Below are 186,642 nucleotides of genomic sequence, written 5' to 3' on the forward strand. Positions count from 1 at the left end.
CCGCCGCCGGATTCGCCAGCACCAACCTCCCCATCCCCTGGCTCGCCAACAAACGACTGGCCTTTACGTTCGGTTGAAAAACACCAAAATGTTAGTTGGCAGAAGGTCCGTGGGAATCAAGGCTAGAAGGGCAATCGCTTCGGCGACACTCGATACCCGTCGCCCGATGCCAAAGAAGGAGGAGTTAACCAGCTTGAGGAGTTTCGCGGACATGGCCATGTCCCGGCCGATGATCCGCCCCACGGTCTGGGCGTCTGAGCACTCGGCGTTGGCGGCCTGGGTGATCTCGAGGTAAAGCGTCGGCAGACTGGGCAGCGTCTGGCAGCCGCCCACAATGTCCCGCAACCGTTCGTTACCGGCGAAGCCCTGGGCGGCACACGCCCGGGCGACAGCATCGATCAGCCTGTCGGCCTCGATCGGCTTCGAGAGAAACCGATGGGCGAGATTGACGGCCTTCCGCGTGCCCTCCTCGCCTGGATGACCGGAAAGGACGATCCGAGCCATCCGCGGGTAGCCCTGAACAACCCGCTCCAGAAGGGCCGCGCCGTCCATGCCCGCCATCCTCATGGCCGTCACAATGACGTCGTGGGGGGCGGCAGCCAGCTTGGCCAATGCCTCCTCCCCGCTGGCCGCGAAGGACATGTCCCAGGCATCACGCTGCTTGCGCAGGAGCCTCTGCAGCCCGGCGATCGCGTGGGGGTCATCGTCAACGAACAACACTCTCGTCTTGTTCATTTCTGATCCCCCTGGATCCTGGCGGCAGCCGTGATTCGGTTAGGCACGCGGATGATGAAAATGGTACCGATGCCAACCTGCGACTCGAAGGTGAGGGAGCCACCGTGTTTCTGGACGACGATCTGGTGGGCGATGCTCAGGCCCTGCCCCGTCCCCTTGCCGACTTCCTTCGTGGTGAAGAACGGCTCATAGATCTTGTGCCGGATCTCCTCCGGAATACCCGTTCCCGTGTCCGCAATCGAGATCTCCACCGACTCGTCCAAGGGCCGCGTCCGAACCGTGATCTTGCCTCGCTGCCTGGTGTCCCCGATGGCATGGGCGGCGTTCACCAGGATGTTCAAAAACACCTGGTTGAGCTCGCTGGCGCAACATTCAACCGGCGGCAACTCGCCGAAGTCGGTTTCGACGTCGGCCACGTACTTGTACTCGTTGCGGGCGATGGTCAAAGTGCTTTCCAGGGCATGGTTGATGTCCACGGCGGATACTTCTCCGCGATCGATATGCGAGAAGTCCTTCATCGCCCTGACAATGTGGCTGACGCGACGTACGCCATCCAGGCTCTGAGAAATGGCCTTCGGCGTATCCTCGATGATGTAATCGACATCATGCTCGCGCTCGGCCTCCTCGACCGCCCGAACGGCCTCCGGCGTCACCGTCCCGGCCTTGACCATCTGAACCAGTTCGCGATACCGACTCTCAACCGCGACCAGATCCTCAAAGGCCGAGGACAACGCCTGGAGATTATCACCAATGTACTGGATCGGTGTATTGATCTCGTGAGCGATCCCGGCGGCCAGCTGGCCGACCGACGCCAGCTTCTCCTGCTGGAGCAGCTGACGCTCGGCATCGAGCAGAGACTGACTCCGCTCCTCAACCAGACGCGCCAGGCTCTCTCGAGAGGTCTCCGCTTGGTCCTCGTGCCGCCCCCGCCCGCCGACCTGTCTGGAGGATGCCAGGCGACCCAGCAGCCAGAATACGCCCGCGCCCCATCCCCCACCGACCACAACGGCCCAGGCCGCCCCGTGGGTCAGCGCTGCTTCCCCACGCCGGTACGCGTCCCTCGGCGTTTCAACCTCGAGCGTGATCGCCGGACGGCCATGGACATCCCGAAGGCAGACCGAGCCAACCCACGTTCCCCCATCGATCCGCCTGACCTGAAAGTCATCCCCGCCAGAAACCGGCCACCCCGCGGTCCCAGCCTGAAACCCCCCTTCCGCCGGCCGACAAACGTGAAGCTCCAGCATCGTCGCGGCCGCCAGCTCCCGAACCAGCCGGCCGTCCAGAAATCGTCCCAGCAGCAAGGTGCCGCGCGACGGCTTTCCGGCGTCACCAGACACGATGGGATGCCCGGCCGCAAGCATTGCACCCTCGGGCAGCAGCAGGAGCCCGCTCGCGCCATGGCCATCCTCACTTCGCAGCAAGGGCGAGTCCGGGGTCAGGAGGGACAACAGACTCTCCGGCATGGCCGTCCCCCGTCTGGCATCAGGCGGCCAACCCTCCGCATAGACGATGCCTCCGGAGGCATGGCGATAGACCACCGCGTTCAACTCGATGTCCGTGAACAGGCCGTGACTCAACAGGTTGGAGTCAACGTATGCCCGGTTGCGATCCTCAATGAATCGACCGGTCTCGTCCAAACGTGCCCACGCCTTTGCCCTGGCGGCCAGACGGTCGAGCACACTCCGGACAGCGACGGCCGCCCGTTCGACGTTGCGGCGAGCCTCCGCCTCCTCCACATTCCGGAGACCGACCATCGCCAGCCGGGCAGATACGGCGTAGGTAGAGAGCACCCCCACCACCAGCGTAATGCACAAGAGAACCAATGATCTCCAGCGCGGACTCACTGTGCCTTGTCTTCCTTCTACTTATCCCCTGCACGCATGGATGAGCCACGCGACGGGGAATTCCGGACCACGGTCTCACCAAACCCCTCCGCTGACGGAGGCCGCGAGATGCGGATGACGCCGGTGAGCGACCGGCTCCGCAACGATCATGCCGCTCCGCAATCTGCTTTTCGACAATAGCTCCAGTGGCGTTTAGCGCCGTTGGCGGATTCCTCGGTGTCTCTCTGAGCCCACGATTACACCCTGGACAGAGCGTCTTCCCCGCCGACTGAGCAGCCCGGCAACAGGACAATATCGGAACAACGAGGATCGATAGGCCGACCGCCGTTATCGGTCGCCAGCGTCCAGACAAGAGGGCCGATCCCCAAGCCACGCTTGGGATCGACCCGGCAGGTTATCGGGATGCGCCCGAACCTGATTCAGAGCAACCGGCCGCTGCCGGCTACTTGTCGAAGTTCGAATCGAACGCAATGGCCGACGGAGAGAAGTCCATCCGCCGGACAAAAGCGGCTGCCTCGGCTGCGCCGTGCTCGCGATCCATGCCGCTGTCCTCCCACTCGACCGAGAGCGGCCCGTCGTAGCCAATCTCGTTCAGCGCCCGAATGATCGCCTCGAAGTCAATCGAGCCGCGGCCCAGCGAGCGGAAATCCCAGAACCGGTCGGGATGGCCGAAGCCCAAATGCCCCCCGAACACGCCCGCCCGCGTCGGCGTCTTCGACCAGTAGACGTCCTTCATGTGCACGTGGAAGATGCGGTCGCGGAAGCGGCGGATGAACTCGACGTAGTCCACACCCTGATAGCCGAAGTGGCTCGGGTCGTAGTTGAAGCCGAAGCGCTTGTGCGCCCCGATCGCCTCCAGGGCTCGCTCGGCCGACGCAATGTCAAAAGCGATCTCGGTCGGGTGCACCTCCAGGGCGAAGTACACGTCCTCGTCCTCGAACACGTCCATGATCGGCCGCCACCGCTTGGCGAAGTCCTTGAAACCGGCCTCGATCTGCCCGGGCTGAACCGGCGGGAAAGAGTACAACAGATGCCAGATGCTGCTGCCGGTGAACCCGTTTACCACCACACGCTTGAGCAGCTTCTTCACCGCGGCCGGCGCAGCATCGAAGAACTTGCGGGCCGCCCGAGCGGTGTTCATCATCTCGGTCGCAGCCCGCTGGCGCACCGCTTCCGGCTTGCCGTCACCCCACACGTGGGCCGGCAGAACGGCCTTGTGCCGCTCGTCGATCAGGTCGCACACCCCCTGCCCGGCCAGGTGATTACTGATCGACAGACTCACCAGCCCATACTTCTCCATGTGCTTCCACTTCTTCTTGCAGTACTCCTTGTCCGCGAGGGCTTGCGGCACGTTGAAGATCTCGCCCCAGCAGGCAAGCTCCAGACCCTCGTACCCGAAGGCCTTGGCCTTCTTGCACAGGTCGTCAAACTTCAGATCCGCCCACTGCCCGGTACACAAGGTGAGTGTCCTGGCCATCGTCATGAACCTCCTTCTGTCCTCGATGAACTGTGGCGCCCTATCTCAATCCCACCGCGGCCATCGCCTCGGCGGCGCTCCTGCCATCGTGTACGACCATCTTGACCGCCCGAACCACGTCCACCACGCGTTCGTGGCCCCACACGTTCCGACCTACGGTCACCCCGCGGGCACCCGCCGCAACCACGTCGGCGAACATCGTCAGGGCCGCGGCCAGCGTGTCCGTCTTCGGCCCACCGGCGGCCACGACCGGCACGGTGCATTCGGCCACTATCTCCGCGTACGCCTTGACATCGTTGCAGTACGGAACCTTGATCACATCCGTGCCGCACTCCAACGCGCAGCGCACCGCCCAGGCGATATCCTCGGGGGCAAACGAGACCCGCGGACCATCGCGGAACACGCGCGGATAGATGTGCGTGATCACTGGAAGGTCGAAGCGGGCGGCCGCCCGAACACAATCAACCACCATCCGCAGGTGCTGGCCCTCGGTCGAACCGCGAACGAAGACCGCCACCGCAATGGCGTCCGCCCCGAGCAGGACCGCATCCTCCGGCTCGGCGAACCGCTCGCAAGCCGAATCGTCCACCCGACCAATCGTGCTCTGCAGAATCCACGGCACCCGGCCGGCATATGGCTCCCAGGCCGAGGTCGCAATACCACGGTGCATGGTGACCGCATCGGGAGCACCCTCCACGATCGCGGCCAGCGTCCGCCGGACCCGCCGCAGACCCTCCGGGATCCCTTCGCCGTAGCCGATGAAATGATCCACCGCCATCGAGCACAGCCGCCCCGAAGGGTGTGAAAACAAACGGTTCAGCCTGATCCTCTTGCCGATACCCATAATCTAACCTCTGTCGCCAGGACCCGCATCATATCGCTTCAGGAACTCCTCGACCACGGCTCGCGTAGGAATCCCCACCTGCCCGCCCGGCTGCATCGCCTTCAACGCCGCCACCGCGGAGGCAAATCGCACCCGCTCGGCACGTTCCATCCCTCGAGCAAGCGCGGAAGCATACCCACCGTGGAACACGTCGCCACAACCGGTGGTGTCAACCACTTCGACCTTGAACGCGGGCTGGTGTTGCGGTTCGCTCTCACCCTTGGCCAGGTACCAGCACCCCGCCGCTCCGCAGGTGACGATCGCCGTGTCACAGCCCGACTGCCACAACTTGCAGACCGCTGCCGCCGGATCCCGCTCGCCCGTGATCCGGGCCGCAAAATCGTGGGACACGATCGGATGGTTGACCAGGGCCAGCAACTCCGCGAAACGCGGTGAGTCGTCCCGCTCGAGATCGGCCACGACCGGAATCCCGTACACCCGGGCGAGCTTCGCCCCGCGAATCGAGCCGGCGATGCCGACATGATCGGTGAACAACACCCGAGCCGAACGAATCACGTCCTCCGCCGGACCGGAAGCGTCCGCACCAACAACACCGGTGTTGTCGAAGAAGATGTTCCGCGTACCCGTGCTTTCATCCACCAGGATTATCGAATGATACGGCCGGGCGGCGGCGCGATGAACCACGTAACGGGTGTCGACACCCGCCCGCTGCAGTCGTTCGATCACAAAACGTGAGAGATCATCGTCCCCCAGAGCCGCGGCATACGCGCAGCTCGAGCCCATTCGCGCCGCGGCAACCATGGCCGTCGCGGTCAGACCACCACACTGCCGATCGCGCCGGCTGACCGCCATCTTGGCATCGGCCGGCGGATAGTACGGAAGGTAGAGAAGATCATCGACCGCGGCACATCCCAGGCCGAGCACATCGATTGCCATGTGGATCCGTTCTCCCTCACCCCTCCAGACCCGCCCGCGCGGGCGGGAGAATGCCGAGCAACGCCCCCTCGACGGTTTCGACCGATCACTGCCCCCGCACGCCCGACGACGACTCCGGCCGAGCCGCGCCGTCACCGGCCGATCAAGCTCGCTCCACCATGCCCAACAGCGTCTGAGGTGTCTGGTACAGGATCGCCCGGGCTACGTCAACGGCCTCGACCGAAGTGTACTGACCCCGCTCCACCATCCGGGCCAGGGTCCGAGCCAAAAGCTTGCGCACCAGCCAAGCCTTACCGTACGCCCACTCCACGCAGTAGGCATCGGAGAAGAAACCGATCTGCCTGTTGACCGGCAGCATCTCGAGACGCTCGGCCATGACCTGCCGGATCGTGTCCGGGAAGAAGTTGTGCCACCAATAGCCGCACAGACTCAGGTTGGGCAACCCGCGGGCCAGCGTGCACATCGATTGATTCGCATGCCGGTTTGACAAGAAGCACTGAAAATGCAGCTTCGGATGACGGCTGATCATCTCGCCCACCTGGGCGATCGTCCGCTGCGATAACCGGCTGCCGGTCTCGAAGGGGAGCGGCTCGGCCCCGAAGCTGAACTGGAATACGATGCGTTTACCGCACCGCTCCAGGCGATTCAGGAAGGCCTCGTTGATGTAGGACGCGTAGACGTCGCGTTCGGCCGCACCGGCCTGACCGCGAACGGCGAGGGCTTGCACCATCTCGGCATCACTGACCGGCCGGTAGTCGATATCGGTCGAGAGATGGGTGGCGGTGGAGAGAACGCGGTCGTACGGAATCGCGGCCATGTAGTGATCCAGGGCCGCGTGAGCATCATCCAGCGTCCGAACGGTCCGTTCGGGCAGGAGTCGCGATCCGCCCCCGATTGGCGCCGGGGTCTCCGGCGTCCTGCCCCAGCATCGTTCCAGTTCCCACAAGGCGGTGTCAAACTCGCCCCACTGGCAGCGGGTGAAGAAGCCCCACTCCAGGGCGTACTGGAGACGGCTGTCATCCTGGCCCTCTCCGCGCCGAGCCAGTTCGGTGCACGATCGCTGGATGTGGGCGCGATCCAGAATGCCGTGGTGCCAGGCCCGATCATGGGCCCGCTCGCGAATCAGGGCATCAACCTGCCGCCAGTTGTCGGCGGTGACCGGCTCGCGCCATCGGTACAGGTCCGCCAGGATGGTCCGCATCAGCCAATAGCAACTCGTGTTGCGGATCTGCGGCAGATAGGCCACGGCCTGCTCGATGCGGGCGCGAGCTTCTTCATCCGTCGGTCGCCCGGGGTACTGGGCGAGCCGCGATCCAGCCGGGCAGCCGGCGGCGTACAAGTCGCTGATCACCATGTGGTAAAGCAGAATGTCGTGCAGCCCCCTCGCTCCGAGCTGCCCGCCCACCAGGTGGGTGTGGACGTCGAACAACGGCACCTCGGCCAGACCCTCTTCAAGCTTCTTCACGATCTCCACGGTATGCATGCCGTTGACTCTCCGTCCGCAGGGCACCGGCGGCCCGCACTTAACCATCCCTGCATCCACACGCCGCCGGCCGGGGCGCCCATCCTATTCCGACTTGCCGGAACCCCTCTCCGCGTGGAGCGGGAGCAGCTTGATGTTCTTGTACCAGCACGGGCTGCCGTGGTCCTGCAAGCCGATGTACCCGGTCCGCGGGAACTTGGCGTAGGCGATCTCGGTGAACTTGTGAGTCGAACCGTCCGGCCGCTTGCCCGGCTCGGTAAACTCGTCGAGGTTCATGCGCGTGACCTGCTGGCCGTTCAACTCGACCTCGATGATGTGGCGATCGCAGGTCACGACGATGTGGTTCCACGCCCCGGCCGGCCGCATCGCGTTCCTCTTCGGCTTGGCCAGATCGTAGATCGCCCCGGTGTCGTGGTAGCCGGAGCCCGTTGTGTCGTCGATCGCCACTTCAAGACCGTTGAAGCCGACGTCCCAGCCCGGCTTGGGCTCGAGCGAGAAGACCCGCGTGAAGATCCCACTGTTGCAGCCCTTGGCGATCTTGAAGTCCATCGACCACGCAAAGTCAGTCCATGGCTTCTCGTGAATCACCATGTACCCGCCGCACTTGTGCGGATTGATGCATCCATTCTCGACCGGCATCTTGCTGGGCTCCCTGCGATCGGTGGTCCAGCCGTTGAGCGTCTTCCCATCGAAGAGCAGCTGCCAACCAGCCCTCTTCTCCTCTGGCGTCAGGACATTGTCCGGCACGCCGAGGTTCTTTACGCGAATGTTGCGATAGCGAACGAACTGCCGGGTAGAATTCCCGCCTCCGTGGACCTGCAGGGCGATGCTGCCCTGGTCGGGCAGCCGCTTCTGCTTGTCCTTCCACGCCATGGTCTTGACGCCGTTGATCCAGGTGAAAATGGTCGGCGGGTTGCCGGTGATGCGGGCCCGCAACTCGTTCCAGCCCGGTTTCCACAACTCCTTCCACTGCTCCGCCGTAAACGGGCAGGGAAAGGCCGTGTGGTCGACAATCTCGATGTCCCGGGGCGTACCGAGCGTTCGGAAGTTCAGGGCCCCGAAGCCGCCGATCCCCTCGCCGTAGACGCCCATCAGGCTGCCGCGGTTGTGATAGTCAATCATCGCCTGGTAGCACCGACCATCCTCCGTGCTCCGCAGGAACAGCCCGCTGTCTGGACCATAGTCGTTGTTCATTTCCAGGGCGACCTCGAAGTCACGGTACTGAGCGTCGGTGATGACGATGCCGCCGTTGCCGGGCTTGTCCTGACTGCCCTGAATGGCTCCGCCCTGCACAACCCACCGCCCACCGGTGCCATGACCCGTCCGCGTGCTCACATGCCAGCCGTCCAACGTCTTGCCGTCGAAGATCGGCACGAAACCCTCTTCCGCGGCCAGAGCACGCTCTGCCTCCGTCGACAGCCCGATTCCGCAAACCGCGAGCAAGACCAGTGTCCAAAGGCCGTTCCGCTTCATGGTTCACCTCGACTCTTGCCGACTGGGCGGACACGCCCGGTTAAGAAAGGCCACCAGATCAAGCCCCAAAGGTCGTACCTTTGCCGCGCCAACGCGTTGCCTGTGCTTTTAACACGACATCGGGGGCAGCGTCAACAACCACCAAAAGAGGTAATAGTCTCTTTCTTGACTGCTCGAGACGGACTGGTCATAATTCGTATCGTCCCGTTGAGGGGGCCGACACCCCCCACGGGCCCCGACCATCACCACGGAGGGCACGACCCGACATGGCACCCTACACCCCAATCAACCGCCGCAGATTCCTCAAGGGCGCCGGCCAGGCGGCGGCCGCCAGCATCGCCCTGCCCTACTGGATACCGTCGTCGGCACTGGGCGAGGCCGATCAGGCTGCACCGAGCAACCGGCTGGTCGTCGGCTGCATCGGAACCGGCGGGCAGGGCCGCTACGACATGAACGGCTTCCTCGCCTCCGCCGACGCCCAGGTAGTGGCCGTCTGCGACGTGAAACGCGAGGCCCGCGACGCAGCCCGCGACCAGGTCAACAACCACTACAAGACACAAGACTGCAAGGCCTACGACGATTTCCGCGAGCTGCTCGCCCACGACGACATCGACGTCGTCCAGATAGCCAGTACCGACCAGTGGCACGTTCTCCACGCCCTGGCGGCCGTCCGGGCGGGCAAACACGTCTACGTCGAGAAGCCCCTCGGCATGAGCATCGAGGAGCTGAAGGTCCTGCGCGCGGATTGCCATCGCTACGAGCGGGTCTTCCAGTTCGGTACCCAGCAGCGGTCCAGCCCCCAGTTCCGCCAGGCCTGTGAACTGGTTCTCAACGGCCGCATCGGCAAGCTCCAGACCATCAAGGTCTCCGCCCCGGCTGGCGCCAACGAACGAACCGGCGAGCGCGGCTACGCCGCGGCCCCCGTGCCCGATGGCTTCGACTACGACATGTGGCTCGGACCGGCCCCCTGGACTCCCTACACACCCAAGCGAACCGTCAGCCCGTACTGGTTCCACATCAGCGACTACTCGCTGGGCTACATCGCCGGGTGGGGCATTCATCACATCGACATCGCCCAGTGGGGCAGCGGCATGGAACTGACCGGGCCCGTTGAGATCGAAGGCTCGGGTCTGTTCCCCGGCCACGACGGCCTCTGCGACAATCCGCTCAACTGGGATGTGGACTACCTCTACCCCAACGGCGTTCGCGTCCACTTCACCAGCGACGGGCGACAGAACCGACACGGCATCCTCTTCGAGGGCAGCGAGGGCTGGATCTACGTCAACCGCGAGGTCATCGACGCCAATCCCAAGAGCCTGCTCGGAGAGAGGACCAAGGCCGACGGCATCCATTTGCCGGTCAGCAGCCAGCACCAGCAGAACCTGCTGGACGCGATCAAGAACGGCCGGCAGCCCGTCTGCCCGATCGATGTAGCCGTCCGCTCCGACACCGTCTGCCATCTGAGCCACATTGCCCTGCACCTGGGCCGTAAGCTTCGCTGGGATCCGGTTAAAGAGGAGTTCATCGACGACCCGGCGGCCAATGCCCGCTTGCAGCGATCCATGCGGGCACCGTGGCACCTGTAATCTGGAGGTGAGGGACCATGCCGATCAACGTGCTCATCCTGACCGGGGCCAACAACCACGACTGGCAGGCAACCACGCCGGTCATCAAGCAGATCTTCGAGGGCCACGCCCGCTTCGCCGTCGTGGAGGTGATCACCGATCCGGCCAGGTGCGATGCCGCCACCTTCGCCCAGTGCGATATCGTGGTCAGCAACTGGTCGGCCTATCCGGCCATGAACGGCCATCAGTGGGGAGCGGCCGCCGAGAAGGCCTTCGTGGACTTCATCAAGAGCGGGCATGGTTTCGTCGCCATCCACGCGGCCAGCGCGACCTCCCAGGATTGGCCCGAGTTCCAGCAGCTTCTCGGCCTGACCTGGGGTCTCGACAAGACCGCCCACGGTGCCTACCACCCTTTCAAGGTCGCGATCGAGAACCATGACCACCCGGTCACCAAGGGCATGCCCGACTTCTGGATCACCGACGAGCTGTGGCACAACATGGTCAACCTCTCCGGCCAGCCGATCCCCACGCTGTGCAAGGCGTGGTCTGAGCCGGAGTTCGGCGGCACCGGCAAGTTCGAGCCGGTCCTCGTTCCGACACAACTTGGCACCGGGCGCGGGCTGAACCTCGTTCTCGGCCACGACGCGGCAGCCATGCAGAACCTCGCTTGGCAAACGCTGCTGCTCCGCGGCACCGAATGGGCGGCCACCGGCCAGGTCACCCTGCCCATCCCCGAGAATTGGCCGGGCTCGTCCGCCGAGGCCGTCGTCACCGGTGTCGATCCGGACGCGGCCATCAAGGCGGTCCTCGAATTCGAGTTCGGCCAAGACCGCCAGCCGCTCTACATCGTCGAGCAACTGGTCAACGCCTCGACCGCCCACAACCACGAGGCTGCCATTGCCGCGCGCAAGCAGCTCGCGGCCAAGCTCGCCGCCGCTCTCGAAGCGTGCAAGACGCCGCAAGCCAAGAGCTTGCTCTGCAAGCAGCTGGCAATGATCGGCGGTCCCGACGAGGCCAAGAACCTCCCGCCACTCCTGGGGCAGGAGGATACCGCCGACATGGCCCGCTTCGCGCTCGAACGGATCCCCGGTGAAGCGGCGTCGCATTCGCTCCGCTCATCGATGAGCAAGCTCAGCGGCAAGCCGGCCATCGGTGTGGTCAACTCGATGGGCAAGCGCGCTGAGCCCGAGGCGCTCAAAGAACTGATCCCGCTCCTGAGCAGCAGCGGTCCGGCCATCGTCGAAGCAGCTGCCGCCGCACTGGGCAAGATCGGCAGCCAGGAAGCGGCCGAGGCCCTGGGAGCGATTGTGCCCAAGGTCCCCAAGCAGATCCGGCCGTCGGTCGCCGACGCCCTCCTCCGCTGCGCCGACAAGCTTGCCGCCGCGGGCAACAAGGACGCGGCCGAGAAGATCTACCGGCTCTTCGACACCGATACCGAACTCAGAGGCCCGCGCCTGGCCGCCCGGGCCGGACGGGTCGCACTGAGGAGGTAGGCTCGCCTCAGTCGTTACTCGCTTCGCGGCCTTCATGGGCGTTTCGTTTTCATCACCAGATCCACCGCGTCCTCGAGATCGCGCATCGGCGTCTTGAGTGTCGTTTGCGCGAGGGTGTTATCCAAGGACACATCCCTCGGCCGAGCGACACGGCCGGGGATCGTACTCGGATCGTTGGGCACGATCAGATCGGGTGAGAAGCCGACGTGTGCCGCGATCCGCCGGGCCATATCCACCCGCGGCACGACCTCGTTGCCCGCGAGGTGGATGCGGCCCGGGAACTCGTTGCCCGCCAATTCCAGCAGCGCCCGACCGGCCGTCACCACATCTACCGGCGTGCGAATCTCCGCCTGCGGCACGCCCACCTGCTTGCCTTCGTTCAACGCGGCCAGCATCTTCGGCAGAAACGTATTGCCCCGCCCGAAGAACGGCAGCCCCATCACGATCGCCAGCCGGCCGATCGCCCAGTTCGCGGCTGTCTCGACCACCGCCGTCTCGGCCTCCAGCTTCGTCTGGCCGTAGTAGTTCACCGGCCCGGGTGCATCGTCCTCGCGATAGCCGCCCTTCTCGCCGTCGAAGATCGTATCCGTCGAGACGTGTACGAGCCGCACGCCGTCATCCCGACATAGCTCGGCCATGAGCCGTGCCGTATCGACGTTCACTCGCCGGGCCTCGTCCTGATGATTCTGGCAGTATTCGATATCCGCGATGGCCGCCGAGTGAATGACCGCGTCCGGCCGCGCCTCGTGGAACGCTCGCGTGACCTGCCCGGCATCGAGCAGATCCAGCCGGTGCCAGACCAGCCCTTCCCGTCGGATCGGTGCCTCACGGCCGGAGAACGCATGAACCTCCCACGCGTCCCCCGCCTGGCAGACGATACTCCCCCCGACGAAGCCCGATGCACCTGTCACGATCAGACGTCGCTTCATACCTGACCTTCTCACCGGCCTTGGGCGGTCCTATTTTCGCAGCCTGGCCGCCATGAGGAGGTTGGCGGCCCACGGAGACAGGATTGCCCCCAGGACGAATACCCCGAACAGAAGGCTGCTCACGGCCTTCACGAGTGCCTGCACCTCGGCGGTTGCCGTGGTGTGGGCGACGACCCCATCGAGGCCGAGCGAGGCGAAACCGCAGAAGGCCATGGCGGCGGTGAGCGACGCCATCGTCCGGCGCGGCCAGCCCGGAGGGCAGCTGAAGGTCCCGGCGAGGGGGATGATCAGCAAGCCGCACACGAGTGCGGCGTAGGCCATCCATGAGCTGCGGAGCCACACGGCGGCGCCGAGGGCCAAAGCGGTTCCCAGCACACACGCTCCTATCCAGTTAGAAGCACGGACCTCCTCGGGGCTCAGTACCATTCGCCCGAAGCGATTCAGACGCAGGAGCAGATTGAACAGCGGGTTGGCGACCCAGGACAGAAAGACGAAGGCCAGGTAGAGCAGGAGGAAGGGCAGAATGAACGGAGCCCAACCGGGATGATGCCTGGCGAAGCTGCTCAGCATGCGGAAGGCGACGTAGGCGCCGATGATGAGGCCCCACCGCACCCCGGGGCTGAGGGCGCTCATCCACAGGAAGTAGCGGAGCATGAGCCCGTAGACGATGTTCTTGGCCCGCAGGGACGCGACGATGCCTTGCCGAGCCCACTCGTTCTCGGGGTCGAGCCGGAGGGCCTCGCGGAAGTGCTCGAGGGCCTTGGCCGGTTGATGCTGATAGAGGAGATTCCAGCCGAGGTTGGCGTGGGTGACGGACTCTTCCGGCTCGTCGGCCAGGGCGGCATGGAGTGCCGCGTGGGCTTCCTGCTTGCGACCCATCCGCGTCAGGGCGATGGCCCGGATGTTGGCGCACTGGGTGTTGCCCGGATCGATGGCCATGCCCTGTTCGGCGGCCTGGAGGGCGGCCGGCCATTGGCGCTGCTGGAAGAGGATGTTTGCCCGGAGGGCGTGGTACGGAGCCTCCTGCGGGTCGAGCCGGATGGCTTCCTCGATGGCGCGTCCGGCCTCGTCGAGGCGATTGCGGTCGTGCAGCACGACGGCCATGGCGTAGTGCGAGAAGGACGCGTCCGGGGCGGAACCGATGGCGGCCCGGGCGGACTCCGTGGCCTCCTTGTACCTCTCTGTGCCCGCCAGGCAGATGGCGAGCATGGCGTGCCCCCAGCCGTCGTCCGGATCTTCGGCGAGCCCCTGGCGGAGTTCGGGTTCGGCGAGGTCAAACCGCGATTGGCCGATCAAGGCGCTGGCTCGTGCGAAGTGGATGTTCATGTCAGCCTGAGGTACTTGAGGACGTCGTCGTAGAGACCGCCCTGATTGGCGTAGACCGCATAATTCCGGGCCGTCGAGAACCACTCGCGGGTGGACGGCTGCACCTTCTTTGCCCCGGTGGCCAGGTCCTTGGTGGTCAGTGGCGAGGGCGTGCCGGCCTTCATCGCCTCGCGGAGCTTGTCCTCGATGGCCATGTCGACCACGGCCTTGAGGTCGGCTCCGGAGAAGTTCTCGGTCGCCTTGGCCAGCTTATCATAGTCCAGGTCGCTGAGCGGCTTACCCCGGCAGAGGATTCGCAGCACCGCCGCCCGGGCGGTTGTGTCGGGTGGGGGAATGAAGAGGATGCGGTCGAACCGCCCCGGTCGCCGGAACGCTGAGTCGAGATGCCAAGGGGCATTGGTGGCGGCGAGGATGAGCACGCCATCGTTGGAGGCCTTGGCCCCGTCGAGTTCGGCGAGGAACTGGTTGACGACCTGCCGCCCGGCGCTGCCTCGCAAGTCGCTGCGGCTGGCTCCGAGGGCGTCCACCTCGTCGAAGAAGAGCACGCACGGCCGATTGCCGCGGGCCTGCTCGAAGACCTGGTGCAGGTTGCGCTCGCTGTTGCCCAGCCACATGTCGAGCACGTCGTTGATCCCGACGACGAGGAAGCCGGCCTTGATTTCGCCAGCTGTTGCCCGAGCCAAGTGGGTCTTGCCACACCCGGGTGGGCCGTACATAAGAATACCCCCGCCGATCGGTTTGCCGTAGGCCTCATACAGTTCGCGATGGGTCAGCGGGTGGATGATCTTGAGGCGGATTTCCTCCTTGACCGATTCCATTCCGCCGACGTCGGCAAAGGTGATCTTGGGCCGCTCCATCTGGAGATCGGGGCCGGGGGTCGAATCGCCGCCGATCCCCATACGGATGCGTCCGTTGTCGACTTCGTCCTCCGGTTCGCTGCCCACGCCGAGCCGTTCGGCGAGTTCCTCATTGGCCGCACCGGGATCGGCCTCGATGGCTCGTTTGTATTGACGGACTGCTCGTTCCGCGTTGCCCTCCTGGAGCAGGAGCCGGGCGTGCAGGACGTAGATCGCCGCCGGGGTATCCGGGCGTTTCAGGAATTCCTCGACGATGACCAAGGCGTGGCTCTGCTTGCCCGCCTGGTAGAACGCCTGGGCCAGCCCGACCTTGAGCTCGCGGGCGTCGGCCGCCTGGGCCAGTCCTGCCCGGAAGACCTCGATGGCTTCTTCTGCTCGTCCGACGCGGAGCAGCAAATCACCGAGATGCCGCCGGAGGGCGAGGTTGTCCGGGGACGCCTCGAGGGCGGCGCGAAGGGCCTGGATGGCATCGTTTCCATGGAGCATAGGTGTTCGAGCCTACCGGCCCCCCCTGCTCAGGTCAACGCGTTGCCGGCCTGGGGAAGCTCGGGGGCGTGGGCCGAACGGGACCGCGCCGGTGCCTCTTGGGCGTCGTCCAGGCGGAACGGGTGGCGTGTTTTTAGGCATTCGCGATTCCGGTGGCGTTCGTCGCGGCAGGTGAGCACGTCTTCTAGGTCAAACGAACCCATTGGTCCGACGCGGGAACCGCGTTTTCAGGGCTACCGACCGGTCTCGACGTCCGATGGTGCACACATCGCAGCGCCAAACGAAGCCAATTGCGCGGTCAGCGGTCGGCAGTCGGCGGTTGCCGCTCAGTCCCCGGGCGGTCAAGCAAAGAAGCTCCCTTGGCGGGTCTTCCGTTGTTCGGACGAGCGCTTGATGTCGCCGATCGCGGCTGGTGTCCGTGATACGCACGCCGGTTCTGGTCACGCTGGCTGTCGTGTCCGGCAGGCACGCACCAGGGATGAGCTGACAGCTGGCTGTTGGCCGGAGAGGGGGCGGGAGAAGCTATCGAGATTTCAAAGAGCTGGGAGGCGAACCGAGGGGATCGTCCTCTACACTCATATCACTTGTCCCATCCCGGGCGTGGAAAAGCAGCCGTGAGCGATCAGTGGTCAGCAAGAGGAACGGATGGAACCTCACGGCGTTTGAAATAAACGGACCTGTCCCGTTTATCCGGGCCCAGCGAAAGGGTCTACACTCCGCCGGCGCCTCAAAAACAGCAGCAGTGCCGTTCCATCCTGATACCTTTCTTGTTCGACGATCGTCAGCAATTCTCTTAGCTGGGCCGGGCCGGCGTTCTTAAGCAGGCTCATCGTGTCAACCTGGGGCGGGGGCCTTTGCTGCCCTGATGAGGGCGCGGGGCTCGGTTGGCCCGAAGCTGGACGGCAGCATCTTGACATTGGTTCGGGGCGCGGTGTACAAGAGAGTGGAACGGGGATGGGCGTGGGGCGGCAGATGCCCCCGCCGTCATATCTGAATGGTCCTGTGTCGGGAGGGCGCGAAGGAGCAACGGCGATCAACCGAGGCAGATGTCCGGGGGCAGGGTGCACGTTGACCCGCCTGTGGACGGCCTAGCGCCGGATGACCCTCTGCCTTGTTCACGCCCGCAACCGTCATCGGATTGAGCAGGTTTGAGAATCTATTAGGGTTTTTTGGTACCATCCACGAGAATGGAAGGAGAGCCTCATGTATCCCGAGGATTCAGGACAGCGGACCGGTGTGGGCCTTGTCATGCGGATTGTCGTCGGCCTACTGCTGACGTCCACCTTCGCCGCCCAGGGCGCGCCGCTGATCACGTCCGTGACGGATGTTGCGGGCAATCCGCCCTTGATGAACTATGGCGGCATCTACGGGTCGCAGCGTGAGAACGACAGCGGCTATCCCAACGCCACTCCGCCGGTGGCTCCGGCCATCCTATACTTCGGCGATCGTGTGTTCTGCATGACCGACCGGACGCACCAGTACGTGGCCCCGCGGTTTGAGGCGACCAGCGGCGTGCTGGGCGGGGATGCTCTGGGAGTCATTCCGCCCTACCTGGTTGGCGGCGAGTACGTTTCTACCCGGAATGACAACAAGAACGTTGCCGGTTTCCAGATTTCGGTCACGGTCGGCGCGGACGTCACCGCGTACCTGCTCATCGACAATCGGAATGGTGACACCAACAACGGTAATCCGCCCACGCTCGGGAACGGCACCATGGACTGGGTGGCTGCCGACGGGTGGACTCAGGCGGATACCGGTCTCTCCCCCAACATGCCGGACGGCTCGCGGCAGCCCGACTTCGTCGGCATCGACGAGGGAAGCAACCTCAATCCTGATCCCCCCAACACGGGCGCGGACTTCAACAACCGTCTGACGCTCACCACCAACCTGACTGGAGCCCCGGACAATTACTTCACCGTCTACAAGCAGGAGTTCAACGCCGGGGCGACGATCGTGTTGAAGGAAGGCGACCTGGTGAACAGCAACAACGTGCACGGCATGGTAGTCGTCCCGAGACCCAGGGTCGTACCCGTCTGCGGTTTGCTGGTCGGCCCCGGGAACGTCTCGGCGCAGACCGCCGCGGGGGGCGCCGATCCAGTCGACTCGGTGGTCACCGTCCGGGCGTTCGGTGACGGCCCGGTTTCCTATCAGGCCCAGGAACTCGATGCCGACCAGAACGTCGCTAACGTTCCGTGGATGTCGCTGAGCAAGACCTTGGGCGGGCCAGTGGCCCCCCTGGGCAGCGACACGCTGTCGATCATTTACAGCATTACCGGCTTGAAGGTCGGAGTCTACAAGGCTTACGTCCGGATAACCGACACGTGCGACCCGACCCGGACATATCTGAGCGAAGTGACTCTTAGGATCCTTCCTGCGGACAGTGTCATCATTGGGATTTCGGAGTCCGGCGGCGATGGCGCAGGCTGGCCGGGTGCGCCCACCTCGCAGCGCGAGAATGACTACGGTTATCCCACCGCGGTGCCGCCGATTTCCGGGGCCATCGTGCCCTTCGATGCCAGCGCGCCGGGCGCACGGGTGTTCGCCTTCACCGACCGCACGCACCAGTACGTCAGCGCTCGCTACGTCGAGGGAAGTGGCGTGCTGGCCACGGGCGGCGGCAATGTCGCTCCGGGCATACCGCCCTACCTGGTCGGCGGAGAGTATGTCTCGACCCGCAACAACAACCGCGACAACGCCGCCTTCAAGCTCAACGTCACCATCAATCCGAACCTGACCCGCGGCGTCTGGGCGTATCTGCTGCTGGACAACCGACTTGGGCCTTCGGGCAACCAATCCAACGCCGACCCGCCGGTTCTGGGGAACGGCCTGATGGACTGGGTCGCGACTGACGGATGGGCCCAGTACAGCACCGGGATGTTCCCGAACGGACAGCCCGACTATGTGGGTATCGACGAGGGAGGGACGCCGGGAAGCTGGAACGATCGCGCGGTGAATGCTGGCGGCCTTGATCAGTACCCCACCCAGTTCTACACCGTCTATCGGAAGGGTTTTGCCGGCGGCGAGATCATCCCCCTTCAACAGCAGAACGGTGGCGGCATCAACATGTACGGTCTGGTGGTGGTTCCGAGGATCCCGTGCCAGCTCAGCGTTCCGGGCAGTGTCAGCGCCACCGGGCTGCAGGATGGGGCCAACCCGACCAATGTCATTGTGTCCATCAAGAACACCAGTGACGATCCGGTGGGTGTTTCCTACACGGTCGCCGAATTGGACGAGAACCAGAATGGTGCAGACGTACCCTGGCTGGCCATCAGCAAGCTCGGCGGAGGGCCGATTGCCCAGGGCGCGACGGACACGCTGACACTCAGCTTTAATACGGCGGGCATGCTGATGGGCGACTACGTGGCTCATCTGCGGTTCACCAACGATTGCCCCGAACCGAAATCCAAGTTCATGAGAGTCGTCCTGACCATCCAACCGCCGGACCTGCGACTCCCGCAGCGGATGGCTCCCAACGGGATGTACGTCCAGCAGGTTGGCTCCATGACCTGGGACCAGGCCCGGGTGCACTACAACGCCAACATCAAGGGCAATCTGCCGACCTTCCAGGGTGTTCCCGGTGACTGGACCGTCCCGGCGGACCGGTACATCGGCACGATCATTGGCAGTCACGCCGATATGTGGCTGCCGGGAACCGACTCCGACGGGATCAGCTCCCTGGACGGCGCGAATCTGGGAGCCCTTCTGGGCACGGTCGAGGACACGTTCAAGTGGCTTGACGGCACCGCCGTCCCCACCGGTGACGTCAGCGTCGGCGGCCCGTGGAACACGGGCGAGCCCAACGACTACAACCTGGGCGTTCCCGGCGAGGATGCCATGGAGATCTACGCCAGTGGTTTGTGGAACGACAACGTCGTCGGGACGACGCTCGACCCGGCTCAGGGAGGTGGGGCTCGCCCGTACTACCTCCTGTACGACGGTGTGGATCTGAGCGCCCAGGGCAAGTTCAGAGTCATGTACCGGCCTGGCACGACCGCCAACCTGACCGAGGCGATCAATCTGCTCAATGGTCCGGCCGTCCTGGGGGATGCCAAGGGCCAGTACTACGCGATCAGCTTCGGCGACCCCGGCACAGGAGGGGGTGGGACCGGGAGCGGCGGCGCCTGGCGCGACTGGCCGAAGGCCCCCTGGCCGACGGATGATCCGGTGGTGGCCAACAATGACGACGATAATTTCGTGAGCCGATCGACCGGCATCCTGATTGTTCCGGAGGCGGGGCAGTACACTTTTGTCGTCGCCCACGATGACGATTGCCTGTTCACCGTCGGCACTCAGCAGGCCGTCGGCGGGCCGTGCGATGGCTCCCAGCCGGTCTGCTCTCAGACCACGCTGGGGGGAGCAACGGCGAACGCCGTGGTGGTGACGTTTGCCCAGGCTGGTGAGTACCCGATGGAGCTGATCCAGAGAGAAGGTACTGGAGCATCTTACCTCCAGCTGTTCGCCGCTCAGGGCGACCGCACGGACGAGTTCAACAAGGGCTACCGTCAGGTCTTCCGTCTGGTTGGTGATGTGCTCGGCGGCGGCCTCGCGGTCAAGACGATCCCGGATGTGTGCGGTGTGGTGTTCGCCGATCGGGACCATGACGGGGATGTGGACCAGGTCGATTTCGGCCAGTTCCAGGCTTGCTTCAGCGGTAGTCTTGCCGCTCCAACCGACTGCAACTGCTTCGATCGGGACGGCTCCGACGCCTCGGGTGATGGTGACGTGGATGTGATGGACCTCCTGGCGTTCATGAATTGTTACACCGGTCCGGCGGTCGCTTGGTCGCAAGCGACGAATCCTGACTGCATCCCCGAGCGTCCATAGGCTATTCGAGGTGTGCAGGGGGGGCGGCGCGCGTAGCCGCCTCCCTGCTCGCACACCTCTCTGACGCTGCAACCACCTGCGGAAGCCCCCCCCCACCTTCGAACCGAACTTCGCTGAACCCGAGGCAGTGAGTGGTTACGGACCGTCGCCCGAGAAGCCCCTCCCGAATCGGATGGCACCCCGATCCGAAGGTGAACCCTTGCTCCACCAAGTCCACAGGAGTCATCTGCGGAATCGCTGGCGGGGGGTGGGGCGGGCTTGCAATGCGGAACGCGAAGCCTTATAGTACCGAACGAAGAATGGAAAGAGTGTAAGGGAAATGTTAGGTTTGGCATCGGCCGGAGCGGACTCCGGCGGGTGGACCTGAACCGTAACGGAAGGTGCTGCAGGCAGTTATGGCGATCACGGCTGAACAGAAGCGGGAATTGGTCGGAACGCACCGGACCCATGAGAAGGACACCGGATCGCCCGAAGTCCAGATTGCCTTGTTGACGCAGCGGATCAACCAATTGACCGAGCATCTCAAGACGCACAAGAAGGATGAGTCTTCGCGGCGTGGACTGCTGATGATGGTTGGTCACCGGAATGGTCTGCTGAAGTACCTGGCGGCCACCGACCGCCAGCGGTATCTGAGCTTGATTGCCCGTCTCGGCCTGCGCAAGTAGCCTGCTCTGGCACGCATCCTCCGGCCACTCTGGTTCCTATCGAAGCGCTCCGGGCCAATCCCCAGGCACTGGGTGCTTCAAGTTCCGGCTGCCTGATGAGCAACGACACAAGACGCCCTGCATCCGGCGACCGACGAGGTTGCTCACCTACCTGGCGTTTCTCTCTTCACTCGTTTTCGAGCTTACAGTTGAGGTTATGGTTATTCAAGTAGGACAGTGGTTAAGGCGGTATTGAATGGAAACAATCAGAGTTGAAACAGAGGTTGGTGGCCGCAAGCTCGTCCTGGAGACGGGCAAGATCGCCAAGCAAGCTGACGGCGCGGTGATGGTCAGCTACGGAGACAGTGTAGTTCTGGGCACGGCGGTTCGTGCCGCTCCCCGGGAGGGGATCGACTTTTTCCCGCTGACGGTGGATTACCGGGAGAAGGCGTATGCTGCGGGCAAGTTTCCCGGGGGTTTCTTCAAGCGGGAGGGACGGCCGACGAGCAAGGAAATCCTGACGATGCGGATGATTGACCGGCCGATCCGCCCGTTGTTTCCTGAAGGTTTCATGGACGAGATCCAGATTCAGTGTTTTGTGTTGGCGGCCGATCCGACGCTGGATTCGGACATTTCGGCGATTGTGTCGGGTTCGGCGGCTCTGTCGCTGAGTTCGGCTCCGTTTGAAGGTCCGATTGGTGCGGTTCGCGTGGGTCGGGTGGAGGGGCAGCTGATCATCAACCCGACGTATGCGCAGCTTGAGGTTTCCGACCTGGACATGATTCTGGCCGGTCACAAGGACGCGGTGAACATGATCGAGGTGGGTGCCCGGGAGATCAGTGAGGAGGTTGCGGCGGAGGCGATCGCTTTTGGTTACGAGTCGATCAAGGCGATCTGTGCGGCGATTGCGGAGTTACGGGGGAAGGCGGGCAAGGAGCGGGCCTGGGTGCCGCCGGAGCCGAACAGGGAGTTGGCCCGGCTGGTGCGTGAGAAGACGTACGATGAGTGTGTCAAGCGGCGTCAGATTGTCGGGAAGCTGGAGCGGCAGGCGGCGATGAAGGAGTTGTACGATTCGGTGATGGACGAGTTGTCGCCGAAGGACGTGGAGAAGCCGCCGTTTGAGCGGAATGCGGTGTTCGATGCGTTGCAGAAGATTGAGGAGGAAGTGATCACCAATCTGGTGCTGACGACGGGTCGGCGGACGGACGGGCGTGGACCGACGGATCTGCGGGAGATCAGTGGCGAGGTGGGTTTGTTGCCGCGGACTCACGGTTCGGCCCTGTTCACGCGTGGTGAGACACAGGCGATTGTGGTGACGACCCTGGGTACTGCGCGGGACGAGCAGATCATTGACGGGCTGGCGGAGGAGTATCGGCGCAAGTTCATGCTGCACTACAACTTCCCGCCGTTCTGCGTGGGCGAGGCCCGGCGGATCAGTGGTCCCGGTCGCCGGGAGATTGGGCATGGTGCTTTGGCGGAGCGGTCGTTGGAGGCGGTGCTTCCGAATGTCGAGCAGTTTCCGTACACGATCCGGGTGGTCAGCGAGATCACCGAATCGAACGGTTCCAGCTCGATGGCGAGTGTCTGCGGGGGCACGCTGGCGTTGATGGATGCGGGGGTACCGATTTCCCAGCCGGTCGCGGGCATTTCGATCGGCAGTTTTCACAACGATGAGAAGCGGATGTTGGTGACGGACATCATTGGGGAGGAGGACCACTTTGGGGACATGGATTTCAAGGTTGCGGGGACGCAGCGGGGCATTACGGGAATTCAGTTGGACTTGAAGGAGCGGGGAATTTCTCAGGAGACGATCGTAGCCGTACTGGCCCAGGCCAAGGCTGCCCGGATCCAGATACTGCGGAAGATGCTGGCGGTGCTTTCGCGTCCCCGGAAAGAAATCAGCCGGTACGCACCGCGGATCTTGACGATGAAGATCAATCCTGAGAAAATCGGGGCGGTCATCGGGCCGGGCGGCAAGGGTATCCGGGGCATCGAGGGAACGACCGGTGCCACGATCGATATCGAGGACGATGGCAGTGTGACCATTTCTTGTTTGGAGATGGAAGGCGCCCTCAAAGCACGAGAGATGATCGAACTGATCACGGAGGGTGTCAAAGTCGGGACGATCTGCACTGGGCGAGTGACCAGCGTGAAGGATTTCGGTGCGTTTATTGAAGTTGCACCGGGACAAGACGGGCTGTGCCATATCAGCGAACTGTCGGACGGGTTTGTCAAGTCGGTGAATGAAGTTTGCCGTGTCGGCGACCAAGTGCGTGTCAAGGTCATCGCCGTCGACGATCAGGGACGGATCAAGTTAAGCCGCAAGGTTCTGCTCCTTGAGGAAGCGGCCGAGGCGAAGAAACAGTAGCGCACGAAGCCCACCTGTGCCGGCGCGGCGGAGGAGTCTGCCATGGACGTCGGTACGGTGAAATGGTTCGACAGCAAGAAGGGCTTTGGTTTCATCAAGGGCCACGAGGAAGGGCACGACATTTTCGTGCACTACTCCAGCATTGAAGGCGACGGTTTCCGCAGCCTGAAGAATGGTGAGCCGGTCGAGTACGAGTTGATCGAGTCCGCCAAGGGTCTCCAAGCCCAGCATGTTCGACCGCGGAAGGGCATCGCCTCGACCGTGGCGTCGTAAGCGGGGGCGGGTGTTATCGGCGGATGGGATGTCCGGGGTGTTCCGGGCCTTCGAGCCTGCGGGACCGTTGTGGGTCTCTTCGGCGATCAGCGGCGATGTGGCGGGCGTACACGCGTTCACCGGGCACTTAACCTTTAACCTCGTTTGTTTTAAGATGATTTCACTTCTGCGCGGGGTCCGAGGTTTGCGCGGAAGGTGGGTTATGTTTGGCAGGTTCGTATGGGTGACACGGCTTTCATCCTGATTGTGGAGGACGATGGCGGGCACGCGGAAGCCTTGGCCAACGGGCTGCGTGAGCAAGGGCACGCCTGCCGTGTGGTCCAATCGGCGGCTGAGGCCTTGGAAAGCCTGCACAGCCGGCAGCCCGACGTCATCCTGGCCGAGAAGCAGCTTGTTCAGGCGGAAGGCAACGGCAGCGTGTTGCGGGAATCCGAGCGGCTGGCCCCGGACGCGGAGATCATTCTCATGGCCCCGGAGGAGGAGGCTCACGTTTCCGGGGGCGAGATCCATGGAGGCCAGAACCGGGTATTCCAGGTTGTGGCCAAGCCGGTGTCGTTCGAGGACATTCAGGGCGTGATTCACCGGGCCGCGGAGTTGGCCAAGCGGCACCGTGCTGATCGAGCCCTGAAGGAGCAGGCTGAGCGCCGCTTCGAGTTTGAGGGCATTGTCACGGGCAACAGCCACATGATGCGGATCATCCGCATGATCCAGCGGGTTGCCAACAGCAAGCTGACCGTGTTGATTCTGGGGGAGTCCGGCACTGGCAAGGAGCTTGTCGCCCAGGCGATTCACCGTCACTCTCCGCGTACCCGGAAGCCCTACCGGGCGATCAACTGTGCGGGCCTCAACGAGAACCTGCTGGAGAGCCAGCTTTTCGGGCACGTGAAAGGTGCTTTTACGGGAGCGGTCAGTGATCACAAGGGGCTGTTTGAGGTCGTGGATGGAGGGACGCTGTTTCTGGACGAAGTGGGCGACATGCCCATTCCCATGCAGGCGAAGCTGCTGAGGACGCTGGAGAACGGCGAGATTCTGCCGGTGGGTGGCAACGAGATACGCCGGGTGGATGTCCGGGTGGTGGCCGCCACTCGGCGTGACATTCGCGAGATGGTGGAGAAGCACACCTTCCGGGACGATCTGTTCTACCGGCTGAACCAGGCGGTGATTCGGGTTCCCCCGCTTCGGGAGCGGCGTGACGATATTCCGTTGCTGATCGAGCATTTTCTGAACGATGCGGCCAAGGTTCACGACAAGCCGGCGATTTCGATCTCGCCTGAGGTTGTCCGCAAGCTGACCGGGTCCCAGTGGCCGGGCAACATTCGCGAGCTCCGGAGTGTCATTGACCAGATGGTGGTGCTAGCGGAGGGGCCGGGAATCACGGTTGACGATCTGCCGGAGCACATTCGTGGCAGTACGGACATTGTCCTGGCGGCGCTGCCGGGCACGACGGGGCTGACCATGGAGCAGATGGAGAAGCTGCACATTGCCAGTACGCTGAAGCTCACGGGCGGGAACCGGGAGAAGACGGCGAAGATCTTGGGCATCGGGGCCCGGACCCTGTACCGCAAGCTGCGCGAGTATGGTCTGTGAGGCGTGGGGAGTGATGATGACCGGGCGGTGGGGTGTCCGGTGCCATTAGGTTAGGTCAGCGGCGGCCGCCAAAGGACTCCCAGTGAATCACCTGGTCCAGCGTCCGTTTCTGGGGGGAAGGCATGTCGACGGGGTATCCGAGGGCGATGAGGGAGACGAGCCGCATCTTGTCGGGAGCGCCGACCAGCTTGATGATTTCGTCCGCGTAGGGTTTCTTGTCGCCGGCGACCCAGCAGGAACAATGGTTTTGCGGGAAGGTCCGCGGGCAGTTGGCTTGGTGGTTAGGCGTTTCGGTTTCCCGTTTCGGCTCAGAAGCGGAGGGCGTTCTCCTGACGGGGCCGAAGGGGAGTTTCGTTTCTCATGCTGCGGGCTGGGCCAGTCTTCGTGACGCGGATGCCGGACGACGCACCTTGCGGGCGGGGGGCTGGCACTGCGGCTTTGGTAAGGAAGCTGGCTTGGACGTTACCATGACGACGGAGTTCATGCCGTAGGGGCCGTGCTCAAGGCCGAAGGCGGCGTAGTCGAGGAACCACTCTCCGTCGGCGAGGTACTTGAATTGGTAGGAACCGTCGGGCAAGGTCAGGCGGCACGTCCAGTCGCCATTCTCAAGGCGAGCCATAGGGAAGCCGGCGGAGCTCCAGCCGTTGAAATCGCCGACGAGGAAGACCTGATTAGCCTCCGGCCTGAAGAACCGGAATTCGATTTCTCCTCCTGAGACCTGGCAGACCATGGGCAACCTCCTTGTCTTTCCCCGCACCTGCGCCTCTTCCATTGTAGCGCACGCCTTCGCGTTGGACACTCAGGGGCATCTGGTCAGGCAGGAACGCAAATGAGGAACTTTTGCTGAACCGGTCCCGACCGGATGCGACCTTGGACCGCAGCACTCTCCCATGGACGCAGCCGGCACGCCGGCGCGCTCGCTCGCCAATCGCACCAATCATACCACATTCTCGGACCTGGGGCAAATGAGAAAGGGAGAAACCTTGCACAAAGCGCGGGTTATGACCTCTTGAGGAAGCCGATGGTAGATTCCATGATGCGATTGCGGAGGGCTCGGGTGGTTTCGACCTTGGTCTGTTCCTTCAGGTCTTTCAGATTGGCGAGGCAGTACTGACAGCCCAGCCGTTCGAGGTGAAAAGCGATGTACGCTCGCCAATCCGGCTCCAGGGTGGCGAGGAGGTAAGCGCCGATGGTACTGCGTTTCAGGCAGCTGAGCCGCTGGGACTGCCAGATTTCGCTGAGGAGGAGGTCGGGGGGATCGGAGTCGAAGCCGGACGTGCCGTGCAGGACGCGATCGCGGATGCGACCGAGGCAGCGATGCTTGATGAGGGCCACGTGTTTCTCGTCCAGGCCGACCACATCGGCCACGTCCTTGTTGCGGAGCTGGCAGTAGAAGATCATCTCCACGACCTGGAGATCGCGGAAATTGCCCGATTTCTTGTACCCGTCGAGGAGTTCGCGGAGGGCGGTGGTCAGGAGTTCCCGCTGTTGATGGTGCTGTTCGTCACGGCGGACGTACCAGCTGGCCGTCGCCACGGAGTCGGCCATCTGGATATCCGAGCCCTCCTGTGGGTCCCCGGAGTCTCCCTTGAGGACATCTACGAGGAGGCAAGCGTTGTCCTTACGGCCGCGGAAGGCGTCGATGATCTTGTGCCGGAGGATAGTGAAGAGGAAAGTCTCGAGGCCGGCCTGTCGGCGGTAGTTAGGGAGGGCTTTGAGGAAACTGATGAAGGTATCCTGGACCAGGTCTTCGGCATCGGCCGCCTGACGAACTTTCTGGCGCGCGAAGGCCAGGAGCCGGCCCTGGTATCGGTCCACCAGTTCGGACCACCCCTGGGCGGCGCCATGCCGGATCTGATCCAGCAAGTACTCGTCCGCCTGACTGAGTTCGCTCATCTCGGGGGCATTATGCCACACACATCAGAATGACCACAACACCAATCACTGCGGCGACACCGGCCGCGGTCCGCATCACCCAGACGTAGTAACCCCGGGTTGCCGCGTTCAAGACCAAGTACACGACGAAGATCAGGGCCAGGAGGGCCAGACTGGACTTGGCGCTTCGGCCCCAGGTCTCCCGCACCTGGTCGACGTGGCGGTAGTACCGATCCGCCAGTTTCTGGAGATGTTCCGGGGGCAGCTTCACCAGGACGGCGCGACGATAGACCTTGCCGTAAGGGCGTTCGAAGCCCTGGTTGAACTCGGTCTTGACGAGTGAACCGCTCTGCAGTTCGCCGGTGATCTGGTTGCTGAGCCAGCCCGGTCGCTCGGCGAAGACCGAGACTGGCGTATATCGCCCGGTCCTAGCGATGTAGTCGCGTAAGTGCCGTTCGATGCCTTCGGCGGCCCGCTGGAAGGCGTCGGCCCGTGCCTGGTCTTCGGTCGGCCACAGTTGATCCGATTCGCCCAGGACCCATGTGCCCGGGCCCTGCTGGGTCCACCGGGTGAAGTCCTCGGTCCACGGGGCGTTGACGAATCGTGCGGTGCGGACCAGCTCGCCACCCTGGGTGCGCAGGGTCAGTTGAATCTCGCCGACCTCGCTGTTCGCCGACTGCTCGGGGGGCAGGTCCCTAGTGGTCACGAACCGCATGGTCATGGCGCCCGGTGTGGGTGACGGTGAATCGGCGGGTGCTGAAGCTGTCGCGTGCACCGCATCCACGGTCACCTGGAGGGGTGTTCCTGGCGGTCGTGACGGCGACCTCACCGACGCGGCCAGGTTGATTTGCTGCGTGATTTGCTGGGTCATGCGGTCCAGGATAGCGCCGTTGAGGTCTTCGGACACGGAGAGATGAACGACGCGCAGGGTCTCATTGGGCATGAGTTCGGCGAGGAACTGGTTCAGGGAGTGGCGAGCGAGGGCCACGGTGGCGGATTGCTTTGACGGGTACAGGTCGGCCTCGAAGGCATGCTGTTCGCTGGGCGTCCACTCTACCGCGGTGGTTTTGGGGCCGTTCACACGGGGGCCATTGGCGGTGATCTGGCTCCTGACCCGCTCGGCCTCCCGGCTGGCCTGCTGCCGCACGGCGGCGGCCTGGGCCCGGACGTCTTCACGAATGGCGGCCGCGTCTTGGGAGACCTGTTCTCGAAGGGGGGCACCGTCCAGGCCGAGTTCGTCGCGGATACTCTCGACCATGCGGATGCGTTCATGCGAAGTGCTCGTTCGGAAGGCGAAGACGGCGAAGAAGAGGAGGAGGGGGATACCGGCCACCACTCCGATGACGATTCGCCCGAGCCGGCGTGATCGGATGAAGAGGGCGACCAGTCCGGCGATGACCGCGAGGAGGATGATCAGAGGGAGAATCATGAGGTTCATGCGGGTACCTCCCACGGTGCTCGTGGGCAGGGAGCGGTGGTTGAATCCGAAGTGTTCGCCGCCTGGAAACCTGGGCATGTCCGGGCCCGTTGGTGCCACGGGCAGGTGCGGAGTTGCGGGCCGGGGCGGTTCCAGGCTGGGCGAAACGGGCGCGATCGGATTGTCGGACGGATAGCTGACTCCTTCGATGGTCACGCTCATCGGCCCGAGGGTGGAGCGGACGGTACTGCCCGGCAGGGATGAGACGTGACTGGCATACGGCACGGCCACGAACCACAGCAGGCCCATGGTTACGGCGGCGACCATGACGACGCCTAGGGCGGTGCGGGCTTTCTGGGGGCCGATGACGAGGATGACCGCTCCGACGATCACACCGATCACCAGCAACTCTAGGGCCCCGGGTATTCCGACCGTGCTGAAGCTTGAGGTCATGAGAGGGCCTCCTCAGATCGGTCGCCGGGCACGGGGTGGGTTTTGCGCCGGGACTCTGGCCAACCGAGCAGGATCAATCCGGCCAACAGGAGACCGCCGCACATCATCCAATCCTGTGCACGGCCCATTTGGCCAAGGGCGGTTTCGATGGCCGGTCCGACGCGTTCGTGGTTGAACATATCCACGATCGGCGGCCAGTTGACTGCTCCCATCACATCGGTGAGGGCACGGAAGCAACCGAGAAACGCCGTGTAGGCGAGGATGACCCGGCCGACGTGGGCGGCGCCCGCCCGTCGCCGGGCGATCAGGGTCAACAGCATGGCGAAGACCATGATGCCGCACGCCACGGCGACGAAGGCTCGCTCCATCAGGTTGGGCCAGCCGGTGTAGTTGCCGAAATCGCGGGTCAGTTGTGTGGCGAGAGAGGGGTCGGGGAAACCGGCGGCGATCAGTGCGGGCAGATCGATGGCCGCCAGGAAGCTGACGGCCAAGCCAGCGAGGAGCACCAAGCCACTGATCACGGCCAGGAGTGGATTGGTCAATCCGCGAGGACGGGGGCTGGTCTGCAGACGAGCCGGTTGGGGCAGAGGGGCGAGGCCCGTAGCCAGGGCCTGCTGCGGCCAGATTTCGGGCGGAACGGGAGCGGCAGGCGCGGCGGGCTCGATGGTGGGCCCCGGCGTCGGGGGTGGTACGGGCGTGGGCGCGTGGGGTACAGGATGGGCGGATGCGGGGTACTTGCCGAGCTCATCGAGGCTCTGCCAGGCCAGTAGTCGCAGGCCGTGCCGGTCGGTGAAGCTGCCGGCAATGATCATGATGACGTCGATCAGCGTACCGACGCCCAGGAAGCCCAAGGTAAACAGCCAGATCAGTCCCGTGCCGACCTTGCCGACGTAGAAGCGGTGGAGGCCACACAGGGGGCAGAAGAAACCGACGCAGGCTAGCAGCAGGGCCCACAAGCGTAGTCGTGCAGAGGCGCCTTGCGCATTGGGCACATAGGGCGGGGTCGCGAGGGCGACCGCGTTTGCGGAGAGGTTACTGACCGTTCGATCGGGGATGCACGCCAGGACGATGAACAGGATTGAGGGGAAGATGATGAAGCCCAAGCCGATCAGCATCTCATCGTCGCTCAGACGGCTGATGGATGCTATGAAGCATAAGGAGGTCAGCGCGGTCAAGGCGCACAGCATCAGCAGCACGGGGCGGATGAAGCTGCTCCAGGCGCTTCGATAGGTGTTCTTCACGGCTCGCACGAGGCAGAAGAGGGCGAACATGCAGGCGCCGAGGCCCGCTGCGACGGCAATGGCCACCTCATCGCTGGACAAGCGGGCGATCCCCGCGAAGCAGAACAGCATGAGGCCTGTTCCGCTGAGCAAGGCGAACGCGAGGAGGAACAGTCCCCGTGCCCAACTGGGGAGCATGTGGGCGCCGTAGCCGGCCGGATGGTGGGGTTGGCCGGCGAGCACTCGTCCGCCGAAGGTGTCGGCTGCCGGAGGGGGCGGAGGAGGGGGCGAAAGGCGTTTGTCGTGGGTGGCCGGGGCGGGTTGCGGGGCCTGGTGGACGGCTCGGTCGGCAGTTGGGCTCCAAGCCGCCTGACCTGTGGCGGTCGAGGCCGCGGCGAGGCTATGGTGTGCGGACGGATCGAAGGGGGCCAGGACCTGGCTGACGAGTGCGACGCCGGCCATGATTCCTCCCGCCAAAGTGGCATTGCCGTCGAGGATCGTGGCCGCGATCCAGGCGATCAGACCGGCCCAGAAGGCGGCTCCGAGGGAGAGTCTTTCCGGCCGACCGGCAGCGACGTGCCGTCGCCAATTGACCAGGAACAGGGCCACGCCGGTGCTGAGCAGGGTAGCCAGCAGGGTTGTCTGCAGAATCCAGGATGCTGAACTGCGGCTGCCGAACGGGCCCAGGAGGCCGGTCAGCGGCAGGAGCATGGCCACCACCAGAGGCGCGATGTAGATCAATCGACCGAAGTCTGGACGGTGCCTCTCGCCGGACTTGAGCTGTTTCGTGCGTAAGACCACGACCACGCCCAAGGCGCCGATAATGACCGGGTTGAAGGCGATGAACCACACCGGGCTTTCGCCCATTCCTGACTTCTGGGCTGCGAAGAGGCAGGGCATGGTGCACAACAGGCCGGCAACGGCGGCGGTGCCGCCGAAAGCGAGTCGCTGGACGAAGCTGCTTTCCCCGGCCAGCTTGGCGGCAAACTTGGCCTGGGCCACGATGACCCCGCCTGCGGCGCCCATGATCGCCACGAAAGCGAACAACGGCAGCCAGAGGGGGTTTGCGGAGCCCATCGAGCTGGCGAGGATTCCGGAGCCACCGGCCACGATGGCGGCGGTGAGGACGCCGAGCAGGCGGCGTTGATTCCAGTCCAGGGGGTCGCGGGCCGGATCCGCGACCCTCTTTGGTTGAAGCAAGGGAGTGAGGGGTGGTGGAGGAGGCGGAGGTGTCGGCCGTCCGCTGAGCCGATCGCTGAGGCGGGTGCCGACCTGGGCCATGCGTTCGCCGAACTGTTCGCCCCACTGCCCCATCCGCCGGCCGAACTCATCCATTCGCCGGCCGAACTCGTCCCAGCCTTCGCCGGTTCCGCCGGCGGGATCTGGGCCCGGTGCCGGTTGACCCAGACGAGCGCCGGTGTGCTCGGCGGAGGAACCTGGGCCGCCGGCGGTCACCTTCTGGCCGATGCGTTCGGCGACCATGGAGAGGCTTTCCGGCCGGAAGACCGATACGCTGTTGCGGACATGTTCGGCGCCGAAGACGGCCTCGACCATTTCCTGGGCTGACTGGTAGCGGTCTGTGGGGTTTTTGGCCATGGCCCTTCGGACCACGGTGGCAAAGGGCTCCTCGATGCCGGTCAAGTCGGGTTCACCGGCGAGGTGCTTCATGAGTACTTCGCCGGGCGAGGCACCCAGATAGGGTGTCTGTCCGGTGAGCATCTCGTAGAGCACGACGCCGAGGGCGTAGATGTCCACGCCGCGGTCGTAGCGACCCTGGCCGATTTCTGGGGCCATGTAGTGGACGGTACCGACGGTGACGGTCTGGCCGCTGTGCACGCTGGCGCTCATGGCCTTGCTGAGGCCGTAGTCGCCGATCTTGACGTAGCCGTCCTCGTAGAAGATGTTGCCAGGTTTGAGGTCGCGGTGAACGATGCCCTGGTCGTGCAGGTAGGTAAGGCCCTTGGCGATTTCGCGGAGGAAGAACGCGGCTTTCTGGGTACCGACGCCGGCCGGGCACTGGTCGATGAGTTCGCGGAGGGAGGGGCCGGAGACGTACTCCATAATGACGAAGGGATCGCCGTCGGCGTTATGTTTGACGTCGAAGATGGTGATCAGGTGGGGGCTTTTGAGGTTCATGCAGGCGGAGACGCCGCGGAGTTCGATCTGCTCGTAGCCCTGGATGATCTTGAGTGCGACCTCGCGGCCGCTGTCGCTCAGGGCGTAGTAGACTTCTCCGAAGCCGCCCCGTCCCACCGCCCGCTGGACGGTGTAACCCTCCAGGGGGCGATCGCCGTGTTTGTAGCGGAATGCTGTCATCGGTATTCTTCCATCACTTTTCCCACACCGCACACCGCATAGAAGGCGGCCTTATTCCCAACCTCTCGTTTTCGGAACAACTCTCGTGATCCGCGCGGCCGTGGTTGCGCAGGGCCTACTCACACGGTCGTCACCACGAACGACACGGGGCCGGCGCGGACATTGGCCCCGATCGGGATGCCCGCGGCGGCATCCACCGGGGTCTCGTTGACCAGCACTTCGGCGTTGCCCTGACAGAGCAGGCGTTCGTCGCGGAGGTGCAGCACCAGGGGCTCGGGCAGCTGGTCGATACGCACATGAGCGGTGGTTCCCGGGCCAAGCACCAGGGAACGATCCATGAGGATCACCCGCCGAGCGTCGCCGCGTGGCAGGCGAGCGCCATGCAATTCGATCATAGCGGACGTACTGGCCGCATTCGGGCGTACGAACCGCATCCGGCAGCGAGGCGACAAGGCGATCTGATCGCCGTTGGCCAGGAGCTTGCGGGTCACTGGTGCATTATTGACCGCGACCGGCCGCTGGGCCACCAGGAAGTAGTCCTCGTCGTTCCGCTCGATGGTGATCACTGGGGCGTCGGGCTCGGCCATCAGGCCGATGTCTGGTCGCTGGGACGAGCTCACCGGTCCCAGGGTGACGCGGTGGCCGCGAACCACCAGGAAGCCGCCCACGCCGTCCACCTGGAGGAGGAACTGGGGCGGCAGTCCGGTGGCCGTTCCGGGTGTTGGCGTGAGCCGGGTCTCTCCCAGGTCGGCACCGCCGGGTCGTTGATGACGCGGGTTCAGCGGTAGGGCGGCTCTACCGGGCGGTGGTTCCGCGGGCAGCGTACCGGTGGCCACCATGAGCAGGCCCAAGGGTCCGCCGCGGACCTGTTCGAGCCGCTCGGCGGTCTGCTGGAGCGCGTCCAGGGATGGTCCGATCCAGGCGGCCTCGGGAAGTACGGTGTTCAGGCGTCGCAGCACCTCGGTTGCCCGCCGGAATTCGCCGCGTTCGATCCGGTCCGCAGCCTGCCGGCATTGGGCCATGACGCCGCGTAGTTCGCTGACCTCGATGGTCTCGCCCATCAGACGGGCCAGGCGTTCGACCAGGGTGCCAGCCACATCCAGCCGTCCCTGGTGGATGGAGGAGCGGACGAAGCGGAGGACCTCGGCGCTCACCGAGGTGACCAAGCCGTCGAGTCGGTTATTGGTTGCATGAGCCTGTCGGGCCTCAACCAGGGCGGCCATGGCGGCGTCCCAATCCTGGCGTGTGCGTGCGGCGTCGGCTCGGTCGAGGGCTGCCTCAGCCCGCGTCCGAGCGGTCGCTGCCTTCTCGCGGAGTGCGGCCACCTTGACTGCGTCCTGGTCCATACCGTCGAGGAGTCCTTCGGCCATTGAAAGCCGGCCGTTCTCCAAGTGCTGGCGAGCGGCGGCGAGGGCATCCGCCCGGCGATGTTGCTCGCGTTGATCGGCCTGCATCGCCTCGTTGATTGCCGCCCGGAGTTCCGCGGCCTCATTCAGGTTGCCGCCGAGTTTGCCGGCCTTTTCGCAGTCGGCGAGGGCCTGCTGCCAGCGTGTTTCCGCCAGATGAGCCCGTCCGCGTTCGATCAAGGCTCGGGTCAGGCGGCCGATCATCTGCTGGCCGCGATAGTGAGCCCGCACGTCATCGGAGCAGGCCAACTGGAAGGCCTCGTCCAGGCGTCCGTCCTTCAGGGCGGTCTCAGCTTGTCGAATCCGTAGGATAAGCACGGGATCCACTCCGCCTCTGGGTCAGTCCATTCAGGAAGACAGTCTCGGCCCACATCACGCCTAAGTATACCACTACGGTGATCGTCTGAATCGTCTGGAAGGATCGCACGGGTCGGCGGCCGCGACCACCGCGACCGCTGGGACCCGTGCCGCCGCATATGAACTAGTCTGGCGCGCGTTCCGGAACCATGACTACTGCGGCCGAGCCTGCTGCGGGGCGGGTGCTCGGGCAGGACGATTCGACGGTCTTGACGGTATCGGCTTTGGTGGCGGGGGCCAGGAACTCGTTGACCTGGTCGATCAGGTCTTTCTCATCGATCACGTCGACCGCGATGGGCTGGACGAACTGGGCCTGGTGGGCCAGGACTCGCTCGGCGACGTCGAGGCGTTTGCGGATCTGGCCGATGAGCTTCTCGGTTTGAGCCAGCTTGCTGTTGTCGAACTGCACATTAGAGCCGACTGACGAGGCCTTCACCAGGCGATACTGGCCCTCGAGGCCCTGGATCTGGTCCTGGAGGCGAGCCTTCTGGGCCTTGGTCTTGTCCAGCATCTGGACGGCGGCCAGAAGCGATTTCTGACGGGTTTCGAGCAGTCGCTGCTTGCCGGCGAGTACGACCTCGGCCTCCTTGGCGCGGTCGAAGGACCGGGCCAATTCCTCCTTCACCTGCTGGCGGGAGTAATCGAAGCCGCCCAGTGAGTAGCTGGCCTTCTCCACGCCGAGGGTGTCACGCAGCCGGACGATTCGCGTTTTCTCCTCAGCGACGGCCTTGCGGCTCTGGTCGATGTCGGATTTCAGGCCGGCGATCTCGACCTCTTCCTGGGCGACGAGACGGACGTTGGCCTGCATCTCCGGCAGGATGTCGTCCAGGAGATCGCGGGCCCGCTGGAGTTCGAACTCAATGGGCACCGAGTCCTTGACCGCGGTCTGAACCGACTTGGCCGAACTGGACAAGTAGCTGAACGCGTCGCCGCCGAAGAAAATCCCAGCGACCAAGCACACGCCGGCCACCCCGCACGCTCCGTACTTGACTACCCGCATAATCATCGCAAATCTCCTTGCCACAAAAGGTTATGAGTCACCGTTTTCTACGGGCCTATTCTGGGCCACACAGGGATGGTCGATTGGGCGGGATACGTATTTCCGGATTCCTGCAAGATTGTTGGCCGGTTCTTGCGTCGCGGGCTCTGGGTAGGTCGTTTGGGAGGCGAATGGGACGGGCATTGGGCGGGGCATGGGCGGTGGCGTGACCGTCAGGGCGGGTCCAAGAGATGTGAGACCGGCGATCAGGGAAGAACGGGGGGGGCGGTTCGGGCTGGGCCGATGTTGTCAAACGACTCGCGCATGGGTTCGTCTTCGGGGGAGGAGTCGCGGAAGCGGTCTCAGGACGTTCCCACCCCGACTCGTTACCCCGGGATGCGGATTGGCCGCCTGGGCTTTCGTGGTCTCGGGGTGATTGGCTTCTGGGGCGCGGCGGTGACTTGCGGTCTCGGTGGCCGCGGGTACACTTCGAGGTGACAATCCGCCGCGGGTGAGCTGGGATGGAGTGCTCGGTCCCATCTGTGGCGCGAAGATGCCTCATGACTCGAAGGGAGAGGTCTTCACGATGACCAACTGCCGGACCAGGATCGCGCGTCGTACTGTGCTCAAGGCTATCGGCACTGCCGGAGCCGCGGTCGGGTTCCCTCATTTTGTTCCATCGCACGTACTGGGGGCGGCCGGCCGCGCGGGGGCCAATGACAAGCTGACCTTCGCCCACATCGGTGTTGGGGGCATGGGCCGCGGTCACCTGTCGGACATGGTTTCGCGTTTGAAGCGTGGTGAAGTGAACATCGCGGCGGTATGCGACGTCGATGAGGAGCGGCTGCGCAAGGCTTCGGAGATGGCCGGCAGGCAGGCGGACGTTTATCGCGATTATCGGTACATTCTGGAGCGGAAGGACATTGACGCGGTGGTCATTGCGACGCCGGATCACTGGCATGCCTTGCAGACGGTGCACGCGGCGGAGTGCGGCAAGCACGTCTACGTGGAGAAGCCTGCGTGCTGCACGATCGAGGAAGGCAAGGCGATGATCGCGGCGGCGAAGAAGGCCAAGATCGCCGTGCAGGTCGGCTCGCAGGGTCGATCGCAGCCCGAGGCCTACCTTGCCCACCGTTACCTGGTGAACGGCAACATTGGTCACATCGACCGCGTGGACTGCTATCACTATCCCACGCCAGTGGACGACAAGCCGGTGCCGGACACTGATCCGCCTGCTGAGCTGGACTACGACCTGTGGCTCGGGCCGATGCGTTGGCGGCCGTACAATGCTCACTGTTGCCACGGCACGTTTCGATGGATGATGGAGTCTGGAGGGGGTCAGATCCGCGACCGCGGCGCCCACGTGATGAGTTGTGCGATGTGGTGGATGGGCGCGGACGGCAGTGGTCCGGTGAGCGTGGAGGCGACGGGCACGGCCCCGACCAAGGGGACGTGGGATGCGGCGGTGGACATGAAAGTCACCTACAGGTTCAAGAATCCGGACTGGATCCTGACCTGGAACCAGCACGAGAATGCGATGCCTGCAGCGGAGGAGCGTAAGGGCGGCGAGGCGAAGATTGAGCGGCCGGGCTATGGCGCGGTATACCGTGGTGACAAGGGCACGTTCACCCACTGGGGTGGTGACGGGGGCACGTGGGCGGAGCGTAAAGCCCGGGAGTGGAAGCCGCCGGCGGGTGCCAAGGAGGTCTACAGGAGTCCGGGCCACAAGGAGGACTGGTTTGAGGGCATCAAGACCGGGAAGAAGACGATCATGAACATCGAGGCCGCGGTTGGCGTGTCCAACCTGTGCGTTCTCGGGAACCTGGCGTTTCTGCTGGGTCGCAAGATCGAGTGGGACCAGGCGAAGATGGAGATCGTCAACGACGAGCAGGCTCGGCGGATGATGGGCCGGCCGCAGCGGTACCCGTATCATCTGTGATTTGTGGGCGGGCAGGCAAGAAGGGCTTTCGCACGAGGGCGTAGACATGGCAGAGCAGGCGATTCAACCGGCCGCGATTGGCGAGCTGGCGAAGAAGCTGGCGGACAAGGACTTCGAGACCGCGCGGGCGGGCAAGCGACAGCTATGGGAGATGGTCCGGCGTGTCGGCCGGCCGGGAAACGAAGAGCAATGCCGGGCGGTGGCCGGTGCACTGCTGCGGTTGACGGGCAAGGATCAACCGGTCGTTGTCCGCCGCGAGTGCATCTGGATGCTCTCGGAGATCGCCGGGGAGGAGTGTGTCGACTCCGTTGCGGCGATGCTCAGCGAGGCCGATCTTCGGGAAGACGCCCGGATGGTGCTGGAGCGTTTACCTGGGGACAAGTCTCTAGTCGCCCTGAAAGCTGGTCTGGCCGCCGCACCGCCGGAGTTCCAAGCGGCGGTGGCCGTGTCACTGCGAATTCGGGGCGTGGAGGTGCCAGGCCTGCCGGACGAGAAGCTCAAGCCGTGCCGACAGACGAGGGTGAAGGCGGCTGGGGGCTGAGGTGCGGCGGCGACCGTGTGGCTCATCAGGATTGAGGCATTCTCTGGGGACAGGGACTCCTAGAGCCGGGGGGTGCCGTTTTGGGCCAGGGAGTGGCCTCGGACGGAGGGAAGGCGGCGGTTCAGCCGAGGGAGGTAGGTGCTCCGACGCGGAGCTCGACCAGGGCTTCCCTGATGCCTGCCACGATGGCCTCCTCCATTGACTCCACGAAATCGGTCAGGACGGGGGGGTTTTCGGCCTGGGCTCGCCAGCGTCCGGACTGGTAGACCAATTGCAGGAGAACGGGTTTGCGGACCACGATGGTATCCTCGACCTGATTGACCTCGACCGGAAGGTTGATGCGGAACTCCATATTCTTTCGGTTCCTCAAGGCGGACACGGACAGAACCTGATCACACACCAAGCATCGGCCAAATAACGGGGCGGCTGGGTAAAAAGAAGCTGAACCGCGACGATTCGCATCCGATACAGAAAGCGGCCATCGTAGGGGCATCTAAGCCCCGCCTAGTCGCGTCTCATGTACACTGACAATGGCCATGCTGCGTGACGGGTGAAAAAACGGGGTGAAGGCGTCCTAGGGGAGTCGCGGCTGTGGCGTTTTGGGCACGAATATCGGACTGGTGGACGGGGCGAGTAAGCGACGACGGCCCGGTGGCGATCGAGGCCGGGGGAGGCACGGCCGTGGTCGAGGCCGAACCGGTCGAGGTCATACCGAGTCCCCGCGTGGCGGCGGCGGCGGAGCGTCCTGCGGAGGAGGGCCCCTGGGGATCCTGCTGGTGGCGGCCGGAAGGCGGGCTGATTGTTCGGGCGCCGCGTCTGGACAAGCCGGTATTGGGTGGGGTGGCGGGTGGAATCGAAGCCGGGGTACTGACTGCCCTGGAGCAGGCCCTGGGCGACCCGAACATTGAACTGCCCCACTTGCCGCGTATCCCGCAACAGGTCCTGATGCTCAGTCGCAGCGAAGCCACGAGCCTGCGGGAGATTGCCCGACTGATTGCCCAGGACCAGGTTTTGTCGGCTGACCTGCTGCGGCGTGCGAACTCTGCGGCGTACGGTGGTCTGGCGAAAGTGACGACGGTCGAGAACGCGGTGGTCCGGCTGGGCATGCGTGGCATCCGGGCGTTCATGATCAGCCAGAGTGTCAAGAACGTGACCCTGGCTGTCGGCGGGAAGGCCGGGCGTTCACGAGGGGAGTTGCTATGGCGGGAATCGCTGGCCTCGGCCTACGTCATGGCCACGGTGGCGGACACCATCAACTCCCAGCCGGAGGATGCTTTCCTGGCCGGCCTGCTGCATGATATCGGCAAGGTTGTGGTGTTGCGATGCTGCTGCGAGGTTCACGCCAAGACGGGCCAGGCGGTTCCCGACGGGCTGTTCGATTATCTTTGCCAGGAATACCACGAACTGATGGGCGAGATGATTGCCGAACACTGGCAGCTGCCCCCGCAGGTTGGGGCGGTCATCAAGGATCATCACCGCGAGGAGGGCCTGACGGGCAAGCATGGCACTCAACGGGCGCTGATCCAGTTAGCGGACGCGGTGGTTTCGTTGCTGGAGTACTCGCCCCGGCTGCCATACGACCTGTTAGGAATGCCGGGCTCCGTCTACCTCGATCTGAGAACGAACCCCCGCTTCCAGGAAACGCTGGTGCTTCTGCCGGAGATGCTTGACCTGGCGATGAACAGTGACTGATCGACCTGTGTTCGGATCATCGGCGGCGACTCAGTTGACGTTATCGCAGGCCTTGTCGGCCGGTATGCCCGGACCGCTGTAGCACGCGGCGAACTTTGCGAAATCGTCCATATCCACGTCGCCGTCACCGTCGTCCGGGGGGTTGAACAGGTGATCGGCATTGCTGTCGTCACGGTCTAGGCAGGCACAGGCATCGGGATCGAAGGGGATGCCCGCGGGGCCGGAGAAGCACAACTGCCAGAGGCCGAAGTCCACCTGATCGACGTCGCTGTCACCATCCAGATCGGCGAAAGGATCGCGGCAGGAGCAGGCCGGAGTGCCGGCGCAGTTGGGATCGGCGCAGTCGGTCAGCCCGTTCCCGTCGTCGTCGATGTTGTTGTAGCATTGCATTTCGGGCATGGTACGGGCGGAGAAGTCATCCAGATCGACCCAGGACATGTCATTGCTGTTGGTGGTCGGCCCGTCTTCCTGGGCGACCAGACCGACGCCGCCGGACGGGTAGGGATCCTCCCGGTCGGTACACTGAATCTGCCACTCCTCCGGCTCGGTGGTGCCTTCCATCCAGGTACGCGCTCGCACCCGGACTCCGCCGGCCACATCGAAGGCCTGGGCTCGAAGCCACCAGTTCTTGGTCACGTCGTGGTTGGGAATGGTGACCTCGCCGACGTCCGGGGCCTGGCAGAAGTCCTGGAAGTCAACCGGGATGAGCTTGGTCATGGCCAGGACGCCGGTATTGGTTGGTCCCACCAGGTAGCCCTTGAACTGGAGCATGTTGAGGCGTACGCCCATGCCCAGCGTCATCCCCTTGGTGTTGGTGGCGTTGAGCGTCGCGTAGAGGGGATTGTTGGACCATTTGATGAGCACCTTGGCGTCGGTGTCGGCGAAGATGTCGTCTGGGTCGTACAGGCCACCGATGTCCTCGATAGGCGTGCCGTCGAAGGGGTTGATGTCGCCGGTGACGAACTTCACGCGGGCAGCGTTGTCCACGTTCAGCGGCGTGAAGCCGGTGAGACCGACGAGATACGCCGCGTAATCGAAGACGTCAAGGTCCTGGAGTGTGCCGTCGTTGAAATCACGCGTCCAATCGGCGCCGGGGGCCGGCAACGAAAGGCCCAGGATACCCGTCAATACCACTAGCGTACAGGTGTGGTGTTCGAACCGCATGCGACTTCCTCCCTTTCTGCGACGTGTAGGCGACACAGGCCGGCTCGGGGCAAGGCGGAGTTGCTGGTCATCGCGACCGCCCCCGGTGGCGGGCAGACAGCCCACCCTGGTCCGCGACCTCAGGTCGGGGCCTGCAGTCTTACCCTAGTCGAATTCTAGAACCGAAAGCTCCTATGGGCAAGAGGAATTCTGCGTTGGCCGCGTTACGGGCGAGCCTTTCCAAAGCCGAAGGGGCCTCGCCGAGGGGCTTCCTGGGAGTTGCTTGGCGGTTCCTCGGCATGATCAGAAGCATCCCAGGTCGAGGGTGGGAGGAAAGCTCTCGCCGCACCCTGTGCTCATCTGAGCCGAGGCCGACGGTCAGACCGATCAGGGAGTGCGAAACGCCATGCTCTCCGGCCTGGATAGCCGCGGGCGGATGCACCTTGATTCTGCCAGCCTGGGCGCGTTATGCTAGACATACGGTAGCATGCGGCGTATCATGTATTGAGTCTACCTTTCAGGTGTCGAGGGGGGTCTTGGGGCAAAGAAGCTGCCCTGTCACGAGCAAGTCGTTCGTCCGGCCTGGGGCAATGTGCCTCCAGGAACGGTTGTATACCGAGTGATGTCGGAGCACGAGCACTCCGACCGACTCCATTCTGCGGGAGGAGAAACGAGATGCTGAGATTCATCACTGCAGTCTGTGCGCTGGCCCTGGTGGCCGCTCCGGTGGTTGCGCTGGACACGTACTCATTCGTGATCGACCCGGCCAAATCGTCGATCGCGGTCGCGGTGGGTCTTAACCCCCCCGCCACGAGCCCTCTGACTGGCACGTACAGCCTGAAGCTGGGTACTGCGTCCGGGGCCTACAATACCCGCGACTGGAGCGTGCTTGCCGAACTGGACACGGTCAATGCGGTCAACACTGCCCCGCTGGCGGTCACGCCCATGCCGGGGGCGACGTACTCCATCGCGGCGGGTGATTTCGGGATCATCGATTTCAACTCGGACAAACTGGCGATCCCGTCGACGACCTTGGCGGCGGAGGCGGCCAATGTTTACGCCGGCACCATCAGCACGAACGTCAAGAAGAACATCTGGATGTCTCTGAATGGCGGGACGCCGACGCTGGACGATGGCTGGCAGATGTTCCCGGATCCGGGGGCTCCGACCAGTGCGTTCAACAGCCCGTTCACGATCCGGGTGTCGGATGCGGACTGGCTGGGCGTTGCCGGCCTGGGCGAACTGGAATCGCAGATCCAAGGTGTTGCGTACAAGGGCGGCCTGATCTACACGGTCAACATCTATGGCCGGGTGGTGCCCGAACCGGCGAGCCTGGGGCTTCTGGCCCTGGCCGGGCTGAGCCTGCTGCGGCGTCGTCGCTAAGAGCATGGTGTCTCGCGCGGATCCTGGTGAGTGACTGGGATTCAGCGATCGCATCGACAGGAGGAGGGGGCAGGGAAGGCGAACAGCCCGCGCCGAGTGGGCTGTTCGCTTCATTTGTTCCTTGGGGTGTCTGCGGATACCATCGAGCATGATGCTCGTCGGCGTATTCCTGTTGAACGCGGTCTTGGCCGGGGCGGCGTGTGCTGCCGGCGTTGAGGTTTCCGCCGCGCAGGCTACCAGCCGTCCGGTGCGCTCATCGGTGTTCGAGCGGCTGTCGCTGCCACGGCTAGAGCGGTTTGACCGGGACCGGGGGGCGCTGGCGGCCCGGCTCAAGCGGGTGGTTTCCCCCTACCCGCTGGTCCGCGGCACGTTTCACATGCACAGCCGGCTGTCACACGACAGCAAGGGCACGTCGGCGGAGATCATCGCTGCGGCCAAGGCGACCGGGACCAAGATCGTCGGCCTCACCGAGCACCCCAGCGAGACGGCCGATGTGATCGCCGAGAACATCAAGGGGTGGCACGAGGGCGTCTTGTTTCTGGCCGGGATCGAGGAAGCTCATGTCCTGCTCTGGCCGGGGTCCGGGGGCGAGCCGGACCTCAGACTGATCTCGCATCCCGAAGGGGTCCCGAGCCTGGGCCGATCCAGCTTCGCGGGGATGGAGATCTACAACACCCACAGTGACGCGAAAGACGAACCCATCAAGCGACTGGTCAGTGCCCTGATTCTCAACTTACCGGCCATCATGAAGCACCCGGAGGCGGCGTTTGAGTCGTTTCTGGATTACCCGGCCAGCTTCATGGCCCGATACGACCGGTTCACCCTGGAGGCTCCCTTCTCGGGGGTGGCCGCCAACGACAGCCACCAGAACCAGGGCTTCAGGGTTTTGGCCCTGCCTGAAGGAGGAGTTGAGATCCGGGATGGGGCCGATGAGGTCATTTGGAGGAACGACGGGGTGGCCGGCAAGGCGCTGCTGGCCGCTCTGGGGCACACGAAGTTGCCGGACCGGCCCACGTCGATCGTCGAATGGCTCCTGGACCCTTATGAAATCAGCATGCGGCACGTGGGTACTTATCTTCAGATTGGCGAGATCAACGCGCGTGCGGTGCGGAAGGGGCTGAGTGAGGGGCGGATCGTCCTGGCCTTCGAGAACATCGCCCCGCTGCGGGGTTTTGGTTTCTGGGCCGAGGCCGAAGGGAAGCCGGTGGGGACGATGGGGGACCGCATTGGGCTGGCCCCAGGATTGCGGCTCCGGGCCGAGTTACCGCTCGAGGCTGAGATCAGGATCATACGCGACGGCGGCTTGTTCTCGAGTCACCTGGCGAGCCAGGTGAGCCTGGAGAATCCCAAGCCGGGTGTTTACCGTCTGGAAGCGTGGTTGCCCCTGGCCGGCGAGCTCTGGCCCTGGGTGATCACCAATCCGATTTACCTGACCGACAAACCGCTGAAGGAGAAGTGACATGACTCGAAGGAACACGTGGTGGTTGCCTGCCATGCTGCTCTGCTCTCCGTTGCATGCCGGGCTGGTCGATTACGTGACCCGGCCGGACGAGAGCTACACCTGGTCCAAGCTGGAGGACGGCGTCTTCGGCGAGCATGCGAAGTATGCCCAGCTGCTGATGACTTCGCAGACCTGGCGAGGCATTGCGTGGAAGCACGAGATGGTCGTGATCCGCCCGGACAATGCGGCCAAGGCCACCCAGGCCCTGCTGATCATTGCCGGGGGCAGCTGGAAGGAGGGGCAAGAGCCGCGGAAGTTCGACAAGAACTCCAAGGAACTGAGGATCGGCCTGGCGATTGCCGCGGGGGCGCGGATGCCTGTGGCCGTGGTACGACAGGTTCCTTTCCAGCCGCTGTTTGACAACCTGAGAGAAGACGCCCTGATTTCATACACCTTCAAGGAGTACCTCGCCTCCGGGGAGGCCGACTGGCCGCTGCTGCTGCCCATGACCAAGTCGGCGGTTCGGGCCATGGACACGGTCCAGGCTTTTGTGGAGAAGGAGTGGCAGATGGGCATCAAGGAGTTCATCGTGACCGGGGCGTCGAAGCGCGGCTGGACCACCTGGCTGACCGGGGCGTCGGACAAGCGGGTCAAGGCGATCGCGCCGATGGTGATCGACACGCTGAACATGGCCGAGCAGATGAAGCTGCAGAGGGCGAGTTTTGGAGGGTACAGCGAGCAGATTCGCGACTACTCGGAGAAGGGTCTGACCGACATGTTCGATACTGAAGCCGGCCGCAAGCTGCTGGCGATCGTCGACCCGTACGCCTACCGCCGGCAGTTGGGGATGCCCAAGCTGATCCTGCTGGGGACCAATGACCGCTATTGGCCGCTGGACGCCCTGAATCTCTACTATCCGGCCCTGGAGGGTGAGAAGTACATTCTCTACATTCCCAACAGCGGGCATGGCCTGAACGACTTTGTGCGACTGATCGCCGACATGTCGGCGTTTGCGCTGAAGGCCTCGGGACGAATGAAGTTTCCCAAGCTGGAATGGGACCTGAAGGAGAGCGACGGCGGGTTGCGGATCACTCTTCGTTCGGACGTCAAGCCATCGCGGGTCTCCGCCTGGAAGGCCCGGGCCGAGACGCGCGATTTTCGCCAGTCGGTGTGGACGGACGAGGCGGTCGAGGCCGCGGGCGACGAGTATGTCTACGAATTGCCGCGACCGCAGGCGGGCTTTGCGGCCGCCTTTGGTGAAGTGTTCTACGAAATCGACGGGCGCTCGCTCTATCTGTCCACCACTCTTCGGATCATTGGAAAGGACAAGCCGTGAGACACATTCTCTGGGTCCTGCTCTCGGTCACCGGTGCGACGAGTCTGTCATCGATCGCGAACGGGGAGGACCCGTTCCATCGGGGCGAGCTGGTCTTTCCTCTTCGGGCGGAGCACAACCATGCCCCCGGGCTTGTCGAGTGCGCGAACGGCGACCTGCTGGCCTCGTGGTATCGCGGCTCGGGCGAGCGGAGTTCGGATGACGTGGTCGTCTACGGGGCCCGACGCCGCCAAGGCGGCGACCCGTGGAGCGAGGCGTTCCTCATGGCCGACACGCCGGGCTTTCCTGACTGCAACACCGCCATGCACATTGACCGGCGGGGCCGGCTGTGGCTGTTCTGGCCGGTCATTATCGCGAATTCCTGGGAGTCGTGCCTCACCCAGTACCGCATCTCCAGCGACTACCTTGGGGAGGGTCCGCCCCGATGGGAATGGCAGGGTCACATCCTGCTGAAGCCGGAGGGCTTCCGGGAGATCATGACCGAGGCCCTGGAGGCCCGGCTGAAGGCGTCCGGCGCGGCGCTTCCGGACGATGCCCGGACCGGCGTCAAGATCGAGACGCTCAAGGCCCGGATTGGCGACAAGCTCTACAGCCGACTGGGCTGGCAACCGCGGTGCAAGCCGACAGTTCTTCCCTCTGGACGGATCCTTCTGCCACTCTACTCCGACACCTATTCGGCGGGGATCATGGCGGTCAGTGATGACGAAGGAAAGACCTGGCGGGCGAGTCGGCCGCTGGCCGGTTTCGGGAGCATCCAGCCGACGGTGCTGCGGCGTAATGACGGCACGCTGGTGGCCTACATGCGTGAGAATGGTCCGATCGAGCGGATCCGCGTATCGGAATCCCGGGACGACGGCATGACCTGGGGGGCCGTGGGCGCGACCGAACTGCCCAACCCGGGGGCGGGCATTGACGGCGTGCGGCTGGCCAACGGCCGCTGGCTGCTGGTGTACAACGACACCACCCGGGATCGCAACAGCCTGGCGGTCTCGCTTTCGGAAGACGAGGGGCGATCCTGGAAATGGACCCGGCACCTGGAACGGCATGCCAGGGGATCCTACCACTACCCGGCCGTGATTCAGGGCCGTGAGGCCATGATCCACTGCATCTACAGCTACTTCGTTGACGCGGGCAAGAGCATGAAGCATGTGGCGTTCAACGAAGCGTGGGTGCGTCAGGGCGACCCCCGATAATACCGCCCGTCGGGTGATGATCTTCCGCATCGCAGCTCAAGCAGGCCCAGAGGATTTGCCGCGCGCTTGCCACCTATCGTAAGTTCTCCATGAGAGGGATCGTCGTCCGTTCCGGACGGGCGACGGCTATGGGAACAGGACCGAGGGGAAAGACGATGCACACTCCGTTCATCGGTGAAATCCTGCAGGAGATGGGTCTGCTTACTGGGCTTCAGGTCGAGGAGATTCTCGCCCACCAGCAGGTGACGCGGCAGAAGTTCGGGCAGATTGCGGTGCGCTGGGGTCTGGTCAATACCCAGCAGGTCTGGGAAGCCTGGGCGCGCCAGATGACCTCCCGCCGCCAGTTCGTCAAAGTGAACGAAGTTGGGATTGACACTGCGGCCGTGGAGCGGGTGACGGTTCCGACGGCGAGGAGCCTCGGAGTGGTTCCGCTGCGACTGTGGGGCGATCAACTCGTGGTGGCCGTTTCGCCGGATTGTTCCCCGAAAGCACTGTGTGACCTTGCGGAAGTCACCGGCTGCCAAGTACATGCTTGCGCCACTTTTCCGGAGGCGATCCGTTATCACCTGGACCACCTGGAGGAGGAGCTACGGACCGATTGCGTACGGACGGAGTCCCTGCCGGCCGGTGCCTAGGGACTGGTCGGCCGGATTGGCTCGAAGTCGCGAGGCCAGTGCGGCGCCGGTACAATGCGGTGATGACTGCGTTCGCAGAGGATCTCATTCGCCGCCAGATCGAGTTCACCGAAGAGGACGAAGACCATGTCCACGCGCTGGCCTTGGCGGTGGGACCGGCGCTAGGCGTGATTGTGGATCGGCTCCTGGACCGATTGTTGCGTGACCCTCGGTTTGGCAGTGCTTTCACGGGCGGCCCGGCCCATTTCGACCGCTTCCGGGAGATGCTTCGGACCTGGGTTGGGGACATGGTAGGCGGTGACTACGGTCCGGACTACTGGATCCGACGAGCGGAGCTTCACCGTCCCCACCTTCACGCGGGTCTGGCCCAGCAACACATGCCGGTCTGTCTGGAGATCATCCGGCAGGAGGTGGATGCCGCGGTCCGGGCTTCCGGTTTGGCCGCCGCGGGGCGAAAGCTGGACTCGTTCGCCAAGCTCCTGACCATCGAATGCGTGGCCCTGCTCGACTCGTACAAGCGTGTCTCGGACGACCACATTCGCTGGGAGGAGCGGACCATGGCCGAGGAGCGGCTGACCCGCTCCGAACACCTGGCCCAGCTGGGGCGGATGGCCGCTTCGCTGGCCCACGAGATCCGCAATCCCCTGGCCGGCATCAGCAGCGCGATCGAGGTCATCCGCGACGGCCTGGCGCTGAATGATCCGAGGCGGCACGTCATCCGCGAGGTCATCGGGCAGATCACCCGACTGGACACTGCGGTGAAGGACATGCTCGACTATGCCCGTCCCTCGGCCCCCTTGCTGCATCCTTTGGATCTGCCCACCGCCGTGGAGCACATGCTGGAGGTCATCCGGGGCGCGCCGGCCACGCAGCATGTGGAGGTGGTGATGGTCTGTTCCGAACCGATGCCGGTCATTCTCGCGGACGCGGGGCAGATCGAGCACCTGGTGATGAACCTGGTTTTCAATGCCGCCCATGCTTCCCGGCGCGGCGGGCGGATTGAAGTGGTCTTTGCGCATGCGGGGGACCGGGTGGGCATGGCCATCGTCGACCATGGTCAGGGCATGGCTGAGGGCGTTCGACAGCGGGCCTTCGAGCCGTTCTACACGACCAAGGCCAAGGGCACGGGTCTGGGCCTGGCGATCTGTAAACGGATCGTGGAGGTTCATCAAGGGACGATCTCGCTGGAGAGCACGCCAGACGTCGGGACGCGGGTCACGGTGGAGTTTCCGGCGGCGCCGCCGGATCGCGCGACCGGAGCGGCGGCGGGGTACGAGGTTTGAGAAGAGGCGTTGGTCACGGGTGATGAGTGACCCGCGGCGTAGAAGGGGTGCGGGCAGGCGACGGGCGGTTGGCCCGGGGTGAAGGCTGGAGTTCCTGGGGGACAGCGAGCGAGCATGTTCGTCAAGCTACTGATCATCGAGGATGAGAGTCTGATCCGGTGGTCGCTCCGGCAGAAGCTCGAGGAGCGAGGCTATCAGGTTTCGGAGGCCGAGGACGGTGCGGAGGCCGCGGTTCGACTGTCTGAAGGTCCGTACGATCTGGTTCTTCTGGACCATCGTCTTCCCGACGTTACCGGGCTGGATCTTCTGCGCCGGATCCGGGAGACGAACCAGGATTTGCTGGTCATCATGATCACTGCGTACAGCAGGATCGAGGACGCGGTGGAGGCGATCAAGCTTGGGGCCTTCGACTACGTGGCCAAGCCGTTCAACATGGACGAGTTGCTGCACACGGTGGAGACGGCCCTGGAGACGACCAAGCTGCGCCGCGAGGTGCGGCGGCTGCGGGGGCGGCTCCACCACGAGTACGGCTTCGATCGGATCATTGGGCAGGATCCGAGCATGCTGGCGCTGTTCGAGGTCATCCGAGACGTGGCCCGCAGCCCGAGTTCCACGGTCTTTCTCCGCGGCGAGACGGGCACGGGCAAGGACCTGGTGGCCGGGGTGATCCACTACAACTCGGAGCGGGCTCTTGGTCCGTTCATGAACATCACCTGCACGGCCATATCCGAGACGCTTCTGGAGAGCGAGCTCTTCGGGCACGAGAAAGGAGCGTTCACCGACGCCCGGAGCGAGAAGAAGGGGCTGTTCGAACTGGCCGACGGAGGGACGGTGTTTCTTGACGAGGTCGGGGACATGCCGCCGCGGCTGCAGGCGAAACTGCTGCATTTCCTAGAGGTCCGCCGGTTTCGGAGGGTTGGTGGAACACAGGAACTCTCGGTGGATGTTCGGGTCATTGCCGCCACCCACCAGAACCTCGAGAAGGCCATTGCCGAAGGCCGTTTTCGCCGGGACCTCATGTACCGGCTCAATGTGGTACCTGTCTTTCTACCGCCGCTTCGCGACCGCGGGGACGATGTCCGCCTGCTGGCCCAGAGCCTGGTCGACCAATACTCGCGCGAGTTCAAGAAGTCCGTGAGGCGAATCGAGGAGGCGGTCATGGACAAGCTGCGGAGGCACAACTGGCCGGGCAATGTCCGCGAGCTGCGCAACGTTATCGAGCGGGCGGTGCTGCTGACCAAGAGCGACACGTTGACCGTGAGCGATATCGTGCTGGGTACTGGCGGCCAGGGGGCGGAGGTCGACAGCCTGGCGGAGATCAACCTCCCACCTGCGGGCCTGAATTTCGAGGAACTCGAGAAGAAGCTGGTCGGCCAAGCTCTGGCTCGCGCCGGCGGCAACCAGAGCCAGGCAGCCAAGCTGCTCGGCCTCTCCCGGGACACGTTCCGGTATCGGCTGGAGAAGCACGGGTTGCTTTGAGCCTGCACATGCCCGTCCCTTCGGCGAGCGATAGGGAAAGGCCGGGTCAATCGTCGCACGCCGGATCGACGGCCTCGACGGCGGAGTAGCATCGCTGGAGGAGGCCGAAGTCCTGCTGATCGATGGCGTTGTCTCCGTTGCGATCAAGGCACTTGCAGTCCGGGGCCACGGTGTCGCCCAGGGGAATCGCGGGGCCGGTGTAACAGGCGATGAAAGCGTCGAGATCCTGGGCGTCCACGAAGCCGTCGTCGTTGACATCGAAGACCGGGTCGTGCATGCCGCAGAGCTGGCTGAAGAAGGCGTCATCCAGGAAGGCGGAGCCGCCGTCGACCGGCGGTCCCTGCACTTCGACGAGAACGAGCTGGGCGAAGGCGGTGCCGGCCGGGGCGGGAGCCGTGCCCAGCCCGAAGCCCAACCATTCATCCCTGGGCGTGGCCTCATCGGCCACCCGGACCTCGTAGACGTTGACACCCGCCAGCCAGGTTCCGCCGACCGGTCCCATGACGGCATCGAGGAACTCGATTTTCATGACGCAGAAGTTGCCGGCGCCCATGGGGTCCGAGCTGTCGTTTCGCGCGTAAACGCGGGCGACCCAGGTCTGACCCTCGGCCGCCGCAAAGACCTGGGTTACACCCGTGCCGCCCCAGATATCCCAGGGGCCGAACATCTTCAGGACCTGGCCGCCCGAGTAGGGTGTCACACGCTGGGTCACCCACCGGGTACTCGGATCGCCGAACTCGGTCCACTGGGCAACGGGCTGGGCATCGAGGCCGATGGGCGTCTCGAAGCTGGGGTTGGCGAGCAGATTGCCTGCCCAGGCGTTGCTCGGGCCCATCAGGCCGACGAGAAACACGCCCACACCGGCACAGAGTCTCTGGAACATGGAAGGCTCTCCTTCTGGGCGGAGGTTGCCATGGAAGCCCTCCGCGGTGAAGACCCGGCACACACCTGCCACGGCGGACACGCCTCACCCGCGGGGCCGACGCAGGAAGGCAAGGCTGGCGAGAGCCAGCAGCGAGAACGATGCCGGCTCAGGAACGATGCCGAAGGAAGCGTCGTCAAGGAAAACCGAGCCGCCGGTGACCGGATCGTTGCCCTGGACCTCGACGAGGACATACTGAGCGACGGCCGTCCCGGCGGGAGCGGTGATCGGGCCGGTGGTGAAGTACTGCCAGGTGTTGAGGGGTGACAAGGCGTCCGCCACGCGGACCTCGAACAGATTGACGCCCGTCGCCCACCCGCCGCCGGCCGGCGCGCCGCTCGCGTCGTAGAACTCGACCTTCATCACGCAGAAGTTGGCGCCCTGCATGGCGTCAATGCTGTCGTTGCGCGAGTAGACTCCGGCCTCCCAGAGCTGGCCTTCGGCAGCGGGGAAGGCCTGGGTCATCCCGGTGCCGGCCCACTGGCTCCAAGGGCCGAACATCTTGAGGGACTGCAGGCCGGAGTTGGCGGGCACACCTCGTGTCACCCAGCGGGTCCACGGCTCGCCGAACTCGTTCCAGCCGGTGACACCCGTCTGGTCTCCGGCCGCCGCATCCGGAGCCTCAAAGCCGGGGTTGGCCAGCAGGTTCGCCGCCACGGCCGATCCGACGGGCGAGAGCAGGGCAAACATGGCTGCAAGCGAGATGCCAACCGTGATCCTGCTGAACATGATTCGCTCCTTTCCTTCAACATGCACTGAGGTCGGCGAGTCTCACTCCGGTGAGAAACGCATCTGACCCCGGTTCAGTCGCGCTGGGCAGCGATCCGGTGGGTGAGGCGGGAACCTGATGGCAATCGTGAGAACATGCTCCTTGAGCGATACCGCCCTCCACTGCCGGGGCGCCATTCTACCACGTGCGTCCTTCGCGCAGAAGGCCAGGGTCCGAGAAAGCAGGGGTGGGCGAGGACAGGAAGAGAGTCGGGGCGGCGGGGTCACGCCCGGCCTCGGGCCCACTTCTCTGAAGGCAAAGCCGGCGCGTACGCTGGAGCCGCCCACCCTTGGTTGGGAGAGCTGGTGATCAGCGCTCGGCGGTCGGTCGGGTGGAGCCGAGAGGAAGCCGGCCGACCGGCCCGGACGCTGAGCCCAAGGGAGCGGAGGCGCAAGAATCATCCTGACACCTTTTGTGTTTGCCTTGACGAGGGGCTTCTGGTAGGTGATAATCGGCTTGCTTCTGAGAATCAGGCTAAAGCTGCGGATGGGGAATGTGGTAGCGACTCGCCGAAACCTGATGTTGTCTCAAGCTGGACCGTCAGGTCTAACTTTTTTCTTCACAGATAGATACGTTCTTCCTGGGGATTCTGCGAACGGGTTGGTTCTTGGCCAGGAGGTGGTCCGAGCATGAGGCCACGAGCCTGGAGTCTGAGGTCTTCCCGATACTCGTCGTCGCCCTCATGGTGGGGACATGGCCGGCTGCCGGCAGCGTCCAGGTTGTTTGTTACGTGGATGACGACGCATCTCTGGGTGGCGATGGCAAGGCTTGGGTGACGGCGTACAGGGATCTGCAGGACGCGTTGGCGGCAGCCCGCGTCTCGGCGGGCTCGGTCCGCGAGATCTGGGTTGCGGCGGGCACCTACCGCCCCGATCTGGGTGCCGCCGTCTCCAGTGGGTCTTCCACCACCACGCTGCTCAGTGACTGTCGGTTCGCGCAGCATCCCAACGGCGTCGTGAGTCAGGATGCCGGAAGCCTGACCATGACCCGGTGCCGGTTCGAGGACAACTCCGGTTCGGGGTAATACACGGTCAGCCTGTACGGGTGCCATGCGGTGATGGCGGAATGCGCCTTCACGCGGAACGGCTCCAAGGGCGCGGTGGTAACCCGTCCCGAGTGCGTCACTGCCCACTTGGATGACGACGGCGACGTTGACATCAGTGACCTGTTCATCTTTCGCCGGTGCATGACCGGGGAGGGAATACCCGGTGATCCGCATTGTGCCGAGCAAGCACCGCGCCCCGCGGGCTCCGCGGTTCGACCGAGCCGGGAGCCGCGGCCCCGACGAGCGGGCCGCTCGGGAAGACTTGCCGCGAACGGCCGCGGCCGCTCATGATTCACGACCTGGGCGACCCGGCGCCGATGTGTGCTCGCCGAGGCGGGAGAGGTTTCGGGACCACCATTTCTGACCCGGCCAGGGACCTGGACAGGAGAGCGGCCTTGCCGTATGTTATTTGTCCCCCCGGGCAAGAGCACTCCGGTGACTCCCGCGTGGCATAGCCGTGGTTAGGCCGGCGAACGTCCGGTATCGCGCGGAGTGCCGCTGCGGGCCGGCCGAGGTCACCCACAGAAGGGCCGAACAGGGAGAGGACAGACGAACAGTGAAGCGGACCGAGATTCGGAACATTGCGATCATTGCCCACGTGGACCATGGCAAGACCACGCTGGTGGACCAAATGCTCCGCCAGTGCGGGCAGTTTCGCGAGGCCCAGCTCAAGGGCGAGCGGATTCTGGACTCCAACGATCTGGAGCGGGAACGGGGCATCACCATTCTGGCCAAGAACATTGCCATCCAGTACAAGGGCACGAAGATCAACCTCATCGACACGCCGGGCCATGCGGACTTCGGTGGCGAGGTCGAGCGGGTGCTCAAGATGGCTGACGGGGCCCTGCTGCTTGTCGATGCGTTCGAAGGGCCCATGCCGCAGACCCGGTTCGTGCTCCGCAAGGCGTTCGAGTACGGGCTCCGGCCGATGGTGGTGATCAACAAGATGGACCGCAAGGACGCCCGCCCGGCCGAAGTGCTGGACGAGGTTCTGGATCTGTTTATCGAACTGACCAATGATGACCGGGCCATCGATTTTCCGGTGATCTACGCGTCGGCGACGATGGGGTGGGCCTCGCTGGACGCCAAGAAGCACTCCAAGGACATCTTCCCCCTGTTCGAGGCGATTCTGCAGCACGTGCCGGTACCCGAGGTGGATCCGGCCGCCCCGGTGCAGATGCTGGTCACCACTCTGGACTACAACGATTATGTAGGGCGGATCGGCATCGGGCGAGTGTACAGCGGCACGCTCGAGTCCGGGCAGCAGATCGCCCTGATCCACCGCGACGGCACGATCGCGAACGAGCAGGTTGCCGAGCTGTACCTCTTCGACGGACTGGGACGAAGGAAAGTGGACGAGGTGGCGGCGGGTGACATCTGCGCGGTGGTGGGAATCCAGTCGGTGGACATCGGCACTACGCTGGCCGACCCGGAGGACCCGATTCCGCTTGCGATCATCCGCATCGATGAGCCCACGCTGCACATGACCTTCCGGGTGAATGACTCGCCGTTTTCGGGCCGGTCGGGCAAGTTCCTGACCAGCCGGCACCTCCGCGACCGGTTGGAGAAGGAGCTGGAACACAACGTGGCCCTGCGGGTGGAGCCGGGCCTGACGCCGGAGGAGTTCCACGTCAGCGGGCGTGGCATGCTCCACCTGTCGGTGCTGATCGAGAACATGCGCCGCGAGGGGTACGAGGTGGCGGTGGGCAAGCCCAAGGTCATTTACCGGGAGTGGAACGGCAAGAAGACCGAGCCGATCGAGCTCTGTACCATCGACGTTCCGGCCCAGCATGTCGGGTCGGTGATGGAGCTGCTCGGTGGCCGGCGGGGCATCTGCACCAAGATGGACACGCGTGGCGAGTACACGCACATGGAGTTCACCGTGCCGGCCCGCGGGCTGATCGGGGTGCGAAACCGACTGCTGAACGCGACCAACGGCACGGCCATCATGTACCACAACTTCTACGAGTACGAGTACCTGCGAGGCAGCATTCCCGGCCGGGCCAACGGCGTACTCATCGCCAGTGAAGCCGGGCAGGTGACGGCGTACGCCCTCGAGGGACTGGGCGACCGCGGCGTCATGTTCGTCCGCCCGACCGAGCCGGTCTACGAGGGACAGATTGTCGGAGAGCACTGCAAGGACAACGACATCGTGGTCAACGTTTGCCGGGCGAAGAAGATGACCAACATCCGGGCGGCCTCGGCGGACAAGACGGTGGTGCTCAAGGCTCCTCGCGACCTGACGCTGGAGATGGCTCTGGAGTTCATCGAGGACGACGAGCTGGTCGAGGCGACTCCGGACGCGATCAGGCTGCACAAGCGCATTCTCGATGAGACGGACCGCAAGCGGGCCAGCCGGGCGGGGGTGTGACGTTCCGGGCCTGCGGGCGAGCTACAGTCCCGGGAGGCTGACGGACCCGGGATTCGAAGCCGGGTGGCGGGCAGGTTCAGACGGCGAAGGCCTCAAAGGCGTAAGCTTCGGCCAGCGGCGAGCCACGGCGCAGGAACTCGACGACCACGCCCGGCGTGTTCAGGCCGATGTGGAGGGCATGAACGAGTTCGACTGGCGTGCTCTCGAGACCGACCTTTGCCGCGGCACCCATCAGGCCGGCGTGGATGGCCCGGTGAATCATGAGTTGATGCGGGTAGGCAAGCACCGAACCCTCCGGACGCTGGCAATACGAAAAGTCCATGCTGTTGCACGCCCGGCAGCTCTGAGGGCGGTCATCGTAGACGGTGCACTTGTCGTGCACGAGCAGCGGGCAGGCCACGCCCGCAGCGGTGCGCTCCGGGTCGCTCATCGTCCGGATGCGCGACCACGTCTCGCGGATGCGAACCTTGAGCTCCGCGATATCCGGACGAGACTTGAGCACGACCAGCAGCTGCACGATCTCGGACGGGGCGGCACTGACTGCAAACCGATGACAGCAGAGGGCACAGCCAGCCCGGCAGACGATGGACTTGACCGGAGGATCCTGGGCCTGAAACAGGCGCAGCAAGGTCTCGGCCCGCAGGAAACCCTCCCGGACCGTCTCCTGAACCACGGGGAGACTGATCCCCTTCCGATCGAACAGGGCGACGTCGGCCGCCTCCTTGGCTTCGACGAACGGCCGATACACCGCCTCCAGGTCTCGCTCTGTGGACATGTCCCGTATATCGACCATGAACGAGGGCGAGTTCATCGAGACAGACAATGCGGCGGGTCCGCCGCCTGCCCGAAGGGTGACCTCGTTGACGCCCCGGGCCCATCGGGTACGCTGGCCTCGCGCTCGGGGCAGAGAACGGCAGGTTTGAGGGGAGGTGTCACCATGGTTTGCAGCGTCGGCGGCGTTCTGGTCTGGCTCGGGTCGCTTCTGGCGGGCAGCATGCCAGCCCATGCGGAGAAGGCCGGGCCGATGATGGAAGTGGTGCGCGGAGCTCACTTCGAGTTCGGCGGCGTGGTGGGCGACAGGATCGAGGCCAATCTGCGGCAGTGGCTGCTGATCGCCCCGGACGCCAACCCGGGCATGACGGAGATGTTCCGGGTGCGCGACCGCCGGCCGGTGCCGGAGCTCGTGCCATGGGCGGGCGAGTTCGTGGGCAAGTACCTGCTTTCCGCGATCCAGGCCCGGCGGATGACCCGGGCGCAGGAGTTGGATCGCCTGGTACGGCGGATCGTCGATGAGCTAATTGCCGCTCAGGACAGCGACGGCTACCTGGGCCCGTTTCGGAGAAGCGAGCGACTGCTGGGCCAGTGGGACCTGTGGGGCCACTATCACCTCATGCTGGCCCTGCTGATGTACCACCAGGACAGCGGTTACCCGCCGGCCATGGATGCGGCCTGCAAGGCGGCCGACCTGGTCTGCAGCACGTACCTCGACACCGGCCGGCGCATCTTCGACGCCGGTTCGCACGAAATGAACATGGCGGTGATCCACAGCCTCGGCCAGCTGTACCGGGCCACGGGGCGTGAGCCGTATCTGCGAATGATGCGGCACATCGAGGAGGACTGGCAGAGAGCGGGCGATTACCTGCGAACCGGCCTTGCGGGGGCCAAGTTCTATCTCACCCCGCGGCCGCGATGGGAGTCGCTGCACGATCTTCAGGGATTGGTGGAACTCCACCTGATCACCGGGCAACCGGAATACCGCCAAGCTTTTCTGCACCACTGGCGGAGCATTGCCCGCTACGACCGCCACAACAATGGCGCGTTCAGCACCGGAGAAGGCGCGGTCGGCAACCCGTATCGAGCGGGGGCCATCGAGACCTGTTGCACGGTGGCGTGGATGGCCATCACGCTTGACGCTCTTGCCCTGACGGGGGATCCGGCGGTGGCTGACGAGCTTGAATGGTCGCTGTTCAACGCCATGCTCGGCGCCCAGCATCCCACCGGCCGATGGTGGACCTACGACACTCCCATGGACGGGTTTCGATCCGCTTCAGCCCATGCGATCGTGTTCCAGGCCCGGGCAGGAACACCGGAGTTGAACTGCTGCTCGGTGAACGGACCGCGGAGCCTGGGGATGACCTCGGAGTGGGCGGTGATGCTTGACAAGCAGGGACCGGTCCTCAATTACTATGGGCCGTGCAGGGTCACCCTGCGGGACGTGGCGGAGACGTCGCTGACGTTGACCGAGGAGACGCGGTATCCGGCCGAGGCACAGGTCAGAATCGCGGTCGATCCCGCCCGGCCAGCCACCTTTGCCCTCCGGTTGCGCATTCCCGGATGGTCGAAACGCACGTTGCTCAGCGTCAACGGCAGGGAGATTGAGGGCGTTCGCGCGGGCAGCTACGCGGCAGTCACACGGGAATGGAAGGCGGGTGACACGATCGATCTCGCACTGGACATGAGCCCGCGATACTGGCGCGGCGAAGCGGAGAAAGCGGGCATGGCATCGATCTTTCGGGGCCCCCTTCTGCTGGCGTGCGATCAGCACTTCAACAGCTTCGACCCCGATGCGGCACCGGTCGTCGATCTGGAGAAACTGAGCCTGAGACCGGTCGCCGTCACCGACCGGTTTCCTCCGATCGTGCTGTTCGACCAGCCAGCCGCCGACGGCACCCTGATCCGTTTGTGCGACTACGCCACCGCCGGTGCCCACGGCACCCATTACCGCTCGTGGCTTCCGGCCACAAACGCCCGGCCGACGGAGCCCTTCCTCAAGCAGGACTGCCTCGTTTTGGCCGAGGGTGAGGAGCGTATCATCATCGACGCCGCTCTGGACGGCAGCGGCGAACCGAGACGCGGGTGTCTCCTGGACGCGACCGGCATCCAACCGGCGTCCGACCGTGTCGACCGGGCTTCGGGGGCGGTCGAGTTGGATGGACGCTCGAGCCGGTTGCGATACGAGCTCCCCTGCTTTCCCGAGGAGGGTTACACGATCTGTGTCTGGGTCTACCTGAACGAGTACTCGGCCAAGGCATACCAACAGGTCTTCAGCGCCTGGACGGGCGGAGGAGATGATCCTCTGCGACTCTCGGTGATGGGCGAAGCGGTGTGCGCACGGATCGAAGCACAGCGGACCTACTCAACCGCGGCGGTTCCGATCGCAAAGCGGCAGTGGATCCACCTGGCGGTGTCGAAATCGGGAGGCAAGCTGGATCTGTACGTCAATGGCGAGAAGAAGGCCTCCGCGGAAGTCCCCGCCAAGGTGACCTCTCGTTCGCGGTGCGTTGCACTGGGAGCCAATCCGCTGTTCGCCGGGGACGAGTACTTCAGTGGACGGCTGGACGGCTTTGCGTTCTACGCCCGCCCGCTGTCGAGCGAGCAGATTGAGCAGCATCTCCGGATCGATGGCCTGCGGTGAGTCTGGCCTCGTCGCAACCGCCGCGGCCGCGGGGTCCGGCCGCCCCCACGTGGACGAGCAGGGCGAGGAAGCCGCGGCTTGAGGGCGTTGTGGAGGAACCACCACTGCGGGTGCCCGCGGAGCGAGATGGGAGTCGGCGGCACCTGTCGCCAGCCCCAAAACCCAGTCCTTGGGCCCTTGCATTTGCCCGCCCCGGTGTTATCTTGCAGTCGCGAGGCATGCGATCCGCATCTGTGCCGCGAAGGTCACGGAATAGCGCAAGGGTGCGACTCGATCGGGTGGATGTGGTCGTAAGTCCTTGGCAGACAAAGCGCCGAAGTGGCGGAATTGGCAGACGCGCGGGATTCAAAATCCCGTCCTGGCAACAGGGTGAGGGTTCGATTCCCTCCTTCGGCAGTCTTTCCTAACCTATCCGCCGAATTCCACCTACCCAGGATGACATTGAGCGTTTGAGGGACAGCCGCTGGATTGGTGAGCATGGCTTCGTTGGCTTTCGTCTTTGGGCCGTTGCGAAGCGATCCGTTGAGCCACGGGGAGATGAAGCCGGTTATGGGACGAGGAATCTGCGGCGTCGCGTTGTGCTTTGCCACAAAGCCGGAGGGTCCCTATCACGTTTTACCGAAGCAGCTAAAACGCCCCACCCACCGAGACGATGTAAAGACGGGCTGGTTGAGTTGCCGGGGACGGCAACCGGTTCGATTGGAGAGCGATCTGGCATGGGGCATTGCGGCCCACGGCGTCGCCCTCGGGTGCAGGTAGCACCTCGGCTCCGTTTTGGGCACGAACGGCAAGCAGGCACAGAGTGCACGGCGTGAGCAGATGCGGACAGTGGTGGGAGTCGGATCTGAATCGGGCTGATCACCGTCGCCCCGCTCATGGAGATGGGCACGAATGGGTGGAGCATCGCAGGTACCAGTGACGCTGCCGACAGAGCGGGAGACGGCCCATTTCTGCGGCATCGGGCAGCCCGAAGCGGTGGTGACCGCCGCCCGGCCCAATCCCCGAGCTCCCGCCAGTTCGATCCTTGTGGCCGAGGACGACCCCGATAACCAAGCCCTGATCCAGCTCCTGCTGCAGCGCGCCGGGTACCGGGTCACGCTGGCCTCCGACGGCGACGAAGTGTTCGGTCTGCTGGAGTCGTGCCGGCCTGAGTTACTGTTGTTGGACTGCCAGATGCCGCGGATGGACGGGGCGGAGGTGTGTGCCCGCCTCAAGCAGGACCCCTACTGGGCGGATGTGCCGGTGATCTTCCTGTCGATGTTCTCGGACCCCCGGGACAAGGTTCGCGGATTTGAGGCCGGCGGCGCGGACTACGTGACCAAGCCGATCGAGGAGCTGGAGCTTCTCGCCCGGATTCGCAACCAGCTGGAGCTGGCCCGCAACCGTCAGACGCTCAAGAAGAAGGTATCGATTTACGAAGCCCTCACCCAGGAGCAGATGGCTCGGCTGGACGAGATTCGCACTGGCCAGGAATCGCTGCTCACTTCGCCGTGGGCGTTCCCGGAACTGAAAGCGGCGGTGCGGTTCACACCGGCCCACGAGGCGGGCGGTGACTTCTATGAGATCACCCGTTTTGAGGACGGGGAGTTTGGATTCCTGGTCACCGACGTGGCCGGACACGACTTGAGCGTGCCCTTCATCACCGGCGCGTTGAAGGCCTTGTCGGTCACCTTTCTGAAGGACGGTCTTAGTCCGACTGACACGATGACGATGCTCAATGCCAGCCTTTGTGCCTTTCTGACCGAGGAGCGGTACGTCACCGGATGCTATGCGAAGTACTCGCGGGAGCGCAGGGAGGTGGAACTTATCAACGCCGGGCATCCACCAGCTCTGTTCCAGAGCACGGAGCGGAAGTGTGAGTTCGTGAATCTCTCCGGAGACGCCCTGGGCTTGCTCGAGTGCGTCCGGTTCGAGACGCGAACGCTCCAGGTTCAGCCGGGGGACCGGCTCTTCCTCTACAGCGATGGCTTGATCGAGGGGTACCGCGATGCGCTCGGTCGGCGCGGGCGTCCGACGTGGGGCATGAAGCAGATGCAGCGTTGTGTCGAGAGTCTTCGGTCCAAGAACATCACCGAGACCGTCGATGCGATTGTGGATGAACTCCTGAATGAGACTGGAGGCATGGTCGAGGACGACATCCTGGTCCTAGGGGTAGAGTTTTGAGAACGAGCATGGCCGCTCGGCCCTGACGAGGGCGCAACATGTTTGAGACGACGCAAAACGAAGGCAAGTTCCACCTGCGGATGTCCGCCACGTTGGAGAACATCGACCGGGCGGACGAGGCCTTAGTCGAGTTTCTGAAGAGCCGCGATGCCCCGGTGGACCTGTTCGCGGTGCGGATCCTGTTGAGGGAGGGGATGCTCAACGCCGTGGTTCACGGCAGCGGGCAGGATCCGGATCTGCCGGTGACGATGGACGTCGAGCTGGACGCCGAGGGCGTCGGACTGACGATCGAGGACACCGGGCCGGGCTTCATCTGGCAGAACCGATCTGCGAGTTTTGACCTGATGGGAGACGGGGGGCGGGGTATTCCGCTGATGCAGATGTACGCATCGCGGATGGCCTTCAATGACTCCGGGAACAAAGTGTCGTTCTGGCGCAAGTACCGCGAGGCGGAGGTGTGCCAGGGCGCGACTCATGGAGAATGCCAATGACACAGACAGGCGCGACAGCGGAAGCGTTCGTGGTCAAACCCGGGCGCGACATCGTCATTTCCTACGTGGAGACGTTCCGAAGGGAATTGCTCAGTCTCATCGACCAGGGCCATCTGAACCTGGTGATCGATCTGGACGGGGTGAGCATGATTGACTCCAAGGGACTGGCCATTTTCATGCTCTGCTACAAGAGCCTTTCCGCCAAGGGTGGGAAGCTGACCGTACTCACCAGCGATCAGGATCTGCGTTACCTCTTCAAGGTCATGCGTATGGATGAGATGTTCACCGTGACCGACAACCTCTAACCAGCGCCTTCACCAACCGATCGGACGGTCAAACGTCAGGAGCGTCATGATGTCAATGAGCAACAACGAAGTCGTCGCGGAGTTCATCGTCGAATCGCAGGAGCACCTTGCAGACATCGAGAACCAGCTTCTGGCGATTGAAGCCGGCGGCGCGGCCATCGACCTCGAACTCGTCAACACGGTGTTCCGCTCGATCCACTCCATCAAGGGGGCTTCGGGCTTCCTGGGCTTCACCGCCATCGGCGAGCTGTCACACAGCATGGAGAACGTGCTGAACCTGATGCGGGGCAAGGAGCTGGTCCCGACATCGGAGACCATCGACGTGCTGCTGAAGGCGGCGGACGTGCTCCGCGGCATGATCAACGTGGCGGAACAGTCGAACGGCACTGACGTCTCCGCGCACGTGACGGCCCTCAAGCGGATCATCGAAGGCGGAACAACCCCCGCGGTCCAGACGAGCATGAAACAGACCACGGAGATTCCGGGACCCGGCGGCATCGTTCTGCGGGTGACCGAACACGTCCTGGCAACCCAGCGGACCATCGGCCACCGGCTGTACCTGGTCAGCATCGACCTGATCTCGGAGGTGGAGGCCAAGGGCATGACCCCTCTGGCCTGGGTCAAAGGACTACTCAGTTTCGCCGAGCTGCTCGACTCGCGCCTGGACCTGGTCGACGGCGGTGGGCTCGACTCAGAACTGCCCGGAGCCATGCGGTTCGTGGCCCTGATCGGAACGGTCCTGGAAGACCCGGAAATCGTGGCCACGGCCTGCAAGGTGCCCGTGACGCAGGTCCAACCGGCCCATATCGACCAGGCTGCGCCGGCCCCGGCGACCGCCCCCCATCCCCCCGCCACCGTCGGTCCGGACGCGACGCGTACCGCCGCGGCCGACACCGCCGCGACTCCAGTGTCCCCGGCGTCCGCCCCCGTCGAGCCGGCCGACGCCGCAGCGGCCCCGCCCATTCACGAGGAGGTCCCGTCACCGGTGCACCAGGAGCCGGCGGCTGCGGCTCCCACGGCCAGCATGAGTGGTTCGACCACAGGGCCGGGCACTGCGGCGACCAGTGCCGGCGGGACTGAGACCAGCATTCGCGTATCCGTCGGGCTGCTCGACCATCTGATGAACTTGGCCGGCGAACTGGTTCTGGGGCGCAACCAGCTCCTGCAAATGATTGCCACTAAGGACCAGAGCGGCCTGGAATCGGTGGGCGGCCGGCTCAATCAGGTCACCAGCGAGCTGCAGGAAGCGATCATGCAGACCCGCATGCAGCCGATCGGCTCGGTGTTCAGCAAGTTTCCGCGCGTGGTACGAGACCTGAGCAGCAAGCTTGGCAAGCAGTGCGAGCTGGTTGTGGAAGGCAAGGATGTGGAGCTCGACAAGTCGATCATCGAGGCCATTGGCGATCCACTCACCCACCTGATCCGCAATTCGGTGGATCACGGGATCGAGCGGCCGGGAACCCGCACCGCCAAGGGCAAGAAGGCCTCGGGCACGGTGGTGCTGCGGGCCTTTCACCAGGCGGGGAAGGTCAATATCACCATCACCGACGACGGAACGGGGATTGACGCCGAGAAACTCAAGGCCAAGGCGATCGAGAAGGGTCTGATCACGACCAGCGCCGCCCGGGAAATGAGCGAACGGGATGCGATTCGGCTCATTTTCCACCCTGGCTTCTCCATGGCCGAGAAGGTCACCGACGTCAGCGGGCGCGGGGTGGGCATGGACGTCGTCAAGACCAACATCCAGAAGGCCGGGGGAACGGTCGACGTCGAGACCCAGGTCGGGGCCGGCACCACGATCAGCATCAAATTGCCGCTCACTCTGGCGATCATCCCATCGTTGATCGTGCGCTGCGGGGAGGAGCGCTACGCCATCCCGCAGGTCAACATCAGCGAGCTGGTGCGGATCAAGGCGACGGAAGCGGCCTCGAAGATCGAACGTGTCAGCGGTGCGGAAGTGCTGCGGCTTCGAGGCAACCTGTTGCCGCTCGTCCGACTCAGCAAAGCCCTGGAGATTCAGTCGAAACGACTGGATCCGCTGCCGGCCACGCTGGAGGACAACCTGCGCGAGAACCTTGCGGACCGCAGAAGCGGCCGGGCCGCGCCGCCGGAGATCGAGGAGCATCGATCCGGTGCCGACCGGCGTACGGATACCGCGGCCGGCGCCCTGAACATCATCGTGGTGGAGACCGGGCACCTGCGTTACGGCATGATCGTGGACGGTCTGCACGATTCGGAGGAGATCGTGGTGAAGCCGCTGGGCTCGCACCTCAAGGGCACCCCGTGCCTGGCGGGAGCGACGATCCTGGGCGATGGGCGGGTAGCCCTGATTCTGGACATCGCCGGCATCGCGTCCCACTGTCAGTTGGCCGTACCTGAAACCGAGGATGACGCCGAGGCGACCGAACAAGGGGCGAGTGGCTCGGGCGAGACGCATACCCTGCTATTGTTCACCAACGAGCCGAGCGAGCAGTTCGGCGTTCCGATGGGCCTCATCGCCCGGATCGAGCGCATTCGCACATCGCAGATCGACAGCGTCGGCGGCCAGGACATTCTGCAGTACCGCGGCAGCTCGCTGCCGCTGCTCAGCCTGGATCAACACATCAAGGCCAAGCCTCGAGCGCAGCAGGACACGGTCTACGTGGTGGTTTTCCGGGCCGCGAAACAGGAGATCGGCCTGATCGCGCCGAATCTGGTCGACATCCGCGAGGTCGACGCCGAGGTGGACACGATCACGTTCCACCAGCCGGGCGTGATGGGCTCTATGGTCATCGACGGCAAGGCCACACGGCTGGTGGACCTGTTCGAGCTGGCCCGCACGGCGCATCCCGACTGGTTCACGGGCCAGACCGCATCTGACCAGGGCTTGAAGATCAAGCCCCGGCTGCTGCTGGCCGAAGACTCCGCCTTCTTCCGCAACCAGCTCAATGGATTCCTGACCGACGAGGGCTTTGAGGTCGTCGCCTGCGAGGATGGTCAGGTGGCCTGGGACAAGCTCCAGTCGGCTGACGAGCCTTTCAGTGCGGTCGTCACCGACATCGAGATGCCCAACATGGACGGGTACAACCTGACCCACCACATCAAGCAGAGCCCGCTCTACAGCCATCTGCCGGTCATCGCGGTCACCTCACTGGGCGGCCAGGAGGACATGCGCCGGGGCAAGGAAGTCGGTGTGGATGAATACCAGGTCAAGCTGGACCGCGACCAGTTGATCGCGGCCGTCCGCAGACTGTTGAAGGCAACGAATCCGACCCGGGGCCCGTCCCAGGAGACCACCCCGTCCCAGACCAGGAGGTCACGATGAATACCGCGACACTGACACCGCCTCGGAATTTGGCCCAGGAGATGGAGTACGCCACGTTCTATGTGGGCGAGATCCTGCTGGGCGTGGACATCGGGCAGATGGAGGAGATCAATCGTCAACTCGAGGTCACCGTGGTGCCGCATGCGCCGCCGTTTGTGCGCGGCGTGGTGAATCTTCGCGGCGAGGTGGTCACGGTCGTTGACCCACGAGTCATTCTAGGACTTCCCATCACGGAGGTCTCGGCAACCAGCCGGACCGTGATCGTGCGTCACAGAGGCGAGCAGATTGGCCTGCTGGTCGATCGAATCGCGGACGTCGTCCGCATCTCGGCAGGCGAGATGGAGCCCCCGCCGGCCAACGTGAGTGGTGTGGAGGGGCGCTTCTTCAAAGGAGTCTACAAGCTGCAGACGGAGTTGTTGATCGTTCTGGATGTGGAGACCGCCTTGTCTGCGCCGGCCAGTGATCGTCAGGCGTAGCGATCGAGGAATGGTCTCATGATGGGGCGGGGTGAGCCCGCCGTGCCGGAGACATGCTGGAACCGCGGGTCACGTTACCAGGTACGGGCCAGCCATGGACAATCGCAGAGAAAGCAGGAACAGACATGAAACTTCAGAACAAACTGACCGGAACAAGTGTGGGCCTGATGCTCCTGTCGGTGGCCGTGGTCGCGGCCATCGCGCTGTGGGCATTTGTTCAATCGAACCGCACGGCGGTATCGACAGCCAGGGCCGCGATCCAGTCGCAAACCAGCGAGGTTCTGGCGATCGGGGTGCGCGCCCAGGTGAGAGACCTCGACAACCTGGTCAAGCGTGTCGAGAACGACGCTCGGCGGCTGGCCGACTCGCCGAACTTCGCCGGCTACATCACCTGCAGGGCGGGAACGAACGAGCTCTGGAACGAAATCGGCATGAAGGAAGCCGGCCGGATCCTGGAGGGAATCGAGAACACCTGTGCCGTCCAGCGGGCGTTCCTGCAGGAGATTCTGGAGCACAACATCGTCGTCGCCGAGCACGTGCTGGCGCGTCACGGGCGCATCGGGTTCTCCGAACAGAAAGCGGAATGGAAGGCGGTCAATCAGTTCAACAAGACGGAGACAACCGTCTCGCTGCCGCGTCTGACCATCGGTGACAAAACGCTTGAAAGCAACTCCGACCCGAAGACGCCCTCCCCGGTGGTGGACGAAGTGGTGGCTCAAGTCAGCGGTTCGTGCACGATCTTCCAGCGAATGAACGAGACCGGCGACATGCTCCGCGTGGCCACGACGGTAACCAATACCTCGGGCCAGCGCGCGATCGGAACGTACATTCCGGTGACCCAACCGGACGGAACGCCCAACCCGGTCCTGGCGTCGGTCTTGGCCGGCAAGCAGTATTCAGGCCGGGCCTTCGTGGTCGACTCCTGGAACTCAGCGGTCTATAGGCCTCTGAAAAACGAGAAAGAGCAAGTGGTAGGCGTGCTCTATGTGGGGGTGAAGGAGCAGGAGACCGCAACCACCCTCCAGGACATTGCCAAGATCAAGGTCGGCAAGACCGGTTACCCGTTCGTGATGGACTCCAAGGGCGTTCTGATCAGCCACCCCAAGACCGAGCTGATCGGCAAGGACACAATCAAGGACCTGAACCTGGCCTCATTCAAAGAGATCCTTGAGAAACGTTCAGCGGACAAGACCCAGCGGCTCTCCTACACCTTCGAGAACCGTGACAAGTTCGTGCTCTACAAGTATTATCAGCCCTGGGACTGGATTGTCTGCGTCAGCGGCAATTGGGACGAGTTCAGCGCCGCCGCGGCGGAGTCGGCCGGCAAACTCCTCGCCCAAGAGCTCAAAACATTGAGCCACCTCTCTGAGCTCACCTTCAAGAACGAGCGGAAACCGATCTACAGCCAGATTTGCTGCATGAGCGCCAAGGGCGACGAGCTCATCAGGATTCAGAAGGGCGAGGAACAGAAGGACCTGGGCAACAAGTCGGATGCCGCGTGGTTCCAGGAAGCCACCAAGCTCAAGGCGGGGGAAGTCTACCTCGCGCCGGTGGAGGTTGCGGCCAACACCCAGGAGGTGGAACTCAGGGCGGTCTCACCTGTCTACCAGGGAGACAAGCTGCTCGGCGTGGCGGTGCTCAGCATGGATTGGGGCATCACCCACGACGTCATCGCCCAGACGACCTATGGCAAGACGGGATATGCCTACGTCATGAACGACAAGGGCCTCCTCGTCAGCCATCCGAAGTATTCGCTCATCGACAACGTCAACATCGGCGACGCCAAGTACGGGCCGCTTGCCGATTTGGTCAAGACGCACATGAGCAAAGGCGAGCAAGGGTACAGCCAGTATACGTTTGAAGGCATTGAGAAATGCGTCGCCTACGAACCGCTGAAGATCGGAGCATCCACTTACTCCGTGGCCGTCACTGAGCCGATCGAGGAAGCCATGGCGATCGCCAACAACCTGGCCGTCGAAGGCAACAAGAACGCCACGGCGACCATTAAGAAGATCTCGCTGTCGGCGCTGGCCGTGATCGTGATAGGCGTCTTCGTCAGCCTGGCTACCGCTCGCCGCATTGCCAACCCGATGCGGCGACTGGCCCTCGCTCTCCAGGACATCGCCCAAGGGGAAGGCGACCTGACCAGGCGTCTGGAAGTCAAGACCAAGGACGAGATCGGCGACGTAGCCCACTGGTTCAACGTCTTCCTGGACAAGCTCCAGGGCATCATCAAGAAGATCTCGGAGAACGCGCACACCTTGGCCGGGGCCTCGACCGAACTGTCGTCCACCGCAACTCAGCTGGCCGGCGGGGCCGAGGAGACAACCGCTCAGTCGGCCACCGTGGCGGCCGCGGCGGAGGAGATGTCCGCGAACATGAATACGATCGCGGCGGCTGGGGACGAGATGTCGACCAACGTCAAGACCGTGGCCGCGGCCATTGAGGAGATGACCGCGAGCATCGGCGAGGTGGCCCGCAACGCCGAGCAGGCGGCCAGCGTGGCCGAGAACGCCACCCAACTGGCTAACACGAGCAACCAGAAGATCGGCCAGTTGGGATCGGCCGCGGATGCGATCGGGAAGGTGATCGAGGTCATTCAGGACATTGCGGAACAGACCAACCTCCTGGCCCTGAACGCGACTATCGAGGCGGCCCGGGCCGGGGACGCGGGCAAGGGTTTTGCCGTAGTTGCCACCGAGGTCAAGGAACTGGCCAAGCAGACCGCCGAGGCCACCGAGGACATCCGCAAGCGGATCGGGGCCATTCAGAGCTCGACCGGGGAGGCGGTGACGTCCATTGCCGAAATCACCAAGGTCATCGGCAAGGTCAACGAGGTCTCGCGCACGATTGCCTCGGCGGTGGAGGAGCAGTCCATCACCACCAAGGAAATCGCCCAGAACGTGGCCCAGACGGCCGCAGCCTCGAGTACGGTCTCGCAGGGCGTAGCTCAGTCGGCGACGGCGAGCCAGGAAATCACCCGGAACATGGTCGGAGTCGATACCGCCGCCAAGCAGACTGCCCAGGGGGCGGCACAGACCCAGGCCGCCGGTCAGGAACTGTCCAAGCTGGCCGAGGAGCTGCAGTCCCTCGTCGGGCAGTTCAAGGTCTAAGCGCGAGCCACGCGTCTCGGTTTCCCCGGGGGAACCGTCCCCGGGGAGACGAGAGCGGCATGAGGATTGGCGGCCGAGGCATCCCAACGGCGGTTCGAGATTCGGGGGACGGGAGGCCGATGGCCTGACAGGAGTCGTTGGCAGGGGGCAGCAAGCGGCGGGAACCTGTGGAACGATTCAGACTTCGGGAGCAAGCGGCGTAGGCCGGGGATGGGCATCGCCGGAGCTCGGGGCCATCGGAGGACCATACGTGGCTCAAGCCAAGGTACTTGTGGTGGATGACAGTCCGATGATCAGCCGCCTCCTGCAGAGCAAGCTGGGGGCGGCCGGCATTGTCAGCGACGCGGCGGACTCTGCGGCGAAGGCGTTGCAGATGATGGAGCGCCACCTTTACTTCGTGGTGGTCGCGGATATCCACATGCCGGGCACGGACGGCGTCGCCTTGCTCTCGGCGCTCAAGAGACTCAGCCCGCTGGTACAGGTCATCATGTTGACGGGAGATGCGTCCATTGAACAAGTGATCGAATGTGCCGACCGGGGAGCCATCGACTTCTTCTCCAAGCAAGAGCCGCTGCCGCCGCTGACCGACGCGGTTGCCTCGGCTCTGGCCCGGGCGGCTCGTTGGAGCGGATGGTTCCGGCAAGGCAATTCCGCGCCTGAGGCACTGGTCGCAGCAGGAAGGAAGCCGTGAACGAGAGGAAACTCCGAGTTCTGGTGGTCGACGACACGGTGGTGTACCGCCGGATCGTGAGCGAGGTCCTGGCGAGCCTGCCAGGGGTGGAGGTTCTGTCGGCGGCGGCCAACGGCAAGATCGCCCTCCAGAAAATGGAGCAGCTTCATCCGGATCTTCTGACTCTCGATCTGGAGATGCCGGAGATGGACGGCCTGGAGGTACTCCGCCAGCTCAAGGCGAAGAACAGCCCGGTCGGGGCGATCATGCTCAGCGCATTTACCACCAGCGGGGCTGATGCCACCGTGGCCGCCTTGAAGCTGGGTGCCTTCGATTTCGTGCTCAAACCCAGCGGGACGGACACCGAAAGCAACGTTGAGGAGCTGCGGAGAGAGCTTGGTCACAAGATCGAGGCGTTCGCCCGATCCCGTTCGATTCGCGAGGCGGCCGGAGACTCATCCGGGCCTCAGCGGGTGGCGACGAGGAAGGTGTCCTCCGCTTCCGAAGTGGTTCGGCGAATGAGCGTTGTCGCCCAACCGGTCTCCGGCAAGCCGGAGGTGGTGGCATTGGGCATTTCCACCGGCGGACCGCAGGCCCTGAGCCGAATGCTGCCCCAGCTCCCCGGCGATCTGGCCACCCCGGTGCTGGTCGTGCAGCATATGCCCCCGAAGTTCACGGCCTCGCTGGCCCACGATCTGAACAGCCGTTGCCAGTTGGCGGTCAGCGAAGCCGCTGGCGACGATGCCGTCGTTCCGGGTCGGATTCTGATCGCCCCGGGCGGACGGCAGATGAAGCTCGACCGGGAAGGAGAGCGGTTGGTTGTTCGGATTACCGAGGATCCGCCGGAGAACCACTGCCGCCCGGCGGTCGACTACTTGTTCCGCTCCGTGGCCCATGTCTGCGGGCCAAACGCCCTCGGCATCATCATGACCGGAATGGGCAGCGACGGAGCCCTGGGCTGCCGGCTGCTGAAACGCCGCGGGGCGACCATTATCGCCCAGGACGAAGCCACGTGCGTGGTTTACGGGATGCCCAAGCAGCCCACGGAGGAAGGCCTGGCGGACGCGGTGGTTCCACTCGAGCGCATGGCCACCGAAATCACTCGCCTCACTGGAAGAGGAGTGCCCGCATGGAAGTGAGCAGCGAGGACATCAAAGTCATTTCTCGACTTGTCGATGACCTGTGCGGTATTGTCCTCGATGAAACCAAGGGCTACTTGATCAAGAGCCGGCTGACGAGAATAGCGGAGGAGACCGGGTGTTCCACCTTCAGCGAACTCTACTACAAGGTCCGATACGCCAACGACAAGACTCTGCAGACCAAGATCATCGACGCGATCACGACGAACGAGACGCTGTTCTTTCGTGACACCACGCCGTTCGAGGCGATGCGGCACAAGGTCATTCCGGATCTGATCGACGAGAAGGCCGGCACGGTCTGCCCTCGCCGCCTGCGGATCTGGTCGGCAGCCTGCAGTACCGGCCAGGAGCCATACAGCATGGTCATGGTGCTCTACGAGCTGTTGCCCGATGCCGCCCGCTGGGACATCCAGATCACCGCGACGGACATCTCCGACACGGCCATCCGGCAGGCCAGTCTCGGCCGTTACAGCGACATGGAGATTAACCGGGGCATGACCCCGCAGATGCTGGCCAAGTACTTCAATCGCGAGCCGAGTGGCTGGAAAGTCAAGGACGAGGTACGGGGGCTGGTCGCGTTTCGTCGGATCAACCTCCTCGAACCGTTCGTCGGCCTGGGCCCGTTCGACATCGTGTTCTGCCGGAACGTCGCCATCTACTTCAGCCCCGAGGCCCGCCGAAGCCTCTTCCTTCGGCTAGCCGATACCCTCACCCCCTCCGGCTACCTGTTCGTGGGCTCTTCCGAGTCGCTCACCGATCTGGGACCACGATTCGCGCCCCATCAGCACTGCCGCTCGGTCTTCTACAGGCCCAACAAGTCGGGAGCGGCCGCCCCTCAGGCCTGCCTCGCAGGAGCAGGACGATGAGGCTGCGAGCCCGGGTCCTCGTTCCGATCAGTTTGCTCCTGGTGGTTCTGAGCAGCTGCCTGTACCTGGCCGCCACCCGTATCCTCACCCAGGGATTCGCCGAAACCGAGTTCCGGGCAACCGAGCATGCCGTCCACCACACCAACGCCACCATCGACGACCTGATCAGTCGACTGCAGATCATCGGCGGCGACTGGGCTCAGTGGGACGATACCTGCAGGTATATCGAGGATGGGAACCCGGCGTTCGTGCAATCGAACATCACGGTGACGAGTCTGACCACCATCCACACCGACTGGATGCTCTTTCTGCACCGCGACGGCCGCGTCGTCGGCGACTTCACCCAGGCGGCCGACGGCGAATCGGCCAACCTCATGTTCAACGTACAGGCCCCCCTGCTGCGCGAGCATCTGCCGGTGCTGACACACCACGAGAAGGTGGGCGCGCCTATTGCCGGCGTTCTCCTGGTCGCCGGCTCACCCTGCATCGTCTCATCCTGGCCGATCGTGGACAGTAATGGAGCGGGCCCCATCCGCGGCACACTCATTGTCGGCCGGCGGATCAACGCCGACGTGCTCAAGAGCCTGCATCGACACACCAACTCCACGATCCGGCTGCACCGCCTCCATCAGGAGCCGGTGCCGGAGGCCGTCCTGGCGGCGCTCCTGGGCGGCGAGCCTCAGGTCATCGACATGGCCGACTCGGAGACGGCGACGGGCTGGTCGCTCAGGAGAGACCTCTACGGCCGGCCGGCAGTGCTCATCGAGAACACGACCCCTCGTCTCGTTGAGCGGCACGTGACGGCGAGCCTCCGGTACCTGCTCGCCTCGGTGGCGGTCGTGAGCCTCGCCAGCATCGTGACCATCCTCGTTCTTCTGGACCGGCTGGTCATCCGGCGAATTCAGCAACTTGCCCGGGGAGTCGAGGGAATCCGGGCCAACGGCAAGCCGTCGGAACGTCTCCAGGTCGACGGCGGAGACGAGCTGGGCCAGCTGACCGCAAGCGTCAACTCGATGCTCGAGTCGCTGGAGACCGCTGAGAACAAGCACCGGGCGGCCTTCGAGAACGCCACCGACGGCCAGATCCTCATGACCGACCGATTCCTCGATTGCAACAGCCAATCGTGCCTTCTGTTCGGCTGCGACCGCGAGGACATCATCGGCCGGACCCCCGCGGACTTCTCGCCACCCTTCCAGCCCGATGGGCGCCGTTCGGCCGAGGCGTCCCAGGAGAGAATCGAGGCCGCGCGATCGGGACATCCTCAGCGGTTCTACTGGCAGCATCGCCGCAGGGATGGTTCACTGGTCGAGTGCGAAGTCTCCCTCGTCCCCATCATTCTCGGTGGCCAGCGATCCGTGCACGCAACCGTGCGCGACATCACCGAACAGAAACGCGCCGAGTTCCAGGTCCACCAGAGCCGCGAGCAGCTCCAGTTCGTGCTCGAGGGCAGCAATGACGGGTTCTGGGACTGGAACATGACCACGGACATCATCGAGTTCAGCCCGCGGTGGTGCGAGATTCTCGGCCATGAGGTGGAAGAGATCGAGCCCCGGTTGAGCACCTTCCAGCGGCTGGTTCACCCTGACGACTGGCCGATGCTCGAAGGGAACATCCAGACCCACGCTCGAGGTGAGACTCCCCAGGTCTCGGCCGAGTTCCGCATGCGCTGCAGGAACGGCGAGTGGAAGTGGATCCTCGGACGAGGCAAGGTGGTAAAGCGCGACGACACCGGCAAGCCGCTGCGCATGACCGGCACACATCGTGACATCACCGAGCGCAAGCAGGCCCAGGAAGCCCTCCGCACCAGCGAGGAGCTGTTCCGCAGCATCAGCGATTCTGCCCAGGACGCGATCGTCATGATCGATCCAGAGGGTCGGGTCGTGGTCTGGAACCGAGCCGCCGAGACCATGTTCGGCTTCTCGGCGGATCTGGCACTGGGCGCAGGCCTGCACGATCTCATTCTGCCCCAACCTTATCACCAGGACCACCTCGAACGCCTGTCCCGCTTCGGGACGGCACCGACCGGAGACGGAGTCGGAAAGGTCATCGAGCTCACGGCCAGAAGGGCCGACGGCCAGGAACTCCCGATCGAGCTGTCTCTGTCCGGCATGCGCCTGCAGGACAAGTGGTTCGCCGTGGGCATCATTCGAGACATCACTGAACGCAGACGTGCCGAGGAGGCTGTCCGCCAAAGCGAGGAGCATTTCCGGCTGCTGAGCGACAGCGGGCCGGCCATGCTCTGGATGGCCAGCCAGGACATGAAATGCACGTGGTTCAACAAGGCCTGGCTCGAATTCACCGGCCGGACCCTCGACCAGGACCGCGGTAGCGGGTGGAGTGAGGGCATCCATCCCGAGGACCTCGAGCGGACCCTTCGGCACTACACGACCTCCTTCGTAGACCGGCAGCCGTTTGAGATCGAGTACCGCCTGCGCCGGGCCGACGGCCGCTACCGCTGGGTGCTCGACCGCGGCATTCCTCGATACTCGGATTCCGGAGAGTTCATTGGATACCTGGGCTCCGCGATCGATATCGACGTGCGAAAGCAGATCGAAGACCGGCTTCGCGAGAGCAACAACATGCTGGCCGACACAATCGAGCGGGAGAAGGAGGCCAAGACCCAGCTCATGGCCGTCCTCCAACAGCTCCGGTCGGCCACCGAGGCGGCCAACGCCGCGACCCAAGCGAAGAGCCAGTTCCTGGCCAACATGAGTCACGAAATCCGCACCCCCATGACCGCCATCCTGGGCTACACGGATTCCCTGCTCGAAGAGAGCCAATCGGCCGGCGAGAGCCCGGAGCGACTCAAGGCCCTCACCACCATCCAGCGGAACGGGCGCCACCTGCTGGCCATCATCAACGATATTCTGGACTTCTCCAAGATCGAGGCCGGCAAGCTCGCCATCGAGCAGATTCGCTACTCCCCGCTGCAGATCCTGGCCGAGATCGAGTCGCTGGAGTCCGTCAACGCAGCTCGGAAGAACCTGCGTTTCGAGGTCAAGGCCCTGAGCCCGATGCCGGCCACCATCACCACCGACCCCACCCGCCTCCGCCAGGTCCTGGCCAATCTGGTCAACAACGCCATCAAGTTCACGCCGCAAGGCTCCGTGAAGCTGCACGCCCAGTTCCTGGCGGCGGAACCCGCTGATTACCCGCGAATCCAGTTTGACGTCGTGGATACCGGGGTAGGAATCAGCCCGGAACAGCGGGAACAGTTGTTCAGGCCATTCACCCAGGCCGATGCCTCAACCACGCGGCAGTTCGGCGGCACGGGGCTCGGGCTGGTCATCAGCCGGCAGATTACCCAGTTGCTCGGCGGCTCCATTGAAATCGTCGATTCCGCGTCTGATCGCGGGACTCATATCCGCGTCACGATCCCCACTGGTTCACTCGAGGGTGTTTCCACCAGGGACAACGGTGAGAATCTCAACATGGAAGACTCTGTACAGAAGAACCGTGCGCCGGCCACGGCAGGTTCGCTGCGCTGCCGCATTCTGCTGGCCGAGGACAGCGAGGACAACAGCGATTTCATCAGCGCCATGCTGCGACGGGCAGGCGCCGAGGTGGTCCTGGTCGAGAACGGCCAACTGGCTGTCGATCAGGCCCTGGGTGGAATCCTGAATCGCCGGGCATCGGACCCGTCTCGGCCCTACGACATCATCCTGATGGACATGCAGATGCCGGTCATGGACGGCTACGAGGCCACCCGGCAACTCCGGGAGAAGGGCTACACCGGCAAGATCATCGCCCTGACCGCCCACGCCCTCTCGTCGGACCGCGACAAGTGCCTGGCCGCCGGATGCGATGACTACGCGACCAAGCCGATCAACCGCCAGGAGTTCTTCCAGACCATCCAGCGCAACCTGTCGGCATCCGCGGCCGCTCCCACCCCGCCGGCCGCACCCGCGTCAAAGGCTCCGGAGCCGGCGACCCCGGCCGCCAGCGAGCCTGCCCGACCGACGACGCCCTCGACAGCGGCCGGATCCGGGAATCAGGTCCTGTCCAGCGAGCGGTCCTGCGACCCGGCATTCGCTCCCCTGATCGAGGCGTTCCTTGGCCGGCTGCCCAAACGCATCGAGGCGTTCGAGCAGGCCCTCGCCGCCCACGACCTAAGCATCTTGACCATGGAGGCTCACAAACTCAAGGGGGCGGCCGGCAACTATGGCTTCACCGCACTGTCCAAGGCGGCCGGTGACATCGAAAGAGACGCCAAGGCACAGTGCGCCCTGGACGTGCTGCAGCACGAGGTCAAAGCCCTGATCGAACTCTGCCACCAGACGCGGGCGGAGAACCCGCCGGCTCCGACAGCGGCGAACAAGGAACCCCCATAAGGCAGGCCCGGGACAGCCCAGATCCGTTCGGCCCCGCGGACGAGGCCGGACCACAGGATCAGATCCAGGCGCTCATCACAGGAACATCTTCACGACCGTCGCCATGATCGCAATCAGGGCCAGAACGATCGACTCCCCGGCAATCAAGCCGGCCGCCACAGGCATGATGTATGTGCCTGCCGTGCGGCGGTGAACGAGGGTCCACACCCAGGCGATGACCGCACCGATCGCAAACGAGAGACTGTTCTGGAAGGGAACCACCCACGCAAGGCCCAGGCCCATCGCGGAGGGCAGATAGGCAGCCGCCTTCGGCCACAGCGCCGACAGGATCGGCAGGGCAATGCCCACCACAGCTCCGATCAGGATGGCATACTGGGCCGTCAGGGGAACCGTGTGCAGCCCCTTGGTTAAGGCGTCGGCCATTGCCCGCCACATGTTGGTGGCCGGCGGCTGGAACGCCTCCAGGGTCTGCTGGTCCGGAACCATGAGATACCAGGCAGGAACGATCGCCGTCACGCCGAAGAAGACCCCAGCCCATTGAGCCAGGAACTGCTTGCGCGGATTGGCGCCCAGCAGATACCCCGACTTCAGATCGGTCAGCAGGTCCGCCGCGCTGCCCGCGGCACCCGCGGTTGTCCCAGCCGACATCAGATTGACCGTGGTGTCCCCCTTGGCCAGCAGAGCGTACATCAGCTGCGTGACCTTGCCCATGGCCCCGGTCGGCGTCGTATCGGTCTCGCCCGTTGCCCGGCAGGCGACAAGCGAGAGCACGAACGACATGGCTACCGCGATCACTCCGAGCAGGATCGACATGTTGAACGCAAGGTAGTTGAGCAGCACGGCGGCAATGCCAATGGGAACCACGCCCGCGATCACCCAGGAGCCGGGGACCTCGACGCGGGCCAGCTCGGCGGCGCCGCTGCCCGCCTCCGCCCGCTGGAACACATTGAAGGCCCGGGCCATCGTCCGCCACTGCAAGGCCACCGAGGCCAGACTCGAGAACACCATGATGGACGTCCCGCCCCACAATGCCCAGCGGGTTGGATTGATCACCCCGTTCTTGACGGTGAACGAGGGAACGAAATCGGCGACACCGGCCATGGCCTGATCCTGGGCGAACAGCCACGGAACGGCCACGCAATAGAGCAGGATCGAGCCGGCCAGCATCGACAGGGAGACACGAAGGCCGATGAACATGCCGGCCGCGATCATGAGTGTGCCGGGCTCGAAGCCGAATCCCACCAGCGAGGGACCGTTCGAGCGGCCGGAAAAGGCGATCAGCTCGCGGATGTGCAGACGCCACGGCGTGCCCAGGATCGGCGTCTGATAGATGCGGTCGAGCAGCGGAATGGCCCCCTCCGCGGCACGAAAGAAGCCGAGCACCGCCCCACACCCCAGCGCCGTGACCAGCGAGTAGGCCTTCCTGATCGCCTCGGCGCCGTGGCTGTGAAGGCTCCGCAGGGTCTCGGCCGCGGCCATTCCACTCGGAAACGGGAGCCGCTCGATGTTGATCATCTGCCTCTTGAGGGGAATCGCGAGGAACACGCCCAGAGAAGCGCTGAGGAACGTGAAGGCCACCAGCGTCGGCCAGGACAGGTGGTACCCGTAGATCAGCAGCAGCGATCCCACCGCGGTCGCCAGCGTGCCACCGGTGGACATGCCCGCGGCCGAAGCCGTCGACTGCATGCAGTTGTTCTCCAGGATAGTCATCTGACTGAGGCGTTTGCCGGACAGGGTGCGGAGCGCATTCCAGATGACGTAGGAGAGGACACAGCAGGTGATCGCGACTCCGAAGCTCCATCCCAGCTTCAGCGTGGTATAGAGGTTCGAGATACACATGAACATGCCCAGGATGCCGCCCATCAGAACGGCGCGCAGGCTTAACTGGCGGACGTGGTCCCCCTGATAGACGTAACGATACCAGTGCAGCTCCTTCTCATCCGGCGTTGCATGGTCGGGCAGGGGCGGAATCTCTCCCGGCCGGCGGCCGTTCGGGGGCAGATGGGCGGCCTGTTCCGCCGCCACCGGCATCTCGAGCCGATCGCCCGCTTGCGAAACAGAGGCGGCCGACTCCGCGGTCCCGTCGGGCAGACTACTCTCGCGTTCGTTTGCACCGGTGGACATCAGCGGTTTCCTTCGGATCCTCGGCGGCCCGCGACTTCGCCAGGCCACCAGCAATAACCACACGCCCCCCGCCTGCGACCACCACGACGGTGCCCGCCGCGACTTCTCACTGCACCTGGAGCCCCATACGTTCAGAAGGGCCGGGCCGGCGCTGAACTCGGGCCAGCTCTCGACGGAAGAACCTGCGCTTGCGGGGCCGGCGCTCCCGCCGCTTACCCGCGTGGGAGCGGTCCCCACATACCAGTCTCGCCCGGCCTATTGTAACCCGACGTGGAGCACCTGTCATGGCACGTCAGCCTGACCGGGTGGACGATCTCGACCATTTCAGCGGCCCGGCGAAGTGGGAGATCACATTACATTCAGGCCGTCAGCAATGGAGTCCAGCTTTTCGCCGCGCTGCCGGCACTCGTCGCCTCCCGGAAACCCCCAAATGACTTCAAAACCCAGCACAGGTGTCACAACGACTCTTCATACCGCCTCAACCGCTCCGGTTCCACCGACCGGGAGGCCCAAGGCCTCGCCGGCCAACCCGGAGAGCGGCATGAGAAGAACCTCCGCGTCCACGGACCGAAACCCTCTCGTTCCTGGCGAACTTGCACAGAGTCTTCTACTTACCCAAACTACCAAATCGAGGGAGTGGGCGGATTTCTGCTGGTGAGCTCTTGACGACAAGCAAGGATGCCGGATACTCTGCCCGCAACCGCATGAGTCTTGCGGAGTAGCGCAGTGCGGACCGCCCAGGACTCAGGGATGAGTGATGGAGCGTTTCGCTTTTGCATGGGCCGGGTGGCCCCCGTGTGCAATTCAATCCAACGGGCGGCAAGGAAGATCATTCAGTTCGGAACCGGTGATACTCCGGCGAGGAGTTTCTGCCGGCCTCCATCGTGGGTACTGAGCTGTTCGGAAGACACCCGCAATCCGATCGGGGCACATGCAGGCCTCGCATCGGTCCATCCTAGGGAAATCGTTGCTGGGAGGCCCTATGAGCAACCATGACATCCGGGCCACGGTGATCCGGGTCCTCGAGACCGAGACCGGCTACAATCTGGCTCGACTTGACCGCGACTCGGATCTGCGCGCCCAGGTCGACATCGACTCGATGCAGTATGTGGCCATTTCGGTGGCGATCGAGAACGCCCTGGGTATCGAACTGCCCATCGAAGTCCTGAGGGTGCGGACACTCAACGAGTTCATGGCAATGGTGGAAGCGGAGGTCGCCAGGATTTTGGCCCCGTTGTAGGCCCTCTCTACACTTGTCCCTGCAGGTATCCCAGCGCGCGAGAAGTGGTAGCCCGCATGGTTCCGGTTCAGGAGAGCGCAATTCCTGCGCCCCGAATGCGGGCGACGGTGTGCTCCGACACGTCGGCACGCGGGAGCGCATGGGCTCAGTTGGTCCACGGCCGTTTCCGCCTCGTCGCCGCTCACGGAGCGCGCGTTTCCGATTCCGAGCGAGAAGGCCTGACGTCTTATCGGTCGCGCAAGTGTTGCCGACGGGTGGCTGCACCGGCGGTCCGCGTCGGCTCGACCCGCCTCGTGCCGGTTTGTGAGCTGGATTCAGCTTGCGCAGGGAATGGCCGCTTTCTGGAACCAGCAGATGGGCAATGAGCCACAGGGACTTTCTCTAATCTAAAAAGCACCTGAACGAAACATTACCCATCCTAACAACTCGTCCTGACTCCAGGAAAAAGTGGTGGTTTTTCCTTGACGCCGTTCGAAGATGTGAGATACTCTGCCCGTAACCGCATGGGGTTTTGCGGAGTAGCGCAGTTGGGATCGCCTGCACCTCACGGACGGGTTGGCCGGTGATCGGCTTTTCACGGGTCAGGTCTTCCGCATGTCCGGCCACAACCGACACACGATGTCCGGCCACAACCGACACACGGTCAACGGGGGTGGTTTGACCGAAAGCTGATGGCCATCCGGCCGACGGGCAGGCATGCCCGGCCTCGGCGGCCAGCGACCTCGCGGGCCTGATCAGGCTGTGCTTGATAAAACTGGTTGTCATACAGTTTGTTCTTCTTCTGTCAACAGGTGTTGGGATGCCTGAGCTGATAGAGAAACTGGACTTCCAGGGCATTCACTTCGCGAACCGGGTGTATACTCCGCGGGAAGTGCAATCCACCGTTGATGACCTGGCCACCCATCTGCGGGCGAAGCGGATCTCGGATTCACCGTTCGCCTTTGTCTTCGCGTACAACCACATCAAGACGGTGATCGCCTGCTTCGCGGTTCAGAAGGCGGGCATGATCCTGGTTCCGGTCGACCCGGACATCCGGCCGCTGGAGCTGGGTGATCTTCTGGCCGACAGCGAGCCCGGCGTGCTGATACGCTATGACCCGAGAACGCTCGAGTTCGACTATCGCCGGGATCTTGTGTTCCGCCGGCCGGCGAGCGAGCCGTGGCGAGGCGAGGACCTCTCGCGCATCTGCATGATGGTGTACACCGCCGCGGAGGACGGGTGGTACAAGGGCGCGCTTCTGACCCGGGAAGGACTCCTCTCCGTGGCCCACGCAATCGTCCGCGGCGACCATGTGAACCCGCGAACCGTCTCCTGCATGCTGGCCCCGCTGCACCACCTGTACGGCTTTCAGGCCGGGCTTCTGGTTCCGCTGCTCGGCCGGGGCACGGTGGTGCTGCAGGAAATCAAGGAACTCTCGCGGCTGCGTTCCTCCGTGATTGAAATGGCGAAATATAGAGTTACAAACCTCTATTCAGTTCCTATGGTGTTCTATCTGATCTCTCGCGTCCCCATGGTAAGGAACTGGCTGGGAACGGTGGTGGGGGCCGTGTCCGGCGGATACAAGCTCATGGAACCCGTTTTCCAGACTTTCCGGGACAAGACCGGGCTGGAGATCCATGAAGGCTACGGCCTGACCGAAGCGTCGCCGGTCTGCACGTGGCACATCCCGGAGGACCGGATCCGGATCCACTCCGTCGGGCGAGCCTTCGGCGACTGTGAAGTCTGCATTCGGGACAGGAAGGGCAACCGCATGCCGCCCGGCCGGTCCGGCGAAGTGTGCGCCCGCGGGGTGAACGTCATGCAAGGGTACTTCCGACACCCCGAGGCCACGAGCCGCGCGATCCGCGACGGCTGGCTGCACACCGGCGACCTGGGTTACATGGATGAGGACGGATATGTCTACCTGACGGGACTGGCCAAGCGAATGTTGAACGTCGGGGGCAAGAACGTGTATCCGCGCGAGGTAGAGCGATTGGCGCTCCTGCATGGCAACGTTCAGAACGCAACCGTATTCGGCAAGGAGTCGAGTCTCGGCGGGCACGAGGTGGATGCGAAGTTCGTTCTCCGCGACGGCGCGAACGGTTCACGGGAGGCGTTCAACCGCTGGTTCCAGGAGAACCTGTCGCGGTACAAAATCCCCAGGCGAATCGAGTTCGTCTGAGCCGTGCCGCCGTCCGAGAAGGCCGCCCGCCCGGCTGCGATCGGGCGAGTATCGGGGAATCGGGGGTGACTCACATGTTTCTGGATCAGATCTATCGCCAGATGCGCGAAAACGGAACGGCGTTCACCGCCTGTGCCGATGAGCTGCTGGACGGGCTTCGGCGCACCCGGGCTTCGATGTCCGCCGACGAGTGGAAAGCCTTTGCCGTGCGGGTCTCCATGAACCACCCGCTCCGGCCGCTCCTGCTCGAGGACCCGTTCACTCGCCGTGCGGCCGAGAAGCCTCGCGGATACGCCGGCGACGCGGTGATGATCGACTACATCTACGGCCACTACGAAATCAACGGAACGTCGAAACGCGGCCGGGCCGTCCTGGACTATCTCCTGAGCCGGCCGCTCTCGCAGGCCGTACGCAACCGGCGGGACGCCCTGACCCGGGCGATCGATGACATGGCCGCGGAAAGGCCGGACGCGGAGGTGCTCGCTCTGGCCTGCGGTCACCTGAGAGAGGCAATGGACTGCAAGGCGATTGTTCAGCGCCGGCTCGGCCGGTTCGTCGCCCTGGATCACGATCCCAACAGCCTCAGGATCGTGGAAGAACAGTTCAGAGCATGCGGCGTGGTCACCGTCTGCCGATCGGTGTTCGACATGAACTTCGCCGACCTCGGGCGGTTCGACCTCATCTACAGCGCGGGGCTCTACGACTACATCTGGCAGGGTGCGGCCAAGCAGCTGACCAGCTACGTGTTCGCGATGCTGAAACCGGGCGGCAGGCTGCTGATTGCCAACGTCACCCCCGAGGAACCCGATGCCGGGTACATGGAAGCGATCATGGACTGGTGGCTGATCTACCGGACCGATGAACAGCTCGCCGCCCTCGCCCAACAGATTCCTCGATCCGAGATCGGGGCCCAGAGCGTGTTCAGGGATCCGACCGGATGTGTCGCATTCCTGGAACTCGTTCGCGCCTGAAGGGTATCCGCCGCGGACCGGAAGGCCGTTCGAGCGAACCGGTCCCGAGCCCGGGCCAGCCGGGCCCGCAGGCGGCCTCGCATCTCCACCGACCGCATGGCCTTCCTCGGGCCCTCCCTGAGGTCACCAACTGAAACCGAAGCCCATCGAGATGAGATGCTGCGTCTGGGCAAGGTGTCCGTCGCCGTAGTCGGTGCCCAGCAGAATGTGGCTGCTTCCAGGACCGTCGATGGATCTCGGGAAGGCGATGACGTAGCCGCCGCCGACCCACCATTTCCGGGTCTCATAACGCAGCCCGATCGTCCCGTGATGGGTGGACGTGATCGATCCCATGGGGGTGAGGTTGTAGCGATCGGTGTTGGGCGTGGCGAAGTGATAGCCCGCACCGAGCCGCCAATGCTCGCTGAGCTTGAATTCGCTGCCCAGAATGAACGCCCACTGATCGCAATACCCCAGCGGAAAGGGACAGCTGAAGTCAATCGGCGAGTGGATTCGGATGCGGGTGCGGTGAAACGTGCTCTGGTCATAGTTGAGCCACCGGACCTCGCCGATGATCTTCAGCCACGGGGTTGCATCCCAGGCGGCGCCAGCGGCGATTCGCTGGGCGCCCTTCAGATCCTCGAGGGCCACTTCGCCGAGGGACACGGGAAGACAACCCAAGAGCGAGGCCTTGCCTTTCCCGCCCGACAGATCACCGAACCAGGTCGGCGAACGATAGGCGAGTCCTAACGATAGCGTCTCCGCCGCCTTGTAGTGCAGGCCGGCGTTGAAACCGCCGCCGTAGGCGTACCCGCGACCGAACTCGATGTCGGCCGGTCCCAGGACGGTGCTGAATTCCGACGTGGCGGCTTCGAATCGTCCGCCGAGCCCGAAGGACAGCTTGTCGGTCAGCTTGTACCCCAGGCTGATCGGCATGCTGACCATCTTCATGTCCGAAGCTTCACGCCGGTTCCAGAAGGGAATGAACAGATGCCGGAACGAAAAGCGGGTGCCAAGGCCAGCCTTGGAGTTCAGGGCAACACCAAAGGTCAGCCGGTCGTTGAGCGGAACGGCAATGCCCGCGTTGACCAGCGGAATGAGCTTGACTTCCGAGTCGTCGGAATCCAGCGGCCCTCGCCATCGGACGTCAAGGATGCCCAGCTTGCCGGCGAAATCGAGTTTGCACAAATCACGCGGTGAAAGGCACAGGTTGGCGGGATTATCGATCTGGGAGAGAACGGAATCGCCGACAGCCACATCCGCGCCTCCGCGGGCCCGGGCCTGCATGCTCACGCCGATCGGTTCGACGCCGTCGGTCGCGAGTGCCGCAAACGACCATGCCCAGGTGAGCCAGAGGACACCAATGAGCCGCGGTGGTTTGACCCGGAGGAACCTGCCCACGATGTGCTGAACCTCGCGCCCGATGAACAACATCCGAATGAAATGCCCGCGCCACGGCCAGTACCGCTGCCCAAAGGAACACCCACGCCGACCCGGTTGAATCGGAATCCCGGCCTCTGACTCGACGTGCGGAACCCTCGACTGGCCTCCGCCGGGCCGGCACACGCGACCCGACAGACCCACTCTCCGCTGGCATCAACCCCCGCCGAACGCGCCTGTCCGGCCCTTCAAAGGGGTGATCGGCACACCGTATATCGGCCGGAAGCCGGCCCACCTTGTGGGACATTCGGCCGTCAGGGGCAAGACGGACGAGCGTCACGCGGCCGGAGGTCACGAAGCCGCCGGGCGGTCCGACCACCCTCTGGAACCGTCGGAAGGGGGGAACAAGAACTACGGCAGCGGCCGATAAGTCGAAGTGGATTGCCCGTTCGGGAGTTCAGCACCCGCTCAATCTGGTCGATGGGATGAAGGGGGACTGCGTCAGGCACCTGCGACCGCCTCTGTGAAGAATAGTCCGCCGCCTGGCGCCTGAAGTTGTCCATCGGGCCGGCGCCATATGACACCACCCGCCCGGGCGCCAGCCTGCCTTGTACCACGGGCCGGGGATCCTGCCAGCCCCGATGGGGCAGAGCAGGAGTGGCACTTCGTCGCGAGCACCGCGCCGAACATGCCTGGTTGTGGGGCCCCTTCCGCCTCGCGAAGTCGTGGGGTGCGGAGCAGTCTGGCAGTGCTCAGCAGCTTAGGCAAACTGCGGTTGACCTTTCCCCAAAGCCTCGAAGCCGAGTTCCGGAGGTTTTATTATCGGACGTTCATGGGCCGCATCCGTCTTTCCCTCGCCCTGGGCTTCTGCCTCTATGCCGTTTTTGGCATCCTCGACGCGTACCTGGCTGCCTCTGTCAAGCACTACATGTGGTTCATCCGGTACGTGGTGGTCTGTCCGCTGATCGTAGCCAGTCTCGTCAGTACCTACACGTCGTGGTTCACGCGATGTGGGCAACTCCTCATCGCCATCCCCGTTGGTCTCGGCGGGCTGGGCATCGTGGTGATGATCCTGATTGCGCCGCCGCCGGCCGATACCACCTACTACGCCGGGGTGATGTGCGTCCTGATGTACGCGTATTCCCTGGTGCGATTGCGCTTCATCTGGGCCACGGTCACGGCGACGTCGTTCCTGGCCGCCTACCAGGTGGCGGCCTGGCACCTCCAGATCGAGACCATCACCTTCATCAACAACGACTTCTTCTTCATCACCGAAAACGTTATCGGCATGTTCACGGCCTACTACTTGGAGGCCCAGGCGAGGCAGGACTTCCTGTATCTCCGCCAGTTGGGGCGCTCGCGCGACGAACTCGACCGCCAAGTGCGCGAACGCACGGCCGAACTGACCGTCAGCAACGAGCAGCTGCGCCTCGAAGCCCATGAACGCGAACTCGTGCAGCAGGCCCTGCGGGAATCCGAGGCCAAGTTCCGAAGCGTGATTCAGTTCTCACCCATGGGCATCTGCCTCTACGAGTTGGACGGCGACCAGCAGCTGATCCTGAGCGACGCCAACGAGGGCGCCCTGCAGCACACCGGCATCGATCACCAGGCGATGATCGGCCAACCCATCGAGCGGGTCTTTCCCGAACTGGTTACCATCGGGGCGGCAGATCGTTTCCGAGATGCGGCCCGGTTCGGATCGCTGTGGACCACGGATTTCCTGCTTGAGCACGGCGAGAATGCCCGTTGGCTGGAGATTCACGCATTCCGCACGTCGCGTGGCCGAATGGCGGCGTTGTTCATCGATGTGACCGACCGAAAACGCGTCGCGGAGGCCATGAAGCAGGCCAGAGATGTGGCCGAAGCCGCGAACCTCGCCAAGAGCGAGTTCCTGGCCAACATGAGTCACGAGATCCGGACGCCCATGACCGCGATCCTGGGCTTCTCCGACCTCCTGCTGGAGGATGTGCGTGCCCGGCACACGTCACCTGAGCAGATTGAGGCCGTCCGCACGATCCGCAGGAACGGTGAGCATCTGCTGGCGATCATCAACGACATCCTCGACCTGTCCCGGATCGAAGCCCGAAAGCTGTGCATCGAGTCGGTATCGTTCTCGCCTCGCAAGCTCGTCGAGGAAGTCATTTCGCTGATGCGCGTGCGGTCCGAAGCCAAGAAGCTCCCGCTGCACATCGCGTATGAAAGCGATGTCCCGGACATGATCGAAAGCGACCCCACCCGCCTGCGCCAGATCCTGATCAATCTGATCGGCAACGCAGTGAAATTCACCGAGATGGGAGAAGTGCGTCTGGCGGTCGGGTGCGGCATCGCAGGCCGGGAAGCGACGATGAGCTTTGACGTCACCGACACGGGACTGGGAATCACCCCGGACCAGGCGAAGCAACTCTTCCAGCCCTTCATGCAGGCCGATTCCTCCATGAGTCGCCGGTTCGGCGGCACCGGACTGGGCCTGGCGATCAGCAAGCGGCTGGCCGAGATGCTCGGCGGCGACGTCGAGCTCATCGACAGCCGCCAAGGCCAGGGAAGCCGGTTCCGGCTCCAGATACGATGCCGGGTTGCCCAGGATACCAGCCCGGATGCGAGCACCTCGAGGCCCAGACCGGCCATCGTCGCCGCGAGAGGCGGACAGCCGGGCGATCAGCCCCTGAAGGGGTATCGCATTCTTCTGGCGGAAGACGGCCCGGACAACCAGCGCCTTATCCCGCACCTGCTCCGCAAGGACGGGGCCCAGGTCGTGGTCGCAGAGAACGGCAAGATCGCCGCTCAGAAGGCCATGGAGGCGGTGACCATGAACGAGCCCTACGACGTCATCCTGATGGACATGCAGATGCCGATCCTGGATGGATACCAGGCGACGGCGCTCCTGCGTCGCCAGGGATACGGCGGGGTCATCATCGCTCTGACCGCCCACGCCATGGAGGGCGACCGGGAGAAGTGCATCGCGGTCGGGTGTGATGACTACAGCACCAAACCCGTCAAACGGGCCGAACTGGCCGAGAAAATCAGGCAAAGTCGGGCCGCTGAGAGCCCCATGCGCCGATGTCCCGACGTGGCAAGTACATCCTCTGCCATCTCACCCCCTGAAACAGGCCCGGGGCGGTGATCCGGCACCTCAAACCTGCGCTGACCACGCTGCCCGACTCAGCCCGGGGTCGGACCGCGCACGCCGAGGCCGAGCCGCGTCACTGTCTACCGTCCGGTTGAATAACGGGGTTGAATAACGGACCAGGTCCGATATGCCGCCGAAGAGATTCACAAGGACCCTGAAGTGGCTCTTGACGGTTGCAGGTGGTATTGGGCGAGGCGGGAATCGAACCCGCACGTCCTTTCGGACAGGGGATTTTAAGTCCCCAGCGTCTGCCATTCCGCCACTCGCCCAGATAGGCTACTATCAAATGACGCCCATCCAACATCCTCGGCTTCCATTATAGTCGGGATCATGCTCATTCTCTCGGAGGACCCGAAGCATGGCCCCGAAAAGGAAGCAAGCCAAACTGGGATTCCACGCCGGAACCAGCCAGTTCCGCAAGTTCATCAAAGGTAAAATGTACTACTTTGGAGCGAACGAGACAACCGCGTTTGCCCGGTACAGCTTCTTCCTGGAAACGGGACTGGTCTTCGAGTCCGGCTACCGTCAATTCTGCATCGAGGAGAACCGGCGACTAACCCCCGTCGGTCGAACCATCGAAGAAGCCCGACGGAATCTGAGTCTCTTCCGAAATGCACCGCCTTCACCCGCATCACATGGAACGGGCACGAGCCAGCCTACCGGAGCACCGACTAACCAGGTCATTCTAATCCGCACGATCAGGCATGTGGATGACGCCTACCTTGTCCACCCCGCTCACAAAGAGTTCGGCGTGTCGCTGGGCCCCGTGCTGGACAAGGTCGCGGTCGTAGACTACTGGACAAAGGAGGCCCGTCTTGATGGGTTGTGTTCTCAGCGGTAATCACACGAACGCGAACGGCGGGGCGGTCTACAGCTACGATGCCTGCCCCACGCTCATCAACTGCACCGTGGTGGGCAATACGGCGACCAGCAGCCATGGCGGCGTCCACTTCGTCGACGGGTCCGCGTATGTGTACAACAGTATTCTCTGGGGTAACGCCGACGCCGATCCCGAAACCGACACTGAACAGGCCCAGGTCTGGTACGACTACTGAGACGATGACGTCGATCACCCGTGCGTCATGGGCTGGACCGGCCGACTCGACGGCGAAGGTAGTTTTGGCACGGATCCGTTGCTCCGCTACGACGTGCCCGGCGATGCCCGACTAGGCCAGGGCTCGCCGTGTATTGACGCAGGCAACAACGCCGTGGCTATCGGGCCCGATCTCGCTGACCGCCCACGTTTCATTGACGACTTGTTTACTCCGGATACCGGCACTGGCTCATCGCCGATCGTCGATATGGGGGCCCATGAGTACTACCCCGACTGCAACCGCAACGAAGTGGACGATCATGAGGACATCGCCGGCGGTAGCAGTATGGACTGCAACCAGAATGCGAACCCCGATGAGTGCGATGTCGGGGCCGGCGTGGAGAAGGACTGCAACGGTAACGGCGTACCCGATTCGTGCGACCTCTCCGCGGGCACCAGCGAGGACTGCAACGAGAACGGGCAACCCGACGAGTGCGGTCTCGCGGATGAGACGGTGTCGGACTGCAACGGCAATGGTGTGCCCGACATATGCGACATCATGGCCGGTACATCGAAGGATGCGAACGGCAATGGTGTCCCCGATGAGTGCGAACCGCCGCCGTGCGTGGCCACGCGGGAGTTGCCGACCAAGTATTCCCCGGGTCTGAAGGTGACCGCAATCATCAAGGTCAAGCCCGGGGCGGGCACGGCCGTCTACGCCGTCGAGGACAAGCCGCCGACCGGCTGGAGCGTCGGTGCAATCACCGAGCCAGGCTTCTTCGATGCCGCGACCGGCAAGGTCAAGTGAGGACCTTTCCTGGACCATACCGCCCGCACGCTCATCTACGAGGCGACTCCACCGGCGGGAACAATGTGCAATCAGTGCTTTGGACCCGGCGTGGTCAGTTCGGACGGCGCGTCCACCGAAATCTGCGGCCCCGCCTGCATCACACTGTGCTTCGATCACCCGGCGGACGTTAATGGCGATCGGAGAATCGTGATCGATGAGGTCACCGGCTACGCATCCTGCTGGAAACGCGGCTGCATCTGGCCGCTGCCTCCAAACCCGGTACCCATCAGCTACGTGACCCGGGGCGGCGCGATCTGGAAACACGGCGAGACCTACTGCTGCGACGCGAACCAGACGCCGCCGCGGCTCTGGATCGACTGCCCGCTCGAGCCTCCGGGGACGACCTGCCGCAGCGGCTGCTCGCCTCCAGCGGAACAGCCCACGCCGTCCGCAGTGTACAGCCGGATGGCAACGGTTACATGGTCTCCATTGACGTGCAGCCCGGCACGGCGGCCGCCTACGCTCTCGAAGAGTCTACGCCGGCAGGCTGGTCGGTCAGTCTGGCCAATGAGGGCGGCCTCTATGACCAGACCGCAAGGCAGGTGCGCTGGGGACCGTTCTTCGACAACACCGACCGCCAGCTCAGCTATCGGGTGCTCCCCACCCAGGCGAGCATGTACTCGGCCGTCGCTGGTATCTTGTCGGTCGACGGACTCGACCACACGGTGGCGGGTGCCGCGAGCCTCGCCCGGGGTCCGGATGTCGATCGCGATGGAGACGTTGATGGGGCAGACCTGGACGCGTTCACGAGGTGCTTCAGCGGCCCGACCGTACAGCTGTCTCTGCCGGACTGCGAGCAAGTCGATCAGGACGCCGACGGCGACGTGGATCAGTCCGATTTCGGCATCTTCCAGCGATGCTACCGCGGTGAGGGCCAACCGGCCGATCCGCACCGCGTGCAGTGAGGCACGAGCCTTGAGCCGCCAGCGACCGGCCCGATCTACACTCGGACTTTAAGAGCGGCTTCGAGGTGCGAACTGAACTGCGGCTGGTTCGGATCGAACCCATCTCTCAGGGGTGCCGAATTCCGACACGGCTTTGAGGGGTGATTTCAACGGCGACGGCACCCTGGATGCCCTGCTTCGCCGTGACTCGCTGGGATATGAGCCGGATTGCGTTTGCCGATCACGTCCAGGATCGTCTGCTTGGAGTCAATGGCAGAAACGGACGGTTCGACGGGTGTCGCTGATCCGCACGCCGCAGGCGCAGATCAGGGCGAAACAGCCGCAGTAGACCAGCTGGCAGAGGGCAGCGATCAGGCAGCAGTCCTGGTCGCTGCGGACGTTGGGCAAGTGCCCGCCTGGATGGCCGGTGGGAGGATGGGCCTTGCCGCGGAAGACAGGGGCCGGTAAGTTAGGGACGGAGATCAGCCATGAACGTCATCGACGCCATCAGAACCCGCCGAAGCGTAAGAGCCTATTCCTCCAAGCCGATATCCGCCGGAACGATCTACCGACTGGCAGAGGCGATGCGTTCGGCCCCGTCGGCATGCAACTATCAGCCTTGGCATTTCGTCTGGGTCCAGAACGCGGAACTGCGCAAGGGGGTGGCCAAGGCGGCCAATGACAAGCTCTGGCTGGCGGAGGCGCCGATCATCGTGGTCGCCTGCGGCATGCCGGAAAAAGCCTACCCCAAAATGGGCGGCTACGCCAACAGCGTCGATATCGACCTGGCCATCGCCATGGATCACCTGATCCTGGCCGCGACAGCCGAGGGCCTGGGCACCTGCTGGATCGGCGCGTTCAACGAGGCCAACGTCAAGCAGCTGCTCAGCATCCCGGCCGGGGTGAAAATCGTCGCCATGACGCCGCTCGGCTACCCGGCCTCGCCCGACCTCCTGCGACCGATCCGTGAGGATGAGCGGCTGCCACTGAGCAAGATTGTCAGCAGCGACCGGTACGAGGGTCCGCCGCTCGATATTTCCTACCCCGATGACTGAAATCGGTCGAGCACTCATGGAAAGCGCCCGACGGCATTTCCGCTCGCGGCGTTGCCGCCTGTTGAAGTCGCGCTTATGATACCCGGATGGCAAGCCCACGGCGCGACTACTTGACCATCGTCTCCGGGCTGCCCCGTTCGGGCACCTCGATGATGATGCAGATGCTCGACAAGGGCGGCATTCCGGCCCTCATTGACAATATCCGCCAAGCGGACGAAGACAACCCCAAGGGCTATTATGAGTTCGAGGCCGTCAAGCAGACCAAGAAAGACCCCTCATGGCTCGCCCAATCGCAGGGCAAAGTAGTCAAGATGGTCCATCTGCTGCTGCTGGATCTGCCTCCAGACCGCGCGTACCGCGTGGTCTTCATGCACCGCGACCTGCGCGAAGTCGTCAAGAGCCAGAACGTCATGCTTGAACGCCATGGCAAGGGCAGCGACGACCTCCCCGATGATAAGATCGTGGCCATGTTCGAGGCCCAGATTGAAAAGGTCGACAGGTATATCCGCGAGCATCCGTGCTTCCGGATGCTCCAGGTCAACTACAATGAGATGCTGCGCAGCCCGGGGCCGCAGGTCCAGGCAGTCAATGAGTTCCTCGGCGGTGACCTGGACACCCAGGCCATGCTCCAGGTCATCGACCCCGCGTTGTACCGCAACCGGCGGGCCTGATCCTCGAGGGGCGCTTCCCCCGGATCCCCATGAACAGGAAGAGCACCCCCCGACGAGCAAGGAGAGAAACATGAAGCCGGATGTGACCCGACCCGCGTTCTTACCCGCCCGTGCGGGCCCAAGGCTGGCCGGCATGATGGCTGCCGTACTGCTGCCCGCGTGGGCAGGCTGTCTTCCGCCCTTGATCCCCGCCCCCAGCGGCGACGATACCGTCGATTCGGGCATTCAGGTCAACGGCGAGAGTGTCGACACCTTGCTCGACCGATACACCGACACCCACCTCGACCCCGGCAGCGACATGAGGTTACTGACCGATGGCCCGGAGTCGCTGGCCGCTTTCGAACAACTCATCAACTCGGCCGAACAGCACATCCACATCGAGACGCTCAACTTCGACGACGATATGGAGAAACCGCGGGATATCGCCCTGGAAGTGGCTCAACTCCTGGCCGCCAAGGCCCGCCAAGGCGTCCGCATCCGGATGATCGTCGATCCGGTGGTGGAAGGCATCATCACCCCTCCGACCGTCACCCAGGCGCTCTCCGAAGCCAACATCGAAATCCTCGGCTACGTGCCCATGTGGACCGGCCCGCTCATGCAGGCCCTTCACCGCACACACAAGAAGCTTATCCTGGTGGATGGCAAGGCGGCCATCATCGGCGGAATGAACTACGGTTGGCTCTACCTCGGTGAGGGACAATGGCGCGACACCAACGCCCTGCTCACCGGCCCGGTGGTGGCCACCATGCAAGCCGAGTTCCTGCGCGACTGGGCATACCTCGGCGGCAATGCCGGCTGGGATCCCAGCCTCTATCCGACCGTCGAACCCGCCGGCAGCCTGGGCGTGCGATCCATCGATCAGCGCCCCTTCCAAGATGACTTCGATATCAACAACGCCATCCTGATCGCCCTCCGCTCGGCGAAGCAGTCCATCGCCATCGAGACACCCTACTTCAACCCCACGGGCTGGATGCTGAATGAATTGACTGCCGCGGCAGGCCGGGGCGTGCGGATTACCCTGCTGACCAACACCCAGGAGTCCACCGACATCAAGGACTCCTATACCCTCTTCACCACCTATCTGGGCCCGCTGATCGACAGCGGAGTTCACGTCTTCCTCTGGGGCCAGCCGCGCACGCTGCACTCCAAGGCCCTGGTCGTGGACAATACCCTGGCCATGATCGGCTCGTACAACCTCAACTGGCGGAGCATCGCCTGGGATACGGAGAACGTGGCAGTTGTCACCGACGCGGCATCCGTCACCCGCGTCCGGGCCATGATCGAGGCCGACATGACCGCCGAGTTGGTGTTCGAGGTTCCGCCCGGGTCGAATTGGCTCAACGCAGTTCTGGCCACCCCCGCTCCCGCATGGCTGCTGGCCCTGATTCCCTTCTTCTGAAGTCAGGCCGTGATGGCCCGGGCGTTGAGCGACATGCCGGACGCGGCCCCGTGATCAAACACCGCCGAGTAGATGGTCCCGCAAGCGGCACACTCCCACGAGCCGACCACGTCGCCCTCCCGGGGCCAGCGCAACGGAAGCGGCAGCCCGCACTCGGCGCAGTTGCCGATCCGTCCGCTCAAGCGGTTGATCAGATCGTCGATTCGCCATGGTTTCTCGATGAAATGCGGAATCCCCAGCGACGCGCATTCCTCCATCCGATTCCTCAGACTGCTGGCGACGATCGTCACCCGGCTCGCGACTTCCCGGATACTCGCGACCATCCAGGCGGGATCAGCCTGGGAGCCGTCGAGATCGAGAAGGACGAACTCCAGATCGGCGTCGTTCCTGAGCAGGTCGAGAGCGTGCTCGAGCGACTCCACCGCGTAGCAGCCCGCCCCGACGCTCTCGAGCAGCGAAATGAACCAGCGGCGGTTCATCGCATCGGAATCCACGATCAGCACCCGGCCGTCGAACGGCCAGCGAGCGTGCTCGTAATCCCGAAAGCCCAGGAGCATCTCGATCAGCGCGAGGCTCGTCGTCCTGGATTCCCGCTGGTGACGAAGCAGCACCAGTCGGCTTCGGCCGTCAACGGGCTCCTGGGACCGGAGATACCATCGGGCGGGGCCCGTCCCGATCGGGTGAGCCACGACCCAGCGATCGATCGCGGCGTCAAGATTGGGGATCTGGGCGCCAAACAGCTCGGTCATGTGACTGGCTGCGACGCCGGCCTGGGTCTCCGCCAAAAGGACCTGGGCACCCGAGTTCGCAAAGAGGATCCGGCCGTCCACGACCACTTCCAGGACAGCCAACAGGGATCGCCGAGGCTTCGCCGACGCCGCGGCGGTAGTCGCCGCCGAGATGGCCGCCTGGATCTTCTCCAGCTTGAAGGGCTTCTCCAGAAAACCGCACGTCGGCACACCCGCGGCCTCGGACCGCAGATGGTCGGATGGAAAACCGGTCATGAGAATGACCTGCATCTCCGGAAAGACAGCTCGGAGTACGTGAGCCACGTGCAAGCCGTGAATGTCATCTCGAAGCATCCAGTCGGTCAGGACCACGTCGGGGCGAAACCGCGCACCGATGTCGATTGCCTCTCGCCCGCTTGCGGCAGTGGCGATTTGATGGCCGTCAGGGCGAAGTCCGAGTTCCACCTGGCGGCGAAAGATCGCCTCGTCGTCAACAACAAGGACCTTGGCCATGACCCTCCTCTCCCAGATCCTGGATCGCCAGCGGCAAGTCGATCGTAAACATCGTCCCCGAGCCTAACCGGCTGTGGACATCAATTATACCACCCTGCTCAGTGATAATCCCGTGCACGATGCTCAATCCCAGACCGGTCCCGCCCCGAGCCAGCCGCGTCGTGAAGAAAGGATCGAAAACATGCTTCAACTGCTCGTCGGAGATGCCCCGGCCATTGTCCGAGACGGTCACCCGAACGCTCCAATCGGTCAGTTCGGTCCTCACTGTGACCAGAAGACCCTTGTTTCCGGACTCGGCGGCGTTGCGCATCAGGTTCACAAGGGCCTGCTCCACGGCAAGGGGATTGAGGGGCACATGGGGTAGATGCTCCGCCAGCTCGAGCCTGAGGGTCCCTCCCTGATCTCTGATGTACGGTTCTGTGAGCCGGGCGGAGCGATGCACACAGGCGTTGACATCACCCGGCTTCTTGCGCGTCGGCCGCTGACGGGCGAAGCTCATCAGGTCCCGGATGATCTCCCGGCAGCGTTCCGCGCTCTGGACAATATCACCTACACAAGCGTCGACCGCGGCGGCGTGCTCGGGCTTGGCCGCCAGCCGCTGAACGTTCTGAGCCGCGAGCAACACACCCCCGATCGGGTTGTTGATTTCGTGGGCGATACCCGCGACGAGCGTGCCGATGGACGCCAGCCTTTCGTGGCGGCGCAAGTGCTCGCGCGACTCCTCCAGTTCCTGGGTGCGCTGCTCCACCAGTTCCTTCAGGTGATGCTGGTATCGGCTCAGCTCCTCTTCGGACCTCTTTCGGTCGGTAATATCTAGGAAAATGGTGGCAAACTGGCCCGGCTTCGGGCTGAAGGCGGTCACCTGAAAGTACTTGCCCAGGTCGCTTGCGGCGTGCTCGAAAGTCACGGGCTGACCGGTCAGGGCCACTCGCCCGTAGGTGTCGATCCAGTAGGAGTCGGTGTGCGGCAGGACTTCCAGCACGGTCTTGCCGACGGTCTCGGCGGCCTTCAGGCCGGTGATCGACTCAAAGGCCTCATTCACCTCCAGGAACCGATAGTCGACCGCCACTCCGCCCTCGTCGCATAGGATCTCGTGAAGCCCGAAGCCCTCGCGCATGCTGCTGAACAAACCCCGATACCGCTTCTCCGACTCCCGCAGCCGCTGTTCGGCCAGCCTCCGCTCGGTGATCACCTCGGTGTAGGCGATCATCCCGCCGATCTGCCCCTGGGCATCATGCCAGGGCCGAAACTCCCAGCGCACATAGTCCACCGAGCCGTCCGAGTGCACCAGTTGATCCTCCTCCGAACGCTCGATGTTGCCGGAAAGGCATCGCTGGTGGGCATCGACCCATCGCCGCGGGCTCTCCGGAAAGACATCGTGGCGATGCAGGCCGATAATGTCCTCCCGCTCGATCCGGTGGTCACGCAGATACCGATCGCTGACATAGAGGTACCGCAGATCCTTGTCGTAGACCGCGATGGCACTCGGATCGTACTTGATGATGTAGCGGAGCCGCTCTTCGCTCTCCTTCAGCCGGTGAAAGAGGATCCCGAAGGGCTTGCGCAGACCGCTCTCGATCACCGCCCGGCAGACCAGGCAATACGACCCGATCCTCAGGACGTGGCCGAGAAAGCCGGCCAGGGCTCTGGCTCTTCCCGCTTCCATCGTGACACTGTCGATGATCGCGAAGCAAACCTCCGCCCCCAAGGCGACGAGTACGGCAGCCGCAAACGGCCGGCGGAATCTCCGGTCCAGGTGCTTTCTGGATCGCCGCAGGTGCAGCATGGCACCGCCCAGCATCGCGAGGATCACCAGGACAGTCATTCGCCGGAAGGAGACACCACCCGAGCTCGCGGGACCGCAATATGGAAAAACCCGAAGACCGAAGATCAGAATCAGTGTGGCCACGACAACGGCCCCGATCGCGAGCAGCAAGGCCCATGGCCGGGGGCGAGAATGCAGGAACCAGGGAGCGATCAGCAACGCGCACCCGTTCAGGCCGGATGACGCCACCCGAAGCTGGCGGCACATGTCGTCCGGATAGCCGGCGAAGACACCCAGGCCCGGATGGCTCAGCGTATTCAGCACATCGAGGCTCGCTATCCCCAGATAGGACGTCCCAAGGAACAGAAGGAAGCCGTCATCCCCAAGCTCGCGCGAATTCCAGGCGATGAGGAACACGCTGGCCGCCGCGGTCATGGCCAGCAGGCCGGCCACACTGTGAAAGAGCAATTCGTTGGACCGCCACGTCAACAAAAGAACGACCAGGCCGGCCAGTCCCCAAATCACAATCCCCCACCGCTCGATGGAACGGACACCGGCCACGACCTCGGCAGAGGCAGTCATGTTGAACTCCTCAGAGCCTGACGAAGAACCGTGTAGGGAACGAAGACCGGTAACAGAAGCCGGCGACCGGCTCAGGTACCACGAAACGCAACCCGGCTCATGACCGCGTAAGCCGGCCCCGAAGCCGACAAGATCGACTGAAACACAACCAGTTCCGTCGCGGCGAATGAACCGCCGGAGAAACGCGATTCCCCAGCCACCGCGGCCCGAAGATCGTCCGCGACGGCTGAGGCCTTCACCCTCCCCAGGGTCAGATGAGGATGAAAGCGGCGGTCTTCAGGCGGATACCCCAGAGATGCGAAAGCGCTCTCGCAGGCCTGCTGACAATCGAGCAACCCCGCCGGTGGATCGACCAGCCCCGCCCATACGATCCGGACGGGCCCGTGGGGAGGGAAGCAGCCGGTCCCGCCGATCCGAATGCCGAAAGGCAAACAGGCGGCAGCCACGAGCTCGGCAGCACGACACACGTTCGGCAATTGATCGTCGGGGACCTCGCCCAGGAACTTGACGGTCAGGTGGATCTGGTCCGGGCGGGTCCAACGCACGCCTGGAGCCGCCGCACGCAGCCGGTCCTGCAGCGACCGCAGACGCTCATGGACCGCCTCAGGCAACTCGATCGCCAGGAAACAGCGCATGACGCGATGATATCAGCAAACGCGAGAGCTGAACAGCACTTCACGCATCGCCATCAACCGGTTGTGGGATCGGCGCCGACGAACGCGACCGCGGGCGTGCTGGCAGTATCGGCTCACCGCGTCGTCGAACATCGCCGCAGAGATCAGCAGCGCAACCGGGTGGGTGATCCTCAGTTCTCGCGCCAGGCGCCACAGCTGCACGATATCCCAAACCGGTATCTTCATCCGAACAAGTGATCCCAGGAAAAGCGTCATCGGCCGGGATTTGCGCTGCTCGCTGTTGCGGCGGCGCTGCAAACGCATCAGGATGTGCACCAGGATCACCGCGACCGCCAGCAAAGCCAGCACGGTGACGGTCTTCACCCAGACCTGCGGATCCGTCTCTTGGAACTGACGGCTGAACTGCTGGAACGCTTCCTTCTTGTTGAGGGTGGTGAACTGAGCCAGGAAGGGTATCATCGCTCCACCACCTCCTTGCCTGCACGGTCCCCCGCCAGCGGCGAGACTATCGGGCCGGACGCGGACGACACCAGCTGCTCGATCAGCCCGCGGGCCCGAAGGCGCACCTGCGGATCAACGTCGGAGGCCGCCATGTGGGCGACACGCTTGGCCAGATTGAACAGCCCCATGTTCTCAATCAACCACAAGGCGCTGACTCGCTGAGCCCGGTCCTTTTCCACCATCATGCACAGCAAGGTCTCAGCCGCGTCTCGAACGCCGAGCTTCAACAGGGCACGGACGGCATTGGCCCGCACGCGGTTGTCCGGCGACTTGAGCAAGGGCAGCAAGCCACTGCTGGCCGCACCGTCAACGCCCAGCCTTTCCACCGCCTCGATCGCGTTGGCCTGCACGCGACCATCCTGATCGCGGAGGGCAACGTTCAACAGCCGCCGACTGGTTGGGCTGGGCAGGGTGCCCAGAGCGGCGACCGCGGCACTGCGGACCTCGGCCTCGGGATCATGGCAGAGCGGATAGACATGCTCTTCGAATTCGGCCACCAGGCCTAGCACCGTCATGATGCGCAGGGCCCGAACCCGGTGAGTCGGCGACGCGGCGCCCAACCGGAGAGCCAGGTTGCGCCGCGCGTCCGGCACTCGCTCCAGCATCTCCCGCCCCTGGACACCCCGCTCCTGATCGCTCAGGCAGTCGAAAACCTCCCAGTAACGATCCAACGTCATGGGAGGCGGCCGTGTTTCCTTCGGCTTCTTGCCGGCACCACCCTCCGTTTCCGCCGGCAGCATGGAGGACAGAGGATAGTCCGCCGGCCGCCGGCGAACCAGCTCCATGCGCGCGACACAACTCAGCTCCGGATCGCCCTGCAAGGCCAGGCTGCGAAGGAAGCCGTCAGCCCTCGGATCCAGCCAGTGTACCAGCGCCCACACCACAGCATGTCGCCCGACACGATCCGATCGACGGTAGAACTCCTTCAGCGCATCCGTCTTGCGTTCCGCTGAGAGCCCGGTGGCTAGAAGCCATCGCGGAAACAGTCGCTGGAATTCCTCCGGAGCCTGGGACACATCGATCACTCGCCGGTCGATCCAGGCGAGTTCACGTACCACAACCAGAGCTCTGGCCAGCTTCGGCTCGACCAGCCGCCAGGATTGGCGAGTCCACTCCGTCAAGAACGACACATCCGGACAGACGTTCAGCAGATGGGCGACCTGAGAGCGCGCGTTCGTCGACGCCAGGGTTGCCATCGCAAAGGGCACGAACCGAGGGCTGGGTGAGTTGGCCAGCAGCGTCACGGCCGCCTGCGTCGCCCGGCTCCCGGGAGCCGAGAACACCGCCCAGCTGGCAGCCCCGAGATCGTCGGCGAACCACATCGCAACCTCGACGACGACAGACTGGCGATGAAGATCGAATGTGGCCAGCCCAGCCTCAACGGCTCCAACCAGCTGCCTGCGATCCTCCGCCCGGGATTCCATCTCCGCCGGATCCAGGGCCACGCTCACCGGCTCCGAACCGACGGAGGCCTCGCCGTCAACGCCATCCGCGGACAACCTCAGCAGGTCCTGGGCCAGATGGTGGAGCGTCTCCGCGGCGGCCTCGCGGACCTTGACGGAGCGATCGCGAAAGCAGCCGTCCAGGAGATAGGATGCCCGGAAGAGCCGCCCTTCCTGGATCAAAGACAGGACATTCAGCCGCAGTTGTTCGTCACGCGATTGGGCCGCTTCACGCAACACCCCAAAGAGCCGATCGACATCCAGAATCACCGCCTGACGCAGCTGCTCCTCCAGGAGATGGAAGCTCTCCACCAGCCCGAACAACCCCCGGCGGCTCTGTCGAACCAGCAACGTCTCGATCACCGCCAACGCGGTAGGAGGATCAGCCTGCCGCAACGCCGCCAGAAGGGCATCGTCCGCGGCAGGATCCGCGGACTCCCGCAAAATGGTAAAAATGGATGGATCGGTTGCCATGCGCGCAGTACACTCACCTCGTTCATCGGTTGCCCCAGCGGGTGGCATAACGTAGACGCCGCAGACGAAGGAAGATATAAGGCCAAGGGTCCACCATGGCACCGCGGGCCTGTGACTCAGACCGCGAGGCCGACCGAAAGGCAGGATCAACAGCCGATAACCAGGAAACAGCAGCCGATAATCGCCGAATCCTGATCGCCGAACGTGACCCGCGAACCATGCCTCCCTCCCTGAATCACCTCCCGATACCCCGGCCTGATGTCAACCGCCTCAAGGCCGTTCTGCAGCGTCGCCCGATCGGCGTTATCCCGCTGGTCGAGCTGGCCATCGCCGAAGAGGTGCTCGCCACGGTCAAAGGTGAACCGCTCATTCCCCTGCCGCCGGGCTCGGACCGGTCTCAAATCCGGGCCGGAATCCGCGACCGCCTCACCCTGTGGCAGGCCCTTGGCTATGACTACTATCGAGTCCGGGCGGAGATCCCTTTCCAGGTCGAGACCTTGGGAGCGGCGGACACCGCCTCTCCGGGGAAAGGCAGCCGTCAGTGGGCCAACGAGCATCAGGGAGCCATTCGCTCGGCGGATGACCTGGAACGCTATCCCTGGCCTGAGCCGGCTGCCATGGACTTCCGCCACGCGGAGGCGGCCACGGCCTGCCTGCCCGACGGCATGGGGCTGATCGGCTTCTCCGGCGGAGTCCTCGAGTGGAGCAGCAATCTGCTGGGGCTCGAGGGCCTGATGATGATGCTCTACGACCAGCCGGAACTCGTCCGCGCCGTCGTCGACCGGGTGGGACAGACCATCCTGAACGCCTTCTCGATTCTCTGCGAGATGGACCAGGTGTTCGCCATCTGGCTGGGCGACGACATGGGCTTCAAGACCGCAACACTCATCCGTCCCGAACACCTCCGCGAGTACATCCTGCCGTGGCACAAGAAGTACGCGGAACTCGCCCATCGGACCGGCCGCCTCTTCCTGCTGCACAGCTGCGGGCACATCGACGCAATCATGCCCGACCTGCTGGACAGCGTGAAGATCGATGCCAAGCACAGCTTCGAGGATGTGATCGTCCCCGTCGAGGAGTTCCAGCGCCGCTGGGGATCGAGGGTCGCCCTCCTGGGCGGCGTGGACGTCGACCTGCTGAGCCGTCGCACGCCGGAGGACGTCCGCTGCCGCACGCTCGAGATCCTCGAAGCCTGCGCCCCGACCGGCGGCTATGCCTGCGGCTCTGGGAACTCGATTACCAACTACGTGCCCCCGGCCAACTACCTGGCGATGATCGAAACCGTACACCGATTCAACGGGCGGATATGACCATCCCTGCGAACCGCGGCCGCTGCCCTCAAGAGCCCTGTCGGTACGCAGTTCGAGCCACAAGACAACGAGCGTCGATCGCGGCCCACACAGCGTTCGCCTCAGGATGCCGACCGGTCGTGCATCCGACCGATCAACTCCGTCGATGAGCGATCCTTAGGACCACCCACATTGGCCAGCCGAATGCCTAGTCGGCGCAGCGTGGGATACTCCGGCAGGTTCTCCGGGGTGTAGTCGGGCCCCTTGGCATGAACGGCCGGAAGCACCAGCTCCAGTATCGCGTCACAGGTCGGCTCGTCGAACCAGGTGACGATATCGACGCAGCCCAGTGCCGCCACGATCTCCATCCGCTCGGCCAGCGGCTGCAAGGGGCGCCGGGGATCCTTGTACTTCTTGATCGACTCGTCGCTGTTCACCCCGACGACGAGCACGTCCCCTTCGGCGGCCGCCCCCTGCAGGTAACGAATATGCCCGACGTGCAGGAGATCGAACGCCCCATTGGCAAACACGATCCGCCTGCCCTCGGCGCGGAGAGCATCGGCAGCACGTCTCAGCTCCTGATGATCGATGATGATCCGACTCACATGCTCATCCCGCTGCACTGGAGCGATTCACCGCGGCCGCCAGCTCCGCCGGCGAAACCGTCGCCGCGCCTTCTTTCATCACCACAACACCGCCCGCATGATTCGCCAGACGAGCAGCAGTCTCGATGTCCGCACCACCGGCCAGGGCAGCCGTCAACGTCGCCGCCACCGAATCACCCGCCCCGGTCAGATCCACAATCTCGTCGCTGCCGCTGGCCGGAATGCGAACCGTCCGCCCCTCCGTCACCAGAACCATCCCCTGGTTACCCAGCGTCACCAATGCCGATCGTGCCTCCAGCCGCGCGGCCAACGCGGCCGCCAGCATCGCCACCTCGCCGGCCTGCAGGCCCAACTGCCGGGCGACCACCTCGGCTTCCTCCTCGTTCGGCTTGATGACCGACATACCGGTGAACTTGGCCAGTTCCCACCGCGAGTCCGCTACCACCGGCTTCCGCTCGGCGATCTTCCGCAACAGCACCCGCAGCGGCTCATCAAAGCTGCCGTAGCCGTAGTCGCTGGCCACCCACGCATCAACCTCGGCATCGACACGCTCGACACGGGCGCGCAGATCGGCCAAAAGGCGATCGTCCGGAGGATCAGCCGGCTGGCGGTCCAGCCGCAGGACCTGCTGCCGGGAAGTGAGCTTCGCACCCGCCAGAAAACGAGTCTTGGTGATCGTATCACGGCCGCGAGTCACCACGACCATGCCGCATCGCACCGCCCCGGATTCACTCAGCGAAGCCAAGAGCCGCCGTCCGGGATCGTCGTCGCCGACAAGCCCAACCAGATGAGCGATTCCTCCAAGCGCGGCCACATTCGCCGCCACGTTCGCCGCCCCACCCGGGCGAAGCCACTCATCCTCGTGGCAAACGATGAGCACCGGGGCCTCGCGCGAAACACGGTCACTCCGGCCGCTGACATAGAGGTCCGCGACCAGATCGCCCACGATGCCGACCTTCGCGCCAGACAAAAGCCGAATCGCATCAGTCAGTTGCGGTACATGGGAACACATGATCAATGATCGCCGACCTGCTACGGCATCAGGTCGCAGCGGCGGCCGCACGCCCCTTGAGCAGCTCTATGGCCGCCGCGAGAACCATGTCGCTGCTGATTCGCGTCATGCAGCGGTGATCGACGGAACACTGACGCTTCATGCAAGGCCCGCAGTCCACGGGCACATGCAGCTCCTTCTCGCTGGCTACCTCGGTCGCCGTCCACTCCCGATCCGTCGGGCCGAACATCGTGACTACGGGCGTGCCGAACGCATTGGCAAAATGACGTGGCCCGGTGTCGTTGGTGATCAGCAGACTCGATCGGCGAATGAGAGCCTTCAACGGCCCCAGCCTCATGACCGGATTGTCCAGCACCGTCGGACGCTGCCGCATGTGGCCAGCCACCCTCCGGGCTACGTCAATCTCCTTCGGACCACAAGCGATCAGGACCGCCGCGCTCATCTGCTCGACGAGCCGATCGGCCACTTCCGCGAACCGCTCGGGCACCCAACACTTGGCCGGGCCATAGGCGGCACCAGGATTCAACACGACCACGGGCTGGCCAGGCTGCACGCCGGCCGCCTCGAGGGCATCGGTCGCCACCTGCTCCTGCTCCGGCGTGGTGAACAGCTCGGGCACCATCGGGCAATCTCGGCAACCGAGATACCGGGCGATCGCGTTGTAGTAACGGATCATGGAAACCGGCACGAACTTGCCGTCAAACTTGTGCGGCAGCAGCTTGTCCGTCAGAAGCAGCCCCCGTCCGTCCCGGTCATAGCCGATCCGGCGAGGAACCCCCGCCAGCCGAGCGAACAAGGCCGCCCGAAACGAATTGCACATCAGCAGGGCCCAATCGAATTTCCGGTCCCGGAGTTCACTCGCCATACCCAGAAAGCTCTGACGACGTGTGTCCCGGGTCTGACCACCAGGCCAATGGACCAATTCGTCGAACCAGTCACCCCCCGCCAAGACCTCAGCCATCGGTCCCTTGACCACGCCGGTCAGGTGGATGCCGGCGAACCTCGCCCGGATCGACCGCAAGGCCGGTGTCGCCAAGACCAAGTCCCCCACCCAGTTGGGCAGGATGATGAGAATGCGGGCAGGATCCGGCCGCCGGAAACGCGTCTTTCCGCCGGGAGGGTCAGCCGCACCGTGATCGGAATGAGCCTCTTGTGGCATGGGCGACATTCTAGGCTATCGGCCCTCAAGGCTCAAACCCGTAAGCCAAGCCAGGTTCTCATCCCTGGCCCCGACCAGCCGGCAAACACGACAAACCGTCCTCCACCCGGCCGGGCCTTGCCTGACCCATAATGCCCGGTGTGATCATCCACGCCCGACCTCTGGCCCATGGGCGAGTACCTGGTACGCAACGATCCGAACCGCCTGACCGTGGTGAGGTACCTTTCGCGCGGGCAGAGGATCGATCCCACGTCAGCCACAAGCCATCTCATCATGAGCATTGTGCCTTTTACACTTGAATTATGACAGCAGAACATGCCTACGCGTTCACCAAGGCCTTTCCAGCGGCCTCTCCCACCCAAGACCGGTACCCAAGCCCGTCCTTCGCCGCAGGTTCATCGCGATCCGCCTCTGCCCCCTGTCTCGGGGAAACCCCTTGGAAGGAGCCGATCGCGTCAGGACACGCCCAGGTCTTCGCCAACCCGGAAACCCGGAAGCTCATCCCAAAGCACGGTTTGCATTCCGGGCGCGGTCCGCTACAATACAGAGCTCGGCTACAGATTGGCCGTCTTACTGAGCTTTGAGGTGCCAGGATGTCACGGGTTTGCTACTTTACCGGCAAGAGGACCAAGAGCGGCCGTCAGTATGCCCGACGCGGCAAGGCCAAGTACCTGGGTGGCGTGGGTTCCAAGGTCACCGGCCGGACCAAGCGGCAGTTCAAGCCGAACGTCCAGAAAGTCCGCGCAGTCATCGACGGCAGAACCGTCCGCGTCCTGGTCAGCACCAAGGCCATTCGCGACGGCAAGATCGTCAAGCCGCCGAAGCGCAACTACAAGCCCGCTCAAACCACCGCTTGAGTGAGCCGGGCACCTGAAGCCCCTTCGCCTTCAAGAGGTTACGGGTGGCGCGAGCTGGCTATTCGCTTTCCTCGTCCGAGCATTCCATGTTATTGAGCATCTCCGGCTGCATGAGGCGGAGGATCGCCGCGCTGCGGCATTCGAAATCGCGTGCAGTGCGGAGTACGCCGGCACCCATCAACCGTGCCGCCCCCGCTGCCTGGGCATGCCACCCTTCCCAAAGGACGCCTCCCCCTTGATGTAGTCCTTCTCCGCGAAGAGCTTGAGGAGCTCCTCGACCGATCGTACCACCACGGTCGCGCTCTTGGTCACGAACGGGGAGGGCTCGGCCTTCGGCTTCCAGACCACATAGACCTCCTTCGTGGTTTCGTAGGCATGCTGCAGCTCGCGCTCGACGCCACTGGACAGCCCCGGCTTGCCACTCGGCAACTCCGGCACGTAGCTGACAATCATGTCCGACTGATCGATGAGCTTGAAGTCGCGAGCCACGATCTGGCTGTCAATGTCAGTCTCGATCGCCATGACTTCTTCGACGCCGAACTCCATGGTCCGGCCGTGTATCTCGACCAGGAGCTTCCGTTCGCCGCGTTTGTGGGCCGCTGCGGCCAGCGACGGCAACCGCTTCTCGTCCAGGTCGCCAGGGTCAAAAGTGATGAAGTGGCTCGCCAAGGCGTCTCGGAATCCGTCGATCTCCGCCAGGACGGCCGGCAGATCCATCACATGGCTCATCGGGAACGAGGGGTAGACCTTCTTGCGCCTGGGCTCGAACATGAGCCGGTAAACGCACTCGGCCATGTCGTGCTCGACGCCCCGGGCGACAATGAAGAACCGCCCATGACCTCGGATGATCGTCGAAATGACCTCGGTAGCCAAAACCTCTTCCTCACGCCAGACCAAAATGTCCTTGAGACTGTGCCGGAGGTCGTGCTCACGGGTCAGTCGCTCGTGCACGGCGTCCACGTTGTCCACCAGGGTCATGAACAGATCGACGTCCAGAGCCATGATCTGATCATGGTCGAACGCCGGAAACAGGCCGTGCTTCCACCGAAACGTGGCGTGAGTATTGACCAGGACGTGGTCGGCCTTCTCCGCAATCCGCAGAATATCCTTGAAAACCGACCGCCGGAGAGCATCGAGCCGGGTCCGCGGCAGGTCCAGGATCCGTCCCGCCACGACGTCCGGAGCCTCTTGGTACATCATGTCACCGACGTGGCAGACGGCCACATCCTTGCCGTTCCGGCGGGCGATGTCGGCCACACGCTCAATGAACGGCTTCTTGTCAACCCCTACCTGGCCGGTCATCATCGCACGAACACCGGCCCGTCTGCGGTCGAACAGCGTTCTTTCACCTGCACCCTTCGACATCAGGCTCTCCATGTCTCCAAAAGCCCATGCTAGCTATGGTCTCGAAAAGGGTCAAACGACCATCCGGCTGCCCGTTCGGGCATGGTAGAATACGATCACTTTGAGCAAGGCTCGAGAGAACAGAACGGCGTCCGCCGCACCTTGGATCCGCGAGGATCGCATGCCCAGTCTCGACGAGATCATGTGGCTGCGATCCGCCGAAGGACAGGCCATCTGCGCGGATATGGCCGGCAACTCACCCGCGGACACGCCGGCAGCCATCACTCGCTGGCGCCAACGCCTCGAGCCCGGGCAAGTCACGGCTGCCTGGCAACAGGTCCTGTTCCGCCGATCCGCGCGGGCCAAGTTCTCACGCGCCGACCTGATGCTCTTCGACCGCGTGGCCCTCGAGCAGGCCACCGACGAAGTGCTGGCCCGCCACAAGGCCAAGCGCTTCCAGAATCGTTCGCGAATCGCAGACTTCTGTTGTGGAATCGGCGGCGACGCCCTGGCTCTGGCCGAGTTCGCATCTGTCACGGCCATCGACTGGTCGGCGGCTCGGGCAACGATGGCCGAACACAACGCATGCATCTATGGCAACCGGATCGACATCCTGACCGAGGACGCCGGCATCACCCGACCGGAAGCAGACGCCGCTCACATCGACCCCGACCGCCGTCCTGCCGGAGCACGAAGACACCGCATCGAGGAGAGCTCACCCGGTCCGCAGGTCCTGAAACAGATCGTCGATCGCTACCAGAATGTGGCCGTGAAGCTCTCGCCGGGCGCGGACTTCGAGAACCTGCCGTTCGACGCGGAAATCGAACTGATCAGCCACCGCGGCGAGTGCAAGCAAGCAGTCGCCTGGACCGGGGCGTTTCGGCAGGCTCGGCGACGGGCAACCGCGTTTCCGAGCGGCGAGTCCATCGTCGCAGGACCCGAAGAAAACCTCCTCTGGCCCCCGGCAGCTGCAATCCGGCCCAGCATGCTGCTCTTCGAGCCGGACCCGGCCGTCATCCGAGCCAACCTCGTCGGCATCCTGGCCCGCCAATACCAACTCAACCCCATCGACCCGCATATCGCCTGCCTGGTCGGAAAGACGCTGCCCCAAACTACGCTGCTGGCGGCCTTCAGAGTCCTCGACATGAGCGATTGGTCGGCCGCCCTCGGACGCCAAATGCTCGCCCGCCACAACGTCGGCCACGTCGACATCAAAACCCGCGGCTTCGCTGGAAAGCCCGAGGAAGTCCTCAAATGCCTCCATCCGCGCGGCACGCGCTCAGCCACACTCATGCTCACCCGAATCGGAGACCGACCAACGGCCATCCTCGCCGAACGTGTGCCGCCGCAGGCAGACTCGTGAACCACGTCAGAAGCCGTCCTTGCCGAAACCGGCAAAGCACCGGGCGGCAAGAATCTAGTTCACGACGCCCCAGAAACCAGCCACAAACCAGGGACGATCATTGCGGAAAGCGACGTAGTCGGATGCCCCCAGAGGTCAATGACCAAGCCCGACTCCTTGCTGTGCTCGAGCGGCGTGTCCGCGTTGCGCAGCCCGAGGATCTCCATCCGTTCGTCGGACAACAATGTCCTCAGGGCGTCCTCAGCATGCGGGAATCGGGGTCGCTGGTAACTCATCGGAACGCCTCGCTGTCTTATCGGACTCTCATCCATACACCGAAAGGCACGATAGCCGACCAGCAAGTGCCGCAAGACCGGTATTCAAAGGGCTTTCGCAGCGAATCCTCCCACCGGCAGGCACCATAACCCATGTATGCCAATTCTGCAGACTCCTCATCTTGGGGTAGTTTCCTGTCGATAACGGGCCTGTATCTCAAGGCGGCCAGCCAAACTCGCGGGCTCAGTCAGCAGCTGCCCGGTTCGGCATCCGCTTGGTAAAGCGCGACTTACGGGGGTCGCCACCCAACTACAACCTCCGGGACCCAATGAGAAGCCTGGTTCCGCCCAAGGCTCACCCGTGGGCGGTTGCCGCTCAAGGAACAGTGATGGCACGGCTTATCCGTTTCGCATGCACGCTTCTCGCCTCCAGCCTGCTCCTCGCCCCTCCCGCGCAAGCGGGCTGGGAGCCTGTCGGGACACCCGGCTTCTCCAGCAGCACAGCCAACTACGAGTCCTTCACCTTCTGCAACGGCGAGCCGTACGTCGCCTTTCAAGACGCCTCCCAGACCAACAAGGCGACGGTCATGCGCTACACGGGCGGGAGCTGGCAGGTCGTCGGCACCGCCGGCTTCTCGGCCGGGACCGCTGCATATCTCTCGCTGGCCTTTAACGGCGAAGAACCTTACGTGGCCTTTCAGGATGCCACCGTCAGCAGCAAAGCCACGGTCATGTGTTACAGCGGGGGAAGCTGGCAACTGGTCGGCACCGCCGGAATCTCGGCCGGAACCGCTACCTACACATCGCTTGCCATCCACAACGGCGAACCCTACGTGGCCTACCGAGACGCCGGCACATCCAACCGAACCCTCGTGAAACGCTACACCGGCGGGGCTTGGCAGACCGTCGGCGGGACCGGAGCCTCACCCAGCACTTCGAACTACGTCACCCTTGCCTTCGACAACGGCGAAGCCTACGTCGCCTACCAAGACAGCTCCAACGGCAGCAGAGCCACCGTCAGACGATTCACCGGCGGAAGCTGGCAGACCGTCGGATCGGCGGGCTTCTCCGCGGGGACGGCCACCCATCTGTCCCTGGCTTTCGACAACGGCGAACCGTACGTGGCCTACCAGGATGCCGGGAACGGCACCCGGGCCACGGTGATGCACTATACCGGCGGAAGCTGGCAGACCGTCGGATCCGCAGGCTTCTCCGCCGGGGTCGCCGCCTACGAGTCCATCGCCCTCTACAACGGCGAGCCGTACGTGCTCTACCAGGACGCCACAAACGGCAGCAGGGCCACCGTCATGCGCTACACCGGCGGGAACTGGCAGACCGTCGGCCCGGCGGGCTTCTCCACCGGCGCTCGCTACTACGGAGCGATCGCCTTCTTCAACGGCGAGCCGTACATCGCCTATCGCGATTCCGCACTCGCCAGCAAGGCCGTCGTTCTCCGCTACATCTGGCCCCCCACAATCCAGGCGTCCAACGTCACCCTCAGCGGCATCACCGCGACTCAAATGAACGTGAGCTGGACCCGCGGCGACGGCAGCGCCTGCGCGGTGTTCATGAGCCAGGCTTCCTCCGGCGAAGCGGCGCCCGCGGACAACACGACCTATGCGGCGAGCACCACATTCGGGAACGGCATGCAGATCGGAACGACCGGTTGGTTCTGCCTCTACGTCGGTTCCGGAGCGAACGTCACTGTCACCGGCCTGACGCCGGCCGCAGCCTATCGCGTCATGGTCTGCGAATACACCGGCTCGGTGGGTAAGCAGGATTACCTGCTCGGGGCCGCCACCGAAAACCCGGCCAACGTCGCCACACTCGCCTATCCGCCCACAGTCACAACCGCCGCCGTCACCGATATCGGAGCCACAACGGCAGTCTGCGGCGGCGAGGTCGCCTCGGACGGCGGAGCCACCGTCTTCGCCCGCGGCGTATGTTGGAACACCACCGGTACGCCAACCACCACAGACAACAAGACCATGGATGGCACAGGCACGGGGGTCTTCGCGAGCACACTCACCAGCCTCAACCCGGGAGCGACCTACCACGTCCGCGCCTACGCCACCAATGTACAGGGCACCAGCTACGGCGCGGAGGTGGAGTTCACAGCCAACCCAGTGCCGTCCACAGTGAATACCGCTGCGGTCACGAACGTCGGCTCAACCACCGCCACCTGCGGCGGCGTTGTCACCGCAGACGGCGGTGTTGCGGTCACGGCCAGGGGGGTATGCTGGAACACGACCGGCAACCCGACCACCGCGGACAGCTTCACAACCGACGGTGCCGGCACCGGGGCGTTTGTCAGCAGCCTCACCGGCCTGAACCCCAACCTCACCCACTACGCCCGAGCCTATGCCACCAATTCGCAGGGCACGAGTTACGGAACCGAGGTCGCATTCACCACCGACACCGGCCCACCGGCGGTGACCACCGCGGCGGTGACCAACGTCACCGCAGACACCAGCACCTGCGGAGGCAACGTGACCGGGGACGGAGGCCTCGCCATAGATGCCCGCGGCGTCTGCTGGAACACGAGCGGAAATCCCACCACCGCCGACAACTCGACCACGGACGGCGCCGGCTTGGGTGCATTCGTGAGCAGCCTCACCAGCCTGACTCCAGGAATCACCTATCACGTGAGAGCCTACGCCACCAACGCACGCGGCACGAGCTATGGCGATGACGTCCAATTCACGACCGGAACCACCCTGCCAACCGTGACCACCGCGGGAGTCACCGACGTCACGGCAACCACGGTGTCATGCGGCGGCAACGTCACCTCGGACGGCGGACTCGAAGTCACCGAACGCGGGGTGTGCTGGAACACAACGGGAAACCCGACGACCGCAGACAGTAACACGGTCAACGGCACGGGAGCCGGGACCTTCTCCGTCAGCATCGCCAGCCTCAATCCCAACACCACCTACCACGTACGCGCCTACGCCATCAACGCGCTCGGCGCCAACTACGGCCACGACGTCGAGTTCCTGACCAGCGCCGCACCGCCAACCGTGACCACGTCCGCGGTCATGGGGGTGACCTCGACAACGGCCATCTGCGGAGGCGCAGTCACCGACGACGGCATGGCCGCCATCGCCACCCGGGGAGTCTGCTGGAACACGACCGGAAACCCGACAACCGCGGACAACAAGACCGCAGACGGAGCGGGGCTCGGCACGTTCGTCAGCAGTCTCACCGACCTCAGCCCGGGCGTCGGCTACTACGTCCGCGCCTACGCAGCCAATGCCCAGAGCACCGGCTACGGCGACACCGTTCATTTCACCACCGGCAGTGTCCCGCCCACCGTCGCCACCGCCGCGGTCACCGGAGTATCCGCCACTCAGGCATGCTGCGGCGGAAACGTGGTCTCCGACGGGGGAACCCAAGTCGCCGCTCGAGGCGTATCCTGGAGCAAGGCCGACGACCCAACCACGGCACATACCAAGACCGTCGACAGCACCGGCATCGGTGCCTTCACCGTCACCCTCGTCGACTTGAGCCCCAATACCCTCTACCTCGTCCGGGCGTACGCCACCAATGCCCGAGGCATCAGCTTCGGCTCGAATGTCGAATTCCGAACCGGCATGGTGTCCCCGACCGTCGTCACCTCAGAAGTCATGGGCGTCACCTCCACCACGGCCATGTGCGGCGGCAATGTCACCGCCGATGGTCTGGCCGAGGTCACCACCCGCGGCGTGTGCTGGAACACGACCGGCAACCCCACCACCGCTGACCGCAAAACAACCGACGGCGCCGGTACCGGAGTGTTCATCAGCAGTCTCACCGATCTGAGTCCCGGCGTCGTCTACTACGCCCGCGCCTATGCCACCAACGCCCAGAGTACCGGCTACGGTGAACAGGTCGATTTCGTGACCGCCACCACTGCACCTACCGTGACCACCACCGCAGTCACCAACGTGACCGCCACAACGGCCACTTGCGGCGGCCACGTGACCGCCAACGGCGGGGCCGAACTCAGCGCCCGAGGCGTCTGGTGGAACAAGGCGGACGAGCCCACGACCGCATACAGCAAGACGGTCGACGACACGACCACCGGACCGTTCGCCCTTAGCCTCACCGGCCTCAGCCCCGATACCGTCTACCATGTCCGGGCGTTCGCCGAGAACCCGGCAGGAACGTCCTACGGCGAGGCCCTGACCTTCACGACGACACCATCCGAAGTCGTTCCCGGCTTGGTCGTGGAAGCCGCCGCAGCCGAGGGAAACCCGAACGGGCCCGTGACAGTAGGCCAGGAACTGCGGCTCCTGATCACGGTGCAGAACGCGGGAACAGCCCGCGCTCACCAGGTGACGGTGATCATTCCCATTCCGCCCAGGACCGAATACGTGTCCGCCCGACTCATCGAGAATACCGCCGTGCCGACCGTGCTCGGCGACCTCCAGTCTGGGACACTCTATGTTAACCTGGACGATCTGACTCCAGGTGAACGAGTCGAAGTCGAACTCGTCCTCCGAGTGACCGCGGCTGGCCAGATCGCCGTATCCGCGGGCGCATGGAGCGCTCAACACACCGAGCTTGTGCTTAGTGCTCCAGCCCAGATCACGGCTCGCGAGGACTCCTCAACCGCCGGCAACTTGCCGGCACCGTTGACCTGCGGGGCAACCGGAACCCTGCCGTTACTCGCCTGCCTCACGGCCTGGGTCGCCAGGTACTCCAGCCTCAGGACCTGTTCGCCACCCAGCCGTTCAGCCCGTCGTCAGGAGGCGGGCGAAGCACATCGCCGGACGTTCCGAACATCACGCCTTCAAAGGCCTTGAACCCAGGCTACTTGGGTATCTCGCTCATCGGAATCCCCAGCGCATCTGCCACCCCCTTGCCATACGCGGGATCAGCTTTCAGGCAGTTGACGATGTGACGCACCTTGATCATCTTCGGTGCATCACCCATGGCTCGAGCGGTGTTCGCGAAGAGCCTCGCTTGTTCGTCCGGCTTCATCAGGCGAAACAACTTGCCCGGCTGGGTGTAGTAGTCGTCATCGTCCTCGCGGTAATCCCAGTGATCGGCATTGCCGTTGATCTTCAGCGGCGGCTCGGCAAACTCCGGCTGCTGTTGCCAGTCGCCGTAACTGTTCGGCTCGTAGCCGCGCGTACTACCGTAATTGCCATCCACACGCATCGCCCCGTCGCGGTGGTAACTGTGGAACGGGCACCGCGACGCATTGACCGGAATCAGATGGTGATTCACGCCCAATCGGTAGCGCTGGGCATCACCATAAGAGAACAGACGCCCCTGCAGCATCTTGTCCGGCGAGAAACCGATGCCGGGCACAATGTTGGCCGGGTTGAAGGCCGCCTGCTCGACCTCGGCGAAGTAGTTGTCCGGGTTGCGATTCAACTCCAGCACGCCCACCTCTACCAGTGGATAGTCCTTGTGGTACCACACCTTGGTGAGGTCAAACGGGTGGTAAGGCAGGTTCTCGGCATCCAGTTCGGGCATGACCTGAATGAACATCGTCCAGCGAGGGAAGTCGCCCTTCTCGATACTCTCGTACAGATCGCGCTGATGGCTCTCGCGGCACTTCCCGATGATCCTCTCGGCCTCCTCGTCCGTCAGGTTCTTGATCCCCTGCTGTGTCCTCAGATGGAACTTGACCCAGAAACGCTCGTTCTTCACGTTGATCATGCTGAACGTGTGACTGCCAAAGCCGTGCATATGCCGGTAAGTTGCCGGGATCCCCCGGTCACTCATCACGACCGTCACCTGGTGCAGCGCTTCCGGAAGCGAGGTCCAGAAGTCCCAGTTATTCAAGGCGCTGCGCAGGTTCGTGCGCGGGTCACGCTTCACGGCGTGATTGAGATCCGGGAACTTGAGCGGATCTCGCAAGAAGAAGACGGGCGTATTGTTGCCCACCAGATCCCAATTCCCCTGCTCGGTGTAGAACTTGACCGCGAAACCGCGGATATCGCGCTCGGCGTCCGCCGCTCCGCGCTCCCCGGCGACCGTGGAGAACCGAACAAACAGATCAGTCTTCTTCCCGACCTGCGAGAAGATCTTCGCTTTCGTGTAGCGAGTAATGTCGTGCGTCACCGTGAAGCTCCCGTACGCCCCGGAACCCTTGGCGTGCATCCGCCGCTCCGGAATGACCTCACGATCGAAGTGAGCGAGTTTCTCCAGGTACCAGACATCCTGGAGCAACATGGGACCGCGCGGCCCCGCGGTCATGACATTCTGATTGTCGGGGACCGGTGCTCCAGCATTGGTCGTGAGCTTCTTCTCGTTCATCGGTTTCTCCTTTTCTTGGTTTCGCCAGTCTTCCGGGAAATCATCCGCTGACCCGCCTTCGGCCGACCGACCGGCCGACTCGTGCGGACCCTAGCCGCCCGCTTCCTCAGACAGTCGGCACACGTTCCGCGAAAGTGAACGTGGTAGTCGTCAATCAAAAACCCGTGGCCGCGGACATCGGGCAGGGGAACGCAATTCAACCGCGGATCCTCCACATCGATGATGCGCTCACAGGACAGGCATACGAGATGATGATGCTGATGTGTCTTCGGATCGAACCGGGCGGCGGAACCCGGATGACACACCTTGGTCACCATGCCCGTAGCCACCAGCATCTCCAGGATGCGATAGACGGAAGTCCGCGAGACTCCCGGCAACCGAGCCTGTACCGCGGAGTAGACCTGGTCGGCCGTGGGATGATCCTCGCGCCCGCGAATCGCTTCAAACACTGCCCGACGATGCACCGTCAGAGGCAGGCCTCGCTCGCGGCAAACCCGCCGTAGACGATCTGTCCATGTCTCATCCAACGGACGACTCCCGCACACTCGGATGGTAATTAATCACAACTGCATTAGATTAGCACGCTGGCTCCGTCTTGGCCACCGGCGAGGGAGAATTGACCTTCCCGTTCGCCCAAGAGAACACTCGCCAACCTTCCTCCCGGACCACCTCCACCCCGCTTGCCCGCTCCAATAATGTCGCCTACAATAGTCGTCATTCATCAGGACCCGTCCTGCTGAGGACGTGATCCTGGCTTGGGTCACTGCGAGGAGCGATGATGTCAGACAAACCGCTCAAGGGAATAGGTACCCGCTGCCTGCACGCCGGCCAGGAGCCGGATCCCACCACCACCGCCCGGGCTGTGCCGATCTACGCGACCAGCAGCTACGTGTTCCGTGACAGCGACCACGCGGCTAACCTCTTCGGTCTTAAAGAGTTCGGCAACATCTACAGCCGGCTCATGAACCCGACCAACGATGTACTTGAGAAGCGGCTGGCGGCCCTGGACGGCGGCGTCGGGGCGCTGACCTTGTCCAGCGGGCAGTCGGCCATCTACGTCGCTATCTTCAACATCTGCCGTGCGGCACAGAACATCCTCAGCGCGACCAGCCTCTACGGCGGAACCTGGACCCTGTTCACCCAGACCTTTCCCAAGCTGGGCATCAACGTCAAGTTCTTCGATCCGCTCAAGCCGGCCGACATCAGGCAGTTGGCCGACAGGCACACCCGGGCCGTCTACCTGGAGTCGCTGGGCAATCCCAAGAATGACGTGGCTGATTTCGCCGAGGTCGCCCGGGTCGCTCACCAGTGCGGACTACCCGTGATCTGTGACAACACGGTCATGACCCCCTACTTGCTCCGGCCGTTCGAGCACGGGATCGACATCACCGTCTACAGCCTGACCAAGTTCCTGGGTGGCCACGGCTTGCACGTCGGCGGAGCGATCGTGGACTCGGGCAAGTTCGATTGGACCGCCGATCGGAAGAAATGGCCGGAGTTCACCGAACCGGACCCGTCCTACCACGGCGTGGTCTTCGCCGAAGCCCTCAAACCGATCGGCAACATCGCGTACATCACCAAGTGCCGGACCCATGTCCTGCGCGACATGGGCAGTTGCCTCAGCCCCTTCGCCGCCTTCCTGTTCCTGCAGGGCATCGAGACGCTGCACGTGCGGATGCCCCGGCACTGCGAGAATGCCCTGAAAGTCGCCCAATACCTCCAGGCACACCAGGCCGTCTCATGGGTGAATTACCCGGGCATGCCCGAGCATCCCTGCCATGCCAATGCCAAGAAGTACCTTCCACGTGGAGCGGGAGCGATGGTCGGCTTCGGCATCAAGGGCGGCACCGAGGCGGGCAAGAAGTTCATCAACTCAGTCAAGCTGCTGTCCCATCTGGCCAATATCGGCGATGCCAAGAGCCTGTGCATCCACCCGGCCAGCACCACGCATTCGCAGCTCAGCCCGCACGAACAGGCCGCCACCGGCGTGGTCCCCGAGTACGTGCGGCTGTCGATCGGGATCGAGGACATTGAGGACATCATCGCTGACTTTGACCAGGCCCTGGCGGCCTCGCAGAAGTAAGCCCGCGGACAGGACATTCACGGCGAACCCCGGGACCGGACTCCGGCGTTCTGCCTGGCGGGGCTGCACGCGGCTTTGCGTTTGTACCATGAACGTACTATCACACCGGTGAGACGAGTCGTCGCCGGAATCGCCGGCGCGGCTTGATGAGCGGCCGGACGAACGAGCCATGAGTGAAGTCATGAGCGACAACCTGGAGGGACACCCCAAGCTGCGGGGTTCGGTCGGCATCGTCCAGCCACGGACGGTGACGCTGTTCGAGCCGCCCCATCTGCTGCAGTTGGAGTGCGGACGGGAGCTGGGCCCGATCCAGGTCACCTATGAAACCTGTGGGACGCTCGACGAAGACCACGGCAACGCGGTCCTCATCTTCCACGCCCTCTCCGGTGACGCTCACGTGGCCGGCTACCACAGCATCGAGGACCGCAAGGCCGGCTGGTGGGAGAACATGGTCGGGCCGGGCAAGGGCATCGATACCGACAAGTACTTCGTGATCTGCGCCAACACGCTGGGCGGCTGCAGGGGAACCACTGGCCCGTCGAGCACCAATCCGGAAACCGGCAAGCCCTGGGGTCTCGATTTCCCGGTCATCACCATCGAGGACATGGTCAAGGTTCAGAAGGCCTTGGTCGACCACCTGGGCATCAGGCGGCTCCTGGCCGTCATTGGCGGCTCGATGGGCGGCATGCTGGTACTGGAATGGATGGTCCGCTACCCGGACCTCGTCAAGGCGGCGATCCCCGTCGCCACCACGCCGCGACAGAGCGCTCAGTGCATCGCCTTCGACGCTGTCGGGCGCAGCGCGATCTTGGCCGACCCGAACTTCAGGAACGGCCAATATCACGGTGGCGCCCCGCCAGAGGATGGCCTGGCCATCGCCCGCATGGTTGGGCATATCACCTACCTGTCCGAGCAGGGCATGCACGAGAAGTTCGGGCGGCAACTCCGCCGTGCGGAGAAGTACAGCTACGACTTCACCAATGAGTTCTCTGTCGAGACCTACCTGGACTACCAGGGCCGCGCGTTCGTCCAGCGCTTCGACGCCAACAGTTACCTGTACATCACCAAGGCCCTGGACTACTACGATCTCGGCGGACGGTGCGGTTCACTGGTCAAGGCTTTCGAGAACGTCCAGGCCAGCGTGCTGGTTATCAGCCTCTCGGGCGACTGGCTTTACACCCCGCAGCAGTCGCGGATGATCGTGGACGCCCTGCTGGCCAACGGCAAGACCGTCTCCTACTCCGAGATCAACTCGGCCTACGGCCACGACGCTTTCCTGCTCGAGCCCAACGTTCTCGGTCGCCTGATCAGCGGCGTCCTGGCGGCGGCCAGCGGCCGGCCGGTCCTCGACCGAGGCGACGATCTTCAGCCCTACCTCCAGACGCCAGCCATCAAGACCGCCTGGCACCGCCAGCGGATCGACTACGACCGGATCGAGGATCTGATCACTCCGGACTCCAGCGTGCTGGATCTCGGCTGCGGGCGCGGGCTTCTGCTCAGCCGGCTGATGCAGCGAGAACGAGTTCGCGGGCTGGGCGTCGAGGTGGTCCAGGACTCGATCTGCCAGTGCGTCGAACGCGGCATCCCGGTCGTCGACCTCGACGTCGAGACCGAGCTCTCCTGCTTTCCCGACCGGAGCTACGACTACGTGGTCCTGTCGCAAACCCTGCAGACCCTGCGGCGACCGGACGTGGTCCTCGACCAGATGCTGCGGATCGGCCGGCACGGGATTGTCAGCTTCCCCAACCTGGTTTACTGGAAGCCCATGCTGCAAATGCTGCTCACCGGGCGGACGCCGGTGACCGAGAGCCTGCCCTTCTGGTGGTACAACACACCAAATGTCCGTTGTCTGACGATCCGCGACTTCGAGGCATACTGCCGGGAACACCGGATCCGCATCCACCGCAAGATCGCCCTGCTCGAAGGTCGTCGGCAGCCGATCGCGTTCCTGCCCAGCCTGCGAGCGGCCGAAGCCATCTTCGTCATCAGCCGCAAGGGCAGGTGATCAGCTGGCCCCGCCCTTCTTCCTTGCCGCAGCGGGAGCCCTGCCGCCCCTGGGCGGGCCGGCCTCGGCGCCGGGAACGGGGATGAGGCTCTTGAGGTTCTCCGGGGTGAGTTTGACATCGGGCGGCGACAGCTTCTCGTCGGACTTTATCGCCTGGTCCCAAGTGACCGCCTTGCCGGTATAGGCCGACATGCGGGCCATGATGCCGCATAGCGTGGACTCGGCGATGTTTCGGGCCTCGTTGATCGGCTTGCCCGCGCGGATGGCGGCAATCAAATCGGCGTGCTCCTGAACGTACTCCGGAGGAGACTTGACGTCGAGCTTGCCCACCGTGCTGATCCAGCCGTTGCAGTTCGAGACGCCGGTCTCGCCGATCACGCGTTCGGATATGTCCTTGGCGCAGCCGGTGATTTGCCGGCACTGGCTGAGCACGCGGATTTCCTGGTGGGTCTTGTCGCCCGGGTAGACGAAGTCGGCCGCGAACCAGTCGTACTGGTCGCCGCTGAGTCGCCGGTGGCGGGAACCCATGGCCACTACCCGGGTCGGATGGGTTCCCAGCACCCAGTTGATCACGTCGATATTGTGAACATGCTGCTCGACGATGTGGTCGCCGGACAGCCATCGCCAGCGGTACCAGCCGCGGACCATCCATTCGAAGTCGGACCGCCCGGTTCGGTTTTCCAGGAACCGGGCCTCGTTTCGAGGGCCTTCCTGGTTCCAGTAGCATTGGGCGGCCAGGATCCGGCCGATGGCCCCGTCGTGAATCCGCCTGACGGTCTCGATGTAGCCCTTGTGGTGGCGCCGCTGGGTGCCGGCCACGATGGCGAGCCCCTTCCCCGCGGCCTTTTCGCCGGCGGCAAGCACCTTGCGGATCCCGACCGGATCCACGGCGGCCGGCTTCTCCATGAACACGTGCTTGCCCGCCTGGACGGCAGCCTCCAGGTGATCGGGCCTGAAGTGAGGCGGGGTCGCCAGGATCACGTAATCCACGTCGAGCTCGAGCACTTTGCTGAAGGCGTCGAGGCCCACGAAGCAGTGCTTGTCCTCGATGGATGTCCGGGCAAGGAGCTGCTCGCGACAGCGTGCAATCCGGTCGGGGAACAGGTCGGCCAAGGCCACGACCCGGACGTTCGGATCCGCGTTCATGGCGTCCAGGGCGGCACCGGTCCCGCGGGCACCGCTGCCGATCAGGCCGATCTTCAGGGTCCTGCCCGGCTCGGCGGCCCGGAGCCTTGGCACCGAAACGCCGGCCGCAGTCCCCACGATCGCCGCCCTGCTCCAGCCGCCTGTCAACGCACCTCGACTCATTCGATCGGACATGAGACGCTCTCCGCTTTTCGTTTCCGGCCGGCTCCAAGGAATCGACGGTGACCGACGGCCACGCTCTGAGGCGCCGGCTCTACCGAAGAACCCGGGCCCGGCGGAAGACGCCTCTTCGGCCGGGCCCGTTTGACTCCTTTTGCCGGTATAGGCCTCTCACGGGCACGTCCAGGGGTGCCGTCTGGCCGCCGGCCTCACTTTTCCTCGTCGCCCGGCACGGCGATGAGCGACCTGACATACTCGGGAGTCAGCGGGCTTTCCGGCGGAGCCAGTTGCAGATCGGACTTCATGGCATCACTCCAGGTCACTGCTTTGCCGGTGTAGGCTGACATGCGGGCCATGATGGCGCACATCGTCGAATGGGCGACCTGCTCGGCCTCGTTGATTGGTTCGCCCTGGCGGATCGCGGCGATCAGGTCGGTGTGTTCCTGGACGTAAGGATCCTTGCCCTGGGACTCGATCTTGCCGACGTTGCTGATCCAGCCGTTGCAGTTGGAGATGCCCTTCGTGCCGATGACGCGTTCGGACACGTCATTGGCGCAGCCGTTGATCTGGCGGCACTGGCTGAGCACGTGGATCTCCGGGTGTTCCTTGTCACCGGGGTAGAAGAAATCGACCGAGAAGTTGTCATACTGGTCGCCGGTCACGCGGCGATGACGGCTGCCCATCGCCACCGCCTTGGTAGGCAGGGTCTTCAGTGCCCAGTTAATCACATCGATGTTGTGCACGTGCTGTTCGACGATGTGGTCGCCCGAGAGCCAGGTCCAGTTCACCCAGTCGCGGTGCATCCACTCCATGTCGCTCCAGCCCTGAGCCTTCTTATTATACCAGAGCATGCCCATGTTCCAGTAGCATTGCCCGGCCACGATTTTGCCCAGGGCCCCGTCGTGGATCCTCTTGATGGTCTCGACGTAACCGGCCTGGTGACGCCGCTGGGTGCCGGCGACGATCGAGAGCTTCTTAGAGGCTGCCTCCTTGCCGGCGGCGATGAATCGCCGGATGCCCACCGGATCGACCGCGACCGGCTTCTCGGTGAAGACGTGCTTACCGGCCTTGACCGACGCCTCGAGATGCTCGGGGCGATAGTACGGCGGGGTCGCGAGAATGACGTAGTTCACGTTGTCCAGGGCAAGCAGCTTCTTGTATGCATCCATTCCCAGGAAGCAGTGTTCGTCGTTGATATCCTGGTTCTTGCCGCGCAGGTCCTTCTTGGCGTTCTCGAGGCGGTCCTTGGCGATGTCCGCGATCGCCACGATCTGGACGCCCTTGGCCGCCGCCAGAACGTTATGAGCGGCACCGGTGCCGCGGCCGCCGGCCCCGATCAGGCCGACCTTGATGGGCAGATCGGCATCGGCGGCGCGGGCGAAATGGGGGAACGCGCTGGTGGCCGCCGCCGCAACCGCGGCCGTCTGGACGAACTGGCGCCGGGACAACCGGCTGACTGAATGCTTGCTCATGTCGGAACCTCCTGCATGCGTAGTACGATGAACGGGTCCACCCGAGTCCCGACCAGTGCCGATCTGGTCATCCGCTTCCTGCGACCGCAGGAACTCCGGACGGGCACTCCCCTGCCCGGAGCCGGGGACGGGCTGAGACCAGAGTACGAGATCGGTCACCCGCCGGCAAGTCCCGACGGTGAGGGTCTTGAGGATGGTGATCATGGGTGAGCGATTGACCCCGGGTTTGCGGCGGAAGATAGGTGGCCGTCACCCTTTTTCGCGTCAACCCGGGGTTGCACCTCGAGCGAGCCCTCGCGACCATCATTTGACCGACGAGCCGGGCAGAATCTGGATGACGAAGACGGAAGTGTACTTTTCGATGGGGGCCACGCCCAGCACGACCTTGTGGCCCGCCTCTGCCATGACGGTGGTGGTGATCGAGGCCAACTGGGCGGATGCGGGCGACGGCATCGGCCCGGGCGAAGGCGGCGGTGGCGGCAGCGTGGCTGACAACGGCATCGGAAGAGCCCCGGTGGCGTTCAGCGTCAGCTCGATGCGGGGTAGCTCGTTCTTCGATTCCTGGAGCACCCCTTCGATTCGGAGCCGACAGCCGGCGAAGGCCGCCGGGCTGCACTGGATGGAGAACTTCCCGCTCGAAACGGCCTGGACCATGCTTTGGGCGGCCAGGCCCAGATGGGTGATGCCCATGGACGCCAGTTCATCGACCACGTCGTTCATGTCCGGCGGCGGAGGGGGCAGTTCGGAGTTACTGACCAGCCACACCACGCGAACCTTGCGACCCTGCTGAGGCCCCTCCGCGGGTCGCTCTCGATCCAGTTGGGTGACAATCTGCTGAACGAGGGCCTGGGCAGCGGCGTTGCCGGAAAACAGGAGCTTGTTCGACACCCGATCGGCGGAGAAGGTGGCTTCGGGCACCATCCCTTGCAGCACCTTGACGAGTTCCTCCGCCCGGGCGTTCTTCAACGCGAGAACCTGACAAAGGCGGTCTGCGGCCGCTTCCTGTACAGGCTTATCGAGTTCCTTGATGAGTTCCTCGACAACCTCGAGTCGGTCCGCCGGGGCGTTCAGGATCACGGCATTCGTGCGTGAGTCCGGGACAACCATCAGCGGGCTCCGTCCAAAGGAGGTTATGGTGATCGTCTTGGCGACATCTTCTGCCTTCGCGTGTCTGAGTGGGTAGATTCGCACCATGAGTGGCCCGTCGCCGCCGAGTGGTGCGGGGGCCATTCCTGAAGGGACGGCGAGGGGCTGGCCTGCTGCTGGCGGGGGCGCCGGGGGAGCCGGCACAGATGGTGGTTTGGGAGCGGGAACGGCCTGGGGCGGCGCCACCGGCGTCGGGGCGGGCCCAAGCTGTTGAGCGAAACCGGGCACAGCCAAGAGGGCGACAAACACGAGGGCAAACGACAGCTGGGCCACAAATCTGGACTTCACGATTGTGCTCCTTCCTGATTGGGTTGAGGTTCGACGGCCGACCGTGGCGGGGCTTGGGCGGTCTTGACGGCCGGGTAGATCCAGAAGACGGTGATATTCGGATTACGCGTGGGCTGCGGAAGCGCGATCACGTCGGCTGAACGGCCGAACTCGACGCGGACGACCGGGCGGGGATCGGAGTCGGCTTCCACCCTCCCCTGCTGCGAGGACACGAGACTGCCAGCAGCCGCCTCGGCCTGCGACTCGGGCGAGTGAGCAGCTGCTCCGGGATGGCGAGAGACATCAGAACGCATTTGCGCCGTGATCCACCAACCACAGATGAAGAGGATCAGTGCGGCGGCCGCGGCGACCGACACTCGCCACCGTCGGCATCGTCGCACCGCCGGCACCGCCGCAGGCCGCTCCTGCCCGGCGGACGGGGAAGCGGGGGTTGCGGCCACCTCGTCGGAGTCACACGGCAAGGCCGCCAGACGGGCCATGGTGTCATGAATGGCCTGGTGCTGCCGGAGGATTCCACGGCAAGCGAGGCAACCGGCCAGATGCTCCCGGAGCGCGTGTTCCTCTAAGGAGTTCAACTCGCCGTCGAGATCGACGGGGATGGCTTGTCGTGCCTGTGAGCAGTTCATGTTCTTGCCTTCCGTCTCATCGATTGGCATCGAAGCTGTCCGGCCAGCGAGCCAGCAGGATGCGCCGGACGGCCTCGCGTGCCCGATGCACCAGGACCCGTGTCGCGCCCGGTGACATCTCCAGAACCGTGCCGATCTGCTCGTATGGAAGCCCCTCGATATCCCGCAGCACGATGGCGGCCTGCTGGCGGTCGGGCAGTTCGCGAACCGCCAGGCGGACGCGTTGCATCAGCTCATCCATCTCCGGCCGCGCGTAGGCAGCCATCGCCGCGGTCGCCGTCTCGCCCGGCGGTAGCGGGCCGGTCCGAGAACGCCGGAGACGGTTGAGCGACAGATTGACCGTCGCGCGAACCAGCCATGTGTCCGGCAGCTCCGTTTCGGGCATCTTCGCGCCCACTTCGCGCCAGGCCAGAGTCATGGCATCCTGGACGATTTCTTCGGCGTCATGGACGTTCCACACATAGCGGCAGGCCAGACGCACCAGCCGTGGCCGGAGAATCTCAGTCCATCGCTGAAACCTGGCCCGGTGAGAGCTCGCGGTCGGACCGCCGGAGGGTCGTCCAGCGGTAGGAGACACGTCTGGGCGGGTCTCGTTCACCCGCGAATGGTCCGAAGCAGGTTTCACGCGGACTACTCGTAACTGGATTGTCTTGAGCGGGCGGTTCGTTTCACAGAATCCGTCAACTTGTATGGGTCAACCTTAATCCGGGGTGCAGTGTGAAGCGGATTCTCACCGCCGGGCGGCCCGGAAACCGGTTGAGGCACGCACAAACTTTTGCGCCAAACGAAGCCAATCGTGGCTGATCGTTGGGTGTGGGGGGCAAACCGGCCTTTCAGGGAATAACACGACGGGTGTCCCGGATGGTGGCCGGAAGGCCGCCAGGAGGAGCAGGGCTTGTGCAGGTTTCAGGCCGGGTTGCGGATCGTACCTCCAGGCAGGGCCCCTGGCCAAAGGCCGTCTCTCGCGAAACCGACCTCGCTGGAAACGGCGGGGTGCAATACGGTTCCCCCGATGAGAACAGGGAGGAAGCCTGCTGGAGGCCCCCGAACCGGTGGAAGAGAAGAGACTCGCTCGGGACTCTTTGAGAGTCGTAGCCGCGGTGAGGACCGAGTGGACGAACCGGTCAGGTCACGAGATCCGTCCACGGCGGAAGACCACGACCCCCAAACCGCCGAGCAGGAGCGAGGCGCTGGCCGGCTCCGGCACCGTGATGGTGACATTGTCCAGGTAGAAGCCAACCGGGAAAGCGGCGTCCGAGTTGGTGCCGAAGTAGAGTTGGAACCAGGTGTCGCCCGCTTGCCAACCCACCTTCGCGATCGGTAGGTCAACGTGGGTGACAAGGAGGGTGGCATCGTCAGCGTTGTGCCAGCCGTCGACCACCTTCTGCTGAGTCCAGCCGGAGGTACCGTCGCTGTTGCCGGCCAGGTGGACCTGATACCAGCCTGCTGCGCCGACCGGGAAGCTCGTACCGTCCAGAATCACATCGAAGTCCAAGCGAGCGGTGGCGACGTTAGCCAGGGCCTGCATGGCCAGCTGCTCGCCGGTGTTGTAGGGGAACGGCTTGAAGGGGCCGGTGCCGCCCATGGTCCAGCCGCCGGAGGCGCTCGTTGCCTTCACGGCGGCGGCGTCAGGCCAACCGGTCGGCCCGGCGGCCGACCAGGCGACGTTGGTGAACCCGTCAACGCCGCTGTCGAACGTGAACGCCAAGTCAGCCCGGGTGGGGACAGCCATCGCCCACAGGCTCACTACAGCCACAACCGAAAGAAGTCGTTTCATGCTTTCCCTTTCCTCCCTTCGTAGACAGGGGGAAGTTCTGGCCTTCCGCTTCAGCAGGAGCGAAGTGACCTATCCAGTATAGTGGCTCAGGCCGTCCATGCCAAAGTGGCTCCGCGCCGTGCCCATGGCATAGGGTATTCACCCCCTACCAGGGCATCGGATCCTCTTTCGGTCGATCGCCAAGCCGCGGAGCAAGCAGGACGCCATCGCGGTTTGAGGCTGCGGTGGCGCGTGTACGGACGAGGGGCGTGAGGCGGACCTCGGCGGCGGTGGCCGAGAACAGCCCGCCGATCGTCCAGCAGAGGGACCCCGCCGCAGGATTGGGATTCTCATGTCTCCCGGCAGTGGACCGCCTCGGGGCCCGCTCGATTTCGACGATGGCGGACATGGAGCATGCCGGCCGCCTGGGGGCTATCCCAGGGTCATGTCCTGCTTGGCCTTGTCGAAGCGGGCGACCTTTCGTTCCTTCCAAGCGAGCATGCCCATGCAGAGGGCGGCCTGGACGCGGTAGCCGAACTCGACGTCGGCCACCGGCCGTTCGCGGGAGCGCACGCACTTGAGGAAGTCGACCCAGTGGGCCTTGGTGCTGTCGCCCTTGCTGCCGGGGATGACCTCACCCTGGGACTTGCCAACTGGGGTCACGTTAATGGCCTCGCAGCCGGCCTCCCAAGTGACGTTCTTGAGGGTGATCGTTCCTTCGTCGCCGCGGATGGTCGGCGGGGTCATGAAGTCGTTGGCCAGGGTGCAACTGATGTTGACGGTGCAGGGTTGCGGAGCGTCGTAGTCCATGGACAGCGAGAAGGTGTCCGGCACCTCGCGGTCGTAGTTGGTGTACTTGAAGATGCCGCCGGTGGCCACGGTGTACTGGGGGATACCCAGGCCGAGGGCGATGACGAAGGGCGTGTAGACGTGAGGGAACAGGTCGGTGCAGGGACCGCCGGCGTAGTCGAGGTACTTGCGCCAGCTGAAGAAGCGATCGACGGTGAAGGGCACCTTGGGGGCGTCGCCCAGGAAGGCCTCCCAGTCGAGCTGGTCGCCGGGCTTGGCGTTGGGGTCTGGGATGGGCATCCGCTCGCCCCAGTCGCCCAGGCGGAAGAAGCCGACGTTGACGAGCTGTGGCTTGCCGATGCTGCCCTTCTGGATGATTTCGCCGAGCTTGCGCCACAGTGGGTTGGAGTTACCCTGGTTGCCGATCTGAACCACGCGGTTGAGTTTTCGGGTCTCCTCGAAGAAGGTTTTGCTGAGGCTGAGCTGGGTCCAATGGCCCATGGGCTTCTCGCAGTAGACGTCCTTGCCGGCCCGGATGGCGTCGATGGCCTGAGGCACGTGGTTGCGGTCGGGCGAGGCGATCAGGACGACGTTCACGTCCTTGTCAGCGAGGAGGTCCTGATGCTTGCGGTAGGGCTTCATGTTGAACTTCTTGGCGGCCTCCTCGCGCCGCGGGCCGAAAGCGTCGCAGGCCGCCACCAGGGCAATGTTCTCGCCTGCGTCCAGGAGGGTCTTGCACGTGTGAACATGCCCCATGCCGCGACCGCCGACGCCGATGAAGCCGATGCCGATCTTGTCGTTGGCCCCGATGGTCCTGGCGCTGACCCGTGATGCGGCCACGGCGGCCAAGCCTGCACCGGCGGTCGCTTGAAGGAATGTACGGCGACTGGCTCGAACGCGGTTCATTTCGGACTCCTCTCTGCGTTTTTCAGACAGATGTGCCCCGACCAGTCGTCTCCCACCTTCCGAGCCGAAGCACCAGGTGTTTCTCGTGCGGCCGCCCGCCGGCCGTCACTGTGTAAGCCGATTCTATCGTCAAGTGGGCTTCGCATGCCACTCCCGGGGGATCGATGGCTGCAGACACGGCGGCGAACCTCGCCTTCGGCGGGAACCGCCTGCCCAGCTGGTTGTCGCCACCGCATCGAATGCGGAGTCTCGGGTTCCCGCGGCGGCGGCAGATGCTACAATCCCACGGTCAAAGCACGTAGGCCTGCCTGTCATGGAGGAGTACGGCATGTTCGACCCCGACTTCTGCGAGACGGTTTGTCCGATCTGCACGCGGGCCAGAAGGGGCAATCCGTTCGCGCGAATGCTCCAGAAGATTGAGCTGCTCGTGACCTTTGGCGGCTGCCCCTGGGGCCGAGCCCGGCGAAGGAAATATGGAGTGCGGCCGGATCAGCCGATCCGGCCCGACGCAGGATCGCCAGGAAGCTCCTCTCTCAACCGAAAGGGATGAGTCGAACACCCTGGGATTCATCATCTCTCCTCGGTTGGTGCTGTCGTCGATCACCTATCCTGGACGCATCAACGTTGGGTATGCACTGCGCCGGCGGTGACGGCAAGGAGAACGCCGACGGCGAGCAGTGGGATGGTGAAGCTCTTCGTCTGGTCGAATGCCACGCCGGCCAGCATCGGGGCGATGGACGCGGGGATATTGGCCGAGAACAGCCAGCCGTAGACCGGGCCGACCTGTTCGGGGCCCCAGTGACATGCCACGGAGGATGCGTACAACGCCAGCACGCCGCCGTAGTTGAAGCCCGCGCCCAAGGCCAGGCATCCCAAGCCAACCGCCGATGATCGCGCCGCGGCGCGGGCCAAGCCGGCCCAGCAACGTGCCGGAGACGATCAACGTCGCGGGGAAGACCATGTAGAACACGGTGAAGGGGACCTGGGCGGCGGCCTGGCTCATACCGGGCCCCGCCTTGAGCGCATCCACGAAGATGGACCAGGAGTAGGTCGCGCCGAGGCAGAGCTGCATGACTACTGCGGCTGCGAGAATCAGGTAGCGGCCGGGGCCAAGCTGAGGCTCACTGCTCCATGGGGGTGGTCGCGGGACGGTGGAGGGCTCTCGCGGTTGTCGCTCGGCAACGGGGCGTTCTCCGTTCTCGTTGCGGGCTTCATACCATCGAGCGGCCGGGCTATCCACGTCGGAGGTCATCCGGCACGCGCACGCGGGGCGGAGATGTAGCCGTAGTAGCGGCCCATCCAATAGGGCAGGAGGTACTCCGCTCCGGACTCGCCGCTCTGGCCGTCGCCGCCTCCGTCGACGTTCAGCTCGTTGCCGTTCCACTTCTGAATCCGGCGCTCGTCGGGCGGCAATTGAGGCACGGCTTCGGGTTCGACGTCCGGACGCCGTTCGATCTTGATGTCCCCGCGATGCGAGTTGGTCGTTCGCCAGTCGCGGCTGTCCAGCGGATACTCGCGGAGGATCCAGACGCTACCGTCGAGGTCGATGGGGTCGCCGGTGATGTGACCGTGGATGAAGTTCCAGACGGGGTTGCGTTTGCGTTGGGTGACCTCGTAGTGCTTGCGGGCGCTGGCCAGGAACGTGGGCTTGAGCTTGTCATCGAAGCAGTAGCGGATGAGGTTGTAGTAACTGAGCCAGTACAGCTCGTCGTCGGAGTGATTCCATTCGCCCATCGGGTCGGGCAGCCACTTGACCGTGTTGTCGGCGTAGCCGTGCCCGTTGACCAGCTCGTAGAACGCGTCCTTGAAGCGCTGGGCGCCGGTCAGGCTGTAGGCCAGCTGGAGGAAGGAGAGGATCTCGATCGAGTTGAGCCGCCGATCGCCGCCGATGAGGGGTTGATTCACGTACTCGGGATTCCAGCGACCCCAGGTGGTCGGCTTGCCATCGACGTCCACCAGATAGAGCCGATGGTCGAGGATGTGGGTGGTAATGGCTCCGACAATCCCGGCGATGCGTTTGCGGAGGGCCGGGTCTTTCCTGGCAGTGGTTTCGTCGAGCACGCCGTAGAAGAAGAAGGTCCCGACGATTTCGTCGCTCGAGGTGTGCCCTTTCCATTCGAAATCGCGTTGCGGACGGGTTCGCCATCGCTCGGGGTCGGATACCTTGAAGCCATCCAACTCGAAGGTGCGGGCCTCAAAACCGGGAATGCCGGTGATCGTGACCAGCCGTTCGAGGGCGTCCAGACCGTCCATGAGGTTCTCGCGGGCGGCGGTCGCACCGGTGACGGCGAGACGGTACGCCTCGCCGGCCAGGTACATCGCCGACCATAGGCCGTCGTTGTCGGAGTCGGTGAGTCGCGCCCGGGCATAATCACCATCTGGCAAACGGACGTCGGAGACGAGCCCATAGCGTATATGGCCAGACCGCAGGACGCTCAGTTTCCGGGCCGCCTTGTCGGCCAGGGTCATGGGCGTGAACTCGATCTTGGACAGGCCGGCCTGACCGAGCACATACACGTCGTTCCGCGAATCCACGAAGAGGTCGATCACCCGGTCATCGGCCAGCCAGCGCGGCCCGGCGTAGTAGTTGACGTGCCCGGAGCGATCCAGGCTGAAGGCTCCCCGCGTCGAGCCGACCCACAGCCGGCCCTCCGCGTCGCGGGCGATGCAGGTCAGTTCCGACCAGGGCAGCGGCACCTTGTCCAGCGTCGCCCCGAGACCGGTGACGGTGTAAAGCCCCTTGTCGGTGGCAACTTTGAGATTGTCCCTGGCGGCCGCGACAAGCCCGGCAATACGGGCCGGGGGAACAGGCAGCTCGAGCAGTTGGCCGCCCCGCCAGCGAGCCAGAGCCGTCGCGGAATACACGACGAAGGAGTCGTCGGCAGGATCGAACAACACCTCGGTGAACCCCGGGTTCGGCTGCTCAAGAAGCCGCTCGCCGCGCACCTCGGTCATCTTGGCCGAGGACAGCAGCAGGTAGTGTCCCGGAGCGGCCGGGGCCACTCGAGTAAAGCCCGCCGGTCCATTGGGCCGGTAATCCGCGCCTGCCTTGTGAAGAGGTAGCAGGAACCTATCGGTCAGGAAGACGAACTTGCCGCCGAGCAGTTCGAGGTCGCGATGGTCCAGCTCGGCAATGCCGGCCAGCTCCCGGTAGCGGACCAGCCGACCGTCATCGGCTTTGAGCAGCCCGTTGTTGGTGTTGACGAGGACTTTGCCGTCTCGGTCGGCCCGTACCGTGCGAAGGTCGAAGTCGGCCAGCCTGACCTCGTTCCTGAACTGGACGGCGTGGTCCTGAGGAAAGGCCACATCCTCGTACACCTGCCCTGATCCCGATGCGATGGAGCCGACCAGGAGCGATAGCACGAAGCCGCGAACGCCGTGCGGAAGCGCGGACATGGTGGCACCTCCTCGACTCGAAGACGAGCCTGGTTCAGAACCTATCCCGCCAGGCGCCGGACCGGCATCCCGGTGGTCGAGTCACGGCTCGGAGGCCGGCTCTGCGGTTCCCGCCGCGATGGGCGCCTAGTGTAGCGAGGAGGGCATGAAAAGCCCATCTCCTGACGGCACACCAGCCGCGGTTCGGCCGGACGCGAGGCCCGGGCCCTTGAGCGACGTCCGAGTTCAGCATTCTGACGCGGACCGGGCTCGTGCGCGGGGCAGCTTCTGGGTATGCTATTCGGCCGAAGGGAGGATCCTGCATGCTCGCGAGCATCATTCGCCGTGAGATGACCGTTCTGACGCTGATCGCCATCGAGACCACGCTGCTGGCCGTCGCCGGATGCCAGACGACGGACCCATCGGCCGCCAGGCAACCGGTCGCCGCCACGCAGCAGGCCGCCACGCGAACGCCCCCGGACCAGGCCGCGGCCACCCGACCGGCCAGGAAGCAGGCTCCCCCCAAGCGCTACACCTACTCGCCGCGGGTCTACCCGGTCGACCCCCGCGGGTTCTCGCCGGTGGACAAAGCGCTGGCCAAGGCCTACGCCCGAGAGGAGATGATCGCGGACGACGCCGAGGGCTCGCTCAACCCTTACGTCCTCAAGGTGATCTCGGCCTACCCCCTGGACGGGTCCTACCCCTATCACTGCGGCTGGGATCCGCGCGAGTATGACCTCTATAATGGGGTGACCCAGGACATGTGGTTCAAGGGCATGGTCGTGGCCAAGGCCTACCCGGATGGCTCCCGGTGCAGTTACTGCTGCGGGCTCACCTTCGAGATTTTCATCCGGGCGATGAAGCTCCGCAATATCCAGAAAGGCCTGGACCCCGACGATTTCAACGGGATGACCTTCAACGACCTGTTCAACATGCTGCAGCTCTGGTACATCGAAGGCGAAGGCGACTGCGAGCAGCGCGGGATCGTGAGCTACGGCCTCGGCCGGGCGATTCCCAACCTGGAGGACGCCAGGCCAGGCGATTTCCTGAGCTACAGCACCACCCCACCGGGCGGGCATTCGGTCATTCTCGTGGACTGGATGCGTGATGGACAAGGGAAGATCACGGGCATGAAGTACTTCTCGTCGAACCTGTCGGGGACCCACGGGCCCGGCTACGGCGTCGGCAAGTTCAGCGACTGCAACAACGGGCGCGGCCTGCTCCGCAAGTCGGTTCGCATCGGCCGGGTGGGTGCAATCAAGGACTACAAGTCCTTCGATCGGCTCACGATCCCCGCGCGCAACGCCTACGCCCCGACCCAGCCGGATCGAATCATCTACGTGCCCGCGACCCAACCGGCGGAAGCGCCGAAACGCCAGGAAGCGGGGCCGCGTTCGCCGTCAAAGGGAACGCCGGACCTTCAAGGGTGACCAGGGCGAAAGCCCGAGCAGGGCCGACTCGCCAGAAGCTGGGAACGGACCAGCGCCGACACAGCGAGAGGGATGTGCCTTGATCATGATCTTCTCAACCTCCCTATGGGTCTGCCTGGCCTGTGGCGGCCTCACCGCCGGGTCGACGAGTTCGCCCAGTTCGGAGTTGGATGCCATGATTCGTGATGCGATCGAGACGTTCCAGCCCGTGTGGCTGCCGCCGAGAGACGGGATGCGGGGCCTGTCGGTTGTGGTCGATGCTGTTGGCGGCGAACCGGCCGGCGTCGAGCGGCGCGCGGCCGACGAGATGGCCCTGCTGACCGCGGCTCATCTGGCCCATCTGATCCAGAAGGCCGACGGGCGGGCGGTGATGGCCCGCCTGGACGACCGGCCGCGGCCGGCGAAGGTGCCGTCCGGCGAGGATTGGATCAGCCATTTGTGCAGAGAAACGGGCGCCCATTTCATCGTCGGCATCCGGTACTCGACGGTCTGCCCGCCGACACCGGCGCCGGCGAAGGGATGGCCTTATCCGCGCATTCAGCAAGCCATGGCCAGTGGGCTGGGGGCATCCGACGTGGTTACCGGTGAGTACCTGCCGGACCGCATCCCGGACATCAGGATCACGTTGCCGATGCCGGCCGGGGGCGAGGACAGGCGGCACCGCCATGTCGACTGGGCGGAGAAGGTCTTCAAGGCCCTGGCCCCCTGCGTGAAGGAGAATCACGAGACGCTGGACGCGGCTCGAGCCCGGCGATGGCCCCACCCGCCTGCGAGAAGGGAAAAGCCCTCTTTTGACAGTATTGAGGAGTTCCTGCATCACCAGGTCGGCGCGGTCGCCCGCTCGATATGGCCGCAAGGCGCCCTGCCCGTTTCCAGAGCGGCCTGGTTCGCGACCATGCTGCGCCGCACCGCCCTGAGCGACAACACTGCGATCTACTACGCTCCCCAGGTGACGCTGGACGGCGACACGGTCGTGGCCGGCGGTGCGACGAGTGTTCCCACGTTCCTGCCCACACTGGAGATCGCTCTGCACGCCCTGGGCGTCAGGAACGTCCGGTCTGAGATGCGTCTCCTGCCGGACAACCAGCGGCTGGGCGGCAAGCTGTTCGGCGTGTGCCTGGCCACCACCGCACTGACCTTCCAGGAGCCGACCGAACTGGCCACGCGGCAGACGCAGCTGCTTTACGGCGAACTGCTGTTCCTGCTCGACCGTGAGCCCGGCTTTTTCCTCGTGCAGGCCGGCGACGGCTATCACGGCTGGGTGCGCGAGGAGTCGATCCGCCTGCTGGATCGCGAGCCGTTCCAGGCTCGAAGCCGGGCCCGACAGGGGGCACTGCTGGCCAACCTCGAACTGCCCATGCTGCGCGTTCCGCGCGGCTCGCGGCTGCCGATCCTGAGGGCGAGTGCCTCCGCGATCGATCTCCTCGGACCGGACGACAGCGTGATCCAGGCACCGCCGGACAAGGTTCGCCCGATCGATGAGGGTGACCGGCTCGAGATCCGGGCCAAGACGGCCCTGACGCTGCAATACATGCCGTACGTCTTCTCCGGGCGCTCACCGGTCGGACCGGACTGCAGCGGCATGGTCACCAACGTGTGTGAGGACGAGGGAACACCGGTGGCCCGCGATGCCGCTCAGCAGTTCCTCAGCGGGAAACTCGTGGCAACACACTGGTATCGAGACGACATCCGGGCGGGCGACCGAGTCTACTTCGTGGACGTGACCGGCAAGATCTCGCACACCGGCATCGCCATCACACCGACTCACTTCGTTCACTCTTCGCCGCCGTGCGTACAGATCAGCAGCCTCAAGCCCGGCGATCGGCTCTACCGGAAGGAGTGGGACGAGCGCTTCCTGGGCGCCAAGCGACCCTGAGCCGCGGCCATGAAACGACCGGTGTCCTTTGCCCGGCCCGCATAGCCGACGCGGGGCGAATCAGGGGGTCATGTGCACGCGGGTCCCACAGCCTGCTTGCAGGGATAGGGCGGCGTTCCCCGCATTGATCGCGATTTCGAGCATGCAGGTGCTGCCGATCAAGGCCACAGGCTCCCCTCGAGGGACGTCTGCGTAGGTGATACGGACCGGGCCAATCAGGCGATCACCGAGCATGACCTCACGCCCTCGGACCTGGAGCCGCGGGCCGCTCAGATCGGCCTCGGCGATGTTGGTGATCAGATTGCCGAAGTGATCGACGTGAATGACCTGGCCGGTGATGGAACCGTCCCGCGACCATTCCAGGCGGGGGATGTCGAGCACTTCCACTCGGTCCGCGGGCGGCCCCAATCGGTCAAGCGCGGTCCCGCGGGAAACATGGCCGGCAACCGGGGCCAGGATGTCACGGCCGTGGAAGGTCGTGGACAGCGTCGCGGCCATGAACTGCCGATTCTCGACCACCCGGATCTCCTGCAGCTGGGCATCGCGGTGAAGAAAGGTCAGCAGGCCGTTGTCCGGAGCCAGGACGAACCGGTTGTTGTACCGTGCGGCCAGAATGCGGCGGCTGGTTCCGACCGTCGGGTCGACCACCGCCACGAAGACGGTTTCAGCCGGAAAGAACGGGAGCGTCTGGCGAAGAACGAAGGCGCCTTCAAGGACATGCTGCGGGGCGATCTCATGCGTGACGTCGACCAGGGTTACCTTGGGGTTGATTTGAAGGATCATCCCTTTCATGGTGGCCGCGTAATGGTCTCGAGTCCCGAAATCAGTCAGCAGGGCAACAGTGGACATAAAGCCTCCGGTCCCTTGAGCGATCATGGCGAAGAGGATGGGGTTCTGCCGGCCACCACGTACTCCAGCATAAGCCGGGCGTCGTCGTAGTCGGTCGAGTGTTCCCCTTCCTCGCGGTACAGAAGAAGAACCGGCCGCCGCATTTCCTTCAGCACGTGAGCCAGTCGAAGGACACTTCCCGGCGGGACCAGCGTATCCCTTCCGCCGGCGGTGATGCCGACCGGCATGGTGAGCCGCTCGGGCCAGTACTCGGCGCTGCGGTTCTTGTACTCCAGCGGCTTGTCCGCCTTCAGGCCGCCGAAGGACTCGGCGATCGCGTCCTGGAAGTTGGTGTATTCGAGGTGGTTGGCGGTCGCGTTCATCGAGGCCACGCCGGCGACCAGCTCGGGGTGCAGGGCGGCGAAAGTCAGGGCGGAGGATCCGCCCATCGAGCCGCCGCAGATGAACACCCGCCCGACGCGATACTCCCGCTCGAGCTGCTCAATGATCTGAACCAGGTCGGCCTCGGCCTTCGGTCCCATCCAGGATGTCCTGGCCCGGTAGTCGGGCGAGACGTAGATCATGTTGTGGGCGGCGGCCGTCACCCGGGCGGCTCGGCATTCGGCCCGCTCGTCACGCACAAACTGCCAGCGGTCGGAGCCGTGGCCGTGCAGGGCGATCAACAGGTCGTGCGGTTTGGCGACCTCAAACCCGGCAGGCAACCCGATCACGTACAGTTGCTGCGTGCCGTCGCAACGGGCGGTGAACGACACTTCCCGCCAAGTGAACGGCTCGATGGCCATTGCGGCCAGGCCCGGACCGAGCAGAACCACCAACCCGATCGACCTCGGTTTCCGTACCATAGGCTTCCCTTCGACAAGAGCACTCACCAGTACCGCCAGTACAGGTAGACCCAGATCGCCGCATAGATCAGATACCAGAAGGTAATGGTCTGATACCATGGCCGCGACTTCCCGCCGTCCGGAGCAGCCAGCAGGGTCGGACTCCAGTGAAACGGCTCCCACAATTCGCGTGGCGGCGGTGGGGTGGCCAGCGACACGAGCACGATTCCGATTATGGTCAGCACCTGGGCGAAGAAAGCCAGATAGAGCCAGTGGACTGAGTGGCCCAGCAACCAGGGAAGAGCGATCGCGATGGCCAGCTGGATGGCCGAGCCGCCAATGAGCCCGAACAGCCCGCCCGCGTAGTTCGCGCGTTTCCACAGTACGCCCATAAACAGGGCCGAGAGGAACGGTGTAGACAAATAGGTGACGCCGGTCTGGAAGTACTTGAAGATGCCGCCCAGGTGCTCGACACTCGGTGCCACCAGGGCCGCGATCACCAGCGAGGCCAGTGCCGCGATCCGGCCAACGCGTACGGTGCGGACATCGTCGGCCCGCGGGCGGACCCACTTGCGGTAGACCTCGAGGGCAAACAGGGTGGCCGTCGAGTTGGACAGGGCGCTCAGTGTGGACATGACCGCCGCGAGGAAGCCGGCCAGCACGATCCCGCGCAGTCCCCACTGCGGAGCCATGGACTTGAGCACGAAGGGGAAAGCCAGATCCCCCTTCTCGAGCGGTTCGGCCATCTTCATCACGTGGATCCAGTGGTAGACGATCAAGCCCAGGAAGCAGGTGACCAGGGGGCGCAGGAAGTTGATGAACCCGGCAAAGATGATGCCCATGTAGCCGTCCCATTCCGAGCGGGCTCCGAGCACGCGCTGGATCATGACCTGGTTGCCCGCCTGGTAGAACAGGACGACGCCGAACATGGCGGTCAGCAGGCCGAGGAAAGGAGCGGCCTCGTCGCCGGCCGGGCGGTAAAGATGGAACCGATCCGGGCTGGCCTGGATCATGGCCTCCCAACCGCCGTCGATCCGGCTGAGGGCGACGAAGAACAGTACCACGCCGCCGCCGACCAGCATCAGGCATTGCAGGGCGTCCGTCCACATGACCGAGGCCAGACCGCCCTTGACCGTGTAGAGGGCCACGATGACGACGAGGCCCCACAGCACCGCGTGGAAGTTCCAGCCGGTCAGCCCCGAAATGGCCACCGTGCCGCCGTACAGGACCGGCACGAGAAAGATGAACACATAGGCGAAGAGCATGACGAAGCTGTAGAAATCCGCGCACGCCGGGCCGTAGCGCCGACCCAGGAACTCGGAGACCGTCGTCACCCGGTTCCGCAGGTAGACGGGGATGAAGAAGAGCATAAGCAGGGTGTAAACCGGGAGGCTGCACCACTCCCAGTTGGCGATGCCCATGCCATGCTGGTAGGCGGCCCCGACCGTACCGACGATCTGCTCGCTGGAGACGCTGGTCGAGACGAAGGCCGAGCCGATGATCCACCAGGGCAGCCTGCCCGACGCGAGGAAGTACCCGCGGGCCGTCTGGCCGTTCTGCCGCCCGGCCCGCAGGCCCACGAGCACCACCAGGAGTAGCGAGCCGACGATGATCGACAGATCAAGGGCGTTGAGAGAGAATCCCATCAGCACGGTCCTCCAGACGAGAGCATCACCGGACGCGTGCGGGTACGTCAAGGGCGGCGGGGACGATTCGTACCATGAGCAGCTGTGAAAAGGCCCGCGGCCTGGGATTATCGGTCCTCGGCCGCCCCGCTCGACTCAACTCCGGCAATAGCCGATGTAAGGCAGCATGAGCCTCATCGATAGCATTGTCGGGTTCAAGGCAGCCCAGACCACCGCCGAGATCCAGATGGCCATGGCCGCCAAGATCCTCAAGATCACCCAAGGCCAGGGCCAGGCCGCCGCCGACATGGTCGCGGCCGCCAACGAGAACCTGGAGAAGGCCATGTCCGAAATGCTCGAGGGCATGGGCTCCGGGTACGATAGGTATGCGTGATTGAAGCGTTCAGATCAGCGATCAGTTATCAGCTTCCAGCCACTCAAAACCAGTTGACAAGTCCTGAGACATCTGTCAACCCAGGGCCTCCGCCAGCAGCTCGGCCATGTGCAATGGCCTGGCCGTGGTCAGATGCGTGATCTGGTGGCGGCAGCTCGTGCCGGAGGCGACCAGCTTGGTGCCCGGCGGCAGGGCGTTGATCTTGTCGATCAGCGGCTTGGCCACCTGCTTGGACAGTTCGTACTTTTTGGCCAGCATGCCGAACGCGCCGGCCATGCCGCAGCAGCCGGTGTCCATCAACGTCGCACTCGTGCCGGGGATCTTCTCCGCCAGCATGGGCAGGACCTTGGGATCGCCGAGGGCCTTCATGTGGCAGTGGCCGTGGATAGCGACCTTGAGGGCCTCCTTGCGCAGCGGCAGGGCGTTCGGCTCGCGTTGCAGCAGGGCGTAAACGAACGACTCGAAATGCAGGCAGCGTTTGCCGACCTTCTCGGCGTCGGCGATGCCCAGATTACGGTAGTCGTCGATGAACATCGAGTGGCACGACGGTTCGAGGAAAATAATCGGCTCGTCGCCGCCCTGGCCCATGAAGTGGGCGACGTTGTGCCGGCCGAGCTTGTCCACGAGGTCGAGCACGCCGCGGCTCATGGCCGGTCGCCCGCAGCACTTGCGGCCTTCGGGCAGCAGGACCTCGAACCCGGCCGCCTCCAGGACCCTGACCGCCGCCTGGCCGATGTTGGGCTCGTTGTAGCGCACCCAGGTGTCGTCCCAGAGGATGACCCGCCCGCGGCCGCCGGTCACATGCCCGTTGCTGTTACGCCGTTTGGCGAACCAGCGGTCAAAGCGATAGGACGCGTAGGGCGGCATCGGCCGCTCGGTGGTGAAGCCGAGCACCTTGTACATCAGCCAGCGGGTCAGCGGGCTGCGCAGGACGGTGTTGACAATCGCGGCCTGCGGGCCGCAGTTAAGCCGGCCGAGCAGATCGGCGTTGGCAATCATGCGATCGAGCAGCGGCAGCCCGCCCTGGTGGTGCTTGGCGTTGTTGAGGTCCGCCTTGAGGTGGGCCAGGTCGACGTTCGACGGGCACTCGCGCTTGCACGCCTTGCACGAGAGGCAGTTGTCGAGGGCGACGCCGAGTTCCTCGCTGAGTAGGACCTCGCCGTCGCTGAGGCGGCGTTCAAGGGCGGCGCGAATGATGTTGGCTCGACCGCGGGTGGACATGACCTCTTCGCCGGTGGCGATGTAGGTCGGGCACATCGTCACCGAGTCTTTGCGGCAGCCGCCGCAGCCGTTGCACTGCTCCAAGTTGGCGATGAACGAACCGTCACGCTCGACGAAGCCGATGGCCGGCGTGAACGGCAGGTCGATCCTGTGACCCGCTCCATAGCGGAGGTTGGTCTCCAGCCGATACCGACCGTCGCAAACGATCTTGCCCGGGTTGAAGAGCCCCTTGGGATCGAACAGACGCTTGAGCTCGCGGGTCGCGGCCATCAGTTCGGGACCGAGGTGTTCCGGCAGATACTCGGTCCGGGTGATGCCCACCCCGTGTTCACCGGCCAGCGAGCCCTTGAACTGGATGCAGAGAGCCGACACTTCGTCGCAGATCGTGCGGTACTTGGCGATATCCTCGGCGTTGTGCAGATTGAGCTTGGGGCGTACGTGCAGCAGGCCCGGGGCGGCGTGGCCGTAGTAGGAGGCTTGGACGCCGACCCGATTGAGAATGCCCATGAGCCCGCTGACGTAACCGGGCAACTGGTGCGGCCGAACACACACATCCTCGATACCCGGGGTCGGCTTGGCGGGGCCTTTGCAGGCGGTCAACAGGGTAAGGCCGCTCTTGCGCAGCGCCCAGATGAGTTCCTGCTGCCTGATGTCGCGGCAGATGAGTTTGCGCCGGCCGAGTTGCAGCTTGTCCAGGGCCAGGAACCGGTCCTCGATGTCGTCGTAGAACTCGACCAGCAGCAGGGCCTCGCACGGCTCCTCGTCCAGTCGCATGAGTGACCGGGCGGCCTGGAATGCCAGTTGTCCCCGGGTCTGATCGAGGAGCAGCCGGTCGATGTGCTCGATCGCCACCGGGTGGAGATCGAGGAGGGCCACCGTGGCCTGCATCGCCTCCGGCACCGAATCGAAGAAGAAGACTGCCAGGCCTTTCTTCGACGGCGGCGGAAGTGGAACAAGGTTGAGCACCGCTGAAGTGATCCCGGCCAGCGTGCCCTCGCTGCCGCCGATGAGCTGGGTCAGGTCGCCCATTCGGCGAAGGTAGTCATCGAAACCGTAACCCGGCCAGCGCTTGCAGATATCGTTGGGCAGCCGTTCCTGGATGGCATCGGCGTGCTGCAGCACCAGTCGGTCGGCCGCCGCACGATGGCCGGGCAGATCGGGATGATCCTTACCCACCGTGGCGACCGCTCCGTCGGCCAGAACCACCTCCAGCGAACGCACGTGATCGACCGTCGTCCCGTAGATCGGGGCCCGGGCGCCGGATGAATTGGCGGCGATCATCCCGCCCAGCGTCGCCCGAGAACTAGTTGCCACATCTGGGCCGAACCACAGGCCGTGCGGCTTGAGGTACTCGTTGAGCTGGTCGAGTACGACGCCCGCCCCGACGCGTACCGTCCGGGCCTCGACGTTCAGATCGGTGATCTGTCGGCCGTATCGGGCGAAGTCGATGATCAGGCCGTCGCCGACCGCTCCACCGGCCAGGCCGGTACCCGCGCCGCGCGGCGTCACCGCCACGCCGGCCTCGGCCGCACCGACAACGATGTGCGAGGCATCGGCCGCACTGCGCGGAAAGGCCACCCCCATCGGCTTGATCTGGTAAATGGAGGCATCGGTGGCGTAAAGGGTACGGGTCAGCTCGTCGAACCGCACCTCGCACCCGCTCGCCCGGATCAGTTCCTGCTGTCTGGCCGCCATGGGAAACCATTATAGGCAACGGGACAGGTCCTGCTACCAGCGTGAGACCGCCCCTCCGGTGGTCGCGGCGGATGCGGCGTCCAATGACGCCCGGAGCCGGACCCGACCCCGCGACGATCCTCCCCGGCCAAACGCGGCGTGATAAGCGGGGAACCCTCGCTCTCGAAAAACTGGAAGCGGAGTGCTGAAAGGTGCTCTTCTCACCATGCGAAGTGTGAGAATGCCTTGTTGGCCTCGGCCATACGGTGGACGTTCTCGCGAGTGGTCATGGCCGTGCCTTCACGGTGGTAGGCGTCGATGAGTTCCTTGGCGAGATTCTCGCACATCCGCGAGCCCTTGCGGCCGCGCGAGGCCTCGAGTAGCCAGCGAATGGCCAGGGACTGCTGGCGCTTGCGGTTCACCTGGATGGGAACCTGATAGTTGGAGCCGCCGACTCGCTTGCTGCGGACCTCGATATTCGGTTTGACGTTCTGCAGGGCGGTTTCGAAGACCTCGATCGGCTGGGCGTCCTTGACCTTCTTGCCGATGATCTCCATCGCATCGTAGAACACGCGGTTCGCCACGCTCTTCTTGCCATCGTACATCAGGCAATTGACGAACTTGCTGACCAGCCGGCTGTTGTACCGGGAATCACCGCGGAGCTGCTCTTCCGAGTGCGTGAACTTCTTCCTGCCCATGAGAACGCGTTCCTTTCGAACACCGAACCGCCACTTCGCCCCGCCGCCCCGTCCGAACCATCCCGGAGCCCGGGCACAGGAGGCGGTGGCCATCCACAGCTAGAACCCGGTATTATCCGCCCACCGGCGAAGGAAATCAAGCAGCGACTGCCGGGGCCGGCAGGCCGACCGCGGAAGTCACCCTCGCGCACTGTAACCTGTTGTTCAAAAAAGCCTTACGAGAGAACCGCCGCCGCGGTCCAACGACAGGGCCAAGCTACCCGGCGGTCGAAGCCCAGCTGCGGTCCTTGATCTCCTCCGCCCGACCGCCCGAGGCAAGCCGGTAGGTCGCGACCCTCAACACCCGTTACCCCCTTGCCAGGCCCCTGCCGGCCACAGCTTCGGCACCCATCCGTCGGCGGATGCGCTCGGGCCTGAGGCCGGCCTCAGTTCCCGGACCGAGGAGATGAGCCCGGGCAACGCCGCGGCATTGCCGGGGGCAGGAGCTTTCACCACCCAAATCGAGAAACCCGACAATACCTCTTGGAAGTAAGCGCGGTTCTCTCTTTCCCGGCCCGCGGCCGGAGTGTAATCTACGACCAGTCCTCTTTTAGCGGCACAAGGCAGGTGGAATATGAGCTATGGTCGCACCCGCTATCTCGTCCTTCTTTCAGGAGTTCTGGCCGCCCACAACGTACAGGCCAACCCCTTGGCGGAGATCGCCCGGTCCGTCGAGGGCCAGGCTCGCCGGGCGTCCAGCGGCCTGTTCGATCCCGAGTCGAACGTGGACGCCTGGCACATCGCCCCCGGCCAGAGCGCGGTGCTCACCGAGCTGCGCGGGCCGGGCGAGATCCGACACATGTGGTTCACGCTCTTCAGCCGCGACCGACGATACCCGCGCACCGCGGTGCTCCGGATCTGGTGGGACGGCGCCCAAACCCCCTCGGTCGAGACCCCCATCGGCGATTTCTTCGCCGCGGGCAACGGCATGACGGCCAACGTCCAGACTCTGCCGATCGAGGTGACCTCCTACGGACGAGCCCTGAACTGCTACTGGCGGATGCCGTTCCGCCGGAGTGCACGCATCGAAATCGCCAACCAGGGCCAGCACGACCTGGGCGTCTACTGGCAATTCGACTGGATGGAACTTCCCCAGGCGCCGGCGGACATGCTCTATTTCCACGCCCGATACCGCCAGGAATTCCCCGCCAAGCCCTTCTCCCCCTACGTGATCTTCGAAGGCCAGGGCCGTGGGCACTACGTGGGCACGGTGTTCTCCACCCAGTGCAGCTACGACAGCTGGTTCGGCGAATCCGACGACCGATTCTACATTGACGGCGAGGAGGAGCCTTCCATCGTCGGCACCGGCACGGAGGATTTCTTCAACGATGCCTGGAACTTCCGGCTGTTCACCAACCTGAACACCGGCGTGACCATCAAGGAACCCAACGGGGAGGACTGCCGCTTCACCGCCTACCGCTGGCACATCCAGGCACCGGTCACCTTCCGCAAGTCCCTCAAGGTCGAGATCGAAAGACGCAGCTACTGCCGGGTCACGGATCCGGAGACCGGCGGCTCGCAGGAGTACAACTTCAAGTACCGGCCGGACTTCTGTTCCTCGGTGGCCTACTGGTACCAGGACACCCCGGCCGCGACCTCCGACCCGTTCCCGCCGGTCAAGGAGCGCGTCCCTGCCGAGACGGTGGTCGAAGTGGCCGAGATGGCCGGTGAAATCAAGACCGGGCCCGGCGTGAAAGCCGCTCGCCGCACCAACCGCGTCTGTCATCAGAAGCAGATGCTCTATGTCACCAACGAAGGACCCGGCGGCTGGTTCGAAATCCCCTGCCGTGTCGCCGATGAAGGCAAGTACGCGATCTCCGTGTTCCAGCGTCTCTTTCGCACCGAGGGCGTCTGGAAGGTGACCCTCTGCGGCCCCACCGGCGACATTCTGCTCGCGAGAGCCATGGACTTCTATGATCCTTATCTTGCCTGGAAGGAGAATCGGCCGGAGAACTTCATCTACGGGACCCGGCTCGAGACCAAGGTTGGGATTCACCACCTCAAACCGGGTGACTACCGCGTCCGTTTCGAGTGCGTCGGGGCGCACATCCTCGCCCGGAAGAACGACGCGGATACCCCCGGCTACGACTGCGGGCTGGACGGCATCTCGATCCGCCGATTCCCCTGGGACGATCTGCCGGGACAGATGCGGCAGTACTTGGCCGACGAGGAGAAGCTCTTTGCCGGCTGGATCGACCGGGCTCGCCGGACGGTCACCCTGCTGGATGCCGCCATCCGCAAGTTCGTCGCGGACACGAAGGAGTACCCTCGGAACCTGGACGAGCTGACCACCCGCCCCGAGCGATTCCCGGAATCTGCGGGCCACTGGCCGTATGCGGAACGTCCGGGACGCGATCCCTGGGGCCAGTCCTATCGCTACGTGCATCCCGGGCAATTCAACCCCGACGGTTTCGATGTCTTCTCGGTCCACGGCAACAGCCGCTCGCCCGCGGACTGGATCGGCAACTGGACCACGCCCTACCGGTGGGAGAGTGCGATCGAAGGTGAGGGCCTGCCCCTGACCTCGAACTCCTCGGTCAAGGCCACGAGCCAATCGCTGAGGATGAGCGCCCCCCCGGCCCTGTCTCAGGGCGAGCTGGCGTTCCTCCGGTTCCGCCGCCCGGGCGAATCGGCCGGCCTGATCCTGCCGTCCTCGGTGCAGACTGGCCGCTACACCCTCGTGGTCCGGCTGGGCACCTCATGGGACTACGGGATCGCCCAACTGCGCTTCAACGACGTTCCAGTCGGAGCGCCGATCGACACCTTTTCGCCGAGAATCGCCAATCGGACGGTCTTCGCCGGCGAGGTCGAGGTCGTGCCCGGCCAGAATACGCTGACCATTCAGATGATCGGCCGCAACCCGGTATCCACAGGATACGCGGCCGGGCTCGACGCACTGCGGCTGATTCCGGTGAAGTAGGACGTGGCGATCAGTTGAGCTCGATGTTCCGCTTATTGAGAACGAAGACCTTCTTCTCCTCCGAGAAGGAGATCTCCGGTCGGGCCTTCCGCCACCATCGCTCGAGCCCCCCCCACTGCCACTTGCCCCCACGGCGGTACTTCAGGATTTCACCCCGGAGGTACTCATCAACCATGAGGGGGAACTCGAGGAACGAGGGCAGCCTCATGCCCTGGTGATCGCACAGAACGGACAAGTGAACCGCCGACGGATGCCGGACGGCGTACAGGGCCTCGATCAACTCGGGATACCGGGAGCGGTCCACCCGGTCCAGCAGGAGAAAGAGGGCCTCTCGCTTCAGCGTGTTCGTAACCAGGGTGGGGGGCGAGAACCGTGACCCACCTTCGGCCAGGGCGCCCGACACCTCGTTCACCGCGGCGTCGAGGTCCCCCGGGGGCGTTTCGATCCAGTAGCATACCGAGGTGGCCTTCAGACCTCCCTCGATCGTCCCGGTCGCGTGGGCAACATAGTCCCACTCCAACAGGCTGTCCGCACCCCCGTCGCCGGTGTAGACCTGGAGGCTGTCGGCCGGTACCCGTCCCCAGAAGTCGAGGTAGTTGCCGAACCGCTTGGCATCGCCCTGGCCGCGCGAGGCATCCGCCGGCAGCCACCCGTAGTCCCTGAGGTGGATCTCTACCCAGCGATGGAACACGCTGTCCTCGTGCACTTTCTCGTCGTACTTGGTCTTGTTGGCCAGGGAGACGATGAAGCCGCCGGTGTAGCGGCAAGGAATCCCCGCGGCCCTGAGCAGACCCAGAAGCGTGTAGCTGTACTCCGAGCACGAGCCCTGCTTCTTCCGCAGAACGTCGGACGCGGCATCCCACTTGTCGTCCCGCACGTAGGTGATGTGGGTGACGAGGTAGCTGAAACAGGCGAAAGCCTGGTCGACGTCGCTGGTGTTCCCTCGAACGAGTTCATCCTTGAGCTCGCGAACAGGCTGGGAAGTGACCTGGTACTTCGGGGAATCGCGGGTATAACGGTCGTGCTGCTCGGCGTCGAGTTCGGCCGGCCGGGTCGTCGGCAGGGAGGCCGTGGCCCAGGTGCGCACCGCCGCCATCCAGCCGCGGCAGCGCATCTCCCCGGGCTTCATGCCCTTCTCGACGTAGCAGGCGATCCGGTTGCCATAGGCATCGGTCAGGATCTCCTTGTAGCCGGGACTGGGATGAACGACGGACGCCTCCTGGCGCGCGTTGCTCTGGGGCAGGGGCACGTACACCGTGACATCCTGCTCGCGATCGGCGGCGTTGGTCAGCCGACACTCGAAACGAGCGACGCGCTCGACGGAATTGGCCTTGCGCAGATTCTCGGCCGCCGCGACGGCGTGCCCACCACATGCCAGCAACACAACCACCCAGGTACCGGTTCTCATGCGCATGTGCCGCACCTCCTGAGGCCACCGAAAGGGCGACTGCACCGGTGATGCACGCGAGCCGGCATGAACGCGCCCGAACGGGCGGATCGAATCCCCAGCCTGACGCGAATCAGTTGCCGCATCCGGCTGCGGGAGGCTGGTTCGAACCGTTCACGCATCGCTGGAACAGCCCGAAGTCGGCCAGGTCCGCGTCTCCATCGGCATCCAGATCCGATGATACGCAACCCTCGCCGATTGGCAAGCCGGTCCCGCCGAGACAGGAGCTCAGGATGGCCATGTCGTCGCTGTCCACGTCGCCGTCGTCGTCGAGGTCGGCGTACCTGAACCGGCTCCGATCCGCCAGGGCGTAGATGTGCCCGTCAAATGTGGTCAAGAACAGGAAGTCCCCGCTGATGCAGGGGGCCGAGAGGATGGGTGTGCCGAAGTCCATCGACCACGCCTCGGCCCCGGTCGCGACATCAAGGACGTGCAGCCGGCCGTCGCCGCAGGGCACATACGCGTAACTGCCTGCGATCGTGGGGCTGCCCGCCAGGGCCGCGAAGGTGTTGTTGTAGGGAGCCATCTTGAGGGCGGACGTCCCGAGGGCGTAGGTCCACACTTGTGCACCGTCGCCCAGACGATACGCGCCGACCGATCCCGTTCCGCCGGCGACGACGATATTGCCCGACACGGCCGGCGTCGAAGCCGACCGACCGCCGCCCAGAGCCATGCTCCAGACCTGCTGGCCGGTGGTCAGAAGGGCGCAATGCAGCACTCCGTCGTAATCGGTGAACACCACCCTGTCGCCGGCGATGACCGGGCTGCCGTGAAGACCCTTACAGCTGTAGCTCCAGGCCGCGCCGCCCGTTCCCACCGGTGCACCTTTCAGGTTGTACCCTGCCCAGTTGCCGGGGACCGTCACGATCGTCCCATCGGTGGCCGGTGAGGCGTTGCAGCTGATCCAGTCATCGTCATAGGCCTGATGCCAAGCTTCCGCCCCCGTTGCCGCGTTGAAGCGTCCAAAGTAGGCATAGGTCCCGGAGTACACCTGCCCACCACTGACCACCGGCGCCCCGTAGGCCCACCGCTGCGTGCTCGAGCCGAGGACCTTCTGCCAGACCGGAGCCCCGGTGACCCGGTCAAACGCGTGGAGGATGCCTCCGTGCGAGTTGGCGTAGACCCGCTGATCGTCCACGGCCACCGCGTGGGACACGGCCGCCGGCGTTGGGGCGAACCAGCGCTTCGATCCGTCCGCGATGTCCAGAGCCAGCACGCCGTTGTTAACGAGGTCACGACGGTCCTTCACGCCCACGAAGAGCGTGTCGCCGTCCAGAACCGGCGAGCCAACATCAAACGTCCCGCCGGAATAAGTGATCCAGACCACGCCAAGCGGCGGTCGGATCGTGCTCGTCGAGAGGCCGCCGCGTTTGGGGCCCCCGCCGAACTGCGGCCAGGGGTCGCCCGCGATGACCTCCGGGCGCCGGGCGGCCATGATCGGAAAGCTCGTCTGGACGGAGGAGACCGAGCCGGCGTCATTCGTCGCCTGGACCGAGACCGAGTACGAACCCGCCCCCAGTGACGCCTGCGGCACCGTCGCCCGCCAACTCCAGTCGCCCTCGCTCTGCAGCGGGCCGGCGGCGACCAAGTCGGTGCCACGACGAAGCTGATACGTCATCGAGGTGGTGTCGGCTTCCGTTTCATAAGCGTTGACCACGATGGGCAGATCCGCGTTGGCGATCTTCTGTGACGAGCCCGGCGTAATGATCTGCAGCTGTCTGCCGTTGGTGATCCACTTCATCCGGGTGGTGACCGAATCGCCGGACACGCTGATCAACTTGAAGCCGGCCGGGGAACAATCGATGCCCCCGAACAGGAAGGTGGGCGTGTTGTACGAGAGCACCTGCCCGGCCTGCACCGTATGCTGCGAATGCCAGTGCCCCGAAAAAGCCGCACGTACGCCCCAGGTCGCGTACTGGGCGAGCTCGGCTTCGGTCGGGGCATAGTGATGAAACACGAAGAGCTTGCGGTTGCCCCGGAGAAGGGCCAAGTCGGCGGCAATCCAGGCGCTCTGGGCCGCCGTCTTGTGCACGCCGTTGATGACCAGGAAATGACAATCCCCGTAGTTGACCGAGTAGTAATCCGGCCCCAGGTATCGGCGATAGTTGTTCGAGGTGGAATTGTCGGCATCGTGGTTGCCGAAGACGCTGAACAGCGGCACCGCCGAGGTGGCGACCCCGGCGACGTAGTCCTCGTACTGTGACACCGCAGCCCCGGAATTGGTCAGGTCTCCGGTGGCGAAGATCAGCTTCGGCCGCTTGGGAAGGGCGGCCACCCGCGCCAGGGCTTCGATCAGCAGAGCCTTGGTGCCGCTGGCCCCGGTGTGAATGTCGGTGATCTGGACGAAATCGAAATCCCCGCCCTCAGACTGAGCGGTGAGCGCGAAGCTGAAGTGAGCCGCAGTCGACGTCTTGCTGATCGCTCGATGCCAAGTGGTGTTCTTCGCGTAGCCGGCCGGCGGACAGATGTACAGAAGCGTGGCGTTCTTCCCGGTGTTGGGCAAGGTGTAGGTTCCGTTCGCCGCAGTCACGACCAGATCGATCGTGTCGGAAACGCCCACGCCGGCGACACCCGGTTCGCCGGCATCCCACTCCTTGTCGCCGTCGAGATCGTTGAACACCCGCCCGGTGATCGGATTGGGATAGCCGCCGCCCTCGTAGATGACGATCGGGGCAACAAGCTGATCCTTGACGTCCTTGGCGTACTGCACCAGGTTGGCCATCAGCCTCAAGGCCTGGGCCTTCGCCTGGGCATTGCCGATGTTGCGAGCCTTGTCCGCGGCCAGCGACGTGAAAATGACTCGCCCCGTCCCCCAGCCGGCCTCGATGATTGTGGCTTTGCTGACCACGGACGCCGAGTCGCCGGCCAGTACGCCAACACCGCTGAAGGTGACGAAGCTCTCCCACGAGGTATCCCAGGTGGACGAACCTCTGTACTCCCAGCCCTGGAGATCCGCGTCCGCGATGACGTGGGGACTGGCAAACAACTGGTGGGCGGGCTGAACTCTGTAGACCGTGGCGAAATCCGGATCACCGCGGGTCACCACGGCCGGCGAGGCAATCCAGCTCTCCTGGGAGCGATTCTGGTCGGCCTGGGTCAACATGATGACCGTACCCCCGGCGTTGACGAACTGGTTCATGACCGTGCCGGCGTTGGCCAGGACCGTTTGGATGGTGGTGTTCTGGGTGCAGAAACTCCCGATGATGAGTGTATCGTAACCGGCCAGGTTGACCGGGCCGCCCGCCTGGACGACGCTGGTCAGATCGGTATACGACTGGCCGAGATCGGTGAGCGTCTGCCCCAGCCCCTTGGTGGTCGACCATGTGTCCTGATAGTCGATGATCGCCGCGGAAAGCGTCGCCGCAGAGGCGACCGCCGAGGCCAATAGGATACCTGAAACCGTCAGAAAGACCGGCAACCGTATGCACATGGAGGACTTGCCCCTTTGGGAATACCCTACGCCCGCGACGCGCGTACCCGCAAACGCGACTCCACCACAAACGTGCTCGCCCACGGCCGCTAAACGAGACGGCAGCGGGCGAGCACGACACGAACCCATCCTGAAGCGTTCAACCCCTTACAGGCTAAGGCTTTACCACCGGCGGCGAAGCAGGGCCAGACCCAGGAAACCGCAGGCCAGCAGGCATGACGCCGGCTCGGGAATCACCGAAGCCTCAATCAGGAGCGGGTCGCCTACCTTGCCACCGTAGCGGGAGAAGAACGCGCCGTTGTTGAGCCCGCCGCCATCTCCCCAGGTGGTAAGGCCAACCGAGCCCGCCAGGATCGGGTTACTATCGGTAATAATCGGATAAACCCTGCCTCCACCCGCAGGGTCAATCACCTCCACGTACAGCTGGTTGTCCACCGCTCGCACGATCAGGTCGAAGGGCTTGTCCGCGCCAGGGGTGTACGTCCAGAGGCCGTCAGGTTTCTCCAGATCATCCCGATAGAGCATGGACCAGGCGCCATCCTGGCATTTCTGGATGGACATGCCCTGGGGCGCGCGTTGGGTGGCATCCCCAGCTTGAGCGGCAAAATTGATGCGGTAGAAATTCTTGTCGTCGAGCGCACGAACCAAAACGCCCAGGCCGTCGTCGTCGACACTCGCGAGCCGAACCTTCATCTCGTAGTTGGTGAGCGAAGTACTGCCGGCCTCGTCGACCACGATGGCCGGCCCGAGGAAGTCGGTATTCTTCGCGGCTGCAGTAGCCCAGGTGTAACCGTTGCTGTCATCCGAGATCGTACCCGTGACGAAGTTCTGGCGGAAGCTGCCGGACGCGACGATGCCGGTCGCCGCAACGCCCGCGGCGTCTTTCATCACCACGGATCGCCACTGGACCGGAAGACTCGAGGCGAACGTATCCTGGAACAGCGTGCCGCTGGCATCCGACACTTCCACGCGGCTGGTTTCCATTCCCCACTTGATGCTGCCGCGTTCATACCAGGACTGCAGGCCGATCTTACCGGCCGCCAGGCCACTATCCGTCCCGTTCAAGATCAGGCTTGGGTTCGGGTTCGACGCCTCACCAGCGTATACCTCCCAGTTCGTACCGTCGACCTTCACCTTCACGTTCATCGGCGCACTGCCGGCCAGGTCCGCCGAAATCGGGGGCACGAAGGCGGTGGATTCCCCGAGTTTGCTGATGCTGACGACGCCGGCGGGTGATGTGGACACCTTCTGAACGGATACACCCTGCCCGAAGCCCCTGCTGTTTGTGGCCGGGGGCTGGGCGCGGAGACTCACGCGATAGTAGTTGCCGGGATCCTGGTACCCGAAGACCATGCCGAATCCGTCATCATCGAAACTCGTTATGGTCGCAGAATAGGTGTAGGACGAGGGCGTTGTGTAGTTGTCCTTAACCAGCAAATACGGGGTGAACTGGCCGTCCGCGGCAGTGGTCTGAGCCCCCTCCCCAAACCAACCATCCGAATTCTCCTGCATGGCGCCGGTCACCAGGCTGATACCCCAGTTCGCCTTGGCCACTGTGTCGGCGGCAAGCTTCGGCGATTGGTTGGGGTTCACACCGCCGTTGGGGTCAAACCAGCCGTTGTACCCGTTGACAAACGGATCCCCCACCAGGGTGTCACCCGGGGCCGCCCACGCGACCGCGGGCACCAGAGCCAACGCACACATCACGAACATTCTGAGATTCATCTTTGGCCCTCCTCGCAGCCTCTTTCCCTGTGTCTGCAGACCAGACACCGACAACAATCTCGATCCACACAATGCGGCGTGACCGCTCGGTCAGACATCGCTACTTGCATGAAGAGGCGCGATCTGACGCAAAATGAGCGGCTACCCCCAATAGCAGGATATCCGCACCCCATACCCATGTCAAGGCAGATTTTGGGGTTTCTACCTGCCGATGGCAGATCTTTCACGGAGATGAACCCCGGATTACCTGAAAAAAGCCTGCAAGATACAGTACCGCCGGGACCACCGGCTCAGGATCGGGGAAGCCCATGCCTGACAGGAGAGATCCTCGCTCCCCCGTCTTACCCCCTCAGCCCGGCCCGGTCTGTCCGCCCTCCCCCGCAGGCGCAGAAAATCGGCCCGTGGTGCGAAACCACAGGCCGAGCATTCAAGGCAGGCAAACGAGACGAGCCGCGACTACTCGAGCGGGAGGACTACTCGACGCGAGAGTAGGTCAGCCGTCCTGGGCGGTCCATCAGCCAGAACGAGTCGAAGTCATCGTTGATCTGCTTCATGTCGTTGTCCATCACCCGCTTGTACCGAACCTGACGCTCGCGAGCCGTCTCCGCAGTGCCGTCACCGCAACCCCAGGTGGAGAAGCCCACGACCGCCAACGATGCAAACAGAAACAGACGTTTCATGCGGGGTACCTCGTGCTCATCGGGCTCGATCGGCCGCGCCAGGTTCCCTGGCGGCCGGCGGACCAACAGGGGGTGATTCTAGACCATGCCCGCCAGACGTGTCAACCCCACCGCCGGCCGGGTCCTGGCCGGCCGGTGCTGCCGCGTGCCGTGGAAACTCGATCGTGAACACCGCTCCCCGGCCTGCTTCGCTGGCGACACCGATCGTGCCCCCGTGCCCGGTGACAACCCCGTGAACGGTGCTGAGCCCCAGGCCGGTTCCGCCCTTCTCCAGCCGCGTGGTGTAGAAGGGGTCAAAGGCGTGCTTGAGCACTCGTAGATGGCTCCGGCTCGGGCCCGACGACACGGACCAACGCCATCGTGTCACCGGCAGGACACCGCGGACGCCGCAACGCCTGTCAGCTGCAAGGGTGCTTACCGGACCCTCATCGAGGCGTTGCTGGTCAGATCCGCCAGATCCTGGTCAACCTCGTGGGCAATGCCGTCAAGTTCACCCAATCCGGCAGCGTCAGGCTCGCCGTTTCCCTGTTGCCGAACGGGTCGGGCAGCCGGGCGGGCCAGCACGGCAACCCGAGCCCCGCTCTACAGTTCGACGTGGTTGATACAGGCATCGGGCTCTCACAAGAACAGATGGCGAACCTGTTTCAGCCTTTCACTCAGGCGGACGTCTCCACCACCCGCAAGTACGGCGGAAGCGGCCTCGGACTGGCCATCTCCAAACGATTGGCCGCCCTGCTGGGCGGCGACATCGAGGTCACCAGCCAACCCGGCCGGGGAAGTACCTTCCGAGCCACGATCGCAACCGGCCCGATCGAGGGTGTTCGGATGCTCACCTCTCTCGCCCCAGCGGAAACCACCGATCCGGGCACACCGCCGAGCCCATCGCCCGCCGCGAAAGCCTCATCCAGACCATCACCGAAGCCCTGGCCAAGACCCGGTTGGAGAAGTCCGCCACTCTGGTCTGACCGCGACGGCCCAGCCCCTCGTCCAATTGCAGGTTCACGGGTCGACCGGCATCACGGCCGAGACGAGCCATTGGCCACCGTCCGCTCCGGCTCGAAGTCGCCGCCGCCGAGATCATCGCGTTTCCGAGGCCAAGACGGGACGCGGAGACAAACCAAGGTATCGTCGACCCAGAGGAACCAGACCCGCCCCCATCTCGCCTCTTGCCTTGCCGTCCCGGGGCTCGGCAAGGCGATCCTCATCTCGCTTCCGCCTTGCCGACCAGCTCCGGCTCTTTGGTTGGACCGAATCCAACGTTGGCCTCGACGTTGCAGCGCACCTCCCGGTCGACAAACTTCAGCCGGAAGGTGAGGACGAACGGGGTCTCGTACAGGCACAAGCTGGCGGTGAAGGTGTCACTCTCGGTCCAGGCACCGCTGGCGGCCAGGGGCTGCTCGGGCAACAGGCCGAGGGTCGAACGGCCCTTCTGCCAGGTACCCCGGCCGCAGGTGAGCCGCTGCTCGACGCCGCCGAAGCACAGGACCAGGGTCACCGGGCCGTCGTTTACGCCGCTCTCCAGCGTAACCGCCTCCAGCTTGCGGGGATTGGCCGGAAAGACGAACTTGCGGCCGATCGCGCCGGCAACCGGCGCAGCGGAACCGTCCTGCGGACGAAGATGGAGACCCTTGAGCGTTCGATCGAGCTTGCCGCGCGCGGTGTCATCGGCACCCAGCGACACGGGTTTCATGGCCGGCAGGAGCCTGTCCCAGACCTGGTTGAGCACGGCCTGCATGTCTTTCAGGCCGCTGGTCATGGCGATCACGGTGTCCTGCTCCGGCATCACGATGCAGTATTGCCCGAATGCACCGTCGCCGCGGTAGGCTCCGTGCCGGCAGCGCCAGAACTGGTATCCGTAACCCTGGTCCCAGTCGCTGGTCGGCTTGCTGCCGTTGGACGTCTGCCGGGCACTGGCGGCCTCGATCCACGCTTCAGGCACGAGTTGCCTGCCCTGCCATCTGCCTTTCTGGAGGTAAAGCTGCCCGAAGCGGGCGATGTCCTCGGTGCGGATGCTCAGCCCGTAGCCGCCGGTCGAAATGCCTTGGGGGCTGGTTTCCCAGGTGGGCTTCTCGATGCCCAGCGGCTCGAACAGACGCGGGCCGAGGTAGTCGAGCAGAGTCATGCCGGTGACCTTCTGGACGATGGCCGAGAGCATGTACGTGCCCGAGGTATTATAGAGGAAATGAGTTCCGGGCTTGAAGGGCACCGGATGGGCGAGGAAAGACTTGACCCAAGGCTGGTCGGGCGTGCGCGGCGGCTCGGTCTGCTGGCCGGTGGACATGCGCAGGAGGTCACTGACCCGCATGGCCTTCAGGTTCTCGCTCGGTTCGGCCGGGGCCTGGTCGGGGAAGAATTGCAGTACTTCGTCATCGAGGCTGAGCTTGCCCTCGGCGATGGCCAAACCGACGGCCGTGGAGGTGAAACTCTTGCTCAGCGAGAAGAGCGAGTGCGGCGACTCGGCGGAATACGGCGACCACCAGCCCTCGGCAACGACGTGGCCGTGGCGCACGAGCATGAAGCTGTGCAGGGAGTCGAGGTCTTTGTCGGCCGCCTCGACAAACGACAGGATGGCCGCAGACGAAATACCCTGCGTCTCGGGGGCGCTGCGCGGCAGGCCGCCCGCCAGACAGAAGGGGCTCAACAACCCAACGCCCGCGACGACGGAGAATGCAGTGGCGGCGAATACTCTCATGGCCGGAACCTCCACCCGATCTGCACGCTCGGCGCGCGGCCGATGGTAACCGCCGCGCCACGTGAACGTACAACGACACCGGGGCCAGCCTATCGTTCCCCTCCAGCCCCCGCAAGCGGGACCGCCCCGACCGCCAGCTACGTTCGACGAACCGGGAAGGAGCGACTTCTCTCCGGAGCTCCGGCCCGCTGTCCCGGCGCGGTGGCCTCCGGACTTTCGGGCTTGAACGCGGGGAATTGAAGGACGCGCCTACCCGTGTAACCGGCAATCACCGGTCCGATCCGGCTGGAAAGGCGAGATGCGGAGCGATGCGCTCAATGGCGGCGGGGCTCAGCCCGGAGACCGCTTCGAGGTCACACCGGGCCCGGAACACCACGGCGGCTTCGTCACCGGGACGGCTCGCGGCGAATGACCGCTGAGCGTCACGATAGGCAATGATCTTGCGGGCCATCGCTTCCCCGATCCCGGGCAGACGGGTCCAGTCGTGGAGCGTGGCGGTATTGGGATCGATCCGCTGCCACACGCCGACCACAGCGTCCCCCGCCACCCCGTCGGCTTCATCCGCACCGAGCGGCGACGTCCCGGCGGCCGGGGATTCGCCAATCGATAGAGGTAAAAGGATACTCGCGGCCATCACACCGGCCAGGGCGCACCCGAGAATGACATAGCAGGCAATGTGCACGCCCCAGGGCATCCGAGGCAACGATCCGGCGAGGTCGGTATTCATGGCCCTCTATCCAGTTCCCGCGCCGCCTCGAAGGGTGGGCGGACCCACCAGCCACAAGGCAGATTCTGGAGACCCGGCAACGGCTCATCCCCACGGAGGAACACGACTCAGCTGGCAGCCTGGGCAGCGGGCGGACGACGGGTGACCCCCAGCAGCTCCGCACGGGCATCCTTGAGGACCTTGAAGGCAGCCTTCGGCGTCAGGTCGGCCTGCAGTAACCCCCCCGAAGGAATCAGACCGGCCTCGCGGTCGGCCAGATCAAGCCAGGTGACGCTCTCGATGAACGGCTTGCTCAGGGCAATGGTGTAGAACTCCTTGGCCCACAGGGCCTGGACGTTCTCATCCCACGGCGTCCGCCAGCAACCGCCACTTCGCCCGTTACTGAACGACCGCGACGGCACCTGAACCGCCGTGATGTGTACCGGCTTGCCAAGATTGCCGAGCCGGTCCAGCTTCTCGGAGATCTGGAACATGTCCCGCACAAACATGCCGTCCGACGAGGGTCCGAAGAGGAACTGGGCGCCAACTCCGTCGAAGCCGATCCCGCTCTGGACAACCATGTCCGCATAGAGCATCGGCGGAATCGTCCTCTGATTCCGGGCATAATACTCCCCCCAAGGGGCAACCAGATTGATCAGCGTCTGGGCCCGGGGGGCAAGCTGTTTCACCAGGGCAACCGTCACCCGGGTGATCTCCATCAGCTGCTCGAAGGAGAACTCGAAGGTGTTGTCCGCGTGGACGCCGCTGATCACATCCCACTGGTAGACGTAGTTGGCATACCGCTCGACCACCCGCCGCACGTGATCGAAGATCAGGTTACGGACGGTCTCAAAATCGGTCTCGTACATGCTCGCCCACGCCGGGATGTTGGCCTCGCTGAAACTGACCAGCGGCCCCACCCGCATCGGGGTACGGTGCTTGGCCAACCACTCGATCCAGACGTCAAAAGGACGCCAGTTGAACTCCCCTTGCTTCGGCTCAACCAGACGCCAGGGGATGGGAAGGTAAACGTAGTCGCTGACCTCCCGCAGCCGTTGACGGTAGACCTCGACCGAGTTGCCCAGGTCAACCGTGCAGCCGATGGTCCGGCGGGTGAACGCGTGGACCTGCTTGCGGCGGGCAAGGAAGATGTCCGCGTGAAAATGACTGAGCTTCTCCCCTGCCAGAATGGCAGCCTGAAGCGCCTGCTCCGCCAACCGAGCCTGCTTCGCAGGCGTGTCCGCCTTCAGCGAGTCAACCATCAGATCCCGGGCCACGGTGATCTCGTTGGCCACCGGCTCAACGCCCTCAAAATCGAACAAGCCCCAGTCTTCCCGTTTGAGGTTGATGCGGGTCAGACGACCACGAGCCAACTCGAGGGCGAGGTTGTAAGGCTGATCCCGGTCCATCAGCCGGCTGGTTTCAAGCATCATCGTGCCGCAACCGCGGACCGGCCAGACTAGAGCAAGAGCAGCCGGGCCATCGGCCCGCTTCGCACAAATGACCTGAGAATCGCGAAACTCGAGCTCGGCGCGCAGGGGAACCCCATCACTGCCCACCACGTATGCGCCAGACAGGTCAAGATCGCGAACGGCAGAGCCTTCACGGGTTACAGCAAAACGAAGCATGAGCGGTCCCGAAACGTTATGTATCGAAATATAACCCTAATGAGTCCGTGCAACGGTCCAGGCGATAATCGCAACCTGAAACCACGGAACCCGCTCATCAACTTATCGCTGTCGCCCCAGGGCGCCTCCGCGTCCAAGGATGACATCTACCCACAGTCTATGGGATCGTGAGCGTCCCGACAAGAGCCATCCGACATTGTTCCGCCAACTTCGGCAAAGTCCAGGCCACACCGGTTCACGCACCGCGCGCCGACGGCCACCCCGAGCCAAGCTGCCTCAGGGGCACCTCCCTCGTCCGACATCCGAGACGCCCGCCCTCACCCCTCCCATCGGCTATTCCGGCGGCCAAGGTGCAGTTGCCGCCAAGTTTCACGGGGGGTGACTTACCCCGCCGCAAGAACCGCCCGCGAACAGACAGATCCAACATCCTTGTCGCTATGACCTTGCGACAGCTTCAGCAAGCGCCCCTCGGCCACACCGGGAACAATGTGACACGGACGCTGTCCGAATCGCGTCACACGATCCGAACTCGCGTATCGCTTCATTCGGACCCACGGGCTCCTCAAACAGATAAACGTGCCGGCGGCGCGCTTCTTTCAGCCCAACCTTCGAACGTGATGCAAAGACCCACACCCATCTCCAGCCTGGACCCTCCCCTGGGCCCATGCCTGAGCCGCTCCTGCCGGCAAACGACCGAGGCCAGCAACGGAGTCACTGGCCTCGGCCGATGATCGCAAAATCCAGGATCGACCGGCGGTCATCACGGACAACTCGCCACCGCACCGACGTTGTTCCTGACCTGCGTCATGTCCAGTACGTTGATCCTGCCGTCCGCATTCACGTCCGCCCGAAAAGTGGCGGCTACGACCGGCCCACCGATCGCGTTCCGCACCCGGGTCAGGTCGAGCGTATTGACCTTGCCATCGCCACTGACGTCGCCGGTCAACGAGAGAATACTTATCTGATTGACGCCCTCCAGCGGCTCGCCTCCTGTGCTGGTCAGACCATCGGGGCCGTTGGCCACGGTCAGGGTGACACAAGCGGCCCTCGGCACGCCATGCATGAGGATAGTCAGTGCGTTGCCCACGACCGACAGGCTGTCAATCACACCCTCGCTCGTCGTCACCTCATCTCCAATGTCGAGCGAGCCATCGCCGGCGACGATATCCTGGTTGAAAGTCAGCACAACCTTGGTCGGCCCGCCGACACGATCCTCGATCCCGTACGGAGGCACCGGCGACCACGGCAGGTCAATGCCGAACTCGCCCGCCGTCCCGTGAGTCTTGTACGAGACCGCACTGATCAGATGAAACGGCTTGCACGGATCAGGAATCTGGGTCACGGGAGTGAGCAGCTCAAAGGCCATGTTGATGCGATGATCGAAGGAGCACACCGGCTTGACATACGACCACGGCCCGTACAGCCATCGCGGTCCCGGCGGACATTCACTCAACGGCGGGCACGGGCTCTGCACCGGCTCTCCCCATGAGATCGCGGTCTGGACCGCCGGGCGGATACCCTTCTCGATCAACGTGGCGTGCCATCCCCAGAAGTCGCCCAGGGCCACGTTGTTGGAGAATACTCGCTCGCAACATGACGCCGACCCACCACCGAGCCAGCGGACCCCCACGACCGCCTGAATGTTCAAGGCGTACCAGAAGCAGTGGTGCTCGGCAAACGCGTTGGGACGCGCGGGGCAGCGATCGGCGGCCGTGGCCGGCAACCGCGGGTCCGGGTGACTCTGAATCAGGCAGCACTGGCTCAAGTCCACGTAGTACTCGAACACCTTGTGACCGTCACAGGGCACGACATCCGTCAGGTTGATTCGCACGGCGTGACGCGGGGCAAAATAGAGACCCAAGGCCGGACGCTTCGGGTTCGTGCCCGCAACCTGCTTCAGCACCAGCGGCAGATGAAAACTGATCAACCAGCCGTCGATCTGGTAGGGCGGCTGATCGAAACCGCCAAACTCCCGCGGCACGTATTCCTCGTTGAGGTAAGAGCCCCACCATCGAACCGCCGAGATCGGCCGCCCATCGGAACGGAAGTCGTCGGCCACATCCACGTTGGGCTGCTGGATTCCGTTCGGACTGATCCAGAGATTCGACGGGATGTCTTCCCGCTCCGGCGTCGGCGGCTGGCTGAACTTCGGCACAACCTCCTGGCCGCAGGTCACCGTTGCACAATCACTGCCCGGCCCCTGCGCAACGCCTCCCTTCTCCTTACAGACCGAAGGCGGCAGGTTGTCACATGTGCCGTCCGGAAGGCAACAGGCTTGACACTCAGGGTTCGCGACATGCACGCACCCACCGGTAGCCGGATCACACCGATCGATGGTGCAGAAATCCCCATCATCACAACTGATGGGCTCGTGCACACACTTCCCGGTGGCCGGGTCACAGTAATCCTCGGTGCAAGCGTCACCATCATCACAGTTGATGGACTCGTGCACACACTTCCCGGTGGCCGGGTCACAGTAATCCTTGGTGCAAGCGTCACCATCATCACAGTTGACCGGAATGTGCACACAGAAATTCGGGGCCGCGGGATCGCACACGTCCAGCGTACACGGATCACCGTCGTCGCAGTTGATCGGCTCGTGAACACACCTGCCGGTGGCTGGGTCACAGTAGTCCTTGGTGCACGGGTCACCGTCGTCGCATTCCAGATCGCTTGTGCATCCCCCCTGGTCACATGGTGTCCCCGGAACGCACTGACTGCCCGGTCCCTGGGGCGCCCCACCGTGCGCGGCGCACATGCCCGCCGGCCAGATGCCGAAACATAGACCGTCCAGGCAACACGCCTGCAAACAGATCTCAGGGTTGTCGCAGGAGGATCCCGGCCCCTGCGGCACGCCGCCCAGCCCCAAGCATTCCCTCGGCAGCAACATCTGACATCCGTCGCCCAGACAACAGGCCTGCGGTAGTTCCTGCCCGCTCACGCTCGCCAGGCAAGCGAGCAGCCCCCCGCCAATACAAACCGCTCGAATCGTCAATCGACACCTGACTCCAGACATGGTCCAATCCTCCTCATCATACCTGACATACCGATCACACCCACAAAGCAAACCCTTCACCAAACGCGCGGGCTGAAAGACCCGGGGCACATGAAAGTGACCGCCTGAACCACAGTACACGCGCATCCAAAACCGGGCCGCCCACCCGGACAGCCCGGCATCCAGACACCACTATCGTCTTGTCATAATCGTCACCCCTCTCCGGCGAGAGGGTCAAACTCGGCGCCGCAGACAAATGCGGCCGGGGAGAAAATGCCTGTTCCTCTATAGGGGCTCTCCGCCGATCCGGCCCATCGGAGTGACGCGGAATTCTCAAAAAAAAACAACCACGGGGCCGTCAGGTTGTGGACGCGGGAGGCGAGAAGCGTATCTCGGAAGCGACATCTCGGCCCGGGCCATCGCACCGCAGGCGCGCAGGCTGGCCGCGCCACCACGGCGATACAACTCCAGACGTGACGCCGCCACCATCCGTTGTCACTCGGCAAGTTTCGGTACGAGGTGCTGCCGCGCCGCGCCATCGATGGTCACTTCGTACACCAACGAAGCCTCCCGAGGCGGGAGCAGCCGGAGCTTCGCAGAACGCGGCAAGTCGGAGACAATCCACACCGCGGCGAAGACCATTCGCCGCCCCGGTGACCGGACCATCGCCATCGGGATTCGACCCGAGTCAGGCCGGTCGCTGGCCGGATAATCCAGCAGGATCACCTCCTGAACCCCGACCGAGCCCATGTGGAGTTGGAGCAGAACCTCTCCGCTCCCCCACCGGAGTTCGATCGGACCGGAAGGAACGAACGCCCGACCATTCCGGAGCCATCTCCACGCCCCCACTTTCGGCAGTTCGAACGGGCGGCACCGCTTCTTCAACTCCAGGTCAAGTTCATCCGGGGCCTGGGCCTCCTTGTCCATGGCGTGCACAATCCAGTCGATCTGCCGCTCGCGACCCCCGCAGTCGACCTGAAAAACGTCCAGCACGTGGTCCGCGGCCATGGCCACGGTCCGCATCTGCCGCACGCCCTCGTACAGAAGCCCCTCGTCGTCACATGCAGTAACCCTCTTCTCGTCCGGCAGATCGCGAAACTCCACCAGCCGGAGAAGCCGCCCGGTCCCGCGCTGGTCCTGACCGTCGATCATGACCGTGTTCTGGCTCAGCCCTCCACGGTTGAGCTGCCGCTGAATCTCGGAACTGAATGCGTGCGGCGTCGTGGAGATGCCCTCGACGTCCGGAATCAGCAGCCGCTTGCGGCCAAACAGCATCAGACCGAGCTTGTCCGCGTTGGAGTGCACACCAGAGCGGTCGTAGGTCAGGAACGCACAGCGAGCGCCCGAATCCCAGTAGGACGCGTCCTCGCTGGAACGAAGAAACGCGTAACCGTGCTCCGGCCGGAGCAGGCTGCGAATCGCCGGAGCTGGAACATCGGCCGGTAGCGCCGGGGCGAAGATCGCGTCGATCCCTCGCCTGTCGTTGTGCCGGAGCAGCCACGCGTGTTTCGGGTCGCCCCATGCAGCCCACGCCGCCTCGTACGAAGATACCTCCCACAGACGCACACGCCGCCCATACGCGTCGCCAATCGGCGGAATCAGACCGTCCGGCGCCAGGACGTCGAACATCGCGTCATAGGCCTGCTTCAACGTGCGCCCGTTCGCCCCGACGATCTCCAAAATCGAAGGCTTGAATCCCACTCGTCGCTGGCAATTCCCGAAGAGGATCATCGGATCCACGGCCGCAAACTGATAGGTGAGACTGCTCTCACACCATAGCCCGTTGTCCAGCAGACCTTCCTCCAGCAGCGGAACCATTCCCCGACGGCCGTGCAGGCAGAACTCGACCATCTCCGGCCGGCCATAAAACAGGCCCAGCAGTCCAAGTATGGCCTTGTGCCAGGCAAGATGGTTGTTCAGCCCACCCCCAATGCCGTGGTCGATCCAGTAGACGTCGTTCCGGGCAACGGCCCAGGCCAGACGGGCCATCATCGCGTCCAGCGCCGCACGCTGTCCGGACCCGAGGCGATCGAACAACACGTCATAGGCCTTCAGGGCATGAATCCCCCACCCGGCATAGTTCATGCCCACGTCGTAATGCTCTGCCCGAAAAGAGTACGGAGCCAGGTTCATGAGCATGGCAGTCGCCCGCTCGGCGTACCGCTCTTGGCCGGTCAGCAGCCACGCCGTGGCCAAAACCGCCGCCCCATGGGCGTAACTCGTGGGCTCGATGCACGTGTGAACGTAGACCTCGGGGTAGGTGGCCTCCCATGGCTTGGTGGCCGCCTCACCCCACCAGCCCTCGTCCAGCGGCTTGATCTCGGCCTCCAGCTTCGGGTCAGCCACGGCCAGGAACCGCCGGAGCACCTCGCGGCCACCGGCATCTTCCACCGCCCGGCGCTTCGCTCGCTCAACCTCGGCGGCGGTGAAGAAGAGTCTCGGGTGATCCCCGGGAGCGGCGTCGGCCTCCAGGCGGCCGATCTCGAAGGGCAGCCCCTGGATCGCTGGAACCGACTGGCCAAGAGCCAGACAAGCCCCAGAACCTCCCAACGCCAGCAGCAGACCACGGCACGCGGCGACAAACGGCAACCATCGCATGGCCGCAGTCTCCACCCTCCCTCGGGAACCTGTCAAGAGGCGAAGCAGCGATCGCAAGCCGCCGACCTCACCCCCCACGCCCACCCGCCCCGCCCAGCCGTCCCTCGCCGGGACACCCGACATGATATGAACAGGGAAGAAAACCACGCCCCACCCGCCTTCCCAACGGTTCCCCTAACGGTCGGCTTCGTTTCGCCAGAGGGTTGGGTTCGTTTCGCCAAATGACTGCTGGGACCCGTGGGGCACCCAAACCCCTCGCCTCACGTTAGCGACGGCAGCGGACGGAGGATGGTCTCGGGACACTCGACGGGCAGAACAACGGTGAAGCGGGAACCCTTGCCCAACTCGCTGTCCACTCGGATCGAGCCGCCAAGCATGTGCACGAGTTCCTTGCTGATCGCCAGACCGAGGCCGGAGCCGCCGTGCTCGCGAGTCACTGAGGAGTCGAGCTGGCGAAAACGTTCGAAAATCCGCTCCTGGTCCTCCGGGGCAATGCCCGGACCGGTGTCGGCCACCGACAGGCGAACCGACTTCACGCCGTCCTGGGGAGCTGCTTCCATCCGGATGGTGCCGCCCTCTGGAGTGTACTTGATGGCATTGCTGAGCAGGTTGTAGAGCACCTGGCGAACCTTGCCCGCGTCCGAGTTCATCATCGGCAGGCCTTCGTCGAGTTCGATCGCCAGGGTGAGCTGCTTCTTGTCGGCCAGCGGACGGGTGAAGTCGGCCAGGCCCTCGCAGATGTCCTGCAGGGCAAAACGCGAACGGTGCAGCTCGACCTTGCCGGCCTCGATCTTGGCCAGCTCCAGCAGGTCGTTGATCAGGTCGAGGAGCATCCGTCCGCTGACCAGAATATTGTGAGCGTAACGATGCAGCCGGCTGCGATCGACCTCGCCCTCACCCTGCGACGAGTCGCGAAGCAGGTCGGCGAACCCGATGATCGAGGCCAGCGGAGTGCGCAGCTCGTGACTGACCACCGCCAGGAACTCGCTCTTCAGCCGGTTGGACTCGTACAGGGCCACGTTGGTCTCGGCCAGCTCGCCCAGCCGGGTATCCAGCGAGCGGTTGATCGTCTCGAGCTCGACCCGGGCTCGCTCGAGCTGGCTGAGCATCTCGTTGAACGCCTCGCCGAGGTTCTCAAACTCGTCGCCGGTGTTGATCACCGCCCGGGCGTTGAGATTGCCGCCGGCAATGTCCTCGGCCAACACGGTCAGATCGCGCACCGGAGCAAGGATGAACTTCTGAACGATCAGATAAAACACCAGAATCGCCAGGAAGCCGGCGATGAAGCCCGCCAGGATGATCACCACCCGGATCCACATCAGGGCGGCGTCCGAACGTGCGGATTCGAGGTTCATCTCCACCAGGCCCAGCAACGGGCGGCGGCCGGAACCGGTGTCCTCGCCACGGACCGCCAGGATCACCCGGTAGGTGGTCGACCCGCCCGGCCGACGCTCAGGCTGCTGCATCTCCTGCAGAGCCTCTTCCTTGGTCATCGCCTCCACGCAGCGGCGGCGGAAGTCGTCCAACACCAGCCCGGTCGGCTGAAGCGTCCGGATGACCTCGCGCCCCGCGGCCACGAGACTCAATACGCCCCGCTGCTGCCACTCGTCCGGAATGAACCTCCATCCACCCACGGCAAGCGCGACACCGGGCGGGGGCCGCACATGACGGCGAACAGCCTTGACCGGGGGATCCATGACCCGGGCAATGCCGGCCAGCGGAGCCAGAAAGGACTCCACGCTCACCGGACCCGGCAAGGCCGGCGGCAACTGAAGCAACACCGGCTTCTGGGCGGGCAGGTTCAGCGACTTGGTGTTGTCGTCCCACCATTGATTGATCCGGGTCTGCTGCTGGTTCCAGTTCGTGCTCGTCGGGTCGAGAAGAGCCCGGCCCAGGACGGCCAGATGCCGGGCCCGCTGAATGTTGCGGTCGTGCACGAATGTGGCCAGCGAGTACCAGGGCACGAACAGGGCCGAACCAATGATCAGGGCCACGGCCATGCCGAACAGGAGACGGCACTTGGCGGCCAGTGATAGCGAGAGCATCCCGGGTCGAGCCATGGAAGGGAATTGTACCGGCCACCATGAGATGCGTCATCGGGAAAGCAGAAACAAGTGCGGAGCTCAGCCAAAGAGCCCGACCCCGCGAGTGAGCAGGAAAGGGGGTGATGAGTCCTGACCACGCGCCGAAAAGAGCACGAACGGGCAAACCAGGCCCACCCGTGATTCGAGACTCATCACTCGCCGTCGACGACTCGCCGGCGGCCGCCGCTTACAGTAGACTGCCCGGCCTATGGTGACGCGGCGAACGGTGGCGGCATGGACGACATTCCTGACCGTGACGGCGGTGCTCGGGGGCACACTGGCCTACGCGGCATACTACCGCAGCGACCGGTACCGCCGGAGCGTGGAGACGGATCTGACCGACTTCTTCGGAATGCCCTTCGAGGTGGGCGGAATCCAGGCCCACAGCTTCACCGCTCGGCGACTCATGAACGTCCATGTCTGGCTGCCGGAGCGACGGGCCAGGATCTTCAGCGCGCCGCTCATCCTCTGGGACAAACGCGATCCCGAAGCCCAGGGCGGGGCAGGCATCCACGTCCACGATGCCGCCTGGTCGATCGGATCGGAAGACTGGCGATCGGAGGACTATATGCAGGTTCTTCGAGCCAGCCTGGCCCACGACTTCAATCAGCTCAACCTCCGCCAGGTACGGTTTCACAGCGCCCGGATCGACTGGCCGCGGCGGGATTTCCACCTGGCCGCCGAGGGCGTGAACGGCCGGGTCACGTTCGCGACCGACGGCAAGGGCCTGGCGGAGCTCAGCTGCACCTCACTCAACGGCCAGCCGGTTTCGGACCCGATCCGGATCCGGGCCCGGATCGACCCCGAGGCCGAGGAGTTTCTGCCGGAGGTCACGCTGCACGTGCCGCACGTGCCCCTGACCGGACTGGGACTCGCCGGACTGGTGGCATCCCCCGTGACCCAAGGCTCATTCAGCGGCAGAATGACCGTGCGGAAGGCGTCGGCTGGCGACGAAGTCCAGCTCGTCGGCGCGGTCGACGACGTCCGGCTGGAGGAGTTCACGCCCCGGCTGCCGGGCGGAGCCGTCCCGGCGGTGGTCACCCTGGACATCCGGGACGCCCTGATCCGCGACCGGCAGCTGCTACGACTCGAGTTCACCGGGCAGATACGGAAACTGGGAATCGAGCAGCTGCTCTCTCGCTGGTCAATACCACCCATAGGGGGCGAAGGGGGCCTCAACGTCTACCGCGGACTGATCACCGACGCCGGCATCGAGGACCTGCGGCTCGACGGACAGTGGGACGGGGCCTCCCTGGACAAGCTGGTCACCGCGACCTTGGGACGCGGCGGCCTGAACGGAACCCTGAACGTACGCATCAACTCGCTGATCATCGCGAAGAACGAGATCGTCACCGCCGACGTGGACGTGACCGCTCGGCCGCCCACGAACGGCAAGGGCACCCTGAGCAAGGTGTTCCTGACTTTCCTGATGGAGAAATTCCTCAACAAGGCCATCCCCCAGGCCGCCCTGGCATTGCTCCCGGAGGAGGTCGAGTACAGCCGCATGGGCGCCAAAGTGCTGGTCGACCGCCGGCGAGTACGAATCCTCGGAACCCAGGCGGCCACCGGGCAATCCCTGCTGACCATCCCTCTGGCCGGACACGATCTCCCCGCCCTACCCCTGGATGTGAGCCTGGAACTGGGCCCGCTCACCGAAAACGTGTGGCCGAACCTCAAGGTCCTGGCGGAACGTGCCAAAGAGCGAATAAAGCACCCTAATACTCAGAAAGGAGGTATAAAGTAGCTAAGGGCGATCTCCCCATCGCGAGCCAGGACCCGGGACAGCGGCGGCCCCGAGGCCCCAGGCCCGACCCCCGACGGGCTGACGGGTCCTGCCTCCCGGACCCGCGCTTCCCCTCGCTCCGGGCTGACTCCCCGCGGCTACTGAACCGGGGGAGTGAGGGCGAACTCCCAGAGGGTCGGACCTTCCGTGGCCTCGGTGATGTTCAGCCGCACGTAGCGGGCAGTCACCGGCGCGAACTTGAGCCGGCAGCGACGACCGATCGTCGTCCCGGTCGCGAACGTCCGCCAGCTGTCGCCATCCTTGTACTGGAGTTCGAACGCCCGAACACGCTCGTAGGCCTCGCGCAGCGTCGCCCGGTCAAAGGTCTTGGCCTCGCCCAGATCCACCTCCAACCAGGCGGAGCGGGTGCCCGCATCCGTCGCCCAACGCGTGGCGTCGTTCTCGTCCACGGCCTTGTCCGGCCCGTGCGCGTCGCTGTTCTGAAAGACGTTCGATGCGGTGGCCTTCTTGCCGGTGGTCAGCGAAACGCCGCCCGTCGCCACCGGGGGAATGTCCATCGCCGGACAGTCCAGCTCGAGCACCACGATGGTGTCCGGATCTCTGCGATCGGGGGCCGGTACGCCGACGGTGATGCCCTTCTCGCCTTGCCTGACCGTGACCGTGCCGCCGCCGAGCAGGGAACTGGCCACAATCCTGGCCTTGATGGCCGGCAGGGCCAGCAGGTCCTCGCCGTCCGGCCACTCGAGCACGTGAAGGTAGACCTTCTTGCCCCGATGGGTGCTCGCCCCCCAGAGGCCGGGCATGAACGGCCCGCCCCGCGTGGCGTAGAGGGCCTCCCCCGCGACCTTGAGCCATTGGCCCATGCCGCGCAGCACGTCCACCTGCCGCGGCTCGATCTCTCCCGAGGGCATCGGCCCGACGTTGAGCAGCAGGTTGCCATCGCCGCCGGCACAACGGACCAGGGTGTGCACGCATTCCTTGAGCGATTTGAGGTTGTCGTTGGGCTTCCATGCCCACTGCTGGCATATGGTGATGCAAGACTCCCAAGGCCTCTTGATGTCGAACCGGCCGATGGTCTGCTCGGGCGTGCCGAAGTCGCCCGGCAGACCCGCCCGGTTGTTGAGCAGGATGTGCGGCTGGAGCGTGCGGATCATCTTGAAGAGGTTTTCGGAGTCCCAGTCCTTGGCCGTGCCGCCCAGCCCGTCGAACCAGATGATGTCCACCCGGCCGTAGTGGCTGCACAGCTCGCGGAGCTGACCATGAAGATACGCGATGTACTTGGCGTGCTCGGCCGTACGGTAGTCCGGGTGATGCCAATCCGGCGGCGAGTAGTAGAAGCCGAGGCGCATCCCGGCCTGGTGACAGGCCCTGGCCAACTCGGCGACAATGTCGCGGCGGAACGGCGATTCCGGGCTGGTGATCTTGTAGTCGGTGAGCTTGGAGTCGAAGTTGGTGAAGCCGTCGTGGTGCTTGGTGGTAAAGACCAGGTACCTCATGCCCGCGTCCTGGGCGATGCGCACCCACTCGTCGGCGTTGAACCTGACCGGGTTGAACTTCTTGTAGAGGTTGTCATAGACCTCGAGCGGAACCTCGCCCTTGCCGCCGGTCCCGCGTCGCTCGCCGCCGCGCGACCAGCCGATCTCGGTGCCCTGCAGGCTCACCGGCCCCCAGTGCACGAACAGGCCGAACCGCGCCTCGCGCCACCATTGCATGTCCTGAGGACTGGCCCGCAAGTACTCCTTGACCTCTTGGATCGCGACCGGCGGGGCGTCCTCGCCCGCCAACCTGCCGGTGCCGACCATCAGTAACAACGCCGCCGAGACGATGCTCATCTTGCTCATCCGCCATGACTCCTTATAGAGTTATTCAGGGTTCATTGGATAACCGGATGTTGTCCAGGTAGCTCGCCGCCTTCTCCCTGCCGTTGCTCACGAAGCCAAGCCATTCAAGCCGTTCGAAGCCGGGGCTGCCGTGGGCCAGGCCGGCGAACCGCCTCGGTTGCTGATCCGGCAGCGTCACGCTCAACGCCCACTTCCCGTCGGCCTTCGGGCCAAGGCCCGCGGCCATCTCGACGTGGACCCACCGGCCGATCGGCCATTCGACAAGGGCTTTGCCTCCGACATGCAGCTGACCCTCCCGGATAGACAGGGTCGGCCCGACACGGTATGGGCTGGCCGCGTCCCGCCACTCGATGTAGACGACCGCTCCGGGATCGGTCCGGAGATCGCAGCTCATGCGCGTCACGCCTGCCGTGTGGCTCGGAGCATAGTGGAAATGCGGCGAGAAGTCGTGCTCCAGACCCGGGGCGTCAGTGATCTTCAGGCTTCGCTTGCCCCCCCGAGCGGCCTCCTCGGTCACGCCGATCGAGTCCCCCTTGTTCTCGGTGTGAACCGTGGCCAGCGGCACCGGCAAGCCGACCAACAGGTCCTCGAAATCCTCGTCGATCGACAAGGGCGGCAGCGGCGGCGGATCGGCCGCCCGTTCCACCTCGGGATAGCTGATCGCTTTCGCCTTCCGGACCCAGGCCGCGTCGCCATAGACACCCGCCCTGCCGTAGTCGAACGGCTTGAAGCCGATCTTGGCCGCCGGCGATCCGTCCCGGAGCCGGAAGTCGCGGCGCCCGGCATCAACGAACAGCGGATCGGCCACGACCGAGCCCGCCTCCTGGCCCGTCGCCTGCCACTGCTCCAGCGTCTTGCCGGCGAAGGTCACCGGCTTGCCCGACGCGTCCCAGTAGAGGTTGCGCTCGGTCTTGACGTTGGCATCATTCCACTTGCCGCTCAACAGCTCGCTGGTGTCCCAGTACACGATATTGCCGACCAGGGTGAAGGACAGATGCTCCTCGACGCGCGATCGCTGAATCTGCCCGTCCTTGCTAAAGGCCAGGATGTTGTTGCGGATCACGTTCTCCCTGCCGTAATGCTGATGGTAACAGCCGGTGTTCACGTTGTAGACCAGGTTGTTCTCGAGGACGATCCCGGTGCTGCCCTCATCGTTGTAGAGGCCCCAGCCGCCCCGACCATACCGGTCGTAGGAGTCAACGTCGTGGATGACGTTGTTGCTGACCGTGGTCCCGGGCGAGATGCCCAGCGTATAGACCCCGCCCATGTCGCTGAGGACTCCCCACCCGATGTGGTGGATGTGGTTGAAGTCGATGGTGTTATGGTGGGCCAGGCTCTGGCCGTAGCCCCAGGTCCAGCCGGCGGAGACACCGGTGTAGCGCAGGCCGCTGATGTCGTTGTGGGTCACCTGGTTGTAGGGGCTCTGGCCAATCCATACACCGACCGCGCCCATGAAGATGTGGCCGGCCGATCGGATGATGTTGTTGTCCACCACGATGTGGTCGGTGCGCAGCGGTCCTTCTGGATGAATTGTCGCCTCACCGATCCGCACGCCGCCCGCCCCGAGGTCGTACAGCTCGTTCCGCACGATCCGGCAGTGGGAACATCCCTGCCGCATCCAGATGCCGTACAGGCCGACGTGCTCGATGGTGCAGTCCTCGATCGCGACCCCGCGGGCGTGATCGGCGGTGACCACGCCGGCGATGGCGGCAGCGGCCTGGGAATCGCTGTGGCCCTGCGGTTCGAGGACGAAGCGGGCGTGGCGGAAGGTCAGGCCCCTGAAGTGCACGTGCTCGACCTTGCTGTCGGGCTTGCCGCGGATAAGGAGGAACTGATCAGCCAGCGGGGCCACGACCGCGACCTTAGCCGGGTCCTCGCCGGGCAGCGGCCTGTAAGACAGCGTGCCGTCGCGATCGAGGAACCACTCGCCAGGCTCGTCCAGAGCCTCCCTAAAGTTCTCGAGGTGATACCGCTGGTGCGGCCCGAGCCACTGAAAGGCCCAGCGGGCCGGGCCGGTCGTCATCACCGTGTTCTTCTTCGCGTGGACGGCCGCCAGCCTCAGATGGGATACCTCCCACGAATGATAGGCGACCAGGTCAACATCCCGCAGCTGTTCGTCATTCTTCCCAACGAGGGCCCGGATGTCCTCGGGGCGGGCCACGAATGCCCGCCGGCCCAGGTCGGCCGGCTGACCGGTGAGCGGATCGATACCCTTGTCCACTCGCCACACGGTGTAGTAGTAGCCCTCGTTCGGTGATCGCGCCCGGGTCGCCCGCCGGCCGTCGACGAAGAGTTGCTCGAAGTAGAATGTCCCTTCCCTGACACCCGGGACTTGGACCGTCCAGACACCGTCAGAACCGACGGTGAAGCCGGTGATTCGCCGTCCGCCGTCGAATACCGGCCGGGCCCCCTTCTGGGCTGCGTAGACTATCGGCGCCGCTTCCGTACCCCCGTCACCGGCCTCGAGCAGAAGTGCGTCGGTCATCGGATAGGTTCCCTCGGCCACCAGCACTTGAACGGGCCCGGCCGGGGCACCCTTCTCCTTGAGCTTGCGGATTGCGTCTCGGGCGCCCTGAAGTGAGGCCAGCGGCCCGTCGGTCTTGCCGGGATTGGGGTCCGCGGATGCGCCCGACCAGGCGTCGTTGCCGACCGGCGAGACGTAGAGCGTGATCGCGGAGGAGGAGACGCCTGCGGCCAGAAGCACCACTCCTGCCATCGCGATCGAGAGGGATCTGGAATACACCATGACGTGTGTTCTCCCTGCTGAAGCAAGTTCGCCCACCGACCGAGGCATTCGGGGACTGCCGATCAGGGCCGCCCGTCGGGATCATATCTCCCCCCCGGAGACAGAGCCAGTGCGATTCAAGGTGGAATGGTGCCGGCGGGCTGGCCCAATCACCACCCGGACGGTTACCATGGTCCGAACCGCTTCGCGGAATGACCGACGATGCTGCAGATGGCCGGAGGAATCGACGATGACACGCGAACAAGCCTGGGTGCTGCTGAACGAGTACACCAAGTCCGAGTCACTGATCAAGCACGCCTTGGCGGTCGAGGCGGCCATGGGATACTACGCCGGGCTGCTCGGTGAGGACGTAGACACCTGGCGGGTCGTCGGGCTGATCCATGACTTTGACTATGAGCGATGGCCCCAGCAGCCGGAGCACACCCGCGAGGGCGCCAAGATCCTGCGGGCAATGGGGGTGAGCGAGGAGGTCGTCGGAGCCGTTCTCGCTCATGCGGAGAGTAATCGCGCCGAGTACCCGCTCGATCGCCCGATTCGCAAGGCTCTGTCGGCGGTGGATGAACTGTGCGGCTTCATCACCGCGGTGGCCTACGTCCGCCCGGAGAGACTGGCCGGCATGACACCCAAAAGCGTGCGCAAGAAGATGAAGACCCCCGCGTTCGCGGCGGCGGTGAGCCGCGAGGACATCAGCCGGGGCGCGGAACTCATGAACCTCGATCTCGACCAGCACATCGCCAACGTGATCGCGGCCATGCAGGGGGCGGCCGGTGAGTTGGGGATGGGCGCGGGTGTTGCGTAGGACTTCTATTACCCTCGTGCCGGTATCTCGGGATCGCTATCCCGACGCGGTAGAGTTCCGGGCGAGGGGACGCCTGCTCCGGGCGAACCGCCTGACGAGGTCGCCGGGACGCCTGCACTCCGGGCCTGATTCTCGGCCAGGTCGGCATGGTCGCCGCTGAACCCAGGCGTGCTGCGGTCGGCACGCGTTTCCGGGCCGCAGGGCGCGCCGCATTCCGGGCAGCGGCCAAACTGGTAGGAAGCTCGCAGGTCGTAGCCGCACTTGCGGCAATGGCCCTTGGGGTAATCCTTGCCGACCCACCACCATTGGATGAGGTGCACGACCAGCATATAGGCGCCCAGGGTGATGTGCAGGAGAGTCCCCTGCACCAGGGTGATGAGCAGGGTCACGAAGAAACCGCGGCCGCCGCCTATCCCAGGGCTCCTTGGGTTCATCACTTCCTCAACCAGACTGACGCTCACGATTCCTGGAAGCAGATCCAGGGCCATTCCCAATGGGACTATGGCGGACACCACCACCCGAGTGAAGTAGCCGATACGAAAGGTGCGGTCTATCAGCCGGGAGGTCCGCCAGCGGGCCACGGCCGAGGTACCGCTCACCATGGTGTAAATGGCGACAAACAGCGCGACCCCGACGACCATGCCGGGGATACTGAAGTCGGACCGCGCCCAGACGAAGCTGGGAATCGCAGTGATTCCGCAGATCATCGTCCATAGCGCTGCCCGAGCGAGGATACTCCGCAGGGAGTTGTCGACCTGGAACGAGTCGTTATCCATTGGGCCACGCCTTTCTCGCTTCTCCGGAACGTCGCCAATGCCCCCGCTGATTCCAGCCATCGTAGCCGCGAACAGGTCGGGTGGACAATCCGTCGCCCGATGGTATGGTAATGGGGCGGAATCGCGAGAATTGACGATCTTTCGCTGGAGGTAGAGGACATGATCAAGTGCATCAGCTACTGGGCGAACAAAGACGGTCTAGCCGGTACGCATCCGATCGACGATGCCTTGGCCTGTGCCAAGAAGGCCGGATTCGCGGGCATGGAGTTGTGCGTGGGAACCGACGGCGTGCTGACGCCGGGTACCTCGCAGGCCGCGTGCACGGCGATCCGCAAGCAGATCGACGCCGTCGGGCTGGTGGTCGAGACGCTGGCCAGCGGGATGAGCTGGGGCTTCAACCCGGCCAGCGACGACGCCGGGATTCGCAAGAAGGCCGTCGCCCTGCACGCCGATGCCCTGCAGCGGGCCGCGTGGCTGGGATGCAAGGCCATGCTGTTCGTGCCCGGCGTGGTCAAGAGCCCGCTCAGCCCGGACCTGATCCGCTACGATGTGGCCGTTCAGCGGGCCCGGGAAGCGGTGAAGCAGTTGCTCGACACTGCAGAGAAGGTCAGCGTGGACTTGTGCGTCGAGAACGTGTGGAACGGTCTGTTCTATTCGCCACTGGAGTTCCGCGATTTCGTGGATTCGTTTAGCAGCAAGCGGCTGGGCATCTACCTCGACGTCGGCAACCTGCTCGGCTATCAGCAGCATCCGCCACACTGGATTGAATTGCTTGGCCAGCGAATCCGCCGGGTGCACGTCAAGGACTTCCAGGACGCGTTCGGATTCCTGGGTGCGTACTCCTTTTGCGCCCTGGGTGGCGGGCAGGTGCCATGGCCGGCGGTAATGGCCGCCCTGCGGGCCGTGGGCTACAACAGCACGTTGGTGGCGGAGATGATGCCGTGGGATCCATCGCTGCTGGCTCGCACCAGTGCTGCGATGGACGTGATCATGGCCATGTAGTGGTCACCGGGCTTCAGCCGGCGACTTGATCCAATCGAGGTTGAACCGGGCGTAGGCGATTCGGCTGTAGGGGTTCTTCTCGCCGCGCTCATACAGGCATCCGACGGTTCCGTCGGGGAATGCGGCCAGGGCCGAGTAGGCGGCGGGCCCCGACCAGAGCTCCTTGGAGGCAGCCCAGGTTTCGCCCCCGTCGTTGCTGAGTCGGACAGTGAGCTTCTCGCGTTTGGTGCTGGCCGGATTGGCGAAGATCAGGGTATTGGCGGCCGCGCCCGCACCGGTGTGCCGCACCAGGCTGGCCTGGCAGATCGGCTCAATCAAGGTCGGATCGTACCGGAAGTCAGCCCAGTTGAGGCCGCCGTCGCGGCTGATGGCGATCGCACGCTGATAGGTTTCGCCGACGCCCCTGCGGCAGTTGCGCATGTTGAGCATGAGTGAACCGTCGACTCGTTCGACGACCTGGCATTCGTTGACCCTCCGATCGACGATGCCGCCGATCTTCCAGGTTGCGCCGTGATCGTCGCTGTAGATGACATGGGAGCGGGAGTTGTCTCTGGCCCCAGCCGGCGTGTGATCACAGGGGATGACCATCCGGCCGCTCTTGAGTTGGATTCCGCACCCGGGTCCGGTGGCGTACCAGGTCCACTCGGGCCTCTTGGTGGTCGCGGTGATATCCTCTGGTTTCGTCCAGGTCACGCCGTCGTCGGTGCTGTGGCTGAGCCAGACGCGGCGTGTTCCCTTGCTTCGTCGAGTCGTGATCTGCGACTCCTTGTCCTCACCGAGGTTGTGGGTCAGGAGCAGCCAGATGGTCCCGGTGCTCTGATCGACTACCGGGCAGGGGTTCCCGACGGTGTTGGCCCCGTCATCGGCTACCACCTGCAGGTCGCTCCACTTCTTGCCCTGATCGGTACTCCGCTTGAGGACCACGTCGATGTCGCCATGATCGGCGCTGCTGTTCTTGCGTCCTTCGCAGAACGCCAGGAGTGTTCCTTTCTTCGTCACCAGCAGCGAGGGGATGCGGAACGTATCGTAGTCTTCGCGGCCGGAGACGAACGGATCGCTCTGCTGAAGCAGTCCCTTCGCGGAATGAACTGACTTCTTGGACGAGTCGCCGGAACACCCTGGGAACAGGGCTGGCAGGGTGAGGGCAACGAGGGCGGCACCAAGCGATGGGCGGGTTCTCATGATAAGCGACTCCTTGCCTTGGGCTCCAATACCGCCATTGTCGCGTGGAAGCGGATCGAGCACAAGCCCTGGGCGTTCGAATCGAACCACGGCCTGCGGCCGATCCGGGGCATAATTGCCTTTCACGTCAATGAGGTTGACTTTTAAATCAAATACCGCTAGACTGCACTCGTTGGCTGAGCCGGCTGCGATGCATGCTCGGCCAGACGCACGGAAAGGAAGGACATGGGGCACGTGCAGCGGAAGAGTGTGCATTACGCGGTTGTGGAGTTGGACGGCATATCCTACGCCATCCTTCGCGAGAGCCTGCTGCGAGAGTTGTGTCGCCAGGCGAGGGTCGTTGCCGCAGGGACGTCCGGTCGCCGGGGGCGACCGTCGCGGGAAGAGGCCGAGATGGGGCCGCTGGACGCCCGGGTGGTGGCCGGCCGCATCATCGAGCGTCGCAAGCGGGCCGGGCTGACCCAAGCGTCGCTGGCCCGCCAGGCGGGCATCCGGATTGAGACGCTGAACCGCATCGAGCGAGGCAAAACCACGCCCGACTTCTCCACGATCCGGAAGTTGATGAAAGCCGTCAAGGCCGCCGAGGCACGCGTCGACGCGTGACGACCGTGGCCAGGTGCACCACGAGGAGTGAAACGATGCCAGAGACCATGAGTCGTAACGAGATTCTCGAAAGGGTGTGCGTGCTGGCCGCGGCACAGGCGGGAATGACTCGGGCCGAGGTGACTGCCGAGTGTCACCTGTTCAATGACCTGAACTTCGACAGCCTGGACAAGGTGGATTTCGTCATGGCGGTCGAAGATGAGTTCGACGTGACGGTCCCGGATGAGCAGGCCGACCAGGTGAAGACGATCGGCCAGGCGGTGGACCTGCTCGTGCCGATGGTTCAGAGTGCCCCTGCGGGGACGTGCTGAAACTCGTTCGTGGCAGGGACATGCGCGGGGTTCGGCGGTCAAGGCTCGCAGACTCAGACGCCCATGGCGGCCCGCTTCTCGGCGATGGCCGCAAGATGAAGCGCCAGATGCCTAACGGCGTGCTGGAGCAACTGCCACAGGGTCATCAGTCCGACCTCGCTGTGAACCGCGGTTCGCTCCCACACGTGCGGCGGCTGGAGCTTGAGGATGCGGACCATCTGAGCACGGGTGAGCCTGATGAGGTCGAGTTCCTCGCGGACGTCGCGTTCCTGATACTTGATCGGCACGGGGTAGATGGAGCCAGCCGCCCCCAGCAACAACGGACGATCCATGGCCATCGTCCGCTTGATCCGGTCGGCGAAGAGTTGTTCCGTATCGCTGATGTGGCAGAGCGCCTCCAGGGTGCTCCACTTGCCCGCCACCGGCCGGGTCCGCAACTGTTCGCCGGTCAAACCGGCGACGGCACTCTCGCAAGCGGCCGGGCCGGCGGCGTAGGCAGCCAGAAGATCGGAGATGCTCATGGATTCCAGGGTCTGAGTCATGGATACGACCTCAATAGACCGCCTGAAGGAGCGGTCAGCGATCCCCGGCGGGCGGTCAGCGATCAGATCAGCAAGACCGAGCGAAACCTCTCTGTACCTCCTGATGCCGCTTGTGTGCCCGCTGACGACTCCTCTACGCCAGCGTTCCGAGTTCCATCTCGTGCAGGGCACGCCCGGCGGGGACCATGGGGTACACGTTTTCCTCCGGCTCGACCTCGACGCAGAGTACGACCGGGCCATTGTGCTTAAGCATTTCGGAGATGGCGTCGTCGACCTCGGTCGGAGCGCTGATTTTCATGCCCTTGGCCCCGAAGCCCTCGGCCACCTTGGCGAAGTCGGGACACGGATGGTGTACGCCCGCGTAGCGCTTCTGCCAGAACAGCTCCTGCCACTGACGCACCATGCCGAGGTAGCCGTTATCCAGCACGACGAACTTGGCCGGCTGGCCGTATTGAACGGCGGTAATGACCTCGACCATGGTCATGGAGAAGCTGCCGTCGCCGTCGATGTCGATGACCGTGGTTCCGGGGTTGCCGAACTGAGCGCCGATGGCGGCCGGGCAGCCGAATCCCATCGTGCCGAGGCCTCCGGAAGTCAGGCTCTGGCGCGGGCGTTTCCAGCCGTAATACTGGGCGGCCCACATTTGGTGCTGGCCGACGCCGGTTGCGATGATGGCCTCGTGACGGGTCTGACGGCCGAGGGCCTCGACGACTCTCTGCGGCTTGATGTTCCCGGAGCCATTCTCGTAGCGAAAGGGGTGTTTCTGCTTCCAATCGATCAGTTGGCTGAGCCACTCAGTTCGTTCCCGGGTCTCGATCAAGGGCAGCAGCCTTGCGAGGATGTTCTTCGCGTCGCCCACGACCGGGATATCGACGGTGACGCTCTTGGAGATGCTGGTCGGGTCGATGTCGATGTGGATGATCTTGGCGTGGGGGGCGAAGTGTTCGAGTTTCCCGGTCACCCGATCGTCGAAGCGGGCTCCGATCGAAATCAGGCAGTCGCTGGCCTGGACGGCGAAGTTGGCCGCGGCCGCCCCGTGCATGCCGAGCATCTGCAGGGAAAGCGGGTGGCTCTCGTCCACGGCTCCCAGGGCCAGGAGGGTGGTAGTCACGGGGATGCGTCCGCGATCGACCAGGGCCCGGAGCAGTTCGCTCGCTCCGGAGGCGACCACTCCGCCGCCGACGTAGAGTACGGGCCGGGCGGCGGCGTTGATGGCCTGGGCGGCTCGCTGGATCTGGCGGGCATCGCCTTCGATCCGTGGCCGGTAGCCGGGCAGCTGCATTTGGCGAGAGGGCTCGCCGTTGCTGGCGGCCAGGGTGGCATCCACGCAGATATCGACCAGCACGGGCCCGGGGCGTCCGGTGCGGGCGATGTGGAACGCCTCTCGAATCGAGCGGGCCAGATCTTCCACGCGGGAAACGATGCAGTTGTGCTTGGTGATGGGCCGGGTGATGCCGGTCACATCGGCTTCCTGGAAGGCGTCGTTCCCGATGAGGTCGCTGCGCACCTGGCCGGTGAGGGCGACGACCGGTGAGGAGTCCATATGGGCGGTGGCCAGACCGGTGACGAGGTTGGTCGCCCCCGGTCCGCTGGTTGCGATGCAGACGCCGACGCGACCGGTGCTGCGGGCGTAGCCGTCGGCCATGTGTGCCGCACCCTGCTCATGACGGGTCTGGACGTACTTGATCGGCGACTCATAGAGTACGTCGAAGATCGGGATGACGGCCGCACCCGGATAGCCGAACAGGACTTCGACCCCTTCCTCCAGGAGCATCTGGTGGAAGATCTCCGCCCCTTTCAGGCCAGCCAAGCTTCGAGGTTCCGCCGGCTTAGCCATCGTCGTTTCCGCTTCACTCATATTGATTGGTTCTCCCTCGCTGTTCATGATGGTCCTTCGCTCGCCGAGGCGCGGCCACGAGGGCCGTTCCGAAAGCTCCGAAGGGGGATTTCCGGGGCACCGAGCGGTTTCTCGGGCTGGGCGTGCATGGCCTCAGCCTCAGGCCCGGATCCGGGGCCTGGGTTGACCATTCTCGCGCACGCGACGCCCGTCCGGCTAGTCTCTCTGGCGGCATGTCGTAGGTGTTGGTTACGGGCCGCTGGAGCTTCAGCCTCTGCCCAGCGGCCTAACGAACGACGAGCACGAGCGACGGAACGAGGCTCTTCCACCCTTCGGAGGCCTTGTCGACGGACTGCAGGATACCCGGTCGTGTGTTGTCCATGCTGGGCACACGGTACCGGCCAGGCGAACATCCGTCAAGCTGGAGGTCTGGGGCGAAGGCGCGGGGGGGAGTCCGGGGGTGTTGACCAGTCATCGGCCTGCATGTACCAGTCGGCAATTCGTGACTCGTCCCCGAGTTGACCGCGAAGGCGAAGGGAGCTGGAAGTGCGACCGGGAGGTCGAGTGGCCATGTCTTGCGGGGCTTCGAGAGCGGGTGGTCACGTCGTCGGGGCTGTCGACCTAGCCTGGCGACACAGCCCGATCAGTTTCTTGACCCGCTCCTCGAGCACGTGCAGTGCCGCGCCGGTGTTGGCGCTCTCCTCCAGCTCTGCAGCCGCCTGAGTGATCGGATTGAAGCCGTAGCTGCCGGCCACGCCCTTGAGCTTGTGGGCAAGCGAAGCCAGGGTCATGACGTCGTGCCCGGCGAGGGCGTCTTCGATTTCGGTGACTCTTTGCGGCAACCGGTCGAGGCATCGCTCGGTCAGGTCGGCCAAGTCGAACGAACTCAGATCTTCGGGGGATGGGACCTGTGATCCGACGGTGGTTGGCTGCCCGATCGCGCCGGCAGCCGACCGGTTGGAGGAGGATTGGGCGACCGGTGGGCCATCGACCTCACCCGCGACGCCATCGGCCTTTGGCTGGGCAGTCCACTCCGGGTTCTGCGAGTGCTTCAGGATCGTTGCGAACAGCTGGCGGCGGTTGACCGGCTTGGTGGCGTGATCGTCGCATCCGGCCGTGCGACACTTGTCCAGGTCGGATCCCATGGCATGAGCGGTCCAGGCGATGATCTGCCCCTGGTAACCTCTCTTGCGGAGCAGGCGGGTGGCTTCGTAGCCGTCCATGACCGGCATCTGCATGTCCATGAGAATCACATCGTAGCCACGCCGACCGGTGGTCCGCTCCTCCCCGACACGACCGTCGCCTCTTTGGCGATATCGTCGGTTAACGAGATACCCAGGATCGCCGCGGTGTCGGAGTTCACCATCTTGGTGTCCATGTAGAGGACCTCCAGAGCGAGTCTGGTCCCTTGCATGGCCGCCTTCACGCCCTGAGTGACGCTGTCCACCCACGGGTATTCCGGATGACAACTATGGACCAGCAACACGCGTCGCCCATCGATATTCTCTTGGCCGGCGGTCGGCTTGGCCGGTTGATTTGTGGCCGCCTCGGCGGCGTCAGCGGTCCTGGGCTTGGTGGGCAGTTCGTCGCGACATCCTGCGGCCAGTGAAGTGGCCAACAGGACGGCGGAACACATGGCAGGGATCAAAACTCGGCCGGTTCCCCGGGCTGGCCGGGCGTGGCCCCTTCCCGCGTCAACGGTCGTCGCGGCATTCATGACAGTGGCTTTCTGTTTGGTCGTCCCGGAGGCCGGCCCGCCTGCCCGTCCCACGTAGGCGTTTTCTGGCCATGGACCCCACCCGGCCTCGCCCCGAGGATCGTGTGGCCTGCGTCCACCGACCTCGCGGCCATCCCGCCCGCGGCGATGCTCGCAAGGGACTCGTGGCCGCAACCTGGCGGCAGGTCACACACAATTACAGGCCAGACCCTGGGTTATTGGGTCATCGTCCCATTCTGGATATCACTTCGCCTCGGCTCGACCGAAAGAGCGAGCGTGCCCGGACCCATGGCATCCGCCCGAGCCGGCCGTGGAGTTCCGAGGTCGGGGCCAGGTTATTATCGGAAGGTCATGACCGGACCGGCTCCAGCCGACCCGGAAGGAGGGCGGATGGCGAGGAGCAGAAGTCGGCCTGGCCGCTCTTGTGTGCCGCTCCTGAAGGCGGGTATCCTCTGGCTCGGCGGTCGGGGGCGGGCACGCTGGATCCGCCCCTTTCCCGGCCGCACCCGGAAGCCAAGGACCGTGGACGCTCTGCGTATCGAGAAGCTGGTTGTTCCCCGATCCCGGCGCCGGGCGTTTGGCGAGCGGATCTGGCGCGAATGGTGCTTTGTCCGGACGCTGGGACGGCAGTGTCGCTGGCGGCTGCTGGCGATCGTATTCATCCTGCTGGGCGGCGGGCTATTGTTCCAGCGACTTGAGCCGGGCAAGGGTCTGTCACTCCCCGCGGCCACGTTCTACACCTGGAGCCTGGTCTTCGGCCAGGTTCCGGAGGAGTTCCCCCAATCGCGCATTCTGCAGGCGGTGTTCTTCGTCGTGGCGATCCTCGGCCTGACCGTGATTCTCGAAGGAATCGTCGATCTGGCCCTCATGGTGAGGGACCGCACGACGATCGGCGATTTCTGCGAGACTCACGGGCTGGGGATCGTCGAGCATCGCCCCGCGGGCGTCGAACCCAAGCTCTTCCCGGGCTCGAGCACTCGGCTGCAGCACGGCGACGAGGTGGTCACCCAGGGATCGTTCGAGGTCCTCAGGCGGCTCAAGGACGCGGTGTAGACGCGGCACAGCTTCGCCACGGGGGCAGGGACCAGCCGAATGCTGGCTGCTGAACGCTCCTGTCATGGAGACTCCGGTGAATCATGTTGAACGTTTCCGCGCGGTGATGGACTTCCAACCGGTGGATCGGTTGCCACGGTGGGAATGGGCCATGTGGTGGGATCTGACCGTCGACCGATGGCATTCCGAGGGACTGCCGATCGAGCTGACCGGCGTGTTCGAGATCTCCCGGTACTTCGGGCTGGACCCCTACTACCAGTTCTGGTTCAGCACCACCCAAGAGACCATCGAAGCCACGCAGCACCACGTCGAAGGCGTCGTAGCTACGATGGACGACTACCTCGCCATCCGGTCCAGGCTGTTTCCGGCCCACGATGCCGCCATTGAATCGATGCGGCCGTGGGCCGACCGGCAGGCACGAGGCGAGGTCGTGGTCTGGGTCACGTTGGAGGGCTTCTTCTGGTTCCCCCGGACCCTGATGGGTTTCGAGAAGCTGATGTACGCATTTCACGACCAGCCGGAACTGATCCACCGGGTCAATCAGGACCTGCTGGACTTCAACCTCCGCATTCTCCAGCGGATCTCGAGAACCTGCGTGCCGACCTTCATGACCCTGGCGGAGGACATGTCCTACAACCACGGCCCGATGATTTCGCGGGCCACGTTCAACGATTTCATGGCTCCCTACTACCGCAAACTCGTTCCCGCCATTCGCGAAATGAACGCCGTCCCGATCGTCGACACGGATGGCGATGTCACCCTGCTGGTTCCGTGGCTTCAGGACATGGACGTGGCCGGCGTACTACCCCTGGAGCGACAAGCAGGGGTGGACGGCATGAAGCTGCGGCGGTCCTTTCCCCACCTGGTCATGATCGGCCACTACAACAAGATGGTCATGAACCAGGGCGAAGCGGCGATGCGAGCCGAGTTCGAGCGACTGCTGCCGCTGATGCGGACCGGCGGGTTCATCCCCAGCGTCGACCACCAGACACCCCCTGGCGTCTCCCTGGAGGCGTATCGGCAGTACCTCCGGCTGCTGGAAGAGTACACGAGGATGCCGCGGTAGAATCGGGGGCGGGTGAGCGGAACGAACGCCTGGCTTTCAGGCTCCCGACAGGCTCTCCCACCTGAGACCCAGCTTGCGGGCCGCGTACCCGGCGGCGTCGAGATGGTCGCCGTAGACCATCACCCAGTGCGAATCGCGGGCCTCGGCCAGCAGTCTCCTCCAGTTTCCCAGAATCTCGACATCCTGCTGGGAACGGCAGATCTCGTACCGCGGGTTGCCCCTGACCTTGCCCTTGAAGCCGAGCCATCGGCCGGTGGCGTATTCCGGATCGATGAAGGTGACTTCGGTGCCCTCGGGGATATCCACCTTGGGGGAAGCGCCGTACTCCGACTCGTAATGGGTCATGATCGCGGTCGGTTCGTAGCGCTCGGCATTCATGCGCCGCGGTGCGGCGCAGTGGGCGCAGGTGACGATCCCCTTGTGCGGAAAGGTGGAGTTGTGAAGAAACACCGGCGTGCCCGCGATGTGCCGCAAGAGGATACCGGCCGGAATGATGACGAAATCCGACTCGCAGAAGGCCAGCAGTCCCTCATCGTTGAGTAGACCGAGTGTCAGACAGGCAGTCGTGCGCGACATCGGCATGATGGTCCGCATGCAGTCTTTGATCGTGAACGCCTCGGCCCCATTCTCGCGCATGAGCTCCTTGAACAAGCCGTAGAGCATGAAAGCATTGACCACGAACGACTTATCGGTTTGCAGCGTCGTGCCGGGCAGGGACAGGAACCGATCGGCCCAGCGAGCGGCCAGCGACATCCGGCCGGTGTCGGCCATGGTTTTCTGAATCCGGGGCTCGAGATCCTCGTAAGTGGTCTCGACGATCTCGATCTGGTGCTTTTTGTGGGCCACATCGGGCGCGGCCGGGGCGTACTTGCCCCAAGGACCGCCCAAGGCGACGATCCGCGTCCCCAGTAGGTTCCTGACGCCATAGAGCCCGCGCAGCCGCCAGGCCAGATCAGTGATGTCATCGACCACGACATCACCCACAGACACGTCGCCGAGAGCGGGCGGGGCTTGGCCATCCGCCCCCGGCTCGTCGGTGGCCAGATAGCGGCTGCTGAGCGCCTCGTACCAGTAGTAGATTGGCCCGCTGCGATGGCGGACGAACAGAATCACCGGATGATCTTTGGCGACGCAGGCCTGAAGGGTGTCACCGGACCCTGTGGCCGGATAGACGATATCGGCGTCACGCTCGACCCGGTGAACGGCGGCCGCCTCTTCGACGGACTTCACCTTGACCGCCGGGAGGCATTTCAGGCGGCCAGCCGCCCGATCGGTCAGGGCTTTGAGCTCCCAGGTGATCCGCTCGATTTCCTGCCCAGCGGCTTCCTCGGTCTGCACGCCGCCCCACGACTTCCATGACGCCGCCTCGCGTTTCCGGGGCACCTGGTACATCAGGACCGGCTGGATTCGCAGGGGGCGTCCACCGATGCGAAACGGGCGATCCGGATCCCAGGCTTGGGCCCTCCAATCAGCGCCCTCGGAAGCCGGTGCGGCCGCTCGCGAGACCAAGGCGATACTCAGGGCGGTTCCTGCGGTGGCGCCCAGCAACTCCCTGCGATTCAGGCACGTGCATCCCATGGGCGTGTTCCTCCTCAACCAGGCCGGCTTGTTCGCCGACGCGAACGTCCGCGGACGGTGCGAATGCCACGGATCGAGGTGTGGGATCCAATCTATCAGGACTTCAAACCGGGGACAATGCGGGTCGCAGGCGACGCTCAGGAGGTTTGCGCAGGAGGCGTTTCCGTATCGGCCTGGTGCATCTTCTACCCGGGCGTGGTGGCGGCGTCCAGCCACAGGAATGATGCGTGGTCACGGCCTCGCGGCAAACTGGTACTTGCCTGAGCCGATCTCGAAGACGGCCGCACTTGTCTCCCGGCGGACCGGAGCGATCGCGGGGGTGGCGCCCTCGTTCACCGTCACGATCTGATTCTCGCCGGCGGGAACGTGGACCGTGGCGGTCGTGTTCGGGGGAATGGTCACGTCCATCACCAGCGTGCCGTTCTCTCGTTTCCATTCGCTGGCGATCCGGCCGCGGATGGAGTCGTAGTGGGCCTTTGCCCAGGTGATATCGCCGACGACCTGCGGTTTGATGAGGATCTTCGCGAAGCCGACCTTCCTCGGATCCTGATCGATGCCTGCCAGGCCGTTGTAGAACCACTCCTCGATGTGGCCCAGCATGCAGTGATTCTGCGAGAAGCCACGTTTCGGATCCCACACCTCGGTGAGCGACGTGGCGTCCTGTTCGATCTGGGCGCCGTAGCTGGGCACATCGCGCTGGTTGGTCATGTCGAACAGCACATCGGAGCGCCCGCCCTGATGGAGAGCCTGGACGAGGAAGCGATGCCCGATGTCGCCGGCGGTCAGATGGTTTTTGTGGGCCCGGACGTCCTTGACCAGGTTTTCGAGAACGTCGGCGGCCCGTTCGGGCTCCGCCAGTCCGAGCACCAGGGGGATGGCGTTGGCCGTCTGACTGCCGGTGGCGTACTGCCCGGTGTCGGCGTGGAAGAACTTGTGATTGAACGCTGCGCGGATATTCCTGGCCAGTTGAGCATATTTCTCCGCGTCGGCGGTATTGCCGAGCAGGCGTGCGGTTTCGGCAACGATAGTCGCATCGCAGTAGTACATGGCCGTGGCGGTGAGTGGAATGGGCGTATGCTGGGACGGCCCGTACGGCGCCGGCCCGAAATCGCACCAGTCGCCGAGGCCATGGGACACGATCAGGTCCTTGGCCGTGGTGCCCAGGTAATCGACGTATCGCTTCATGCAGTCATAGTGACTCGCCAGGATGCTGCGTTCGCCGTAGCGCTGCCAGGTCAGCCAGGGCACGATGACGGCCGCGCTTCCCCATTCGGGCGAGTCCCGGAAGCCCTCGCTGAAGACGGTATACTCCGGAGCGATGTCGGGAACGAGGCCGTTGTCGAGTTGAGCCTCGGCGGTATCGTCGCTGATCTTGGCATAGAGCGTTGCCACGTCGAAGTTGAACATGATTGCCGGGCCGAGCAAGTGCGGAACCTCGAGCCAGCCGAGTTTCTCGCGGTGCGGGCAATCCGTGTTCACGCTCTGCAGATTGCTGCGAATCGCGGCCAGAATGATGTCGTGGATCTTGTTGAACAGCGGGCTGGAGCAGGAGAACTCACCGACGACGGCAGCGGATGAATGAACGAAGTGCCCTTCCAGTTCGAGGAGTACCGGCCTGCCGGCGGCCTGGGTGGCGTCGCGAGCCGCGCCTTCAACCTGCACGTATCGGAAGCCGTAGTAGGTGAATTGCGGATGCCAGGTTTCCTCGCCGTCACCCTTGAGCGTGTACACGAAGTAGCTTGGCCCGCCTGAACCGCTTTGATCGGCGAAGCCCTTGGGGTTGAGCAACTCGGCGGGAGTCAGCCTGAGCTGGGTGCCGACCGGCCCCTTGACCTTGATCTGTGGCCAGCCGGAGAAGTTCTGCCCGAGGTCGTAGATATAGACGCCGGGACCGGGCTCGGTGACCTTGACCGGCTTGAAGGTCTTCATGATTCGGATCGGCGGGGCGGACTGGGAGCGGAGCTTTCCGCCCGGGCCATCGACCACGGCCGCGGGCTGCCATGCCCCGTCGTCGAAGCCGGGTCGATCCCAGCCGTTCTGTTCGAGACGGGCATCGTAATCTTCTCCGCCGTAGATGCAGGAGAACGTGATCGGCGACGCCGCAACACGCCAGGACTCGTCGGTTCCGATCTCGGCCGTTGTCCCGTCGGCGTATTCGATGTGCAACTGCAGGATGAGCTTGGGCGGTCCAAAGGAACCGGTGAACTTGACGTATCGCCCGCCGACGACGTTGTACATGCCATTGCCGAGCATGATCCCGAGGGTGTTTCGGCCCAGGGCGACGTTCGCGGTCACATCGTAGGTGGAGTACAGGCAGGTTTTGCGATAGTGGGTCCAACCCGGGTCAAGCACATGGTCACCGACCTTGCGGCCATTGAGCCGCACCTCGTTGAAACCGAGTCCGCAGACGTAGAGGCGCGCCCGGGTGATGGGCTTGGCGATTTCGAAATCGCGGCGGAGGATGGGCAGCGGCTGCTGCACAACAGCGGGCTTGGTCGGTTGCGTGTTCGCCGGGGTGGTGGACGGGGCTGGTTTCCAGCCGATCCATCGAGCCTGCCACGGCTCACCCGCCGCCAGCCCCATGCTCCAGGAGGCCACCTTGCTCCAGGAGGAGACCTGTCCGTCGCGGTCCCAGACCCGGACCTTCCACCAGCACTCCTGGTGAGCCTGCAGCGGCTGACCCGCGTAGGCGACCTGGGCGGTCTGACTCGTCATTACCCTCCCGCTGTCCCACAGGTCGCCTTTGTGGGCCTCCAGTTTGAGCCGCTCGCCGGCCACCAGGACCTGGTAAGCCGTCTGAACCTGCCCCCGGGTGGCGGAGGTCAGGATCCAGCTCAGGCGCGGAGCGGCAACGTCAATGCCGTCGGGCTCGACCCGATACTCGCATCGAAGGCCGTCAGCCGAGATGGCCGACTCGGCGTGCGCCGTCGTTGCGGGTGTTACAGCCAACAAGGTCAGCAGAGAACATGTTCGCGTGGTCATCAGGCAACTCCCGTTGCTGCAATCGGTTCACTCACACAAATCCTGCCGCCGCGGCACTTGCGAGGTAAGCGACGCACAGGCCCACAGGTAAGCCGTCGCGATAACGGCATCATCGCTCCTGCTTCGACTCCAAGACCAGGGCTTCGACGGCATGGGCTGCCAGCTTCAACCGACCGGTCGACACCTCACCGATCGCTTCCCCGTTCAGCAGGGAGACCGCGCGGCAGCCGGTTGCCTCCTTCAGGTCGATGCTCAGCCGGCACTGCTGCTCGGTTTCGGTCGTGTTCATCAGCGTGAAGTAGAGTCCCTTGGACGGCTCACTCCCCCACCGCTCGACCCAGACGCCTTCGGTCGAGGCGGCGGCATGCGTGACCGGCTCCCAGCCCGCCTGGGCGACCCGCCGAATGACGGGCATGTACCTCTGGAACAGCTCGCGATCGCGGTTATACCACGCCGGGTTGGCGAAGTAGCAGTTGGTGCTGGCGTTCTCGGAGAAGAATCCGGGGAACATGCCGTAGAACAGGCAAAGCCGCATGTAGCCCTCGGTCATCTGCCGGGTCCAGGTCTCGAAGCGAGTATTCATCAGGAACATATAGGGCTTGTGCCAGGCGAGCGTTCGCTTGAGGTAGAAGAAGTCCGGGCCGGGCGGGGCGAACTTTCCGTCGTGCTGGAAGTTCGTCTCCGTGCCCATGAGATCCAGCGGCAGAGCCAGAAAGGGGAAGTTGTGGGGCACGGCGTTGGCCATCAGCAGCTTGCCGCGAGACCGGATCCAGCCGGCGATGTGCTCGGTCCACTCCTGGGTGGCCATGGCGTTGAGGATCACCGGCCGGTGCGAGTTGGAGTCGAAAGTCAGGGGGAGATCGGCGGCCGCGAAGTGCTCCCGGCGGCAGTTTTTGAGCATGCCCCAGCCTTCGAGTGAATCGAGGTACACGCCGGCCAATCCGCCCTGGGCCTCGGCGCGGCGTAAGGCGTTCTCGAGCGTCCGCAGGTTGAGGCGGGCGAGGTTCAAATGGCCCTCCTTCTCGGGCACGTCGGGATCGGCCGAGTTGCCGAACACCGCCCCGTCCACCCAGGGTGTATCGAGCACGTCCAGATGCAGGCGGCCGTTCTCGTCCGCCACGGCTGACTGCTCGACCGCCCAACTCATGGCATAGCGGTCCGATTGGGGATCTCGCTGGAACGACCGCGCGTGCGTCAGGGCGGCCGCATAGGTCCGTGGCATCTCCTTGGGCATCGGCAACCACCAGGTCATCGGCTCGACGTAGACGTATGCCTGGACGCCGTGGTCGTTGTCCCAGCGCACGTCGTTGTCACCCTCATGGACCGCGAACCCGAAATCCTCCGGTCGCTGAACTGAACTGATCGCGGTGAACGCCATCCAGTTCCCCTGCCGCCGGGGGACACGGGCTGGATCGAACCAAGCCGGGAGCAGTTCGTAGAACCGCTGAGCCGTGGCTCTCATGCCCCATGTGGGGTCCGTTTGGACATCGACGACGCTCACCGAAGCCTGCCCGGGCGTTTTGGTTTCGTTGACCAAGCCGATATCGAACGCAGCGTACAGTTCGCCCGCGGGCTCGGCGTATCCGAACCGGCACAGGCAGGGCTGGGTCACGAGGAGGCTGCGGGCCTGGTCGGGGCTTGCCACGCAGGCAAAGGGATAACGCGACGTCTGACCCGTTGTACCGACCCCGGTGTGGGTCACGTTCTGATAGGTCGCAGACGGCTTGATCACCTGCGATTCGCGTACGTTGTCGTACCAACGCCAGCCGGCGGCCTTGATCGGTACGACGTAGTACAAGGCAACGGCCCGATCGCGACCAGCGAGGTCCTTGATGGTCATGTCGATCCGCCGGCCGCCGGGCACGGTGGCTGTCTTGCTGGTCACGGCAAGCTGCAGTTCGGGAACCTGGATGGTTCCGTCGGAATCTCCGGCCTCGCGAACGCGAAGGAAGTCGCCGTCGGCGGCCACGTCGCGAAGGTGGATCTCGCCCGTCGCGTCGGCCGTCGAGGAGCGTGCTTCCCCTGTCGGCTGCACGCCCACGCCGTCGAAGAGGAAGGATGGACCGGTTGTCACTGCCTCCTTGAGCGAGATGTCGTCGAACCAGACCTTGCCCTGGCGGCCGCGGAAGAGTGCATGGACGCTGATCTGCCTGACCGGCTTGTCGGGTACGATCCGGACCTGGCGATACTCCCAGTCGTGTGTGCCGCAGGAGAAGGATGCCACCCGCCCCCAGAGGGGGGTTCCGTCCTGGTAAAGGATGTCCACGTAGATGGCGTAATCGGCGTTCTGGGTCCCGACCACGTCCTCAGCCCTGCTCCAGCCGGACGCGATCAGTGGCCGGGGCTCCCTGCGATCCAGGGTCAGGGACTGGCGGAAGCCCATGCCGAGCTTGCCGGCTGGATTGTCGCACCGCACACTCATCTGCCCCCCGTGGTGGTGGTCCCGATCGACTGCGCCCCCCTGTTCGTACGACGACCAGGCTTCCGGCTTCCGGCCATCCAGGCCTTCGAAGCCCCGGTTGGCCAACAGTTCTCTACCGGCGGATGCGGCCGGCACCTTCTTAGCCACGGGCGTCGCCGCAGGGGCGATGGCGCTTGAACACGACAACCATACGAGAACAAGCGACCTGGTTTTCACAACAAGCTCCGCCCTGAATCCACCGGACAAGCCAGACCGACCCATCGATGGTGCCAGCCTTTCCGTCCGAGCGCCACGCATCATACCTTTTCCTCGGATCGCCGTAAGGGGTATGATGACCTGCGCCGCCATCGTCGTTGCCCCGGAGATTCCGCTTTCACGCCCAGGCTGAAGGATGCCGAGCCAAACCGTCGGCGCACGTTGAGCCCCGCCATGGTCATCGCGACGGCGAGGCGATACGATGCCCGAACACAGCCTGGTGGCGTCGCCGGGCACGCGCGGCCAAGCGAACCGGCCGCATCGACCAGCACGGAAGAGCCTGGGAGGAGCGCCCTTCATGACCTTGAAACGTCACTCGATCTCGCGTCTTGTCCTCGTCACAGCGGTCCTTTGCCTGACCCTCCCAGCGCCGGGTCGGGCGCAGGAGCTGCTCATCAAGCCAGAACAGGAACAAGGGCTCTATGCTGGGAACGCAAAGAAAATTTCTTTGACATCACCCTGGAAAAAAACGATGGTACAAAAACTGTAGTACAGGCAAAAAAGATTTTGGTAGCAACGGGCAGAACTCCTAACACATGAAATATAGGCCTGGAGAATGCAGGCATTTCTTGTGATCGTGGTTTTATCCCAGTAGGGGATTATTACCAGACCAAAGTTCCTGGAATCTACGCAGCAGGAGAC

At 64.3% G+C, this 186,642-nt stretch carries 134 protein-coding genes and 2 tRNA genes; 63 read left to right on the forward strand and 73 right to left on the reverse strand.

All coding sequences use genetic code 11. The features are described from left to right. Nucleotides 1–63: 63 nt before the first annotated feature. From KA354_03450 to KA354_03480, 7 genes are all read right to left on the reverse strand, one after another. The gene (locus KA354_03450; protein MBP7933683.1) at nt 64–735 is read right to left on the reverse strand and encodes a response regulator; all 672 of its coding nucleotides are present in this window, start codon (nt 733–735) and stop codon (nt 64–66) included. After that, nucleotides 732–2,579, reverse strand: a complete 1,848-nt coding sequence (locus KA354_03455) for a hypothetical protein (protein MBP7933684.1) — start codon at nt 2,577–2,579, stop codon at nt 732–734. Before KA354_03455 ends, KA354_03450 begins: the two co-directional genes overlap by 4 nt. A 442-nt stretch (nt 2,580–3,021) precedes the next feature. After that, entirely contained in the window at nt 3,022–4,056 is a 1,035-nt protein-coding gene (locus tag KA354_03460) for a sugar phosphate isomerase/epimerase (GenBank protein ID MBP7933685.1), read from the reverse strand. A 40-nt stretch (nt 4,057–4,096) separates the two neighbouring features. Next, nucleotides 4,097–4,900, reverse strand: coding sequence for an aldolase (locus KA354_03465; GenBank protein ID MBP7933686.1), 804 nt, complete (start codon nt 4,898–4,900; stop codon nt 4,097–4,099). A 3-nt stretch (nt 4,901–4,903) separates the two neighbouring features. Next, nucleotides 4,904–5,836, reverse strand: coding sequence for a hypothetical protein (locus KA354_03470; protein ID MBP7933687.1), 933 nt, complete (start codon nt 5,834–5,836; stop codon nt 4,904–4,906). Between the two features lie 142 nt (nt 5,837–5,978). Beyond that, nucleotides 5,979–7,319, reverse strand: coding sequence for a hypothetical protein (locus KA354_03475; GenBank protein ID MBP7933688.1), 1,341 nt, complete (start codon nt 7,317–7,319; stop codon nt 5,979–5,981). Nucleotides 7,320–7,403: 84 nt separating this feature from the next. Next, on the reverse strand, nt 7,404–8,792 hold the full coding sequence (locus KA354_03480) for a DUF1080 domain-containing protein (GenBank protein MBP7933689.1): 1,389 nt from the start codon (nt 8,790–8,792) through the stop codon (nt 7,404–7,406). Nucleotides 8,793–9,058: 266 nt separating this feature from the next. On the opposite strand from KA354_03480, the gene KA354_03485 reads away from it, so the two are divergent. Both KA354_03485 and KA354_03490 read left to right on the forward strand, forming a co-directional pair. Beyond that, nucleotides 9,059–10,378 carry a Gfo/Idh/MocA family oxidoreductase gene (locus tag KA354_03485; GenBank protein ID MBP7933690.1) on the forward strand — a complete coding sequence of 440 codons (1,320 nt, stop codon included), beginning with the start codon at nt 9,059–9,061 and terminating at the stop codon, nt 10,376–10,378. Between the two features lie 17 nt (nt 10,379–10,395). Further along, on the forward strand, nt 10,396–11,850 hold the full coding sequence (locus KA354_03490; GenBank protein MBP7933691.1) for a ThuA domain-containing protein: 1,455 nt from the start codon (nt 10,396–10,398) through the stop codon (nt 11,848–11,850). Nucleotides 11,851–11,882: 32 nt separating this feature from the next. Here the strand turns inward: KA354_03490 and KA354_03495 are convergent, their stop codons facing one another. The 3 genes from KA354_03495 to KA354_03505 are packed head-to-tail and all read right to left on the reverse strand — an operon-like array spanning nt 11,883 to nt 15,448. Next, nucleotides 11,883–12,779: an SDR family oxidoreductase gene (locus KA354_03495; GenBank protein MBP7933692.1), complete on the reverse strand. Its 897-nt coding sequence runs from the start codon at nt 12,777–12,779 to the stop codon at nt 11,883–11,885. A 30-nt stretch (nt 12,780–12,809) separates the two neighbouring features. Then, nucleotides 12,810–14,105, reverse strand: coding sequence for a tetratricopeptide repeat protein (locus tag KA354_03500; protein ID MBP7933693.1), 1,296 nt, complete (start codon nt 14,103–14,105; stop codon nt 12,810–12,812). Then, complete coding sequence (locus KA354_03505; protein MBP7933694.1) at nt 14,102–15,448, reverse strand: AAA family ATPase; 1,347 nt, start codon at nt 15,446–15,448, stop codon at nt 14,102–14,104. Before KA354_03505 ends, KA354_03500 begins: the two co-directional genes overlap by 4 nt. Before the next feature lie 1,203 nt (nt 15,449–16,651). Between KA354_03505 and KA354_03510 the strand changes: the two genes are divergently transcribed. The 5 genes from KA354_03510 to KA354_03530 all read left to right on the forward strand — a co-directional run bounded on the left by KA354_03510 (nt 16,652) and on the right by KA354_03530 (nt 25,144). Beyond that, nucleotides 16,652–20,272, forward strand: a complete 3,621-nt coding sequence (locus KA354_03510; GenBank protein MBP7933695.1) for a hypothetical protein — start codon at nt 16,652–16,654, stop codon at nt 20,270–20,272. Between the two features lie 395 nt (nt 20,273–20,667). Further along, complete coding sequence (gene rpsO, locus KA354_03515) at nt 20,668–20,937, forward strand: 30S ribosomal protein S15 (GenBank protein MBP7933696.1); 270 nt, start codon at nt 20,668–20,670, stop codon at nt 20,935–20,937. A 235-nt stretch (nt 20,938–21,172) separates the two neighbouring features. After that, entirely contained in the window at nt 21,173–23,284 is a 2,112-nt protein-coding gene (pnp, locus tag KA354_03520) for a polyribonucleotide nucleotidyltransferase (GenBank protein MBP7933697.1), read from the forward strand. 42 nt (nt 23,285–23,326) lie between these two features. Then, nucleotides 23,327–23,557 (forward strand): cold shock domain-containing protein, encoded by a 231-nt coding sequence (locus tag KA354_03525; protein ID MBP7933698.1) that lies wholly within the window; start codon nt 23,327–23,329, stop codon nt 23,555–23,557. Nucleotides 23,558–23,776: 219 nt separating this feature from the next. Then, complete coding sequence (locus tag KA354_03530) at nt 23,777–25,144, forward strand: sigma-54-dependent Fis family transcriptional regulator (protein ID MBP7933699.1); 1,368 nt, start codon at nt 23,777–23,779, stop codon at nt 25,142–25,144. Between the two features lie 358 nt (nt 25,145–25,502). Here KA354_03530 and KA354_03535 read toward each other — a convergent pair whose 3' ends face one another. The 6 genes from KA354_03535 to KA354_03560 form a co-directional block, all read right to left on the reverse strand. Beyond that, nucleotides 25,503–25,874, reverse strand: coding sequence for an isoamylase early set domain-containing protein (locus KA354_03535; protein MBP7933700.1), 372 nt, complete (start codon nt 25,872–25,874; stop codon nt 25,503–25,505). Nucleotides 25,875–26,143: 269 nt separating this feature from the next. Then, on the reverse strand, nt 26,144–27,040 hold the full coding sequence (locus KA354_03540) for a sigma-70 family RNA polymerase sigma factor (protein MBP7933701.1): 897 nt from the start codon (nt 27,038–27,040) through the stop codon (nt 26,144–26,146). Between the two features lie 10 nt (nt 27,041–27,050). Continuing rightward, the gene (locus tag KA354_03545) at nt 27,051–28,889 is read right to left on the reverse strand and encodes a hypothetical protein (protein MBP7933702.1); all 1,839 of its coding nucleotides are present in this window, start codon (nt 28,887–28,889) and stop codon (nt 27,051–27,053) included. After that, nucleotides 28,886–32,425: a protein kinase gene (locus tag KA354_03550; GenBank protein MBP7933703.1), complete on the reverse strand. Its 3,540-nt coding sequence runs from the start codon at nt 32,423–32,425 to the stop codon at nt 28,886–28,888. The genes KA354_03545 and KA354_03550 overlap by 4 nt, the downstream gene beginning before the upstream one ends. Before the next feature lie 119 nt (nt 32,426–32,544). Next, nucleotides 32,545–34,149: a hypothetical protein gene (locus KA354_03555; protein MBP7933704.1), complete on the reverse strand. Its 1,605-nt coding sequence runs from the start codon at nt 34,147–34,149 to the stop codon at nt 32,545–32,547. Nucleotides 34,150–34,312: 163 nt separating this feature from the next. Further along, nucleotides 34,313–35,194, reverse strand: a complete 882-nt coding sequence (locus KA354_03560) for a hypothetical protein (GenBank protein ID MBP7933705.1) — start codon at nt 35,192–35,194, stop codon at nt 34,313–34,315. A 526-nt stretch (nt 35,195–35,720) separates the two neighbouring features. Here KA354_03560 and KA354_03565 point away from each other — a divergent pair. Further along, a complete protein-coding gene (locus KA354_03565; GenBank protein ID MBP7933706.1) occupies nt 35,721–37,106 on the forward strand; it encodes a Gfo/Idh/MocA family oxidoreductase in 1,386 nt (461 codons plus the stop codon). Between the two features lie 46 nt (nt 37,107–37,152). After that, nucleotides 37,153–37,647 carry a hypothetical protein gene (locus tag KA354_03570; GenBank protein ID MBP7933707.1) on the forward strand — a complete coding sequence of 165 codons (495 nt, stop codon included), beginning with the start codon at nt 37,153–37,155 and terminating at the stop codon, nt 37,645–37,647. Between the two features lie 121 nt (nt 37,648–37,768). Here KA354_03570 and KA354_03575 read toward each other — a convergent pair whose 3' ends face one another. After that, the gene (locus tag KA354_03575; GenBank protein MBP7933708.1) at nt 37,769–37,999 is read right to left on the reverse strand and encodes a hypothetical protein; all 231 of its coding nucleotides are present in this window, start codon (nt 37,997–37,999) and stop codon (nt 37,769–37,771) included. Between the two features lie 239 nt (nt 38,000–38,238). Here KA354_03575 and KA354_03580 point away from each other — a divergent pair, with 239 nt between their 5' ends. Then, nucleotides 38,239–39,339, forward strand: a complete 1,101-nt coding sequence (locus KA354_03580; GenBank protein MBP7933709.1) for an HDOD domain-containing protein — start codon at nt 38,239–38,241, stop codon at nt 39,337–39,339. A gap of 30 nt (nt 39,340–39,369) precedes the next feature. Here the strand turns inward: KA354_03580 and KA354_03585 are convergent, their stop codons facing one another. Continuing rightward, entirely contained in the window at nt 39,370–40,503 is a 1,134-nt protein-coding gene (locus KA354_03585) for a hypothetical protein (protein ID MBP7933710.1), read from the reverse strand. Between the two features lie 654 nt (nt 40,504–41,157). On the opposite strand from KA354_03585, the gene KA354_03590 reads away from it, so the two are divergent. From KA354_03590 to KA354_03620, 7 genes are all read left to right on the forward strand, one after another. Next, nucleotides 41,158–41,865, forward strand: coding sequence for a PEP-CTERM sorting domain-containing protein (locus tag KA354_03590; protein MBP7933711.1), 708 nt, complete (start codon nt 41,158–41,160; stop codon nt 41,863–41,865). A 148-nt stretch (nt 41,866–42,013) separates the two neighbouring features. Next, on the forward strand, nt 42,014–43,324 hold the full coding sequence (locus KA354_03595) for a PHP domain-containing protein (GenBank protein ID MBP7933712.1): 1,311 nt from the start codon (nt 42,014–42,016) through the stop codon (nt 43,322–43,324). A 1-nt stretch (nt 43,325) separates the two neighbouring features. Continuing rightward, on the forward strand, nt 43,326–44,642 hold the full coding sequence (locus KA354_03600) for a hypothetical protein (GenBank protein MBP7933713.1): 1,317 nt from the start codon (nt 43,326–43,328) through the stop codon (nt 44,640–44,642). Continuing rightward, a complete protein-coding gene (locus KA354_03605) occupies nt 44,639–45,835 on the forward strand; it encodes an exo-alpha-sialidase (protein ID MBP7933714.1) in 1,197 nt (398 codons plus the stop codon). The genes KA354_03600 and KA354_03605 overlap by 4 nt, the downstream gene beginning before the upstream one ends. Nucleotides 45,836–45,990: 155 nt before the next feature. Continuing rightward, entirely contained in the window at nt 45,991–46,470 is a 480-nt protein-coding gene (locus KA354_03610) for a hypothetical protein (protein MBP7933715.1), read from the forward strand. A gap of 62 nt (nt 46,471–46,532) precedes the next feature. Beyond that, nucleotides 46,533–47,753: a hypothetical protein gene (locus KA354_03615; GenBank protein ID MBP7933716.1), complete on the forward strand. Its 1,221-nt coding sequence runs from the start codon at nt 46,533–46,535 to the stop codon at nt 47,751–47,753. Between the two features lie 114 nt (nt 47,754–47,867). Beyond that, the gene (locus KA354_03620; protein ID MBP7933717.1) at nt 47,868–49,232 is read left to right on the forward strand and encodes a sigma-54-dependent Fis family transcriptional regulator; all 1,365 of its coding nucleotides are present in this window, start codon (nt 47,868–47,870) and stop codon (nt 49,230–49,232) included. 46 nt (nt 49,233–49,278) lie between these two features. On the opposite strand, the gene KA354_03625 is transcribed toward KA354_03620, so the two are convergent. Together KA354_03625 and KA354_03630 are read right to left on the reverse strand one after the other, a co-directional pair. Beyond that, a complete protein-coding gene (locus KA354_03625; protein MBP7933718.1) occupies nt 49,279–50,115 on the reverse strand; it encodes an EF-hand domain-containing protein in 837 nt (278 codons plus the stop codon). An 84-nt stretch (nt 50,116–50,199) separates the two neighbouring features. Beyond that, the gene (locus KA354_03630) at nt 50,200–50,883 is read right to left on the reverse strand and encodes a hypothetical protein (protein MBP7933719.1); all 684 of its coding nucleotides are present in this window, start codon (nt 50,881–50,883) and stop codon (nt 50,200–50,202) included. Between the two features lie 647 nt (nt 50,884–51,530). Here KA354_03630 and KA354_03635 point away from each other — a divergent pair. Together KA354_03635 and typA are read left to right on the forward strand one after the other, a co-directional pair. After that, complete coding sequence (locus KA354_03635; GenBank protein ID MBP7933720.1) at nt 51,531–51,947, forward strand: hypothetical protein; 417 nt, start codon at nt 51,531–51,533, stop codon at nt 51,945–51,947. 577 nt (nt 51,948–52,524) lie between these two features. Beyond that, entirely contained in the window at nt 52,525–54,339 is a 1,815-nt protein-coding gene (gene typA, locus KA354_03640) for a translational GTPase TypA (protein ID MBP7933721.1), read from the forward strand. Between the two features lie 76 nt (nt 54,340–54,415). Here typA and KA354_03645 read toward each other — a convergent pair whose 3' ends face one another. Further along, nucleotides 54,416–55,114, reverse strand: a complete 699-nt coding sequence (locus KA354_03645) for a YkgJ family cysteine cluster protein (protein ID MBP7933722.1) — start codon at nt 55,112–55,114, stop codon at nt 54,416–54,418. Nucleotides 55,115–55,276: 162 nt separating this feature from the next. Here KA354_03645 and KA354_03650 point away from each other — a divergent pair, with 162 nt between their 5' ends. From KA354_03650 to KA354_03705, 12 genes are all read left to right on the forward strand, one after another. Then, nucleotides 55,277–57,754 carry a glycoside hydrolase family 127 protein gene (locus KA354_03650; protein ID MBP7933723.1) on the forward strand — a complete coding sequence of 826 codons (2,478 nt, stop codon included), beginning with the start codon at nt 55,277–55,279 and terminating at the stop codon, nt 57,752–57,754. A gap of 312 nt (nt 57,755–58,066) precedes the next feature. Then, nucleotides 58,067–58,150 (forward strand) — tRNA-Leu (locus KA354_03655). Nucleotides 58,151–58,645: 495 nt separating this feature from the next. Next, entirely contained in the window at nt 58,646–59,917 is a 1,272-nt protein-coding gene (locus KA354_03660; protein MBP7933724.1) for a fused response regulator/phosphatase, read from the forward strand. A gap of 38 nt (nt 59,918–59,955) precedes the next feature. Beyond that, nucleotides 59,956–60,408, forward strand: coding sequence for an ATP-binding protein (locus tag KA354_03665; protein MBP7933725.1), 453 nt, complete (start codon nt 59,956–59,958; stop codon nt 60,406–60,408). Beyond that, nucleotides 60,405–60,713, forward strand: a complete 309-nt coding sequence (locus KA354_03670; protein MBP7933726.1) for an STAS domain-containing protein — start codon at nt 60,405–60,407, stop codon at nt 60,711–60,713. Before KA354_03665 ends, KA354_03670 begins: the two co-directional genes overlap by 4 nt. 46 nt (nt 60,714–60,759) lie before the next feature. After that, the gene (locus KA354_03675; GenBank protein MBP7933727.1) at nt 60,760–64,017 is read left to right on the forward strand and encodes a chemotaxis protein CheW; all 3,258 of its coding nucleotides are present in this window, start codon (nt 60,760–60,762) and stop codon (nt 64,015–64,017) included. Further along, the gene (locus KA354_03680) at nt 64,014–64,493 is read left to right on the forward strand and encodes a chemotaxis protein CheW (GenBank protein ID MBP7933728.1); all 480 of its coding nucleotides are present in this window, start codon (nt 64,014–64,016) and stop codon (nt 64,491–64,493) included. The genes KA354_03675 and KA354_03680 overlap by 4 nt, the downstream gene beginning before the upstream one ends. 125 nt (nt 64,494–64,618) lie before the next feature. After that, nucleotides 64,619–67,606 (forward strand): Cache 3/Cache 2 fusion domain-containing protein, encoded by a 2,988-nt coding sequence (locus KA354_03685; GenBank protein MBP7933729.1) that lies wholly within the window; start codon nt 64,619–64,621, stop codon nt 67,604–67,606. Nucleotides 67,607–67,856: 250 nt separating this feature from the next. Beyond that, on the forward strand, nt 67,857–68,297 hold the full coding sequence (locus KA354_03690; protein ID MBP7933730.1) for a response regulator: 441 nt from the start codon (nt 67,857–67,859) through the stop codon (nt 68,295–68,297). Then, on the forward strand, nt 68,294–69,415 hold the full coding sequence (locus tag KA354_03695) for a chemotaxis response regulator protein-glutamate methylesterase (protein ID MBP7933731.1): 1,122 nt from the start codon (nt 68,294–68,296) through the stop codon (nt 69,413–69,415). The genes KA354_03690 and KA354_03695 overlap by 4 nt, the downstream gene beginning before the upstream one ends. Beyond that, on the forward strand, nt 69,406–70,281 hold the full coding sequence (locus tag KA354_03700) for a protein-glutamate O-methyltransferase CheR (protein ID MBP7933732.1): 876 nt from the start codon (nt 69,406–69,408) through the stop codon (nt 70,279–70,281). The genes KA354_03695 and KA354_03700 overlap by 10 nt, the downstream gene beginning before the upstream one ends. Further along, nucleotides 70,278–74,612 (forward strand): PAS domain S-box protein, encoded by a 4,335-nt coding sequence (locus tag KA354_03705; protein ID MBP7933733.1) that lies wholly within the window; start codon nt 70,278–70,280, stop codon nt 74,610–74,612. The genes KA354_03700 and KA354_03705 overlap by 4 nt, the downstream gene beginning before the upstream one ends. Before the next feature lie 75 nt (nt 74,613–74,687). Here the strand turns inward: KA354_03705 and KA354_03710 are convergent, their stop codons facing one another. Next, on the reverse strand, nt 74,688–76,736 hold the full coding sequence (locus KA354_03710) for an OPT/YSL family transporter (GenBank protein MBP7933734.1): 2,049 nt from the start codon (nt 76,734–76,736) through the stop codon (nt 74,688–74,690). Between the two features lie 982 nt (nt 76,737–77,718). On the opposite strand from KA354_03710, the gene KA354_03715 reads away from it, so the two are divergent. The 3 genes from KA354_03715 to KA354_03725 all read left to right on the forward strand — a co-directional run bounded on the left by KA354_03715 (nt 77,719) and on the right by KA354_03725 (nt 81,108). Beyond that, entirely contained in the window at nt 77,719–77,976 is a 258-nt protein-coding gene (locus KA354_03715; GenBank protein ID MBP7933735.1) for a hypothetical protein, read from the forward strand. Between the two features lie 799 nt (nt 77,977–78,775). Further along, nucleotides 78,776–80,137: an AMP-binding protein gene (locus KA354_03720; GenBank protein ID MBP7933736.1), complete on the forward strand. Its 1,362-nt coding sequence runs from the start codon at nt 78,776–78,778 to the stop codon at nt 80,135–80,137. 74 nt (nt 80,138–80,211) lie between these two features. Next, the gene (locus KA354_03725) at nt 80,212–81,108 is read left to right on the forward strand and encodes a class I SAM-dependent methyltransferase (GenBank protein MBP7933737.1); all 897 of its coding nucleotides are present in this window, start codon (nt 80,212–80,214) and stop codon (nt 81,106–81,108) included. A gap of 123 nt (nt 81,109–81,231) precedes the next feature. Here the strand turns inward: KA354_03725 and KA354_03730 are convergent, their stop codons facing one another. Continuing rightward, complete coding sequence (locus KA354_03730; protein MBP7933738.1) at nt 81,232–82,521, reverse strand: outer membrane protein transport protein; 1,290 nt, start codon at nt 82,519–82,521, stop codon at nt 81,232–81,234. Nucleotides 82,522–83,215: 694 nt separating this feature from the next. On the opposite strand from KA354_03730, the gene KA354_03735 reads away from it, so the two are divergent. Next, the gene (locus KA354_03735) at nt 83,216–85,588 is read left to right on the forward strand and encodes a response regulator (protein ID MBP7933739.1); all 2,373 of its coding nucleotides are present in this window, start codon (nt 83,216–83,218) and stop codon (nt 85,586–85,588) included. A 192-nt stretch (nt 85,589–85,780) separates the two neighbouring features. Here KA354_03735 and KA354_03740 read toward each other — a convergent pair. Continuing rightward, nucleotides 85,781–85,863 (reverse strand) — tRNA-Leu (locus tag KA354_03740). Between the two features lie 167 nt (nt 85,864–86,030). Between KA354_03740 and KA354_03745 the strand changes: the two genes are divergently transcribed. The 4 genes from KA354_03745 (at nt 86,031) to KA354_03760 (ending at nt 88,382) form a co-directional block, all read left to right on the forward strand. Then, a complete protein-coding gene (locus KA354_03745; GenBank protein ID MBP7933740.1) occupies nt 86,031–86,435 on the forward strand; it encodes a Dabb family protein in 405 nt (134 codons plus the stop codon). After that, nucleotides 86,413–86,649, forward strand: a complete 237-nt coding sequence (locus KA354_03750; GenBank protein MBP7933741.1) for a hypothetical protein — start codon at nt 86,413–86,415, stop codon at nt 86,647–86,649. The genes KA354_03745 and KA354_03750 overlap by 23 nt, the downstream gene beginning before the upstream one ends. A 27-nt stretch (nt 86,650–86,676) precedes the next feature. Beyond that, nucleotides 86,677–87,435, forward strand: coding sequence for a hypothetical protein (locus KA354_03755; GenBank protein ID MBP7933742.1), 759 nt, complete (start codon nt 86,677–86,679; stop codon nt 87,433–87,435). Between the two features lie 461 nt (nt 87,436–87,896). After that, on the forward strand, nt 87,897–88,382 hold the full coding sequence (locus KA354_03760; protein MBP7933743.1) for a hypothetical protein: 486 nt from the start codon (nt 87,897–87,899) through the stop codon (nt 88,380–88,382). 246 nt (nt 88,383–88,628) lie between these two features. Here the strand turns inward: KA354_03760 and KA354_03765 are convergent, their stop codons facing one another. Continuing rightward, nucleotides 88,629–88,769 (reverse strand): hypothetical protein, encoded by a 141-nt coding sequence (locus tag KA354_03765; GenBank protein ID MBP7933744.1) that lies wholly within the window; start codon nt 88,767–88,769, stop codon nt 88,629–88,631. Nucleotides 88,770–88,849: 80 nt separating this feature from the next. On the opposite strand from KA354_03765, the gene KA354_03770 reads away from it, so the two are divergent. The 3 genes from KA354_03770 (at nt 88,850) to KA354_03780 (ending at nt 91,486) form a co-directional block, all read left to right on the forward strand. Next, nucleotides 88,850–89,416, forward strand: coding sequence for a nitroreductase family protein (locus tag KA354_03770; protein MBP7933745.1), 567 nt, complete (start codon nt 88,850–88,852; stop codon nt 89,414–89,416). Nucleotides 89,417–89,502: 86 nt separating this feature from the next. Further along, nucleotides 89,503–90,087, forward strand: coding sequence for a sulfotransferase domain-containing protein (locus tag KA354_03775; protein ID MBP7933746.1), 585 nt, complete (start codon nt 89,503–89,505; stop codon nt 90,085–90,087). A 70-nt stretch (nt 90,088–90,157) separates the two neighbouring features. Further along, a complete protein-coding gene (locus KA354_03780; GenBank protein MBP7933747.1) occupies nt 90,158–91,486 on the forward strand; it encodes a phosphatidylserine/phosphatidylglycerophosphate/cardiolipin synthase family protein in 1,329 nt (442 codons plus the stop codon). A gap of 2 nt (nt 91,487–91,488) precedes the next feature. On the opposite strand, the gene KA354_03785 is transcribed toward KA354_03780, so the two are convergent. The 5 genes from KA354_03785 to KA354_03805 all read right to left on the reverse strand — a co-directional run bounded on the left by KA354_03785 (nt 91,489) and on the right by KA354_03805 (nt 98,126). Further along, complete coding sequence (locus KA354_03785; protein ID MBP7933748.1) at nt 91,489–92,727, reverse strand: response regulator; 1,239 nt, start codon at nt 92,725–92,727, stop codon at nt 91,489–91,491. Further along, nucleotides 92,705–95,074: a PAS domain S-box protein gene (locus KA354_03790; GenBank protein MBP7933749.1), complete on the reverse strand. Its 2,370-nt coding sequence runs from the start codon at nt 95,072–95,074 to the stop codon at nt 92,705–92,707. The genes KA354_03785 and KA354_03790 overlap by 23 nt, the downstream gene beginning before the upstream one ends. A gap of 71 nt (nt 95,075–95,145) precedes the next feature. After that, complete coding sequence (thpR, locus tag KA354_03795) at nt 95,146–95,709, reverse strand: RNA 2',3'-cyclic phosphodiesterase (GenBank protein MBP7933750.1); 564 nt, start codon at nt 95,707–95,709, stop codon at nt 95,146–95,148. A 12-nt stretch (nt 95,710–95,721) separates the two neighbouring features. Beyond that, entirely contained in the window at nt 95,722–96,168 is a 447-nt protein-coding gene (locus tag KA354_03800; protein ID MBP7933751.1) for a hypothetical protein, read from the reverse strand. Next, nucleotides 96,165–98,126, reverse strand: coding sequence for a HEAT repeat domain-containing protein (locus tag KA354_03805; protein MBP7933752.1), 1,962 nt, complete (start codon nt 98,124–98,126; stop codon nt 96,165–96,167). The genes KA354_03800 and KA354_03805 overlap by 4 nt, the downstream gene beginning before the upstream one ends. Before the next feature lie 218 nt (nt 98,127–98,344). Between KA354_03805 and KA354_03810 the strand changes: the two genes are divergently transcribed. After that, on the forward strand, nt 98,345–99,436 hold the full coding sequence (locus KA354_03810) for a uroporphyrinogen-III decarboxylase-like protein (GenBank protein MBP7933753.1): 1,092 nt from the start codon (nt 98,345–98,347) through the stop codon (nt 99,434–99,436). Nucleotides 99,437–99,537: 101 nt separating this feature from the next. Here KA354_03810 and KA354_03815 read toward each other — a convergent pair whose 3' ends face one another. Genes KA354_03815 through waaF form a run of 3 tightly spaced genes read right to left on the reverse strand, consistent with a single transcriptional unit; the run spans nt 99,538 to nt 102,191 of the window. Next, nucleotides 99,538–100,020 (reverse strand): adenylyltransferase/cytidyltransferase family protein, encoded by a 483-nt coding sequence (locus KA354_03815; GenBank protein MBP7933754.1) that lies wholly within the window; start codon nt 100,018–100,020, stop codon nt 99,538–99,540. A gap of 4 nt (nt 100,021–100,024) precedes the next feature. Next, nucleotides 100,025–101,032, reverse strand: coding sequence for a bifunctional hydroxymethylpyrimidine kinase/phosphomethylpyrimidine kinase (locus tag KA354_03820; GenBank protein ID MBP7933755.1), 1,008 nt, complete (start codon nt 101,030–101,032; stop codon nt 100,025–100,027). 28 nt (nt 101,033–101,060) lie between these two features. Next, a complete protein-coding gene (waaF, locus tag KA354_03825) occupies nt 101,061–102,191 on the reverse strand; it encodes a lipopolysaccharide heptosyltransferase II (GenBank protein ID MBP7933756.1) in 1,131 nt (376 codons plus the stop codon). 593 nt (nt 102,192–102,784) lie between these two features. On the opposite strand from waaF, the gene rpmB reads away from it, so the two are divergent. Continuing rightward, nucleotides 102,785–103,048 carry a 50S ribosomal protein L28 gene (rpmB, locus tag KA354_03830; protein MBP7933757.1) on the forward strand — a complete coding sequence of 88 codons (264 nt, stop codon included), beginning with the start codon at nt 102,785–102,787 and terminating at the stop codon, nt 103,046–103,048. Between the two features lie 177 nt (nt 103,049–103,225). On the opposite strand, the gene KA354_03835 is transcribed toward rpmB, so the two are convergent. Continuing rightward, a complete protein-coding gene (locus KA354_03835) occupies nt 103,226–104,413 on the reverse strand; it encodes an AAA family ATPase (protein MBP7933758.1) in 1,188 nt (395 codons plus the stop codon). Between the two features lie 160 nt (nt 104,414–104,573). Between KA354_03835 and KA354_03840 the strand changes: the two genes are divergently transcribed. Continuing rightward, nucleotides 104,574–105,755 (forward strand): hypothetical protein, encoded by a 1,182-nt coding sequence (locus KA354_03840; GenBank protein ID MBP7933759.1) that lies wholly within the window; start codon nt 104,574–104,576, stop codon nt 105,753–105,755. 59 nt (nt 105,756–105,814) lie between these two features. Here the strand turns inward: KA354_03840 and KA354_03845 are convergent, their stop codons facing one another. Next, complete coding sequence (locus KA354_03845; protein ID MBP7933760.1) at nt 105,815–106,030, reverse strand: hypothetical protein; 216 nt, start codon at nt 106,028–106,030, stop codon at nt 105,815–105,817. A 368-nt stretch (nt 106,031–106,398) separates the two neighbouring features. Here KA354_03845 and KA354_03850 point away from each other — a divergent pair, with 368 nt between their 5' ends. Continuing rightward, complete coding sequence (locus KA354_03850) at nt 106,399–110,796, forward strand: DUF11 domain-containing protein (protein ID MBP7933761.1); 4,398 nt, start codon at nt 106,399–106,401, stop codon at nt 110,794–110,796. Nucleotides 110,797–110,803: 7 nt separating this feature from the next. Here KA354_03850 and KA354_03855 read toward each other — a convergent pair whose 3' ends face one another. Both KA354_03855 and KA354_03860 read right to left on the reverse strand, forming a co-directional pair. Next, a complete protein-coding gene (locus KA354_03855; protein ID MBP7933762.1) occupies nt 110,804–112,261 on the reverse strand; it encodes a catalase in 1,458 nt (485 codons plus the stop codon). Further along, a complete protein-coding gene (locus KA354_03860; GenBank protein ID MBP7933763.1) occupies nt 112,258–112,806 on the reverse strand; it encodes a transcriptional repressor in 549 nt (182 codons plus the stop codon). Before KA354_03860 ends, KA354_03855 begins: the two co-directional genes overlap by 4 nt. 233 nt (nt 112,807–113,039) lie before the next feature. On the opposite strand from KA354_03860, the gene KA354_03865 reads away from it, so the two are divergent. Continuing rightward, the gene (locus KA354_03865) at nt 113,040–114,344 is read left to right on the forward strand and encodes a PLP-dependent transferase (protein ID MBP7933764.1); all 1,305 of its coding nucleotides are present in this window, start codon (nt 113,040–113,042) and stop codon (nt 114,342–114,344) included. A gap of 169 nt (nt 114,345–114,513) precedes the next feature. Further along, nucleotides 114,514–116,349, forward strand: a complete 1,836-nt coding sequence (locus KA354_03870; GenBank protein ID MBP7933765.1) for a homoserine O-acetyltransferase — start codon at nt 114,514–114,516, stop codon at nt 116,347–116,349. On the opposite strand, the gene KA354_03875 is transcribed toward KA354_03870, so the two are convergent. Both KA354_03875 and KA354_03880 read right to left on the reverse strand, forming a co-directional pair. Further along, nucleotides 116,350–117,657, reverse strand: a complete 1,308-nt coding sequence (locus KA354_03875; protein ID MBP7933766.1) for a Gfo/Idh/MocA family oxidoreductase — start codon at nt 117,655–117,657, stop codon at nt 116,350–116,352. It lies immediately after the preceding gene. Between the two features lie 206 nt (nt 117,658–117,863). Then, the gene (locus KA354_03880) at nt 117,864–119,126 is read right to left on the reverse strand and encodes a Gfo/Idh/MocA family oxidoreductase (GenBank protein ID MBP7933767.1); all 1,263 of its coding nucleotides are present in this window, start codon (nt 119,124–119,126) and stop codon (nt 117,864–117,866) included. 15 nt (nt 119,127–119,141) lie between these two features. Here KA354_03880 and KA354_03885 point away from each other — a divergent pair, with 15 nt between their 5' ends. Further along, a complete protein-coding gene (locus KA354_03885; GenBank protein MBP7933768.1) occupies nt 119,142–119,336 on the forward strand; it encodes a hypothetical protein in 195 nt (64 codons plus the stop codon). 93 nt (nt 119,337–119,429) lie between these two features. On the opposite strand, the gene KA354_03890 is transcribed toward KA354_03885, so the two are convergent. The 7 genes from KA354_03890 to KA354_03920 form a co-directional block, all read right to left on the reverse strand. Continuing rightward, the gene (locus KA354_03890) at nt 119,430–120,560 is read right to left on the reverse strand and encodes a hypothetical protein (GenBank protein ID MBP7933769.1); all 1,131 of its coding nucleotides are present in this window, start codon (nt 120,558–120,560) and stop codon (nt 119,430–119,432) included. Next, on the reverse strand, nt 120,557–121,216 hold the full coding sequence (locus KA354_03895) for a zf-HC2 domain-containing protein (protein ID MBP7933770.1): 660 nt from the start codon (nt 121,214–121,216) through the stop codon (nt 120,557–120,559). The genes KA354_03890 and KA354_03895 overlap by 4 nt, the downstream gene beginning before the upstream one ends. Next, complete coding sequence (locus KA354_03900; protein ID MBP7933771.1) at nt 121,203–121,811, reverse strand: RNA polymerase sigma factor; 609 nt, start codon at nt 121,809–121,811, stop codon at nt 121,203–121,205. The genes KA354_03895 and KA354_03900 overlap by 14 nt, the downstream gene beginning before the upstream one ends. A 504-nt stretch (nt 121,812–122,315) precedes the next feature. Continuing rightward, nucleotides 122,316–122,963 (reverse strand): PEP-CTERM sorting domain-containing protein, encoded by a 648-nt coding sequence (locus tag KA354_03905; protein ID MBP7933772.1) that lies wholly within the window; start codon nt 122,961–122,963, stop codon nt 122,316–122,318. Between the two features lie 411 nt (nt 122,964–123,374). Continuing rightward, entirely contained in the window at nt 123,375–124,637 is a 1,263-nt protein-coding gene (locus tag KA354_03910; GenBank protein ID MBP7933773.1) for a Gfo/Idh/MocA family oxidoreductase, read from the reverse strand. A 618-nt stretch (nt 124,638–125,255) separates the two neighbouring features. Next, the gene (locus tag KA354_03915) at nt 125,256–125,513 is read right to left on the reverse strand and encodes a hypothetical protein (GenBank protein MBP7933774.1); all 258 of its coding nucleotides are present in this window, start codon (nt 125,511–125,513) and stop codon (nt 125,256–125,258) included. A gap of 372 nt (nt 125,514–125,885) precedes the next feature. Further along, nucleotides 125,886–128,033, reverse strand: coding sequence for a hypothetical protein (locus KA354_03920; GenBank protein ID MBP7933775.1), 2,148 nt, complete (start codon nt 128,031–128,033; stop codon nt 125,886–125,888). Between the two features lie 302 nt (nt 128,034–128,335). Here KA354_03920 and KA354_03925 point away from each other — a divergent pair, with 302 nt between their 5' ends. Together KA354_03925 and KA354_03930 are read left to right on the forward strand one after the other, a co-directional pair. Then, on the forward strand, nt 128,336–129,442 hold the full coding sequence (locus KA354_03925) for a hypothetical protein (GenBank protein ID MBP7933776.1): 1,107 nt from the start codon (nt 128,336–128,338) through the stop codon (nt 129,440–129,442). Nucleotides 129,443–129,527: 85 nt separating this feature from the next. Continuing rightward, the gene (locus KA354_03930; GenBank protein MBP7933777.1) at nt 129,528–131,318 is read left to right on the forward strand and encodes a C40 family peptidase; all 1,791 of its coding nucleotides are present in this window, start codon (nt 129,528–129,530) and stop codon (nt 131,316–131,318) included. A 60-nt stretch (nt 131,319–131,378) separates the two neighbouring features. Here KA354_03930 and KA354_03935 read toward each other — a convergent pair whose 3' ends face one another. From KA354_03935 to KA354_03945, 3 genes are read right to left on the reverse strand one after another with little or no spacing between them, the layout of a single operon-like run. Beyond that, entirely contained in the window at nt 131,379–132,167 is a 789-nt protein-coding gene (locus KA354_03935; protein MBP7933778.1) for an SAM-dependent chlorinase/fluorinase, read from the reverse strand. A 23-nt stretch (nt 132,168–132,190) separates the two neighbouring features. Beyond that, complete coding sequence (locus KA354_03940) at nt 132,191–133,009, reverse strand: alpha/beta fold hydrolase (protein MBP7933779.1); 819 nt, start codon at nt 133,007–133,009, stop codon at nt 132,191–132,193. A gap of 23 nt (nt 133,010–133,032) precedes the next feature. Further along, the gene (locus KA354_03945) at nt 133,033–134,634 is read right to left on the reverse strand and encodes a sodium/solute symporter (protein MBP7933780.1); all 1,602 of its coding nucleotides are present in this window, start codon (nt 134,632–134,634) and stop codon (nt 133,033–133,035) included. A gap of 166 nt (nt 134,635–134,800) precedes the next feature. Here KA354_03945 and KA354_03950 point away from each other — a divergent pair, with 166 nt between their 5' ends. Beyond that, nucleotides 134,801–135,007, forward strand: a complete 207-nt coding sequence (locus tag KA354_03950) for a hypothetical protein (GenBank protein ID MBP7933781.1) — start codon at nt 134,801–134,803, stop codon at nt 135,005–135,007. Between the two features lie 75 nt (nt 135,008–135,082). Here the strand turns inward: KA354_03950 and KA354_03955 are convergent, their stop codons facing one another. Continuing rightward, a complete protein-coding gene (locus tag KA354_03955; GenBank protein MBP7933782.1) occupies nt 135,083–137,923 on the reverse strand; it encodes an FAD-binding protein in 2,841 nt (946 codons plus the stop codon). Nucleotides 137,924–138,123: 200 nt separating this feature from the next. Beyond that, nucleotides 138,124–138,600, reverse strand: a complete 477-nt coding sequence (rpsG, locus tag KA354_03960; protein ID MBP7933783.1) for a 30S ribosomal protein S7 — start codon at nt 138,598–138,600, stop codon at nt 138,124–138,126. Nucleotides 138,601–139,213: 613 nt separating this feature from the next. Here rpsG and KA354_03965 point away from each other — a divergent pair. After that, on the forward strand, nt 139,214–141,559 hold the full coding sequence (locus tag KA354_03965; GenBank protein ID MBP7933784.1) for a DUF2961 domain-containing protein: 2,346 nt from the start codon (nt 139,214–139,216) through the stop codon (nt 141,557–141,559). 10 nt (nt 141,560–141,569) lie between these two features. On the opposite strand, the gene KA354_03970 is transcribed toward KA354_03965, so the two are convergent. From KA354_03970 to KA354_03990, 5 genes are all read right to left on the reverse strand, one after another. Continuing rightward, nucleotides 141,570–142,973: a transglutaminase domain-containing protein gene (locus tag KA354_03970; GenBank protein MBP7933785.1), complete on the reverse strand. Its 1,404-nt coding sequence runs from the start codon at nt 142,971–142,973 to the stop codon at nt 141,570–141,572. A gap of 106 nt (nt 142,974–143,079) precedes the next feature. Further along, on the reverse strand, nt 143,080–146,436 hold the full coding sequence (locus KA354_03975; GenBank protein MBP7933786.1) for a PQQ-binding-like beta-propeller repeat protein: 3,357 nt from the start codon (nt 146,434–146,436) through the stop codon (nt 143,080–143,082). A gap of 162 nt (nt 146,437–146,598) precedes the next feature. Continuing rightward, nucleotides 146,599–148,161 carry a hypothetical protein gene (locus KA354_03980; protein ID MBP7933787.1) on the reverse strand — a complete coding sequence of 521 codons (1,563 nt, stop codon included), beginning with the start codon at nt 148,159–148,161 and terminating at the stop codon, nt 146,599–146,601. Nucleotides 148,162–148,634: 473 nt separating this feature from the next. Next, complete coding sequence (locus KA354_03985) at nt 148,635–148,841, reverse strand: hypothetical protein (GenBank protein MBP7933788.1); 207 nt, start codon at nt 148,839–148,841, stop codon at nt 148,635–148,637. A 16-nt stretch (nt 148,842–148,857) separates the two neighbouring features. Beyond that, nucleotides 148,858–149,214 carry a hypothetical protein gene (locus KA354_03990; protein ID MBP7933789.1) on the reverse strand — a complete coding sequence of 119 codons (357 nt, stop codon included), beginning with the start codon at nt 149,212–149,214 and terminating at the stop codon, nt 148,858–148,860. On the opposite strand from KA354_03990, the gene KA354_03995 reads away from it, so the two are divergent. After that, nucleotides 149,199–150,155, forward strand: a complete 957-nt coding sequence (locus KA354_03995) for a hypothetical protein (protein MBP7933790.1) — start codon at nt 149,199–149,201, stop codon at nt 150,153–150,155. The two genes, KA354_03990 and KA354_03995, sit on opposite strands and share 16 nt — an antisense overlap. Here KA354_03995 and KA354_04000 read toward each other — a convergent pair. The 6 genes from KA354_04000 to KA354_04025 all read right to left on the reverse strand — a co-directional run bounded on the left by KA354_04000 (nt 150,043) and on the right by KA354_04025 (nt 161,505). Next, nucleotides 150,043–151,533, reverse strand: coding sequence for a serine hydrolase (locus tag KA354_04000; protein MBP7933791.1), 1,491 nt, complete (start codon nt 151,531–151,533; stop codon nt 150,043–150,045). The two genes, KA354_03995 and KA354_04000, sit on opposite strands and share 113 nt — an antisense overlap. A gap of 268 nt (nt 151,534–151,801) precedes the next feature. Next, nucleotides 151,802–152,260: a helix-hairpin-helix domain-containing protein gene (locus KA354_04005; GenBank protein MBP7933792.1), complete on the reverse strand. Its 459-nt coding sequence runs from the start codon at nt 152,258–152,260 to the stop codon at nt 151,802–151,804. Between the two features lie 107 nt (nt 152,261–152,367). Further along, nucleotides 152,368–153,672 carry an endo-1,4-beta-xylanase gene (locus tag KA354_04010; GenBank protein MBP7933793.1) on the reverse strand — a complete coding sequence of 435 codons (1,305 nt, stop codon included), beginning with the start codon at nt 153,670–153,672 and terminating at the stop codon, nt 152,368–152,370. 955 nt (nt 153,673–154,627) lie between these two features. After that, on the reverse strand, nt 154,628–156,883 hold the full coding sequence (locus KA354_04015; protein MBP7933794.1) for a hypothetical protein: 2,256 nt from the start codon (nt 156,881–156,883) through the stop codon (nt 154,628–154,630). Between the two features lie 474 nt (nt 156,884–157,357). Next, nucleotides 157,358–159,460 carry an alginate lyase family protein gene (locus KA354_04020; GenBank protein ID MBP7933795.1) on the reverse strand — a complete coding sequence of 701 codons (2,103 nt, stop codon included), beginning with the start codon at nt 159,458–159,460 and terminating at the stop codon, nt 157,358–157,360. A gap of 260 nt (nt 159,461–159,720) precedes the next feature. Continuing rightward, nucleotides 159,721–161,505, reverse strand: coding sequence for a HAMP domain-containing histidine kinase (locus KA354_04025; protein ID MBP7933796.1), 1,785 nt, complete (start codon nt 161,503–161,505; stop codon nt 159,721–159,723). Nucleotides 161,506–161,752: 247 nt separating this feature from the next. On the opposite strand from KA354_04025, the gene KA354_04030 reads away from it, so the two are divergent. Continuing rightward, on the forward strand, nt 161,753–163,288 hold the full coding sequence (locus tag KA354_04030) for a hypothetical protein (protein ID MBP7933797.1): 1,536 nt from the start codon (nt 161,753–161,755) through the stop codon (nt 163,286–163,288). A gap of 137 nt (nt 163,289–163,425) precedes the next feature. Here the strand turns inward: KA354_04030 and KA354_04035 are convergent, their stop codons facing one another. Together KA354_04035 and KA354_04040 are read right to left on the reverse strand one after the other, a co-directional pair. Beyond that, nucleotides 163,426–165,129 (reverse strand): alpha-L-fucosidase, encoded by a 1,704-nt coding sequence (locus KA354_04035; protein MBP7933798.1) that lies wholly within the window; start codon nt 165,127–165,129, stop codon nt 163,426–163,428. A 25-nt stretch (nt 165,130–165,154) separates the two neighbouring features. Beyond that, entirely contained in the window at nt 165,155–167,875 is a 2,721-nt protein-coding gene (locus KA354_04040) for a right-handed parallel beta-helix repeat-containing protein (GenBank protein ID MBP7933799.1), read from the reverse strand. A gap of 229 nt (nt 167,876–168,104) precedes the next feature. On the opposite strand from KA354_04040, the gene KA354_04045 reads away from it, so the two are divergent. Further along, nucleotides 168,105–168,674, forward strand: a complete 570-nt coding sequence (locus KA354_04045) for an HDIG domain-containing protein (GenBank protein ID MBP7933800.1) — start codon at nt 168,105–168,107, stop codon at nt 168,672–168,674. A gap of 8 nt (nt 168,675–168,682) precedes the next feature. On the opposite strand, the gene KA354_04050 is transcribed toward KA354_04045, so the two are convergent. Beyond that, nucleotides 168,683–169,450, reverse strand: a complete 768-nt coding sequence (locus KA354_04050; protein MBP7933801.1) for a zinc ribbon domain-containing protein — start codon at nt 169,448–169,450, stop codon at nt 168,683–168,685. A 159-nt stretch (nt 169,451–169,609) separates the two neighbouring features. On the opposite strand from KA354_04050, the gene KA354_04055 reads away from it, so the two are divergent. Continuing rightward, entirely contained in the window at nt 169,610–170,452 is an 843-nt protein-coding gene (locus tag KA354_04055; protein MBP7933802.1) for a sugar phosphate isomerase/epimerase, read from the forward strand. A gap of 3 nt (nt 170,453–170,455) precedes the next feature. Here KA354_04055 and KA354_04060 read toward each other — a convergent pair whose 3' ends face one another. Next, nucleotides 170,456–171,634 (reverse strand): exo-alpha-sialidase, encoded by a 1,179-nt coding sequence (locus KA354_04060; protein MBP7933803.1) that lies wholly within the window; start codon nt 171,632–171,634, stop codon nt 170,456–170,458. 393 nt (nt 171,635–172,027) lie between these two features. On the opposite strand from KA354_04060, the gene KA354_04065 reads away from it, so the two are divergent. Together KA354_04065 and acpP are read left to right on the forward strand one after the other, a co-directional pair. Next, nucleotides 172,028–172,237, forward strand: coding sequence for a helix-turn-helix transcriptional regulator (locus KA354_04065; GenBank protein MBP7933804.1), 210 nt, complete (start codon nt 172,028–172,030; stop codon nt 172,235–172,237). A 35-nt stretch (nt 172,238–172,272) separates the two neighbouring features. After that, nucleotides 172,273–172,548, forward strand: coding sequence for an acyl carrier protein (gene acpP / locus KA354_04070; GenBank protein ID MBP7933805.1), 276 nt, complete (start codon nt 172,273–172,275; stop codon nt 172,546–172,548). Between the two features lie 53 nt (nt 172,549–172,601). Here the strand turns inward: acpP and KA354_04075 are convergent, their stop codons facing one another. From KA354_04075 to KA354_04090, 4 genes are all read right to left on the reverse strand, one after another. Next, nucleotides 172,602–173,090 (reverse strand): DinB family protein, encoded by a 489-nt coding sequence (locus tag KA354_04075; GenBank protein MBP7933806.1) that lies wholly within the window; start codon nt 173,088–173,090, stop codon nt 172,602–172,604. A 133-nt stretch (nt 173,091–173,223) separates the two neighbouring features. Then, nucleotides 173,224–174,927: a biosynthetic-type acetolactate synthase large subunit gene (ilvB, locus tag KA354_04080; protein ID MBP7933807.1), complete on the reverse strand. Its 1,704-nt coding sequence runs from the start codon at nt 174,925–174,927 to the stop codon at nt 173,224–173,226. A 599-nt stretch (nt 174,928–175,526) separates the two neighbouring features. Then, nucleotides 175,527–176,171, reverse strand: coding sequence for a response regulator (locus tag KA354_04085; GenBank protein ID MBP7933808.1), 645 nt, complete (start codon nt 176,169–176,171; stop codon nt 175,527–175,529). Nucleotides 176,172–176,176: 5 nt separating this feature from the next. After that, the gene (locus KA354_04090; GenBank protein ID MBP7933809.1) at nt 176,177–176,563 is read right to left on the reverse strand and encodes a hypothetical protein; all 387 of its coding nucleotides are present in this window, start codon (nt 176,561–176,563) and stop codon (nt 176,177–176,179) included. 471 nt (nt 176,564–177,034) lie between these two features. Between KA354_04090 and KA354_04095 the strand changes: the two genes are divergently transcribed. Together KA354_04095 and KA354_04100 are read left to right on the forward strand one after the other, a co-directional pair. Further along, nucleotides 177,035–177,697, forward strand: coding sequence for a hypothetical protein (locus tag KA354_04095; GenBank protein ID MBP7933810.1), 663 nt, complete (start codon nt 177,035–177,037; stop codon nt 177,695–177,697). 76 nt (nt 177,698–177,773) lie between these two features. Then, the gene (locus tag KA354_04100; protein MBP7933811.1) at nt 177,774–178,763 is read left to right on the forward strand and encodes a hypothetical protein; all 990 of its coding nucleotides are present in this window, start codon (nt 177,774–177,776) and stop codon (nt 178,761–178,763) included. Between the two features lie 36 nt (nt 178,764–178,799). Here KA354_04100 and KA354_04105 read toward each other — a convergent pair whose 3' ends face one another. The 3 genes from KA354_04105 to KA354_04115 form a co-directional block, all read right to left on the reverse strand. Next, the gene (locus KA354_04105; GenBank protein ID MBP7933812.1) at nt 178,800–180,341 is read right to left on the reverse strand and encodes a sugar isomerase; all 1,542 of its coding nucleotides are present in this window, start codon (nt 180,339–180,341) and stop codon (nt 178,800–178,802) included. 231 nt (nt 180,342–180,572) lie between these two features. Beyond that, the gene (locus KA354_04110; protein MBP7933813.1) at nt 180,573–183,323 is read right to left on the reverse strand and encodes a glycoside hydrolase family 78 protein; all 2,751 of its coding nucleotides are present in this window, start codon (nt 183,321–183,323) and stop codon (nt 180,573–180,575) included. A gap of 109 nt (nt 183,324–183,432) precedes the next feature. After that, complete coding sequence (locus KA354_04115) at nt 183,433–185,892, reverse strand: hypothetical protein (GenBank protein ID MBP7933814.1); 2,460 nt, start codon at nt 185,890–185,892, stop codon at nt 183,433–183,435. Nucleotides 185,893–186,298: 406 nt separating this feature from the next. On the opposite strand from KA354_04115, the gene KA354_04120 reads away from it, so the two are divergent. Both KA354_04120 and KA354_04125 read left to right on the forward strand, forming a co-directional pair. Further along, nucleotides 186,299–186,490: a hypothetical protein gene (locus KA354_04120; protein MBP7933815.1), complete on the forward strand. Its 192-nt coding sequence runs from the start codon at nt 186,299–186,301 to the stop codon at nt 186,488–186,490. A 53-nt stretch (nt 186,491–186,543) separates the two neighbouring features. After that, nucleotides 186,544–186,642, forward strand: a 99-nt coding sequence (locus tag KA354_04125) for an FAD-dependent oxidoreductase (GenBank protein ID MBP7933816.1), incomplete at its 3' end; no start/stop codon positions are given.

Source organism: Phycisphaerae bacterium (assembly GCA_018003015.1).
Taxonomy (GTDB): Bacteria; Planctomycetota; Phycisphaerae; order UBA1845; family PWPN01; genus JAGNEZ01.

Excerpts from the sequence above, each read along its gene's own strand:
- KA354_03510 (MBP7933695.1), top strand. The coding sequence starts at position 16,652 with ATGTATCCCGAGGATTCAGGACAGCGGACCGGTGTGGGCCTTGTCATG.
- KA354_04030 (MBP7933797.1), top strand. The coding sequence starts at position 161,753 with ATGGTGACGCGGCGAACGGTGGCGGCATGGACGACATTCCTGACCGTG.
- KA354_03450 (MBP7933683.1), bottom strand. The coding sequence starts at position 735 with ATGAACAAGACGAGAGTGTTGTTCGTTGACGATGACCCCCACGCGATC.
- KA354_03665 (MBP7933725.1), top strand. The coding sequence starts at position 59,956 with ATGTTTGAGACGACGCAAAACGAAGGCAAGTTCCACCTGCGGATGTCC.
- KA354_04090 (MBP7933809.1), bottom strand. The coding sequence starts at position 176,563 with ATGTGTTCCGCCGTCCTGTTGGCCACTTCACTGGCCGCAGGATGTCGC.
- KA354_03560 (MBP7933705.1), bottom strand. The coding sequence starts at position 35,194 with ATGATTATGCGGGTAGTCAAGTACGGAGCGTGCGGGGTGGCCGGCGTG.
- KA354_03805 (MBP7933752.1), bottom strand. The coding sequence starts at position 98,126 with ATGGCAACCGATCCATCCATTTTTACCATTTTGCGGGAGTCCGCGGAT.
- KA354_03705 (MBP7933733.1), top strand. The coding sequence starts at position 70,278 with ATGAGGCTGCGAGCCCGGGTCCTCGTTCCGATCAGTTTGCTCCTGGTG.
- KA354_03505 (MBP7933694.1), bottom strand. The coding sequence starts at position 15,448 with ATGCTCCATGGAAACGATGCCATCCAGGCCCTTCGCGCCGCCCTCGAG.
- KA354_03595 (MBP7933712.1), top strand. The coding sequence starts at position 42,014 with ATGATGCTCGTCGGCGTATTCCTGTTGAACGCGGTCTTGGCCGGGGCG.
- KA354_03920 (MBP7933775.1), bottom strand. The coding sequence starts at position 128,033 with ATGTCCGCGCTTCCGCACGGCGTTCGCGGCTTCGTGCTATCGCTCCTG.
- KA354_03535 (MBP7933700.1), bottom strand. The coding sequence starts at position 25,874 with ATGGTCTGCCAGGTCTCAGGAGGAGAAATCGAATTCCGGTTCTTCAGG.
- KA354_04065 (MBP7933804.1), top strand. The coding sequence starts at position 172,028 with ATGGGGCCGCTGGACGCCCGGGTGGTGGCCGGCCGCATCATCGAGCGT.
- KA354_03540 (MBP7933701.1), bottom strand. The coding sequence starts at position 27,040 with ATGAGCGAACTCAGTCAGGCGGACGAGTACTTGCTGGATCAGATCCGG.
- KA354_03545 (MBP7933702.1), bottom strand. The coding sequence starts at position 28,889 with ATGACCTCAAGCTTCAGCACGGTCGGAATACCCGGGGCCCTAGAGTTG.
- KA354_03460 (MBP7933685.1), bottom strand. The coding sequence starts at position 4,056 with ATGGCCAGGACACTCACCTTGTGTACCGGGCAGTGGGCGGATCTGAAG.
- KA354_04110 (MBP7933813.1), bottom strand. The coding sequence starts at position 183,323 with ATGACCACGCGAACATGTTCTCTGCTGACCTTGTTGGCTGTAACACCC.
- ilvB (MBP7933807.1), bottom strand. The coding sequence starts at position 174,927 with ATGGCTAAGCCGGCGGAACCTCGAAGCTTGGCTGGCCTGAAAGGGGCG.
- KA354_03875 (MBP7933766.1), bottom strand. The coding sequence starts at position 117,657 with ATGAGTCGAGGTGCGTTGACAGGCGGCTGGAGCAGGGCGGCGATCGTG.
- KA354_03625 (MBP7933718.1), bottom strand. The coding sequence starts at position 50,115 with ATGTTCCAGAGACTCTGTGCCGGTGTGGGCGTGTTTCTCGTCGGCCTG.
- KA354_04060 (MBP7933803.1), bottom strand. The coding sequence starts at position 171,634 with ATGAGAACCCGCCCATCGCTTGGTGCCGCCCTCGTTGCCCTCACCCTG.
- KA354_03930 (MBP7933777.1), top strand. The coding sequence starts at position 129,528 with ATGATCTTCTCAACCTCCCTATGGGTCTGCCTGGCCTGTGGCGGCCTC.
- KA354_03570 (MBP7933707.1), top strand. The coding sequence starts at position 37,153 with ATGGCAGAGCAGGCGATTCAACCGGCCGCGATTGGCGAGCTGGCGAAG.
- rpmB (MBP7933757.1), top strand. The coding sequence starts at position 102,785 with ATGTCACGGGTTTGCTACTTTACCGGCAAGAGGACCAAGAGCGGCCGT.
- KA354_03725 (MBP7933737.1), top strand. The coding sequence starts at position 80,212 with ATGTTTCTGGATCAGATCTATCGCCAGATGCGCGAAAACGGAACGGCG.
- KA354_03470 (MBP7933687.1), bottom strand. The coding sequence starts at position 5,836 with ATGGCAATCGATGTGCTCGGCCTGGGATGTGCCGCGGTCGATGATCTT.
- KA354_03790 (MBP7933749.1), bottom strand. The coding sequence starts at position 95,074 with ATGACTGCCTCTGCCGAGGTCGTGGCCGGTGTCCGTTCCATCGAGCGG.
- KA354_04040 (MBP7933799.1), bottom strand. The coding sequence starts at position 167,875 with ATGGTGTATTCCAGATCCCTCTCGATCGCGATGGCAGGAGTGGTGCTT.
- KA354_04050 (MBP7933801.1), bottom strand. The coding sequence starts at position 169,450 with ATGGATAACGACTCGTTCCAGGTCGACAACTCCCTGCGGAGTATCCTC.
- KA354_03895 (MBP7933770.1), bottom strand. The coding sequence starts at position 121,216 with ATGCCAATCGATGAGACGGAAGGCAAGAACATGAACTGCTCACAGGCA.
- KA354_03575 (MBP7933708.1), bottom strand. The coding sequence starts at position 37,999 with ATGGAGTTCCGCATCAACCTTCCGGTCGAGGTCAATCAGGTCGAGGAT.
- KA354_03600 (MBP7933713.1), top strand. The coding sequence starts at position 43,326 with ATGACTCGAAGGAACACGTGGTGGTTGCCTGCCATGCTGCTCTGCTCT.
- KA354_03485 (MBP7933690.1), top strand. The coding sequence starts at position 9,059 with ATGGCACCCTACACCCCAATCAACCGCCGCAGATTCCTCAAGGGCGCC.
- KA354_04120 (MBP7933815.1), top strand. The coding sequence starts at position 186,299 with ATGACCTTGAAACGTCACTCGATCTCGCGTCTTGTCCTCGTCACAGCG.
- KA354_04035 (MBP7933798.1), bottom strand. The coding sequence starts at position 165,129 with ATGAGCAAGATGAGCATCGTCTCGGCGGCGTTGTTACTGATGGTCGGC.
- rpsO (MBP7933696.1), top strand. The coding sequence starts at position 20,668 with ATGGCGATCACGGCTGAACAGAAGCGGGAATTGGTCGGAACGCACCGG.
- KA354_03700 (MBP7933732.1), top strand. The coding sequence starts at position 69,406 with ATGGAAGTGAGCAGCGAGGACATCAAAGTCATTTCTCGACTTGTCGAT.
- KA354_03630 (MBP7933719.1), bottom strand. The coding sequence starts at position 50,883 with ATGTTCAGCAGGATCACGGTTGGCATCTCGCTTGCAGCCATGTTTGCC.
- KA354_03670 (MBP7933726.1), top strand. The coding sequence starts at position 60,405 with ATGACACAGACAGGCGCGACAGCGGAAGCGTTCGTGGTCAAACCCGGG.
- KA354_04055 (MBP7933802.1), top strand. The coding sequence starts at position 169,610 with ATGATCAAGTGCATCAGCTACTGGGCGAACAAAGACGGTCTAGCCGGT.
- KA354_03585 (MBP7933710.1), bottom strand. The coding sequence starts at position 40,503 with ATGCGGTTCGAACACCACACCTGTACGCTAGTGGTATTGACGGGTATC.
- KA354_03975 (MBP7933786.1), bottom strand. The coding sequence starts at position 146,436 with ATGTGCATACGGTTGCCGGTCTTTCTGACGGTTTCAGGTATCCTATTG.
- KA354_04015 (MBP7933794.1), bottom strand. The coding sequence starts at position 156,883 with ATGTCTGGAGTCAGGTGTCGATTGACGATTCGAGCGGTTTGTATTGGC.
- KA354_03810 (MBP7933753.1), top strand. The coding sequence starts at position 98,345 with ATGCCTCCCTCCCTGAATCACCTCCCGATACCCCGGCCTGATGTCAAC.
- KA354_03500 (MBP7933693.1), bottom strand. The coding sequence starts at position 14,105 with ATGAACATCCACTTCGCACGAGCCAGCGCCTTGATCGGCCAATCGCGG.
- KA354_04005 (MBP7933792.1), bottom strand. The coding sequence starts at position 152,260 with ATGAATACCGACCTCGCCGGATCGTTGCCTCGGATGCCCTGGGGCGTG.
- KA354_03475 (MBP7933688.1), bottom strand. The coding sequence starts at position 7,319 with ATGCATACCGTGGAGATCGTGAAGAAGCTTGAAGAGGGTCTGGCCGAG.
- KA354_03650 (MBP7933723.1), top strand. The coding sequence starts at position 55,277 with ATGGTTTGCAGCGTCGGCGGCGTTCTGGTCTGGCTCGGGTCGCTTCTG.
- KA354_03565 (MBP7933706.1), top strand. The coding sequence starts at position 35,721 with ATGCCTCATGACTCGAAGGGAGAGGTCTTCACGATGACCAACTGCCGG.
- KA354_03760 (MBP7933743.1), top strand. The coding sequence starts at position 87,897 with ATGGTCTCCATTGACGTGCAGCCCGGCACGGCGGCCGCCTACGCTCTC.
- KA354_04010 (MBP7933793.1), bottom strand. The coding sequence starts at position 153,672 with ATGATGCTTGAAACCAGCCGGCTGATGGACCGGGATCAGCCTTACAAC.
- KA354_03925 (MBP7933776.1), top strand. The coding sequence starts at position 128,336 with ATGCTCGCGAGCATCATTCGCCGTGAGATGACCGTTCTGACGCTGATC.
- KA354_03770 (MBP7933745.1), top strand. The coding sequence starts at position 88,850 with ATGAACGTCATCGACGCCATCAGAACCCGCCGAAGCGTAAGAGCCTAT.
- KA354_03715 (MBP7933735.1), top strand. The coding sequence starts at position 77,719 with ATGAGCAACCATGACATCCGGGCCACGGTGATCCGGGTCCTCGAGACC.
- KA354_03935 (MBP7933778.1), bottom strand. The coding sequence starts at position 132,167 with ATGTCCACTGTTGCCCTGCTGACTGATTTCGGGACTCGAGACCATTAC.
- KA354_04105 (MBP7933812.1), bottom strand. The coding sequence starts at position 180,341 with ATGGGATGCACGTGCCTGAATCGCAGGGAGTTGCTGGGCGCCACCGCA.
- KA354_03490 (MBP7933691.1), top strand. The coding sequence starts at position 10,396 with ATGCCGATCAACGTGCTCATCCTGACCGGGGCCAACAACCACGACTGG.
- KA354_03850 (MBP7933761.1), top strand. The coding sequence starts at position 106,399 with ATGGCACGGCTTATCCGTTTCGCATGCACGCTTCTCGCCTCCAGCCTG.
- KA354_03835 (MBP7933758.1), bottom strand. The coding sequence starts at position 104,413 with ATGTCGAAGGGTGCAGGTGAAAGAACGCTGTTCGACCGCAGACGGGCC.
- KA354_03680 (MBP7933728.1), top strand. The coding sequence starts at position 64,014 with ATGAATACCGCGACACTGACACCGCCTCGGAATTTGGCCCAGGAGATG.
- KA354_03775 (MBP7933746.1), top strand. The coding sequence starts at position 89,503 with ATGGCAAGCCCACGGCGCGACTACTTGACCATCGTCTCCGGGCTGCCC.
- acpP (MBP7933805.1), top strand. The coding sequence starts at position 172,273 with ATGCCAGAGACCATGAGTCGTAACGAGATTCTCGAAAGGGTGTGCGTG.
- KA354_03820 (MBP7933755.1), bottom strand. The coding sequence starts at position 101,032 with ATGTGTTCCCATGTACCGCAACTGACTGATGCGATTCGGCTTTTGTCT.
- pnp (MBP7933697.1), top strand. The coding sequence starts at position 21,173 with ATGGAAACAATCAGAGTTGAAACAGAGGTTGGTGGCCGCAAGCTCGTC.
- KA354_03755 (MBP7933742.1), top strand. The coding sequence starts at position 86,677 with ATGGGCTGGACCGGCCGACTCGACGGCGAAGGTAGTTTTGGCACGGAT.
- KA354_03750 (MBP7933741.1), top strand. The coding sequence starts at position 86,413 with ATGGGTTGTGTTCTCAGCGGTAATCACACGAACGCGAACGGCGGGGCG.
- KA354_03840 (MBP7933759.1), top strand. The coding sequence starts at position 104,574 with ATGCCCAGTCTCGACGAGATCATGTGGCTGCGATCCGCCGAAGGACAG.
- KA354_03550 (MBP7933703.1), bottom strand. The coding sequence starts at position 32,425 with ATGACAGCATTCCGCTACAAACACGGCGATCGCCCCCTGGAGGGTTAC.
- KA354_04025 (MBP7933796.1), bottom strand. The coding sequence starts at position 161,505 with ATGCTCTCGCTATCACTGGCCGCCAAGTGCCGTCTCCTGTTCGGCATG.
- rpsG (MBP7933783.1), bottom strand. The coding sequence starts at position 138,600 with ATGGGCAGGAAGAAGTTCACGCACTCGGAAGAGCAGCTCCGCGGTGAT.
- KA354_03730 (MBP7933738.1), bottom strand. The coding sequence starts at position 82,521 with ATGTTGTTCATCGGGCGCGAGGTTCAGCACATCGTGGGCAGGTTCCTC.
- KA354_03885 (MBP7933768.1), top strand. The coding sequence starts at position 119,142 with ATGCGTAGTACGATGAACGGGTCCACCCGAGTCCCGACCAGTGCCGAT.
- KA354_03710 (MBP7933734.1), bottom strand. The coding sequence starts at position 76,736 with ATGTCCACCGGTGCAAACGAACGCGAGAGTAGTCTGCCCGACGGGACC.
- KA354_03865 (MBP7933764.1), top strand. The coding sequence starts at position 113,040 with ATGTCAGACAAACCGCTCAAGGGAATAGGTACCCGCTGCCTGCACGCC.
- KA354_03590 (MBP7933711.1), top strand. The coding sequence starts at position 41,158 with ATGCTGAGATTCATCACTGCAGTCTGTGCGCTGGCCCTGGTGGCCGCT.
- KA354_03880 (MBP7933767.1), bottom strand. The coding sequence starts at position 119,126 with ATGAGCAAGCATTCAGTCAGCCGGTTGTCCCGGCGCCAGTTCGTCCAG.
- KA354_03870 (MBP7933765.1), top strand. The coding sequence starts at position 114,514 with ATGAGTGAAGTCATGAGCGACAACCTGGAGGGACACCCCAAGCTGCGG.
- KA354_03780 (MBP7933747.1), top strand. The coding sequence starts at position 90,158 with ATGAAGCCGGATGTGACCCGACCCGCGTTCTTACCCGCCCGTGCGGGC.
- KA354_04075 (MBP7933806.1), bottom strand. The coding sequence starts at position 173,090 with ATGACTCAGACCCTGGAATCCATGAGCATCTCCGATCTTCTGGCTGCC.
- KA354_03495 (MBP7933692.1), bottom strand. The coding sequence starts at position 12,779 with ATGAAGCGACGTCTGATCGTGACAGGTGCATCGGGCTTCGTCGGGGGG.
- KA354_03745 (MBP7933740.1), top strand. The coding sequence starts at position 86,031 with ATGTACTACTTTGGAGCGAACGAGACAACCGCGTTTGCCCGGTACAGC.
- KA354_03675 (MBP7933727.1), top strand. The coding sequence starts at position 60,760 with ATGATGTCAATGAGCAACAACGAAGTCGTCGCGGAGTTCATCGTCGAA.
- KA354_03610 (MBP7933715.1), top strand. The coding sequence starts at position 45,991 with ATGCACACTCCGTTCATCGGTGAAATCCTGCAGGAGATGGGTCTGCTT.
- KA354_03905 (MBP7933772.1), bottom strand. The coding sequence starts at position 122,963 with ATGAAACGACTTCTTTCGGTTGTGGCTGTAGTGAGCCTGTGGGCGATG.
- KA354_03525 (MBP7933698.1), top strand. The coding sequence starts at position 23,327 with ATGGACGTCGGTACGGTGAAATGGTTCGACAGCAAGAAGGGCTTTGGT.
- KA354_03465 (MBP7933686.1), bottom strand. The coding sequence starts at position 4,900 with ATGGGTATCGGCAAGAGGATCAGGCTGAACCGTTTGTTTTCACACCCT.
- KA354_04085 (MBP7933808.1), bottom strand. The coding sequence starts at position 176,171 with ATGGACATGCAGATGCCGGTCATGGACGGCTACGAAGCCACCCGCCTG.
- KA354_04000 (MBP7933791.1), bottom strand. The coding sequence starts at position 151,533 with ATGAGAGTATTCGCCGCCACTGCATTCTCCGTCGTCGCGGGCGTTGGG.
- KA354_03720 (MBP7933736.1), top strand. The coding sequence starts at position 78,776 with ATGCCTGAGCTGATAGAGAAACTGGACTTCCAGGGCATTCACTTCGCG.
- KA354_03970 (MBP7933785.1), bottom strand. The coding sequence starts at position 142,973 with ATGCGCATGAGAACCGGTACCTGGGTGGTTGTGTTGCTGGCATGTGGT.
- KA354_03985 (MBP7933788.1), bottom strand. The coding sequence starts at position 148,841 with ATGAAACGTCTGTTTCTGTTTGCATCGTTGGCGGTCGTGGGCTTCTCC.
- KA354_03615 (MBP7933716.1), top strand. The coding sequence starts at position 46,533 with ATGACTGCGTTCGCAGAGGATCTCATTCGCCGCCAGATCGAGTTCACC.
- KA354_03660 (MBP7933724.1), top strand. The coding sequence starts at position 58,646 with ATGGGTGGAGCATCGCAGGTACCAGTGACGCTGCCGACAGAGCGGGAG.
- KA354_04020 (MBP7933795.1), bottom strand. The coding sequence starts at position 159,460 with ATGCGATGGTTGCCGTTTGTCGCCGCGTGCCGTGGTCTGCTGCTGGCG.
- KA354_03855 (MBP7933762.1), bottom strand. The coding sequence starts at position 112,261 with ATGAACGAGAAGAAGCTCACGACCAATGCTGGAGCACCGGTCCCCGAC.
- KA354_03645 (MBP7933722.1), bottom strand. The coding sequence starts at position 55,114 with ATGTCCACAGAGCGAGACCTGGAGGCGGTGTATCGGCCGTTCGTCGAA.
- KA354_03940 (MBP7933779.1), bottom strand. The coding sequence starts at position 133,009 with ATGGTACGGAAACCGAGGTCGATCGGGTTGGTGGTTCTGCTCGGTCCG.
- KA354_03955 (MBP7933782.1), bottom strand. The coding sequence starts at position 137,923 with ATGGCGGCCAGACAGCAGGAACTGATCCGGGCGAGCGGGTGCGAGGTG.
- waaF (MBP7933756.1), bottom strand. The coding sequence starts at position 102,191 with ATGCCACAAGAGGCTCATTCCGATCACGGTGCGGCTGACCCTCCCGGC.
- KA354_04045 (MBP7933800.1), top strand. The coding sequence starts at position 168,105 with ATGACACGCGAACAAGCCTGGGTGCTGCTGAACGAGTACACCAAGTCC.
- KA354_03620 (MBP7933717.1), top strand. The coding sequence starts at position 47,868 with ATGTTCGTCAAGCTACTGATCATCGAGGATGAGAGTCTGATCCGGTGG.
- KA354_03800 (MBP7933751.1), bottom strand. The coding sequence starts at position 96,168 with ATGATACCCTTCCTGGCTCAGTTCACCACCCTCAACAAGAAGGAAGCG.
- KA354_03785 (MBP7933748.1), bottom strand. The coding sequence starts at position 92,727 with ATGGCCAAGGTCCTTGTTGTTGACGACGAGGCGATCTTTCGCCGCCAG.
- KA354_04095 (MBP7933810.1), top strand. The coding sequence starts at position 177,035 with ATGGCGAGGAGCAGAAGTCGGCCTGGCCGCTCTTGTGTGCCGCTCCTG.
- KA354_03980 (MBP7933787.1), bottom strand. The coding sequence starts at position 148,161 with ATGAATCTCAGAATGTTCGTGATGTGTGCGTTGGCTCTGGTGCCCGCG.
- KA354_03530 (MBP7933699.1), top strand. The coding sequence starts at position 23,777 with ATGGGTGACACGGCTTTCATCCTGATTGTGGAGGACGATGGCGGGCAC.
- KA354_03965 (MBP7933784.1), top strand. The coding sequence starts at position 139,214 with ATGAGCTATGGTCGCACCCGCTATCTCGTCCTTCTTTCAGGAGTTCTG.
- KA354_03910 (MBP7933773.1), bottom strand. The coding sequence starts at position 124,637 with ATGAACCGCGTTCGAGCCAGTCGCCGTACATTCCTTCAAGCGACCGCC.
- KA354_03845 (MBP7933760.1), bottom strand. The coding sequence starts at position 106,030 with ATGAGTTACCAGCGACCCCGATTCCCGCATGCTGAGGACGCCCTGAGG.
- KA354_03950 (MBP7933781.1), top strand. The coding sequence starts at position 134,801 with ATGAGCCTCATCGATAGCATTGTCGGGTTCAAGGCAGCCCAGACCACC.
- KA354_03480 (MBP7933689.1), bottom strand. The coding sequence starts at position 8,792 with ATGAAGCGGAACGGCCTTTGGACACTGGTCTTGCTCGCGGTTTGCGGA.
- KA354_03685 (MBP7933729.1), top strand. The coding sequence starts at position 64,619 with ATGAAACTTCAGAACAAACTGACCGGAACAAGTGTGGGCCTGATGCTC.
- KA354_03945 (MBP7933780.1), bottom strand. The coding sequence starts at position 134,634 with ATGGGATTCTCTCTCAACGCCCTTGATCTGTCGATCATCGTCGGCTCG.
- thpR (MBP7933750.1), bottom strand. The coding sequence starts at position 95,709 with ATGCGCTGTTTCCTGGCGATCGAGTTGCCTGAGGCGGTCCATGAGCGT.